Genomic DNA, 186,054 nt, shown 5'->3' with positions numbered 1-186,054 from the left:
CCCCGCTCACGCGGGGAGCACTGGGACGAGGTGCTGTCTCGCGCCGAAAAGGACGGATCATCCCCGCTCACGCGGGGAGCACCGGATTGCGTCATTGAACAGTTCGGTGAGGTGGGGATCATCCCCGCTCACGCGGGGAGCACGTTCGCCAACGCGGTCCAGGCTGCCGGGGACGGGGATCATCCCCGCTCACGCGGGGAGCACGACGGGCCGCCTGGAGCGGTGGTCTGGTAGCACGGATCATCCCCGCTCACGCGGGGAGCACAGCACGCCCACGAAAGCCGGTGTTCGCGGTGCCGGATCATCCCCGCTCACGCGGGGAGCACTGGCACCGGGCGCGCACGAGCAAGCGGCTGAGGGGATCATCCCCGCTCACGCGGGGAGCACGCTCCAGCGAACATGAACGAACCGCCGACGTCGGGATCATCCCCGCTCACGCGGGGAGCACGACGCGGAGAACCTTTACCCGACCGTCAAGGCAGGATCATCCCCGCTCACGCGGGGAGCACGCCAGCACCGAGAAGCGCCCGGTGTAGACCGGGGGATCATCCCCGCTCACGCGGGGAGCACCGACTTGCGCTGCACCTGGCCGGTGACGATCGGGGATCATCCCCGCTCACGCGGGGAGCACCACGAGGCGCTCTCGAAGCCGAGGCCCCCCACCGGATCATCCCCGCTCACGCGGGGAGCACGCGAGCCAACCGCGGATCGCCGCCAGGTTGTTGGGATCATCCCCGCTCACGCGGGGAGCACCTCGCCTCGATGCACTGGAGGCGGCATGACCGAGGGATCATCCCCGCTCACGCGGGGAGCACATCCGGTGTCGTGGCATGGTCCGGCGCGGGTCAGGATCATCCCCGCTCACGCGGGGAGCACGCCTTGAAGCGGATCGTCGCGCCGTTCTTGAACGGATCATCCCCGCTCACGCGGGGAGCACAGCTTACGTCGCATCGCACACCTCCACGCCTCTGGATCATCCCCGCTCACGCGGGGAGCACTCGCCTCGACGCACTGGAGGCGGCATGACCGAGGGATCATCCCCGCTCACGCGGGGAGCACCAGTCCGGACCCTTCTTGGCCTTCGTTGGGTACGGATCATCCCCGCTCACGCGGGGAGCACGGTTCATCACTTCTCCTTCGGTGCGACGACGACGGATCATCCCCGCTCACGCGGGGAGCACGTCCTCACCGACCCTGACGAGCCCGCCTCGCGCGGATCATCCCCGCTCACGCGGGGAGCACATGCTCAGCACCGACGACGACGGCGAGGTCGTGGGATCATCCCCGCTCACGCGGGGAGCACCAGCACCCGATCGTCTGCGCGATCGACTACGCCGGATCATCCCCGCTCACGCGGGGAGCACTTGACGAGTGCCTTGGTCACGGCCGCGAGGGTCGGATCATCCCCGCTCACGCGGGGAGCACGATCGATGAAACGGTCCGGGAGGTGTCGGCCCGGGATCATCCCCGCTCACGCGGGGAGCACAAGACGACCGCGAAGGGTGCCAACCCGAGAGCGGGATCATCCCCGCTCACGCGGGGAGCACTTCCACTCCGCGACCCCACTGCAGCCCTTGGGGGGATCATCCCCGCTCACGCGGGGAGCACGGGATGTCGAGGCCGGTGACGCGGCTGATCTCGGGATCATCCCCGCTCACGCGGGGAGCACCCGCGCCGCCGCCTCGATCTCCTCGCGGGTGGGGGATCATCCCCGCTCACGCGGGGAGCACACGTGCACCTCGTCAGCGTCATCGAGCCACACCGGATCATCCCCGCTCACGCGGGGAGCACTTCCCGCCGCTGACGATCAACTGGGACCAGAAGGGATCATCCCCGCTCACGCGGGGAGCACACGAGCGTGTCGAGGTCCACCAGCGGCGCAGCAGGATCATCCCCGCTCACGCGGGGAGCACCGCCACGAGCAACAGATGGTGCGAGCGGCGATGGGATCATCCCCGCTCACGCGGGGAGCACGGTTCGCAAGAACTGCGCCGAACAGCGCGAGCCAGGATCATCCCCGCTCACGCGGGGAGCACACCGCCGCCCGTGAGTGGCGTGTGCCCTGGACGGGATCATCCCCGCTCACGCGGGGAGCACCGACTCGATGCGCCGGCCGATCTCGCCCGACACGGATCATCCCCGCTCACGCGGGGAGCACTTGATCTGGTCCGACCGTGGCTCGGCGGTGATCGGATCATCCCCGCTCACGCGGGGAGCACAGACGGACGTCCTGGGAGCTGAGGTCATCGGTGGGATCATCCCCGCTCACGCGGGGAGCACTTGATGGATCGGCGGCCACCTGAGCGCACCACCGGGATCATCCCCGCTCACGCGGGGAGCACCTGAACATTTGCGCTCCGCACACGGGGCAGAACGGATCATCCCCGCTCACGCGGGGAGCACCCACGACCTGAGCTGCCCGAACGCTTCCGAGCCGGGATCATCCCCGCTCACGCGGGGAGCACAGCGTGACCTCGCGGGCCTGCCCGCCCTCGTACGGATCATCCCCGCTCACGCGGGGAGCACGAACTCGAACGGCACCGAACCGACCAGGCGAACGGATCATCCCCGCTCACGCGGGGAGCACCTACTCGTGCAGCTCGCTGATGTCGGCCAGGTCGGATCATCCCCGCTCACGCGGGGAGCACTCTTGACCTGCACAAACAGCAACGTACAAGTCATAACGGCATCAGTTTCACATAGCCAGCTGACCAATCACGTGGGGGGGGGACATGAAGGCAAGGCATCCGGCGATGATCGCAGCGTCACCACCAACAGGTAGTGTCGAGGGGTGCTCCCCGCGTGAGCGGGGATGATCCGGTGTTGGTTGGTTGTGTGCCATGGGTAAGTGGCTGTTCCCTGCGCGAGCGGGGATCTCTGGGGACGACTCCCCGACCAGCTAACGTGTTGGCTAGTAAGACGAAGGTGTTTGTTGGTAGACCCAAGGCCAACTCACCCGTAGCCTTCTCGCATGCTCGGCCGGAGAGGAGGGAGGGCGTTGGTGAGTGCGCGTAAGTCAGCTTGGCAGAGAGCTTCAGAAACCGGGGCGGAACCGGTGAAGTTCGGTGGCCGGGTTGGATGAACATCCAACCCGGCCACGACCCCAGTTTTCTCGCGCGGACCTTCTGGGCCAAGACCGGAGACGGTGGTTCGTGGTTGTCACTTCCGCAGCACCTCGCCGACAGCGCTGACGTCTGCGCCCTGCTGTGGGATCACTGGTTACCTCCAGCCGTCAAGAGCTATCTGGCACGCACCTGCGGAGGAGACCCGGCAGCGCGTGCCCTCGCGGTGTTCCTTGCTGGAGTGCACGATGTCGGGAAAGCGAGCCCCGCGTTTCAGGTGAAAGGCACCCCCGAACTGCGTGAACAGTGCTGGAATGCGGGCTACCCGTTCGAGCTGATCGTCCAGCGGTTATCCCCCTTGCTCCCCCATGGCGCAGCCGGTCAGATCGCCCTCAGACGCTGGCTGGAGGATGACCACGGATGGGAGCGCGCGGAAGCCAACCGACTTGCGATCGTCGTCGGCGGACACCACGGCATATTCCCGACGAGCTCAGACATTCGCCGCGGCAACTCGGAAGAGTTGCTCGGAGACGAGTCATGGCAGCGTGCCCGCGTCACTTTGTTGGAGGAGTCGCTGCGGCGCGCCGGCGGCGCTGCTCATCTGCCGACGTGGCGCTGCGCTCCGATCCCGCCGAGCGCCCAGGCGCTGCTGACCGCGATCGTGATCCTGGCGGACTGGATCGCGAGCAACGCCGAACTCTTCCCCTACAACGACTTCAGCGACGCCCGAACGGCGAAAGCGTGGGAACTGCTTCATCTACCCGAGCCGTGGCGTCCCGAGGCCGCCACCGACGACGCCGATACCCTGCTCGCTGACCGCTTCGCCTTGCCTCCCGGATCTCATGCGCGACCGTTACAGCGTGACCTCCTGGATCTGCCCGAGCAAGTCGACGAGCCCGGTCTCACGATCATCGAAGCTCCCATGGGGACCGGCAAGACCGAGGCCGCCCTGCTCCTGGCCGAGCGCCTCGCCGCCCGCCAGGGCCTCGGAGGCGTGTTTTTCGCCCTCCCGTCCATGGCGACGAGCAACGCCATCTTCAGCCGGATCAAGGCGTGGGTGGAGCGTCTCCCGCACCCGTCAGGAGCATCGGCGCCGCTTCACCTCGCCCACAGCAAGGCCGGCCTCAACGACGAGTTCAACAGCATCGTCCACGACGGGACGGTACGCGATATCGATCATGCCGAGGACGCGGCCAGTCGCGCCCGTCTGGTCGCCGTCGTTCACGAATGGCTGTCCGGCCGCAAGAAGGGCCTGCTCGCCAATTTCACGGTCGGCACGATCGATCAGATTCTGCTCATGGCCCTGAGGAGCCGCCACCTCGTCCTCCGGCATCTCGCGCTGGCCAACAAGGTCGTCGTGATCGACGAAGTTCACGCCGCCGACGAGTACATGGCGGTGTTCATGGACCGGGCCCTCGAATGGTTGGGCGCCTACGAGGTGCCCGTCATTCTGCTCTCCGCGACGCTGCCAAGCGATCGAAGAATCGCCATGCTCCAGGCATACCGGCGGGGTCGGTACGGCACCACCGCCGACCTCATCGAGATCGCCCAGTCGCGCGCGTACCCGCTGGTCAGCGCCACCACCAGCGAGGGTGCCGTGGCCGTCGCACCGGCCGATGACGAACGGTCGACGGTGATCCGGATGACACCGCTTGACGACGACCTGGAGGCGCTCGACACCGCGCTCGACGAACGTCTTCACGACGGAGGATGTGCCGTGGTGATCCGCAACTCGGTCAAGCGAGCACAGATGACCTACCTGCACCTTCGCGAACGGTACGGTGATGAGGTCTCGCTCATCCACGCACGGTTCATCGCGACCGACCGACTGCGAAAAGAACAGGACCTACTCGACGCGTTCGGTTCCCCAGCTCGCGCGAAGGCCCGTCCGTTCCGGCACGTCGTCGTCGCGACCCAGGTGGTCGAGCAGTCGCTCGACGTCGACTTCGACCTGATGGTCACCGACCTGGCTCCGGTGGACCTGGTTCTCCAGCGGGCGGGGCGACTCCACCGCCATCATCGTTCGGGACGCCCCACGGCCCTCAGCGAAGCCGAGTTGCTGGTCACCGGAGTGGGATGGGAGCACGACGTTCCCCGTTTCGAGCCGGCGTCCACAGCAATCTACGGCACCGACTCGCTCCTTCGCTCCCTTGTGACCTTGGGGGTACCCCAACCCCGCCTCCTCACACTCCCTGCTGATATCCCCGAACTCGTTCAAGACGCCTACAGCGACACCTACGAGGTGCCCACGGCACTGGCCGCCATGGCTCGCGAGGCCGGCGAAGAGGCCGCGATGTTGCGCGACCGGCGCCAGTCGAAAGCCGAATCCTTCCTCCTCTCCGAGCCGAGCGACCCCCTGTCGCGCTGGGCTGGGCAGGAGAACGACGCCAGCGAGGCCAAGGGCCGTGCCACGGTGCGGGATGGCCGCGAATCACTCGAGGCCATCGTCGTGCGTCGATTCGCTGGCGAGATCTACGAATGGGGCACCGATCCGCTGTCGGCCGATCCATTGCCCCAAGAGTTCCCACCCGAGCCGGCGACAGCGCGTAGGGTGAGCACCCACACGGTAGGCCTTCCGCCGGCCCTGACCCATCCGGGCGCGATCGACGCGACCATCGCGGCACTCGAGGGGAACTTCTTCGCCGGATGGCAGGCGTCGTCGTGGCTGCGCGAGCAGTTGGTGCTGGTGCTCGACGAGAACTGTCAGACCCGTGTACGAGACTTCCTCATCAGCTACGACGACGAACTCGGCATCGTTGCCGTCCATGACGAGACAGGACTTTCATGACGCCCACCTTCAACCTCATTGACGAACCGTGGATCCGCGTTCAGAGCCTCGACGGCGCCGTGACGGAGCGCTCCATCATGCACGTCTTCGAGGAGGCGGCGGCACTTCGGCAGATTCTAGGCGACCTACCGACTCAGTCGTTCGCGCTGTACCGCCTGCTGTTGGCCATCATGTACCGAGCGACGGCAGAGCAGCCGGATCGGTGGGCGCAGTGGTGGAGCACGCGAGAGTTGCCGGTGGCACAGATCGGGGCCTACCTGACTCGCTTCCACGGCCGCTTCGACCTGCTGGATCCGAAGGCGCCGTTCTACCAGGTCGCCGATCTGCGAACGCAGAAGAACGAATTCACCGAATTGACCCGCTTGATCGCCGACGCCGGCTCGGACTACCTCAGCACCAAGAGCGGCGAAGCGGTCACGTCGTTGAGCTTCGCCGAGGCAGCCAGATGGCTGGTGCACTGCCACGCCTTCGACGTGTCAGGGATCAAGAGCGGCGCCGTCGGCGACCCTCGGGTCAAGAACTCGAAAGGCTATCCCATCGGGATGGGGTCAGCCGGTCACATCGGCGGGGTGCTGTTGGAGGGTGAAAACCTGCTGGAGACTCTGCTGTTGAACTTCGTTCCGCAGAAGCCTGGCACGCCAGATTTCGCGGCCTGGGAGATCGCCGACGAATTCACTGCCGCACCCCGCCATCGCGAGGACCTCGACATCGCCTACCGTCCTCGCGGCCGAGCCGAGGTGCTGACCTGGCAGACGCGTCGCGTGCGGTTACGGCACGATGGGTCACGCGTCGATGCCGTGCTCATCACCAACGGAGACCGCTTCAGCGCCGTCAACCTCCGCCAGGTGGAGATGATGACCGCCTGGCGCGAGAGCGCCGCACAGGCCCGCAAACACGGTGGCCAGGCGTTCATGCCGGTCACCCATCAACCCGACCGAGCCGTGTGGCGAGGACTCACCGCACTGCTCAGCAGCGACACCGGCCCTGGAACACTCGATCATCTCAGCGAGATGATCGAACGAGGCGTACTCGACGACTCCTACGTGCCGCGCCTTCGTGCCGTCGGCGCCCACTACGTCAGTAACGCCTCCGTTCTCGGCGACGTGATCGACGACGAGATCGCGTTTCCCGTGCGGATCTTGACCGCCGACCGCGGCGAGCTTCGCCAGGTGGTGATCAGAGCGGTCCAGAAGGTGGACAAGGTGGCTGTCGCCTACGCGAATCTCGTCGCCGATCTCGACCGCGCCGCCGGAGGCGAAGCCGCCGGACGTTCCCTCGCTCGCGAACGGTTCTACGCGCTCCTCGATGAACCGTTCCGCCGGTGGGTCGATGGACTCCGCGATAGCCAGAAATCCGCGGCCCGTGCCGACCTGGACTGGTCGGAGACGCTCTGGCGTGCCGCGATCGCCGCGGGCAGCGAAGCCTGTGAAGTCGCCGGCCCAGCGGCATGGGTGGGTCGCGTAGCCGGCGGACGCCACGTCGACACCGGTTCCGCGGAGCTGTGGTTTCGACGTGAACTGCACAAGATCCTGCAACTCGACTACCAGGAGAGCGCATGACCGCATCATCGACACCACCGGCCGGCCCACGGGCCAGAAGCCGGCTCGGAAGGGCCGTTGAGCAATCCGTCACCCGATTGCAGGACGCGTACCTGAACAACCGTTCCGCCGCCGTAGCCGATCTGGCTCGGCTGCGCCGCGGTGTCGGCGCTGCGCCCGGCGACGACTTCGAGGCGACCGGCATCGTCCTGCGGGCGGTGGGAGACGTCATCGACGAACGGCGGTTCGAAGGGCCCAGCGCGAAGGAATGGGCGGCGTATCTGGCGTTTACCCTGTTCGCCGTGCACCAGCAGTCCAAACGGACCACTCGAATGCACGTGCAGGGTCACTCACTCGGCCGCGCCACCCGACGGCTTATCGACCGACAGGGCGGCCTGAGCACGGATCGGGTTCACCCCGTGCGTCGGCGCTTCGATGCGCTGGGGACGTCGACCTCGATGGCCGAGACGGCCCACCATGCGCGCGGGCTCATCAGTCAGTTGCGCGGCGAGGACATCCCGCTCGACTACGGACTGCTCGCCGAGCAACTGGTGCGGTTGCAGTTCCCCGACACGGCTGGGCGGGTCCGCCTGGCCTGGGGTCGGGACTTCTACCGCGTCGCGGCCGACGACCTGTCCCCCTCACCTCCCCCCACCGCAGAAGGAGAGACCGCATGAACGTCTACCTCGATCTTCACGTCCTGCAATCCGTGCCTCCTAGCAATGTCAATCGCGACGACACGGGAAGCCCCAAGACCGCCCTGTTCGGCGGAACGCGCAGGGCTCGCGTCTCCAGTCAGGCCTGGAAGCGCGCGATGCGTCTTGATTTCCAGCGCCGACTCGATTCCAGCGATCTCGGTGTGCGCACGAAACGCCTACCGAGGCTTCTCACGGACGCGATCACCGGTCAGGACCCGTCCATCGGCGAGGAGACGGCTATAGCTCTGGCCACCGAACTGCTGACCAGGCTCGGGTTCTCCTTGAACGTCCCCCGGGGCAGGGAGAAGGAGCCGGACGCGGACAAGGAGTCGGAGTACCTGGTGTTCCTCAGCAGGCGACAGATCGACAACCTGGCCGACTACGCCATTCGAACCCATCACAGCGGCGAGAAGATCTCCAAGAAGGACGCCGCCGCGATCGCGATGCTGGACCACTCGATCGATATCGCGCTCTTCGGCCGGATGGTGGCCAACCTCACCGACATCAATGTCGACGCCGCCGCGCAGGTCGCTCACGCACTCAGCGTGCACAGCGTCGAGACCGAGTTCGACTACTTCACCGCTGTCGACGACGTCGACAACGACGACCATGCTGGTGCCGGGATGATCGGCACCGTGGAGTTCAACTCCTCCACCCTGTACCGGTACGGCACCGTGAACGTCCCCGCGCTTGAGGAGACACTCGGCGACGCAGAGGCGGCGGTCCGTGCTGTCGAGACCTTCATTGAGTCCTTCGTGCGCAGCATGCCGACCGGTAAACAAAACACGTTCGCGAACCGGACGCTCCCCCACGCCGTGATGGCGACGGTGCGCTACGACCAGCCGATCAATCTTGCGGGGGCCTTCGAGGACGCCGTCACCGCAGGAGGCGGACAGTCGCGGCTGGCTCGGGCGGCCGGGACGCTGGTCGAGCATGCGAACAAGCTCGACGAGGCATTCCCGCCGGCCAAGGCACCGAAGAGCTGGGTCGTGTGTGCTCATCCGGACACGGAGGCTCTCGCCGAGAGAGGCGCCGCCGTATCGCTTGAACAGCTCGTAGCCGAGGTTGCCGATGAGCTGCGTTCCTCGGTGACCTCACGATGAGCACGCTCCTGCTGCTGCTGACGGGCCCGATGCAGTCCTGGGGGGCCTCGAGCCGGTTCGCGCAACGCGCCACCGAGAACGTCCCGACTAAGAGCGGTGTGCTCGGGCTCCTGGCAGCGGCTCAGGGACGACGACGAACGGACTCGATCGAGGACTTGGTCAAGTTGCGGTTCGGCGTGCGTGTCGAGGCTTCCGGTTCTCTCCTGCGCGACTTCCAGACGGCACAAAGCGAGCAGAAGTCGCTGCCACTGACGTACCGCTACTACCTCTCAGACGCCACATTCCTCGCCGGTGTCGAAGGTGACGACGCGATGATCGAGGGTCTGCATCAGGCGCTGCGCCACCCGGCCTTTCCCCTGTACCTCGGCCGGCGCTCCTGCCCTCCCTCGCGACCAGTTGCGAAAGGGATCCGCCGGACAGATCTCGAGACTGCTCTTCGGGACGAACCCTGGCTCGCATCCGAGAGGCAGATGCGCACGCACAGGGCCTCGACCGTCCGCCTTCGCCTCCTCCTTGACGCCGAGCCGGGTGAGGACGGGATCACGATGCGCGACGTCCCCCTGAGTTATGACCCGCGAGATCGTCAATATGGCTGGCGCACGGTAACGGAGGCCGAACCGGTAGCGGTAGACAATCCCGTCGGCCACGACCATGCTCACGATCCCATAGCCGAATGCGGGGGATGACGTGTTTCTCAGTCAGCTTCAGTTGAACGCATCGCGGCCGGCCACGCAGCGCCTCCTGGCCTCACCGCAACGGATCCATGCAGCCGTCCTGGCTGCAGTCCCCGATCACCAGCCGGACGACCGGGTGCTGTGGCGGCTCGAATCCACCGCTCGCCACGATGTCCGCCTGCTCGTCGCCAGTCCCCGCGAGCCCGATTTCACCTCGTGCATCGAGAGTTACGGCTGGCCGATGCGACCTGACGCAACGTGGAGAACGCGTCCGTACACGCCGTTCCTCTCACGACTCGCACCCCAACAGGTGTGGGCCTTCCGGCTTCGCGGCAACCCGGTGGTCCGTAAGCGCGACGAGTCCGGGCGGATTCACACCATCCCCCACCTGACCGCGACACAACAACGCGACTGGCTGGTCTCGCGGGCCGAGCATCTCGGCGTGTCCTTTCCCCTTGACGAAGACGGCGCCCCGCAGGTGACCGTCAGCCGCCGCGACTCTCGGACGTTCACTCGCAATCAAGCCAAACGGGGTCGACGGGTCACGATCGCAAGCGCACAATTCGATGGGTTGCTGGAGGTCGTCGACGCCGAACGGTTACGAACGGCGCTGGTGCGCGGGGTCGGCCGGGCGAAGGCCTACGGCTGCGGGCTCCTCACCCTGGTCACCCCGCCGTCGAACCATGCGTGACATCCCGGGAGCCCCGCCACCCTCGCTGGGTGATCTGACCCGGGCTCAAGATCGTTTGAGCTTCGTCTACCTGGAACGTTGTGTCGTCCATCGCGACAGCAATGCCATCACCGCCAAAGACGAACGCGGGGTCATCCACATCCCCGCGGCGTCACTTGGCGCGCTGTTACTCGGCCCCGGCACGAACGTGAGTCATCAGGCGATGGTGCTGCTGGCCGAGTCAGGTGCGACCGCGGTGTGGGTTGGAGAACAAGGCGTGCGTTACTACGCGCATGGCCGGACGCTGACCCAGTCCTCACGGCTGCTGGAGGCCCAAGCCCGACTCGTGACGAATCAACGCTCACGCCTGGCGGTGGCTCGGACGATGTACTCCATGCGATTCCGCGAAGAGGAGGACACCGCCGGTCTTTCGATGCAGCAGCTTCGGGGACGGGAGGGGGCCCGGGTCAAACGTGTCTACCGCGCCCATGCTGCCCGCACGGGAGTGGAGTGGAGCAGACGCGACTACGACGTGCACGATTTCGCCTCAGCGAGCATCGTCAACCAAGCGCTGTCTGCCGCCAACACCTCGCTGTACGGGGTCGTGCATGCCGTGATCGTGGCGCTCGGCTGCTCTCCGGGACTTGGCTTCGTTCACACCGGACATGAACGTTCTTTCGTCTACGACATCGCCGACCTCTACAAGGCTGAGGTGTCGATCCCCGCCGCTTTCGACGTGGCGGCCGATCCCACCAAGCACGATGACGTTCCAGCTGCGGCGCGGCACGCGGTCCGGGACCGTCTGCGCGATGGACAGGTTCTTCTTCGCTGCGTGCGCGATGTCCGTGCTCTTCTGCTACCGCAGGAAGACCCCTACGACGATGCGCTCTGGTCTAGCAACGTGGTGAGCATCTGGGATGGTGCTGATCGCGCTGTCAGCGGTGGAATGAACCACGAGGTCGACTGGTGATCGTTGTCGTCCTCACGGTGGTACCGGAGCGGCTTCGCGGCGACTTGACGCGCTGGCTGCTGGAGATCAGTCCAGGCGTTTACGTCGGTGTCGCCTCCACGCGAGTTCGCGAACGACTCTGGGCCCGCATCGTGGAACTCAGCGCGACCGGCAGGGCAATCATGGTTTACAGCGCCAGGAACGAACAACGGCTCCAGTTCAAGGTCGCCCGGCATCACTGGGAACCGGTGGACCTTGATGGTGTCACGTTGATGCGTCGACCTTCTGACGACGGCGGCACCGCAGGGCGAACGGTGCCCTCCGGGTGGAGCGCCGCCGCCAAGCGGCGGCGCTTCGCGCGCTGAACGGCGACCCGTTAGCGCCAGCGCAACCACCTAGCGGAGCGATCGAGGCCAACACCAGGAACTACACCACCAGCCGGGACGTCACCCGGGGAGCACATCGCTGCCCCCAAGGCCGAGGCCTACGACGCGGGATCATCCCCGCTCACGCGGGGAGCAGAGGTTGGCCCCGCGCAGGTTGGCCCCGCTCAGGGGATCATCCCCGCTCACGCGGGGAGCAGGAGCTATTGCACGGCCAGCAAAGCCACTGCACGGGATCATCCCCGCTCACGCGGGGAGCAGCCATCCCTGGCCCATGTCCTGCACCTTTCGTTGGGATCATCCCCGCTCACGCGGGGAGCAGGCCGCCGGCCTGTACGACGGCACCGCGGACCAGGGATCATCCCCGCTCACGTGGGGAGCAGCTCGGAGGTCCGCTGTGAACCGGCCCCTCGTTGGGATCATCCCCGCTCACGCGGGGAGCAGTTGGCATCTACTGGATAGCACCTGTCTATGGGTGGATCATCCCCGCTCACGCGGGGAGCAGGTTCCGCCGCCGGGCCAGTGCAACGAGATGCCGGGATCATCCCCGCTCACGCGGGGAGCAGGCCACGTGCCAGAACGTCACCAGGCTTGACACCGGATCATCCCCGCTCACGCGGGGAGCAGTTTGCGAACATGAGTGAGTATCGCAACGAGTGGGGATCATCCCCGCTCACGCGGGGAGCAGGAGTTCGGCAACCGCGGTATCAATGCGGCCGAGGGATCATCCCCGCTCACGCGGGGAGCAGCCCTGCTCGTAGCCCTTGGGCTCTCTGCGCGCCGGATCATCCCCGCTCACGCGGGGAGCAGGCGAACGCTTGCAAGTGACGGGCCATGTGAAAGGGATCATCCCCGCTCACGCGGGGAGCAGGCCGCCTACAGGCGCGACATGATCAGCGACCAGGGATCATCCCCGCTCACGCGGGGAGCAGCTCGACCTTCCTCCCGGCGATCACGAGTTCGCGGGATCATCCCCGCTCACGCGGGGAGCAGTACTCGGCAGATCGCGCTCGTTCCCGCGCGCGCGGATCATCCCCGCTCACGCGGGGAGCAGTAGGCTTTCGTGGGCGTGCACGGCCTCCTCGCCGGATCATCCCCGCTCACGCGGGGAGCAGAGCACCTGACCTGTTGACCCGCGTCCATGCGGTCGGATCATCCCCGCTCACGCGGGGAGCAGGCTCGGAGTACCTCCCCCGCCTGGCGAAGTCGGGGATCATCCCCGCTCACGCGGGGAGCAGGTCGTGTCGTCCTGGGCTCGGGTGTCTGTCCAGGGATCATCCCCGCTCACGCGGGGAGCAGGTGACGGGCACCCTCTGGCCGGCGCTCCAGAACGGATCATCCCCGCTCACGCGGGGAGCAGTCCGAAGTAGATGAGGGGCTTGGGGGCTTTGGGGGATCATCCCCGCTCACGCGGGGAGCAGAACCACGACGCTCGGGCACCGCAGGACGAGAAGGGATCATCCCCGCTCACGCGGGGAGCAGGACTCTTCGCTAGGCCGCCCGTGATCTTGGGACGGATCATCCCCGCTCACGCGGGGAGCAGGGTTCGTCGGCTCCGTGGTCGGTTCGGTGGTGGGGATCATCCCCGCTCACGCGGGGAGCAGCAGGCCTCGCATTGGCATCGCGAGCCTGGTGGGGGATCATCCCCGCTCACGCGGGGAGCAGTCAACGGGCAACTCGACCGGTCCCCATCTGCACGGATCATCCCCGCTCACGCGGGGAGCAGCGGCGCGCGAGGTCACGGATCTCCTTGAGCAACGGATCATCCCCGCTCACGCGGGGAGCAGCACCGCCCCTCGAACGACCGAGGGGCAGCTTTCGGATCATCCCCGCTCACGCGGGGAGCAGTCATCAGGACCGCCATTGAGCACGATCCCCGAGGGATCATCCCCGCTCACGCGGGGAGCAGGCGCCGTTCTGGCCCTCAGCGGCCTTGTCGGCCGGATCATCCCCGCTCACGCGGGGAGCAGGGCAACGGCTCCATCCACACCCGCCCGAGCGGGGGATCATCCCCGCTCACGCGGGGAGCAGTTCTGCATCCGCGCCGACCCGTTGGTCGTCGTGGGATCATCCCCGCTCACGCGGGGAGCAGTTCGAGGTTTCGCAGGGCGTCGCTCATGCCCTGGGATCATCCCCGCTCACGCGGGGAGCAGCGTCGCCCCAGAGGGTTACGCCGATCCAGGTGGGGATCATCCCCGCTCACGCGGGGAGCAGAGAACTCGAGCTAACGCCTGGGAGGACGTCGCCGGATCATCCCCGCTCACGCGGGGAGCAGGCGATCGCAGAGGCCTGTCGGCGCGGGAAGCCGGGATCATCCCCGCTCACGCGGGGAGCAGACGATTCCGTTGGTCACCGCCGCGACCGCGAGGGGATCATCCCCGCTCACGCGGGGAGCAGGTGAGCTCGCGGACTTCGATTCGTACCCCACCGGGATCATCCCCGCTCACGCGGGGAGCAGCTGCGCGGCCTTCTCGTACTCGCGGACCTTCGCGGATCATCCCCGCTCACGCGGGGAGCAGCACTCGCGTCCCCGACGCCGAGTTCAAGGCGCGGGATCATCCCCGCTCACGCGGGGAGCAGAGCAGGGCTTCGAATCACACGAAGCCTTCGAACGGATCATCCCCGCTCACGCGGGGAGCAGTGCGGGTCGGCGATGACCTGCCCGTCCCGGGGGGGATCATCCCCGCTCACGCGGGGAGCAGACTGACGAGGCCGGCGACCTGCTTGCTCACCTGGGATCATCCCCGCTCACGCGGGGAGCAGGGCAGCGCCTGGACCGTGCAGGGTCCGTGGACGGGATCATCCCCGCTCACGCGGGGAGCAGACCGGATGTACCTGCGCATGGGGAATCTGACGGGGATCATCCCCGCTCACGCGGGGAGCAGCGGCACCCGTACTTCGGCGTGGATCTGTACGAGGGATCATCCCCGCTCACGCGGGGAGCAGTATCTGTCGCGTGAGGTGTCGCGACTGGTCCGGGGATCATCCCCGCTCACGCGGGGAGCAGAAGTGATCGTCGAAGTCGGCGGGCTCGGTGATGGGATCATCCCCGCTCACGCGGGGAGCAGAGCTCGGGCGACCAGTCCGACGTCGCGTCCGCAGGATCATCCCCGCTCACGCGGGGAGCAGTTCTCGAACGGGCTGCGCTGGCCAGGCGACCACGGATCATCCCCGCTCACGCGGGGAGCAGGCCCCTTGTCTCTTCATCGCTCGCCAGGAGTAGGGATCATCCCCGCTCACGCGGGGAGCAGGTCACGTCGCCCTCGACGTCGACCTCGGCGTAGGGATCATCCCCGCTCACGCGGGGAGCAGAAGTTCACACCAAGCGGCAAGCAAGCGCTCAACGGATCATCCCCGCTCACGCGGGGAGCAGCTCGCCTCGTGTCGACCCTGTTTGCCGTAGACCGGATCATCCCCGCTCACGCGGGGAGCAGCTTGGGGCCGCGTCGCTCCGAGGTGCCGTCCGGGGATCATCCCCGCTCACGCGGGGAGCAGCGGGCCAAGGAGCTCCACCTCGCCCTCACTGAGGGATCATCCCCGCTCACGCGGGGAGCAGGACCCCTTCGAGCTGCAAGGAGCGGTGGGAGCGGGATCATCCCCGCTCACGCGGGGAGCAGGATCACTGGCATCATCACAGGTCTCATCTCCGGGGATCATCCCCGCTCACGCGGGGAGCAGAGGAGCTCGACCTTCCGCTGGTTGCCCAGCTTGGGATCATCCCCGCTCACGCGGGGAGCAGCTCCGCGATGCGCGGATCGCCGGCAACCGACGGGGATCATCCCCGCTCACGCGGGGAGCAGTGATCGTTGATCGCCGTCTCGCTCACCGCACGGGGATCATCCCCGCTCACGCGGGGAGCAGGCGATCGCTGAGGCGTGCCGGAGGGGGAAACCGGGATCATCCCCGCTCACGCGGGGAGCAGGCCCGTCGGATGCGCGCGGCGTCGGCAGAAGCGGGATCATCCCCGCTCACGCGGGGAGCAGCCACCAGCCGAGACGGGCTTGCCGGCGACGATGGGATCATCCCCGCTCACGCGGGGAGCAGTCCGGACCAACACAGTCCCAGCCGCCCTCGCCGGGATCATCCCCGCTCACGCGGGGAGCAGACGACAACCGCTCGTGGCACGGTCCCGCGCGCGGGATCATCCCCGCTCACGCGGGGAGCAGGCGAAGAACACCCCTAGCTAGCGCCCAATCGCCGGATCATCCCCGCTCACGCGGGGAGCAGATGTCGTGGGTGGCGCCGGAGACGATCCTGGGGGGATCATCCCCGCTCACGCGGGGAGCAGGCACCACCGGGGATGTCGGGGTCGCCAGCCCGGGGATCATCCCCGCTCACGCGGGGAGCAGACCAACGCCCCGCATCGTCGGGGCGTTTCGCATGGATCATCCCCGCTCACGCGGGGAGCAGCCCCAACCACCAACGCCCCGCATCGTCGGGGCGGGATCATCCCCGCTCACGCGGGGAGCAGACCTTCCCGGCGACCAGAAGCCGGTAGACGGCGGGATCATCCCCGCTCACGCGGGGAGCAGTCGGCGCACGGGTTCGACTCGACCATGCCCCGCGGATCATCCCCGCTCACGCGGGGAGCAGCGCGAAAGGCCCGGAACCATCAGTTCGGTGAAGGGATCATCCCCGCTCACGCGGGGAGCAGATCACCTCCCTCGTCAAGCACGTCGGCTCGAAGGGATCATCCCCGCTCACGCGGGGAGCAGTACGTGCGGGGCAAGGGGCAGAAGGAGCGCGTGGGATCATCCCCGCTCACGCGGGGAGCAGGCCGTGGGACTTGACGAATTCGATGGCGTCGCCGGATCATCCCCGCTCACGCGGGGAGCAGCCTCCTTCCGGTGCTGGTCGGCTGGCCTGCTGCGGATCATCCCCGCTCACGCGGGGAGCAGTACCGACCGAAAGGAATGCAGCATGACCGCCGACGGATCATCCCCGCTCACGCGGGGAGCAGCCGTCCGAGAGGGATGCCGAGAGCGTGACCGACGGATCATCCCCGCTCACGCGGGGAGCAGCCTGGCACTTTCACCCCATGTACCTCTAACACGGGATCATCCCCGCTCACGCGGGGAGCAGCGCACCGACGAACGTCGTTTTGGCGAGGACGACGGATCATCCCCGCTCACGCGGGGAGCAGTTCCGCAGCCGGTACTTCCGGGCGGGGCGGCAGGGATCATCCCCGCTCACGCGGGGAGCAGTCTTCGTGACCTGCGGAGACTCTAGCGCTATCCATGTTAGCGGATGAACTGTAAGTACGTTCTCGGTAAGTCCTCAGTCGCTCGTCGTCCGCTGTTCATGTCACGTCGGCTCACCCTTCACGCGTGCCGTCCAGCCTGGATCGCGACAGGGATTTCGCCCACGAGGGGGACCACATGTCCGAGCCCATCGTCACGCCGTCGCAGCTGACCAGGACACCACTGCGCACGACCCGGGTCAACGGCCACCGGGGGCAGAGCTCGACAGCTCCGGAGAACACCCTTCCTGCCTTCCTCGACGCCGCTGCGCTGGGCGCCGACGGCATCGAGTTCGACGTCCACCTCACCGCGGACGGTCACGTCGTCGCCCACCACGACCAGACGCTGCGCCGCACCACCGACGTCGCCCGCGTGTTCCCCAGCCGAGCAGGCGACCCGATCTCCTCGTTCACCGCGGCCGAGATCGCTCGTCTCGACGCCGGTGCGTGGAAGGGCGACCTGTGGGCGGGCACTCCCCTGCCGTTCGTGGCCGACGTCGTCAAGGCGTTCCGTGACCGACCGCACCGCATGTCGATCGAGCTCAAGGCGACATCCGCCAACCCGCTGGTGTTCGCGATGGCGCTCCGCGCCGCCGTCGGCGCGCGCGAGAACGTGACGTTCATGAGCTTCCGCCGCCCGCTTATCGACGCGGTCCGCCAGGCCATCCCCGGCGCGCGGATCGGACTGGTGAGCGTGCGGCGTCCGAGAACCGTCGACCTGGAGAGCTACGACGAGTTCCACCTCGACGCCACGTTCCTCACGCAGCGAGTCGTCGACCAGATCCACGACCGCGGCAAGACGGTGACCGCCTGGACCGTCGACTCTCCGGCGCAGGCCGCGCGCCTCGCCGCGATGGGTGTCGACGCCATCACCACCAACCGCGTCGAGACCATCCGCCGCGCCCTGGCCTGACACCGGCCCCCTGGCGCTGAGGCCGGAGGGGCCGGTCAGAGGACAGTCGAGTGACGGCGCGAACGGGCGCGCAGCGTCATCACGAGGGTATGGGCGCCGATGGCCGCCCAGATGGTGTTGGACGCGACCACGGGCCACGCCCCGTACAGGGCGCCGGCCGTACCGGCCAGGACGCCGCCCACCGTGTTCATCGCCGCGTAGGTGATCGATGTCGACGCCACGCGTCCGCGCCACAGCAAGAGGTACGCCGCGAAGGTGCCAGCCGTACCCAACCAACCCAGGATTCCAGCGACAAGGCCGTCCATCGTTCCTCCTCCCACACATGGCGAAGCGCGATCCCGAATGAATCGCGCAGAGCCATTCTGGGGAGAGATCCAGGTTCAACTCAAGTGCACTTTTGGCAAGCCTAGGTTTAGGATTGGTGAATGTGCGCATCCAACCTTCCCGACTCCCGTTTTTCCTTGCGATTGCACGCAATGGTGGCGTCCTCGCAGCGGCCGATGCGTTGCACGTCACACCCTCGGCGGTGTCACAGCAACTGACGCGCCTGGAGTCCGAAGTCGGCCAGCCGCTCGTCGAACGGACACCGCGCGGCGTCACCCTCACCGCGGCGGGCCGCGAGCTCGCCGAACTCGCCGAGAACATCGAGCGTGAGATCAATGAGACCGAGCTGCGATTGGCGTCCGCGGGCGACGATCCGACCGGCGTCGTGCGCCTCGGCGGCTTCCAGACGTTCTTCTCCTCAGTGCTCGCACCTGCCCTTCCTCGCTGGCGTGAGGAGCTCTACGGCGTCGAGCTGCAGATCCACGAGGGGCCGCGCGCGGAACTGCTGCGCGCGCTGAGGGCCGCCGACCTGGAGATCGTCATCGTCGAGTACGACACCGCCGAGACCGCACCTCCGCTCGGCCCCGCGATCCGCGAGATCCCGCTGCTCGATGACCCGTGGAAGCTCGTCGCGCCCGCCGGCACCCTCGCCGCGACCGAACTCGTCGAGCTCGAGCGCCTACGCACCCCGTGGCTGGGCGTCGAGGCGTCCGCAGCCACGGCGCAGGCGGTGCGTCGCGTGCGGACTCCGCTGGGGCAGTCCACCTCCGCCCACACGTACGCCGAGTACCCGACTGCGCTCGCCCTGGTCGCCGCCGGCGAGGGCATGACGCTCCTGCCGACGCTGGCCCTCCAGGGGACTCTCCCCGAGGGTGTCGAGGTGGCGGACGTCCCCGGTCTCGGGGCCCGCCGTCTCGCACTGCGACACCGGACAGGGCGCCGCGGACCCTCTCAAGCGGTGACCGCCGCCATCGACTTCCTCCGCGATATCTCCGCGTCGTTCCAGGCCGATCCCACCACGGACGTCACCGCGTGACGCCACCGTCGCTGCGTTAAATCTACGTGACGCAGCTTTCACTGAGCGCCGTCCTGCGCTTATCGTGCAGATGAACGATAAGCACAGGAGGCTTCCGTGACCCCCTCGATCGACCGGCGCACGCTGCTGGGCGGCGCGCTCGGCGGCATCGCCGCATTCGGCCTCGCCGCCTGCGGTGCCCCCGCGCTGAGTGTGCCCGAACGGGCCGCCACCGGGACGGCCCGGCGCGGCGCCACCCTGCGCATCGCGCGTCCCGCCGCGAGCGCAGCCGAGACCCTCGACCCCGCCAGTTCGCTGTCCGCCTACGAGTACCTCGGCGCGCTGTACAACCGCCTCGTCCGGCTGGACCGCGAAGGCGAGACCGTGCCCGACCTCGCCACCGATTGGTCCTCGAACGCCGATGCGACCGTCTGGGACTTCCGGTTGCGCTCCGGCGTGCGGTTCCACGACGGCCAGCGCCTCACGGCGCGCGACGTGCGGTACACCTTCGAGCACATCCTCGACCCGGACACGGCGTCACCGCAGGCCGGTGCGCTCTCGATCGTCGCCGGCATCGACGCGGTCGACGAGACGTCCGTGCGCTTCCGCCTCACGACGCCGAACGCCGAGTTCCCCTCGCTGCTCACGGCCTACCAGTGCTACGTGATCCCCGAGGACACCGCGGACACGATCGGCCGCACGGGCATCGGCACCGGCCCCTTCATCCTCGAGAGCTACACCCCTGCGGGCGCCGGCGCCGTCCGGGCCAACGAGGACTACTTCGACGGCCGTGCGACCCTCGACCGCATCGAGTTCTACTCCATCCAGGACACCTCGGCCCGAGTGAACGCGCTGCTGTCACGGCAGGTGGATCTGCTCTCGCAGACCAACCTCGACAACCCGACGGCGCGCGTCGTCGCCAACTCCCCCGGCACCACGGTCGCGCGCGTCGCGAACGCCCAGTGGTACACGATCCCGATGCTGGCCACCAGCGAGGAGTTCGCCGATCCGCGCATGCGCCAGGCGATGAAGCTCGCGTACGACCCGCAGGCGATCTTGTCCACGGCCCTGCAAGGCACCGGGACCGCCGGATGGGACAACCCGGTGCCGCCCGAGCTGGCCGCGCACCTGGACGTGCAGCGCGAATACGACCCCGAGAAGGCGCGGTCGATCCTCAAGCAGATCGGTCGCGAGGGCTTTTCGACGCGGATCTACACCTCGGCGTACGAGCCCAACTTCACCGCGATCGCGGTCGCCTTCGCCGACCAGGTCAAGCAGGCGGGCATCGATCTGCGGATCACCAACGTCGCTGCCGACTCGTACTACACGCAGGTCTGGATGAGCGAGCCGCTCATGGTCAGCTACTGGTTCACCGGCCGCCCGGTCGACCAGCTGCTCAACCAGATCTTCCGCACCGGCTCGAGTTACAACGAGTCCGCGTGGTCGAACCCGCAGTTCGACCAGCTCCTCGACGCTGCCCGTGCCGACACGAACGACGCCACCCGCCGCCAGAAGTACCAGGACGCTCAGCAGTTGGTGATCGACGACGGCGCCGACCTCACCCCGGTGTTCGGCGACCGGCTCGTCGGGCTGTCCGAGGACGTCGTCAACTACGACGAGTACGGCTTCGAGTTCGACTACCTGGCCCTCGGCCTGAAGGAGGACTGAGCCATGCTGCGGATGATCTCCACCCGCGTCGCGACCTCCGTCGTGACCCTGTTCCTCGCGGCGTTCTTCGTCTTCTTCGCGGTCCAGGCCCTGCCCGGCGACGTCGCAGAGCAGCTGCTCGGCCAGAACGCCACCGACGAGGCCGTCGCCACGCTGCGCGAGCAACTCGGCCTCGACACCAACGTCTGGGTCCGCTTCGTCGAATGGCTGGGCAACGCGGTGACCGGCGACTTCGGCACCTCACTCGTGTCCGGCGCCTCGGTCTCCTCGACGCTCTGGACCGCGTTCTCGCACTCGCTGCTCATCGCCGTCCCAGCGATCGTCGTGGGCATCACGGTCTCGCTCCTGCTGGGCATCCTCGCCGGAGCTCGGCGCGGCACCACCACCGACTCGAGCGTCTCGGTGCTGTCGCTCATCGCCATGAGCATCCCCGAGTTCGTCGTGGCGACGCTGCTGGTGCTGGTGCTCGCGATCGCGATCCCGGTCTTCCCGTCGGTCGTGCTGGAGGGGCCGGACGCGACGTTCGGTGACCTTCTTCCGGCGATCGTCCTGCCCTGCATCACCCTCGTCGTCGCGATGGGCGCGTACATCATCCGCGCGATGCGCTCGTCGACGATCGACGGACTGGCCACCGAGTACGCGACGACGGCGACGCTCAAGGGGGTCCCCCGCCGCCGAGTGCTCTGGCGCCACGTGGCGCCGACTGCCGTCCTGCCCGTGCTCCCGGTGGTGTCGATCAACGTCGCCTGGCTGCTCGGCGGTGTCGTGGTCGTGGAGTCGGTGTTCAACTACCCCGGGCTCGGCAAGCTGATGATCGACTCCGTCTCGACGCGCGACCTCCCGGTGCTCCAGGCGATCGCCGTCCTCAGCGCCGTCGTCTACGTGACGGTGAACCTGCTCGCCGACCTGCTCGCACTCGCCGCCGACCCGCGCCAGCGGACCCTGCACCAGCCGCGGCGCCGGCGCAGCAGCGCGACGCCCGTCCCCCAGGAGGACATCCGATGATCACCCGTCTCCGCGGCCTCGGGCAGCTCACGCCCGGCACGAGGATCGGTCTGGCCTTCGTCGGGTTCACGGTGCTCGTCGCGCTCCTGGCCCCGTGGCTCGCGCCCTACGACCCCGTCGCGACCGACGCTGAGAACGCGCTCGCCGGTGCCAGCTGGAGCCACTGGCTCGGCACCGACCAGTACGGGCGCGACATCCTCTCCCGCACGATCGAGGGCGGACGCTTCGCGCTCCTCGTCTCCCTGCTCGCCACCACCACCGCGGTCGTCGTCGGGACGCTCATCGGCAGCGTCGCCGCGTACTACGGCCGCTGGGTCGATGGGGCGATCACCCGCGTGCTCGACGCGGTGCTCGCCGTGCCCTCCGTTCTCGCGCTGCTGCTCATCGTGTCGGTGTTCGGCAACAGCGTCCCGGTGCTGGTGATCGCGATCGCCGTGGTCTACGTGCCGGCCGTCGCGCGCGTGGTGCGCGGCGCGGCCCGGCCCGTGCTCGCGTCCGGCTACGTCACCGCGGCGAAGGCCCGTGGCGAGCGCTCGCTGCCGATCATCGGACGGGAGGTGCTGCCGAACATCCTCGACACCGTGCTCGTGGAGTTCGCGATGCGCGCCTCCTGGGTGGTCCTGCTGGTCTCCACCCTGTCGTTCCTCGGCTTCGGCGTGAACCCGCCGACGCCCGACTGGGGTCTCATGATCCAGGAGAACCGCACCGCCTTGACGGTCGCGCCTGCGGGCACGATCGCGCCGATCGTGGCCCTGTCCCTGCTGGTCGTCGGCCTCAACCTCGCCGCTGACGGCCTCGGCAAGCACTTCGGCGTGGACCGCGCCCGACGAGGAGTCCTGTGATGAGCGAAACGACCACCGCCCGCGTCGAGGGCCTCACCGTCTCCTACCGGGCCGGCGACCAGCGCGTCGTCGTGACCGAGGACGTCTGTTTCGAGCTGCAACGGGGCCGGACGCTCGGGCTCGTCGGGGAGTCGGGCAGCGGCAAGTCCACGGTCGCCCGCACGCTGCTGGGGCACCTGCGTGAGGGCTCGAGCGTGGACCGCGGCAGCGTGACGGTCTTCGGTGAGGACGTCTTCTCGCTTCCGGCCGAACGGCTGCGGAAGCTGCGCGGCGGGACGGTCGCGCTGGTCTCGCAGAACGCCGGGCACGCGCTGACCCCCTCGATGCGGGTCGGGGCGCAGATCCGCGAGGCTCTCGCCGTCCACGGGCTGCCCGGCGGCGACGACCGGATCGTCGATCTGCTCCGGCTCGTGCGCCTGCCCTCCCCCGAGACGCTCGGCCGCCGCTATCCGCACGAGCTGTCCGGCGGCCAGCAGCAGCGCGTCGCCATCGCGATGGCGGTGGCGACGGACCCGAAGATCCTCGTCCTCGACGAGCCGACGACGGCGCTCGACGTGGTCACCCAGGCCGCCGTCCTCGCGCTCGTCAACGACCTGCGCGAGCAGTTGGGTATGGCCGTGCTCATCGTCAGCCACGACCTCGGCGTGGTCTCGGCGGTCGCCGACGAGGTACTCGTCCTGCGCGACGGCCGCGAGGTCGAGCACGGTGCGACGCAGCAGGTCCTGTCGGCACCGCGCGAGGAGTACACGCGCGAACTCATCGCCGCCGCACCTCGCATCCACGGAGTACCCGTGCCGGACGGGCGCGACCTCGAGACCGATCTCATCCTTCGCTGTGCTGACGTGGACATCCGCTACGCCCGGGCACCGCAGCTCGCCGTGAGCGGCTTCGATCTGGAGGTGCGCCGCAGCGAGACCGTGGCCATCGTCGGCGAGTCCGGAAGCGGCAAGTCCACGGTCGCCTCCGCGCTCGCCGGCCTCGCCGACGTCGAGCGCGGTGAGGCCTCGCTCTGGTCCGGGGACGGCACGCGGCACGACCTCCTCGGCCCGGCCGGGCGGCGTCCCCTGGACGTTCGCCGCTCGGTGCAACTGGTGTTCCAGAACGCCGACCTCGCCCTCAACCCCCGCCGCACCGTGGGCGACGCGATCGCGCGGCCGCTCAAGGTCTTCGGACGCGCCAAGGGCCGGCAGGAGACGCGCACGAGCGTCGAGCGCCTGCTGACGGAGGTCGGGCTCGGGCCGGAGTTCGCCGACCGCCTCCCCGCCCAGTTGTCGGGCGGCCAACGCCAGCGCGTGGGGATCGCTCGGGCCCTCGCAGCCGAACCGACGCTGCTCATCGCCGACGAGATCACGACGGCCCTCGACGTCTCGGTGCAGGCCGACGTGCTCGCGTTGCTGGACGACCTGCGCACGAGGCGCGCGCTGTCCTGCCTGTTCATCAGCCATGACCTCGCGGTCGTGCGCAGTGTCGCCGACCGCATCGTCGTGATGAAGGACGGGCGGATCGTCGAGTCCGCTCCGACCGCTTCACTGTTCGAGAACCCGCGCCACCCCTACACCCGGACCTTGCTGGACGCCGTCGTCGAGCCGGGGCACACCGAGCTGCCCAGCAGCGACGTGGACGCCCGGGTGATCACCCTCGACCCGGCGGCCGCCCTGCTCGACATGGGCGGCGGGCACCGGGTCCGCGCCGACGAAGGAGTCCTCACGTCCTCATGAAGATCGTCGACATCTCCCCCGACGCCGTCGACGTGCGCGATCTGTGGATCCCCATGCCCGACGGGGTCCGGCTCCACGCCCGCGTCTGGCTGCCGCGCGACGCCGAGCAGCAGCCGGTGCCCGCGCTGCTGGAGTACCTGCCGTACCGCCTGGACGACTGGACCTCCGTGCGCGACAGCGAACGCCATCCCTACTACGCGGCGCACGGCTACGCCTCCGTCCGGGTCGACATCCGCGGCAGCGGCAGCTCCGACGGGCTGTTCGAGGACGAGTACTCGCCTGCCGAGCTCGACGACGGCGTGGCCGTCGTCGAGTGGCTGGCCGCCCAGCCCTGGTGCTCGGGCCAGGTCGGGATGTTCGGCATCTCCTGGGGCGGGTTCAACGCGCTCCAGATCGCCGAGCGGGCGCCCGAGCCGCTCAAGGCGATCGTCACCGTCTGCTCGACGGACGACCGGTACGACAATGACGTCCACTACATCGGCGGTGCCGTGCTCGGCGTCGACATGGCAGCGTGGGCCGGCACCATGCTCGCGTTCGCCTCACGGCCGCCTCGGCCGGAGGTCGTGGGTGACCGGTGGGTGGACCAGTGGCGCGACCGACTCGAGCAGCAGCGGCCGCTCGCGCCGGTCTGGCTCGGCCACCAGGAGCGCGACGACTACTGGCGCCACGGCAGCGTGTGCGAGAACTACGACGGCATCCGGGCCGCGGTCCTCGCCGTCGGCGGCTGGTCCGATCCGTACCGGGACACGGTGCTGCGCCTGCTCCGCAACCTGGACGCACCCGCCAAGGGCATCATCGGCCCGTGGTCGCACCAGTACCCCGACCGGGGACTGGCCCCTGGCCCGAGCATCGGGTTCCTCCAGGAGACGCTGCGCTGGTGGGACCGGTGGCTCAAGGGCATCGACACCGGCGTCGAGAACGAGCCCGCGTTGCGCGCCTGGGTGAACGATCCCGAACCGCCCGCGCCGTACGTCGAGAGGCGCAGCGGCACCTGGGTGGGTGTGCCGTGGCACGACGACCCGGAGCACCGCGCCTGGTCGCTCGGCGACGGACGCGTCCTGGTCCGCTCACCCTGGGCCACGGGACAGGACGCCGGCAGGTTCTTCCCCTTCGGCAACCGCGGCGACCTGCCACCGGACCAGCGCGCCGAGGACGGCCGCTCGGTCTGCCTCGACCTCGAGATCGGTGACACGCCGGTCGACCTGCTCGGGAACGGGACGGTGCGGCTGCGGTTGCGCTCGACCCACGATCGCGGGCACGTCATCGTCCGGCTCTGCGACGTCGCTCCCGACGGTTCCTCCACGCTCGTCACCCGCGGCGTGCTCAACCTGCTGAAGCGCGACGGGATGGACCGCGTCAGCCCCCTCACGCCGGGTGAGGACGTGGACGTGGACGTCCCGTTGATCTCGGCCGGCTACCGGTTCGCCCCCGGGCACCGGTTGCGCGTCGCGCTGAGCAATCACTACTGGCCCTGGGTCTGGCCGCACGCGGTGGACGACACCCTCGACGTCGACCTCTCGGCGAGTTCGCTGCGGCTGCCGCTCGTCGACGCCGCCGCCGTCCCGGTCGGATTCGAACCGCCTGAGCACGCGCGGCCCCTGGCCATCACCGTGCCGCCGGGAGCCGAGGAGCCACGACCCGAACGACTCGTCCGCTACGACGTGGCTCGCGGCGAGACGGTGCTGGAGGTCGACCCGGGGTACGGCGGAACCCGCCAGTACCTCGACGGACTGAGCTTCTTGGAGTCCGCCGAGGAGGTGTATACCGTGCGCGAGGGCGACCCCTCGTCGCCGCGTGCGGAGTCGCACTGGCGGCTGCGGCTGACCAACGAGGGGTGGGCGGCGGACGTCGAGACGTGGTCGACGATCACATGCGATGCCGAGAGCTTCATCGTCGAGAACCGCGTACTCGCTCACGCCGAGCGTGACGGCGCGCGCGAACTCGTCGCCGATCGCGTGTTCCGGGACGTCGTGCCGAGGACGTCGGCGTGACGCGACAGCGCCTCTCCCCCGCCGAGCGCCGCGAACAGGTGGTGCAGGCGGCCCGATCGGTCATCGTGCAGCGCGGGCTGGCGGGCACGTCGCTGCGCGACATCGCGGCGGCGGCGCAGGTGTCGATGGGCACGGTGACCTATCACTTCTCCGGCGTGGACGAGATCCTCAGCGCGGTCGTGATCGCCGAATCCGAGCGCTTCTACGGCGCGGTGGTGGCAGCCGCGGACGCGGAGCCGGACGCCCGGCGAGCCCTGCAGATCCTGGTGGACCCGTTGTTCGAGGACGCGCCCGATGTGGAGGCGCACTGGCGGATCTGGTCGGACTTCTGGGCCGCGGTGGCGCGGCGTCCCGACATGGCCGATGCCTACGCGCAGCGCATCCGGCACTGGGAGGCGTGCTGCGCGCGCACGATCGAACGTGGCGTCGCGGCCGGTACCTTCCGAACCGTCGACGCCGAGGACGCGGCACTCAAGCTCGCCGCGTACGCCGACGGGCTCGGCACTCAGCGCGCCCAGGGAGTGGCGGGCCTGACCGCCGAACGGGCGCGCGCGTGGATGTCGGAGTTCGTCGAACTGCTGCTCAGCCCCGCGGACCGCTAGTTCGAGTCGCCGTCCGCTGATTCTCCCGCCAGGCGCGGCACCGACGTGTGCGCGGGACGCACCCCGACCTTTCCGGCGTAGAACGCCCGGATGCGGTCCATGTCGGCGGACATGTCGCCGCTGAGATGGAACGTCGGGCCGAGGCCGGTGGTCATCGTGGACCGGTCGACGTACCCGAGGGTGACCGGAAGATCGGTCGCCCGCGCCAGCCGGTAGAAGCCCGACTTCCACGTGTCGGCCTTGCCGCGGGTGCCCTCCGGCGTGACGACGAGGTGGAAACGCTCTCCCGACGCGAGCCGTGCGGTGAGGTCGTCGATGAGCCCCGCCGGGTTGGCCCGGTCCACCTCGATGCCGCCGAGCGCGCGCATGAACGGTCCCATGGGGCCGCGGAAGAGCTCCTTCTTGCCGAGGAACTTCAGCTGGAGCCCCTCGCGCCACGCGATCGCGAGCATGAGGACGAAGTCCCAGTTCGACGTGTGGGGCACGCCGAGGAGGATCCCCGCGCCTTCGGTGGGCACGGACTCGGACCGGTAGCGCCAGCGGCTGACGGCCCAGTAGGCGCGGGCCAGCATGCGGCGGATCATCGCTTCACCATGAACGCAGAGCCTAGCGACTCCTCGTCACCGCGACGAGCCGCCGAGGAGCCCTCGGTCGTAGGCGGCTGCGACTGCCGCAGCGCGGTCGGCGACGCCGAGCTTCTCGTAGATGTGCGCCAGGTGCGTCTTGACCGTCGCCTCGCTCACGAACAGCTCGCGGGCCACCGCCCCGTTCGAGCCGCCGGCCGCCACCGCCCGCAGCACGTCGAGCTCCCGGGCGGTGAGCAGCGGCGTGTCCCGCACGCCCCCGAGCCGCCGCATGATCGGCGGCGACATCACCGGTCGTCCCGCGGCCGCCGCCCGGATCGCCGCGAAAAGCTCGTGCCGCGGGACGTCCTTGAGCAGGTAACCGGTCGCGCCGGCGGCGAGTGCGGCACTGATGTCGTGGTCGGTGTCGTACGTCGTCAGCACGACGACGCGGGCGGCCGAACCCCGGCGCCGCAGTTCGGCGATCGCTTCGACACCGGAACCATCAGGCATCCGCAGATCCATCAGCACGACGTCGGGTGCCGACGCGAGGACGATTTCGACAGCAGCGCGGCCGCCGTCGGCCTCTCCGACCACGTCGAAATCGCCCTCGCGCTCGCACATGCCGCGCAGCCCGTCGCGGACGACGGGGTGGTCGTCGACGATGACGATGCGCGTCGTCACGATCGGCGTCCTCGGATGCGGAATGACAACGCCGTGCCCTCTCCTGGTGCGGACTCGATGGCGAGCGTGCCGCCCACGCCCTCAGCTCGTCGGAGCATGCCGGCGAGCCCGTAGCCCCGGCCAGGGCGCTCCGGTTCCTCTCCCACGAGGAAACCGACGCCATCGTCGCGTACGTCGATCACCACGTCCTCCCCCACAGCCGCGACGGTGACGCGCACCCGCTCGGCGTCAGCATGCTGCGCGACGTTCGCGAGGCCCTCCTGCACGATCCGCAATGCGGCGCTCTGGGCCGCGGCGCTGAGTTGCGGGATCTCGTCGGTCGCGACGAAGTCGACCTTGACGATCGTGTGCTCGCTCCACCGCGTCACGATGCTCTCGAGCGCGGGGACGAGTGAGGAGTCCGCCAGCGGAGCCGGAGTGAGCGCACGGACCGACCGCCGCGCTTCGTCGAGCGCCTCGCGAGCAAGGACGAGAGCGCGGTCGTGACGGGTTTCATCGCCGTCGCGGGCCGCCTGGAGTTGCGTGATGATGCCGGTCAAACTCTGCGCGAGCGTGTCGTGGATCTCGGCCGCCAGGCGCTCGCGCTCGGCGTGCACACCGGCCTCCCGCGCCTGGTCGACGAGTTGCGCCTGGAGCGCGGCGTTCTCGGCCAGGGCCTCCTCCAGCCGAGCGTTGGTCTGTTCCAGCTCGACGATCGTGCGCTCGCGCTCGGCGGCCCGCCGATCTTCCACGTGCGTCATGCGCATGACCATCGCGAGGATCGCCACGTGCAGCATGATCAGTCCGGCGAACATGCCCCACCCCAGCGGTCCCTGCGGGGGGAAGCCTCCGGACTGTGAACCAGCCATGGCGACGACGGTGGCGCCGTAGACGGTCCACAGCAGTGGGCCGCGAGCGTAGCGTTCACTGTCGAAGTACCCGGCAAGAGCGAACACTGCCGCGAACGGGTTCGCCCAGGTCATCGTGAAGGCGATCGCGGTACGCACCGCCAGGTAGAGCGCTGCCGTCCGCGAGGGGGCGTGAACGGCGAGCAGCACGACACACCCCACATGCAGCGCTGCTGCAGCGACCGCGCCACCGATGACCGTCGCGATCCGCGCCGGCGTGCCGAGCATGGGTGCACTCACCAGGCTCAAGCCCACCGCCGCGAGCAACAGCAACAAGGGCCCCCACCGGACAAGGAACGGGTCGCGATCCGTCCGCGCGGTGGCCGGCGGCCGGGTCACGAGTCCCAGCGGAAGAACCGCACGGCGACGGCACCGAGTCCGCCGGTCCACAGCACGACGACGACGAGATCGCGCCACGCCGGCCAGTCGCCGAGTTGCGCCGCTTCCAGTCCGAGCGCGGCCGCGCCGAGCGGAGTCAACCGGACGATGTCCGCCATGACGTCGGGCATCGCCGGCACGGGCAGCCACACGCCGGAGGTGAACATCAGGACGAAGAACGCCGCGGTACCGATCGCGGCCGCCACCTTGGCGGTGGAGGCGAGGCTGGCGATCGCGCCACCCGTCGCGAGCGAGGCCGCGACCACGAGGCCGAGAACCAGCAAGTACGGCAGCGGCGCTTCGGGAAGAGGCACGTCGTAGACGACCCGGCCCACCGCGGTCACGATCACTCCGGCCACGACCACAGCTGCCGCGTGGATCGCGTACTGGGCGGAGAGGAGCTGACCGGGCCGGGCGGGAGTGGTCGCGATCCGGCGGAGCACACCGCGCTCGCGATAGGTGCTGACCACCGCGGGGACCGACTGCACCCCGGCCGTGATCGCCGCCAGCATGATCGTGATCGGGACGTAGAAGTCGATGACCCGCGTGCCGTCCGGCCCCGTCTCCCGGAACGACGGGATCGCACCGAGCACGACGAGCAGCAAGGTCGGGAATCCGAGAATCCAGAACAGCGTCGCGGGTTCGCGGAGGAACAGCCGCGCCTCCGCGGCGAGGACGGCGCGCGCCGGGCCGGCCGATGACGTGGTCGTGCTCATGCCGAGACCTCCTCGGACTCCTCGCGGGTGGCTCCCACAAGACGGACGTACGCGTCGTCGAGGCTGGACTCCACGACGCGAAGCTGGGTGAAGCGGACACCGTCGGCGCGGAGCCGATCCAGCACCTCGATGACAGCGCCGTCGGTGGCGCGCAGCTCGATGCCCGCGCCCTGCTCCCGCGCATCCGCGACGCCGTCGATGGCCGTCAACCGGGCGAGGTCGACGGGACCGTCGGGCCGGAAGGACATGACGGTCGGCGCCTCGGTCGAGGAGATGAGCCCGGCCGGGGTGTCGATGGCGACGACGCGGCCGCCGGCGATGAGCGCGAGCCGGTCGCAGAGCCGCTCGGCCTCCTCCATGAAGTGGGTGACGAGCACGATCGTCGTGCCGTCCGCGCGGACCCGCTCGACGAGCTCCCACACGTTGCGCCGCGACTGCGGGTCGAGCCCGGTCGTGAGTTCGTCGAGCAGCGCGACCCTCGGGCGGCCGATGAGGGCGAGCGCGATGGAGAGGCGCTGCTTCTGCCCGCCGGAGAGTTTGGCGAAGCGAGTGTCGAGCTTGGAGCCGAGTCCGAGTCCTTCGGCGAGCTCGCGTCCGTCGGCCGGCCGCTCGTAGAAGGCGGCGTAGAGGTCCAGCGCTTCGGCCACCGTGATCTTGTCCTGCAGCGCGGCCTCCTGCAGCTGGACGCCGAGGACCCGGGTGAGCTCGCGTCGTCGGGTGAGCGGGTCGAGGCCCGCCACGCGCACCGTGCCGGTGTCGGGGCGGACGAGGCCGGCGATGCTCTCGACGGTCGTGGTCTTGCCCGCCCCGTTGGGGCCGAGGACGCCGAGGATCTCCCCCTCCTCGACGCTCAGCGAGATGTCGTCGACCGCGACAACGTCACCGAAGGTCTTGCGCAGTCCGCGCACCTCGATCATCGTCATGACCGTCATTCTCAACCAGGCCGAGGGCGGTGCCCATCCTCCGATCGGCTGATCTCGGCGCGTTCAGTCCCGGTTCTTCTCGTGCACGAGGCGAAGTCCGATGAGCGTGAGGTCGTCCTCGCGGACCGTGACGGTCTGACAGTGCTCGATGACGGAGTCGGCGTACGTGCCGGTGGCGACGACGGTGATGTCGTCAGGATCGGCGTCGACGGCGTCGATCATCTGGTCGACCAGGCCGTCGACGAGGCCCGCGAACCCGTAGACGGCGCCGGACTGGATCGCCTCGACCGTGTTCTTGCCGATGACGCTGCGCGGTTCGGCCACTTCGACCGAGCGCAGTTGCGCGCCGCGCTGGGCGAGCGCCTCGAGGGAGACCTCAACGCCAGGCGCGATGGCGCCACCGAGGTACCGGCCGCGCTCGTCCACGACGTCGACGATCGTCGCCGTGCCGTTGAGGTCGACGATGATCGCCGGACCGCCGTACAGGTGGTGAGCGGCGAGCGCGTTGACGATGCGGTCGGTGCCGACCTCCCGCGGGTTGTCGGTGTGGATCGCGATACCCGTGCGCACGCCGGGGCCCACGACCCAGACGGGGACGTGGTCGAAGTAGCGCTCGAGCATCGCGCGCATCTCGACGCCGATCGAGGGCACGGTGCAGCACATGCTGACCGCGCTCACCTCGTCGTCGGCCAGTCCGGCGGCGCGGACGAAGCCGTGAGCCAGCAGGTACCACTCATCGGCCGTGCGGGTGGCGTCGGAGGACACGGTCCAGCGCCCGGTGAGCACGGGCTCGTCGCCGCGGACGTCCCAGACCCCGATGACCGACAGTCGGTTGCCGACGTCGAGGCAGAGCAGGCTCATGTCAGTGGGCGACGAGAGGGTTGTCGATGACGTCGCCGCGGGTCAGCCCGCTGCCGGGGAGCGCCTCGGCCGGGTCCGAACCCGTGCCGATGATGCGGTTCTCGGCGTCGACGAACACGACGCTCGGCTCGAACTCGCGCGCCTCGGCGTCCTCCATCTGCCCGTAGGCGATGAGGATCACGAGGTCACCGGGGTGCACGAGACGCGCCGCGGCGCCGTTGATGCCGATGACGCCCGAGCCGCGCTCGCCGGCGATCGTGTAGGTCTCCAACCGCGCGCCGTTGTCGATGTCGACGATGTGCACGAGCTCGCCCGGCAGCAGGTTGGCCGCGTCGAGGAGGTCGGCGTCGACCGTCACCGAGCCGACGTAGTGCAGGTCGGCCTGCGTCACCGTGGCGCGGTGGATCTTGGACTTCATCATGGTGCGGAGCATGGTCAGAGACCTCCCAGGGTCACGGGGATGTTGTCGAGGAGCCGCGGGGTACCGACGCGGGCGGCCACCAGCAGGCGGGCCTCCTGGCCGGGCGCCGGCTCCCCGAGGTCGGGATCGGTGAGGACGAGGTAGTCGGGGACGATGCCGTGCTCGTCGAGCACGGTCTGGGCGGCGGTGAGCACCGCGTCGGCTCCCTCACGGCCGGCGGCGGCACCGGCTCGCAGGGCCGCGGAGAGGGCGCCGGCGAGCTGGCGCTCGTCGGCGTCGAGGTACCGGTTGCGCGAACTCATCGCGAGTCCGTCGGCCTCGCGGACGGTGGGACAGCCGACGATGTCGACGTCGAGGCACAGTTCGCGCACCATCAGCCGGATGAGGGTCAGCTGCTGGTAGTCCTTCTCGCCGAAGACCGCGACGTCGGGACGCACGAGGCCGAAGAGCTTGGCCACGACGGTCAGCACGCCGCGAAAGTGCGTCGGCCGGGCGGCCCCCTCGAGAATCTGGCCGAGCGGGCCGGGGTCGACGCTGACGCCGGCGTCCAATCCGTCGGGGTACATGACGTCGACCGTCGGCGCGAAGACCACGTCGACGCCCGCCTCGGCGCACCGCTCGACGTCCTCGTCGAAGGTGCGGGGGTAGGAGTCGAGGTCCTCGCCGGGAGCGAACTGCGTGGGGTTGACGAAGATCGAGGCGACGAGCGTGTCGGCGAGCGGCCGGGCGTGCTTCATGAGTTGCAGGTGACCGTCGTGCAGCGCCCCCATGGTCGGGACGAGCGCGATGGTGCCGTCGCCGACGGCCGCACGCAGGTCGGCGCGCGTCCGAACGATCCGGGGGCCGGTCATGAGGCGGTCACCTCGTCGAGGACCTCCTGGGCGCCGACGCGCGTGGCCGTGGCCGCGGCGAGCGCCCGGTAGGCGAGGGCGGTGTCGGCGTCGATGGCGTCGAGGTGCGCGCGCACCGTGCTGACGTCGCCGCGGGCGACCGGGCCGGTCAGCGCGGCGTCGCCGTACGCGAGCGTGTTGTCCAGTGCCGCATGCAGCAGCGGCCGCAGCACGGCGGCGGGATCCTCGGCGCCGATGCCGCGCAGCAGGTCCATCGCCTGCGCGACGATCGTCGTCAGATGGTTGGCGCCGTGAGCGAGCGCCGCGTGGTACGTCGTGCGATCCACCTCGGCGATCCACACGGGAGTGCCGTCGATGTCCGCGGCGAGCGCCTCGGCCAGCTCCCTCTCGCCGTCGCCGGCAGTCAGACCCACGACGCAAGAGCGGTCGAGGTCGACCTCGGTGCCGGTGAAGGTCATGGCCGGGTGGAAGGCGATGGTCCGCGCACCCGCGGCGGCGAACGGTGCGAGAACGGCGAGGCCGTGACGTCCGCTGGTGTGCAGCACCACGACTCCGGCCCGAACGTGGGGAGCGAGGTCCTCGGCGACGTCGCCGAGGACGTCATCGGGGACCGCGAGGAGGAGCACGTCGGCGCGAGCGGCCACCGCCTGGGGCTCGAGCACGGGGACGTCACCGAGCAGCGTGGCGACACGGAGCCGGGAGGCGTCGGAGCGAGCGCTCACCCCGGCGATCTCATGGCCGGCGGCACGCAGGCGGGAAGCGAGGACGGCGCCGACGCGGCCAGCACCGACGACGCCCACACGGGAGCGTTGCATAACGTTTGACCTTCCGTTCCAGTCCCCGTTCGGGGTACCAGACAAAGTGACGCCGTCAGTGTACTCCCGGAACCATGTCAGCCGGCGTGCCGCTGCAAGATCGCGAGGAACTCGTCGGCCCCTCACCGCCGACTCGCAGGTTCCCTCGGCTGACCTCACCTCGTCGACCTGGCAGACTAGACCGAGCGTCACGGCCGTTTCGGGCCTGGTCGCGGGCCTCTAGCTCAATTGGCAGAGCAGCGGACTTTTAATCCGCGGGTTGTGGGTTCGAGTCCCACGGGGCCTACGCGCGTCACGGTGACTCGCCTCCACCAGGCGCTTCCCCGTTGAGACGTTCGCAGAGGAACCGCGCTTGGGCCGGCGTCATCTGCAGTTTCAGCTCGTCTTCCTCGACGTCCTCGCGCCCCAGCGTAAGCGTGACGACCGGCGACCCGAACTCGGAGTCGACGACGCGGACGTCCATCACCTCGACCGGCAAGCCCACGCCCACGACCAGTGCATCACGGCCCGTGGAGATGAGTGCACGACCACCCTCGCTGAGGGTCTGCAGATGGAACGCGCAGACCTGCCACTCCACCAGCGGGGATCCCGCTTCGCTGCTGGTGAACAGGTCATCGGCACGTTGGTCGCATCCACGAACCTCACACAACCGGCTCATGGATTCATGCTGACAGCCTGGAGATCTTTCGCAGGCCGGTCGCACTTCCGCACGTTCGGGGGAGACCTCGATCCCGTCGATGAGGCATCGGCGGCCGATTGCGTCGGTGAGGGGCGGCGCCCCTACGAGGTCCCTATGGAAAAGATCAGAGGGCGGGGCGCCGCCTGCAGCATCGTGGCACGACACGCCGCGGCTGTCAGCGAAATCGGAAAGACCATCTCCCCCGCCAGCTCCGCGTCGGCGACCAGCGAAGAGAGCCGACCGTGCCTAGCGTGGAGCCATGATCACCCGCGATGTCGCCGATGGCGTGCACCTCGTCTCGTACGCCCACGTCAATTGCTACGTGATCGAGGACGCCTCCGGCCTCGCTCTCGTCGATGCCGGGCTGCCACGCATGTGGCCCATGGTGCTCGAACTCATCAAGCGACTAGGGCGCAAACCCGACGAGATCCGGGCACTCCTGCTCACCCACGGTCACTTCGACCACGTGGGTTTCGCGGCCAGACTCCACGGCGAGCTGGGGGGGCCGGTCTGGGTGCACGGCGACGACGCTCGCCTCGCGGCTCACCCCTACCGCTACCGGCCGCAGAGCAACCGGTTCCTCTACCCGCTACGCCATCCGCGATCGCTGCCGGTGCTCGGCCAGATGGTGGCTGCCGGCGCGCTCATGGTGAAGGGCATCCCGGTCACCCGAGCGATCACCACGGGTTCCCCGCTGGATGTTCCCGGCCGGCCGATCGCTGCGCACACGCCGGGTCACACCGACGGCCACTGCATCCTCCACCTGCCCGAGCGGGACACCGTCATCAGCGGTGATGCGCTCGTGACGCTCGACCCGTACACCGGCGCGACCGGCCCGCAGATCGTCGCTTCGGCCGCGACGAAGGACACCCATCAGGCGATCATCTCCCTCGACGCATTAGCCGCCACCGACGCGAGCACCGTGCTGACCGGTCACGGCCCGCCCTGGACGCAGGGCGCAGCAGCGGCCGTCGAGCGGGCCCGCCTCGTCGGCGAGCATTGACAGCCTGGCTAGAAGTAGCGATTTCCGTTGAGCCAGCCGACCAGGACGACCACGACGAGCGCGATTGCGAGGTACGACCAGGCGTAGATCCGGGGACGGTCCCGACGCGTCAGCAGCCCCACCACGGCGACCGCAGCGAAGGTGCAGAGCAGCACCGCAAGACTGGGGTAAGCGGCGACGCGCAGGACGTCCGCAACACCGAGCGGCAGCTCCTCCAGACGCCGGGACAGCTGCGGGCGCGTGGTTCCGGCGAGCGTGGCCCACTGCACGGCCACCGAGTAGGCGGCCACGACACCGAGGACGACGCCGGACCACCGAGCCGCCGCGCCGGGCTCCCTCGTGTGCGCGAGGAAGCGGGTCAGGAGGGCGACAACCACCCCCGCGATCAACGGCACGGCGAAGACCAGCACCGCCACCCAGTACCCCGCGTGCAGCGGCCACTGCTCGATGACGGCGTCGCCGTCGAGCTCGAATCCCCGAGCGAGCCCGTGCAGGAGCAGCGGGACGAGTTCCACGGCGGCGAGAACGAGGAACAGCAGGATCCCCACCGCGGCACCCAGGGCGAACCGGTTGCCGCCACGCCGCTGTCTGCGTCGGGCGCGTGCCTCGCGCTTCTCGTTCACATGCGGGAGCCTACTGGAGCGCCGCTGCGCGCCAGGGTTCGCGGCACACCCCGCCGAGGTGACCGACGGGATGCGCCACTCGATGACGCGAACATCACCGAAGCGGCGCGGGTTGGGAGGGACAGGGTTCGCGCCGCCGAGCCGAACGTACGTGACCGGAAGCCGTGTCCCCTCGCGCTAGCGGACGATTCACCCCGAATCTCACCCCACGAGTCGCAGGAACTCCAGAACCCTGGCCTGGAGCGACTCCGCGGCGGCCTCGTCGTAGCTCGGAAGTGTGGGGTCGGCGAACAAGTGCTCACGCCCCGGATACAGGAAGAGCTCGCCTTCGCCGGCCTGGGCGAGAAGGTCGCGGGCGGCCTCCAGATCGCCCTCCTCGACGAAGGACCGGTCGGCGTTCATGGCGTGGATCTGTACCGGAACGTCCGGCGGCCAGCGGTCGCCGAACTCCTGCACCGGCGCGCAGCCGTGCATGAGGATCGCTCCCCTCGCGCCCTGGCGGGTCTGCACCAGGTACTGAGCCGGCAACACCCCGAGGGAGAATCCCGCGTAGACCGCTCCTACCGGGACGCCCTCGGCGGCCGCCACGCCGCGCGCGATGATCTCAGCGAATCCGACGGACTGGACGTAGTCGAGCCCCTCGTCGAGCGTGGGAAAGACGCGACCCTCGAACAGGTCGGGCGCGCGAACGTCGTGCCCGGCGTCGCGCAGCGTCTGAGCGAACGCCGCCACTCCCGGCGTGAGTCCATGGACGTGGTGGAAGACGACGACCTCGGCCATGGAGGCACGATACGGCCGATGTCAGGCATCCGCTCCCGGAGTACGGCGCGTGTGCACCAGTTCCTCGGCCACCTCGGCGAGCCGAGTATTGGTGTGCTGCGAGACGCGTCGCAGCATCGCGAAGGCGCGGACGGCATCGAGCTGGTAGCGCTCCATGAGGATGCCCTCGGCCTGACCGATGACGGTGCGAGTCGACAACGCGGTCGACAGATTCTGCACGAGATCGGTCAGGGCCAGATGCGCCGAGGCGTGAGCCGCGAGCAACTCGGTCTGCTCCAGCGCTTGCTCGCTGAAGGCGTCGGCGCCCTTGCCGTAGAGCTCGAGCACGCCGAGGGTCCGCTCCTGCACGTACAACCGGGTGCTCACCACGCTGTGATAGCCGGTGCCGAGCACGGTGCGCGGAGCCCACGCCGGCCACCGCGGTTCGTGGTCGAGATCGTTCGCATACACCGGACCAGCAGCTTCGAGCGCGTCGTTGCCCGGCCCCTCGCCCAGCCGGCGCTGGAGTTCTCCGGCCCGGCGGGCGCCGTCCTCGGTGTACGCGGCGCTCGGAGCTTGACCGTCTTTGCGCACGAAGCTGATTCGTCCGGCGGCACATCCATCGATGGAGACGGTGGCGAAATCGGCCACCTCACTCGCCACATCGGCGACCGAGTCGATACCCGCCCATCGCCGTCCGACGTCCGCCAGCCTTCGTGCGAAGCTGTCGCTCACAGGTCGTCCTACCCCATGACGCCCGGATGGCCACTCTCTGACCGCGACGTCGCGGAACAACTGTACGAGATGGCGGAGACGATCGGCATAGCGGTCACGCACTTTCGCGGCTTGGTCATCTGTCATGATGGTGAGACAGTCCATCGTGGGAGGCGATCGCCGTGGTGCTGAGCCTCAGTGACCTGACGCGGATCGTGACGGAGCTCAGTGAGCTCGCCGATCTCGACAAATCCATCGACCACGTCACGTCCTCAGCGCGTTGGCTGTTCGGCGCGGACGAGGCCGGCGTCACCTTGATCAAGCCCGGCGCCAAGCTCGAGACCGTCGCTCCCACGGCGGACCTCGCCGCGCGCGCCGACAGCATGCAGCACGAACTCGGCGAGGGACCGTGCATCGACGCCGCCACCGAGGCACAGATCGTCCGGACCGACGACCCGGCCAACGACGAACGGTGGCCCCGTTGGGGCCCGGCCATCGCGGAGCTCGGGGTGCGGAGCAGCATTTCCGTCGACCTGGTGAATCAGCAGCTCCGGCTCGGTGCGCTCAACCTGTACGGCAAGCGGCACGAGCAGTTCGCCCATCTCGATCCCGATGAACTGCGTACCTATGCCACGCATGTCATGGCCGTGCTCGGAGCGACCCATCGCATCGAGTCACTGGAAACGGCCCTGGAGACACGGACCGTGATCGGCCAGGCCGAGGGCATGTTGATGGAGCGGTTCTCGATCGACGCGGTGACGGCGTTCGCGGTCCTGCGTCGCGCATCCCAGCAGTCGAACGTGAAGCTGCGCGACCTCGCCGAGCAACTCGTGCAGAAGGGCGACATCTCGGGCATCCTGGGCGACCGTGACCACTAAACGCGGCCTGCTCCTCATCGACCTGCAGGAACAGTACTTCGACCCGCCCGGCCTGCAGAAGGTCCGCAGCGAACTCGCCGCGAACGTCCAACTGCTCATCGCTGCCGCCCGCGCCGCGGACGCGCCGATCATCAACGTGCGCACGGTCCACCTGCCGGACAAGTCGACGTGGGCACTCAACATGCTCGAGGACGACCAGCCGATGGTCCTCGAGGGTTCTTCCGGAGCCGCGCCGCTCGTCGAGCTGGACCTGGCCGGTGTCCACGACGTGACGAAGACGCGCGACGACGCCTTCTTCGAGACCGACCTCGCCGGCCTGGTGCAGCAACTCGACGTGCACGAACTCGTGATCGCCGGAGTCTCGACCGAGGCGTGCATCGCGCTGACGGCATCGAGTGCTTACGCCCGGGATCTACGCGTGCAACTGGTCACCGACGCGATCGCCTCGGCCGACGTGGAACAGCATCGGCACACCCTCGCGCTCCTGCACGACCAGTACCGTCAGCCGCTCATCACGGCCCGCGAGGCGCGCTTCGACTGAGCCTCGTTGCGCGGGGCACCGTCCCGTGAAACAGTGGAGCGTCGGTTCGACACCAGCCGGTCCATCGCGTCGCCCCGAGGGGGCACCCATGATCGGCTACTACGCGGACCACGAGGGCCGCGAACACCTCGGCCGGATCCTTGCCGTGAGCACCGCACTCGACGAACCGCTGACCGTACTGTCATCGCATAGCCGGCCCCCGGAAGCCCCGTCTGGGTGGGTCACGCTTCCGTTCCAGCAGGAGAACCGGCACACAGACGGGTCACCCCGTCGGCGCGGCGACTACCACGACCACCTCGACGTCGTCGCCCGCTGGCTCCATCAGCAACGACCCCGGCTCCTCGTCATCGACGCCTCGGTAGCGCGCGATGTCGACGTGACGGTGGAGGTGGCGACGCTGGCTGACCAGCTCTCCGTCCCCGTGGTGACGGTGCTGGCGCCGGGACGGCGCGACGAACTCGGCCGGCGCCGCGGATTCGAACTCTCGCAGGCACTCGTCGCGCCGTGGCCTCGCTGCGCTGAACCGCTCGTTCACGGCCTCGACGACCAGACCGCGAGAATCCGTCATATCGGTGCGATCTCCCGGTTCTCCGTGGGCGCCGCCCGGCCACCCGCTGCCCGGGGTCGGAGGGTCCTCGTGCTCGATCCCGACCCCTGCGTGACGCGCGATGACGGAATCGCGCTGGCCCGGGCCGCGACGTTCGGGTGGTCGTGGACCATCGCGCGCCATGGCGTCTGGCATCGCGACGCGCAGCGCCTCATCGACGATGCCGATGTCGTGGTCTGCCACGCCGCCCAGGACGTGATCGCGGAGATCGCCGCGCGTCGCCGCCCCGCGATCGCGGTCCCGCGGCACCACCCCCAGGACGAGCAGGTCTGCCTGGCCGAGTCGCTCGAGCGCGGCCCGTGGCCCGTGCTCGTTCGCTCGTCGTTTCCGACCCACGGATGGTCGGAACTCCTCGAGGAGGCGCGCGGCCTCGACGGTGGGGACTGGCAGTCCTGGTGCGACGGGCAGGGTGCTCGACGTTTCGCCGAGACGCTCCAGGCCGTCCGCGTGGCGTGAACCGGACGCCTCCGGTTGCCGGGCCCTTCGATTCCGCTTTGGATGGATGGCATGCGCGACCAATCGCTCTCCCTCATCCGCCGCGGATACGACTTCACGCGCTGGCTCCGCGACGACGATCCGGGACCGGTCACGACGCGGCTCATGGGCCGACCGGCGACGGTGATCGAGGGGGTCGAGGCCGCGCGCTTCTTCTACAGCGAGCCGACGCTGTCGCGCAAAGGCGCCGCGCCGCCCATCCCGGCCATGACGCTCTTCGGAGCGGGGGCGATCCACAGCACCGACGACGACGAGCACCGCCACCGCAAGGGGCAGTTCGTCGATCTCCTGGACGATACGGCCGCCTTCGAGATCGCACGGCGCGCAGGAGCCGAGTGGGACCGGCGGGTCGTCGAGCTCGGGTACGTCCCCGACGTGTTCAGCATGTCCTGCGAGGTGCTGTTCACCGCGGTGCGGGACTGGGCCGGGGTATCCGACGAGGCCATCGGCGTCCGACGCGGCACGACGCAGATGGTGTCGATGATCGACGGCTTCGGCTCCGCCGGGCGGCGACAGCTGCGCGCGGTGAAGGGGCGCCTCGGCGCCCAGCGCTGGGCGCGCGCCGAGATCAAGAGGGCCCGCAAGAGCGGGGAGACCGAGACGCCGCTCGGGCAGGTGGCGGCGTGGACGGGCCCGGACGGCCGTCCCCTGCCGTTGAGCGTGGCAGCGGTCGAGTTGCTCAACGTGCTGCGACCGACGGTCGCGGTCGCGTGGTTCGTCGCCGCAACGGCCGAGAGCTTCGTCGAATGGCCCGAGTACCGCTTCGCGGTGAAAGTCCGTTCGGTCGATCCGAAGGCGTACGCGCACGAACTGCGCCGCTACTACCCGTTCGTGCCGGTCCTCGCCGCCAAACCTCGTACCGCCACCTCGTTCGAGGGGCACGAGGTGCCGGCGGGCGGCCGATTCGTCATCGACATCTGGCAGCACCTCAACGATCCGAAGATCTGGATCGACCCGGAGAACTTCCGTCCCGAGCGCTTCAACGACCGCCTCGTCGGCCAGTACGACCTGATCCCGCAAGGCGGTGGCGACAAGAACACCGGTCACCGCTGCCCGGGCGAGGACGTCGCGATCGAGCTCATCGAGGTGTTCGCGATCCGGCTCGCCGAGTTCGACGCGATCGAAGGACAGGGGCCGTCGATGCGCGGGAACCACAGCCGGATGCCCCCGCGCCCCTACCGGGCCAGCCTTCGCCTCGCCCCCACGGCCGCCGAGTAGCGGCTCTGGCTCAGATGTCGAGGTCGGTCGTGTCGGTGTCGTCGAACTCGTGACCCGACATCACCGCAGCACGACCGATCGCGATACCGCCGATGACCGAGGTGGCCAACTGCAGCGCGATGGCGATGATCACCTTGAGTAGATCGTCCAGGCGCGGGTCGACGAGTGCCGTCCCTCCGACCACGAACGCCACCCCGAGACCCGATGCGGTCGCTACCGCCGAGATGCGCATGTAGGGATCGCGCAGCCGCAGCAGGCCGACTCCGGCGAGCACGAAGATGACCGCGCCCACGACCGTGAACGTATGCCCGAGGATCTCGTACCAGCTCATCGGCGCCCCCGTCCCATGACGCGGGCGATGGACACGGCCGACAGGAACGCCACGAGCGTCGCCACCAGGACGAGGTCGTAGGTGCCGGTGCTTCCCAGGCGCGTGCCGATGAGCGCGATCTCGGCGATGATGCTGAAGCTCAGCAGATCGGCTGCCACCGCCCGGTCAGCCGAGGTGGGGCCGATGACGATCCGCACGACGGCGAGCAGGATGGTCGCCCCGATGGCGATCATGGCGATCTCGATGCCGGTCATGGGCGGAACCCTCCCTTGACGGTGACGGCGTTGAGCATCCGGGCCTCCATGTCGCGCAGCGCCGCCACCGCCGACGGGTTGTCGGTGTCGTACATCGAGTGCACGAGCAGGTCGCGGCCCCCGTCGCGCTCGACCACGCCGAGGGTGAGCGTCCCGGGCGTCAGGGTGATGAGCGCGCCGATCCCGACGACCTGCGCGTCGGTCCACGATTGCAGCGGCATGCGCACCACCCGCGGAGTCGCCTGCCGGCCCGGCGTCGCGACGTCCCGCAGGACCATGCCGGCGCTACGGAAGACCTGGCCGACGTACCAGAAGACGAAGCCGACGAAGCGCAGCGGAAGAGTGGCCGGGCCGGTCATCGGAGCACCTCCTCGACGTACGTCGTCGTGTCGAGGAGACCCTCGGCCGCCACCTCGGTGAGCGGGATCAGCAGTTGCGCGCCGAGTCCGAGGACGATCGTGACCACGGCCAGGATCGCGCCCGGCGCAGCCAGCGACCACGGGATGCGACGCGTGCTCGATTCCCCCTCGGGCACGGGTGACATGAACACCGCGTTCCACACCCGCAGCATCGCCAGCAGGGTGATCAGGCTGGCCGCGATCAAGACGACCGCGAGCAGCACCTGACCGGCGTCGATCGAGGCGATGACGAGGACGAGCTTGGCGACGAAACCGGAGAACGGCGGAAGCCCGGCGAGCGAGAGGGCGGCGATCGCGAACGTTGCCGCGACGAGCGGCTCGCGCCGTCCGATCCCCCGCAACCGGTCGATCCGGTCGGTGCCGTAGGTGTCTTCGATCGCGCCGGCGGACAGGAACTGCGCGGCCTTCACGACCATGTGGTGCAGCAGGTAGAAGATGCCGGCGGCGAGTCCTGCCGGCGTGAAGAGTGCGACGCCGACGAGGATGTAGCCGAGGTGGCTCACCATGCTGAACGACAGCATCGAGCGCATCGACTGCTCACCGACGGAGGCGATCGCCCCGACCGCGACCGTGACGCCGCAGACCACGAGACCGATCAGCAGCCACCGCTCGTCGCCGTCGAAGATCACCGCGTACAACCGGTAGATCGCGTACACCGCGACCTTGGTGTGCAGCCCGGAGAACAGTGCCGTGATCGCCGGTGACGTCGAGGGGTAGGCGCGGGTGAGCCAGCCGTAGGTGGGGACGAGCGCGGCCTTCATCGCGAGCGCGGCGAGCGCGACGGCCGCGGCGGCGGCCACCCGTCCGTCCTCCTTCGCCGCTCCGGCGAGCAGGCCCAGATTGACGGTGCCGGCAGTCGCGTACACGAGACCGACGCCGACCAGGAACAACGTCGACACGAAGAGGTTGAACGTGACGTAGAGGCGCGAACCGCGTACGGAACGCTCGGTTCCCTGGCCGCGTCGCGCGAGGATCAGCAGGCCGTAGGACGGCATCAGCATGACCTCGATGAACACGAACAGGTTGAACGCGTCGGCGGTCAGCAGCGCTCCGTTGACGCCGGCGATCATGGCGAGCACCAGCGGGCTGAACAGCCGGACCCGGCCGACGCCCGAGGCGATCGCATACCAGCAGCACACCAGGGAGAGCGCCCCGGTGAAGGTCAGCATGAGCGCCGACAGCGCGTCGGCAGCGAATGGGATCGCGATACCCGGGACCCATCCGCCGACGCCGTCGGCGTAGACCTCGCCGTCGCGAGTCGCCCCGAGCAGCAGGGCCGAGGCCGCAACGTGCACGGCGAGCACGGCGAGGAGCACCGTGAGGGGCCAGCGGCGTCCCGGGCGGGCGAAGGCCGTGATGCCCGCGGCGGTGAGCGGGATCGCCACGAACAGCGGCAGGAGCGCGCCGGTCATGCGTCATCACCGTCCTCGTCGTCCTCGTCACGGCCACCGGTGATGGCGAGCGAGAGCAGGTAGATCGTGATGGCGAACGAGATGACGATCGCGGTCAACACGAAGGCTTGGGGCAGCGGGTCGGCGGTCAGCACCGGATCGAGGCTCTTCCCCAGCGGCTCGGCGCGGCGGGAGGTGCCGCCGGTGCTGAACAGCAGCAGGTTCGCGGCGTGGCTGAGCAGCACGAAGCCGAGAACGACGCGGATGAAGGATCGCGACATCATGAGGAAGACGGCACCGGCGACCAGGACGCCGATCGAGAGCGCGAGGATCATCGTCGATCACCCGCCTTCGCCGCCGGTTCCTCGGGACTGCCCAGCGAGTCCAGCGCTCCGAGGATCACCCCGAACACCGCAAGGTAGACGCCGAGATCGAAGATGAGCGACGTGGTGAAGTGATAGCCGAGGATGTCGGCGTGCAGCGGCGTGAGGAAGGACCGTTCGGCGTAGCCGATGAAGCCGCTGACGGCCGCCACGACGACCCCGCTTCCGGCGATCGCGAGGTACGGCAGACCCGAGTGGGCCTCTCGGTCGTCGGGAGCGCCCAGGTAGCGGGTGGCGAGCGCGCCCGCACCGATCAGCGCGGCGATGAAGCCGCCTCCGGGGGCGTTGTGCCCGCGCAGAAGCGCGTACAGCGAGCCGAGCAGCATCAAGGGGACGAGCACGCGCGCCAGGACGTTGATGAACACTGCGTTGGGCGCCGCCGGTGCCAGCAGGCTCGACACGGACGGCAGGACCGGGCGCGTGACGCGCGGCCTCGCTTCGACGAGGGCGGTGATCGCGAGCGCCGCGATCGCCAGCACCACGAGCTCGCCGAAGGTGTCGAGGGCGCGGAACTCCACGAGGATCGTGTTGACGACATTGGCGCCGCCGGTCTCCACCGGCCCCTCCTCGACGAACCAGCGGCCCACGGCCGAGAGCTCCGCTCGTCCGGTGAACACCAGGGGGCCGAGCGTCGCCACCACACCGGCGGCGATCGCCAGAATCGCTGCGGGGACGGCTCGTCGCACCGAGCGGCGACCGAACTGCTGCGGGAGGTGCCGCAGCACCAGCACCATGATGACGACGGTGAGGATCTCGACCAGCAGCTGCGTCAGGGCGACGTCGGAGGCGCCGAGCGTGAAGAACCACACGGCGACCGAGAACCCCGCGACGCCGACTGCGATGACCGCGCCCAACCGCGATCGCGCGACCACCGTGGCGATGACGCCGCCGGTCAGGACGATCAGGAGTGCGACGTCCACGGCGGTGGAGTCCGCGGCTTCCCAGGAGGGCGTCAGCGCGACCAGCCCCGCGACACCGAGCACGGCGATGAGCAGGAGCGGCACGGCGAGATGAGCGGCCGGCGCATCGGTACGGGTGAGGTCGCCCAGACGTCGGCCGGTGACCTGCACGGCCCGCTGGACGGCTTCGACGGCACCGACGCCGGTCACCGGGAAGAGGCGACGGTCGAGTACGCGGTCGACGCCGCGACGGGCGACGATCAGCAGCGCGCCGGCGGCGATGGCAGCGAGCGAGAGTCCGAGAGCGGGGGTCACACCGTGCCACAGCGCGAGGTGCACGTCACCGGACCCGCCGGTCGCGGCGACGGCTCGTCCGACGAGCGGGTCGAGCGCGGGTGCGACCAGACCGAAGGTCCCGGCCGCGACCGCGCCGATCGCGATCGCCACCACCATCGGCCACGTGCCGGAGGCGGGGGCGAGCCGCGTCGGAGCGCCCGGGAGGGTCGAGACCACCATGCGGCCGCTGTAGGCGACGGTGATCGCCGCCGACAGCGCGACGAGCGCGGCCAGCCACAGTCCGGGGCCGTGGAGCACGCCGTCGAGGACGAGTTCCTTGCTGACGAAGCCCAACGTCGGCGGGATGCCGCCCATCGCGACGGCGGCGACGAGGATCAGTACCGAAGCGAGCGGCATGCTGCGCCACAGGCCGCCGACCTCACGGATGTCGCGCGTCCCGGCGCGCTTCTCGAGGAGGCCGACGTAGAGGAAGCCTGCGGACTTGAAGGCCGCGTGGGCGACGACGTGGACCACGGCCGCGGTGAGCGCCGCGGTCGTCCCGACGCCGATGACCAGGGTGAGCAGGCCGAGGTGGCTCACGGTCGAGTAGGCGAGGAGGGCCTTGAGGTCGGTGCGCTGCAGCGCGAACACCGCTCCGATGAACGACGACACCAGGCCCACGGTGATCAGCAGGGCCGACCAGGCTGGTGCGTGAGCCGCGGGCTCAGCGAACCGCAGCAGCAGGTAGATGCCGGCCTTCACCATCGCCGCCGCGTGGAGGTAGGCGCTCACGGGTGCGGGCGCGACCATGGCGTCGGGCAACCAGGCGTGGAAGGGGAACTGCGCCGACTTGGTCATCGCCGCCACCGCGACGAGGATCGCGACGGTCGTCGCGAACGTGCCGTCCTCGCTCCACGCGGGGTCCGCGAGGGCCGTGCTCAGGTGTGTCGTCCCGGTCCGGACCACGATCGTCGCGACGGCCGCCAACAGGCACAGGCCGCCGGCGACGGTCACCAGGAGGGTCCGGGCGGCAGGTGGGCCGGCGTCCGGTCCGGAACGGAGGATCAGCAGGTAGGAGCACAGCGTCGTGAACTCCCAGCTCACGAACAGCAGCACCAGGTCGTCGGCGAGGACGAGCATCGTCATCGACGCGGCGAAAGCCGTCATCAGCGTGTAGTAGCTGACGGTGGGTTTCCCGCGGAAGTAGGCGGTGGAGTAGATCATCACCAGCGCACCGACGATGAGCACGAGGGCGACGAACAGCATCGCGAGGCCGTCGAGGCGCAGGCGTAGCGCGATGTCGAGCGAGGGAATCCACGGGACCGACTGCTCGACAGTGGTGTCGTAGCCGAGCATCAGCGCCATCGCGGCAAGCCCCAGCAGGCCGGCGGCCAGGGGCCACCCGGCGCGGTGCCCGAGCCAGCGGGCGAGCAGCGGCGCGAGCGCCGTCAGCAGCCAGCCGCCGAGGAGCAGGCCGAGCAAGGTCATGAGCACGCTTTCGGGGTCGACGACAGGACGCCGACCAGACTTCCCGGCACACCACGAACGGCGACGAGTCTACTCATGACCGCGACCGCTTCTTCTCCCCCGGGGTCACCCCGCCCCGCCCCGCGGGCCTCCGCGAGTGGCGCAAAGTGGGGCGTTTCGAGGCGACAACGGCCCCATTCTGCGCCGCTCGATCACCAGATTGCGCCACTCGGCGAGCCCTTGTCGCGTCACCCGCCTCGTCGCGCCCACCGTCACTCGACCCGCAGAGCGACGAGCGTCATGTCGTCGTCGAGGCTGCCCGGCACCGCGTTCACGAGCGCGTCCACCCACGAGCGCAACGACGCGCCGGCCGGCCGTGCCGCACTCGCCTTACGCAGCACCGCGAGCGACTCGTCGAGCGGGACGTTGCGGCGCTCCACCAGACCGTCCGTGAACACGAGCAGAATGTCGCCCTCGTGCAACTGCTCCACGACCGACACCGCCTCGCCCATGCCGACCCCCAGCAGGGGTCGCGGCGTGGCGCCGATCGGGTTGACCGAACGGTCGCGCACGAGCAGCGGCGGCAGATGTCCGGCGCTCGCCACCTCGACGACGCGCGCCACCGGATCGAAGACCACGACGACCGCCGTGGCGGTCTGGCCCGGCATCAGCGAGCCCATGAGGTGATCGAGGCGATCCAGGCACGAGGCTGGCGAGTGGCCGTCGGCCAGATAGGCCCGCAAGGCCGTGCGGACCTGCGCCATCGCGGTCGCGGCTCCGACACCGTGTCCGGCCACGTCGCCGACGACGAAGGCGGCCCGGCCGTCGGGTAACGAGAACTCGTCCCACCAGTCGCCGCCGAGTTGGCTGCCCTGCGCGGGGCGGTACCGAGCCAGCACGCTGAGCCCTTCCACGTCCGGCGCCTCGTCGAGCACCAGGGTGCGTTGCAGGGACTCGGCGATGGCGATCTGCTCACGGGAGCGACGCAGCAGCTTGGCCTCGAGGTACTGGCGCAGCCGGTCGGCGGTCTCCAACTGCCACGGCCGCCACGGCTCGCTGCGGCCACGGACCACGCCGCGCCACTTCTCGAACGACTTGCGCGGGCTCAGCCGGACGTCGGGTCCCTCGGACTCGGCGATCTGCTTGTTACGGGGGTCTCCGCCCCACTCGACGATCCGCACCAGCTCCGGCCGCACGAACATCAACGTGGCGGTGCCGATCTGAGCGACGAGCGCACCGGCCGGAACGTCATCACGCTCCGCGAGGTCGGGTTGGAGAACGCCGAGCTGGTGACTGGAGTCGACCGGGCTGTCGTCGGTGCGGACAGCCGCCGCGATCCGCTTGAGCAGATCAAGGTCGTCAGGCACGTTGCCGATGGTGAGCAGCTCGCCGTCGTGCCAGAGCGCGGCCCCGTCGGCGTCGACGAGTTCGAGGAGGCGCTCGTCGTTCATGAGGGCCTTGAGTGGATACCCCGCGTCACCGGCGAGCCGGGCGGTGATGCCCGACAGCACCGACTGCGCGATGAGCTCTTCGATGCGGGCATCGGAGCGTTCGCGTTCGTCGATGAGCTGGGAGGCGGTCTGTCCGAGGAACTCAGCCATCGAGCGGACGTCGTACGGGACGTAGTGCGGCCCCGAGTAGTGGTGGCACGCCACCAGGCCCCACAGCTGGCCGTCGCGCACCATCGAGACCGACATGGAGGCCGTGACGCCCATGTTCCCGAGGTACTCCAGGTGGATCGGCGAGACGCTACGCAGCACCGAGTGCGACAGGTCCAACGGCGACCCCGTCTGCGGGTCCAGCACAGGCTCGAGTGGCACCGGGGTGTAGCCGACGTCGGCGATCAGCCGCGTCCAGTTGGTCGTATAGAGGCGGCGCGCCTGGGCCGGGATGTCGCTGGCCGGATAGTGCAACCCGCGGAAGGAGTTGAGGTCGTCGCGCTTCTCCTCGGCGACGACTTCGCCGTTCCAGTCCTCGTCGAAGCGGTAGACCATGACGCGGTCGAAGCCGGTGAGGTCGCGGATCTCGAGCGCGAGCCGGTCGCACAGCTCACCGATGGTCTGCGTCTCGTTCAGCCGGCCCATCGCGGCGCGCGCCGATCGGTAGGTCACACGGTGCGGGCTGAGGACGCGTTCGCGCTCGACCTCGACGACCACGCGGGGGCCGGAGCGGTGCACGACGAGGTCGACCGGGACCCCGAGCAGGTCGCCGTGAGCGGGTTCGCCGGGAAGGACGACGTGGAGCGGCTCGCTCAGATCGTCGGCGAGCAGAGCGTCGCGGATGGCACCTGCGGCGGCGTGTCCGAGAGCGCGTTCGAGCGGTTGACCGATGAGCTCCTCGTGGTCGGCTCCGATCGCGCCGGCGCAGTTGCTCGACGCGACCACGATCGTGGCGTCGTCATCGACGGCGAGCAGCACTCCGTGGGGCTGGATGGCGCCGGGGATGTGGATCGGTTCGCGTTCGCACGTCGAGAGGTCGACGGGGGCGTAGGCCGGAGTGTGTGCGGCCGGGGGGACGCGGGAGTCCACGAGAACCTCAATCCTTCGGTCGCCGATGCCGCCTGCGTTTTCAACCGGTCCCCTTCACCCTAGCGGTCGGGCTCTCCCCTGACGAGAGGCGTCGCCCGCGGTGCGATGTCCGAGGGGCAGGACAGGGGCATCGACGGTCTTGAGACGTAGTGCGAGAATCTTCAGACATGAGCCCCGACCAGCCCGCGACCCTCGCTGCCGACGACGGCAGCAGCGTCGCCGCGCTGCTCCGGCGGGCGCAAGCCGTGGCCGATCAACTGCAGGCCGATGCCGAGGCCGAAGCGCGTCGCGCGACGGAGAATGCGCACCGGCTCGAAGAGGAGGCCGAGCGCCTGCACGCCGAGGCGCGCGAGGCCCATCAGAAGGCCACGAGCGACCTCAACCGCGCCGAGGCTCAGCTCGACGAGGCGTCGAAGGACGCCCACCAGCTCATCATCGATGCCAGCGACCAGGCCAGCGTGCTGATCCAGACGGCCGAGCAGCAGCGCGACGAGATGCTGGCCGATGCTCAGGCGACCGCCAGCAGGCAGCGCGCGGAAGCGCAGCAGATCCTCGATCGCGCCACGAACGAGGCCGAGAAGTCGCTGCGCACGGCACGCGAGGAGGCCGAACGCCTCGTCGCGGAGGCCACCGAACGCGCGCAGGAGCGCGACGACGCCACCGCAGCGCTCGTCGAGGAACGCACCGCCGCGGCCGAAGCCGAAGCCACCGCGATCCTCGAGCGTGCCCGCACACGCGCCGAGGAACAGCTCGCCGCCGCCACGCAGGAGGCCGACCGGCTGCGCACCGAGGCCGCCGACGCAGCGCGCGAACACCGCCAGCTGGCGCAGGACGAGCTCAACGCCGCCCGTGAGCGCGCGGCCACCCTCGTCGACGACGCGCAGCAGGAGGCCGACCGCCTGCTCGACGAGGCGCGCGAGCAGATGCGCTGGACGCAGGAGACCGTCGCGTCGCTCCTGCAGACCGCCGAACTCGAAGGCCGGCTCGTGCGGCTCAACGGCCACCGTGACGCCGCCGCCACCGTCCGCCGGACCCGCGCCCGCACCTCGGAGGTCGTGCAGCGTCTCCGCGCCCGACTCGAGGCGCAGATCGCCCAGGCCGAGCAGGAGGCGCAGGAGCTGGCCGACGCCGCGCTCGCCGTCCAGCGTCAGGCCGAGGAACGCGCTCAGGCTGTGCGTACCGAAGCCGACGAGCACGCGACCGCGGTGCGGCGGCGTGCCGACGATTACGCGGCCGCCACCGAGGAACGCGCCTCCCGGCGGCTCGCCGAGGCCGAGTCCGGCGCCAAGACGCTGCGCACGCGCGTGGCCGAAGAGGTCGTCCGCACGCAGCGGCAGGCACACGACGAGGTTCAGGCTCGACGCGAGGAAGCCCACCGGCTGCTCAGCGAGGCCCGCATCGAGGCCGACGAGCTGCGCCGCGAGGCGCGCACGATGCTCGACGAAGCACGCGACGAAGTCACCCGGCTTCGTGAGCGTCGCGACCAGATCACCGCCGAGCTCGGCCAGCTCTCGGGGGTCATCTCCGCGCTGGCCGTGCCCGAACGATCCGACCCGACCGATGAGGACGCAACGTCATGACTCCCGACTCCCCCTTCGACTTCCGTATGGTCCTGCGTGGTTACGAGCCCGCTCAGGTCGACGCGAAGCTGCAGGCACTCGCCGACGAGGCTGCGGTCTCGCGCCGGCGCATCAACGAGCTGACTGCCTACATCGAGAAGCTCGAGACTGAACGCGACCTGGCTCGCCAGGAGAGCGAGGGGCCGCTCGAGCCGCCGTCGTTCGAGCACCTCGGCGCACGGGTGGGTCAGATCCTCGCGCTCGCCGAGGAGGAGGCGCGCGAGATGCGTGAGCGCGTCGGCGCCGAGCTGGACGCCCGCCGCGCCGAGATCGAGGGATCCGCGCAGCAGATCCGCGACGAGGCCGACCTCTACGCCGAGAAGCGCCGTGCCGACGTCGACGCCGAGGTCGCCCGACTGCTCGAGGACGCCCGCCGCACCGCCGACGACCGCATCGACTCGGCCGACCGCGAGGCCGCGGGCCGCCTGCAGGAAGCCGAGGCGGTGTACGAGGAGCAGCGCGCCAAGGCCGCCAAGGCATCCGCGGACTTCGAGAAGACGCTCGCCGAGCGCCGTGCGGCCGTCGAGAAGCAGTTCCAGGAGCAGCTCGCCGACGCCGAGCGTCGCAGCGCCGAGCTGGAGGCTCAGCTCGAGAAGCGTCAGGCCGAGGCCGACGCCGAGTACCAGGACAAGCTTCGCGAGGCGAACCGCCTCCTGGGCGATGCGCAGGAGCGGGCCGAGCAGATCGTCAGCGAGGCCAAGGCGACGGCCGCGAAAGTCCGTGCCGACTCCGAGCGCGAGCTCGCCGCCGCGATGCAGCGTCGCGACAGCATCAACGCTCAGCTCGCCAACGTGCGGCAGATGCTCGCCACGCTCACGGGCGGCAACGTCCCGATCGCCGATCCGTTCGATCCGGAGAACGCCCCCGAGCTTGAGGCGTCCGACCTCCCGGCCGACGAGGACGAGGGCGACGAGGAGCCGGTGAGCGACGAGACCCAGGAGATCCAGGCCGTCGACGACGTCGAGCACACCCAGGTCCTCGACCTCGACGCGCCCGCCGACGACCCCAAGGGCAAGTAACCCGCGCCCCCTGGCGGTCAGGGCGTAGCCGCCACGGAGCGAGGCCTCCCACGCAACTTCCGGCCTACTCGACCACCTACAACACGAGCTCTAGGTAGTCGAGGGCGTCGGCGGGGGTGGACAGGACGATCACCGCGTCGTCCTCGGTCCAGGGCGGCGGTGTGCGGCGCACGACGATGACGGGGATGCCGCGTTCGGCGGCCACCTCCAGCTTCGGCCGGGTGTAGGTGCCGCCTGAGTCCTTCGTGACGACGACGTCGGCGCCATGCTCGGCCATGATCGCCCGTTCTCCGTCGAGCGTGTACGGGCCCCGACTCGTGAGGATGCGCCAGGCCTCCGGCACCGGCTCGTCCGGTCGGTCCACGACGCGAGCGAGGACGGCGTGCTCGCGCAGTGGATCGACGAAGTGGCCGAGGTGACGGCGTCCGATGGTCAGCATGGGGCGTGCGCCGAGGTCGGCGGCGAGGCGGGCGGCGGCGTCGTGGTCGTCGACCCAGTGCCAGTCCTCGGCTCCGGATGACTCGCTCCACCCCGGCCGCTCCACCCTGACGTACCGCACACCCTCCGCACGGGACGCGAGGTACCCATGCCGGGTCATCTGCGCGGCGAAGGGGTGCGTCGCGTCGACGACCACGCTGATGCGCTCCGAGCGCAGGAAGGCGCGCAGCCCGTCGACGCCGCCGAAGCCGCCGATGCGGACCGGTCCGACAGGAAGCCGGGGCTCCGCGACCCGGCCGGCGAGCGACGAGAGGAACGGCACCCCTCGCTCCTGCAGCAGCTTCGCCACCGCGCGCGCCTCGCTCGTCCCGCCGAGCACAAGAACCGTCATCGCTCCCCGCCTTGTCCCCAGATATGCGCGCTATTCGTCGACCGAAGGCGGTCCCGGTTGACGGTTGGGGCGCAAATCTGGGGAAGTGCGCCGGGGCCGTCGTGGGCGAGCGCGAGGAGGGCATCCAGGTCGAGGTGCTGCTCGGCGAGATCGGCCAGCAGCTCGAGCCGCGTCTCGCGCGCAGCGCCGAAGCTGACCGACGACGCCGGGAGCGTCCGCCCGGCACGCTCTGCGATCTCGCGCAGCAACGCACGACGGAAGCCGTCGGACTCGAGGCTGCCGTGCCACATGGTTCCCCACACGCTCCCCTGGTGGGCGCCACCGAGAAAGGGCTCGCCGGCATGCACGGCGATGCGTCCGTGGTGGATCTCGTATCCCTCGACCGGCTCGTCGAGCGCGGTGCCCGACGGCAGCCGAAGCACCTTGTCCGCGCCGAAGTCCGTGCTGACGTCCAGCAGCCCGAGCCCGTGCCCGATAGCGCCGGCGTCACCTTCGACACCGTCAGGGTCGCGGATCTCGCCGCCGAGCATCTGGAAACCGCCGCAGATCCCGAGTACCGCTCCCCCACGTTGGACGTGTTCGAGGATGGCGGTGTCGAGACCCCGGGCGCGCAACCAGGCGAGGTCGGCCAGCGTCGTCCGCGTCCCCGGAAGCACGACGAGGTCGGCATCGTCGAGAGCTCTCGGGTCGCTCGCGAACCGCACATCCACGCCCGGCTCGAGGGCCAGAGCGTCCACGTCCGTGAAGTTGCTGATCCGCGGGAGCCGCACGACGGCGACCCGCAGCGGGTGCTCGGCGCCGCGGTCGCGCCGCCCTTCGAGGTCGAGGGCGTCCTCCGAGTCCAGCCACAGGCGCGGGTCCCACGGCAGTGTTCCGTAGACGCGTCGACCGGTCAGGGACTCGAGCTGGTCGAGGCCGGGACGCAGCAGTCGCTCATCACCGCGGAACTTGTTGACGACGAACCCGGCGACGAGCGCCTGGTCCGCCGCGTCGAGTAGCGCCACCGTGCCGTAGAACGCGGCGAACACCCCACCGCGGTCGATGTCGCCGACCACCACGACCGGCATGTCGGCGTGCCGGGCGAGCCCCATGTTGACGTAGTCACTCGCGCGCAAGTTGATCTCGGCCGGGCTTCCGGCTCCTTCGGCGATGACCAGGTCGAAGCGCGAGGCGAGGTCGTCGAAGGCCCCGTGCGCCAGCGCCGCGAGGTGGCGCCGGCCCTCGACGAAGTCCATCGACGAGATGGTCCCGGCCGGACGCCCCATCGCCACGACGTGGCTGCGGCGGTCGGTTCCGGGCTTGAGCAGGACGGGGTTCATCGCCGGTTCGGGGCGCGCGGCTGCCGCGACCGCCTGGATCCACTGGGCGCGGCCGATCTCCGCCGTGGTCCCGTCGGCGGCCTCGCACACCATCGAGTTGTTGGACATGTTCTGCGCCTTGTAGGGCGCGACCCGGATGCCCCGGCGGGCGAACGCGCGGCACAGCGCGGTCGTGACGATCGACTTACCTGCGTCCGACGTGGTGCCCGCCACCATGAGCGCAGCGCTCACGCCGGGCTCCGCAGGAGGGCGAGATCCATGATCCAGCCGGCGGCGGCCTTCACGTGCTCGCGGGCGGCCCGGATCTCGGGCAGCACCTCCGCGACGGTGCCGTGGGCCAGTGCCTCGTCGGCGGTGCCGAGATTGGCGCCCCACCAGATCGTCCAGTCCCCGAGCGCGGCGAACGGCTCGATCGACGACAGCAGCATCGCCGCGACGTTCCGCTCCCCCGCCGCGACGGCGTCCGGCAGGTTGCGTCCGGTGGTGAGGTGCAGCGGCTGACCCACCTCGTGCAGGACGATCGCGTGCCGCGCGGCGAGCAGCTGCAGGCTCGAGACGCCGGGGATGACGTCGACCTCCAGCGGTCTGGACGCGGCGACGGTGTCGAGGATGCGCAGCGTGGAGTCGTAGAACGCCGGGTCGCCCCACACGAGGATGCCGACGTCACCGGGCGCCTCGTCGAGCGCCGCGGCGTACCGCTCGGCGCGGGCGCTGTGCCAGTCCGCGACGGCTTTGCGGTAGGCCTCGGCGTCACCGGCGACGCGCGCGCTACGGTCGCGTTCGGGGTCGCGCACGACGATGGTCGGCGGCGGCTCAGGCACGTGCCGGGCGACGATCGCCTCCCGGGCCGCCACGAGCGGGTCGTCCTCGCGCTTCTCGATGACGAGATACGCGTCGACGGAACGCAACGCCTGGACCGCCTCGACGGTCAGCTGATCGAGCCCACCCGGACCGATGCCGATGACACGAACCCGCATCACTGCCGGTCTTCCAGCTCGCCCTCGACCTCGAGGTACACCGACTGCAGCGCGGCCAGCGTCTCGGGGTCGGGTTCGGCCCACAGCCCGCGGTCGGCGGCCTCGTGCAGCCGCTCGACGATCCCGCGCAGCGCCCAGGGGTTCGACTGCCGCATGAACTGCTGGGTCTGCTCGTCGAGAACGTAGGACCGCGCGAGCTGCTCGTACATCCAGTCGTGCACGACCCCGGTGGTGGCGTCGAAGCCGAACAGGTAGTCCACGGTCGCGGCCAGTTCGAAGGCGCCCTTGTACCCGTGGCGCTGCATGGCACCGATCCAGCGCGGGTTGACCACACGGGAGCGGAACACGCGGCTCGTCTCCTCGGCGAGGGTGCGGGTCTTGACCGCGTCGGGCGTCGTCGAGTCGCCGACGTACGCCTTCGGGTCCTTTCCGGTCAGCGCTCGCACCGTGGCGACCATGCCGCCGTGGTACTGGAAGTAGTCGTCGGAGTCGGCGATGTCGTGCTCGCGGGTGTCGATGTTCTTCGCCGCGACCTGGATGCGGCGGTAGTTGGCGCGCATATCGTCCGCGGCGGGCGCTCCGTCGAGGTCGCGGCCGTAGGCGAAACCGCCCCATGCCGTGTACACCTCGGCGAGGTCGGCGTCGTCGCGCCAGTTGCCCGACTCGACGACCTGGAGGATGCCGGCGCCGTAGGAGCCGGGCTTCGACCCGAAGATGCGCGTGCGGGCGCGCCGCTCGTCGCCGTGTTCGGCGAGGTCGGCTTTCGCGTGCGCGCGCACGAAGTTCTGGTCGTCGGGCTCGTCGAGCTCGGCGACCAGCGCGACCGCGTCGTCGAGCATCGCGATGACGTGCGGGAAGGCATCGCGGAAGAAGCCCGAGATGCGCACCGTGACGTCGATACGCGGGCGACCGAGTTCCTCGAGACCGATGACCTGCAGGCCGTTGACCCGGCGCGACGCCTCGTCCCACTCCGGCCGCACGCCGAGCAGCGCGAGGACCTCGGCGATGTCGTCGCCACTGGTGCGCATGGCCGAGGTGCCCCAGACCGAGAGGCCGACCGAGGTCGGGTACTCGCCGGTCTCGTCGAGGTGCCGCTGCAGCAGCGAGTCGGCCATCGCCACGCCCGTCTCGTACGCGAGGCGCGACGGCACCGCCCGCGGGTCGACCGTGTAGAAGTTGCGTCCGGTCGGCAGCACGTTGACCAGGCCGCGCAACGGTGAGCCGGAGGGCCCGGCGGGGATGAAGCCGCCGTCGAGCGCGTGGAGGACGGCGTCGAGTTCGTCGGTGGTCTTGGCCAGGCGCGGGACGACCTGAGTCGCCGCGAACTCCAGGACGCGGACGACCTCGGGATCGTCGTGCAGACCGGCTGCCGCCGCCGGGTCCCAGGCGGCGTCTTCCATGGCCTGGACGAGCTCGCGGGCGCGCTGTTCGATCTCGTCGACCGAGCCGAGCTGCGCGTCCTGCTCTTCGAGCCCGAGCGCTGCGCGCAGGCCGGGTACCGCGCCGGTCTCGCCGCCCCACACCTGCTGGGCACGCAGGATCGCGAGGACGAGGTTGACCCGGGCCTCCCCCGCGGGCGCCTGCCCGAGCACGTGGAGGCCGTCGCGGATCTGCGCGTCCTTGACCTCGCAGAGCCAGCCGTCGACGTGGAGGAGGAAGTCGTCGAACTCCTCGTCGTCGGGACGCTCCTCCAAGCCGAGGTCGCGGTGCATCTCGGCGGCGTGCATGAGGGTCCAGATCTCGGCGCGGATCGCCGGGAGCTTGGCCGGGTCCATCGCCTGGATGTTGGCGTACTCGTCGAGCAGCTGCTCGAGACGCGCGATGTCGCCGTACGACTCGGCGCGCGCCATCGGCGGGATCAGGTGATCGACGATCGTCGCGTGCGCGCGGCGCTTGGCCTGCGCACCCTCGCCCGGGTCGTTGACGAGGAAGGGGTAGATCAGCGGCATGCTGCCGATCGCCGCGTCGGTGGCACACGAGGCGGACAGCGCGGCGTTCTTCCCCGGCAGCCACTCCATCGAGCCGTGCTTGCCGAGGTGGACGACCGCGTGGGCGCCGAAGCCGCGCTCCAGCCAGCGGTACGCGGCGAGGTAGTGGTGGCTCGGGACGAGATCGGGATCGTGGTAGATCGCGACGGGGTTCTCGCCGAAGCCGCGGGGCGGCTGGATGAGGATGACGACGTTGCCGGCCTGCAGCGTGGCGAGCACGATCTCCTGCTGCTCGTTGACGAACAGCGAGCCCGGCGCCGGACCCCACGCCTCGGCGACCTCCTCGACGAGATCGTCGGGCAGCTCGGACAGCCAGCGGCGGTAGTCGTCGGCGCTGATGCGCACGTGGCTCTCGGTCAGCTGACCGGCCGTGAGCCATTCCTCGTCTTGACCGCCCGCGTCGATGAGCGCATGGATGAGCGCGTCGCCGGCGGCGGTGTCGTCGTCGAGGTCGAGACCGGGGATGTCGCCCGGGGCGCCCAGGTCGTACCCGGCGTCGCGCAGGCGGCGCAGCAGCCGGATGGCGGACACCGGCGTGTCGAGGCCGACGGCGTTGCCGACACGGCTGTGCTTGGTCGGGTACGCCGACAGCATGATGGCGAGCTTGCGTTCGGCGGGCGGCGTGTGGCGCAGCCGGGCGTGCGCGACTGCGATGCCGGCGACGCGGCGGCACCGCTCCTCGTCCGCGACGTACCGCGGCAGGCCGTCGGCGTCGATCTCCTTGAAGGAGAACGGCGCGGTGATGATGCGGCCGTCGAACTCGGGGATCGCGACCTGGTTGGCCGAGTCGAGCGGGGTGACGCCGTCGTCGTTGGCCTCCCACTCGGCGCGGCTCGACGTCAGGCACAGCCCCTGCAGCACCGGGATGTCGAGGGCGGCGATGCGCTCGACATCCCAGGCCTCGTCGTCGCCGCCCGCGCTCACCGCGCCGGGCACCTGACCGCCGGCCGCGAGCACCGTGACGACGAGCGCGTCGAGCGTGCCGAGCGCCTCGTAGAGGTCGTCGGGTGCCGACCGCAGCGAGGACGAGAAGATCGGCAGGCCGACGGCCTCGCCGGTCGCGTCGATCGCGTCGGCGAGGGCGTGGGCGAAGCCGGTGTTGCCGCTGGCCTCGTGCGCCCGGTAGTACAAGACACCGATGCGGGGCAGGTCGGCGGCCGGTGCCGGTCGATCGGCCCAGCCCCAGACCGGAAGCACGGCGGGCGGCTCGAAGCCCTCGCCGGTCAGCAGGATCGTGTCCGACAAGAACGCGTGCAACTGGGCGAGGTTGGCCGGACCACCCTCCGCGAGGTACCGATGCGCCTCGGCCGCGACACCCATCGTGACCGTCGAGAACTCCATGAGCTGCGCGTTCGGCTGCTGCTCGCCGCCGAGGACGACCCGGGGGACGTCGGACTCCAGCAGACCGGCGGGAAGGTCGTCGGGCGATCCGAGGATCCTGGCGACGACGAGGTCGGCCTCGGCCAGCAGTCCGGCCACGGCGTCCTCGGTCAGCCGGGCGGGGTTGCCGTAGCGGTAGTCCGCCCCGCTCGCGCGAGCGGACAGCAGATCGGTGTCGGATGTGGACAGCAACGCGATGCGCGTCATGTTCCTCCTCGGGGTTCTCGCCCCTATCGGCCGGAATCGTCGCGGTCAGTGTCTGGCTTCGGCCGGGCTGAGCCGGCCTCACAGTGGCGGAACCGCCCCGGATTCGCACCGGGTTCCTGAGATCACGACGACGTGAGTCGCCTCAGCCTAGCCCGTCGAGTCGGTTCGACGTACCCCGATCCCGGTCAGCGTCGCCATGTCGAACTTCCCCGGCGACCCTTTTGCCGGTTCAGCAATTTCCCTTGCGTGTGTGGACCGACGCCTTCACGCTCGTCGCATGGAACAGCACTACGACGTCCTGATCGTGGGCGGGAGCGCGGCAGGACTCAGCGCCGCCCTCACCCTCGGCCGCGCGATGCGACGCGTCGCGGTGATCGACGCGGGCGAACCGCGCAACAGGTTCGCCCCCCATATGCACGCCGTTCTCGGCAACGAGGGAGCAGAACCCGGAGCACTTTTGCGCAAGGGACGGGAGGAGGCGGCCGCGTACGGCGTGACGTTCGTCGCGGGCACCGCGCTTGCCGTCGACGCCGATGACCGGACGGTCACCGTGGCGACGGACCAGGGCGACGTCACCGCTCGAGCCCTCATCGTCGCGACAGGCCTGACCGACGAGCTGCCGTCAGTGCCCGGCCTCGTCGAGCACTGGGGAACCGCCGTACTGCACTGCCCCTACTGCCACGGCTGGGAGGTCCGCGGCCGACGGATCGGCGTGCTGGGAGGCTCGCCGATGTCGACCCATCAGGCCCAACTCGTACGGCAGTGGACCGACCAGCTCACCTTCTTCACCGCCGGCGACGACCTCGATCCCGAGATGCGGCAACGACTTCGCGCTCGCGGTGTCGAGGTGATCGACACGCCGGTGAGCGCCGTGCTCAGCGATGACGGTCGGTTCGCCGGGGTGCGGCTCGACGACGGGCAGGAGATCGCCCTCGACGCGCTCTTCGCCGCGCCGACGCCCCGGCCCCACGACGAGTTCCTCGCCGGTCTCGACCTCGAGCGCGCCGATTCCCCCGTCGGGAGCTTCATCAGCGTCGACCCGACCGGGCAGACCAGCCATCGCCGGATCTGGGCGGCCGGGAACGTCGTGAACCCCGGCGCCAACGTGCCGATCTCGATCGCCGCGGGCGTCACGGCCGGGGCCGTCGCCAACATGGCGCTGGTGACCGAGGATTTCGACGACGCCGTGGCCGGTCGCACGGACCGAGCCGAGGACACGACTCCTGAGAAGTACTGGGAGGGCCGGTACGCCAACAACCACCGGGTCTGGTCCGGCCGGGTCAATCCGACGACGGCCGACGTCGTCGCCGCGCTCGGCCCGGGCGAGGCGCTCGACCTCGGCTGCGGGGAGGGCGGCGACGCCGTCTGGCTGGCCGAGCACGGCTGGCAGGTGACCGCTGTCGACATCTCGTCCACGGCGGTCACGCGAGGTGCCGACGGTGCCCGGCAGCGAGGCGTAGGCGACCGGATCACCTGGATCGCCCATGATCTCGCCAGCTGGCAGCCAGAGGGGTCGTTCGATCTGGTGACCGCGTCGTTCTTCCACTCCACGGTCGAGCTCCCCCGTACACAGATCCTCCAGCGCGCGGCGGCGCACATCCGGCCGGGAGGTCACCTCCTGTTGGTCTCTCACGTGTTCGAGAACGAGGACGACATCCCGCCGTGGGCGTGGCGGCGTGATCCCGACGCGGACGTTCCGCAGCAGGAGCCGGCTCTGCTGACACCCGCGGAGGAGGTCGCCGAACTGGCCCTCGACCCCTCCCATTGGGAGGTCGTCATCGAGGAGATCCGTCGGCGCGAGGCCGTGGGGCCGGACGGACAGACGGCGAAGGTCAAGGACGGCGTCGTGCTGCTGCGACGGATGACGTGAGACGGCGCCCGGTCAGGAAGTTCCGCCAAAGGCACGGGCGGACCTCGGCCGGGCGAGATCCTCGAGCCGTCCTCCGGCGATGAGATGGTCCTCGACGAGCCGGTCGACGTCAGCAGGATGGACGGGCCCGTACCACGCATCATCCGGATGCACTGCGACCACGGGCGCGTGATTGCACGGGAACAGGCATCCCGTCTGCGTGACGAGCACGTCGTCGTCGCCGAGGCCGCGGCTGTCGAGGGCCGCCGACAGGGCTTGCGCCGTCTCGACGGAGCCCTTGGCCGAGCAGCGGGGCCCGCGGCACACGAGGACGTGGTGGCGGAAGCCGGGCAGGTCCTCCCAGGCCGGGGACTCCAGCGGCGCTTCCCGGCCGGTGACGGCCGAGGCGACCACCTCCACTTCCACCCCCGGGTGCTCGCGCACCCAATGGGCCGCCACGCGCCGCAGCCAGGAGCGCGCGGGGGCCGGGCCGTGAGCGGGTAATCGCACCAGCCGCACCGTCGTCGCGCCCTCGGCTGCCAGCGCATCGAGCGCCTTGGTGAGCGACGGGTCCCCGACCTGCAGATAGGCCACGGAGGCACCGACGACCTCGGCCAGCTCCGCGAGCGCCGCGTGGTCGGTCACGGCGTCCACGCTCATCGCGACGATCAGGACACGCGCCGGCACGTGTGCTCACCGCCCTGGACCCACACCACGGTGCGCCGTCCCGCGACCGGATGCGTCTCCACGACCGCGTCGACCCCGTACACCTCGCTCACCAACGCCGCGTCGAGCACGTCGTCGACGGGACCGTGCGCCACCACACAGCCGCGGTGCACCACGATGACGTCGTCGCAGAAGGCCGCCGCGAGATCGAGATCGTGCAATGCGGCCACCGTCGTCGGGGCCACCTCGCGCACGGTGCGCAGGAACGCGATCTGATGACCGAGATCGAGGTGGTTGGTCGGCTCGTCGAGCAGCAGCACCTCAGGCTCCTGCGCCAAGGCTCGCGCCAACTGCACCCGCTGCCGCTCGCCGCCCGACAGCGTGGCCCAGCGCCGGTCGGCCAGCTCGGTCACCCGGCTGCGGTGCATGGCGCGCTCGATGCAGGCCGCGTCGGCGTGGACGGCCCCGGGCCAGCGGCTGCGGTGCGGGATGCGGCCCAGCTCCACCACGTCGCGCACCGTCAGGTCCAAGCCCGTGGTCGCGTGCTGCTCGAGCAAGGCGATCCGCCGAGCCCGCTCCCGGCTGCGCAGCGAGGCCAGCGACATGTCCCCCAGCCGCAGCTCGCCGCTCGTCGGCCGGTGCACACCGGCGAGCAGATGCAACAAGGACGTCTTGCCCGACCCGTTCGGCCCGAGCACTCCGGTGAACACCCCGGGCTGGATCTTGAGGTCGACATCGTGCAGGATCGTCCGCCCGCCGGCCTCCCACGAGACGTTCGTCAGCGTGAAACTCATGTGCGCGCCCCTCTCCAGAGCAGATACGCGAACAACGGCGCTCCGACCGCCGCCGTGACCACCCCGACCGGGAGCTCCTGGCCGGGAACGAGCGATCGGGCGACGGTGTCGGCCCAGACCAGCAAAATGGCGCCACCGAGGGCGCTCGCCGGAAGCAGGATCGTGTGCCGGGGGCCGAGCAGGATCCGCGCGACGTGCGGCACCACGAGCCCCACGAAGCCGATCGCTCCGCTGAAGGACACCAGCGCGGCCACGACGAGCGCGGTCCCAGTCAGCACGATCCAACGGAAGGCCGCCACGCCGACCCCCAAGGAGGAGGCGGCGACCTCGCCGAAGGCGAAGGCGTCGAGTGTCGAGGACACGCACCACAGCGCGATCACGGCGACGATCGCGACCACCACGAGGAAGACCGCCGAACCCCAGCGCACTCCCGCGACCGAACCCAGCGTCCAGCTCAGCACGCGGCGGGCGGCATCGTGCTCGCCGCTGAAGATCACGACGAACGACGTGTACGCCGCACACACCTGGCCCACGGCGACACCGGCCAGGACCGTGCGTGAGGGCGTCAGCGCGCCGGTGCGTCCGGCGGCCACGACCAGGACCACGGCAAGCGAGGCGAGCGCTCCCGCGAACGCCCCGCCGGTGAGCGCGGTGGTGGCCGCGAGACCGCCGCCGAACCCGAGCACCAGCACCGAGACCGCACCGACGGTCGCGCCGCCGGAGATTCCCAGCAGGTACGGGTCGGCAAGGTCGTTCCGGGTGATCGACTGCAACACCACGCCGACGATCGCCAGACCGGCGCCGACGGCAGCGGCGCCGAGCACACGCGGCATGCGCAACTGCCACACGATCCGGTCATCGACCGGTTCCACCGGGAGGTCGGCGAGACCGAGTCGGCGCACCACGACATCGAGCACCGTCGACAGCGGAAGGTGGACCGACCCGATCGCGAGCGCGACGACCATCGTGGCCACCAGCACGAGAGCCAAGACGGCGACGGGCACAGACCGACTCCCCACGCGAGCGCTGCGGGCGACGGTCGTGCCGGTCATCGCGCCAGACCGGTCAGCTGATCGGCGACCGTGGTGGCGCCCTCGATGAGCCGCACCCCGGGAGTGGTGGCGGTGAACGGCACGGTCACGAAGCGCTCCTCGCGCACGGCCGTCAGTTGACTCAGCGCGGGATCGTCGCGCAGGAGCGCCTTCTTCTCGTCGGCGCTGGAGAAACCGGCGTCGGCGAACACGATGACGTCCGGATCGGCCTCGATGACCTGCTCCCAGCTGACGTCCGCCCACGCCTTGTCGATGTCGGCGAAGACGTTCTCGGCACCGACGGCGTCGAGGATGAGCTGCGGTCCCCCGGCTCCGGCGCCGGCGAACGCCGTCTTGTCGCCAGAGTCGAACCAGAAGACCCGCAGACCGTCGCCCGGCGCATCGGCGGCGAGTTCGTCGAGGGTGGCCTGCTGCTCGTCACGGATCTGCGCGGCCCGGTCAGGCACACCGAAAGCCTCGGCGACGTCGGCGATCTCCTGCCACACCGTCTCCCAGGCGACCTCCGGCTTCTCGTCGGACTGGCAGCCGAGGGGCGAGACGTAGCTGGCGATGCCGGACTTCTCGAGTTCGGCGCGGTCCCCCGCCGCCTCGGCGTCGAAGGCCGAGGCGTAGGAGGCGTAGACGAAGTCGGGCCGGGCGCTGAGCACGGTCTCACCGTCGGGGTAGGCGTCGGCGAGCACCGGGACCGACTCGTAGGCGGCTTGCCACTGCTCGGGGATGGCGTCGTCGAGGTAGGCGGTGCCGGCGAGCTGATCCTCGACGCCCAGCGCCAACGCGACCTCCGTGGCGCCCTGGTTCATCGTGATGGCTCGGGCGGGGCGGTCGGTGACCGTGGAGGTCATGCCGCAGCTCGAAAGCTCGACGGGATAGCCCTCCGCGGTCGCGGTCTTGTCGTCGGCGGCCGGCGCGCCGGCACACCCGGCGAGCAGGACGGCCGAGGCCACGAGGGAGGGCAGGATGCGGGAACGGACGACCATGACAGGTCCCTTTCGTCCGAGGCTCGTACGCGGAGCCGTGAGGGGCGGATGACGCACGCGAACGTGCGGCCAGCAGGTCTTCGGACTCGGGTTCCGCCGAACGGAGCGCCTTCCCAGAACAAGTCCAGTGGCGTGTTGCTCCGCCCGTCACCCTCACCGCTGCGCGTCAGTCCCGGACTCTCACCGGGTTCCCTGGCTCATGCGAGCACGACTGGCGCGAGCAATGTAGCACCCGCGCTCAGGGCTGCGCGAGCACGCAGTCACCGCAGTACCCGCCACCGGGGACCCGGTAGTACAAGCAGCAGGACGTGCGAACGAAGTGCCGGTCGACGATCTCGCCGTGGCCGAGCAGTGGTTCGCGGCGCAGCGCGTCGAGCGCCAGGACCGCGGCCTGCGACGTCCGCTCCGCGCCGGCGCGATGCAACGCCGCGACGGAGCCGAAGACGGCCGAGGCCGCGTTGCCCCACAGCACGGTCCGCGACAGCGAGAACCCCTCGGCGAAGCGCTCGACGAGCGGCGCGACCGCCCCGGTCAGCGCCGTCCCGAGCGTGTCGGACCCACCGAGTCGGTCGACCGCCAGCGCCCAGGGCCCGGAGGCGGCGGCTCGCCACCACATGCTGTCCAGGGTGATCGCAGGTGGCGTGGTCGCCGTGGCAGTCGCTCCGAGGACGGGCGACACGAGCTGGGAGAAGAGTCCGAGGGCGACCGTCGACGCGGCGACCCGCACGTCGTCGGCGGAGCCTTCGAGCCCCAGGGCACGGGAGGTGTGTTCGACGCGGGACTCGAGCGGACCCGGCGCCAGCAGGGCGGAGAGCGGACGCCAGTCCTTGTCCGGCTCGTACCGGTCGACCGCGAAGTACGGACCGAGGGCCGACAGCGCCGCCAGCGTCCCGTCCATCCCCACGCCCGCACGCTAACACCGCACGCCCTCGCAGATGGTCGAGTAGGAGGTCGCTCAGCGACAACGCGGCCATAGGTGGTCGAGTAGGGCGGAGCTCTGCGGAGCCCGTATCGAGACCACGTCACCTCGCGGCTCGTTCCTCGCCGCTACTGGATCGCTGCCGACGTGGTCGGCTCGGCCTTGGTGATGGTGCCGTGGGTGAGGTGGAGGACGATGTCGCTGGCGGCGAGAGCGTCGTCGTCGTGGGTGGCGTGGAGAACGATCCGACCCTCGGCGGCCAGCTCGGCGAGGAGATCAGCAACCACGCGGCGGACCTCGCGGTCGAGGCCGGTCGTGGGTTCGTCGAGGACGATGACCGGCGCCCCGGTCGTGAGCGCCCGCGCCATGAGCGTGCGCTGCACCTGACCGCCGGAGAGTTCGTCGAGTCGCCTCGAGGCGAGGTGGTCGATCCCCACGCGCTCCATCGCCGCCTGCACGGCGAACCGGTCGCTACGCCGCAGCGGCCGCCACCATCCGCGGTCACTCCAGGTTCCCATCGTCACGACATCGCGGACTGTCACCGGCAACCGCGAGTCGAGATCCGTGCGTTGCGGGACGTACGCGATACGACCGGGCAACTCGACGGTTCCGCGGTGAGGGCGGCGCACTCCGCACACGATGTCGAGCAAGGTCGACTTGCCGGCCCCGTTGTCGCCGCGCAGCGCAGTGACCTCCCCGGCCCTCACCGACAGCTCGACGCCCTGCAGCACCGGCCGGTTCGGATAGGCGAACCAGACGTCCCGCGCACGAAGCTCGGCTGTCGTGGCGGCGGATGAGACCAGCATGCAGACCCCTAACGAAAACGATTCTCATCTGCATTGTACGGTCGTGCCGTGGACGTTCTCACCGAGCCCTTCGCCGTCTCCTTCGTGAGCCGGGCTGCCCTCGCCGGCATCCTGGTCGCGATCGGGTGCGCCTGCGCGGGCACCTGGGTCGTCCTTCGCGGCATGGCCTTCCTCGGCGACGCGATGTCGCACGGGATGCTCTCCGGAGTCGCCACCGCCTCGCTCCTCGGCGCGAGCCTGCACTTCGGAGCGGCGGTCGCCGCAGGCGCCATGGCGGCAGGCGTCAGCGCCCTGCAGCGCAGTCGGCGACTCGGCAACGACACGACCATCGGCCTGCTGTTCGTCGGGATGCTGGCGCTCGGCGTCATCATCGTCTCGGCCTCGTCGTCGTTCGCGGTCGATCTGACCGCGTTCCTCTTCGGCGACGTGCTCGGCGTCCGCTCCAGCGAAGTTCTGGTGCTGGCGGCGACCACGACGGTGATCGTCGTCGTCACCATCGTGGGACGACGGGCCTTCCTGCTCGCCGCACTCGACCACCGCATCGCGCAGACGACAGGTCTTCGACCGCGCCTGACCGAAGGCGTGCTGCTCGCGCTCCTGACGCTCGCGATCGTGTCGTCGTTCAGCGTCGTCGGCACCTTGCTCGTCTTCGGCATGCTCATCGCCCCGCCGGCCGCGGCGCTGCTGTGGACCTCACGCGTGTCCTCCGCGATGGTGCTGGCCGCGGCGTTCGGCTGTATCGCCGTGCTCGGCGGTCTCGTCATCTCCTGGCACGCCGCGACAGCCGCCGGAGCGACCATCGCCCTCACCGCGGTCGGCATCTTCGCGCTCTCGCTCGGACTCTCGTCCCTGAAACGCCGGCCGACCTCCCCCCTCCCCACCGAAAGGACGCTCGTCTCGTGAAGTTCAGGACTGCCTGTGCAGCCGTCACCACCACCCTTCTGCTGGCCGCGTGCTCGTCACCGGGTTCACCGGATGCGGACTCGCCGGCCGGACACGGTCATGGTGCGGTCAGCGGGGCGAGCGAGGAAGCCGAAGCGCAGTACCACCTCGTGGCTGCTGACGCGGAGACCGGAGCGGTGGCGATCATCGATCTGCTCGACGAATCGGTCGACACGGTGGAGGTCGCTGCTCCCGTGACGTCGCTGGCGTCCGACGGCCGCTTCGCCTACGTCGGTGCGGACGAGTGGACGCACGTCCTCGACACCGGTGTCTGGACCTGGCCGCACGGCGACCACAACCACTACTACCGCGGGGAACTGGCGGACCTCGACGCTCACGGCTGGGGCGACGGCCACGCCATCGGCGGCTTCGGTACCGCCACGGCCGCTTTCGACGACGCCAGCGGCGAGGTGACGGTGGTGGACCGTGACGCGCTGGAGGACGGGGAGGTCACGACGGCGACGTTCGACGCGGGGGAACCGCACCACGGCTTCGCACTCGGCGTCGGTGACCGCCTCCTCACGTCGACCTCGTCGGGCCCGGAGCTTCCGGACGGCCTGCAGTGGCGCGATCACGAGGGCGAGGTCGTCGAGGAGCTCGACGTGCCCTGCGCCGACCTGCACGGAGCCGCCCGGGTGCGCGACACGGTCGTGGTGGCCTGCGACGGTGGCGCGCTGGTGGTGGACGCCGACGGCGCCGAGCTGGTGCCGTACCCGGACGGAACCCCGCCCGACGACCGGGCGTGGTCGTTCGCGCAGCGTCCGCACAGCACGGAGCTCGCCGCCCTCCGCGGCGATGCCGGCGCGTGGCTCTTCGACGTCAACGCCCGCAGCTGGACCGCCATGGACGCGCCGAACGCCGTCGCCACCGTCGCCCTCGGAACCGGCCTCGGCGTGCTCACGCTGGATGCGTCGGGAACGCTGCGGCACCTCGACGCCGCGGGCGCAGTCGTGGCCGAGGCGCCCCTCGTCGAGAAGCTCGACGCCGACAACCCCCCGACGATCGTCGCCGACGCCGCCCGCGCCTACGTCAACGACGCGGACGCCGGCGTCGTGCACGAGATCGACTACGCCGACGCGCTCCGCGTCTCCCGCACGATCGACACCGACGGCGTGGCCCCGACCTTCCTCGCGGAGACGGGATGGTGAGGCGCGCCGTCGCGCTCGCGCTCACGGCCGCACTGAGCACCGTCGGGCTCGCGGCCTGCGTCGGCGACGGGCCCGGTGAGGGCAGCATCGTGGTGACCACCAACATCCTCGGCGACGTGGCGCAGCAGATCGTCGGCGAGGAGGCCGAGATCGTCGTCCTGATGCCCGACGGCGCGGACCCGCACTCGTTCGAGATCTCCGCACGCGACGCCGCCACTGTGGAGAGCGCCGCGCTCGTGGTGAGCAACGGACTCGGCCTCGAGGAGGGCGTGCAGAACACCGTCGACGCGGCAGCGGACGCGGGCGTTCCCGTGCTCGCCGTCGGCGAGGAGGTCGACCCCCTGGAGTACCAGGAGGGCAGCTCCGTCGGGCAGGCCGACCCGCACTTCTGGACCGATCCTGAGCGGATGCGCGAGGCCGCGCGACTCATCGCCGACCAGGTCATCGAGCACGTTCCGGACATCGACGCGGCAGCGGTGGAAGCACGTGCCGCCGACTACGACGCCGAACTGGCTGCGCTGGACGGCGAGATGCGCGAGGCGTTCGACCGCATCCCGGCGGACCGACGCACCCTGGTGACGAACCATCACGTCCTCGGCTACCTCGCCGATCGGTACGACTTCGAGGTGCTCGGCGCCGTGATCCCGAGCGGGACGACGCTCGCGTCCCCCAGCGCCGCCGATCTCGACTCACTCGCCACCGCCATCCGCGAGGCGGGCGTGCCGGCGATCTTCGCCGACTCCTCCCACCCCGACCGGCTGGCTCAGGTGCTGGCGGAAACGGCGGGAGTCGACGTCGACGTGCGCTCGCTGTACTCCGAATCGCTCACCGCCGACGGCGAAGCCGCCACCTACCTCGGGATGATGCGCGCCAACACCGCCACCATCGCGACCGCCCTCACCCCCTGAATCCCGGCCACCTCGGCCACACCCCATCGAAGGAGAAATCATGCGAAGGACCCGTTCCACCCTCGTGCCGCTCGCGGCCGCGAGCATGCTCGCGCTCGCCGCGTGCGGCAGCACGAACGACGACGCGGCAGGCGACGGAGGTTCGAGCGACCAGTCGATCGATCACCCGATCGTGACGACCTACGACGGCGGTCTGCTCGTGCTCGACGGCGAGACCCTCGAGGTCGCCGAGGACATCGAGCTCGACGGCTTCAACCGCATCAACCCGGCAGGCACCAACGACCACGTCATGGTGTCGACGTCCGAGGGCTTCCAGGTGCTCGACGCGACCGCCGGTGAACTCACGGACATCGTGTTCGAGGCCGACACCCCCGGTCACGTCGTCCGTCACGCCGATCTCGCGGTGCTGTTCGCCGACGGTACGGGCGAGATCACCACGTTCGACCCGCACGACCTCGACAGCGGCGAGAAGCCCGAGACGGAGACCCATCAGACGCCCGAGGCCCACCACGGTGTCGCCATCCAGCTCGAGAACGGCGACATGCTGAGCACCCTCGGCGACTCCGAGACCCGCGTGGGCGCCCGCGTCGTCGACGCCGACGGCAACGAGATCGCCCGCGCCGAGAACTGCCCCGGCGTCCACGGCGAGGCGACCGCCCGCGGTGAGGTCGTCGTGATCGGCTGCGAGGACGGTGTCCTCACCTACGCCGACGGCGAGTTCACGAAGATCGACAGCCCCACGGAGTACGGCCGTATCGGCAACCAGGCCGGCTCGGAGGAGTCGTCGGTCGTGCTGGGCGACTACAAGCAGGACCCGGACGCGGAGCTGGAGCGCCCCACGCAGGTCTCGCTCATCGACACTGAGACGAACGAGCTGCGGCTCGTGGACCTGCCGGCGAGCTACACGTTCCGCTCGCTGGCTCGCGGTCCGGAGGGCGAGGCCCTCGTGCTCGGCACCGACGGCAAGATCCACGTCATCGACCCCGAGTCCGGCGAGATCGTCCGCGCGATCGACGTGATCGACGAGGAGTGGACCGAGCCGCTGGACTGGCAGCAGCCGCGCCCGGCGATCTTCGTGCGCGAGGGCACCGCCTACGTGAGCGACCCGGCCGCGCAGCAGATTCACGCCGTGGATCTGGAGTCCGGTGAGATCACCGCGACGGCCGACCTCGAGGTCGCGCCGAACGAGCTCAGCGGCGTGCTCCACGCCCACTGAGCACCGGCGGGTGCTCACCGCGTGGCACGATGACGCGGTGAGCACCCGCACCCGCACCGACCGCTGCCCGGGCGTCCTGCGCCCGTGGATCGCGGACGACGGCGCGCTGGTCCGGCTGCGCCTCGCCGGCGGACCGTTGCGACACCTGCACGACCTGCTCGACCTCGCCGAACGCTGGGGCGACGGCGCCCTCCACCTCACCTCGCGCGCCAACGTCCAGCTGCGGGGCATCGGCCACACCGACGGTTGTGTGCCGTCGGACTTCGTCGACGCCGTGCAGGAGCTCGGTCTGCTTCCCGCGCCTTCGCACGAGCTGGTTCGCAACATCGAGATCTCCCCGCTGACCGGCCGCGCAGGCGGGCGGGCCGACGTGCGCCCGGTCGCCGCCGAGCTCGACCGGCTGCTGTGCGCCGAGCCGGCGTTCGCCGCTCTGCCGGGACGCTTCCTCTTCGTCCTCGACGACGGCCGCGGCGACATCGCCTGGCGCCCGCTCGACCTCGGGCTCCTCGCCCTCGACGCCGCGACCGTCCAACTGCGGCTCGGCGCGGCCCACTGGGGCGCGACCGTGCCGCTGCACGCCGCCGCCGAGAGCCTCGCGGAGCTGGCGCGGCGTTTCCTCGAGGCGCGCGGCGGTGGACCGGAGGCCGTCTGGCACGTCGATGAACTGGACCACCCCCTCGCACCCGAGGCGCCTCGTGACCCACGGACCCGCGTGCAGGCCGAACCGTGGCCGTTCGGCATCATCGAGCAGCGTGACGGCCGGGTCGCCCGGCACGTCGCCGTCCCCGACGGCCGGCTCACCCGCGAGCTGGCCGCGGACCTGCCCGACGAGGTCCTCGTGACCCCCTGGCGCAGCATCGTCGTCCCCGACCTGGAGCCCGCATGACCCTCGACCGCCCGCGCCGCCACTACCACTACGTCGACGACGGCCCGGCCATCTACGTCGACTCGTTCGCCACGATCCGCGCCGAGTCCGACCTCGCCGCGGTCCCGGCCGACGCGGAGAAGGTCGCGGTGCGGATGATCCACGGCACCGGTCAGACCGATCTCACCCGCGACCTGCAGATCCACCCGCGTCTCGTCGAGGCGGCCCGCGGGGCGCTGGAGGCGGGCGCACCGATCCTCGCCGACGCCCACATGGTCGCCTCCGGCGTGACCCGCGCGCGGTTGCCGCGCGAGAACGACGTCCTCTGCACGCTGCGCGACCCGCAGGTCCCCGAGCTGGCCCGGGCGTGGGGCACGACGCGGTCGGCAGCCGCGGTGTCACTGTGGGAGCCCCGGCTCGAGGGCGCTGTCGTCGCGATCGGCAACGCGCCGACCGCCCTGTTCCACCTGCTGGAGATGCTCATCGACGGTGCGCCGCGCCCCGCCGCGATCGTCGGGGTGCCCGTCGGCTTCATCGGGGCCGCCGAGTCCAAACGGGCCCTTGCCGACCTCGCCGGCGACCACGGCATCGACATCCCGTTCGTCACTGTGCACGGCCGCCGCGGCGGTTCAGCGATGGCCGCCTCTGCGCTCAACGCCCTCGCCCAGGAGCGCGAGTGAGCGCCGGGCGGCTCTGGGGCGTCGGCCTCGGTCCCGGCGACCCCGAGCTCATCACGCGCAAGGCCGCGCGGCTCATCGCCGCCGCGGACGTCATCGCCTACCACCAGGGCACCGGCAAGCGGTCCAACGCGCGGCGGATCGCGGCCGAGCTGATCCCCGACGGCGTGATCGAGGAGGTGCTCGAGTACCCGGTGACGACGGGGACCACCGAGCATCCGGGCGGCTACGCCGGCGCCATGGCGGACTTCTACGAGGAGTGCGCGCAGCGGCTGGCGACGCACCTCGAGGCAGGACGCGACGTCGTGGTCCTCGCGGAGGGCGACCCGCTGTTCTACGGCTCCTACATGTACGTGCACGACCGGCTGTCCGACCGTTTCGAGACCGAGGTCGTTCCCGGGGTGCCTGCTTTCGCGGCGGCGACGGCCGCGGCCGCGACCCCGCTCGTGCGGCAGACCGACGTGCTGACGGTGCTGCCGGGCACCTTGCCGACGCCCGAGCTCGCCCGCCGGCTCGCCGACACGGACGGCGCGATCATCATGAAGCTCGGTCGGACGTTCGGGGCCGTGGTCGAGGCGCTGCGGCAGGCCGGGCGGCTGGACGACGCGCTGTATGTGGAGCGCGCGTCGATGCCCGAGCAGCGCTGGTTGCCGGTCCGCGACGTCGATCCCACCTCGGTCCCCTACTTCTCGCTCATCGTCGTGCCCGGTGACAGCGTCGGCGCCCGGTACTCCGACGCGACAGTGCGCGCTGTCCAGGAGGAGCGGACGGACGCGGGGGCGGCCGAACTGCTGGTCGTCGGGCTCGGGCCGGGACCAGATCGGTGGCTGACCGAGGAGGTGCGCGACGCCCTCGCGTCGGTCGACCATGTGGTCGGGTACGGGCCGTACGTCGACCGGGTGCCGCAGCGCGAGGGCCTGCAACGGCACGCCTCGGGCAACACCGTCGAGGTCGACCGGGCCCGGTTCGCGCTCGATCTCGCGGCGCGCGGCGAGCGGGTGGCCGTGGTGTCGGGTGGCGACGCCGGTGTGTTCGGGATGGCGTCGGCAGTGTTCGAGGCCGCCGAGTCGCCGGAGTACGCGCAGGTGCCGATCCGGGTCCTGCCCGGGGTGTCCGCGGTGCAGGCGGTGGCGGCGAAGGCAGGCGCTCCGGTGGGTGCCGACTTCGCGGTGGTGAGCCTCTCGGACCGGCTCAAGCCCTGGGACGTCGTGGTGAGCCGGCTCGAACACATCGCCCAGGCCGACCTCGTCCTCGCGATCTACAATCCCGCCTCGCGATCACGCACGACGCAGGTGGCGGAGCTGCGCCGGGTGATGCTCGCGCACCGCTCTCCCGAGACGGTGGTGATCGTCGGCCGCGACATCGGTCGCGCCGAGGAGTCCCTCACCGTCACGACCCTCCACGAACTGGACCCCGCGACGATCGACATGAAGTGCCTGCTGATCGTCGGCGCGTCCTCCACCCGCGTGACCTCCCGCGGCCAGGCCTGGACCCCGCGCTTCGTCCACCGCTGAGCTGCCCGCGGATTACCAGGTTACGTAGATTTCTTGTCACTTCACCGGGCGAATTCGCCCAGAGGAGTGACAGAAAACCTACGTAACCTGGTAATCGGTCAGCGGCGCTTGGAGCTGCGGTCGCGGGAGGCGGCGTAGAGGTAGGACTCGCCGGAGCCGTGGCGGGCGAGAGCGGGGCCGACGAGGATGACCGCCGCCTGACGAAGACCCGCCTGCGCGACCTGCGCCCCGATGTCGGCCAGCGTGCCGCGCAGGATCTGCTGCTCCGGCTGGCTCGCGCGGTAGACGACGACCACCGGGCACTCCGCGCCGTAGAACGGAGTCAATCGCTCGGCCAGTTCCGCTGTCCGCGTGATGGCCAGGTGCAGCACGAGCGTGGCTCCGGTGGCGGCGAAGCGTTCCAGCTCCTCGCCCTCCGGCATCGCGGTCGAACGCGCCTGCGCGCGGGTCAGGACGACCGACTGCACGAGTTCGGGGACGGTGAGCTCCGCCCCCACGAGTGCGGCGGCGGCCGCGTACGCCGGCACCCCGGGCGTGACGTCCCAGGGCACGCCGGCCGCATCGAGACGTCGCGTCTGCTCGGCGATGGCGGAGTACACCGACGGATCGCCCGAGCACAAGCGCACCACGTCGAGGCCCTGATGATGAGCCCCGACCAGCTCGGCGGTGATCTCGTCGAGGTCGAGGTCCTGGGTGTCGACGAACCGAACGCCCTCGCGGCAGTGCCCGAGCACCTCGGCGTCGAGATAGGTGCCGGCGTAGACGCACACGTCGGCCGACTCGAGCAGCCGGACGGCGCGCAACGTGAGGAGGTCCGCGGCACCCGGACCGGCGCCCACGAAGTGCACGGTCACTTGGTCACCGCCCACTGCGTCACCGCACGCGACGGGGTCCAGCCGCGGAACGAGCCGATCGGCTCGACGTGCTCGACGTGAAGGCGCGTGAGTTCGCCACCCTCATGCCGGTCGTGCCAGCGCATCAGCAGCGTCTCGGTCTCGATCGTGACGCCGTGGACGACGAGCCGTCCGGCCGGCACCAGCGCATCCCAGCAGGCGTCGAGAACACCTTCACGCGACGCGCCGCCGCCGACGAAGATCGCCTCGGGTCGCTCCAGGCCGCCGAGCACGTCGGGAGCCGCGCCCTCGACGACCTCGAGCTCGGGCACCCCGAGCCGGGCGGCGTTCCGGCGGAGCCGGCTGACGCGGACAGGGTCACGCTCGACCGCGATGGCGCGGTTGCGCGGATGAGCACGCATCCACTCGATGGCGACCGATCCGGCGCCCGCGCCCACGTCCCACAGCAGTTCGCCGGGACGCGGCGCGAGCCGGGACAGCGTACTCGCGCGGATGTCGCGTTTGGTGATCTGGCCGTCATGCTCGAAGGCGTCGTCGGGCAGCCCGGGGATGCGGCTCCACCAGTGGCCGGCGCCGCGGCACTCGACCGCGAGGACGGTGAGGGGAGGCGTCTTGCCGTGCCACGTCCGCGCGCTGGAGGACCGGCGCGACTCCGTCGGACCACCGAGGTCCGACAGCGCGGTGATCTCGCTCTCGCCGAAGCCTTCCTCAGTGAGGATCGCGGCCACGTGCGTGGCGGTCGTGCCATCGGCCACGAGGATCAGGAGGCGCGCGCCCGGTTCGAGGTGCCGCAGGAGCCGGTGCGCGTGACGGCCGACGAGGCTGACCCACGTGGTGTGCTCGGCCGACCATCGCATCGCGGCCCGCGCCAGCGCGATCGACGACACCGCCGGGATGACGTCGTGCACGCCCTCGGGCCCGAGCAGGTCGACGAGGGTGGAACCGATTCCCGAGACGAACGGGTCGCCCGACGCGAGCGCGACGACCTCACGATCACCGAGTTCCGACAGCAGGGCGGGAAGCCCCTCACGCAACGGCGACGGCCACTCCCGCCGCTCCGCCGCGACGTCCTCGGGCAGCAGTTCGAGGTGCCGCGCCCCGCCGAGCACCACATCGGCGGCGAGCACGGCGTCACGGCCACGGGCGGTGAGCCCCTCCCAGCCGTCGGCTCCGATTCCGACCACGGTCAGCGTCATGCCCGCCACTGTAACGAGCACCCGCCGCACCGCAGCCCGCGCTCAGGGAGCCGGGCGGAAGGCGCCGCGCCGTGCCCAGAACGCGGGCAGGGTCGGGGAACGGGGCCGTCGTGGGCTACGCTGACCGCACACCTGCGCGAGGTGCCCCCTTGTGGGGAGAATCTGGGAATCCGGTGCAAGTCCGGAACAGGGCCCGCTGCGGTAACTCGTCTCTGACGGGAAGTCCGAAGACCGGCCTCGCGCCTGTGGGGCGGCGCGACCGCGTCGTCCGAACCATTGGCAGAACGAGCGGGAGCCCCACATGCCAGTACGTTTTCCTTTCTGTGCCGTGGCCGGTGCCGACGACATGGCGCTCGCCCTCACCCTCACCGCGATCTCGCCCGACGTGGGCGGCGTCCTCGTGCGCGGCGAGAAGGGCACCGCCAAGTCGACGATGGTGCGAGCGCTCGCGGCAGTCCTGCCGCCGATCGAGGTCGTCGCGGGTGACCGGTTCAGTTCCGATCCGCGCGATCCGCACGCGCTGAGCCCCGACGGCCCCTTCGGTCCCGCCGCCGAGACCGAGCAGCGGCCGGTGCGGCTCGTCGAGCTGCCGGTCGGAGCAACGGACGATCGCGTCCTCGGCTCGCTGCACCTGCAGACCGCGCTCGCGGAAGGACGGGCCGAGTTCGAACCGGGACTCCTCGCCCGCGCCCACCGCGGCATCCTCTACGTCGACGAGGTCAACCTGCTGCACGACCACCTCGTCGACCTGCTCCTCGACGCCGCCGCGATGGGCCGCGTCACGGTCGAACGTGACGGGGTCTCGGTCGAGTACGCGGCACGCTTCGTGCTCGTCGGCACCATGAACCCCGAGGAGGGCGAGCTGCGACCCCAGCTCCTCGACCGCTTCGGCCTCACCGTCGACGTCGCTGCCCCACGGGATCCGGAGTTGCGCGCGGAGATCGTCCGGCGCCGCCTCGCGTTCGACGCCGATCCCGAGGGCTTCGCCGCCCGTTATGCCGACGACGAGCGCGAGCTGACCGAACGCATCGCCGCGGCCCAGAAGCTGCTGCCCGAGGTCGCGCTGACCGACGCCGCGCTCACCCGCATCGCCGAGATCTGCGCCGCGTTCGACGTCGACGGCATGCGTGCCGACATCGTCACGGCGAAGACCGCTGCCGCCCACGCGGCGTGGCAGGGGCGCACCACGATCGAACGCGAGGACATCGCCGTGGCCGCGCGCCTCGCGCTGCCGCATCGGCGTCGCCGCAACCCCTTCGACGCTCCCGGCATCGATCAGGACCAGCTCGACGACCTGCTCGGCGACGACGACCCGGACACCCCGGACGACCCCGCTCCCGACGATGACGGCCCGGGTGGCGGTGGCACCCCGGACGCCGGAGGCGACGGACAGCCCGACGACGGCGGCGAGGCTCCGGCTCCGCCTCCCACCCCCAGCGGCAACGACGGCGAGCCGAACGCGCCCGCGCCGACGTCGCAGGTGCAGGCGGGTGACGCCCAGCGCGCCCGCACGTTCCGCGTCGCCGGTGTCGGCCGCGGCCAGGCGGGACGCCGTTCCCGGGCGATCACCGACACCGGCCGTCGCATCGGCGCGACGGCGGCGACCGACGGCGGCGTCATCGACCTCGCCGCTACCGTGCGGGCCGCGATCCCTCACCAGTCGTCCCGCGGCCGCACCGACGGTCGTCTCCACCTCTCCCCCGACGACCTCCGGGTCGCCGTGAAGGAAGGGCGCGAGAGCAACCTCGTGCTGCTGTGCGTGGACGCCTCCGGGTCGATGGCCGCACGCAAGCGGATGACGCAGGTCAAGACGGCCGTCGTCTCGCTCCTGCTCGACGCCTACCAGCGCCGCGACAAGGTCGCCCTCGTGACGTTCCGGGGTGACTGCGGCGAGCTCGTCCTCCCGCCGACCGGCTCGGTGGACGTGGCGAAGGCGCGACTGGACGACGTCCCCGCCGGCGGCCGTACCCCGCTCGCCGAAGGACTGCTGCAGGCCGCCGACGTCATCCGTCGCGAGAAGCTGCGCGACCCGCGCCGCCGTCCGCTGCTCGTCGTCGTCACCGACGGGCGCGCGACCCATGGGACCGACGCCGTCGCGCGGTCCCGCCAGGTCGCCGCTCACCTCGCGGACGCGGGCGTGCACGCGCTGGTGGTCGACTGCGAGACCGGACGCTTCAGCCTGGGGCTGGCGCGAGACTTGGCCGCGTCGCTGCAGGCCGACTACGTGCCGCTGGGCGAGGTGACGGCCGACGGCCTCACCGCCGCGATCAGCGCGCACCTGCCGGAACGGGCGGCCTGACATGCCGAAGGGACAGCCGCTCGTCGTTCCGGACGACGGGCTCACGACGCGACAGCGTCGCAACAGGCCGCTGCTGATGGTGCACACGGGCCCCGGCAAGGGCAAGTCGACCGCCGCCTTCGGACTGGGCATGCGTGCCTGGAACCAGGGCTGGCGCATCGGCGTCTTCCAGTTCGTCAAGTCGGCCAAGTGGCGTGTGGGCGAGCAGTCCGTACTCGAGACGCTTGACGAGGTGCACCGCACGACCGGCCAGGGCGGCCCGGTCGAGTGGCACAAGATGGGCTCGGGTTGGTCCTGGTCGCGCAAGCAGGGCAGCGAGGACGACCACGCCGCCGCGGCCGCCGAGGGCTGGGCCGAGATCAGCCGCCGGCTGGCGCGCGAGGAGCACGACCTCTACATCCTCGACGAGTTCACCTACCCGATGAAGTGGGGCTGGGTGGACGTCGACGAGGTCGTCGCCACGCTGCGCGACCGGCCCGGCCGGCAGCACGTGGTCATCACCGGCCGCGACGCCGATCCCCGTCTCATCGAGGCGGCCGATCTCGTCACCGAGATGACCAAGATCAAGCACCCGATGGACGTCGGGCAGAAGGGCCAGCGGGGGATCGAGTGGTGACCTCGCTGCCGCGGGTCGTCATCGCCGCCCCGGCCTCGGGGCACGGCAAGACCACGGTCGCGACCGGGCTGATGGCCGCGCTGCGCCGCTCCGGGCACGAGGTCAGCGGCCACAAGGTCGGTCCGGACTACATCGACCCGGGCTACCACGCGCTCGCGACCGGACGGCCGGGCCGCAACCTGGACGCGCACCTCGTCGGCGAGGACCTGCTGGTGCCGTTGCTGCTGCACGGTGCTCGTGATGCGGACGTCGCGGTCGTCGAAGGCGTCATGGGCCTGTTCGACGGGCAGATCGGCGGTCGCGGTTTCGCCTCCACCGCCCACGTCGCCGCGCTCACCCGCACCCCTGTCGTGCTGGTCGTCGACGCCTCCCACGCCTCGCGCTCGATCGGCGCGCTCGTGGCCGGCATGCACGCCTTCGACCCCGAGGTTCCCGTCGCCGGCGTCATCGTCAACAAGGTCGGCTCGGACCGGCATGCGCGCGAGGTCGTCGACGCCATCGATCTTCCGGTGTTGGGCGTGATCTCGCGCGATGACGGCATCGTCGCGCCCTCGCGCCACCTGGGCCTGGTGCCGATGGACGAGCGCGACGACGCCGCCGCGGCGCTGGACCGGCTCAGCGAGCGCATCGCCGCGACCGTCGACCTCGACCACCTCCTCGCCATCGCGCGCACCGCTCCGGACCTCGACGCCGAGCCCTGGACCCCGGACGTCACTCCCGTGGCGGGGCGTCCGAGGATCGCCGTCGCCGGCGGTCGCGCCTTCACCTTCCGCTACGCCGAGACCGAGGAACTGTTGTGCGCCGCCGGGGCCGAGGTCGTCACCTTCGATCCGCTCGAGGACCGGGACCTCCCGCACGGCATCGACGGGCTGTACCTCGGCGGCGGCTTCCCAGAGGTCCACGCCGCCGCGATCGCGGCCAACACGCCGATGCGGTCGGCCGTCCGCGAGGCCGTCCTCGACGGCATCCCCACGGTCGCCGAGTGCGCCGGACTCCTCTACCTGTGCCGGTCGCTCGACGGCGCACCGATGGCCGGGGTCCTCGAGGCGGACGCCCGGATGACGGGCCGGCTCACCCTCGCGTACCGGCACGCCACCGCGCCCGCCGACTCGGTGCTCGGCTCCGCGGGAACGGCGGCGACCGGGCACGAGTTCCACCGCACGCACGTCACGCCCGAGCACGGCCCGATCGCGGCGTGGACGTCCGACGACCGCAGCCTCGGATTCGCCTCGTCCTCGTTGCACGCGTCCTACCTGCACCTGCACTGGGCCGGGACGCCCCACGTCGCCCAAGCCTTCGTGCAGGCCGCGGCACACGCCACGGCTCGACCGGCGGGACATCACGCCACGCGTCCGGAACGCCGCGAGCTCGACCCCGCGGCCGCCCCGGCCGATCCGCTCCGGCACCACGGCGACGTCGAGGCGGCCGATGGGCGGCTCGACTTCGCCGTCAACGTCTCGACCGAGCCCCGCCCCGAGTGGTTGAGCGAGGCGCTGGCCCGAGGGGTGACCGGATCGGACCGCTACCCCGACGCCCGACCCGCCGCCAGGGCGATCGCCCACCACTTCGCGCGCCCGCTCGAGGAGGTGCTGCCGTCCGCCGGGGCCGCCGAGGTGTTCGGCCTGGTGGCACGTCTGCGCGCGTGGCAGCGGCCCACGATCGTGCACCCCCAGTTCACGGAGCCCGACGTGGCTCTGCGCCTCGCGGGCCACGAGCCCACCCACGTCGTCCTCGCCGCCGAAGAGTTCGCGCTCGCCCCAGATGCCGTGCCCGAGGACGCCGATCTCCTCGTCATCGGCAACCCCACGAACCCCACCGGCCGTCTCCATCGCGTGCGCGAGCTGGAGGCGCTGCGAAGGCCGGGGCGACTGCTCGTGGTCGACGAAGCCTTCATGGACGCCGTACCCGGCGAACCCGAATCGCTCGCCGCCCGATCCCTTCCCGACGTCCTGGTCGTCCGCAGCCTGACCAAGCTGTGGGCGATGCCCGGCATCCGGGCCGGGTTCGCGCTCGGACCGGCCGAGGTGATCGCGGATCTGCGCGCGCTGCAGACACCGTGGTCGGTGTCGGCGCCGGCGATCGAAGCGATGGTCGCGTGTCATCGTCCCGAAGCGACCGCGGAGGCCACGGCCCGCGCGTCACGCCTGGCTCGATGGCGCGCCGTCCTCGTCGACGGCCTCGCCGAGCTCGGCGTGCCGACCGTGCCCTCGCAAGCCCCCTTCGTCCTCGCCCAGGTCGGGTACGGGATCCACGCGAAACTGGCCTCGGCGGGCTACGCCGTGCGTCGAGCCGACACCTTCCCCGGTCTCGACGATCGCTGGGTCCGCATCGCGGTCCGTCCCCCCGAGCTGACCCGCAAGCTCCTGACCGCCCTGAGAATCGAGCTGTCATGACCTACTCCCTGTCCGTCGCCCAGCGCCACGTCGTCCTCGTGGGCGCCGGGCCCCGCACCGCGGCCACGATCGCCGAACTGCGCACCGAGGGCGCCACGGTAACGGTAGTCGCCGAGGCGCTTGACGCGACCTTGGAGGACCTTGCCGACCGCGGCCACGTGCGGTGGGCGCGGTCCCTCGGCCCCGATCTGATCGCCAGTGCCGACGTGCTGATCCGCGAGACGGTGGCCGGTCCTACCGACCAGCACAGCTCGACGGCGCTCGGCTCGGTCACCCTCGTCGGCGGAGGACCGGGCGATCCGGGCCTGATGTCGCTCGCGGGACGAGAAGCGATCGAGAAGGCGGACGTGATCGTCACCGACCGGCTGGTTCCGCACGCCGTGCTCGCCTGGGCCGGACCGGATACCGAGATCATCGATGTCGCTAAGGTGCCGCACGGCCGCTTCACCCCACAGCAAGAGATCAATCGGATCCTCGTGGAGGCGGCCAGGTCAGGTCGACATGCGGTGCGGCTCAAAGGTGGCGACAACTTCGTCTTCGGACGAGGCGGCGAGGAACTGCTCGCCTGCGCCGAGGCGGGTGTCCCCGCACGGGTCATCCCCGGCTTGAGTTCCGCACTCGCCGTCCCCGCGGCGGCGGGGATCCCCCTCACCCATCGCGGCCTCACCCAAGGTTTCACGGTGGTCTCGGGACACGTTGCGCCCGACGATCCCACGAGCAGCGTGGACTGGGACGGGCTGGCCACGGGCGGACTGACCATCGTCGTGCTCATGGGCGTGCGGCAACTGGGCGCCATCACCCGGCGACTTGTGGCGGCCGGCATGGCGTCCTCGACGCCGGCCGCGATCATCGCCGACGGCACCCTGCCCTCCCAGCGGGTGGTCCGCTCCACCGTCGCGACACTGGCCGACGCGGCCGCGGCCGAGGGGATCGGCGCCCCCGCCATCACGGTCATCGGCGCGGTCGCCGCCCTGGAGCTCGCGCCGTGATCATCTGGCTGCGGCACGGCCAGTCCTCCTGGAACGCGGCCGGCCGGATGCAGTACGACGCCTTGCATCCGGAGTTGACCGACCAGGGCCGCACGCAAGCTACCGCCGCCGCATCCCAGCTGTGCGGACGGGGGATCACGGCACTCTGGTCCTCCCCCGCCGTGCGCGCTCAGCAGACCGCGGCCATCATCGCGCCGGAACTGGGACTGGACGTGATGACGAGCGACCTGCTGCTGGAGCAGTCGGCGCGCGAGACCACGGCCGACGTCGCGGATCGGATCGCGGACTTCACCGCGCAGCTCTCCGCCGCCGACGTCACGCTGGTGGTGAGTCACGGCGACGTCATCGCCATCGCCGCCGAACTGCTCGCCGGCCAACGGCCCGGCATCCTGCCGAACGCCCACTGGATCGAGACCCCGGGAGGTCCCGCATGACCCGCACCGCACGTTCCCTGTCCGCCCTCGTCCTGATGCTGTCGCTGTCCGCTTGCTCCATTTCCGTCAACGCCGGCTCCACGACCGAGCCGGCGGACAAGGTGGCCGGCGTCGCGATGGACGCCCTCGAGAGCGAGGTCGGTCAGCGCCCCGATGAGCTCGACTGCGGCGACGACGACATCACCATCGAGGACGGCACCGAAGTGGACTGCGTCCTGACGCACCAAGGTGTCTCGTTCGACGCCACCGTCACGATCGACGACGTCGAAGGGTCGGACTACACCGTCAACGTCCAGGTCGCCGACACTCCCCGCTCGTCGTCTGAGGAGGACCCGTCGTGAATCAGCCCGATCCCATCACCCCACCGTCCGCGGCAGCGCGCGCCGCTGCCCAGGAGCATCTCGACGCTCTCGCCGTCCCGCGAGGAGCGCTGGGCCGGCTCGGTGAGCTGGGCGTCTGGCTCAGCGCGGTGCAGGACCAGGTCCCGCCCGCCGTTCCCGAGAACGTCCGCGCGGTCGTCTTCGCCGGCGATCACGGGGTCGCCGAGCACGCGGTGTCGGCCTACCCGCGGGAGATCACGCCGATGATGGTCCGGGCCTTCGTCGCCGGTACCGCGGGGGTCGCGGTGCTGGCACGGCAGCACGGTGTGGCACTGCGCGTGCTCGATCTCGCCGTCGACGACGACCTCGACGACCTCGAGGTCAGCGCGTACAAGGTGCGGCGCGGCAGCGGGGCGATCCACCTGGAGGACGCGTTGACCGCCGAGGAACTCGACCGCAGCCTCGAGGTCGGAGCGACGGTCGCGGCCGAGGAGATCGCCGCCGGCGCGCAGCTGCTGATCAGCGGGGACATGGGGATCGGCAACACGACGCCCGCCGCGGCGCTCATCGCCGCGAGCTTCGGCCTGCCTGCTGAACTCGTCGTGGGACGCGGGACCGGCGTCGACGACGCCGGACTCGCCCACAAGACCGCGGTCATCGCACAGGCACTCGCCCGGCATGGCGAGAACGACGACCCGAGGCGGACGCTTGCCGCGCTGGGATCCGCCGACATCGCGGCGTCGGCGGGCTTCATGGCAGCGGCGGCGGAAGCCGGCGTGCCGGTCGTGCTCGATGGTCTCATCGCGGTCGCGGCAGGCGTCATGGCCGAGCGGCTCACGCCGGGGGCCGCGGCCTGGTTCGTCGCCGGGCACCGCTCCACCGAGCCCGCGCAGTCGCTCGCGCTGGAGAAGCTCGGACTCGCGCCCGTACTCGATCTCGATCTTCGTCTCGGTGAGGGCAGCGGAGCGGTCGCGGCCGTGCCGCTGCTGCGCTCGGCCGCGCGGCTCATGAACGAGGTCGCGCGGCTTGACGCGCTGTGAGCTCAGAGCGTCAGCACGCGCCCGGCGATGACCAGCGCGACGGTGTCGCAGTCGGCCGCGAAGCGCTGGTTCACCCACCCGAGCGCGTCACGGAAGACGCGGCCGGAGCGGTGCGCCGGGACCACGCCGAGCCCGACCTCGTTGGTGACCAGCACGACATCGCCGTCGTAAGCGGCGACCGCCTCGAGGGCGGCATCGAGTCGCGGGGCCAACGCGTCCTGCCAGGTCCGAGACTCCCACGCAGCGAGTTCGTCGAGTTGAGCGGTCGCCCAGGTGCCGAGGCAGTCGACGAGCAGCGCACCCCGCGCGGCGGCGACGGCGCGTGGCAGGTCGGTCTCCTCGATCGTCACCCAGGAAGCGGGACGGCGTGCCCGGTGGGCCGCGATGCGCAGCTCCCAGTCAGCGTCGTCGTAGCGCGGGCCGGGGGCCACGTACGTCACGGCCGGAGCGTCCGCGAGCAACGACTCGGCGTGAGCCGACTTGCCCGACCGCACGCCGCCGGTGACCAGGGTCCTCATGGATCGTCAGCGTACTGCGGGAGGGCCGGATGAAGGACCGCGCCGCCGGGCTCCTCGCCGGGTATGCACTCGACCGGTGGCTCGGTGACCCGCGGCGCTTCCACCCCGTCGCCGGTTTCGGCCGGATCGCCGCGAGCCTCGAGCGACGGACCTACGCCGACTCGGTCGGGCGCGGTTCCCTTCACGCCGCCCTCCTCGTCGCCGCCGCCGGCGCCGTCGGCGTGGTCGCCGAGCGCCGGCACCGTTTTCTCGCGACGGTTCTCACGACCTGGGCGGTTCTCGGCGGACGGTCACTCGAACGCGAGGCGACGACGATCGGCGCGTTCCTCGAAGCCGGCGATCTCCCCGCCGCGCGTCGCCGCCTCACCCACCTCGTCGGGCGCGACCCGAGCGGCCTGCCCGAGGACGAGGTGGCCCGCGCGGTAGTGGAGTCGGTGGCCGAGAACACCTCCGACGCCGTCGCCGCTCCCCTGGTGTGGGGCGGGATCGCGGGCGCGCCGGGGCTGCTGGCGTATCGGGCCGTCAACACGCTCGACGCCATGATCGGGCACCGGAACCCCCGCTATGAGCGCTTCGGCAAGGCGGCGGCGCGCGCCGACGATGTCGCCAATCTGCTGCCCGCCCGGCTCGCCGCCGTCCTCACCGCGCTCTGCGGACCCGATCGTCGGGGGGCGCTACGTGCCTGGCGACGCGATGCCGCCGGCCACCCGAGCCCGAACGCGGGACCCGTGGAAGCGGCCTTCGCCGGCGCGCTCGGCATCCGCCTCGGTGGCACCAACGTCTACGGCGAACGGATCGAGCACCGACCGACCCTCGGCGACGGCCGCGCCGTCACCGCCGGGGACATCGCCCCCGCAACGCGCCTCGCCCGTCGGGTCGGCCTCGGCGCGGCGCTCGCAGCAGCGGGAATCGCCCTCAGCCGCCGGCGTGCGTAGCCGTCGTGCTCGCCGCTGCAGTCGCGGCGTCAGCCTTGGTCGAAGGCGGAGTCGAAGGAGGCGGCGGGCGGCTCGAAGTCGAAACGGCGCAGGTACTGCAGCGCTTCGGGGGCACCTTGGAGACGGTCCATGCCGGCGTCCTCCCACTCGATGGAGATCGGGCCGGTGTAGCCGATCCGACCCAGCGCGCGGAAGGCGTCCTCCCACGGCACGTCGCCACGTCCCGCGGACACGAAGTCCCAGCCACGATGCTGATCGCCCCACGGCAGATGTGACGAGAGGATCCCGTTGCGGCCGCCGCCCATCCGCATGCGGGTGTCCTTGCAGTCGACGTGGTAGATCCGGTCGGCGAAGTCGGTGATGAACGCGACCGTGTCGATCCCCTGCCAGACCATGTGGCTCGGGTCCCAGTTCAGGCCGAAGGCCTCGCGGTGGCCGATCGCCTCCAGCGTGCGCACCGTCGACCAGTAGTCGTACGCGATCTCCGACGGGTGCACCTCGTGCGCGAACCGCACACCGCACTCGTCGAACACGTCGAGGATCGGGTTCCACCGGTCGGCGAAGTCCTGGTAGCCCGCGTCGATGCGGCTCGCGGGGACCGGCGGGAACATCGCGACGTACTGCCAGATCGACGACCCGGTGAAGCCGACCACGACGTCGACACCCATCGCGCGGGCCAGCCGCGCGGTGTCCTTCAACTCCTCGGCCGCACGCTGGCGCACGCCCTCCGGGTCGCCGTCGCCCCACACGCGCGGGCCCACGATCGAGCGATGACGCTCATCGATCGGGTCGTCGCACACCGCCTGGCCCTTGAGATGGTTGGAGATCGCCCAGCAGCCGAGACCGTGGCGGTCGAGGATCTCCTTGCGGCCGGCGATGTACTCCTCGTCGTTCCAGCGCGAGGCGTCGAGGTGCTCGCCGGACACGGCGATCTCGAGGCCGTCGTAGCCCCAGCCCGCCGCCAGTTCGGCGACCTCCTCCAGGGTGAGGTCGGCCCACTGGCCGGTGAAGAGCGTGAAGGGTCGGGTCATCGTGGTCTCCTTCGCGGTGGTCAAGAAGCCGAAATGGTCTCGTGGCGGTCGGCGGCGGTGCGCTCGACGGCGTCGAGCACCTGCTGCACCGCCAGGCCGTCCTCGAACGACGGGGTCGGCGCGGTGCCCGTACCGATGGCATGGAGGAACTCCGCGGCCTGGGTGGTGAACGTGTGGTCCCACCCCAGCACGTGGCCCGGCGGCCACCACGCGTCGAGGTAGGGGTGGTGCGGCTCGGTGACGAGCACCCGGGTCCCGCCGTCGCCGGTGTCGACCCACAACTCGTTCAGGCGCTCCAGGTCGAACGTGAGGGAACCGCGCGATCCATAGAGTTCGAGCCGCAGCCCGTTCTTGCGTCCGAAGGCCATGCGGCTGACCTCCACACTCGCCACCGCTCCCCCGGTCAGGCCGAGCAGCGCCCAGGCGGCGTCGTCGACGGTGACCTGCTCCGGGCCGTCGGCCCCGGGACGCGTCGGGACGAAGGTCGCCAGGTGCCCCTCGACCCAGGAGATGTCGTCCGCGGTGAGGAACCGCAGCAGGTCGACGACGTGCGATCCGAGGTCGCCGAGCACACCGGAGCCGGCCTGCTCACGGCGCAGGCGCCAGGTCATCGGCGCCTGATCGTCGGCGAGCCAGTCCTGCAGGTACGCGGCGCGGATCTCGCGGACCGCGCCGATGCGCCCCTCGGCGACGAACGAACGCGCGAGCTCCAGCGCAGGCACCCGCCGGTAGTTGAAGCCGACCATCGACTGCACGCCGCGCGCGCGTGCCGAGGCTGCGGCCTCGACGAGTCGCTCGGCCTCACTCGTGCTGTTGCTCAACGGCTTCTCGACGAGCACGTGCTTGCCGGCCTCGAGCGCGGCCAGCGCGATCTCGTAATGCAGGTGACCGGGCGTGCACACGTCGACGACCTGGATGTCGTCACGCTCCAGCACGCGCCGCCAGTCGGTCTCCGTCTCCTCCCAACCGAACTGGTGCGCCGCCTCGCCGACGCGAGCTGCGTCCCGGCCGACCAGCACCCGACGAGCGACCGGCGGGACGTCGGGGTAGAACGCGCTGACGTTGCGCCAGGCGTTGGAGTGGGCCTTGCCCATGAAGGAGTGACCGACGACGGCGACTCCCAGGGGCGTTGGGGCAGGACTCATGAGATTCCCCCGTTGCGGTGTGCGGTGAGCTCGCGCAGGAACGCGAGGCCGTCGCGGGCCAGGTCGTCCTGCGTGGGTGCCAGCGGCCGCCAGATGGAGGCGGCGGTGGCGATGGTCGTGTTCTCGGAGGTGAAGCTCTCGATGACGAGTGGGCCGTCGTAGCCGGCGTCGTCGAGGGCGTCGAGGATGGCCGGCCAGTCGGTCTGATCGTGGCCCGGCGCTCCTCGGTCGTTGCCGCAGACCTGCACATGGACCAGATGCTCGGCTGCGGCGGTGATCGCGGCGGCGGAGGAGCGTTCCTCGATGTTGAGGTGGTAGGTGTCGAGCGCGAGCCCGAGCGAGGGACCGAGGAGCCCGTCGAGCCCGGTGAGCGCCTGTTCGACCGTGTTGACGAGGGACGTCTCGTACCGGTTGAGCGGCTCGATGCCGAGACGGACGCCTCGGCGTTCGGCGTGCTCGACGACGGGAGCCAGATGGGTGCGCCAGGTGGCGTAGGTCTGATCGCGTTCATCAGGCGTCATGGACCAGACCCGCCCGGTGGCCGCGTAGAAGGGGCCGCAGACGCTGCGCGCCCCGATGTCGGCCGCCAGGTCGACGCACGCGCGCAGGTACTCCTGCGTGCCCTCGACGGCGCCGGGTTCGATGAGGTCGCGGCCGGGTGCCATCGCGCCCACGACACACGGCATCAGGCCGGTCCGTTCCAGTGCGGCGACGACCCGCTCGGCCGACAGGTCGCCGGCCTGCTCGAGCGGCAGCTCGACCGCGTCGAAGCCGAATGCGGCGACGGCGTCGAGGGTCGCGTCGAGGACGTCGTCGGTCAGCGGCGACCGCCAGACCCAGGTGTTGATGCCGATGGGGCGCACGGCGCCTCCCTTCGTGTCCGTGGTGAGCAGGGGGCGGCTGCGGCGGGGATCGCCCGCCGCAGCCGCTCGTGAATCAGCGGTCCTGCCAGGCCTGCGGGAAGCCCGGAAGGTCCTCGCCGCCGAACTTGGCGTAGTGACCGTCGGGCATGCCCTCGTTGGCCGCGAGGTACTCGCCGCGATCGTCCTCGGTGATCGGCGACTGCGGGAGCACCCACTCGGTCGGGATCTCCTCACCGGCGAAGATCTTCTGCACCGCGAGCAGCGGCGTACGCCACTGGAAGTTCGAGTAGACCGGCGCGAGACCCGTCAGACCCGTCTCCTCCCACTTGCGCAGGAAGCTCATCTCGTCCTCACCGGTCATGACCGGGTAGTCGACACCGGCGTCCTCGAACGCCTCGATGGCCGCGACGGCACCGTCACCGGCGTCCATCCAGATGCCGTCGACCTGGCCCTGATTGATGGCGTCGGTGACGATCTGCTTGATCTTGGTGGGATCGGCGTCGGTGAAATGGTCTTCGGCCTCGATGCCGTTCTCCTCGAAGATCTTCTCGGCGGCGGCCCAGCGGGTCTCCAGCACGTCGACGCCCGGCAGGATGCGCAGCGCGATGACGCGGTCGCCCTCCTCCAGGTTGTCGACGAGGAAGTTGGCCGTGTCGATGCCCCACGCGTAGCCACCGATCGGGTGGATGAACGTCGTCGGGCAGTCGGTCTCGACGCCACGGTCGAAGATGACGACGGGCTTGCCGGTCTCACAGGCGCGCTCGACGGCCGGCGTCATCGCGGCCGTGGAGTTCGGCGAGATGACGAAGGCGTCGCAGTTGCCCTCGTTGATGAAGTAGTCGATGTCGGCGATCTGCGTGTCGTCGGAGTCCTGGGCGTCGCGCGTCTCCATCTCGGAGATGACGCCCTGCTCCTGCAGGACCTGCAGCTGCTGCTGCATCGTGATCCAGCCGGTCTGCCGCCACGGGTTGCTGATCGAGGCGTTGGCGAAGCACACCTTCTTGGGGCCCTCGGACGCGAACTCGGAGGTGTCCGTCATGTCGCCTTCGAGGTACTGCAGCCACGGCTCGCTCTCGTCACCCTGGAAGGTCGCGTCGCGCTGCTCGTTCTGACGGTCGAAGTCGGCCTGGACGAACCACTCGGTGTCCTGGTTTCCGCCGTCGTCGCCGGAGTCGGAAATCTCGTCGGTGCTGCAGCCGGCCAGCACGACGAGCGCGGCGGCGGAGGCGAGGGCCCCCGCTCTCATGGTCCTACGCATCGGATGTCTCCTGTCGTTGCGCCCGAGGTGGGCTGGGTGGGGGTGGAGGGGTCGAGGGGGCGACTCCGCCGCGACGCCGAGGCCGGCGGGTAGCCCGCCAGCTACGGCCTGCCAGCGCGACGGCGACGATGATGATGACGCCCTGCACGGTGCTGCGCCACGTGGACGGGACACCGAGCGACGTCAAGAGCAGGAACAGCAGCTCCAGCGCGAACGCGCCCGCTGCGGCCGACAGCACCCACCCGCGGCCGCCGCCGAGCACCACGCCGCCGATGACGACGGCGGTGATCGCGGCGAACTCGTAACCGGACCCGACGGACGGGTGGACGCCGGCGTAGCCGACGAGCAGGATGCCCGCGACGGTGGCCGACAGCGAGGAGATGATGAACGCCCGGGTCTTGAGCCACCACACGGCGGTTCCGGCGTAACGGGCGGCTTCCGCGTTGTCACCGACGGCCACGATCGAGCGGCCGAAGGGGCGGCGCATGAGCCAGACCGCGAGCGCCGCGAGCACGAGCAGGATGAGCAGCGAGAACGGAAGGATTCCCACGACCGGGACACCTTCGATGCCGCCGCGACCGATGTCGCGGAACGCGTCCGACGGGTTGCCCGTCGCCGCACCGCCGGTCACGTAGCGCACCAGACCGGTCAGCGCGAGCATCATGCCGAGCGTGACGATGAAACTCGGGACCTTGAGGATCGTCGTGGCCAGCCCGTTGATGAGACCGATGAGCGCGCCGACCGCGAACATCACCACCAGCCCCGGCAGGATGCGCGCCTCGTCCTGACCGATGAAGTTGCCCGCCAGCACCACCTGGGCCGCAATGACCGCCGCCATCGACAGGTCGAACTCGCCGCTGACGATGACGTAGTACTGACCCATCGCCGCGATCGCGATCGGCGCGGTACGGCCGGCGAAGCGGATGAGCGACCCGGGATCGGCGAAGTTCGGGTTGGAGACCACGATGGCGACGAGCAACACGGCCGCCAGCACGAACACGGCTCCGCCGGGAGTGCGCAGCGCCAGCGCGAGACGTCGGCCGAGGCTTCCCTCGTACCGCGGGAGGGTGACCTGGGTGCTCATCGCACCTCCTGGGGAGTCGGTGAGGCTGAACCGAAGCGGGCGGGACGCCGGTCGATCTCGCGGCGGGCGTAGACCGCGACGGCGACGACGATGACCGTGCCGCGGACGACGTCCTTGAGGAACGGGTTGAGCTGCATGACGCCCATGACGTTGTCGAGCACCGCGAAGATCGCGACGCCGGCGAGCGTCCCGACGATGTTGCCCTTGCCGCCGCTCAGCAGCGTCCCGCCGAGCACGACCGCCGCGATCGACATGAGGTCGTAGCTGCCCTGCGAGCCGACGGTCGGTTGTCCGACTCCGAGACGGGCGAGGAGCAGAAGGCCGGCGACCGCGGAGAGCACCGTGCAGATGACGTGCGCGGCGATGATCGGCGTGGCGGTGCGGACACCGGACATGCGCGCTACCTCGGCGTGGCCGCCGACGGCGTAGAGGTGATGGCCGAGCCGCGTCCGCCGCAGCATCACGATGGCCAGCACCGCGCAGCCGAGCATGATCAGTGTCGCGATCGGCACCGGGCCGATGCGGGTGGCGTCCAGCAGCCGGAAGGCGCGGGGCGCCTCGCCGTGGCTGCCCTGGAAGTTCGAGGCCAGGTAGCCCGAGAGGATGAGCCCGGTCCCCAGCGTCGCGATGAAGCCGTGCACCTGCAGCTGGCTGACGATCAGGCCGTTGACCAGACCGATGACCACCGCGACGAGCAGCGTGAGGAGCACCGCGGGCACGATGCGCCCGGTCTGACCGGCCATGATGCCCCCGGCGGTCACGCTCGCGAGGCTCACGACGAACGGCACGGAGAGGTCGAGCGAGCCGACGAGGATGACCAGCGTCTGGCCGACGGCGATGAGCCCGAGGATCGTCATCGTCGTCAGGACGTTGTCGATGTTGCCGATGCTGAAGAAGTTGCGGCCGTTGACCGCGGTGATGATCGCGCCCGCGACGATCGCGAGGACCAGCACCGCGAAGACGATCGTGGTCGAGCTCAGGGTGCGGCCCTGGCGCACGGTGATGCTCATGACGCCACCTGCCAGAAGAACTCACGATAGGCAGGCGCCGTCATGAGGTGCCTGATGTTCACTCGCTGGCGCTCGCTCATGACGCCACCTCACCGACGCCGGTCGCGAGCGACAGCACGGACTCCTCCGTGGCACCGGCCGGGAGTTCACCGGCCAGCCTTCCGTCGCGCATGACGAGGATCCGGTCGGACATGCCGATCACCTCCGGGAGCTCACTGGAGACCATGAGCACAGCGACGCCTTCGGCGGCGAGCTCGCGCATGACCTCGTAGATGGCGTGCTTGGCGCCCACGTCGATGCCGCGCGTGGGTTCGTCGAGCAGCACGATGTGGGGATGGGTCGTGAGCCAGCGGGCGAGCACGACCTTCTGCTGGTTGCCGCCGGACAGGAACTGCGCCTCCTGGCCGAGCGACCGGGCGGAGACGGCGAGGGAGCCGAGCAGTCCGGGCACGTCGCGTCGCGCGGCGGGAGTGCGGCCGGGGAACACGCTGCGCACGACGCCGAGGGCGTTGTCGAGGATCGACTGCTGCAGGGCCAGCCCCGTCGCCTTGCGGTCCTCGGTGACCAGGGCCATCCCGTGGCGGATCGCCTGACGCGGGGAGCCGACAGTGACCGAGACGCCGTCGATCAGCAACTCGCCGCGGGTGAGAGGCGCGATGCCGAACACAGCCTCGAGCAGTTCGGTGCGACCGGAGCCCTGGAGTCCGGCGATGCCGACGATCTCACCGGCGCGCAGCGTCAGGTCGACGCCGTCGACGTGATCGTTGCCTGCACCGCGCAGTTCGAGCCGGACCTTTCCCGTCTCGGTGCCCGGACGCACGGGCGGGAAGAACGACGACATGGGGCGGCCGACCATGCGTCGGACCAGTGTCGACTCGTTCAGCTCGGACGCCGGGCGGGTGTCCACTTGCTCGCCGTCCTTGAGCACCGTCACGGTGCGGCACAGGTGGAGGACCTCACGCAGGCGGTGGGAGACGTAGATGATCGCCACGCCGCGTGCGGTCAGGTTGCCGATGATGTCGTACAGCAGCGCGACCTCGTGGTCGGCGAGCGCGGCGGTGGGCTCATCCATCTGGATGACCCGCGCGTCGAGGCTCACGGCCTTGGCGATCTCGACGATCTGCTGCTCGGCGACCGAGAGGGTACGCACCCGCCGGGCGGGGTCGAGACCGGTGATCCCGAGGCCTTCGAGGAGCGAGCGCGCCTCGCGCTCCATCCCGGTGACGTCCACCAGCCGGCCCTTGCGCGGCTCGCGGCCGAGGTAGATGTTCTCGGCGATGGTCCGCTCGGGGAGCAGGTTGAACTCCTGGAAGACGGTGGCGATGCCGGCCTGCTGCGCCTGGATCGGGTGCCCGAACGTCACCGGCGCGCCGTCGATCTCGATCGTCCCGGAGTCCGGCTCGTGCACGCCCGCGAGGATCTTCATGAGCGTCGACTTGCCGGCACCGTTCTCGCCCACCAGCCCCAGCACCTCGCCGGGATGGACGTCGAGACTCGCGCCGCGCAGGACGACGTTGCCGACGAAGCTCTTCGTCACGTCGCGAACCCGCAAAACGGGCAGATCACCTTCCACGGCAGCACTGTGACACAGTTCACCGACTTTTGTCGAGTACCCGTCAAAAGATGATTGCTGGACCTACAGAAGCGGCGATGGTTCAATCATTCCCGTGAAGACCAGTGACGTGTTCGCGCTCCTGCAGCGCGAGAACAAGCCCATGACCCGCGCTCAACTCGCGGCGTCCACGGGTCTGGCACGCTCCACGGTCGCCGCCCGTGTCGACGTCCTGATGCGGCTCGGCCTGGTCACGCCGTACGGCGACGCCCGCTCCACCGGGGGCCGGCCGCCCTCCTTGCTCGCGGTGAATCCGGCCGCTCGGGTCGTGCTCGGCGTCGACCTCGGCGCCACCCACGCACGGGCGGCGATCGCCGATCTCTCGGGCGAACTGCTCGCCGAGGAACGTGCCGATCTCGAGATCGCCGAGGGCCCGGACGTGGTCCTCGCGTGGGTCGAGACGGTCGCTCACCGGCTGCTGGAACAGGCGCAGCGCCCGATCACGGATCTGGCCGCGATCGGCGTGGGCCTCCCGGGGCCCGTCGAGCACTCGACCGGTCGAGCGATCAACCCGCCGATCATGCCCGGCTGGGATCGCTACGACGTACCCGCGCACGTGCAGCAGGCGTTCCCGGTGCCCGTGCTGATCGACAACGACGTCAACATCATGGCGCTGGGCGAGCAGCACGCCCAGTTTCCGACCGCGCGGGATCTGGTGTTCATCAAGGCGTCCACCGGCATCGGTGCCGGCATCATCGCCGGAGGCGAACTGCAGCGCGGGGCGCAGGGCACGGCCGGCGACGTCGGGCACATCCGCGTCGGCCGACCGTCCGACGCGCTGTGTCGATGCGGGAACATCGGCTGCCTCGAAGCGGTCGCCGCCGGTCCTGCGATCGCGCGCGCCCTGCAGGCTGCGGGCAAGCCCGTGCGCGACACCGCCGACCTGGTCCGGCAGGTGCGCGCCGGGGACGTCGACGCGATCCAGGCCGTGCGACAGGCGGGTCGCGACCTCGGCGACGTGCTCGCGATGGTCGTCAACTTCATCAATCCGTCGGTCGTGGTGGTCGGTGGCGCCCTGGCCTCCACGGGCGAACACTTCGTGGCGGGCATCCGCGAGGTCGTCTACCAGCGCTCGCTTCCGCTGGCCACCGAGCATCTGCGGATCGTCACCTCCGTGACGGGCGAACGGTCCGGTGTACTGGGTGCGGCGGCCATGGCGATCGGACACGTCCTGTCGCCCGAGGCGATCGAGCAGGCGAGCCTCGAGCTCACCTCGTAAGGGGTCCGTTTCGCCGCTAGCGTGGGGCCATGACGTCCCCCGAAGCGCTCCGTCGCGCGCTCGACGGCAAGTGGCGCCATGTGCGCGAGCAGAGCCGAGTCGAACTCGCCGGCATGGATCTCGCCTACGACCACTCGCTCTCCCTGGACGAGGCGCGAGCCCGGGTGCTCGAGCAGCTCAAGCAGCTCGTGTCGACCGGGATCCCCGCCGCCGGATTCCGCACCGAGAACGGCGGAACCGGCGATCCCGGGATGGCGGTGACCGGCATCGAGATGCTCGCCCAGTTCGACCTGTCGCTGATGGTCAAGGCGGGCGTCCAGTGGGGCCTCTTCGGCGGCGCGATCGAGAACCTCGGCACGGAGCGCCACCACGCGATGATCCCGGACATCATCGATCTCAGCCTGCTCGGGTGCTTCGCGATGACCGAGACCGGGCACGGCAGCGACGTCCAGAGCCTGGAGACGACGGCGACATACGACCCCGCCACGCAGGAGTTCGTCATCCACTCCCCCACCCCCAGCTCGCGCAAGGACTACATCGGGGGCGCCGCGAGCCATGCCCGGGTGGCGGCGGTCTTCGCCCGGCTCATCACCCTGGGCGAGGACCACGGCGTCCACTGCTTCGTCGTGCCGATCCGCGACGAGGACGGCGATGACCTGCCCGGCGTGACGACCTCCGACTGCGGTTACAAGGGCGGCCTCGGCGGTGTCGACAACGGACGCATCATGTTCGACCAGGTACGGGTTCCGCGGGAGAACCTGCTCAACCGCTACGCGAACGTCGACGAGCGCGGCACCTACTCCTCGCCGATCGAGAGCCCCGGCGCGCGGTTCTTCACGATGATCGGCACGCTCATCCGCGGCCGAGTGAGCGTCGGCGGATCGGCGAGCGCGGCCACCGAGGTCGCCCTCAGCATCGCCGGCCGGTACGCGCTGCAGCGCCGGCAGTTCGAGGGCCGCGAGGGCGAGGAGACCGTCCTCATGGACTACCGCGTGCACCAGCGCCGCCTGCTGCCACTCGTCGCCACCTCCTATGCCTTCCGGTTCGCTCAGAACCAACTCGTTGCGCGCATGCATCGTCTGCAGACCGAACCCGATCCCGATCCGCAGCAGCAGCGCGAGCTGGAGAGTCGTGCCGCGGGCCTCAAGGCCATCCAGACCGAGCACGCGACCCGGGCGATCCAGGAAGCGCGCGAGGCGTGCGGCGGCGCGGGCTACATGGCCGAGAACCGCCTCACGACGCTCAAGGCCGACACGGACGTCTTCACGACCTTCGAGGGCGACAACCACGTGCTGATGCAGCTCGTCGCGAAGGAGATGCTCACCGCCTACGCCAAGGAGGTCACCGGTCTCGACCCGCTCGGCATGGTGCGGTTCGCCGCCGAGTCGGTGGCCGACATCGTCAAGGAGCGCACCGCCGCCGGTGGCCTGATCCAGCGGCTCATCGACGCGCGGCCCGGTGGCGGCGACGAGCACGACCTGCTCGACCGCGGTACCCAGCTGAGCTTGTTCGAGGACCGCGAACAGCACGTCATCGAGACCGCCGCCCGTCGTCTGCAGCGCGCCCGGCAGGAGCCCGAGCGGTCGTTCGAGATCTTCAACGAGGCGCAGGACCACGTGCTCAAAGTCGGTCAGGTGCACATCGAACGTGTCGTGCTCGAGGCGTTCACCGCCGGCATCGCGCGCTGCGACGACCCCGAGGCGCAGGAACTCCTGCGCGACGTGTGCTCGCTGTACGCCCTCAGCGCGATCGAGCGGGACAAGGCATGGTTCATGGAGCACCACCGGCTGACCACCGACCGCGCCAAGCAGGTGACCGCCGAGGTCAACGCCCTCCTGGAGAAGCTGCGGCCGCACACGCTGACGCTCATCGAGGGCTTCGGTGTCCCGCCCAGCACGCTCAACGCCGCGATGCTGACCACCTGAGCCGGTGGGCGGGCGTGTGATCATGGCGCATGCCGTTCACGTTCGAAAAGCTCCCGCCGGCTCCGGACCGGGCTCCTGACGTCGATGAGAGTTTCACGGGAGAACTGAGTTCGAAGCTGTGGGTTCCGAGCTATCTTCCGCACTGGACGACGCCGGAGCGGGCACGCGCTCGTTATGCGTTGCTGCGGCCGGGAATAGAGCTGCGAATCGACGCAGACCAGCGTGACTGGCGCCCTGAGGACGCCCCGTTACGCGTCTCGAATCTGCAGACGGGGGTCTATTCGGGGCCGGTCGGCTCCGCCATCGGGACGCACCGTCATCGGGCAGACCTCGAGGTTCGTACCGAGACCCGCCAGCAGCTTCTGTTCGCCCCGTCCCGCGGGCGAGTCGACATCACGCTCGCGGCAAGCCGTGGATCGAACTGCATGGTCGCTGCCTGGTTGATCGGGACAGAGCACCTGTCGGCACGTGACTCTGGTGAGATCTGCATCCTCGAAATCGATGCCGACGCCATCGGGCCGGCGACACGTGTCCGCAGTGGCATCAAGGCACATCATGACCCGCGCATGACCACCGATATGGCCGAGGTCATCGTCCCCGTCGACGCCTCGCAGCCGCACACGTGGACCGCAATCTGGGGCCATGGCGAGACCGTCATCGGGTGCGACGGGCGACTACTGCGACGCATCGCCCAGGCGCCCGACTACCCGCTCTTCCTCATGATCGACCTCTTCGAGATCGGGCCACGTGGCGGCACGTACCCCAAGACCGCCACCGTTCACCAGGTTCGCGGGTGGCAGCACTGACCCGCGCAGGTCTCCAGCGCCCCGGCGGCAGTGGGAGGTCGCGAGCAGTCCCAACGGGGGGTGTGGCGACCCGTCCGAAGGGGTGAAATCCGGAGAAAACGCCCCACGCGCGCCGCCGTACGTGCGACCGTCAGGCCCACGCCCTTCCCCTGACGTCGTCCCCCCGAAGGAACGCCCGTGCGACGACTCGCGCTCATGTGCGCCGCTCTGCTCGCCACCACGCTCGTGGTGACTCCGCCCGTCGCCGCTGACCCTGCTGCCGACGATCCCGTCGGCCCGCTGCAGGCCTACGAGGCCACGGGACCGCATGCCGCCGCACTCGGCTCGTCGTACGGGCCCCGCCGTCAGGTGAGTGACACCGGGTACGTCCAGGACTTCGTCAACGGGCGGCTGTACGCGACCGAACGCGGGGTCTTCGCTGTCCATGGCGCCGCGTGGGCCGCCTATTCGAGGAACGGTGCCCACGGAGCGCTCGGCTTCCCCACCTCGGAACTTCAGCCCGACGGCGCAGGACGCGGTACGGGCATCCAGGAGTTCGAGGGCGGACTCGTCGTGGTGTCCGGCGACGCTGCGTGGGCCATCGCCGAACCCGTGTTGAGTGAATTCCGCCGACTCGGCGGGTTCGAGGAACTCGGACTGCCGCGCGAAGACGAGGTGCGATCGGGCCGATTCTGGACTCAGCGATTCGAGCGAGGCCGAGTCAGCGCCTCGGTCCGCGCGGGCCAGGACTCGCTCCTGCTGCGGCGCGACCGCCGCAACTTCGTGAAGTCGCGTATCGCCCCCGGCGAATCCGACTACTTCTTCGACTACGGACGCCCGGGCGACGCGATGCTCGTCGGCGACTGGAACGGCGACGGCACCGACACCCTCGCCGTTCGGCGCGGGAACGAGTTCCACCTCCGGAACAGCCTGACGAGTGGACCGGCCGATGTCGTCATCCGGTACGGGCGTCCGAACGACGTGATCCTCGTCGGCGACTGGAACGGCGACGGCACCGACACCCTCGCCGTCCGCCGCGGGCGGACGTACCACATCCGCAACAGCCTCACGAGCGGTCCGGCCGACGCGGTCGTGCATTACGGACGCCCGAACGACGTGATCCTCGTCGGCGACTGGAACGGCGACGGCACCGACACTCTCACGGTCCGCCGCGGGCGGACGTACCACGTCAAGAACAACCTCGCGAACGGCGCTGCCGACAACGTCGTCCCCTACGGCCAGGCCACCGACGTGGTGCTCGTCGGAGACTGGGACGGCGATGGTGTCGACACGCTGACGGTTCGTCGAGGGAATCAGTACCACGTCAAGAACAGCATGAAGGCGGGTGCCGCCGACCGCGTCGCGGTGTTCGGCCGGCCCGGCGACCGTGCTCTGGTCGGGAATTGGGACGGGAAGAACCACGCCTATCGCGAGAAGGCGAATCTCGAGCCTCCCGCGGAGATCAAGCCGGCGAACGGCGCTTCCATGAGCCCGCTTTCCCCCGCCTGGGCGAACAACTCCGTCAATGCGACGGTCTTTCGCCGCAACTCCGTCGTGAGCCACGAAGCCGATGGGGTGGTCCACCAGTTCACTGCCTACTACGACGAGAACGGGGCACTCGTGCTCGCCCGCCGGTCCGGAGGAGGACGCTGGGAGTACGAGCGTTCGATGCACACCGGCAATCCGACCGACGCACACAACTCGATCAGCATCGCCGTGGACGGCAGCGGGTATCTCCACGTCTCGTGGGGTCATCACAATTCGCCGTTGTCCTACGCGCGCTCCGTCGCTCCCCTGTCTCTCGAACTGGGCCCCAAGGAGTCGATGGTGGGCCGCGGTGAGACGCTCGTGACCTATCCGGAGTTCTATCGGCTCCCGGACGGCGGCCTGTTCTTCCTCTACCGCTTCGGCCGCTCAGGCGCCGGCGACCTCGTGCTCAACCGGTACGACCCCCCGCACCGGACGCTGGACGCGGGTCCATGATCGCCTCCTCGACGGTGAGGGCCAGCGCAACCCGTACTGGCAGGCGACCGTGGACTCGAAGGGGCGCCTGCACCTGGCCTGGACCTGGCGCCGGACCGGCGACGTCCGCACCAATCACGACGTGTCCTACGCGCGGTCGATCGACGGCAGCGGCGTGGAGTGGGAACGCTCCGACGGACGACGCTATGCGATGCCGGTCACGCGCGCCGACGCCGAACTGCTGGCCGCGGTGCCGGAGAACAGCAATCTCATCAACCAGACCTCGATCGCGGTCGACGAGGAGGATCAACCCGTCATCGCGACGTACTGGAGCGATGGACAGGCACGGTCCGGCGTGAAGCGACCCGTGCAGTACCGCATCATCGAGCAGGCCCCCGAGGGCCACTGCAACGACGGACGCACTCCGGCGGGATGGTGTATCGACGACACCGGGTTCCTCAGCCGCACCTCCTTCGAGCTCGGCGGCTTCGGCACACTCGCGATCCCGATCTCACGACCCCAGGTACTCGCACAAGGCAGCGGCGCGAACCGCGTCGTGCACCTCGTCTTCCGCGCGCAGGAACGCGGCCAGAAAGTCAGCATCGCCACGCGCCGCGGACTCGGCGCCGCCTGGGATCCCCCGATCGACCTGACCCACGACTCGGTGGAGGACTGGGAACCGTCGTATGACACGGAGCAGTGGCGTCGGACTCGGGTCCTTGATCTCTACGTGCAGCGCGTCAACCAGGTCAACAACGAGGGGATCGCCAGCACGGCGCCCCAGCGCGTGTACGTGCTCTCCTACCCGCTCGCCTCGGCGCGTCCGACGACGATCGAAGAGCCTCAGCTCGACGGGACCGAGTGACCGCTTCGGCCGACGTCACGTGGTCTCGATACGGTCGGTCGCTGAGCGACCTCCCTACTCGACCACCTACGCGCGCTGTACGTGGTCGAGTAGCCCCGAGGAACGAGCGGCGTATCGAGACCACACCTCCCTCACGGGGCCTCGACATGGCCCGTCGCAGAACTCCGCGCCACTCGGCCATCTAGTCCATGACGGCGGTGAGGGCGTGGGCGTCGCAGCCGGGATCGGCGCTCATGCACGCGTCGCAGCGGGCGAACTGCCGTACGCACGCGACGTCGACGCAGTCGCGCACGCTCTTGGTCGGTCCGGCGCAGCGGTCGCACGTTCCGACGACCTTCGCGTGATCGGAGAAGTCGGTCGCGACGCGGCCGTCGAACACGTACAGCGAGCCCTCCCACAACCCGTCGTCGCCGAACGTCTCGCCGTACCGCACGATGCCGCCGTCGAGCTGGTACACCTCACGGAAGCCGCGCTGCTTCATCAGCGGGGTGAGCACCTCGCAGCGGATGCCGCCCGTGCAGTAGGTGACGACCGGACGATCCTTGAGGTGGTCGTAGGCGCCCGAGTCCAGCAGGTCCAGGAACTCGCGCGTCGTCTCCACCGGCGGCCGGACGGCCCCGCGGAACCGGCCGATCTCGGACTCGATGTGGTTGCGGCCGTCGAAGAACACGACGTCCTCGCTGGCCACCAGCTCGTGCAGTTCCTCCGGGGTCAGCTTCGTGCCACCGTCGACGACACCGTCCTCGTCGACCTTCAGGGCGTCGGGCGCACCGAACGCGACCAGCTCGTCGCGCACCTTGACGCTCAACCGCGGGAACAGGGCGGTGGTGCCGTCGGGCAGCGCCGCACCCTGGCTCCACTTGATGTCGGCGTCCTTGAACGGCGCGTACGACCGCAAGCCGCGGACGTACTTCTTCAGCTCCACGACGTCGCCGCCGAGGGTGCCGTTGATGCCGTGCGGGGAGACGATCACGCGCCCGCGCAGCCCGAGCGAATCGGCGAGGGTGTGCTGCCACAGCCGGATCGCCTCGGGATCCGGCAACGGCGCGAAGGCGTAGTACAAGATCACTTTCGGCGTGGCCACCGCTCGAGTCTAGGACCCTAGGCTGGGGCCATGAGCCGCGAGTTGCACGACCTCGACGCCCACGACCAGGCCGCGTTGTTGCGCCGCCGCGAGATCACGAGCAGCGAACTCGTCCGGCACCACCTCGACCGGATCGCCGGTGAGGAGTACGGCGCCTTCGTGACCGTCACGCCTGACGCGGCGATCGAGCAGGCGGCTCGAGCCGACCGGATGCTCGAGCAGGGCGACGCGCCGCCGTTCTGCGGGGTGCCGACGGCGATCAAGGACCTCACCTCCACCGCCGGACTGCGCACGACGCTCGGCTCCCGGCTGCTCGCCGAGCAGGTGCCCGACGTCGACGCGCACGTCGTGCGCCGGGTGCGTGACGCCGGATTCGTGAGCCTGGGCAAGACCAACACCCCTGAGTTCGGGCTGTCCTCGTTCACCGACAACGACCTCGTCGGACCGAGCGTGACGCCGTGGGACACCACGCGCAACGCCGGCGGCTCCAGTGGCGGTGCCGCGGCAGCCGTCAGCGCGCGGCTGGTGCCCGTCGCCCTCGGCAGCGACGGCGGCGGATCGATCCGCATCCCGGCGAGCAACTGCGGCATCTTCGGTCTCAAACCGAGCCGCGGGCTCGTCAGCGCCGGCCCCGAAGGGGTGCAGTGGAACGGCCTCGCGACTGATGGCGCGCTCACCCGCACGGTGCGCGACGCTGCCGCCATCCTGGACGTCCTGGCCGGGCCGATGCCCGGAGATTCACGGATCAGCCCGGTCCCCGAAACCCCCTTCCGCGAGCAGGCCCGCCGCGATCCCGGCCGACTGCGTATCGCGCGATGGAGCCGCCCCTACCTCGACTTCGTGGAGACGTCGCCCGCATCGATCGCAGCGTGGGAGCACGCCAGCGCACTCCTCGCGGCGGCCGGTCACGAGATCGTCGACATCGACAATCCATGGACGCCCGAGTTGGAAGCGCAGTTCAACGTCGTGTGGTCCGCGGGGATGGCGGCGGCGCCGATCCCACCGGAAGCCGAAGGTCTGCTGCGGCCGACGACGCGGTACTGGCGCGAGCGCGGCGGACGGGCGAGCGCCCCGGACCTGGCTGCCGCGATGGGCTTCCTCGAACTCACCACACGCGCGACCCTGGCGGGGCTCGCCGAATTCGACCTCTTCCTCACGCCCACCCTCGCACTACCGCCGCAACCCACCGAATGGTTCACGAGCCCTGAGGATCCCCTGGAGATTCACCGGCGCGAGCTGCTCTTCACGCCGTTCACGGCGCTCATGAACATGAGCGGCCAGCCGGCGGCGAGCCTGCCGGTGTACGCGACCGAGGAGTCCAGCGACACTCCGGCGCTACCGATCGGCGTCATGCTCGCGGCTCATCACAGGCAGGACGGGCTGCTCCTCGCCGTCTGCGCCCAGCTCGAGGACGCCTTCCTCACCACGCCGGGCGGCGGCAGGTAAGGAACCGTCCTGCGGGGGGTCAGGACCGCTGGGTCATGACGATCGGGTCGCCCTCGGTGATCGCGATGGTGTGCTCGCTGTGCGCGCCGCGGGAGCCGTCGGCGCTGCGGATCGTCCATCCGTCGGGGTCCATGACGATCTCATCCGTGGTGGCGAGCAGCCACGGCTCGATCGCGATCACGAGCCCGGGCTTGAGGGGGAAGCCGCGGCCCGGCCGGCCGTCGTTGGGCACGTGCGGATCGCCGTGCATCGTGCGACCGACGCCATGACCGCCGAACTGCGTGTTGACCGAATACCCGGCCTCGCGGGCGATCTCACCGATGGCGTGGCCGATGTCGCCGAGCTTCGTGCCGGGCCGGGCGATGTCGATCGCGGCGGCGAGCGCGCGTTCGGTGGTCTCGATCAGCCGGACGTCCTCGTCCCGCGGAGTGCCGACGATCGTGCTGACCGCGGAGTCGCAGACCCAGCCGTCAACGCTCACGGCGAAGTCGAAGCTGACGAGGTCGCCGTCCTTGAGCTTGTACGGGTGCGGGAGGCCATGCAGGACGGCGTCGTTGACCGAGGTGCAGAGCACTTTGCCGAAGGGGCCGCGACCGAACGACGGCGCGTAGTCGATGTAGCAGGACTCGGCGCCGCGGTCCTTGATCATCTGGTGCGCGAGGTCGTTGAGATCCAGCAGATCGACCCCCACGTCGGCCGCCTCCACGAGGGCCGACAGCACCTCGCCGACGAAGCGCCCGGCCGGACGCATCTCCTCCAATTGCGCAGGGGACAGCAACTCGATCGCCATGCCGTCAGCCTACGCCGCGCCCGGAACGTCCTTCGTGCTGCGGGTCGTGGCCCGCAGCACGAAGGACGCGAGGCAGATCAGACCTCCAGAGATGCGCGGTACCGCTGCATGCCGGCGAGCCACCGGTCGGGGTCGGCGGCCTTCTGGGCGTACATCCGCCCCACCTCGACGTGCGGCAGCGCGTGGAAGCGCTTGGCGTCGATCGCCTCGAGGAGGGTCTGCGCGACCGTGTCGGCGTCGAGCACCGCGCCGGCCGTCGACACGGCCTTGTGGCCGAGCCGCGCTTCGCTCTCCTCGCGGCTCTCGCCGCCCTCGATCATGGGAGTCGCGACGCCCATGGGGCACAGGCAGCACACCTGGACTCCGCGGTCGCCGTACGTGGCGGCGAGCCACTCGGCGAATCCGACGGCAGCGTGCTTGCTGACCGAGTACGTCGGCGACCCCAACTGCGTGAGCAACCCGGCGGCCGACGCGGTGACCGCGAAGATGCCGCCGTCGCCGTCCACCCAGCGAGGGACGAGCGCCCGCGCGGCCCGCACGTGCGCCATGACGTTGACGTCCCACGACAGCGCCCAGTCCGACTCGGGAGCGTCGAGGCCGAACCCGCGGAACACTCCGGCGTTCGCGACGTACAGGTCGACGCCGCCGAACTCCTGATCAGCACGCGTCAGCAGCGCGGAGATGCCGTCGTCGGACGCGACGTCGGCGACGACGTACGGCTGCGCCAGGTCGCCCGCCGCCTCGGCGAGGCGCGCCTCGTCGAGGTCGGTGAGGACGACCTGGTCACCGCGCGCGACGAGCGCCCGGGCGACCGCGAGCCCGATGCCGCCCGCCGCGCCCGTGACGATCGCGCGCCTGCTCATCGCGCGAGCTGCTTTCGGATCTCGGCGCGGGCGAGCGAGTTCTTGTGGACCTCGTCGGGGCCGTCGGCGAAGCGGAGCGTGCGGATGCCGGCGAACATCTCGGCCAGCGGGAAGTCCTGGCTGAGACCACCGGCGCCGTGCACCTGGATGGCCTTGTCGAGGATCCACTCGACCGTCTGCGGCGTCGCGATCTTGATGGCCTGGATCTCCGTGTGCGCCCCCTTGTTGCCGACCGTGTCCATCAGCCAGGCGGTCTTGAGGGTGAGCAGACGCAGCTGCTCGATCTTGACCCGCGACTCGGCGATCCAGTCGCGCACGACGCCCTGATCGGAGATCGGCTTGCCGAAGGCGACCCGCTCGCTGGCGCGCTTGACCATCATCTCGACGGCGCGCTCAGCCAGGCCGATCGAGCGCATGCAGTGGTGGATGCGGCCCGGCCCGAGGCGGGCCTGAGCGATCGCGAAGCCCTCGCCCTCACCGCCGATGAGGTTGCTGGCGGGGACGCGCACGTCGGTGAAGCGCAGTTCGGCGTGACCGCCGTGATCGCGGTCGTGGAAGCCGAGCACGTGCATGCCCCGCACGACCTCGAGCCCCGGGGTGTCGCGCGGAACGAGGATCATCGACTGCTGGCGGTGACGCTCGGCCGTCGGGTCGGTCTTGCCCATGACGATGAAGACCTTGCAGTTGGGGTTCATCGCGCCGGTGATCCACCACTTGCGGCCGTTGATGACGTACTCGTCACCGTCACGGACGATCGAGGTCTCGATGTTCGTGGCGTCCGACGAGGCGACGTCCGGCTCGGTCATCGCGAACGCCGACCGGATCTCACCGGCCAGCAGCGGCTCGAGCCACTGCTGCTTCTGCTCGTCGGTGCCGAACATGTGCAGCACTTCCATGTTCCCGGTGTCCGGCGCGGCGCAGTTGACGGCCGGCGGCGCCAACTGGATGCTGCGACCGGTGATCTCCGCGAGCGGAGCGTACTGGAGGTTGGTCAGGCCCGCGCCCTTCTCGCCGGGGAGGAAGAAGTTCCACAGTCCCCGGCGCTTGGCCTCGGCCTTGAGGTCCTCGATGATCGCCGGCGGCTCCCATCGGTCCTCGCGGTAGTTGCGCTCGATCTGCTCGTGCGCGGTGGGCTCGGCCGGGTAGACGACCTCGTCCATGAACGCGTTCATGCGCTCGATGAGGTCCTGGGTGGTGCTGTCGAAGGCGAACTCCATGAATCAGGCTCCGTTTCCGGCCGACATGACGTAGACGACCTCGGCGATGCAGGCGGGCTTGTCGACGCCCTCGATCTCGATGACGAAGGAGATGACGGCCTGGGTGCCGATCGCGATGTCGCTCGTCTCCTTGAGCGTCCCGGTCGCGCGAACACGCGAGTCGACGGGGACAGGGTGCGGGAAGCGGACCTTGTTGGCGCCGTAGTTCACACCGAACGCGAGCCCGTTGACAGCGTAGATCTGCTCGGCCAGCGTCGGCAGCAGGGAGAGGGTCAGGTAGCCGTGGGCGATGGTCTTGCCGAACGGCCCGGAGGCGGCGCGCTCGGGGTCGACGTGGATCCACTGGTGGTCGCCCGTGGCGTCGGCGAACGTGTCGATCCGCTCCTGGGTGATCGTCAGCCAGTCACTGGTGCCGAGCTCTTCCCCGGCTGCGGCCTTGAACTCGTCGAGGCTCTCGAACACGCGAGGCATGGGCGACTCCTTCGTCAGATTGACTAAGCGCTTGCTTAGGTCGAACGCTAGCCGACCGCGTGTGGTCCGCGCTACCCCGTATCCACCGAAGCGGCGCGCTTCGGCATCGGCCCGCCTCTCCCCCGGAGCGGTGACTTAGCGTCCATTCGACGCCCTCAGACGGACGCTGAGCCACCGCCCGACGCGGAAATCGGACGCTCAGTCACCGCCCAGAGAGTCAGGTGCCGTAGGGGCCGACGCTGGCGACGCGGAGGACGGCCTCGCCGGCCTCGTCGCTCGCGGCGAGGTCGACCTCGGCGGAGAAGCCCCAGTCGTGGTCACCCTCCGGGTCGTCGAAGGTCTGCCGCACCCGCCACGACCCCGGTCCGACCTCGACGGTGAAGAACGCCGGGCCGCGGGCCTCCGGACCTGTGCCGAGGTCGGCGTACTCCTCGAAGTACTCCCCCATCGCCGCGGCCCAGTCGATGTCCGGGTCGAGGTCCGCGAGGTCGTCCCAGCGCTTCAACGCCGCGAGCTCGACCCGGCGGAATGCCGCATTGCGCACCAGCACCCGGAAGGCCCGCTCGTTGCGCGTGACGGGGCGCGGAGTGTCGGCACCGTCGGCGAGCGGTCGCACCGCTTCAGGCTCGTCGCCGCCGGCGATCAGCTGCTCCCACTCGTCGAGCAGGCTCGAGTCGGTCTGCCGGACCAGCTCACCGAGCCAGGCCACGAGGTCGGCGAGTTCCTCGTCCACGTACGACGGCGGAACCGTCCGCACCAGCGCGCGGTAGGCGTCGGACAGGTAGCGGAGCACGACTCCCTCGGACCGGGCGAGACCGTAGTCGGCGATCAGCTCGGCGAAGGTCAGCGCCCGCTCGGCCATCTCCCGCACGACGGACTTGGGCCGCAGTTCGTGCTCGCCCACCCACGGGTGCCCGGCGCGATAGGTCTCGTAGGCGGACTCCAGCAGGTCGCGCAGCGGTTGCGGGTGCTCCACGTCCTCGAGCAGCTCCATCCGCTCCTCGTACTCGATCCCGTCGGCCTTGAGCTCGGCCACCGCCTCGCCGCGGGCGCGGAACCGTTGCGCCGAGATCACCGGGCGCGGGTCCTCCAGGGTCGCCTCGATGACCGAGACCACGTCCAGCGCGTAGGTGGGGCTTTCGCGGTCGAGCAGTTCGAGACACGCCACCGCGAACGGTGAGAGCGGCTGGTTGAGGGCGAAGTTCTCCGGCAACTCGACGGTCAGCGCGAGTCCCGCGTCGGTGCGCTCGACGACGCCGCCGGCGAGCAGCGCCTCGATGATCGCCGTCGCCTCCCGGCGCAGCCGCTCCTTGCCGTCCTCGGACTCGTCGCACTCGGCGATCAGGTGCTCGATCGCGGCCTCGGTGTCGCCGGGCCGGGCGAGCAGGTCGAGAACCATCGAGTGGCTCATCCGCATGCGCGACACGAGCGGTTCCGGTGTGCCGTCGACGAGCCGCTCGAAGGTCTGCTCGTTCCACGAGACGAAGCCCTCGGGCGGCTTCTTGCGCACGACCTTGCGGCGCTTCTTCGGGTCGTCGCCCGCCTTGGCGAGCGCCTTGAGGTTCTCGATCTCGTGCTCGGGTGCCTGGACCGCGACGTGACCGACGGTGTCGAACCCGGCCCGGCCGGCGCGTCCGGCGATCTGCTGGAACTCGCGCACCTGCAGCGTGCGCTGCCGCGTTCCGTCGAATTTGCCGAGCCCGCTGAACAACACCGTGCGGATCGGCACGTTGATGCCCACGCCGAGGGTGTCGGTGCCGCAGACGACCTTGAGGAGCCCTTGCTGCGCCAGCCGCTCGACGAGCCGCCGGTATCGCGGCAACATGCCTGCGTGGTGCACGCCGATGCCCATCCGGACGAGGCGCGAGAGCGTCTTGCCGAATCCCGAGCGGAAGCGGAAGGCGCCCAGCGCCTCGACGATGGCGTCCCGCTCCTCGCGCGAGGCCACCTTGACGCTCGTCAGTGCTTGCGCACGCTCCAGCGCCGACGCCTGCGTGAAATGCACGACGTACACAGGCGCCTGACCCGTGGTCACGAGCTGTTCGATCGTCTCCTGAATCGGCGTCGTGACGTACTCGCTCACCAGCGGGACGGGACGTTCGGCCGAGGAGACGACCTGCGTGGCGCGTCCGGTTCGTCGCGTGAGGTCGGCCTGCAGCCGCGTCGTATCGCCCAGCGTGGCGGACATCAGCAGGAACTGCGCCCGCGGCAGCTCGATCAGCGGCACCTGCCACGCCCACCCGCGGTCGGGGTCGGCGTAGTAGTGAAACTCGTCCATCACGACGAGACCGATGTCGGCCTCCGCGCCCTCGCGCAGTGCCATGTTGGCGAGCACTTCAGCCGTGGCGCAGATGATGGGAGCGTCGGCGTTGACGGCCGCGTCGCCGGTCACCATGCCGACGTCGTCGGCTCCGAAGATCTCGCACAGGTCGAAGAACTTCTCGCTCACGAGGGCCTTGATCGGCGCGGTGTAGACCGCACACTCGCCCCGCGCCAGCGCAGCCGCCATGGCGGCCGTGGCGACGAGACTCTTGCCCGACCCCGTCGGCGTCGCCAGCACCACGTTGGAGCCGGAGACCAGCTCGAGAATGGCCTCGTCCTGTGCGGGGTAGAGCGTGAGTCCTCGGCTCTCGACCCACGTCCCGATCGCCTCGTAGACGGCGTCTTCGTCGCCTCGCTCGGGCAGGACGTCGGAGAGGCGCATAGTCACCATTGTCCCCGAGGCGGCGAGCTCACCGCCCCTCGCGTCGGTCACCCTCCGGCGGTGCGGTGTCTTCGTCGACGGTGGGGTCGCTCTCGACCGGTTCCACCACCAGGGCGAAGTCGCCGTCGTGCTCGTCCATGCCGGCGATCACCGCGGTCTCGACGACCTCCTGGGCGAGCACACCACGTTGGATGAGCGGATCGGTGCGCAGGTCCTTCACGAGCGAGAAGCACAGCACCACCATGACGATGACGAACGGGACCGACGCGACGATGGTGATGTTCTGTAGTCCGGTGAGGGCGTCATCACCGCCCACGATGAGCATGATCGCAGCGACCGCACCGGTCAGCGATCCCCAGAACACGACGGTCGGTCGGCTCGGCTCGATCGCGCCGTGCTCGCTGAGGGTTCCCATGACGAGTGACGCCGCGTCGGCTCCGGAGACGAAGAAGATGCCGACGAGCACCATCACGAGCACGGCCATGACGGCCGCCCACGGATAGTGGTTCAGCAGGTCGAACAGCGCGCGGTCGGAGTCGACTCCCGCCGAGGGGACCATGTCGCCGTCCACGCGCTGCCGGTCGATCGCGGCACCGCCGAAGACGGCGAACCACACCAGGCTCACGAGCGAGGGGACGACGAGCACGCCGGTGACGAACTGGCGGATCGTCCGCCCACGGCTGATCCGTGCGATGAACATGCCGACGAACGGGGTCCACGAGACCCACCAGGCCCAGTAGAAGATCGTCCATCCGGACAGCCACGTGTTGAGCGCGTCGTCGCCGCTGGCCGCCGTGCGCGACGCCATCTCGGTGAACTGCGAGACGTAGTCGCCGAGCGTCGTGGGCAACAGATTGAGGATGAACAGGGTCGGCCCGACGACGAAGATGAACACCGCGAGGATGACGGCGAGCACCATGTTGATGTTCGCGAGCCACTGGATGCCGCGCGCCAGGCCGGAGACGGCCGAGGCGATGAAGCCGATCGTCAGGACCACGATGATGAGCACCAGGACGATCTCGCTGACCGAGTCGACCCAGCCGTTGAATTCGAGTCCGGCGCCGATCTGCAGCGCGCCGAGACCGAGTGAGGCGGCCGACCCGAAGAGGGTCGCGAAGATGGCCAGCATGTCGATGATGCGGCCCGCGGGACCTTCCGCCGCCCGGCGGCCGAACAGCGGAATGAACGCCGAGCTCACGAGTTGGCGGCGCTTGCGGCGGAAGGTGCCGTAGGCGATCGCGACGCCGACGACAGCGTAGATCGCCCATGGGTGCAGGGCCCAGTGGAACATCGTGGTGGCCATCGCGACTTGAAGGGCCTCGTCGGTCTCGGCCGGAACAGTGCCTGGCGGAGGCGCGGCGAAGTGCGAGAGCGGTTCGGCGACGCCGAAGAACATGAGCCCGATGCCCATGCCAGCGCTGAACATCATCGCGATCCACGAGATGGTGCGGAACTCGGGCTTCTCGTCATCGTCGCCGAGCGGCACCTTGCCGTACTTGCTGGCGGCGAGCCAGATGACGAACACCACGAAGAAGCTGGCCGCCAGTACGAAGAACCAGCCGGTGTTCGTGATGACCCAGGCCTGCGCGTCGCCGGACGCCGAGGCGAGGCCGGGCGTACTCACCAGGCCCCAGGCGACGAAGCCGAGGGCGATGGCACCGGTGACGAAGAAGACGACGGGATCGATGCGCTGGCGCCAGGAGTGGCGCGGCGTCGTAGTGCTTCGTGTACTGCTCACTTCGCACACGGTAAACCCGTCGCATGATTCCTGCGCGCCGGACGGTCTTTCCTACACTCGTGGGGTGAGCGCGTGGGACGAGCTGGTGCGACTGGTGGAGACCGGCGCGCCCGATGGCGCGTTGGCGATCGCCGACGCGGACCTCGTCCACCTCGTGCAACGTGCCATCGACGAGCGCTCGGTCGATCCCGAGCTGAACGCGGACTCCGTGGCGCGCTGGCTTCCCGCTCTCGTCGCCGGTTACCGCGCTGCCGGCGCCTCCGGCGACCGCGGCGACGAGACCGAGATCCCCGAACTGCTCCGGATACTCACGCGTTGGTTGCACCCGGCTCGTCCGCGCGGCATCGCCACGCCCTGACCGCCCTCTCGCTGAGCGACATCCCCCCCAAAACGCGAGGGCGATACGCGATCCGCAGAGCTCCGATCTACTGGACCGTTCCCCGTGAGCCGACGCAATGCTGTCTCGCTTGTCATTAGTGTGCGACACACAGTACGGTGTGAGACATGAACCCCGACCCCGCTGCCGACCCGGTCGTCGCCGGCCACCTGCAGGAGCTGCGCCGAGGCACCGTGGTGCTCGCCGCGTTGGTCGCCTTACGCACCCCGGGCTACGGCTACGCACTGCTGGAAAGCCTCAATCAGCACGGGATCGTGGTCGATGCCAACACGCTGTATCCGCTGCTGCGCCGCCTGGAGAAGCAAGGCCTGCTGACCAGCGAGTGGAACACGGAGGAGTCACGGCCGCGCAAGTTCTACCGGACCAGCGATGAGGGTGACGCCCTCGCCTCCACCCTCATCGCCGACTGGCAGCGCCTCGACGCAAGCCTGCGCCACCTCACCGAGGAGACCTCATGAGCCAGCTGAACGACCGCTACGTGCACGCAGCCACCCGCTTCGTGACCGACGACGACGAGCGCACCGAACTCGACCTCGAACTGCGTGAACGGATCGCCGACACGATCGACGATCTTCGCGCCCGCGGACTGGAGGAGAGCGCGGCCGAACGCCAGGCCCTTACCGAGCTCGGCGATCCGCTGCGTCTGGCGGCGGAGTACCGCAGCCGGCCCATGCACCTCATCGGCCCGCGGTACTACTTCATCTGGCTGCGCCTGCTGGTCACGCTTCTGGCGATCGTGCCCGCGATCATCGCGGTGATCGACGCACTCGCGGGGGCGGGAGCCGGTGAATCGGCCGCGAACGTCCTCGCGTCGGCCGTCGCCACGGCACTTTCGGTCGCGGTGCACATCGCCTTCTGGACCACGCTCGTATTCGCGCTCATCGAGCGCGCGGCACCCGACGGCACCAAGGAGACGGAGTGGACGCCTGATCGTCTGCCCGAACTGCCGACGTCTGGCGCGGCTCGCGAACGCACCGACCTCATCGCCAGCCTCGTGTTCCTCGTGACGATGGCGGTTCTGCTGGTGTGGCAGCCGTTCTTCGTCGGCGGGGAACGGCTTGCCGTCCTCGACCCCGACCTCTGGCCGTGGTGGGGCGGCGCACTGCTCGCACTCATCGCGCTCGAGGCGGTGCAGGCGGTGTGGGTCTACCTGCGGGGATGGACGTGGCCGGCGGCCGGTGCCACCGTCGCGCTGTCGGTCGCATTCGGCGCGATCCTGATCTGGTTGCTGACGACCGACCGGCTCTTCAACCCGGCCTTCATCGACCACGTCGGCTGGAACCCCGGTTGGATCGAGTCGGCCACTCCGTTCTTCGTGACCGTCGCGGTGGTGATCGTCGCGTGGGAGAGCATCGACGCGCTGGTCAAGGCAGGCCGCCGAGGCAGGACCGTCAGCTCGTGACCGAGCGCAGTTGCGCGAGGTAGACGAGCGCCGCGACCGTCCCGGCGAGGTTGAGCAGGCCGAGCGGGCCGCTGCTGACGAAGATGAGGTGAACGGCGACCGAGAGCGCCAGGATCACCAGCCACGCCTTCTTCTGCAGCGTGCCCGCCAGCTCGAAGTCGTACGGGCGGCGACGGATGCAGTCGATCAGCGCGAACGCTTTGACGCACAGCAAGATGACCGACAACGCCAGTGCCAGATAGCTGTACGCGGTGAACATGGCAACACCCTAACGACCCGCCGAAGACGGCCGTCAGGTGTCGGTCTCGGAGCGTTCCTGGCGCAGCGTCGCGATCTCGTCCTCCAGCTCACCGACCTGCTGGCGCAACTCCAGGACCTTGCGGACTCCCGGCAGGGTGATCCCTTCGTCCGCGAGCTCCTTGACCTGCCGCAGCAGCTCGACTTCGTCGCGCGAGTACCGGCGCTGCCCACCACCGGAGCGCTCCGGCGTCACGACGTCCTCGGCCTCCAGACGGCGCAACGCTGCCGGTGTGAGTCCGAGCAGTTCGGACACCTGTCCGATGGTGTAGAAGGGGGCGGACCGGTCCTCCCACGGGGAGCGGTCGCCGGGCGCCGGCGTGTTGTCCTGCGTCATCCTGAGCCTCGTCTCGACGGCCCCCCATCATACTGTCCCCGCAGCGGAGTCGAGATCCCCCGCGTGGCGCAGCTCGGCCGGGAGCCCCTCGACCTCGACGCCCTGCGGGCTCGCCTCGATGTCGACCCTGGCCGAACCCAAGGGCAGCCGAGCAATGCTCACCGCGCCGATGGTGGACGGGGCTGGGCGGAGTCGGATCTCGCCACGGGGCACGTCGGCCTCGAGCCCCAGGGCGAGCCGGAGGATCTCGAAGGGGGCCGCCGCCGCCCACGCCTGCGGCGAGCACGAGGTCGGATATGGCACCGGCACCGGCTTCTCCGCCCGGTCGAATCCGCAGAACAGTTCCGGCAGTTGCCCGCCGAACGCCTCCAACGCGTCGAGGAGTGCCTCGGCCACTCGGAGCGCCTCATCGCGGAAGCCGTACCGTGCCATGCCTGCGGCGGTCAGCACCGTGTCGTGCGGCCACACGGACCCGTTGTGGTAGCTGGCCGGGTTGAAGGCCGGTGAGGCGGCCGAGCGTGTCCGGACGCCGAAGCCGGTGAACATCTCGGCGCTCATCAGCCGCGCCACGACGCGGTCGGCGAACGCGTCGTCGACGATGCCGCTCCACAAGCAGTGGCCGATGTTCGAGGACACGACGCGCACCGGTCGCTTGTGGCGATCCAGGGCCATCGCGTAGAAATCGAGGTCCTCGATCCAGAACGCCTCATGGAACCGCCGCTTGAGCTCCTCGGCCCGGGTGCGCCACTCCTCGGCTCCCCCGTCGCCCCAGGCCTCGGCGAGCTCGGCGCGAGCGAGGAACGCGGCGTAGCAGTAGCCCTGCACCTCGGCGAGCGCGATCGGCGCTACCGCGGGCCGCCCTTCGTCGTCGACGAGCGCGTCGAAGCTGTCCTTCCACCCCTGGTTCTCCAGGCCGCGGTCGGAACCGCGCTGGTACTCCACGAACCCGTCGCCGTCCCGGTCGCCGTACTCCACGATCCACCGGCACGCTCGCTCGACCGCGTCACGCAGCGGTCGCAGGTCCTCGGCGGGCACGCCCCACCGCAGCGCCTGACCCACCAGCATCACGAACAGTGGCGTCGAGTCGATCGAGCCGTAGTAGACGCTGTCGCCACCGAGCGCGAGGGACAGATCCGCCCCGAGCCGCACCTCGTGCAGGATCTTGCCCGGCTCCTCGTCGGTGAGTCGATCGACCGAGCGTCCTTGCAACCGCGCCAAGGTGCGCAGCGTGCCGACCGCCAACCACGGCGCGAAGGGCAGCATCATGTGGCCGGCGAGCAGCGAGTCCCGGCCGAACAACGCCATGAACCACGGGGCTCCGGCGGCCACGACGTCGTCATCAGGGTGGTCGGGGTCGGTGATGCGCAGCGCCCCGAGGTCACGCTCGCTCGTGGACAGCGCCTGGGACAGCACGGTGTTCTGCGCGACGATCCGCGGAGTGGCGTCGTGCCACCCTCGCATGCGGTGGGCCGGTTGAGCGGACTCGACCGGACGATCGGAGGGAAAGACAGGCGCGATCTCGTGCTGGTCCAGGCTGGGCAGCACCTCGATGGTCGTGGTCCACGAGTCCTGCGGATCGACGACGATCCGGAAGGTGAGGTGGTGAGGCGTGCCGTGGGCGCCGGGCGCGGTCACCCGCACACCGCGCTGCGATGCGCCGCGGTCGACCCAGAACAGCAGGTCAGACCCGACGTGCCGGTGCCCCACGTCGCCCGTCCCGACGGCGCGGTGCTCCTTCACCTGGAACAGATCGGCGAAGTCCACGTCCACCGCCAGCGTGAGGTCGAGACCGACGGCCTCGGGGCCGAAGTTGCGCACCGTGACGTCCTCGCGCATCCCCTGGCCCACGAACCGCCGCCGCTCGACGATGACGGTGGGCTCCGGGTGGCCGGCACGAGCGGCAGCGCGCCCCACGAAGAGGCACTCGTACGGCTCGGCCGGGATGACGGCGAGCGGCTCGACGGCGGCGCCGTCGACGGTGAGCCGCCATGATGAGATCACGCGGGTATCACGGACGAAGAGGCCGTCGGCCCGATGCGGCTGCATGCTGCCGTCGAAATCGCTCACGCAGAACGAGGAGCCCTCCACCAGGGTCACCGTCGAGGTGGGCGCGTCGGCAGACGGCAGGCCGCGCGGTCGCGTGCGATCGGTGTGGACGTCGTGCTGAAGCTGGGAACGCGGTTCCATCGGCGGATGAACTCTCCTTGAATGAGATCGGCGTTACTGACACTCGTCAAGGACGTTTGCTACAACTCTACCTGCAAGTTTGCTCCGACCTAGTCAGCAGGAACTTTGAGCGTCCCGGTTGAGTGAAAGGAGTGCTTGATGTCGCTCGCTCTTCGTTCGTCCGACCTTTCGGCCGCGCCGGCCGCTGACGCGCCGCTGAGGATCGGCATGGTCACCCCTCCCTGGTACGCCCTTCCGCCGCAGGGCTACGGCGGAACCGAGGCAGTCGTCGCGGCACTCGTCGATCAACTGGTGGCGCGAGGTCATGAGGTCACCCTGGTCGCAGCGGGCGAGAACGGCACCGCCGCCCAGGACTTCGTGCCGATCTACCCCGCCCCGCCCTCCGAACTCCTCGGCTCCTCCGCCATTCCGGAGGTCATCACCGCCGCGACGGCGGCGCGCGCCTTCGCCGAACGCGACCTCGACCTCATCCATGACCACTCCCTCGCCGGCCCGCTGCTGGCCTTCGGCCGCGACGTGCCGACCGTCGTCACGATGCACGGACCCGTCGACGGCGAGCACGGCGAGTTCCTGGCCCGCCTCGGCGACGCGGTGGGCGTCGTCTCGATCTCCGCGGCGCAACGGCGACTCGACCCGCGACTGCACTGGGTCGGCACGGTACACAACGCCATCGACGTGAGCTCGTTCCCGCTCGCGGTGGAGAAGGACAGCTACGTGTTGTGGATCGGGCGCTTCAGCCCCGACAAGGGCGCACACCTGGCGATCGACGCGGCCCGCCGCGCCGGCCGCCGCATCCTGCTGGCCGGAAAGCTCAACGAGCCGAGCGAGCACACGTACTTCGAGCAGGAGGTCGCTCCGCGCCTGGGGCAGCAGGCCGAGTACGTCGGGGAGGCCGACGCGGCGCTCAAGCGCGAGCTCTTCGCCGGTGCGCGATGCCTCGTGTTCCCGATTCAGTGGGAGGAGCCGTTCGGCATGGTGATGATCGAGGCTCTGGCGTGCGGTACCCCGGTGGTCGCGACGCGCCGGGGCAGCGTTCCCGAGGTGGTGCAGAACGGTACGACGGGCCTCATCGTCGACGCGGTCGATGACCTCGCGGCGGCGATCATCGCCGCAGAGGACCTCGATCCGCAGGCGTGCCGACGCCAGGCCGAGGAACGATTCGACCTCCCGGTCATGGCGACCGGATACGAGCGCGTGTATCGCGGCGTCCTAGAACGCAGCACGCCCTCCCCCGCAGCACGGGAGAGGGCGGCGTGACGAAGGTTCCTGCGGCGTTTTCCCGACGCCGGAGCCGGCTCTGACGCTGCGCGTCAGTCGTCGGACGTGGTGCCGGCGGAGGCGTCGGTTCCGGTGCCGGGCGACTTCTTCGGCGTCGACTTCTTGGCGGGCGTCGAGGACTTGGTCGGCTTCGGCGTCTGCGTGGACGTGCTGCCGGTGCCGGCCTTCTTCGCCGGCGTCTTCTTGGCCGTCGAGGACGCCTTCTTCGCAGTGGTGCTCGACTTCTTCGCGGGAGCCTTCTTCGCCGTCGAGGCCGACTTCTTGGCCGGTGCCTTCCTGGCCGTCGACGTCGTCTTCGTGGCAGCCGTCTTCTTCGCCGGCGAGTTCTGTGCGGGCGCGTTGGTCACGGCCGACTGCGCCGCCGAGGCGGTCGCCTGCTGGGCGGCGGCTGCAGCGGTGGCGGCGGCGTTCGGCGGCGTCGTTCCCGGCTCGGTCCCTCGCGCCGGGTCGTCGGTGGCGGGCGCCCGCGCGGCAGCGTCGTCGACGACCTCCGCCGCCTTTCCCGTGAGGAACGCAGCGCGCTCCTGAAGCTCCTCGACGAGATCCTCGACCCGGTCCTTGAGCTCGTCGACGAGACCGTCGGCGCGCTCGGCGAACTCCTCGACCGCCTTCTTCAGATCGTCGACCTTGGCGTCGTCGACGCGGCCACGCACCCCGGCGACGAGGTCGTCAGCGCGCTCGGAGAGGTCGTCGACCGCCGTGCGCAGGTCGGTGAGAGTGAGGTTCCTGGCTTTGGCGACGAGGTCGTCGCTCTTGGTCACGAGATCGGTGTACGCGGTGGTGGCCGATTCCAGCGCCACCTGTGCGAGGCCTTCGGCCTTCTTCTGCAGGTCGGCCACGTCGATGCCCTTGACGGTGGCGGGCAGTGCCTTGATGTCGGCGATCAGCGACATGAGTTGGGCGTTCACGGTGTCGGCAAAGCTCATGAGTCCTCCTTGGCGTGGGCGAGCTTCTCGGTCAGTTCGTCGCTCGAGGCGTCGTTCATGCCGACGAACGATCGGTAGATGTCCACGAGCGCGGACTTCTGCCGCGCGGTGAGACGGGGATCGAGGGCGATGGCGTCCTCGACCATGCGGGGTCCGAGGTCCTCGCTGTCGAGGATCCCGGCCCGGACGTAGAGCGACTCCGCCGAGATCCGCAGCGCCTTGGCGATCTGCTGCAGCACCTCCGCGGAGGGCCGGCGCAGACCACGCTCGATCTGGCTGAGATAGGGGTTGGAGACGTCAGCGAGCTCGGCGAGCTGACGCAAGGAGAGCTGCGCCTGCTGGCGCTGCGTGCGCACGTACTCGCCGAGGTTGCCCACGGCGCCGTGCATGCTCAACTTGGCCATGCCTCCATGGTGCTAACAAAAGTTAGCGTTTGCAAGCTGCCAGCAAAGTGCGCTGCCTCACATCAGAAGGCGACGCGGATCTCCCCGACCGGCTGGCCGCCGCCCAGGATCTGCGGGCGCTCGGTGAGGATGGGCGCGGACCAGCCCGCCAGTTCCACCGCGCGGCCGGCCACCGCGAGCAGCGCCCGCTCGCCGCCGTCCTCCACCTTCACGACGATCGCCGTGCCGTCGGGCAGGCCCACGACGAAGACGGCCTCGGCCCCGGACTTGGCCAACACGCCGGGCATCTCGGTCATGAAGCGGGCCTCTCCGCGCCGCGTGCCGCTGACATACGTGGGGTGCGCCATCATCGCGTCCCGCAACCGCGCTTCGAGAGTGCCGTCGGCGGCGGTCGCAATGCGCGCGATCCCGGTCGCCAGGTGGCGGACGCTCGTCGCATGCTGCGGAGCTCCGCAGCCGTCGATCCCGATGGCCGCCGGTCGGCCGTCCGTCAACTCCGAGAACACCTCGGTGATGGTCTGCTGCAGGGGATGTTCGAGGTCGAGGTAATTCTCGGTCGACCAGCCGTTCTCGACGCAGGTGAGCAGCATCGCGGCGTGCTTGCCCGAGCAGTCGTGGCGGATACGCAGGCGCCCGCCACCGGCGCGCAGGACATTGGCGTGCTCGTGCAGGTCGACCGGATACGACGGCGGAGTCTGCAGCGCGCCCTCACTGAGGCCCGCCCTGCTCAGGACCTCGCGCACGGCCTCCAGATGGAAAGGCTCCGCGGAGTGGCTCGCCGCGGCGAGCGCGAGGTACTCCCCCGTCAACGGCAACCCGGCGCGCAGCATCGCGAGCGCCTGGAAGGGCTTGTTGGTGGACCGCGGATAGATCACGGTGTCGGGCTCACCGATCGCCCACACCACCGCGCCATCGGCGTCCACGCGCACCGCGACGCCGCGGTGGCGACTCTCGACGAGACCGGAACGTTCGACTTCGGCGATGACATCCACGCCGACAGCCTACGAGCGATCCGCCCCCACGCAGCCCAGCGCCGCGCGCCCCGTGCCAGCCCAACGCCTCGATCCCCCGGGTGATCAATCCCCCAGGTGGTCTCGATACGCTCCCTCGTTCCTCGGTCGCTACTCGACCACCTACAGCCTGCGCTGGTGGTCGAGTAGGGCGGAGCTCTGCGGAGCCCGTATCGAGACCACGTCCCGACAGCCTGCGTAGGCGGTCGCGTGCAGGTGGGGGTTGGGTAGTGTCCGGACGGAACGTCGTCCGAAGGAGATCCTCGTGAGCCCGTTGCATGCGATCGTGCCCGCCGGGGGCGCCGGAACGCGCCTGTGGCCGTTGTCGCGGGCGAGTCACCCCAAGTTCCTCCTCGACCTGACCGGGACGGGCCGCAGTCTCCTGCAGCAGACATGGGACCGCCTGCTGCCCCTCACCGGCCCGGAACGCATCCACGTGGTCACCGGGCAGCGGCACGCCGCGGCCGTCGCCGCCCAACTCCGCGACGCCGACGTGCTCGCCGAGCCGTCGCCGCGCGACTCGATGCCCGCGATCGGCCTCGCGGCAGCCGTCATCGCCGCACGGGAGCCCGACGCCGTGATCGGCTCGTTCGCCGCGGACCACGTGATCGGCGACGACGAACTCTTCCACGCGGCAGTGCGCGAGGCCGTCGACGTCGCCGCGACCGGCAAGGTCGTGACCATCGGCCTCGAACCGACCTTCGCCTCCGCCGCCTTCGGCTACATCGAGGCCGCAGAGCGCCTTCCGGGGATGCCCACCGCGCGCGCGGTGGCGCGGTTCGTGGAGAAGCCGGACGCCGAGACAGCGGCCGCGTACCTGGCCACCGGAGCCTTCTCCTGGAACGCGGGGATGTTCGTCACGCGGGCCGACGTCCTGCTCGGGCACCTCGAGCGTCTCCACCCACCGCTGCACGAGGGACTGCGGACGATCGCCGCGGCCTGGGACACCCCCCGTCGAGACGAGGTCCTCGACGAGCACTGGCCGCGCCTCACCAGGATCTCGATCGACCACGCGGTCGCCGAACCGGTGTCGCTCGACGGCGGCGTCGCGGTGGTGCCTGGACGCTTCGCCTGGACCGATCTCGGCGACTTCGCGTCCCTCGCCGACACCGCCGACAGCGACGATGCGGTCTGGGTCGACGCCGACGGGTTCGTCGCGACGCGCACGGCCCAGACGGTGAGCGTCGTGGGCATCGCAGACGCGGTCGTCGCCGTCACCGATGACGCCGTGCTGGTGACCACGCGCGCGCACGCACAACAGGTCAAAGCGGTGCCCGCCGCGTGGCAGGAGCGCGGGCGCGACGACCTGCTCTGACCCAGCGCGGCAATACCCTGAGGGGTATCAGGGCATCCAAGAGAAGTGTTGGACGAGAATGACTCGCCGTTCCTACGATCGCAGCACACCCACGATCGGAGGAACCATGACCGCGCTGAGCCCCACCGACCTCGCCCGTGCCCTCGGTACCGGGCTGCTCTCGTTCCCGATCACGCACCTCACGGACGATCTGGAGTTCGACGAGGCGGCGTACCGGGAGAACATCGGGTGGCTCTCGCAGTTCTCGGCCGCGGGACTGTTCGCCGCGGGCGGCACCGGGGAGTTCTTCTCCCTCGCACCGGCCGAGGTCGAGCAGATCGTCCGCGCCGCGGTCGAGGAGGCGCCTGACGACACCCCGATCGTCGCGCCCGCCGGCTACGGCACGTCGACCGCCGCCGAGCTCGCCCGTTCCGCGCAGCGCGCCGGAGCCGACGGCATCCTGCTCTTCCCGCCGTACCTGACCGAAGCCGGCCAGGAGGGCCTCGCGCACCACGTGCGCGCCGTCTGCGAGGCCACGGACCTCGGCGTCATCTTGTACAACCGCGCGAACGCCGTCTACTCCGAGCAGCTCGTCGAGCAGCTCGCCGAGGAGTGCCCGAACTTCGTCGGGTTCAAGGACGGCGTCGGCAACATCGAGCAGATGTCGCGCATCTACGCCCGCCTGGGCGACCGGCTGCTGTACATCGGCGGCCTCCCGACCGCCGAGATGTTCGCCCTCCCCTACCTGAGCCTCGGCCTGACGACGTACTCCTCGGCGATCTTCAACTTCCTGCCAGAGTTCGCTGCGTCCTTCTACACCGCCGTTCGCACCGGCGACCGCGACACGGTGTTCCGGGCGCTCAACGACTTCGTCATCCCGTACTGCGATCTGCGCAACCAGGAGCCCGGCTACGCGGTGAGCATCGTCAAGGCGGGCATGAAGGTCATCGGCCGGCCCGCCGGTCCGGTGCGACCGCCGCTGACCGATCTCGACGAGAACGAGCTCGCGACGCTCGCAGACCTGGTGAAGAAGGTGTCCTGACGTGACGGACCTCGGACACCACCTCATCGGCGGTGAACTCGTCGGTCCCGGTGACGGGCCCACCTTCCAGGCCGTCGACCCGGCGACGGGCGGTGCGCTCGAGCCGGCCTTCGGCGAGGGCGACGCAGCCCTCATCGACCGCGCGGCGCGCCTGGCCTGGGAGGCTTTCGCGAGCTACCGCACCACGTCCCCCGAGGACCGCGCGCGGTTCCTCGAGAGCATCGCCACGGGCATCGAGGACGCCGCACAGGACATCGCCGACCAGGTGACGCGCGAGACCGGGCTGCCGGCCGCGCGGGTCGCCGGAGAGACCGCGCGCACCGCGGGACAACTTCGCCTCTTCGCGGCCGTGTTGCGCGACGGCACTTGGCAGCACCTGGTCATGGAGCCCGCCCTGCCCGATCGCGCCCCGCTCCCCCGCCCCGACCTGCGCCAGCGGCCCGTGCCCCTCGGCCCCGTCGCGGTGTTCGGCGCAAGCAACTTCCCGCTCGCCTTCTCGGTCGCGGGCGGCGACACCGCGTCCGCCCTCGCCGCCGGAGCGCCGGTCGTCGTGAAGGCGCACCCGGCGCACCCGGGCACGAGCGAGCTGGTGGGCCGGGTCGTCGCGCGCGCCGTCCACGACCACGGCCTTCACCCGGGCACGTTCTCGCTGATCCACGGCACCACGCACGAGGTCGGGACCGCCCTCGTGCAGCATCCGGCGATCCGGGCGGTCGGGTTCACCGGCTCCCGCACGGGCGGCCTCGCCCTCGCCGATGCTGCCGCGGACCGACCGGTGCCCATCCCCGTGTTCGCCGAGATGTCGTCGATCAACCCGGTCTTCGTCCTGCCCGGCGCCCTCGCCGCCGACCCCGAGGGACTCGCCGCCGGCCTCGTCACCTCGGTCACCGGCAGCGGGGGCCAGCTCTGCACCAAGCCGGGTCTCGTCTTCGTGCCGCGGAGCGCAGCCACCGACGCGTTCCTGACGGCGGCCGCCGAGCAGATCCGCGCCGTGGCGCCGTCGATCATGCTCACCCGCGGCATCCGCGACGCGTTCGAGGGCATCAGCGACAGCATCGCAGGCATCGACGGCGTCGACGAGCTCGACCGCGGTACGGCTGACGACGGTCCGACGACGAGCACCGCCCGCGTGTTCGTGACGGACCTGGCCACGTTCGACGCCGATCCGCAGCTTCAGCAGGAGATGTTCGGGCCTGCGACGCTGCTCGTGCTCGTCGACGACCCTGCGCAGCTGCGAGTCGTGCCCGAGCGCCTCGAGGGCCAGCTCACGGCGACTCTCCATCTCACCGCCGAGGATCACGAGCTGGCGCGCCCCCTGCTGTCGGAGCTGGAGCTGCTGGTCGGCCGGGTCATCGTCAACGGCTGGCCCACGGGCGTCGACGTCGGCCACGCCATGGTGCACGGCGGACCGTACCCGGCCACGTCGGCGCCCGCGACGACGTCCGTCGGCGCCCGCGCGATCGAGCGCTTCGTGCGTCCGGTCGTCTATCAGAACGTGCCCACGGAACTGCTCGCCCCCGAACTTCAGGACACCACCAGCAAGGAGACCGCCTCATGACGCTGTCGACCGATCGCCCCACCAGCGCCCTGGCGTCGCCGGACGCCGCTCTCACGGCCGCGGCAGCCGGTCCCGCCTCGATCGACCGGATCGAGGAGGTCACGCTCTCCTCGGTGGTGCTGCCTCTCGCGACGCCGATCAGCGACGCCAAGGTGCTCACCGGGCGGCAGAAGCCCATGACCGAAGTGGTCTTCCTCGTCACTGAGATCCGCACGCGCGACGGACACCAGGGAGTCGGGTTCTCCTACTCCAAGCGCGCCGGCGGCCCGGGGCAGTACGCCCACGCCCGGGAGATCGCGCCGGTGCTCATCGGCGAGGACCCCAACGACATCGCCAAGATCTGGACCAAGTTGACCTGGGCCGGCGCCTCGGTCGGCCGCAGCGGCCTGGCGACTCAGGCGATCGCGTCCATCGACGTGGCCCTGTGGGACCTCAAGGCCAAGCGTGCGGGCCTGCCGCTGGCGAAGCTCATCGGCGCTCAGCGCGACTCCGTCCGCACGTACAACACGTCGGGCGGGTTCCTCCACACGCCGATCGAGCAGGTCAAGGAGAATGCCGCACGCTCGCTCGAGGCGGGCATCGGCGCGATCAAGCTCAAGGTCGGCCAGCCCAACTGGCGTGAGGACCTGCGACGCGTCGAGGCCGTGCGCGAGTTCCTGGACCCCGACGTCCCGCTCATGGTGGACGCGAATCAGCAGTGGGACCGGCCGACCGCGCAGCGCATGGGCCGGATCTTCGAGGAGTTCGGCCTCGTCTGGATCGAGGAACCGCTCGACGCCTACGACGTCGAAGGCCACGCCCAGCTCGCCCGCTCGCTCGACACTCCCATCGCGACCGGCGAGATGCTCAGCAGCGTCGCCGAGCACCTTCGCCTCATCGAGGCCGGCGGTGCCGACATCATCCAGCCCGACGCGCCCCGCATCGGCGGTATCACCCAGTTCCTCAAGCTCACGACGATCGCCGAGAGCCGCCAACTCTCCCTGGCTCCGCACTTCGCCATGGAGATCCATCTGCACCTGGCCGCGACGTACGGTCTGGAGCCGTGGGTCGAGCACTTCGACTGGCTCGACCCGCTGTTCGAGGAGCGCCTCGAGACGCGTGACGGTCGCATGTGGCTGTCCGATCGCCCCGGCCTCGGGTTCACTCTCAGCGAGCAGGCACGGGCGTGGACCGTCGCGAGCGAGACCTTCCGCTGACGGCAGCACCCACGCACGACGAAGGGCCCCGGCGAGTGCGCCGGGGCCCTTCGTCGTGCTCAGGACGCGATGTCGATACCGACCTTGGTGGCGCCGCCACCGGCTCGCCGGGCCAGGTCCAGTGCGTCCGCGGCCTGCTCCAGCGGCAGCATGCGTTCGAGGCAGTGGTCGACCTCGATCGTCCGGTCGTCGATCAGCTGCACCGCCTCCCGGAAGGAGAGGAGCTCGGGCTCGGCCTGGGCGCCGTTGATCCACGCGATCGTGACGCAGCGCCGGAAGGCCAGGAACGACGGGTACGGCGCCAGTCCCGCGCGTTCGGGGTAGCCGAAGAAGCACACGGTGCCCTGCCACCGCACGAGCTCGATCGCGGCGTTGCGGCAGTCGTCGTACCCGGCGGCCTCGATGACGAGGTCAGCGCCCTGCCCGCCGGTCACCTCGTGCACCGTCTGCTCGAGGGATTCCTGGGGCACGAGCACCGGGTGCGTCGCACCGAGCGCGGCGGCCGTGGCGAGACGCTGCGCGTTCGGGTCGGAGACGATCACCGACGCGTAGCCGGCGCGTCGCAGGTGCTGCACGAAGTACGTGCCGGCGGAACCGGCACCGATCACGACGGCCACGTCGCCGGGCGGGCGGCCGATCCGCCGCATCGCGAAGAGGGTCGTGCCCACCTGCTGGGCCATCAGCATCCGCCGCAGGTCGGCACCGTCGGGCAACGGCACGAGGTACGTGCCCGGCACCACCTGGAACTCGGCGAAGCACTGGCCCTGGGCGCCGGGCGGGACGGTGAGGACGGGAGTGCCGGGCGCGAATGCGGGGTCGAGCGACTCGACGACGACCCCGACCCCCTCATGACCGGGATAGCCGGGTCGGCCCACCATCTCGGGACGCTGGAACCCGTCGAAGACCACGTGGACGTCCGAGCCGCAGATCGAGGCGTGCTCCATCCGCACGAGCACGTCCCCCGCCTGCGGAGCAGGACGGGGGAAGTGGCCGACGACGATCTCACCCGGCGCGGCCAACGTGGCCGCGCGCATCGTGAGCGTCACGCGGGGGCTTTGACCGCGAGAACCGGGCGGTCCACGTGCAGCAGGATGCGCTGGGCGACGCTGCCCAGCAGCAGCTTGCCGACCGGGCTGCGGCGACGCAGCCCGATGACCACCAGGCTCGCGTCGACGTCGTCCGCGACGCGCTGGACGACGTCGACGACATCGTCGCCGTGCGCGTCGCGGCGCCACTCCACCGTCACGCCGCGTTGTTCGGCGCGCTCGCTGAGCCGCTGCGCGTGAGCCTCGTCGACGAGGTCGGCGTCGACGGTCGCTCCACCATGCGGGGAATTCACGACGACGACGTTCTCGCCGCGGCGAGCCGCCTCATCGAGGCCGGCGTCGAAGGCGGCGTCGCCGACCGGGGTGGGGACGTAAGAGACGAGAACGGTCATACGAGCTCCTCATTCTTGGCGCGGTTCTGGCGGCGGGTCATCAGCGCCCGCAGCGCCGGGGCCGCCACGACGATGACGAGTGCCAGCACGAGCACCCCCGAGATCGGGCGGGTCACGAAGCCGCTCGGGTCACCGTCGAACAGGATGAGCGACCGCCGCAGCGCGCTCTCGAGCAACGATCCGAGTACGAACGCGAGCACGAGGGGTCCGGGCTCGAACCCGAACTTCTTCATCAGGTAGCCGAGCGCGCCGAAGACGCACACGAGCATGATGTCGAAGACGCTGTTGGCGACCGTGTAGGCACCGATCAGCGTGATGAGCACCGTGATCGGCGCCAGGATCGTGCCCCGGACCCGCAGGATCCGCACGAAGATCCCGATCAGCGGGATGCTCATGATCAGCAGCAGGATGTTGCCGACATACATCGAGTTGACGACGCCCCAGAACAGGTCGGGGTGCTCGGTGATGAGCTGCGGCCCGGGCGTCACGCCCTGGATCAGCAGGGCACCGAAGATGACCGCGATCGTCGCGTTGGCCGGGATGCCGAGGGTCAGCAGCGGGATGAAGGAGGAGGTCGCGGCGGCGTTGTTGGCCGTCTCCGGGGCGGCGACGCCCTCGATCGCGCCCTGACCGAAGCGCTCGGGGTGCTTCGAGCGCTTCTTCTCGTAGGCGTAGGCGGCCATCGAGGACAGCACCGCACCGCCGCCGGGCAGGATGCCGAGCAGGAAGCCGATGACCGAACCGCGGCCGATGGCGCCGGAGGACTGCTTGACCTCGTCCTTGCTGGGCAGCGCCCGGACCATCTTCGGCGGTGCCGTCGCCCGGCCCGAACGGTCCTCGAGGTTGTAGAGGATCTCGCCGAGGCCGAACAGCCCCATCGCGATCGGCACGAAGTCGATGCCGTCGGTCAACGCGAGCGAATCGAAGGTGAACCGCTCCGCCCCGGTGAACCCGTCCCGGCCGACGGTCGCGAGCAGCAGGCCGAGGCCCGCGGCCACCAGCGCCTTGAGCCGCGACCCGCTGCCGACGCTCGCCACGAGCAGGATGCCCAGGAGCGCAAGGACCGCGTACTCCGGCGGCCCGAAGTCGAGTGCGAAGCGGGCGACGAACGGCGCGAAGAATGTCAGGGCGACGATCGAGACGGTACCGCCGACGAACGACCCGATGGCCGCGATGCCGAGGGCCGACCCGGCCCGGCCGTCGCGCGCCATGGCGTAGCCGTCGAAGACGGTGACGACCGACGACGCTTCACCCGGGAGCCGCAACAGCACCGAGGTGATGGTGCCGCCGTACTGCGCCCCGTAGAAGATGCCGGCGAGCATGATGATCGCGGTGACCGGCTCGACGTTGAGGGTGATCGGGAGCAGGATCGCGACCGTCGCCGCGGGCCCGAGGCCCGGCAGCACGCCGACGAGCATGCCGACCAGCACGCCGATGAAGCAGTAGAGGAGATTCTCGGGCTGCAGCACGACGCTGAAGCCCTGGATCACCGAGGAGTAGTCCATGACGGAGTCCTAGAACAGGTGGGGGATCGGAGTCTGGAGCGCGAGCACGAAGATGAGGTAGAACGCCACGACCATCGCGACCGCGCCGATCGTCGACAGCCGCCAGGACTCCTTGCCCAGGAAGCGCAGCCACACGAAGGCCAGCACCGCGCCGGGGATCTCGAAGCCGATGGTGCCGACGACCAGCGCGAAGAGGACCATCGTGCCGAGCCCGACGAGCACGAGCCAGCTCGAGGAGACGAACCGCTCGGCGTCGTCGAAGCGCCGCGCAGTCAGCACGAGCACGGTGGAGCTGACGACGAGGAACGCGCCGATCATCAGCGGCCACAGGCCGGCGCCCGGCTGCTGGACCGATCCGACGCCCAGTCGGAACGACGCGACCATCACCGCGGCCCCCAGCAGCACCACGACGGCCGCAGCCGCCGCGGTGCTGAGGGGGCCGGCAGCGGGAGGCTTCTCGGCCTCCCACTGCTCGGCGAGTTCCTCAGGCGTCCTCGCCTCGTGCGACGCGGACATCGTCACTGACCGCCGCCGAGGTCGATGTCGTACTCCTCGGTCAGCTCGCGATACCGGTCGAGCGCCGTCGTCCACTGCTCGACGACCTCATCGCCGCTGACCTCGTTGGGCGTCAGCAGGTTGTCGGTGTTGAAGTCCTGGTACGCCTGGGTCTCGAAGGCGGCGTCGAAGGCGGCCTTGAGCTCGTCGAGGATCTCCTGCGGCGTGCCCTTGGGAGCCGCGATCGCTCGCGCCTGCTGCACCTCGACCTCGTAGCCGCTCTCGACCGCGGTCGGCACGTCGTCGAGGTACTGGTTGCGCTCCTTGGCGAACGTCACGATCGGCGTGACCTTACCCGCCTCGATCTGCGGCATGGCCTCACCCAGCTGCACCGACGCGACGTCGGCCTGGTTGCCCAGCACCGCGGTGAGCGCCGGCGCGCCGCCGTCGAAGGGCACGGCCTTGCCCGGGATCTCGGCGAGCTTGAACAGCAGCTCCGAACTGAGCTGGCTGCCGGTGCCGACGCCGGTCGTGGCGTAGCTCAGGGTCTTGCCGGCGTTCTTGAGGTCGTCGATCGTCGACCAGCCGTTGTCGGCGTTCGTCACGAGGACGTAGTCGTCGGTGGAGATGCCGGTGACGATCTCGAAGTCGTTGACGTCGACCGCCTGGTCCTCCGAGACCGCGAGCGGAGTGATGGCGGCGAGCGACATGTTGATGACCATGAGGCTCTGGCCGTCGGCCTCGGCGCTCTCGAGCTCCTTCGCGGCGAGTGCCCCGTTGGCGCCGGGCCGGTTCACGACCGGCATCGACACGCCGAGGTCGTCCGACACCGGACCGGCCAGCGCGCGGCCGATGAGGTCCGTGCTGCCGCCGGGGTCCTGTCCGATGGTCAGCGTGACCGGGCCGTCGGGGAAGTTCTCGGCCGCCTCCTCGGCGCTCTTGCTGCCGAGATTGCCGCCGCAGGCAGCCGTCAGGAGGACGAGTCCGGCGGTCGCGGACACGGCGCCGAGTCGTCTGAACGTCGTGGTCATGGTTACTCCTTGTCCGGCGAGGGGGCCTCGCCCACCTCGCATGTGCGCTGTGACTCGCATCACCTGGCCTGACGAGACTTTAGAAACCCGTGGTGATGCATGTCCAACGCCACTTGGATATCGAGTGATACCGTCGCGGCATCATGTTTACCTTCGAACAGCTCCGCGGCTTCGTCGCGGTCTCCGAGGAGTTGCACTTCGGTCGGGCTGCGGCTCGGCTCAACATGACGCAGCCCCCCTTGAGCCGTCAGATTCAGAAGCTGGAGCGGTCGGTCGGCGTGCGCCTGCTCGAGCGCGACAAGCGCCGGGTCGCGCTCACCGCCGCCGGTGAGGCCTTCCTCGATGAAGCCCGGCGACTACTCGCTCTCGCCGACACCGCCCCCGCCCTGGCTCAACGGATCAGCCAGGGCTCCGTAGGCACGATCCGGATCGGCTTCACCGCAGCGTCCACCTACGGCACGTTGACGCAGATCCTCGACACGATCAGCGCGAGACTACCCGAGGTCTCGATCGACCTGTACGAGATGGTGACGCGCGAACAGGTGGACGCTCTCGACCACGGCGAGCTCGATCTGGGCCTCGCGCGGCCCCCGTTCGACGCCGAGGCGTACGCCTCGCACCTCATCGCCCGCGAGAACCTCGTCCTCGCCGTCCCGGAGGGTCATCGACTCGCCCAGGCCACCGCTCCGGTGTCCGCCGACGAACTCGGTCGCGAGCCGATCATCATGCACTCGCCGACCAAGGCCCGGTACTTCTACGACCTCGTCGTCAAGCACATCCCGGTCCCGCACCAGAACGTGAAGCACACGGTGAGTCAGATCCTCACGATGCTCTGGCTCGTGGCCGGTCGCCGCGGCCTGGCGTTCGTGCCCGAGTCGGCACAGCACCTGCACATCGAGGGGGTCCGGTTCGTCCCGCTGGCCGGCCTGCCGCCCGAGCCGGTCGAGCTGCACCTGCTGTGGCGTCACGACGCCCGCAATCCGGTCCTCGCTCACGTCGTCGAGAGCCTGCGGGCCGCCGGCAGCTGATACCGTCGGCGCATCGGTCGATCCATCACCGGTGTTGGACGCGCATGACCTCGCGACTTAGCGTGGCGTCACCCAGTGTCGAAAGGACTCCGATGACCAGCGCCACCATCGCCTCCGTGCGCGCCGTGCCCGTGGCCGGCCGGGACAGCATGCTGCTGAACCTCAGCGGCGCACACGCCCCCTTCTTCACGCGCAACATCGCGGTCGTCACGGACTCCGATGGCCGCACGGGCGTCGGCGAGGTGCCGGGCGGGGAGCAGATCCGCGCGACCATCGAGGCTGCCGGCGAACTGCTCGTCGGGCAGCCCGTGGCACGGTTCGGCTCGCTCCTGCGGGAGGCCGCCGCGCGGTTCGCCGATCTGGACGCGGGCGGCCGCGGCCTGCAGACCTTCGACCAGCGCGTCGCGATCCACGCCGTCACCGCTCTGGAGTCGGCACTGCTCGACCTGCATGGACAGCAGCTGGGCGTTCCGGTCGCCGAACTGCTCGGCGAGGGACAGCAGCGCGAGTCCGTGCCGGTCCTCGGATACCTCTTCTTCGTGGGCGACCGCACCCGCACCCCGCTCGCCTACGAGCCCACCCCGGCCCGGCCGGCGGATCGGTGGGAGGCGTTGCGCCGCGAGGAGGCACTGACCCCCGAGGCCGTCGTCGCCCTCGCCGAGGCCGCGCACGAGCGGTACGGCTTCCGCGACTTCAAGCTCAAGGGCGGCGTGCTGGACGGCTACGACGAGGTCGCCGCGATCCGCGCGCTCGCCGCCCGGTTCCCCGATGCCCGCATCACGCTGGACCCCAACGGGGGTTGGCTGCTCGAGGACGCGGTGCGGTGGCTCTCCGACGCCGCGGACGTCCTCGCGTACGCCGAGGACCCGTGCGGCGCTGAGGGCCGGTTCTCCGGTCGCGAGGTCATGGCGGAGTTCCGCCGCCGCACCGGCCTGCGGACCGCGACCAACATGATCGCGACGGACTGGCGCGAGATGGCGCATGCCGTCCGCACGCACGCAGTCGACATCCCGCTCGCCGATCCGCACTTCTGGACGATGCGCGGCTCGGTTCGCGTCGCCCAGCTCTGCCACGACTTCGGGCTGACGTGGGGATCGCACTCGAACAACCACTTCGACATCTCCCTGGCGATGTTCACCCACGTCGGCGCCGCCGCACCGGGCGACATCACCGCGCTCGACACGCACTGGATCTGGCAGGACGGACAGGCGCTCACCACAGCGCCGCTGCAGATCAAGGAGGGCGAGATCGCCGTTCCTCAGACCCCCGGGCTCGGCGTGCAACTCGACGAGGACGCGCTCGCGGCGGCCCACGAGCTGTACCTCGAGCACGGCCTCGGCGCGCGCGACGACGCGGCGGCGATGCAGCACCTGGTGCCGGGGTGGGAGTTCGACGCCAAGCGTCCCTGCCTCGCCCGGAACCGTTGAGTCACCACAGCAGCGAGGCGGCGCGCGCGTAGCCCGCCAGCGCGATCGCCCAGCGCACGGGCCGCTCCGGCAGCACGCGCACGACGTAGGGACCGCACCACGCCCCCACCAGTGCGCCGAGCCCCATCCACAGGACCGCCCACCAGTGCACCGGAGCGGCGAACACGTAGGCGACGACGGCGACCGCATTGGCCGTTCCCGTGCCCACGTTCTTGATCGCGTTGGTCACCGCGAGCGGCTCGCGGTCGCGCAGGCCGAGCACCGACAGCAGGATGATGCCCACCCCGGCGCCGAAGTAGCCGCCGTACGCGCCGGCCGCGACCGTGAGTCCGGTCCACGGCGCGCTGCGAGGGCGGCCACGCGTCTGTGCGGCCGCGTCGATCCGGCGGCGGATGACGTCGCGCGCCAGCAGCAGGGCCGCGCCCAGCGCTCCGCCGATTGCGCACTGGAGCATGACGGCGGCCGCCCGCCGTCCCCGGCCTCGCAGTTCGGGCCGTGACCCGGCCGCTGCGCCGATCGCCGTGCCGATCATCGCCGTCGTGTTCGTGACGTTGGCGGCGAAGGGCGGCAGCCCGTACGCGAGCAACGCGGGGTAGCTCACCAACGAGGCCAGCCCCGCGATCGATCCGCACAATCCGGCTCCCACCCCGGCGAGCAGGAGAAGCGCTTCGCTCATGCCATGGCGGCGTTCAGATCCAGCGGGGTGGCCAGGTCCCCGCGGTCGGCCCAGGCGTCCAGGTTCGCGAGCACTCCGGCAGCCATGGCCGCACGGGTCTCCACGGTGGCGGAGCCGAGATGCGGCGTCAGCACGACCTGCGGCAGGTCCAGCAGCCCGGCCGGGACGCGGGGCTCGTCCGTGAACACATCGAGCCCGGCACCCGCGATCGTCCCGTCGCGTAGGGCCGCGATGAGGGCATTCTCGTCCACGACACTCCCCCGCGCGATGTTGACCAGCACGCCGTCCGGCCCGAGTGCCCGCAGCACGTCGGCATCGACGAGATGGCGGGTGTGCGCCCCGCCGGGCGCCGCGATCACGAGCGCGTCGGCATCCCGGGCGAGCGCGTGGACGTCCTCCGCGTAGCGGTACGGAACGTCCGTGCGCGGGCGCCGGCTGTGGTAGCTGATCTCGCAGTCGAAGCCCTCCAACCGCCGGGCGATGGCGCGGCCGATCCGACCGAGACCGAGGATGCCGACGCGACGACCCGTGACGTCACGACGGAACGGGAAGGGCGCATCGTGCCAGCGGCCCTCGCGCACGAAGCGATCCGCCTCGGTCAGGCCCCGCAGCACGTCGATGAGGAGTCCGACCGCGGTGTCCGCCACTGCCGCCGAGAGGACGTCCGGCGTCGTGCTGACGCGGATGCCGCGCTCGACGAGGCGGGGAAGGTCGAGGTTGTCGTACCCGGCGCCATAGCTCACGATCGCCTCCAGCCCCGGCGCCGCGTCGAGCAGTTCGGACGTCACCCCGAATCGCGCCGTGGTCACCGCCACACGAGCGCCGGCCAGCTCGCCGGCGGCCCGCGCCTCCTCCCAGCCGACCGCCCCGTACCGCTCCCGCACGGTCGCATCGAGGGAGCCGGGAAGGGGCGCGGTGAGGACGACAGCGTGGGCAGGCATGGTGGTCACGGGCGCGACGCTAACAACGCCGCTCGCCGCGACGGCCGTCATTCTCGGCATCCGGCACGGCCATGCCGCATCGGTCTCACCTCATGCCGGACGCAGCCGATTTCACATCCCGGACGACTAGGGGTCGCTTCGCTTCCCCCGTTAGGCTGGCCTAAGGCCAGTTGGCCGATCTCGTCGTGATTGCAGGAGTGACATGAGCAGGAAGCTGCGGGTGGCCGTCGTGGGCGCCGGGCCGGCCGGCGTGTACGCCGCCGACATCCTCACGAAGACCGAGGGGCTCGACGTGACCGTCGACCTCATCGACCGCGACCCCACGCCGTTCGGGCTCATCCGGTACGGCGTCGCGCCCGATCACCCGCGCATCAAGGAGATCATCAAGGCGCTCAAGCGGGTCATGAGCAACCCCGACATCCGCTTCTTCGGCAACGTCGCGTTCGGCGACGACGTCAAGCTCGAGGACCTGCGCCAGTTCTACGACGCGATCGTCTTCGCGACCGGCGCCCGCCGTGACCGCGACCTCGACATCCCCGGCATCGACCTCGACGGCTCGTACGGTGCCGCCGACTTCGTCTACTGGTACGACGGCCATCCCGACGTGCCCCGCGAGTGGCCGTTCCAGCCGCACGCCAAGGAGGTCGCCGTGCTCGGCGTCGGCAACGTCGGCCTCGACGTGTCGCGCATCCTCGCCAAGACCGCCGACGAACTCCTCGTCACCGAGATCCCCGAGAACGTCTACGAGGGCCTCAAGAAGAACGCCACCACCGACGTCCACGTCTTCGCGCGGCGTGGTCCGGCGCAGGTGAAGTTCACGCCGATGGAGCTGCGCGAGCTGAACCACAGCCCCAACATCGACGTCATCGTGCACCCCGAGGGCTTCGAGTTCGACGAGGGTTCGATGGAGGCACTCAAGGCCGCCAAGAGCCAGAAACTCGTCGTCGACGTGCTCACCAAGTACCTCGCCGCGGAGCCGAGCGGCGCCCCGCACCGGATCCACATCCACTTCTGCCAGAACCCCGTCGAGATCCTCGGCGAGGACGGCAGGGTCGTGGGCCTGCGCACCGAGATCACCGAGCTCGACGGCACCGGCAACGTGCGCGGCACGGGCGAGTTCAAGGACTGGCCGGTCCAGGCCGTCTACCGCGCCATCGGCTACTACTCCGACGTGCTTCCGGGCCTGCCGTTCGACGCGGCCGCCGGAGTCGTCCCGAACGACGGCGGCCACGTCATCGACCTCGACGGCTCGCCGCTGCCGGGCGTCTATGTGACGGGCTGGATCAAGCGCGGCCCGGTGGGCCTCATCGGTCACACCAAGTCCGACGCTGCCCAGACGATCGGCATGCTGGTCGAGGACATCGACCAGCTCCCCGCGCCCGAGCACGCGGAGCCGGAGGCGTTCGACCGCTACCTCGACTCGCGCGGCCTCGAGTACACGACGTGGGAGGGCTGGGAGAAGCTCGACGCCCACGAGCAGGCCCTCGGCGAGGCGCACGAGGTCGAGCGCGAGCGCGTCAAGGTCGTCCCCCGCGACGAGATGGTGCGCATCGCGCGTTCCTGACCCCCACGACAGCGACGCAGACGTCCTGAGGGCTCCAGCCCTCAGGACGTCTGACATTGACGGGGCCTAGCGGGCGAGACGCACCACGGTGACGCGGCACGTCGGTTTCTCGCCGGCCACCGGGAGTTCGGCGATCTCGAAGGTCGTGGACTCGTCCGGCTGGATCGACTCGACCGTGGTGGTCTTGGCGTTACCCGCCTCTGTGTCGGACACGAGCACCGCGACCTGGTAGCTCTCCGACGCGGGCGCCGTGTTCGTGACGACGCCGGTCGCCGACCAGACGCCCTCCTCGTTCGCCCGGCAGGTGAAGCTCTCCAGGGCGTCCGCCGCGGGCTCGCCCTTGCCGAGCGCCGCTTCGGTGGGCTCGGGCTCGGTGGTCGGCGCCGGATCCTCGCTGGTTCCGCCGCTCCCGCAGGCGGCGAGGACAGCGACCATCACGACGGTGACCCAAGCACGGCGGAGCATGGTCCTATCCCACCACCTCCCACCGGCCGGTCGGCGGCGGCGCTCCGAGGACTAGGATCGAAGCGCGAACATGAGAAGAACCTCACGTTGGGAGCGGAGAGCATGACGATCGAACGCATGGGAGTCATCGGCGGCGGCCTGATGGGATCGGGCATCGCCGAGGTCAACGCCCGCGCGGGCCTGGACGTCGTGCTCGTCGAGGTCTCCGAGGAGGCCGCGCTCGCCGCACGCGGACGCATCCAGGCGTCGCTGGACAAGGCCGAGAAGCGCGGCAAGATCAGCGCCGAGGACGTCGCCGCCACGATGGAGCGCATCCGCGCCGTGAGCGACCTCGGCCAGCTGGCCGATCGCCAGCTCGTGGTCGAGGCGGCCAGCGAGAACGAGCAGATCAAGCTCGACCTCTTCACCAAGGTGGGCGCGATCCTCACCGACGACGACGCGATCCTCGCCTCGAACACCTCGTCCATCCCGATCGTCAAGCTCGGCGCCGTCTCCGGACGCGCCGGTCGCGTGATGGGCGTGCACTTCTTCAACCCCGCTCCGGTGATGAAGCTCGTCGAGCTCATCCCCTCCCTCACCACGTCGCCCGAGACGCTCGAGACGATGCGGGGCTACGTGTCCGAGCAGTTGGGCAAGCAACCCATCGACGCGACCGACCGCGCGGGCTTCATCGTCAACTCACTGCTCGTGCCGTACCTGCTGTCGGCCATCCGCATGTACGAGGCCGGCTACGCGTCGGCGGAGGACATCGACCGCGGCATGGTGCTGGGCTGCGGGCATCCCATGGGACCGCTCGCGCTGAGCGACCTCATCGGCCTCGACACCATCAAGGCGATCGGCGAATCGATGTACGAGGAGTTCAAGGAGCCCCTCTACTCCCCGCCGCCGCTGCTCGACCGCATGGTCGACGCCGGACTCCTCGGCAAGAAGTCCGGACACGGGTTCTACCCCTACAGCTGACGCTCACCGCAGAACCACCACCGCTCGCCGCACGCGGGTGGCTGCTCCAGGCGTGGTGCGGCACGATGATCGTGAGCCACACCACACCGTGAGGAGCGATCCATGAAGGTCCCGTTCAGCGTCCGCGACTTCCTCGACCGCGCCCATGCCGTGTATCCGGACCGCATCGCCGTGGTCGACGAGCCCCGGCAGCCCGCCCCGTCATGGGGCGAACTGACCTATCGCGACGTCATGCGCCTGGCCCGCTCCCAGGCGGCGACGCTCGACGACCTCGGGGTCGAGCGCGGCGCGAGGGTCGCGATGGTCTCGCACAACGCCGCCCGCACGCTGGTGTCGTTCTTCGGTGTGTCGGGGTGGGGCCGCGTGTTCGTCCCGATCAACTTCCGCCTTGCTGCGGCCGAGGTCGAGTACATCGTGGGGCACTGCGGTGCCGAAGTCGTGCTGCTGGACCCCGACCTCGCGCATCTGGCCGACGTCGTCAAAGCGCAGCACGTGTTCATCCTGGGTGAGGACGACGAGCGGATCTGGGCCAGCACCGCCGACCCGGAGCCCTGGGAGCCGGACGAGGACGCGACGGCCACCATCAACTACACGTCCGGGACGACGGCGCGCCCCAAGGGCGTGCAGCAGACACATCGGGCCCTGTGGGTCAACGCCACCGTGTTCGGCTGGCAGGCCTCCGTGAGCGACCGGGACGTCTACCTGCACACCCTCCCGATGTTCCACTGCAACGGCTGGGGCCAGGTGTACGGCGTGACGGGCATGGGCGCCCAGCACATCGTTTTGCGGCAGATCGACGGCGCAGAGATCCTCCGCCGCATCGAGGAGCACCAGGTGACGTACCTGTGCTGCGCCCCGGCGGTGCTGTCGATCGTGCTCGACGCGCTCAAGGAGTGGGACGGCCCGACGGGTCGCGACCGCGTCCGCTGCGTCGTGGCCGGCGCGCCGCCACCGACCCGCACGATCGAGCGAGTCCGCGAGGAGCTCGGCTGGGAGTTCATCCAGATCTACGGGCTCACCGAGACCGCGCCACTCCTGACGATGAGCCGGATGCGGGCCGAATGGGACGACCTCGATCCGGCCGAGCAGGCGCGCAACCTCGGCCGCGCCGGGGCGCCCGCGCTGTCGACCTCGGTCATGGTGGACGACTCGGGTGAGATCCTCGTGCGCAGCAACACCGTGTTCGAGGGCTACTGGGAGAACCCGGACGCCACGGACGAGGCGCTCGCCGGCGACTGGTTCCACACCGGTGACGGCGGCACCTACGAAGAGGGGTACGTGTCGATCTCGGACCGGAAGAAGGACGTCATCGTCTCCGGCGGCGAGAACGTGTCGTCCATCGAGGTCGAGGACGCCCTCGCCTCGCACGACGCGGTGCGCGAGGTCGCCGTGATCGGTATCCCCGACGACCGCTGGGGTGAACTCGTCACGGCGCTCGTCGTCACCGACGGCGAGGTCACCGAGGACGAACTCAAGGCGCACGCGCGCGAACGGCTGGCCGGCTACAAGGTGCCCAAGCGGGTGCTCTTCCGCGAGGAACTCGCCCGCACGGCAACCGGCAAGCTCCAGAAGTTCAAACTCCGCCAGGAGTTCTGGGAGGGCCGCGACCGAACGGTCAACTAGGGGCCGGCAACCCCGCGGCCTGCGCCAGGACGTCGAGTTGGGCGTCGAAGAGCGCGTCGGCCGCGCGGATCGTGCCGTCGCCGTACTGCCCGAACACCTCGAAACTCACCGCACCGAACAGCCCGGTCCACACGACGGTGGCGGCCACCAGCGCGCCGTCGGAAAGGTCGAGCCGGTACTCCTCGCGGATCGCAGCCAGGTCCTGAGCGAGGCCGCCGCCCATTTCGGCGGCCGCGCTCGGGCGGAGCGCCCCTGCGCGCCACGCTCGCTCGAGGATCGCGAGTAGTGCAACGATCACCCGCGTGCCGGGCTCGGTCGTGCGCTCCCCCGGCGCCTCATAGCCCGGCACCGGCGTACCGAAGACGAGGGCGTATCGCGCCGGCTCGGCCAGCGCCCAACGGCGCACCGCTCTCCCCGCCGCGACGAACTGCTCACGCGGCTCCGTCCCGGCCTGAGCGATCGCTTCGTCGACGGCGTCGCCCAGCTCGTCGTACGCGTCGACGATGAGCAGCGTCAGCAACTCGTCGCGGCTGGCCACGTACCGGTAGATGGCTGACGACACGATGCCCAGGTCGCGGGCGATGGCGCGCAATGACAGCTGGGCGGGACCGACAGCCGCGAGGTGCTCACGGCCGAGGCGGAGAATGTCGCGCATCGTCTGCTCGCGTGCACGTTCGCGCGGGGTGGACATGGCAGCAGCATATCGGAGCACGAGGAACAAAAGAGAGCACTGCTCTTGCTTTTCGTGTCAGCATCGCTCATCCTGAAAACAGAGAGCACTGCTCACACAAGGAGAACGCGATGACCCACCTCGTCCTCGGCGCCGGACCGATCGGCACCACCCTCGCGCTGCGCCTCGCCGAGCGCGGCGACCACGTACGCCTCATGACCCGCAGCGGCAGTGGCCCGGACCATCCCGCGATCGAACGCGTCGTCGGCGACGCGACCGACAGCGAGGCGGTCGAACGCGCCGCTCGTGGCACCGAGGCGATCCACCACTGCATCCATGCCACCGCGTACCGGGCGGAGGTGTGGCGGCGCGAGTTGCCTGCGGCCGAACGCGTCGTGCTCCGCGCTGCCGAACGAGAAGGGGCCGTCGTAACGTTCCCCGAAAGCCTGTACGGGTTGGACGCGGCACCGCAGCCGTTCACCGAAACATCAGCGCGGACGCCGGGTTCGGCCAAAGGCGCCGTGCGGGTGGATCTGCTCGCGGCACGAGAGGCCGCACCCGTCCGCACGGTCAGCGTCGCAGCCTCGGACTACTTCGGCCCGTTGGCACGGGCCAATGCTCACGCCGGCGAGCGGATGATCGTCCCGCTCCTGCGCGGACGGACGGTCCGGCCGCTGGGATCGGCGGACCACCCGCACTCCTTCACCTATCTGCCCGACCTCGCCGAGGCGATGATCCGTGCCGCCGACGACCCGCGCTGCAACGACCTGATGTTCGCGCCCACCGGTCCTGCGATCACGCAGCGCGAACTCGTCGCTCGTTACGCCGCGGCCGCCGGCGTGCCGGTTCCGCGCATTCGTCCGATCCCCGGCGCGGCGGTACGTGCGCTCGGGCGAGTTCAGCGGGACATGCGTGAGCTGGCCGAGATGCTGCACCAGTGGGACCGCCCGTTCGTCATGGACTCCTCGGCCACCGAGGCGCTGCTGGGTCTCACCCCCACCGATCTCGACACCGCCGTCGAGACCACGATCGCCTGGTGGCTCGACCAGCAGCGGTGAGGCCGTTACCCTCCCTGCCATGAGCGACCTCACTCTCGACCGGCTCCTCGAGCTCGAACACCGCGGATGGGAGGCGCTCAGTTCGTCACGAGGAGGAAGCTTCTACGGCGAGCTGATGACGCCGGACGCGGTCATGATCCTGGTCAACGGCATGGTCATGGACCGGCCGACCATCGCGCACGCCCTGAACGATTCGCCGCCGTGGTCGTCGTACCGCCTGGACGATGCACGCCTCGTGCCGACGAGCGAGACCTCCGCGGCGCTCGTCTACACGGCGACGGCTCACCGCGACGGACAGGACGAGCCGTTCGTCGCCCTGATGTCCAGCCACTACCGCGTGCTCGACGGCTCGCCGCGGCTGACGCTGTACCAGCAGACCACGATCACCCACGGCGGCTCCTGAGTCTCAGCCCGTGTTGCGCAGACCGTTGGCGATGCCGTTGATGGTCTGCAGCAGCGCGAGACGCATCGCGTCGTCAACCGAGTCCGGCTCCTGACGGACCCGGGCCAGCAGATCGACCTGCGCGAAGGAGATCGGCTGCAGGTAGGCGTCCCGGACGTCCAGGGTTCGCTTGAGCCCGGGCTGGTGGTCCAGCAGTTCGGCTTCACCGGTCAGGCGCAGCACCTCCTGCACCGTCACGTCGAACTCGGCGCGGACGAGGTCGAACACGTGCCGCAGCTGTGTGGGGACGAGCGCCTGCACGTAGCGTTCGGCGACGCGCAGGTCGGTCTTGGCCAGGGTCATCTCGACGTTGGACACGAACGTGCGGAAGAACTGCCACTGGGCGAGCATCTCGCGCAGTACCTCCTCGTGGCCCGCCTCGCGCGCGGCACGCAGTCCGCTGCCGACGCCGTACCACCCGGGCACGATCTGTCGGGTCTGCGTCCAACCGAACACCCACGGGATGGCCCGCAGGCCGGAGATGTCGCCACCGGAGTCGGGACGCCGCGAGGGGCGCGAGCCGATGTTGAGTTCGCCGAGCTGGTCGACGGGCGTGGCGGCGAGGAAGTAGTCGAACAGGCCCGGGTCTTCGACGAGTCCGCGGTACGCCGTGTAGGCGGCGTCGCTCACCAGCGTCATCGTCGCGTCCCAGGCCTCGGTCTGCCCCTCGCGATGACGGGTCTGCAGGTGGAGCGTGGAGGCCTCGAGCACCGCGGCGAGCGACAGCTCCAGGTTCTCGTGCCCGAGCTGCGGGAGCGCGTACTTGTCGCTGATGACCTCGCCTTGCTCCGTGAACTTGATGTCGCCCGTGAGCACCCCGTACGGCTGGGCGAGGATCGCGTCGTACGTCGGGCCACCGCCGCGGCCGACCGTGCCGCCCCGCCCATGGAAGAGCCGCAACCGCACGCCGTGCTTGAGGGCGACATCGCGCAGGCTGCGCTGCGCCCGGTGCAGCTCCCACTGCGACGTGGTGATGCCGCCTTCCTTATTGGAGTCGGAGTACCCGAGCATGACCTCCTGCACGTCGCCGCGCAGACGCACGACCTCGCGGTACGACTCGTCCGAGAGGAGGTCGTCGAGCACCTCACCGGCTCGGCGGATCTCCTCGATCGTCTCCAGCAGCGGCACGAAGTCCAATCGTGCGAACGGCTCGGCGCCCGGCCCGCCCACGAGGTCGACGAGCCCGGCCTCGCGGGCGAGCACCACGGGGGCCAGCAGATCGTCGGCGCCGCGAGCCATCGAGACGATGTAGCTCTCGACGACGTCCTCGCCGTACGTCTGCTTCAACTCGCGCACGGCATCGAACACGCCGTACGTGCGCGCTCCCCACTCGTCGAGCGCCGGCGGGACGGGGCTGAGCGGGCGGCGCGATCGCAGCTCCCGCGACAGCACGCCGGTGCGCTCGGCTCGCTCGAGTACCTCGTACGCGCTGTCCAGCTCGCCGAGACGGTCGACCATGAGTCCGATGGCGTGGTGGTGCGCGTCGGCATGCTCCCGGATGTCGAGGGTGGCGAGGTGGAGACCGACGAGCGCGATGGAGCGGACAGCGTCCGCGAGCAGCCGGTCGGCGATGAGAGTTCCGCCGTTCTCGCGCAGCGAACGATCGACGATGGCGAGGTCGGCCAGCAGTTCGTCGCGATCGGCGTAGTCCACTCCGGGACGATGCGGCTGGCGGTCGGCGATGCGAGCCGCGGTGTTCTGCACCTTGAGGCGCATGCAGGCGAGCTTCAGCCGGTACGGCTCGGCGGCGTTGACGGTCAGCAGCCGCGGGTCGAGGTCGGGGAGGTTCTCGAGGTCGGCGTGCAGCGACTCCGTCAACTCCCCACTTACTCCGACGAGTTCGGACGACGGCGACAGCTCGCGGATCAGCACGTCCAGCCGGTCGGTCACGATGCGCGTCGCGATGCGGTTGTGCAGCGCCAGCACCTCGCGAGTGACCTCCGGCGTGACGTTGGGATTGCCGTCGCGATCGCCGCCGATCCAGGAACCGAAACTGAACGGCCGGCTCGTGGGCGGCAGGTCGACACCGTGCTCGGCGAGCATGTCGGTGAGCTCGCGCCCTAGCGCGGGCATGGCCTCGTCGAGGATCTGCTGGAGGTAGAAGACCATGTGCCGCGCCTCGTCGAGCGGCGTCGGGCGCGTCCGGCGGACAGCGTCGGTCTGCCAGATGAGGTCGACGAGTTGGGCGAGGTCCGCGTCCTGGCGGCGGCGCTTGCGGCTCCCGGGCTCGGACGGATCGGCGAGGATGTCCGCGATGCGGCGCAGTTTGGTGAGGACCGTGCGACGGCTGACCTCGGTCGGGTGGGCGGTGAAGACCGTCCGGGCGTGGAGCCGTTTGACGCCGTCGGCGAGGCCCTCGGGGCCCTGTTCAGCGACGACCTCGGCGATGGTGCGCGCCAGCCAGCCCTCGTCCTCCGGACGGTGTTCCAGCCCGCGCACCCGAGCGACCTGTTCGGCCGCGTTGGCGAGGCTGAAGTAGACGCTGAAGGCACGCACGAGCTTGCCCACGGTCTCCGACGGCACTTCGCGCAACAGCGCGCGGATGGCATCGGACGACGCCTCGCGTTCGGCCGGGTCGTCGCTCTCCTCGATGCGCTTGGCGTGCGCGCGGACCCGCTCGACGCGGTCGAAGAGGTCGTCCCCCTCGAGGCGGCGCAACGTCTCACCGAGGAGGTCGACGACCCGGCGCACGTCATGGCGCATGGTGTCGTCGATGGAACGGGCGATGGCGTCGAACTCGCTGGACGTCATGCCCCGAGCCTAGGGGCGTTCGATGACGGTTGCGTGACGCGGCCGCGTCAGCGCTGGTCGCGCGGGTTGGGGAGGCCGCGGAAACGGCCGAGCTGATCGCGCGCCGCGTGGTCCACCCGCTGCCGGCTCCACACGAATCCGCCCGCGAGCAGCCCCAGCGGAATCAACGCCATGCCGAGGAGCCAGCTCCATTCGGCGAGGTGGTCGCCGGGGGCAGCGACGTAGTAGCCGATGCCGCCGAACAGCTCGCCGATGCCGTCGGCCGAGGCGCTGTTCGCGCCGACGACGATGAGCGTCGGCGACGCGAAGATGATCATGACCATCAGCGCGAAGACCCGCATGACCGCGGTGTTGGCGGCCTCGTGCTCGGGCGCGCCGTTGAGCATGTTGTCGGCGATCGCCTGGCGCGGTCGCACGAACGCGATGGCGGGAAGCACCACGAACACGCTGAGCGCGAGGCCCACGAGCATCGACGCGAACAGCCCGGCGATCAGACCCAGTCCGAGCGTCTGCACCACGGGGTGGCCGGCGTCCGCCGCGAACCAGTAGTGGTGACCGTCGGCCTGCGCTGCCCGGACGCGGTCCATGACCGGCGGAAGCGCCACCACCACGGTGTTCGCGACCGCCCCGACCGGTGCCGCGATGAACGGGATCGCGAGGGTCCGCGCGAGCGCGACCATGATGCCGGACCGATCCGGGTCGCGACTCCAGACCGCCTGGAGCACCGCCCACGCCGTCGGAACGACGCCGGGGAGCATCGCGTACCAGCCGATGGGCTCGACGAGATCGTCCGGATCGGCGGCGATGATCCACACGACCGGGATGCTCACGATCGCGCTGAGGACGGTCACCACGATCGTCGACGGCGAGAGGATGGCGCGCTTCATCTGCGCTCCTTCGGCTAGCTCGGCCCCCCTAGGCTCTCACCGCCCTGCCGTCCCACGTCCCGTGGCCCCGAGGCGAGGAACACGAAGACCCGCTCAGCCGCGCCGCTGCCAGAGCGTGATCTGGTGCCGGGCGACCACCGCGGGGAGATTCTGCGGCTGCTGTGCGGCCGCGAGCTCCGCCTGAAGTTCGGCGACCCGCTCGCGCAGGGCGGCCACCTGATTCTCCAACTCGATGACACGCTTGACGCCCTCGAGGCCGAGGCCCTCCGCGGTCAGCCGGGCGACCTCCCGCAACTGCTCGATGTCGCGCAGCGAGTAGCGCCGGCCGCCGCCGCTGGTCCGCCCCGCCTCGACGATGCCGAGCCGGTCATACGTGCGGAGCGTCTGCGGGTGCAGCCCGGACAGTTCGGCCGCGACGGAGATGACGAACACCTTCGCATCGGGTCCCGGCGGAACGAAGCCGGATGCGCTCATCGTTCACCACCCTCTCAGCCGGCCGCCTGGAACACGGCGGCCCTGGGATCCTCGTTGCCACGCGCCGCGCGGAGCGCCTCGACCGCGGCACGTTGTTCGTCCGTCAGGGTGTCGGGCACCTGCACCTCGATCGTGACGAGGAGGTCGCCCCTCTGGCCATCCTTCTTGGCGCTGCCCTTACCCCGGGCCCGGAACGTGCGCCCGGTGGGCGTGCCGGCCGGGATCTTGAGCTTGACCGGTGGCCCGTCGAGCGTGGGCACGCTGATCTGCGCGCCGAGGGCGGCCTCGTCGAACGCGACCGGCACCGTGATGGTCAGATCGTCGCACTTGCGGCCGAACAGCGGGTGCGACTCGACGTGCACGATGAGGTAGAGGTCGCCGGCGGGGGCACCGGCGTCGCCCTTGCCGCCCTTGCCCTTGATCTTGATGCGCTGGCCATCCTTGACGCCGGCCGGCACCTTGACGTTGATGGTGCGGCTCGACGGCGCGCGACCGCTGCCGTGGCACGTCGCGCACGCATGCTCGACGATGAGGCCTCGTCCCGAGCACTGCGAGCAGGGCTCGGTCATGGCGAACAGGCCGCCGGCGGTGCCGGTCTGCATGCCGCTGCCCTGGCACTTGGGGCAGACCCGCGGGACGGTGCCGGGCTTGGCTCCCGTGCCGTGACACGTCGGGCACGCTTCCTCGCTCGTGAGCCGCAACGGCAGCGTGACGCCGTCGACCGACTGCTGGAACGTGATCGTGGCCTCGGACTCGAGGTCCTCGCCACGGCGGGCCTGGGGCTGGCGGCGGCGACCGCCTCGGCCGCCGCCGCCGAAGATGCCCCCGAGCAGATCGCCGAGATCGAACTCGGTGCCGCCGCTCGTGCCGCCTCCGGGGAACCCGCCGCCGGGCGGGAACCCGTTCTTGAACTGGCCGAACAGCGACCGCTGCTCGTCGTACTGCTTGCGCTTCTCCGGCGAACTCAGCACGCCGTACGCCTCGGAGATCTCCTTGAAGCGCTCTTCGGCGGCCTTGTCACCCGGCTTGGAGTCGGGGTGGTTGTCGCGCGCCAGCTTGCGGTACGCCTTCTTGATGTCGGCGGCCGAGGCGTCCTTGCTCACGCCGAGCGTCTTGTAGTAGTCCTTGGTCGCCCAGTCACTGGGGTTGCTCACGACATTCCCCTCCTCTCTGCCGTCAGTTGGGTGCGTCCTCCGCGGAGTCGGCCGACTCCGTGGTGTCAGCGGATGCGTCCGAAGCGGGGTCGACCACGCCGACCGTCGCCGGGCGCAGGATACGCTCGCCGACCCGGTAACCGATGCGCATGACCTGCGCGATGCTCGTGGTCTCGACGTCGGCGGACTCGCCGGCGTGGAACACGGCCTCGTGCAGCGCCGGATCGAACGGCTCACCTTCGGCGCCGAAGGCCTCCAGGCCGTACTTGGCCGTGCTCGAACGCAATGCGTCGGCCACCGCCTTGAAGCCGCCGGTGAGTTCGCCGTGCTCCTCGGCCCGGCCGATGTCGTCGAGCACCGTGAGCAGGGCGTTCAGGACGTCCTCACGTCCCTGAACCCGCATGAGCTCGCGGTCGCGATCGACCCGGCGCTTGTAGTTGACGTACTCGGCCTGCAGACGCTGGAGATCGGCGGTGCGCTCGGCGAGCTGCTGCTCGAGCGAGGGCCCCTCGTCGGCCGGGGCGGCCGGAGCCTCCCCCTCGGGGGAGGCGTCCGGCGTGGCCTCGGCGTCAGGCTGCTCGACGGGCTCGTCGGTCGTGCCGTGATCGTCGGGCTGCTGCGTCACTTCTTGTCACCCTCGTCCTCGTCGACGATCTCGGCCTCGACGACATCGTCGTCGTTGTCCGCGTCGCTCGTGGGCGCGGAGGCGTCCGCGGCCTGCTGCTCGGCGGCAGCGGCGGCGTACATCGCCTCGCCCATCTTCGAGCTCGACGTGCCGAGCTTGGCCACCGCGGCGTTGATCGCCTCGGTGTCGTCCCCCTTGAGGGCGTCCTTGAGCGCCTCGAGGTCGGTCGTGACCTCGGCCTTGACGTCGTCGCCGACCTTGTCGCCGTTCTCGTCGAGGAACTTCTCGGTCGAGTGGACGAGGGCCTCAGCCTGGTTGCGGGTCTCGACGGCCTCGCGGCGCTTGCGGTCCTCCTCGGCGTACTGCTCGGCGTCCTTGACCATGCGGTCGATGTCCTCCTTGGACAGGGCCGAACCGCCGGTGATGGTCATGGACTGCTCCTTGCCGGTGCCGCGGTCCTTCGCCGACACGTTGACGATGCCGTTGGCGTCGATGTCGAAGGTGACCTCGATCTGCGGCACGCCGCGCGGCGCCGGGGGCAGGCCGGTCAGCTCGAAGGTGGCCAGCAGCTGGTTGCCGGCGGCCATCTCGCGCTCACCCTGGTAGACCTGGATCGCCACGGACGGCTGGTTGTCCTCGGCCGTCGTGAAGACCTCGCTGCGCTTGGTCGGGATCGTGGTGTTGCGCTCGATGAGCTTGGTCATCACGCCGCCCTTGGTCTCGATACCGAGGCTCAGCGGGGTGACGTCGAGGAGCAGCACGTCCTTGACCTCGCCCTTGAGGACGCCGGCCTGCAGGCTCGCGCCGATGGCGACGACCTCATCGGGGTTGACGCCCTTGTTGGGCTCCTTGCCGCCGGTGAGCTTCTTGACCAGCTCGGACACGGCGGGCATACGGGTCGAGCCGCCGACGAGGACGACGTGGTCGATGTCGTTGACCGTGATGCCGGCGTCCTTGATGACGTTGTTGAACGGCGCCTTGGTGCGCTCGAGCAGATCGGCGGTGATCTTCTCGAACTCGGCCCGGGTCAGCGTCTCGTCGAGGAACAGCGGGTTCTTGTCCGCGTCGACCGTGATGTACGGCAGGTTGATCGACGTGCTCGAGGAGCTCGACAGCTCGATCTTGGCGCGCTCGGCCGCCTCGCGGATGCGCGGCATGGCCATCTTGTCCTTGGTGAGGTCGATGCCCGTGCTGTTCTTGAACTTGGTCACGATCCAGTCGACGACGGCGTTGTCCCAGTCGTCGCCACCGAGGTGGTTGTCACCGCTCGTGGCCTTGACCTCGATGACGCCGTCGCCGATCTCCAGCAGCGAGACGTCGAACGTACCGCCGCCGAGGTCGAAGACGAGGATGGTCTGATCGTCGGCCTTGTCGAGGCCGTACGCCAGGGCCGCCGCCGTGGGCTCGTTGATGATGCGGCTGACGTTGAGGCCCGCGATCTCGCCGGCCTCCTTGGTCGCCTGACGCTGGTGGTCGTTGAAGTACGCGGGCACCGTGATGACCGCGTCGGTCACGGGCTCACCGAGGTAGGCCTCGGCGTCGCGCTTGAGCTTCTGCAGCACGAAGGCGCTGATCTGCTGGGGCGTGAACGTCTTGCCGTCGATGTCGATGGTCCAGTCCGTGCCCATGTGGCGCTTGACCGAACGGATCGTGCGATCGACGTTCGTGACGCCCTGACGCTTGGCGACCTCGCCGGCGAGCACCTCGCCGTCCTTGGCGAAGGCGACGACCGACGGAGTGGTGCGGGCGCCCTCGGCGTTGGCGATGACGGTGGGTTCGCCACCTTCGAGTACGGCGACGACGGAGTTGGTCGTGCCGAGATCGATTCCGACCGCGCGGGCCATGGGTTCCTCCTGAATGTCGGGAAAATCTATGAGGTCGACTGACTTGAGTCTAACCGTATCAACTTTCCTCAAGCTCCTCGTATTCCCCCGGCGAGACCCCAGATTTGCGCGCAATCCGCGCACCGAAGGGGCCCGCGGTACGCGGATTGCGCGCACATCTGGGTTCAGGCCCAGTGGAGGGCGGCGGGAGCGTGATCGGGGACGAGCGGAGTGCGCGGAGGGACGGGATCGAGACGCCGGTACGCGGCGCCGAGGGGCGGGCGCGGGTCCGGCTCGCCCTTGACCGGCCAGAAGGACATCGCCCGCTCGGCCTGGGCGGTGATCGTGAGCGAGGGATTGACCCCCAGGTTGGCGCTGATCGCGGAACCGTCGGCGATGTGCAGGCCCTCGTAGCCGAACACGCGCTGGTAGGGATCGATGACCCCGGAGTCCGGGCCGGTGCCGATCGCGCACCCGCCAATGAAATGCGCCGTCATCGGGATGCCGACGAGGTCCGCGATCGAGCCGCCCGCCACGCCGTCGACCTTCTCGGCCAGTCGGCGCGCGACCTGATGGGCCACCGGAATCCACTCCGGGTTCGGCTCCCCCGTGCCCTGGCGGCTGGTGAGCCGCAACCCCCACGGCCGCCGCCGTAGGAACGTCGTGATCGAGTTGTCGAGCGACTGCATCGTCAGCAGCACGATCGACTGCTCCGCCCAACGCCCCGGCCGATGCAGACTCAGCGCCGCTCGGGCGCCCAGCTTGCGGTACTGCCGGATCGCGGCGCGCCACCGCCGTACACCCTCGACCGGATCGACGAGGTGGGCGTTGAGCAGCCCGATGAGGCCCGATCCCGGACCGTACCGGACGGGCTCGACGTGCGTGTGCTCGTCGGGGTGGAACGACGAGGTGATGGCCAGCCCCGCGGTGTGGTCCGCGGCGCGCTCGCCGGCTCGCGCCGTCAGCACCGCCTCGGAGTTCGTCCGGCTCAGCACGCCGATCCGCGATGAGAGCCGCGGCAGCGACCGGCGCCGCAGTCGGTGGAGCAGCGTCTGGGTGTTCAGCGCGTTCCCGGCGAAGACGACCTGCTCGGCCCGCAGCGTGCGTCGCTGCCAGGGTCGTCCGCTGTGCCGGGTCCGCAGTCGGTAGCCGCCGCCCGGCATCGGCCGCACGTCGGTGACCGCGGTCAGTGGATGCACCTCCGCCCCGCCCTGCTCCGCCAGGTGCAGGTAGTTCTTGACCAGCGTGTTCTTGGCCCCCACGCGGCAGCCGGTCATACATGAGCCGCATTCGGTGCAGGTGCGTCGCCGTGGTCCGCTCCCGCCGAAGAACGGGTCCGCGACCTCCTCGCCGGGCCGGTCGCCGAACAGCACGCCGACATCCGCGCGATGCACGGTGTCTCCGGCCCCCATCTCGTCGGCGATCTCGGCGAGCAACCGATCCGGGACTGTCCAGCCCGGGTAGGTGGCGACGCCGAGCATGCGCCGCGCCTGGGCGTAGTGGGGCGCGAGCTCGGCCCGCCAGTCGGTGATGTCGGCCCACTGCGGGTCGCGGAAGAAGGGCTCGCCGGGTTCGTAGAGCGTGTTGGCGTAGACGAGCGAACCGCCCCCGACCCCGGCGCCGCTCGCGATGAGCACGTCCCGCAGCAGGGTGATGCGCATGATGCCGAAGCACCGCGCCCACGGCGCCCAGAGGTAGCGCCGCACGTCCCATGACGTGCGCGGCAGCTCGTCGTCGGCGAAGCGGCGGCCCGCCTCCAGGACGGCCACGCGGTAGCCCTTCTCGGTCAGCCGCATCGCCGTCACGCTCCCGCCGAAACCGGAGCCGATGACCGCGACGTCGTAGTCGAACTGGCTCATGGCGCGAGACACTACGCACTTGTTGACACTTTGCCAATAGTCCACGAGACTGCCCGCATGACCTCGCCGTCCACCTCGGCCCGCACCCGCCTGGCACCGGATTCGCGCCGACAGTCCCTCATCGACGCGGCTCGCGCGCTCTACGCGCAGCGCCCGTACGACGACGTCTCCACCGCCGAGCTGGCGCGCGCCGCAGGGGTCACCCGCGGCCTGATCAACCACTACTTCGGCACGAAGCGTGAGCTGTTCCTCGCGGTGATGCGCGAGTCGGTGATGATGCCGGCCGAAGCGCTGCCGGACCTCTCGGCGCTGCCGATGCCCGAACGGGTTCGGCACACGATCGACTGGATTCTCGACGCCGCGACGACCTACGGCCAGGCGTGGGTGGCCGCCTCGGGTGCCGCCAACCTGCACGGGGACTCCGACGTCCAGGCGATCGTGGACGAGGCCGACGACCGGGCGGCCCGGCTCGTCCTCGACGCACTCTGCCTGCCCGACGACCCGCACCGGCGGGCCCGGCTGCGCCCCGTCGCCGCCTACGTCAAGGCGCTGTGCCGCGAATGGCTCGTGCGTGGAACGCTCACCCGCGACGAGGTCAGCGCCGCGGTCTGCGCGACCGTCCTCGCGGTCGTGACGGAGGAGCCGCGATGACGTCGGTCGGGATCATCGGGACGGGCTTCGGCGGGATCGCCGTCGCGATCGAGTTGATGCGGCACGGCCACGAGGACGTCCGCCTGTGGGAACGCTCCGACGACATCGGCGGCGTCTGGCGCGAGAACACCTACCCCGGGGCCGCCTGCGACGTGCCGGCCGCCCTGTACTCCTACTCCTTCGCGCCCCACGACGGCTGGACGCGCCGCTACCCGAGTCAGGGCGAGATCCACGCGTACCTGCGTGACGTCGCGGAGCGCTTCGGGGTGACCGAGAGGTGCCGTTTCGGCCGTCACGTGACCACGGCCCGCTGGGACGACGGATGGACGGTCGAGTTCGCCGACGGCACCTCGGAGCGGGTCGACGTGCTCGTGAGCGCGGTCGGTCAGCTCTCCGAACCGCAGATACCCGAGCTTCCCGGGCTCGCCGACTTCGACGGACCGGTCTTCCACTCGGCCCGCTGGGCGCACGACGTCGATCTGTCCGGCCGCCGGGTGGCGGTCATCGGCTCCGGCGCGACCGCAGTGCAGGTCGTCCCCCGACTCGCCGGGGTCGCGCGCGACGTCGTCGTCGTGCAGCGCACCCCCAACTACATCCTGCCGAAGCCCGATGGACGCTTCCCGCGCTGGTATCGGCGCCACGCCCCACGCGAGCGCGACCCGATCGACTGGGTCACTCAACAGTTCTCCCGCGGTCTCGACCCGCGGTCGACGATGGCGCGCTTCCTCCACGCGCTCGCGCTCGGCCACCTGCGCGCGAAGGTGCGAGACCCCGAGCTGCGCCGGGCGCTCACCCCGCGCTATCCGATCGGCTGCAAGCGGATCCTCTTCTCCAACGACTACTACCCCGCGTTGACCCGCGACGACGTCCACCTCGTCACGGCGCCGCTCGTGGCCGTCGCCCCGACGGGAATCGAGACCGCCGACGGGGCGACTCGCGAGGTCGACGCGCTGTGCTTCACCACCGGCTTCGCGGCGCAGGACTTCCTCGGCACCCTCGACGTCCATGGGCCCGCTGGGCGTCTCCACGACCTCTGGAAGGACGGCGCCCGCGCTCATCTCGGCGTCCACGTGCCCGGCTTCCCCAACTTCTTCGTGAGCTACGGCCCCAACACCAATCTCGGCGGCGGGTCGATCATCGCGATGCTCGAAGCCCAGGCCCGGCACATCCGCCAGGTGCTCGATCACCTCGCCGCCCGAGGCGCCCGGACCGTCGAAGCGCGCGCCGACGCCGAGGCACGCTGGGACGACGAGGTGCAGGACGCGCTCGAACGCTCGGCATGGGCGTCCTGCTCGAGCTGGTACCGGCACCCGGTGTCTGGCCGGATCACCTCGAACTGGCCCGGCGGCACCCGCGGCTACGAACAGAAGGTCGCGGCCGTCCGCACGGAGGAGTTCCAATGGATGTGAGGACCTTCCCCACCGAACCCTGGGACCTCGCCGGTCATGCCGTGGTCGCGGCGGGACTCACGGATGCGACCGCCGTCCAGGCCCCGCCGGGGACGCGTCCGGTCACGGTCGGCGGCCGCGCGGTGGTCGCCCTCGCCTTCTTCGTCTACGAACCGCCGAGCCCGCTGACATACCGCGAGGTCATGGCCGCCACCCTCGTTCGTCGCGGACTGCGGCCCTTCGTCCACATCACCCACATCTGGGTCGACAGCGCTGCCTCGCGCGACGGCGGCCGCGCGCTCTGGGCGATCCCCAAAGAGCTCGCCGACTTCGAGATCGCCGCACCGCGTTACGCGGCGCGCGGCATCGCGACCACGACCGTGCGGCGCGCCGCTCGCCTCGCCGCCATGCTTCCGACGCGCTTCACCGTGGCGCAACGGCGCGACGCCCGGACGCTGACCACGCCGGTGCGTGGCCGCGTCCGGGCGTCGCCCGTGCGCTCACAGTGGACGATCGCGCCGGACGGTCCGCTCGGCCATCTCGCCGGGTTCCGCCCGCTGGTGTCCGTCGCGATCCGTTCGTTCCGGCTGCGGTTCGGTCCCGCTCACCGGCGCTGAGTCACAGGATCGGGTTGCCACCGGTCACGGCGACGCGCGCGCCCGAGACGTAACTCGCCTCGTCGGACGCGAGCATGACGTACACCGGAGCGAGCTCCGCCGGCTGCGCCGCCCGCTCCATCGGCACCTGCTGGCCGAAGCTCTCGACCTTCTCCTCGGGCATCGTGGCCGGGATGAGCGGGGTCCAGACGGGGCCGGGAGCCACGCTGTTCGCCCGGATGCCGCGCTCGGCGAGCAGCTGCGCGAGCGAGGCGGTCATGTTGGCGATCGCGGCCTTGGTCGCCGCGTACGGCAGCAACGTGGGCGACGGCATGTCGGAGTTGACCGACGACGAGCCGATGATCGACGACCCCTCGGGCATGTGCGGCAGCGCCGCCTTCACCAGGTGGAAGTAGGCGCTCAGGTTGATGGCGAGCGTCGTGTCCCACTCCTCGTCGGGGATCTCCTCGAGCGTCGGGTGGTTCATCTGGAACGCGGCGTTGCTCACGAGCACGTCGACCCGGCCGAACTCGTCGACGGTCTTCTGGATGATCTCGCGGCAGTGCGCCGGGTCGGCGAGGTCGCCGGAGATGACGACCGCTGTGCGGCCGGCGCCTTCGACGAGGCGGCGCGTCTCCTCGGCGTCCTCGTGCTCGTTGAGGTAGCTGATGACGACGTCCGCGCCCTCGCGCGCGTAGGCGATGGCGACGGCCTTGCCGATCCCGCTGTCGGCTCCCGTGATGACCGCGACCTTGCCCTCGAGTCGACCGGACCCCTGGTAGCTGTCCTCCCCGTGATCGGGCTTGGGCGTCATCTCCTGTTCGGTTCCCGGAGGCTGCTGCTGTTGCGGCGGCTGCGTCATGATCGTCCTTCCTCTGCTGGGGCGGATGGCTTCGCGATCGACGCTACGCAGGCGGGCGCCTCCCCGCACGGCGACGGCCTCCGGCCCGAGATGTGGTCACTTCCGGGTCACCGAGTCCGGTCCGGGTGACACAAAACCGACCACATCTCGCGGCGGAGCCGTCCCCGGGTGGGGGGCGTCAGAGAGCGCCATCGGCCACCAGTTGGTCGAGCTTGGCGTATCCCTCGTTGACGCCGACCTCCATGCCGCTGCGCAACCAGGCGTCCCGCCCTTCGATGCTGTCGACGAGGGACTGCGCGTGCAGCCGGGTGCGGCCGTCGCCGAGATCCTCGAAGCGCAGGGTCTCGAGCGACACGTGCTCGGGCATGCCCTCGAACGTGAAGGTCTGCACGATGCGGTCCGCGCCGACGTCGTGGAAGCTCCCGAAGAAGCGGAACTCCTGGCCTTCATGCAGGTTGATGAAGCTCCAGGCACCGCCGCGACGGGCGTCCCACTCGAGGATGCGCGTCTCGATGACGTCAGGCCCGACCCACCGGGCGTACAACTCCGGGTCGGTGTGGGCGCGCATGAGCTGGTCGACGGTGGCATCGAAGTCGCGGGTGATGGTGATGAGGGGAAGAGTCGGGTGGGCCTCGATGGTGGCCTCTCGCTGCTGGGTAGTCATGATGCGTTTCCTTCGTCACGGTGGGGCGTGTCCTCGCTCGCCAGCTCGGCGAGCACTCGGTCGAGGCGGCGGTACCGCTCCTCGGCTTTGCGGCGATAGCGCTCGATCCACTTCTCCATGAGGTCGAACACCTCGGCCTCGAGATGCACCGGTCGCCGCTGGGCTTGGCGCGAGCGCGTCACCAGACCGGCGTCCTCAAGCACTTTGAGGTGCTTCGAGACCGCCTGGACGCTCACGTCGTACGGCTCGGCGAGCTCCCCGACCGTGGCATCGCCGTCGGCGAGACGGGCCACGATGTCACGGCGGGTCGGGTCCGCCAGAGCGGCGAACACCTTCGATAACGAGTCCTCGGGCATCTCTCAGCTTTCTCAACTTCTCGGTTGAGAACTAGTCAACCTTCCGAGCTCGGCCGTTGTCAACCATCTGGTTGAATTCGCGGGTGACCTTTTCCTGGATTGAGCGTTCCAGTAATGTCGGCGCCATGACCTTGACGTGGACGCTGCGCGACCGCCGGCGCGAACTCTCCGTTCACGATGATGGAAACGGCTGCGTGCGCCTCGAGGTCGACGGCGAACTCCTGGAGGAACGGACCGGCGAGCTGCTGGACGACCTCACTCTCGAACTCGGCCCCGTCGATGACGTCGAGCAGACCGTGCGCGTCCATCTCGGCGTGCGCAAGCAGGTGCGCCGTGTCGAGATGCGCGAGAAACCCGCCGACGAGGACGAGGCGCGCCCGCTCGTCGTGCCGTTCGTCCCACCGCCCGGGACCAAGGCCCGGCGCCGCTACGACCTGCAGGAGGCACATCCTCGGCTCTACGCTGCGCGCCATGTCGCCGGCTCGATCGGCGGAATCCTGATCGGCATCCTCGGCGTGGGGGCACTGGTCAGCGCGTTCCTCAGCCAGTTCGTGCCGCGGATCGACTGGTCGTGGCTTCCCGATCTTCCCGACATCTCGCCACCATCATCGTTGCGCTACATCGACCCCCTCTACTGGCTCAGCCGCGTGCTGCCGGACTGGGACTGGTTCGGTTGGTTGCCTGATCTCGACCTGTCGTGGCTGCAGTACGTGGTGCCGGTGCTCGTCGCCATCGCGATCGCCGTCGGTGAGCTCGACCGGCGCAAGAAGCGGCTCGAACGCGAGCAACGCGCCGAGGAGGGCGATGCGGACCGTTGACCCGGCACGCCACGCCGCCCGCCGCGCACAGATCCTCGCCGGCGCGGCCGAGGCCTTCGCGCAGAAGGGCTACGACCGCACCACCGTCAAAGACATCTGCAGGAGCTCGGGCGTCGGTTCGGGAACGCTCTTTCATTACTTCACCGACAAGCGGGCGATCTTTCACGCCGTGCTCGAGGCAGATCGCGACGTCACCCTCGCCGACCTCGCCGACCTCGACATGCGTGATCCGCTGAGCGCGTTCTGGCACGTCGTGGAGCGCATCACCCAGGACCTTCGCGACCCCACCGCGGGTGCGCTGACACTGGCGATCCTCGGACAACTCACGGTGGACCCGGCCATCGGCGAGATCCTCGGCGCCACCGACGCGTACGCGCAAGCGCTCCTGGCGGACCTCATCACGCGCCTGCAAGCCGACGGCCAGGCCGATCCCGACTGGGACGCGGCGCACGCTGCACAGTGGGTGCACAGCGTCATCGACGGGCTTTACCTGCGCTGCATGGACGACGGCTTTGACGCCGACCACGAGCTCGCCCGGCTTCGCCTGGTGATCACCCGCATGCTCGACCTCCGCACGCGCTGAGTGTGGGTGCCGGCGCCCTACTCCGCGGTGAGGGGCTTGGCGATGTTCTCCAGGCTTTGACCCTCGGCCTTGACTCCGAGGAAGATCGCCACGACACCCGCAGCAGTCATCAGCGCGGCGCCGATGAAGTAGCCCGGGGCGATCCCCGTCACGTCGCCCGCCTCGCTGGCCGCCTCGATCAACCGGCCGAACAGCAACGGCCCGGCGATACCGCCGATGGCGGTGCCGACCGAGTAGAAGAAGGCGATGCACAGCGCTCGCGTCTCCAGCGGGAAGACCTCACTCGCCGTGAGATACGCCGAGCTCGCGCCCGCCGAGGCGATGAAGAACGTGGCGACGCCGAAGGCCGTGAGGGTGAAGGCGTTGAGATCGGCCAGCAGCAGCCCCGCCACCGCCAGCAGCACGCCGGAGCCGATGTAGGTGCCGGAGATCATCGGGATGCGGCCGACCTTGTCGAACAGCGGCCCCAGAACGAGTGCTCCGACGAAGTTGCTCAATGCGAACACCGCGATGTACCAGCCGGTCTGCTCGACCCCGAAGAACGTGGTGAGGGTGTCGGCGTAGGTGAAGAAGAACGCGTTGTAGAGGAACGCCTGTCCCGCGAACAGCGACAGGCACAGAATGGTCCGGCGCGGGTACAGCTTGACGACGGTGTGCGCGATGGTCGTGAAGGGGATCGTCCGACGCTGCCGGATGACGATCGCCTCGTCGTCGGAGACCGGCTCGAGCCGGAGCTTGTCCTCGTGCTCGACCGTGTGCTCGATGTCGCCGACGATGCGTTCGGCCTGATCCTCCTTGCCGTGGATGAACAGCCAGCGCGGGCTCTCCGGAACCTTGCGGCGCACCCACAGGACGGCGAAGCCGAGCATCGCGCCGAGCCCGAAGGCCAGCCGCCAGCCGAGGCCCTGATCGATGACGTTCGGGTCGGTCAGCGGGACCGTCAGCAGCGCGCCGCCCGCCGCACCGAGCCAGTACGAGCCGTTGATGGTGATGTCGATGCGGCCCCGGTACTTGGCCGGGATGAGCTCGTCGATGGCCGAGTTGATCGCGGCGTACTCGCCGCCGATGCCGGTACCGGTGAGGAACCGGCACGCGAAGTACCAGGCGGGATTCATCGAGAACGCGGTCAGCACGGTGCCGACGATGTACACGATCAGCGTGATGATGAAGAGCTTCTTACGTCCGAACCGGTCGGTCAGCTGCCCGAAGAACAACGCTCCGAGACAGGACCCGGTGACGTAGATGGCGCCGGCGAGGCCGATGTCGGCGCTGCTGAGGCCGAGACCAGCGTCAGGATCCTTCAAAGCGTTGGTGAGATTACCGACGATGGTCACCTCGAGGCCGTCGAGCACCCAGACGGTGCCGAGGCCGATGACGATCAGCCAGTGCCAGCGTGCCCACGGGAGGCGATCCATGCGAGCGGGGACTTTGGTCTCCACCCGACCGAGTTCGACTTTCGACATGACCCGGTTCTATGCCCGTTCGGCATCTGTCGCACGTCGAACGGCGACCCGAGACTCCTCAGGACCAGTCGGCGGAGCGCAGGACGCGCAGCAGTTCGTACGCCTCGCGCTGCTGGTCGGCAGTGAGCGCGTCGACGCCGAAACCCAGGTCGACCAGCGTATCCGTGGCGACCTCGAGCACCTTCTCGCCCTCGGGGGTGAGCGAGGCCAGGACGCGGCGCCGGTCGGCCTCGTCGACCTCGCGGGAGACGAGGCCTTGCGCGACGAGCCGGTCGATGGCGTTGGTGACCGACGTGGGATGCACCATGAGCCGCTCGCCGATGCGGCTGAGCGGCAGCGATCCGGTCCGGCTGAACGAGAGCAACCGCAGGACCTCGTACCGCGCGAAGGTGATGCCGAGCGGGCGGAGCGCCGCCTCGAGTCGGGTCAGGACGAGCTGTTGCGCCCGCATGAGCGAGGTGACGAGACGCATCGCGGTCGCGTCACCGATGCGCTTCTCCCAGAGCTCACCAGCGCGCTCGATCGGGTCGAACTCCAGCGGTGCCATGGGCGGAAGCCTAGCCGTGCCGACACCTCCACTTCCATTTACTAGGTCATCCGACTATTTTAAGACCTAGCAATCCGGCGAGAGGTATCTGATGCACGTCCCGACCCACCCCGTTCGCTTCGTCACCGCGTCCGCGCTCTTCGACGGCCACGACGCGAGCATCAACATCATGCGGCGCATCCTGCAGAGTCAGGGCGCCGAAGTGATCCACCTCGGCCACAACCGGTCGATCGCCGAGGTCGTGGACGCCGCCGTCGAGGAGGACGTGCAGGGCGTGGCAGTGAGCTCCTACCAGGGCGGGCATGTCGAGTACTTCGAGTACCTCGTGGAGTCGCTCGCGGCGCGCGGCGCGGGTCACGTCAAGGTCTACGGCGGTGGCGGCGGCGTCATCGTCCCCGAGGAGATCCGCCGCCTGCGCGAGGCCGGCGTGCGCATCTTCTCCCCTGAGGACGGCCAGCGCCTCGGCCTCGTCGGCATGATCAACGAGCTCATCGCCGAGACGGACGTCGACCTGTGGGACACCTCCCGGCCGGAACCGGCCGCGGTGCTCTCCGGCGACCGCGCGGCCGTGGCACGTGCGCTCACCGGCGCCGAGCTGGGGCGCCTCGACGGTGTCCTCGCCGAGCGCATCCGGGAGGCGGCCGCTGCCTCGACCGCGCCCGTGCTCGGCATCACCGGTACCGGCGGATCGGGCAAGAGTTCGCTCACCGACGAGCTGGTGCGCCGGTTTCGCGTCGACCAGCAGGACAAGCTTCGGGTGGCGGTGATCGCCGTGGACCCGACCCGACGCAAGGGCGGCGGCGCACTGCTCGGTGACCGCATCCGGATGAACGCGCTCGACGGCGATCGGGTGTTCTTCAGGTCGCTCGCCACCCGCGGGGCGCACGAGGTGCCCGACGGACTGGCCGACGCCATCGCGGTCCTCAAAGCGGCGAACCACGATCTCGTCATCGTGGAGACCCCCGGCATCGGACAGGGCGACGCCGGCATCCTGCCCTTCGTCGACCACTCGCTGTACGTCATGACGCCCGAATTCGGCGCCGCGTCGCAGCTCGAGAAGATCGACATGCTCGACTTCGCCGACGTCGTGGCGATCAACAAGTTCGAGCGCCGCGGTGCGAAGGACGCGCTGCGCGACGTGGGACGCCAGCTGGTGCGCAACCGCGAGGCGTTCGGGGCGAAGCCGGACGACATGCCGGTGTTCGGCACGTCTGCGGCCACGTTCAACGACGACGGCGTCACCGCCCTCTACCAGCACTTGCGTGGACTCCTCGGCATCGAGCCGGGCGTCCTGCCATCGGTCGCTGTGTGCCACTCCACCGACGAGAACCACGTGATGCCGCCCGATCGGGTGCGATACCTGGCCGAGATCGCCGAGACCGTCCGCGCCTACCACGCGGAGACCGAACGACTGGCGCAGCAGGCGAGCCGCGCTCAGCGCTTCGCTCAGGTCGCGCAGGAACTGCCCGAGGACAGCACGGTCGCGGAAGCGGCCGCGCGGGCGGAGTCCGAACTGCCGCCGGCCGTGCGCGACCAGCTGACCGCGTGGCCGCAGATCGTCGAGGACTACTCCGGCGACGAGCAGGTCGTCGTCGTCCGGGACAAGAAGATCCACACCCGGCTGACCCGCGAATCGCTCTCGGGCACCAAGATCCCGCGCGTCGCGCTTCCCCGCTACACCGACCACGGCGAACTCGTGCGGTTCTGGCGGCGCGAGAACCTGCCGGGGTTCTTCCCCTTCACCGCCGGCGTCTTCAAGTTCAAGCGCGACAACGAGGACCCGGCCCGCATGTTCGCCGGCGAGGGCGACCCGTTCCGCACCAACCGCCGCTTCAAGCTGCTCAGCGAGGGTCAGCCGGCGACCCGGCTCTCTACCGCCTTCGACTCCGTAACGCTGTACGGACGCGATCCCGACCTGCGTCCGGACATCTACGGCAAGGTCGGCACCTCGGGGGTCTCCGTCGCGACGCTGGACGACATGTTGGTTCTGTACGACGGCTTCGACCTCGTGGCCCCGACGACGAGCGTGTCGATGACGATCAACGGGCCGGCACCCACCGTGCTGGCGTTCTTCCTCAACACGGCGATCGATCAGCAGATGGAGGCCTTCCGCGAGCGGGAGGGTCGAGAGCCCGACGAGCAGGAGCGCGCCGAGCTGCGAGCGCACGCGCTGCAGACCGTCCGCGGCACGGTGCAGGCCGACATCCTCAAGGAGGACCAGGGCCAGAACACGTGCCTGTTCTCCACGGAGTTCTCGCTCAAGATGATGGGCGACATCCAGGAGTGGTTCATCGAGAACGGCGTCCGCAACTTCTACTCCGTCTCGATCTCCGGCTACCACATCGCGGAGGCCGGCGCCAACCCCATCAGCCAGCTCGCGTTCACGCTCGCGAACGGCTTCACCTACGTCGAGTCCTACCTCGCCCGCGGGATGGACGTCGACGACTTCGCCCCCAACCTGTCCTTCTTCTTCAGCAACGGCATGGATCCGGAGTACTCGGTGCTCGGGCGCGTCGCCCGACGCATCTGGGCCATCACGATGAAGGAGAAGTACGGGGCCAACGAGCGCAGCCAGAAGCTCAAGTACCACGTTCAGACGTCCGGCCGGTCGCTGCACGCGCAGGAGATGCACTTCAACGACATCCGGACGACGCTCCAGGCGCTCATCGCGATCTATGACAACGCCAACAGCCTGCACACGAACGCCTACGACGAGGCGGTCACGACGCCGACGGAGGAGTCGGCGCGGCGAGCGCTCGCGATCCAGCTCATCATCAATCGCGAGTGGGGCCTGGCGATGAACGAGAACCCGCTGCAGGGCTCGTACATCATCGACGAGCTCACCGACCTCGTCGAGGAGGCGGTGCTGCGCGAGTTCGACGCGATCAGCGAACGCGGCGGCGTGCTGGGGGCGATGGAGACGGGCTACCAGCGTGGCCGCATCCAGGACGAGTCGATGCTGTACGAGCATCGCAAGCACGACGGGTCGCTGCCGATCATCGGCGTCAACACCTTCCGCCCGCCGCACGAGGACGTCGAACCGCCCGCGGTGGAACTGGCTCGTGCGACCGAGGAGGAGAAGCGCTCGCAGCTCGAGCGGCTCGCCGCGTTCCAGAGCGCACACCGTACCGAGGCGGAGGCGGCGCTCGCCCGGCTCAAGGAGGCCGCGATGTCCGGCGAGAACGTCTTCGCGGTGCTCATGGACGCCGCCCGCGTCTGCTCGCTCCAGCAGGTCACCGAGGCGTTCTTCGAGGTGGGCGGGCAGTACCGGCGCAACGTCTGATCCACCTCCTCGCGCTGGTCAGCGCACGTCGTCACCCGGCACGGACCGCTCAGGTGCGGTACCAAGGACGTAGGGGTGGACGACGCGTCACCGGGCGCGCTCGACTGGCCGAGAGGAGAACGACATGAACGACGTGCAGTGGTGGGTATGGGTTCTGATCGCCGTGGTGGTGATCCTGCTGCTGATCGGACTCGTGGCGGCAATGCGCGGTTCTCGCCGCGCCAAGGAGCAGCGCAGGCTCGAGGAGGAACGGCGCAAGCGCGAGAAGGCGGCCGAACTCCGGCAGTCCGCCCAGGAGGAACGTATCCACGTGCAGCGCACGGAGGCCGAGGCGACGAGCGCGCGCGCCGACGCCGACCAGGCACGGCTCGAGGCGGAGCGGCTCGAGGCCAAAGCCGAGGGTCTGCGCCACGACGCCGCCGAGCGGCACGAGTCGGCGACCGACAAGCTGCGCAAGGCCGAGCACATCGACCCCGACGCGGGAACTGATCACGCGACGCGACGCGAAGGGCAGCCCGACGCGCACCCGCGTGACGCGGCCGATCAGACCGGCAGCGCGGGTGCCGCAGGCACGGCGGGTACGACCGATACGCCCGGTGCTGGCGACCCGCGCCCGACCGGCGACGCGCGCTATGTGCGCGAAGAGGAGATCGTCGACGACGGCGCCGACCCGCGGCACGCGCGCCGCGATCCCGGCACCGAGCCCCGCTGACGTCTCTCTCACACGACCGCATGAACTGGCCGTGATCACCGGGAAAGCCCGGTGATCACGGCCATTTCTGCGTCGTTCGCCCAGTGGCGGCTCGCGCCGCTAGCACGAAACCGGGCGACTGGGGCCGCCGGGCCACTGGGTGAGCAGCCCGCTGTCAGGGGTGGTCAGTTGCCAACCTGACGCACATGGCAACCACCGCTCCTCTCACCACCTCGCTCCCCCGGAGCGAGCGCCGACAACGCGGCTGGCACCGAGCCATCAGCCCGCTCGTGCTGCTGCTCGCGTGGCAGCTCGCCTCGACGACCGGCCTCCTTCCGGTGGAGACCCTGGCCCCTCCCACGGCCGTGTTCGACGCGCTCTGGACGATGGTCGCGGACGGCCGCCTCGCCGACGCCGTCGGCATCTCCGTTCAGCGCGTCCTCGCGGGCTTCGCGCTCGGTGCTTCCGTCGGCATCCTGCTCGCCGTCCTCGCCGGCCTGTCCCGGGCGGGCGAGAACGCGATCGACCCGCCCATGCAGATGCTGCGGACCCTCCCGCACTTCGGTTTGCTCCCGCTGTTCGTGCTGTGGTTCGGCATCGACGAGACGCCGAAGATCGCACTGATCGCGCTCGGCGTCGCCTTCCCGCTCTACGTGAACACCGTCGGCGGTATCCGCGGCGTCGATCCCAAGTTCCTCGACACCGCCCGCGTGCTCGGACTCTCCGCCGCCGAACGACTGCGCCAGGTGATCCTCCCGTCGGCGCTTCCGTCGATTCTCATCGGGTTGCGCCTCAGCCTCGGCGTCGCCTGGCTCTCGCTCATCGTCGCCGAACAGATCAACACCACCAGCGGCATCGGCTACCTGGTCTCCGACGCCGCCAGCTTCGGCCGCACCGACGAGATGGTCGGCGGGCTGCTCATCTACGGCCTGCTCGGCCTCGCGACCGACGCTCTCGTCCGCTCCATCGAAAGGAAGGCTCTGCAATGGCGACTCGGCTGATCCCGCCACCCACCGCGACGGTCCGCGGCGTGCGCCGCAGCTTCGGCGGCACGCCGGTGCTCGACGACCTCCACCTCGACCTCGTGCCGGGCGAACTCGTCGCCCTGCTCGGCCGCAGCGGCTCGGGAAAATCGACCCTCTTACGTCTCCTCGCCGGTCTCGATCGGCCCGACGCAGGGCAGGTGACCGTGCCCGGTACCGTCTCCGTGGCCTTCCAGGAACCCCGCCTGTTTCCCTGGCGGCGGGTCGGCCGCAACGTCGAACTCGCACTCCGCGAGGGGACGCGCACCGAGCGCCGCGACCGGGCACGCTCAGCTCTCGCGGAGGTCGGCCTGACCGAGAAGGCGTCCGTCTGGCCGGTCACCCTGTCGGGCGGGCAGGCGCAACGAGCGTCCCTGGCCCGCGCCCTCGTCCGCGAACCGGAGCTGCTCCTGCTCGACGAGCCGTTCAGCGCGCTGGACGCCCTCACCCGTATCGAGATGCACGCGCTGGTCCTCGACGTGTGGGCCCGCCACCGTCCGGCGGTCCTCCTCGTCACGCACGACGTCGACGAGGCCCTCACCCTCGCCGACCGGGTCATCGTCCTCGACCAGGGCCGGATCGCCCTCGACATCGCCGTCCGCTCCGCGCGCCCGCGCGATCTCCACTCCCCCGATCTCGTCGAGCATCGCGAGCGCCTGCTCGCCCAGCTCGGCGTCGAACTCCCAGGAAGGGTCACCGCATGAGGCACCGCAACCACCGCACCACCGCCCTGCTGTCCGCCACGGCCGTGCTCGCGCTCCTGACAGGCTGCGGCACCTCCAACGCCGACGCGATCGGCGAGGACGGCAGCATCGACCTCTCCGCCGTCACCCTCGTGGTCGGCGACCAGAAGGGTGGGTCGCAGGCGCTGCTCACCGCTTCGGGTCAACTCGACGAGGTCGAGTACGCGATCGAGTTCAAGCCGTTCACGTCCGGGCCGCCGCTGCTCGATGCCGTGCACACGGCCGCGGTCGATCTCGGTGGCGTCGGGAACACCCCACCGCTGTTCGCGATCGATCAGGACAAGGACCTCAAGGTCGTCCAGGCGTCGCGCCAGGGAGCCCACAGCGACGCCATCGTCGTGAAGGAGGACTCCCCGGTCTCCTCGGTCGCCGACCTCGCGGGCAAGAAGGTCGCCGTCGCCAAGGGCAGTTCGGCGAACTACCACCTGCTCGCACAGCTGGAGAAGGCCGGACTCGGCTGGGACGACATCGAGCCCGTCTTTCTACAGCCCACCGAGGCGCTGGCGGCCTTCACCGGAGGCCACGTCGATGCGTGGGCGATCTGGGACCCGTTCACGGCGCAGGCCGAGTTGACGGCCCAGGCGCGGATTCTGACCAGCGGCGAGGGCGTCGTGAACGGGATCGGCTTCCAGGTGGCCTCCGACGCCGCCCTCGAGGACCCCGCGACGTCCGCGGCCATCGAGGACTACCTCACGCGCATCGCACGGGCGCAACAGTGGGCCAACGACCACCCCGACGAGTGGGCGGACGCCTGGGCGGCCGAGACCGGCCTGCCGTCGGAGGTCACCCGGCGCGCGATCGAACGACGCGATTACCAGCCCATCGCCGTCAGCGACGCCGTCCCGTCCGAGCAGGAGATGTGGGACGCCTTCACCGAGCAGGGCCAACTCACGCGCCAGGACGTCGACCTAGGCAGCTACTTCATCGACCGGTTCGACGACGCCGTCCTCGCCACCACGAAGGAGAACTGACATGAGCATCAGCACCCACTGGTTCCTGCCCACCACAGGCGACGGGCGCACCCTCGTCGGCGGCGGTCACAGCGTGCCTCGCGGGATCGGCGTCCCGACGGCGGACGTCGGGACCGCAGCCGCCTTCCGCGAGCCTGACATCGAGTACCTCGCGCAGGTGGCGCGCACCGCCGAACTCCTGGGTTTCGAGGGCGTTCTGACCCCGACCGGCACGTGGTGCGAGGACGCCTGGCTGACCACGGCCGCGCTGCTGCGCGAGACCGAGCGGCTGAAGTTCCTCGTCGCGTTCCGGCCCGGAGCGATCGCGCCGACGCTCGCGGCGCAGATGGCGGCGACCTTCCAGCGCCACTCGCGCGGTCGGCTGTTGCTCAACGTCGTCACCGGCGGCGAGCCCGACGAACAGGCGCGCTTCGGCGACCGGCTGACCGCTGCGGAACGTTACGCGCGGACCGACGAGTTCCTCTCGGTGCTGCGGGGCGCGTGGCAGGGAGGGTTCGACTTCTCCGGCGACTACTACGACGTCGTGGACGCGCGGACGCGCCAGGCTCCCGATCCGCTTCCGCGGCTCTACTTCGGCGGGTCGTCGGCGCCGGCCGGCCCCGTCGCCGCGCGTCACGCCGACGTGTACCTCACGTGGGGCGAACCGCCGGCTCAGGTCGCGGAGAAGCTCGACTGGGTACGCGGGCTGGCCAAGGAGGAGGGCCGCGAGCTGCGGTTCGGCATCCGGCTTCACGTCCTGACGCGCGACACCAGCGAGCGAGCGTGGGCGGAAGCTCAGACGCTGATCGACGGCCTCGACCCGGCGCACATCGAGCAGGCCCAGGCCGCCCTGGCGAAGTCAGAATCGGTGGGCCAACAGCGCATGCGTGAACTCCACGCCGGAGCGCGCCACGCACGCGACGCACGCGCGCTCGAGATCTCGCCGGGGCTGTGGGCTGGGGTGGGCCTCGTGCGTGGCGGCGCGGGCACGGCCTTGGTCGGTTCGCACGCGGAGGTCGCCTCGCTCATCGAGGAGTATCACGCGCTCGGCATCGACGAGTTCATCCTCTCGGGCTACCCGCATGTGGAGGAGGCGTACTGGTTCGCCGAGGGCGTGCGCCCGATTCTTCAGAAACGCGGGGTGGTGTCGTGACCGTGACGCGTGCCGATCCTGGCGTGCAGGCAGGGCTGCGACAGGCGATGGCCAACCTCACCACCGGGCTGTGCGTCGTGACCACGTCGTCGGGAGGCGGCCGTCCGCACGGGACGACGATGAGCGGCGTCATGTCACTGTCGATGGACCCGCCCATGGTGCTGCTGTCACTGGCTCGCACCTCGAGCCTGTTGGCCCGGCTGAGCCGCGGTGGCACCTTCGGCGTGAACGTGCTGTCAGCGCATCAGGATCAGATCGCGTTGCGGTTCAGTAAGGACGTGCACGATCGCTTCGCCGACATCCCTTGGGACGACGCCGGCGCTCCGCGACTGGCCGACGCGCACGCGTGGGTGCTCGCCGACGTCAGCAGCCTCGTCCCCGCGGGCGACCACATGCTCGTCCTCGGAGACGTGGTCGCGGCGGAGGCCGCGGGAGGGCGCCCGCTGAGCTACTGGCAGCGCACGTTCGGCACGCACCAGGCCTTCTGACCGCGCCGGCCTGGTCGCCGAGTGGCGCGCGCCGGCCGGCACCGCGCTCGCCGCCGGGCCCGCTCGCCGCTGTTCCCACCTCGCCGAGTGGCGCAAAGTGAATACCGAGTGGCGCAGTCTGGGGGTGTTTCGGAGCGGAACGGCCCCAGACTGCGCCACTCGCGGGGAGGGAAGCGGGGTTGGGTGGCGGCTGGGTCGCGGGCTCGACCGCCGATGTCGAGCCCTACGCCAAGATCCTGGCCGCCGAGGGATACACCGTCGTCGCGGTGGACTACGCTCTGGCTCCGGCAGCGCGCTATCCCCTGCCGCTGCGGCAGGTCGGGGCCGCGCTCAGCTGGCTCACCGAACACGCCGACGAGGTCCACGTCGACATCGACCGGCTGGTGCTCGCCGGCGACTCGGCCGGCGCGCAGATCAGCGCCCAGCTCGCGATCGCCATCACCGACCCCTCGTACGCCGCACGCATCGGCGTCGAGCCGACCGTCGCCGCCCACCAGTTGCGCGGCGTCATCTCGCACTGTGGCCCGCAACTGCCCGAACTACTTGAGGATGCCCACGGAGTCGAGGGCTGGTTCATCCGGACGATCGGTCGCGCCTACTTCGCCACCTCGTCGTTCGACGAACCGCACGTGCATGACGCCTCGGTCGCTGCGCAGGTGGGCCCCTCGTACCCACCGACCCTCGTCACCGGCGGCAACGCTGACCCGCTCACTCCCCAAGGCAAGGCGTTCGCCGAACGGCTGACCGCCGCGGGCGTGGACGTGACCACGATGTTCTGGCCCGACGACTACACGCCGGCCCTGCAGCACGAGTTCCAGTTCGACCTCCGGCTCGAGGCCGCCCAGGAGACGCTCGCCGCGACCCGCGCGTTCCTCGCCCGCGTCATGCGGTGAGGGTCAGCTCGGCAGGTACCGGGCCAGGAACTCGCGTGTCCGGGGATCGCGCGGTGCGGTGAAGATCTGCTCGGGGGTCCCCTCCTCGATCAGCACGCCACCGGAGAGGAACACGACGCGATCGGCGCACTCGCGCGCGAACGCCATCTCGTGGGTGGCCATGACGATCGTGTGGCCCTCGTTCTTGAGGTCGCGCACGACGTCGAGCACCTCGCCGACCAGCATCGGGTCGAGGGCGGCGGTCACCTCGTCGAGCAGCAGCAGCTTCGGCTGCATCGCGACGGCGCGGATGAGCGCGACCCGCTGCTGCTGACCACCCGACAAGGCGTCCGGATACGCGTCCGCCTTGCCGTTCAGGCCGATGCGGTCGAGAAGCGCGTGGGCACGACGCTCGGCGTCCGCCTTGGACTGCCTCAGCACGCGCCGGGGGCCGATCGTCACGTTGTCGAGGACGCTCAGATGCGGGAAGAGGTTGTACGCCTGGAAGACCATGCCGATCTCGCGCCGCGCGCGGTCGACGTCGATCGCCGGGTCGGTGAGTTCTTCGCCGTCGAGCCAGATGTCGCCGTCGTCGGTCACCTCGAGCAGATCCAGACAGCGTAGGAGCGTTGACTTGCCCGAGCCGGACGCGCCGATGAGGCACACGACCTCGCCGCGCGCGACCTCGAGGTCGATGCCGTCGAGAACCACGTTCTCCCCGAACGCCTTGGTCAGTCCGTTGATCCGCAGCATGTCAGATCCCGTTCTCGCGCCGCAGGGAGCGGATCGTGAGCCAGTCGGTGAATCGCGCGAGCGGGATGGTCACGACGATGAAGAACAGCGCGGCGATGCACAGCGACGTGAAGTTGAAGGTCTTCGCCGAGTAGACCTGCGCGGCACGCAGCGCCTCGACGAGACCGATGGTGGACAGCAGCGCGGTGTCCTTCTGCAACGAGACGAAGTCGTTGATGAGCGGCGGCGCGACCCGGCGGACCGCTTGCGGCAGGACGATGTGCCGCAAGGTCTGGCCGTAGCTCATGCCCAGGGCCCGTCCGCTGGCCCACTGCGTGGGATGGATCGAGACGAGGCCCGCCCGCAACACCTCGGCGACGTACGCGCCATAGCTCAACGTCAGGGCGATGACGCCGAGCCAGAACAGGCTGGTCGGCAGACCGCTGAGGTTGAGCGCCGGCACGCCGAAACCGACGAGCAGCACGACGAGCAGCGTCGGGATGCCGCGGAACACATCGGTGTAGAGCGCCGCCAGGATCTTCAACGGGGTCAGCGCGGGCGAGGGGATGACCCGCACCACCGCGACCAGCAGCGCGAGCGCGAGCACCAGCAGCTCGATGGTGAGGAACAGCCGGATGTTCAGCAAGAAGGCGTCGACGATCGCAGGGAACGACTCACGCGCGTGGCGCCAGTCGAAGTACGTCGCCTGGACCCGCTCCCAGCCCGGGGCGTTGACCACCACGACGAGCATCAGGCCGAGCACGACCACCGTGGAGACGGCGGCGACCGTGACGCGGCGCCGCGAGCGACGCTGCCGATAGGCGTTGCGCTCGAGCTGGCGGGCGCTGAGCGTGCGGCCCGCCCCGGGTGGGAGCGAGGAGGTCACTGCAGCTCGGGGACGTTCGCCGACTCCGAGAGCCACTGCTGCTCGATGTCGTCGAGCGTGCCGTCCTCACGGAGCGACTCGATCGCCGCGTCCAGGCACGGCGTGAGCTTGCTGCCCTTCTCCAGCAGCAGGCCGAACTCCTCGGACTCGCCGGTCTCGGGCTGGAACTGGCCGGCGATCGTGGAACCGTCGATCTCCGCGGCGGTGAGGTAGAACGCGGTGGGCAGGTCCGCGACGATGCCGTCGACCTGGTCGTTCTGCAGCGCCTGGGCGGCCTTGGTGGTGTCGTCGTACACCAGCGGGTCGGTCGCCGGATCGATCTGCTCGATCGCGGTCAGCGACGTCGTGCCGATCTGGGCACCGAGGCGCGCATCCTTGAAGTCCTCCAGCGAGGTGGCGTCGGCGAACGGCGAGCCCTCGAGCGTGATGATGGCCTGCGCGGCCGAATAGTACGGCTCGGAGAAGTCGACCGCGTTCTTGCGCTCCTCGGTGATCGAGATCTGGTTGATGTCGAAGTCGAAGTCCTTCGCGCCGGGCTGGTACGAGGAGTTGAACGGCACGACGACCCACTCGACCTCATCCTCGCCGAAGCCGAGCTCCTCGGCGACGGCATAGGCGACCGCGCTCTCGAAGCCCTCCCCGTTGCTCGGGTCGTTGTCGACGAACCACGGCTCGAAGGCCGGATCGTCGGTCGCGATGGTGAGCACGCCGTCGTTCTTGAGGGGCAGCGAGTCGGTCGAGCACTGACCGTCTCCGGCGGCGTCGTTGGCGGAATCGGCGTCGTTCTCGTCGGCCGGCGCGCAGGCCGAGGCGAGAACGAGCAGGCTGGCGGCGGCCGAGAGGCCGAGGATACGGGGGGAACGCATGGGGACCATGGTACGAAAGCGGTCTCGCTGACTGATCAGGCGTATCACCCTCCGGTCACCCGCCGTTCACCGCGAGACCGACGAAAACCGGCCGTGCTCACGCGGCGATCTGCGCGGACACGGCCGGTTCCGTACCTTCTCGAGGACCCGACTACGGACGGCGCGGGAAGCGCTCGAACTCCGGGCGGCGCTTCTCCTTGAAGGCCTCGCGCCCCTCCTTGGCCTCCTCGTTGCCGTAGAACAGGAGGTTGGCGTCGTGGGCGAGCTGCTGCAGGCCCGCGTAGCCGTCCTCGGAGGCGTGGAAGCTGGCCTTGAGCAGACGCAGGGCGAACGGCGAGTGCTGCAGCATCTCGCGGCACCACTTCACGGTCTCGGCCTCGAGCTCGGCGAGCGGCACGACCGTGTTGACGAGCCCCATCTCCAACGCCTGGGAGGCGTCGTACTGGCGGCACAGGAACCAGATCTCCTTGGCCTTCTTGGGGCCGACGAGATCGGAGAGGATGCTGGCGCCGAAACCGCCGTCGAACGAGCCGACCTTCGGGCCGACCTGGCCGAAGCGGGCGTTGTCCGCGGCGATCGTCAGATCGCACACCAGGTGCAGCACGTGGCCGCCGCCGATGGCCCACCCGGCGACCATCGCGACGATCGGCTTGGGGGTGCGGCGCATCTGCACGTGCAGGTCGGTGACGTGGAACCGGCCGGTGGCTCCCGCGTCGGTCTTGTAGCCACTGTCTCCGCGCACGCGCTGGTCGCCGCCGGAGCAGAACGCCTTCTCCCCCTCGCCGGTGAGGATGATCGCCCCGACCCGCTCGTCCTCGCGGGCCACGTTGAGCGCCTCGGAGATCTCGATGATCGTCTGCGGCCGGAAGGCGTTGTGCACCTCAGGGCGGCAGATCGTGATCTTGGCGATCCCGTCGCTCGTCGTCTCGTAACGGATGTCGTCGTAGTCACCGGACGCGGTCCAGTCGATCGGGGCGGAGCTCATGGGCCTCAGCCTAAGACGATCGAGGCGACGGTACGCGGTCGGCTTGACCGCAACCCTGGTCCTATGGTACGTTACTCAAGTAACGAACCAGTTAACAATGGCGGGAGGGTGAGCGTGTTCGACGGCCGTGATCCCATCTACGTCCAGATCGCCGACCAGATCCGACACGACGTGCTCGCCGGAGCGCTCGAGGAGGGCCAGCAGGTCATGTCCACGACGCAGTACGCCACGACGTACCGCATCAACCCGGCGACTGCCGCCAAGGCCTTCGGCCAGCTCGTCGACGAGGGCGTGCTCTACAAGCAACGCGGTGTCGGCATGTTCGTCGCCGAGGGCGCGCGCGCCCGTCTGCGCGAGCAGCGACGCCAGGACTTCTTCGCCGAGAAGGTCGACCCGCTCGTCCACGAAGCGGACATCCTCGGCATCGACGCCGCCGAACTCACCGCCTACATCGACCGCCACAGGAAGGACACCCCGTGAACGGCTACTTCGTGCAGACGCGCGATCTCGGCGTTCGCTACGACGACATCGAGGCCCTCCGCGGCGTGACGCTCGACCTCGCCGCCGGCGGCATCTACGGGCTTCTCGGCCGCAACGGCTGGGGCAAATCCACCCTCGTCTCCACCTTCGCCGCGCTGCGCCGACCCACCAGCGGCTCGGTCCTCGTGAACGGCGATCACCCCTCAGACCTCCTGACCGGGGCCGTCGTCGCTCCTCAGCCGCTTCCCAGCTGGCCCGCCTAAGGTGGACGTATGCGCGACGATCTGGGAACCGAGCTCATCACCCGCCATCCCGTACGCCGCGTGGTGAGTCTCGTCCCGTCGCTCACGGAGGCCCTCGCCGCCACCCGGCCGGAGGCGCTGGTCGGAGCCACGGACTGGTGCACTCAGCCACCCGGTCTCGACGTCACCCGTGTCCGCGGCACCAAGAATCCCGACCGTGACCTCATCTCCGAGCTGCGTCCGGACCTCGTCGTGGCGAATCAGGAGGAGAACCGCGAGCTCGACGTCCGGCGACTGCGCGCGGAGGGTATCCCGGTCTGGGTCACCAAGATCGAGACCCTGGACGAGGCGTTCGCCTCCATGCGCCGGCTGTTCGTCACCGCGCTCGGCTGGGGTGTGCCGGACTGGCTGGTCGAGGCCGAGCAGGTGTGGGCGGAGCCGCCGGGCGAGTTCCGCGGTCGTGCCGCGATGGCGATCTGGCGCGATCCGTGGATGGTGGTGGGCTCGTCGACCTTCACCGGTGACGTCATGGCGCGGCTGGGCCTCGAGAACGTCTTCGCGCATCACCCCGAGCGATACCCGCACGTCGAGCTCGACGAACTCGATCGCACGGACATCGATCTCGTCCTGCTCCCGGACGAGCCGTATGTCTTCACCCCCGACGACGGACCCGAGTCGTTCACCCGGACGCGGACCGTGTTGTGCTCGGGGCGCTCCCTGACGTGGTACGGGCCATCGCTGGTGACCGCGCGCGCCGAGCTCGAGGGCCGGCTCACGTCCGCGTGAGACCCGGCCGGCTCATGTAGCGAGGACGAATCCGGCCACGATGACGATGCCGGCCCCGACGACGACGATCACCACGAGAACCGAGAGCAGGATGGCGAACAGCACCGGGTGCGCGCGCCACCACTCGAGGGTGCGGGAATCGAGCGACTGCAGCTGTGCCGGGGTGATGGGCACGCGGATGGCTGTGAGCGGAACGCCGCGGCTGGTGAGGTCGTTGGCCAGCTCGGTCAACTGCTCGACCGTCCACATGTACCCGACGAGCAGGAGGAGGCGCTTCGTCGCCCCCAGGACGATCAGATGGTGCGTCGGTGCCAACGCTCCGAACGGCATGGAGTTGACGGTGATCACGCGTTCCACGGCGTCGACCTCGAAGCGTTGCCGGCGGAACATCCCCGCCGCCTCATAGGAACCGTCGCCGAAGATCACCCTCGATTGGGCCTCCTGGCGCTTCACGAGCACGAGGGTCAGCGCCACCATCAGCGGCGCGGCCGCCAGATAGATCACCCCCGCCGGCGAGCCGATCAGCAGCTGCATCAGACCGAGGACGACGAACAAGCCCGTCAGCGCGAAGCTGATCGAGAAATTCAGTCTCCTCAACGATCGCTGCTTGTCGACCGCCATCGTGAGTTCACGCATCCACCGCTCCTCGTCACCCTCCCGGGCTCGGGGCTATCGGATCGACTCGAGACGACGAACGGCGGACCGCCGAGCATCCACGCTGGGATGCCGACGACCCGCCGTCCGTTGCTGCGGCCGGCTACGGCCGCGGGGGATCAGAAGTTGATCATGTGCCCGACGAGACCGTGGAAGGCCTCCTGGAGCGCCTCGCTGAGGGTCGGGTGCGTGTGCACGTTGCGCGCGAGCTCCAGGGCACCGAGGTCCCACTTCTGCGCGAGCGTCAGCTCAGGCAGAAGCTCGGAGACGTCGGGGCCGATGAGGTGGCCGCCCAGCAGCTCGAAGTGCTCCTTGTCGGCGATCAGCTTGACGAAGCCCGAGGCGTCGCCGAGGCCGTGAGCCTTGCCGTTGGCCGTGAACGGGAACTTCGCGACGACGACGTCGTAGCCCTCCTCCTTCGCCTGCTCCTCGGTGAGACCGAACGAGGCGACCTGCGGCGTGCAGAACGTGGCGCGCGGCATCATCCGGTAGTCGCCGAGCTCCATCGTCTCCGCGTCGGCGATCGTTTCGGCGGCCACGACACCCTGGGCCTCGGCCACGTGGGCGAGCTGGAGCTTCATCGTGACGTCGCCGATGGCATAGATGTGCGGGACGTTGGTGCGCATGCGCTCGTCGATCGCGATGGCGCCGCGGTCGGTGAGCTCGACGCCGGCCTTGTCCAGGCCGAGACCCTCGACGTTGGGCTGGAAGCCGATCGAGACGAGGACGCGGTCGACCTCGATGGTCTCCTCGCCCTTCTTGCCGCTGTAGCGGACGGTCACGGAGCTGCCGTTGTCGGTGACCTCCTCGACCTTCGTGGAGGTGAGGATCGGGATGCCGAGCTTCTTGTAGGCCTTGGTGATCTCCTTGGAGACCTCGGCGTCCTCGTTGGGGAGCGCGCGGTCGAGGAACTCGATGATCGTCACGTCGACGCCGTAGGCGCGGAGCACGTACGCGAACTCCATCCCGATGGCGCCCGCGCCGACGATCGCGATCGAACCGGGCAGATCGTCACGCATGATCTGCTCTTCGTACGTGACGACGTTCTCGGACTTCTCCACGCCGGGGAGCATGCGGACCCGCGAGCCCGTGGCGATGATGACGTTCTCGAACTCGACCGTCTCGGTGCCGCCGCCGTTGAGCGCGACCTCGATCGAGTTGGGGCCGGTGAACGTGCCGCGGCCGTCGAACTCGGTGATGTTGTTCTTCTTCATGAGGAAGTGCACGCCCTTGACGCGCCCCTCGGCCACCTCGCGGCTGCGGCTGAACGCCTTGCCGAAGTCGAAGGAGACGTCGCCGCTGATGCCGAACTTGTCCGCCTCGTGGTTGACGATGTTGGCGAGCTCGGCGTTGCGCAGCAGCGCCTTGGACGGGATGCAGCCGACGTTGAGGCAGACGCCGCCCCAGTACTTGCTCTCGATGATCGCCACGGACTTGCCGAGCTGCGCGGCGCGGATCGCTGCCACGTATCCGCCGGGGCCGGCACCCAGCACCACGACGTCAAAGCGGTTGGACATGGACTCCCCTTCGAAGATTGGTCGCCTTCCAACCTAGCAAGGCAGGAGCATTCGGCTCGCGGCGGCTTCCCTGGGGCGGAGGGCGCGGAATCACTGCGAGCACAGCCGCGGGCGGATGCCCGTCCGACTGTCGATCCGGGGGCGATCGTGACTGTCGGTCGCGACGGCTACTGTGCTCGTGCCGTGCCCTGTCCGGGGCGGCGCCGCAGCGAGTGGAAGGCAGTGATGAAGCGGGTTCTCACAGGGATCGCGAGTGTCGTGGTGCTGCTCGCGGTCGTGCTCGGGTGGACCGGCGACGACATCCTCGCGCGCTCCGAGCCGGCGCCCGCCGCGGACGTTGGTGCCTCCGCCGAGCTCGTCGACAGCCTGCACGTCAGGGGGCGTGCGCCCAAGACGGGTTACGCGCGCGAGCAGTTCGGCGAACCGTGGACCGACGCCGTCGACGTCGAGTACGGGCGCAACGGTTGCGACACCCGCAACGACATCCTGCGGCGCGACCTCACCGAGGTCGTCTTCGGCGACGACCGCGGGTGCCGGGTGATGTCCGGCGTGCTCGACGACCCCTACACCGGCGAACGCATCGACTTCCGGCGCGGCGAACGCACGTCGAGCGAGGTTCAGATCGACCACCTCGTGCCGCTGTCCGACGCCTGGCAGAAGGGCGCGCAGCAATGGAGCCGCGAGAAGCGCATCGCCTTCGCCAACGACCCGATCAACCTGCTGGCCGTCGACGGCGCCGCGAACAGCGCGAAGAGCGATGCCGACGTCGCCACCTGGCTGCCGCCCCACCGCGCCTACCGGTGCACGTACGTGAGCAAGATCGTGAACGTGAAGGCGACTTACGGCGTCTGGGTCACCCAGGCGGAGGCCGACGCGATGCGGCGCGAGTTGCGGCGGTGCTGATGGCGGGCGAGGTGACGCTGCGCCGCTTCTCGGAGGCGGACTGGCCGTGGCTGCGCGACTGGTACGCCGACCCGCAGCTCGACGAGCAGTTGGGACCGATCGACGAGGCATGGCTGCACCACGTCCTCAGCGAAGACGACGGCGTCGAACTGGTGGCGTGTGACGGCGACGTACCCGTGGCGGTCGTCGGGTGCGTCTGGGGCACGAGCGACGACCCCGACCACGTCATCACCGATCTCGCCGTCGACCCCGGACGGCGACGCGAAGGGTGGGCCTCTGCGACGGTCCGGGCGTTCACCGCGTGGCCGGGCCACCCTGTGACGCGCGCATGGCGGGCCTACGTCGACGTGGAGAATCCCGCAGGGTTCGAGTTCTTCGCGAAGCTGGGGTGGTCGCTCGCCGAGACCGCTGAGGCCCGGGGCGACGATCTTCACCTCTTCCGGGCGCCGTTGACCGAGTGAGCCGGTCGTGGAGCCCCCGACAGGATTCGAACCCGCGACATCCTTATTACAAGTAAGGCGCTCTACCAACTGAGCTACAGGGGCATGCGGCCGAGCCGCCCGACCATCGTAGGGCACAGCCCCCGCCACGCACTCACGTAGCGAGGGCGCGGACCCACAGAGGCGTGTCGGAAAGGTGCCACGAGAGGCACGCAGACTGCGCGATACTGGGCGCGTGCCCGACTACGAACGGCTGCTCAGCGCCACCGCCTCGCTCGACCCGCCCTACGCGATCGTCGACGAGGAGGCGCTGTGGGCCAACGCGGCCGACCTGATCGCGCGCGCGGGCGGCAAGCCGATCCGGTTGGCCACGAAGTCGGTGCGGGTCCGCTCGATCATCAAGAACGCCTTGACCCTCGACGGCTTCCGCGGCGTCATGACGTACTCCCTGCCCGAGTCCGTGTGGCTGGCCGACCAAGGCGTCGACGACATCCTCCTCGCCTACCCGACCGTGCACCGTGAGGCGCTGCTCGAGCTCACGGCCAAGGACCACCGGCTCGCCGCCATCACCGTGATGATCGACTCGATCGACGGCATCGACTACATCGATCACGTCCTCGGAGCCGGTCACCCGCCCATCAAGGTCGCCATCGACGTCGACGCGTCCTGGCGCGTGGCCGGAGCGCATCTCGGCGTCCGGCGGTCCCCTGTGCACACGAAACGCGAGGTCAAGAAGCTGGCGCAGGCGATCGTCGAGCGTCCGGGCTTCGACCTGGTGGGCCTCATGTTCTACGACGCCCAGATCGCCGGGCTGCCGGACTCCTCGCTCGCGGTCCGCACCGTCAAGCGCCGCTCGCACGCCGAGCTGCAGCGTCGCCGCAAGCGCATCGTCAAGGCGGTCGGGAACCTCACCGATCTTCGGCTGGTCAACGCCGGCGGCACCGGCAGCTTGCACGTCACCGGCACCGACCCGTCCGTCACCGAGCTCACCGCCGGCTCCGGACTGTTCTCCCCCACCCTCTTCGACGGGTACCGCGCGTTCACCTCCCGACCGGCGGCGTTCTTCGCGCTGTCCGTGGTGCGCAAACCCACTCGCGACATCGCAACCTGTTTCTCCGGCGGCTACATCGCCTCCGGGCAGGCCGGTGAATCGCGCGTGCCGACGCCGGTGTGGCCCGAGGGGCTCTCACTGCTCGGCACCGAGGGAGCGGGCGAGGTGCAGACCCCGGTGCAGGGATCAGCGGCACGCCGGCTCGCGATCGGCGATCGGGTCGTCTTCCGGCACGCCAAAGCAGGCGAGATGTGTGAACGCTTCGACGAGGTCGCCGTCGTCACCTCGGGCGGTCACATCGTGCGCACCCCCACGTATCGGGGCGAGGGAAAGAACTTCGGATGATCACGTGGACCAACTGGGGCGGCAACGTCACCGCCACCCCGGCGCTCGTCGCGCACCCGGCGAGCACAGAGGAGGTCGCCACCCTCGTGCGGTCCCACCCGACGGTGAAGGCCGTCGGCGCGAGCCACTCGTTCACGCCCATCGCCGCGACTGAAGGCGTGCAGCTGCGGCTCGACCGGATGAACCGCGTACTGCACCACGACCCGGCGACCGGGCGCGTGCGGGTGCAGGCGGGGATCTCGCTGCGCGAGCTGAACCCGCACCTGCAGCGGCTCGGGCTCGCCCTGCCCAACCTCGGCGACGTCGACCCGCAGTCGGTCGCCGGCGCGATCTCGACCGGCACCCACGGCACCGGCGGACGCTTGCACGGCATCGCAGCCGCGGTCGTGGGCGTTCAGCTCGTCATCGGCGACGGCTCGGTCGTCGAGATCAACGAGGCGCACCCGTGGTTCGGCGCCGCACGGGTCGGGCTGGGGGCGCTCGGCATCGTCACCGAGGTCACCCTGCAGTGTGTGCCCGCGTTCCTGTTGCGCGCGCGCGAGGCGCCGATGCCGCTGCCGGAGGTGCTCGCCGGTCTCGACGATCTCGTCGACGGCAACGACCACTTCGAGTTCTACTGGTTCCCGCACACCGAGAAAGCGCTCACGAAGCGCAACAACCGGGTGCCGGAGGGGACGGAGCGCGCGCCGCTGCCCCGCTGGCGTTCGTGGCTCGACGATCGGTTTCTCTCCAACACCGTCTACGAGCGGGTCAACCGGTTGTCGGCCGCCCGTCCCGCGCTGATCCCGCGGCTGAACGCGATCTCCGGCTCGACGCTCGGGGCGCGCGAGTACATCGACCATTCGTACGCCGTGTTCGTCTCGCCGCGTGACGTGCGGTTTCGAGAGTCGGAGTTCGCGATGCCGCGGGCGGCCGCCGCGGACGTCATCAGAGAGTTGCAGCGGTGGTTCGGTCGACGAGACGAGTTCGTCGGCTTCCCGATCGAGGTGCGGTTCACGGCGGCGGACGACGTCTGGCTCTCCACGGGGCACGAGCGCGACAACGTCTACGTCGCCGTGCACCAGTACCACCGCGTCGACTTCCAGCGGTACTTCGCCGCGGCGCAGGACATCTTCGTCGCGCATGAGGGTCGGCCGCACTGGGGCAAGCTGCATACGCTCGACGCCGACTACTTCGCGCGCCTGTACCCGCGCTTCGAGGACTTCCGCGCCGTCCGCGACGCCGCCGATCCGGACCGCCGCTTCACCAACCCCTACCTCGCGCGCGTGCTCGGAGCCTGACGGATTACCAGGTTACGTAGGTTTTCCCTCACTCCTCCGGGTGAGTTCTCCCGGTGAAGTGAGGGAAAATCTCGAGACGTCGCGGCCAGCTCACCGCGCGCGAGCCTCGGCCGGCCGGCCCGAACGCCTGACCCGGACGTCCCGGTCTCAGCTCGCACTCTCGTCGACCCCACCAGGTTTCTTGCCACTTCTCGAGCGAAGTTCGCCCGGAGAAGTGACAAGAAACCTACGTAACCTGGTAAACCGCGCCGCGCCTCGCTACGGGAGGAAGAGGCGGGCGATGAAGTAGAAGAGGGCGGCGACGGTGGCGGCGGCGGGGATCGTGATGACCCACGCGACGACGATGCCCTGCGCCACTCCCCAGCGCACGGCACTGAACCGCTTCGTCGCGCCCGAACCCATGATCGCGGACGTGATGGTGTGCGTCGTCGACACCGGCGCGTGCAGGCCGATCGCCATCACGTACAGCACGGACGCCGCGGTCGCCTCCGCCGCGAAGCCCTTGGGCGGGTCGAGCTCGATGATCCGCCGACCGAGGGTGCGCATGATCCGCCACCCGCCCGAGTAGGTGCCGGCCGCGATCGCCGTGGCGGCCGCGACGATGACCCAGAACGGCACGTCGTTGCCGTCGTGCAGGCCGCCGGCGACGAGGGCGAGCACGATGATGCCCATCGTCTTCTGTGCATCCTGCAGGCCGTGCCCGAGCGCCATGCCGGCGGCCGAGACGGTCTGCGCGAGACGGAAGCCGCGGTTCACCCGGACCGGACGCGCTTTGCGGAACGCCCACATGATGGCGACCATCAGCAGATACGCGCCCAGGAAGCCCACCGCAGGCGACACGACCATCGGGATCGCGACCTTGTTGACGAGGATGTCCCAGCTGACCGTCGTGGCCGAGGCGACGCCGGCGCCGACGATGCCGCCGATGAGGGCGTGCGAGGACGAGGACGGGATGCCGAAGTACCAGGTGATGAGGTTCCAGGTGATCGCGCCGACGAGCGCGGCCAGGACGATCGTCAGCGCGTGGGCAGACCCCTCCCCCGGTGCCGCCTCGATCTGGATGATCTCCTGAATCGTCTGCGCGACGCCGACCCCCAGCCAGGCCCCGACGAAGTTGAGGATCGCCGCCATCGCGAGCGCGGCGCGCGGCGTCAGAGCGCGTGTCGACACCGACGTGGCGATGGCGTTCGCGGCGTCATGGAAGCCGTTCGTGTAGTCGAACACGAGCGCGATCACGACGACCGCGATCACCATGGCCAGGGTGAGATCCACCGGTCAGGACTCCTTGACGGCGATCTGCTCGATGGTGTTGGCGACCGACTCGAAAGCGTCGATGGCCGACTCCACCGACTCGACGATGTCTTTGAGCTTGAGGACCGCCATGGCCTTGTAGCTGCCGTCGAACAGATGCGCGAGGATCCGCCGGTGGTTACGGTCCCCCTCGTTCTCGAGGCGGTTGATCTCGATCCAGAACTCCTCGAGATCTTTCATGGTGCGCAGCCGCGGCATGGCCTCGGCAGTCAGCTGCGCGGCGCGCTGGAGCACCGCGACCTGGCCGGCGAACGCCTCGGGGAAGTCCGTCACGCCGTACAAGACGATGCTGTCGACGGCTTCGTCCATGTGGTCCATGACGTCGTCCAGGCCGCTGGCGAGGGCGTAGATGTCCTCGCGGTCGAACGGGGTGATGAACGTGCTGTTGACGCGCTTGATGATGCGGTGCGTCGTCTCGTCGGCCTGGTGCTCGGCCTCACGCATCCGCTCGGCGATGTCACCGTTGGTGACGTCCATGTCGAGCACCTGCGCGAGCAGATCGGCACCTTTCACCAGATGCTGGGCCGACTCGGTGAACAAGTCGTAGAAGGTCGTTTCGACCGGTCGAATGCGAAACCGCACGCAAGGCTCCCTTGAGAGGCGGAACTGGGCCGCCCACCATGCTAAAGGGCGCCTCACCACGCGGACGAATCGCGGTCGCCCCTTGCTCGCCGTCAGTTCACGGAGTCGTCATCGCCGTCCACGCCGAGCAGCTCGTCCACCTCATCCTGGGAGAGCGGAGCATCGGCCCCCGTGGCGGCGATCATGAGCCTGCTGGTCAGCTCGATCTCGTCGAGCGCGGCGTTGTCGCGGAGCCGCTCGTCGAGCGGCTCCGACCGGTGCTCTTCCCGGGGGTGAAGTGGGGACACAGACCGCAGAGTACTCCCGATCACGCGTGGGCGCTGATGCTTCCCAGAACCGCGGGAAGCGTGGAACGCCAGGCCTCGCGAAGCTGTGCGACGTCGATCGCGAACCGTCCGTCGACCACGATCTGCGCGCCACCGGTGCGACCGATCGAGGCGAGCTCGACGCCGTGCTGCTCGGCGAGGGAGACGAACTCCTCGTGGTTGTCCTCGGGCACCGCGACGAGCACGCGGCCCGCGGACTCGCTGAACAGGTCGATGAACGGGTCCTCGAGTTCGAGCGTGGCGCCGACGCCGTTGCGGAATGCCGCCTCGGCGACCGCCATCGCGAGCCCGCCGTCGGACAGGTCGTGGGCGGCCTCCACGATGGCCGACTTGGCGGCGTCGACCATGAGCGCGGCGAGCCGACGCTCGGCGTCCAGATCGACGGCCGGCGGGAGGCCGCCGAGGTGGCCGTGCACGACGTCGGCCCAGGTCGACCCCGACAGCTCGTCGCGTGTCTCGCCGAGGAGCAGCAGGTGCGCGCCCTCGGTGCGGAAGCCCTGGGTGACCCGCTGGCGGACGTCCTGGATGACGCCCAGCACGCCCACGACCGGGGTCGGGAGGATCGGGGTGTCGCCGGTCTGGTTGTAGAACGAGACGTTGCCGCCGGTCACCGGGATGCCGAGCTCGGCGCACGCGTCCTTGAGGCCGTGGGTAGCGCGCTCGAACTGCCACATGACGTCCGGGTCCTCCGGCGACCCGAAGTTGAGGCAGTCGGTCACCGCGAGCGGCTGGGCTCCCGTGACCGCGACGTTGCGGTAGGACTCGACGAGGGCGAGCTGCGCACCCGCATAGGGGTCGAGCTTGGCGAAGCGGCCGTTGCAGTCGGTGGAGACGGCGACGCCGAGGCCGGTCTCCTCGTCCACGCGGACCACGCCGGCATCCTCGGGCTGCGCGAGCACCGTGTTGCCGAGCACGTAACGGTCGTACTGATGCGTGACCCAGCTCTTGTCGGCCATGTTCGGGCTGGTGACGACCTGCTCGAACTGCTCGCGGAGGGCCTCGGGCGAAGTCGGCCGGGGCAGCTTCTCGGCGCCGTCGGCCTGGAGGTCGTCCTGCCACGTGGGGCGCGCGTACGGACGCTCGTAGACGGGTCCGTCGTGAGCGACCGAGCGCGGCGGGACGTCGACGACGGTCTCACCGTGCCAGTCGATGACGAGGCGATCCCCGTCAGTGACCTCACCGACGACGACGGCCTCGACGTCCCACTTGCGGCAGATGTCCATGAACGCGGCCAGGTGCTGCGGCTCGACCACGGCCATCATGCGCTCCTGGCTCTCGCTCATGAGGATCTCCTCGGGCGAGAGGGTGGCGTCGCGCAGCGGCACCTGGTCGAGTTCGACGTGCATGCCGCCGTCACCGGCGCTGGCGAGCTCGCTCGTCGCGCAGGAGAGACCGGCACCGCCGAGGTCCTGGATGCCGGCGACGACGCCGGCCTTGAACAGCTCGAGGGTGCACTCGATGAGGAGCTTCTCCATGAACGGGTCGCCGACCTGCACGCTCGGGCGCTTGGTCGGGCCCTCGTCGGTGAAGGTCTCCGAGGCGAGCACGCTGACGCCGCCGATGCCGTCGCCGCCGGTGCGCGCGCCGTAGAGCACGACCTTGTTACCGGCGCCGCTCGCGTGGGCGAGGTGGAGGTCTTCGTGACGCAGCACGCCGACGCACAGGGCGTTGACGAGCGGGTTGCCGACGTAGGTCTCATCGAACACCACCTCGCCGCCGATGTTGGGCAGACCGAGGCAGTTGCCGTAGCCGCCCACGCCCGCGACGATGCCGGGCAGGACCCGAGCCGTGTCGGGGGCATCGAGCGGTCCGAAGCGCAGGGGATCCATGACAGCGACCGGCCGCGCGCCCATCGCGAGGATGTCGCGGACGATGCCGCCGATACCGGTGGCGGCGCCCTGATAGGGCTCGACGTAGCTGGGGTGGTTGTGCGACTCGACCTTGAACGTCACCGCGTAGCCCTGGCCGATGTCGATGACGCCGGCGTTCTCGCCGATGCCGGCCAGCGTCTTGCCCAGCGGGGTCTCCTGGGGCAGCTCGCCGAACTTGCGCAGGTGCACCTTGCTCGACTTGTACGAGCAGTGCTCGCTCCACATGACCGAGTACATGGCCAGCTCGGCGCCCGTGGGACGACGGCCGAGGATCTCGCGGATCCGCTGGTACTCGTCGGGCTTGAGGCCCAATTCGGCCCAGGGCTGCTGGTGATCGGGGGTCGAGGAGGCGTGTTCGACGGTATCGAGCGTCACGGCACCAGCCTACTTGCTGCACCAGCTCGCCTCCGCGGCCTCCTCGACGGCCCCGAACACGCTGAGACACAACTCACCCTCGCCGGTCCAGATGCCGAAACGCCCCGGTTCTCGTGCCGGAGCGCGCTTAGCGTCGTCGACATGAGCAGCTTGCTGACGCCGGCACGCACGTCGGTCCCGACTCCCCCATCGCCGCCCGCACCGCCCGTCCAGCGCGGGCCGGCGGCGGTCGCCCTCACGATCGCGGCGGCGGCGGTTCTCTTCGTCGGCCTCCGGCACGGAGCACAGCAGGCCGTACTGCTCGCACTCGGTCTCGGCCTGGGGTTCACGCTCTTTCACGCCCGCTTCGGCTTCACGTCCGGCTGGCGGCAGCTCGTCGCCGTCGGCAACGGCTCGGGCGTCCGCGCGCACGCGCTGCTGCTCGGTACGGCCGCCACCCTCGGGCTGATCGTGCTGGCCAGCGGCAACAGCCTCTTCGGCAACGCGCCGGCACCGGCCGGCGCGCCCCTGGGCGTGGGGCTGCTGCTCGGGTCGTTCCTCTTCGGGTCGGGATGCAGCTCGGCGGCGCCTGCGCCTCGGGCACCCTGTTCGCGGTCGGCTCGGGCCAGAGCAGCATCCTCGTGACGCTTGCGGGCTTCATCGTCGGGTCGGTGCTCTACACCTGGCAGTACGACCTCGTGGACGACCTGCCGGCGTGGGAGCCGATCCTGCTGCAGGACCACGTGGGCTACCTCGGCGCCTGGGCGATCACCATCGGCCTGCTCCTGCTCATCGTGGGGGCGTCGCGCGCCTACCAGGCCCGTCGCACCCCACCGCCGACCGGTCGTCCGCCGAGCGCGACGGGATGGGATCGGATCTGGCGCGGCTCGTGGCCGATGCTCGTGGGCGCGGTGGTCCTCGGCGTCCTGGCGGTCGGCGTCCTATGGGTGTCCGGCGGCATCTGGGGCATCACGAGCGCCTTCGCGCTGTGGGGCGCCAAGCTGTTGCAGTTGCTCGGCATGCACCCGGAGACCTGGGCGTACTGGCAGCAGCCCGGGCCGTCGGCGCAGTTGGCCGGACCCGTGCTCGCCGACAAGAACTCGCTCACCAACATCGGCATCATCGTCGGCGCGGCCGTGGGCGCCACGTTGGCGGGCGTCTACACGCTCCGGCATCGGTTCAGCGGACGCGAGGCGCTCGCCGCGTTCCTCGGCGGCATCCTGCTGGGTATCGGCGCCCGCCTCGCGAACGGCTGCAACATCGGCGCCTACCTGGGCGGTATCACCACGGGCAGCGTCTCCGGCTGGGCCTGGGGCCTGGTCGCGCTGGGCGGGACCTGGGTGGGCCTGAAGCTGAGGCCGCTGTTCGGGCTCGCCGTGCCCACTTCTCGCGACACCGTCTGCTGAGCGGCCACCCGCCACGAAAGAGCCCGCCGCGATGACGCGTCCTGTCGTCACGGCGGGCTTTCGACGTGTCAGGCGGCGGGAAGCAGTTCGCAGACGAGGTCACGCAGGATCGCGAAGCCGTTCTGCGTGAGGATCGACTCGGCGTGGAACTGGATGCCCCGGTAGTGCGGACCCGCGATGAGGTGCACGTCGCCGCGCTCGTCGGTCTGCACGCTCACCCCGTCGGGGAGGCCGGACTCCGGCACCCGCGCGACGAACGTGTTGTAGAACCCGACGGTCTCCTCACGGTCCAGCACCTGCAGCCGGCTCTGCGTGCCCTGGAAGACGATGTCCTTGAACACGAGGTCCAGGCCCAGCTGGTGGCTCAGCGCCTGGTGCCCGAGGCACACGCCGAGGAACGGCTGGCGGCGCTCCAGCAGCCGGTCGACCGCGCCCCGCAGCACGTGCATCTTCGGCTCGTCGGCCCGAGGGTCGCCCGGCCCGGGACCCACCACGACGAGGTCGTAGTCGTCCAACGCACCGTCGACGTACGCGTCGTGGCGGACGATGTCGGTCGTCATGCCGAGCACGCTGAAGACGTGCGACAGCATGTTGACGAAGTCGTCCTCGCCGTCGAGGATCACGACCCGCTTGCCGGCCAACTGCGGCATCGGCGGGGTGCCCGACTGGTCGCTGAGCCAGAACTGGCTGAGCCGCTGGTTGCGTGACCCGAGCGCGATGAGCACGTCGTCCTCGCGGGTGAACGCGTCGAACCCGTCGGCCGCCGGCGGCGCCGCCTCGACGAGACCGAACGCGCTGAGGATGCCCGCGGCCTTCGCCCACGTCTCGGCGGTCTCGTACTCGGCGTCGGAGTCGCGCACGAGGGTGGCCCCGGCGCTGACCTTCAGCCGGCCCTCGAGGTCGACGTCCGCGGTGCGGATGAGGATCGGGGCGTCGGCCTTCTGTCGTCCGTCGGCGTCGCGGCCGATGAGCGCGGCGATCGAGGCGTAGTAGCCGCGGCCCTCCGGCTCGTACTGCGCGATGAGCCGGCACGCGTTCTCCACAGGGCTTCCGGTGACGGTGGCAGCGAACATCGAGTCGCGCAGCACCTCGCGGACGTCGCGATCGGTCCGCCCGGCGAGCAGGTACTCCGTGTGCACGAGGTGGCTCATCGGCTTGAGATACGGCCCGAGCACGAGTCCGCCCTCATGGCAGATGTCGCACATCATCTTGAGCTCTTCGTCGACGACCATGAAGAGCTCGTAGATCTCCTTCTCGTCGGACAGGAAGCTCAGCAGCTCACGCTTGCGATCGGCGTGCGTCTCCAGACCGCGCATCCGGAACGTGCCCGAGATCGGGTTCATCCGCACCTGGCCCGCATCGAGGCTGACGTGCCGCTCGGGACTCGCGCCGATGAGGTAGCGGTCGCCGGTGAAGATGCAGAACGTCCAGAAGGCGCCACGCTCGCGCTCGAGGAGTCGGCGCAGCACCGTCAAAGCGCGTTCGTGCCCCCAGTCGGCCACGTGCGCGCGATAATGCCGGCCGATCACGAGGTTGGCGCCTTCGCCGTGGCCGATCTCCTCGTCGATGATGCGGCGGACGATCCCCGCATACTCGTCGTCGCTCGTCTCGAACCCGCCGCGGTCGACGAACTCGACCGGCACGTCGGGAAGGAGCGTGAGCAGATCGCTCAGCGCGATCTCCTCGAGGACGTCGGCGCGGATCACCGACAGCGGCGTGCCGTCCTCGCGCGCGTCGAAGCCGCGCTCACGCACCTGCGCGTACGGCACGAGGACGAGGTGATCCCACCGCTCCTCGGCGCCCTCGGCGAGGGGGATGTCGGCGAGGCTCTCGAGGTCGGTCCGGGGACCGCCGAGCAGCGTGACCGTGTCAGCCTCGCGCCCGCGGATGAGCGCGAACGCCGGCTGGGCGAGGAGGTCGTCGAGCAGGGTCATGGAGGGACTTTCTAGGTCGGTCGCGGCCGAGGACGACGAACGCCCAGTACCGGCCGAGACGGCGGACTGGGCGTTGAATGCAGACGACAGGCCACCTATCGGCGGCGCCACCAGGTGCGAGTCGTCATGGCGGCAGCGTAGCGCATACGTCCCCCGCCCCGGGAGCGACGCCGACGACGGGACGTCGGCGTGCCGAGCCAGCGTGATCCGGCCGGGCGGACGCTGCGACACTGAGGCCGTGGACATCGATGAGGACGCTCTGCGCGACGATCTCGCCGCCCTCGTGGGCTTCGGCGCGGTCGGTGGCAGCGAGGCCGAGGTGGCGATCCAGCACTGGTGCGCCGAGCGGCTCACCTCGCTCGGGCTGGAGGTCGACCACTGGCGGGTGGACCTCGACGAGGCGCGTTCGCAGCCTGACTACCCCGGCGAGGAAGTCGCGCGCGAGGAGATGTGGGGCTGTGTCGCGGCCACGAACAGCGACCGGCCGGCGCTCATCCTGGCCGGGCACGTGGACGTCGTCCCGACCGGGGATCTCGCGCTCTGGGACTCCGATCCCTTCACGCTCACCTCACGCGACGGCCAGTGGCGCGGGCGCGGCACGTGCGACATGCTCGGCGGCGTCGCCGCGATCTTCGCCGCGGCGCGAGCGGTCGATCACGCCTCCCTGCGCCGCCCCTTCGCGATCCACACCGTCGTCGCCGAGGAGGACGGCGGTCTCGGCACCTTCGAGACGCTCCGCCGCGGGCACGACGGCGACGCGTGCCTCATCGCCGAACCCACGGCCGGCCGGCTCGTCACCGCCAACGCGGGGTCGCTGACCTTCCGTCTCGAGCTCCGCGGGGCCGCCACCCACGGTTCGATGCGCCGGTCGGGCGTCTCCACCATCGAGCTGCTGCCGCGGGTGCTCACCGCACTCGAGTCGCTCGAGGAGAAGCGGAACGCCGATGTGGCGACGCTCTTCGGGCCGCTGCCGTTCCCCATCTCGATCGGCATCGTGAACGCGGGTGACTGGGCGAGCACCGTGCCGGACCGGCTGGTGGCCGAGGGCCGCTACGGGGTCCGGCCGGACGAGGACTTCGCCGCGGCCGAGGCGTTGTTCGAGGCGCACCTCGCCGAGCTGTGCGAAGCCGATCCGTGGCTGCGCGAGCACCCGATCGAGGTGACGTGGTCGGGCGGACGGTTCGCGGCCGGCGTGACGGAGCCGGATCATCCGTTCGTGCAGCAGGTGCAGAGCCTCACCGGCGCTCCGGTGTCGGGAGCGCCCTACGGCTCGGACCTTCGCCTGTACGCCAGCGCCGGTATCCCCACCGTGCAGTACGGCCCGGGCGACATCACCGGCGCCCACGCCGTCGACGAATCCGTTCCGATCGACGAGGTGCTCCGCTGCGCCGCCACCTACCGCGACCTCATCCTCGCCCACTGCACCTGACCCCCGTCAGCCCCGATCGTCGAGTGACGACCGAGGAACGAGGGAGCAAGACCACACCGCCCGCACGGGTCTCGCTCCATCGGCGTTGAGCCACCTCCTACGGCCGCAATAGGTGGTCGAGTAGCCCGCGAGGAACGAGCGGGCGTATCGAGACCACGTATCGAGACGGTGAAGATGGGTGTGGGCTGTTGCTGGCGTTCTGACTTGTATCGAGACTGACGCCCTGCGGGTTGTCTT

Annotated in this window: 167 protein-coding genes, 2 tRNA genes, 2 pseudogenes, 2 CRISPR repeat arrays and 3 riboswitches; of the genes and pseudogenes, 84 read left to right on the top strand and 87 right to left on the bottom strand. The window is 70.0% G+C overall.

From position 1 onward, the window contains the following. Positions 1-54: 54 nt before the first annotated feature. Positions 55-2,648: direct repeats of the CRISPR family, unit length 28 nt; unit sequence GGATCATCCCCGCTCACGCGGGGAGCAC. 430 nt (positions 2,649-3,078) lie between these two features. The 9 genes from cas3 to EHW97_RS05975 all read left to right on the top strand — a co-directional run bounded on the left by cas3 (position 3,079) and on the right by EHW97_RS05975 (position 18,017). Continuing rightward, entirely contained in the window at positions 3,079-5,850 is a 2,772-nt protein-coding gene (gene cas3, locus EHW97_RS06015; protein ID WP_124236256.1) for a CRISPR-associated helicase Cas3', read from the top strand. Then, positions 5,847-7,409: a type I-E CRISPR-associated protein Cse1/CasA gene (gene casA / locus EHW97_RS06010; RefSeq protein ID WP_124236255.1), complete on the top strand. Its 1,563-nt coding sequence runs from the start codon at positions 5,847-5,849 to the stop codon at positions 7,407-7,409. The genes cas3 and casA overlap by 4 nt, the downstream gene beginning before the upstream one ends. After that, positions 7,406-8,065 carry a type I-E CRISPR-associated protein Cse2/CasB gene (gene casB / locus EHW97_RS06005; protein ID WP_124236254.1) on the top strand — a complete coding sequence of 220 codons (660 nt, stop codon included), beginning with the start codon at positions 7,406-7,408 and terminating at the stop codon, positions 8,063-8,065. The genes casA and casB overlap by 4 nt, the downstream gene beginning before the upstream one ends. Continuing rightward, on the top strand, positions 8,062-9,189 hold the full coding sequence (gene cas7e / locus EHW97_RS06000; protein WP_124236253.1) for a type I-E CRISPR-associated protein Cas7/Cse4/CasC: 1,128 nt from the start codon (positions 8,062-8,064) through the stop codon (positions 9,187-9,189). Before casB ends, cas7e begins: the two co-directional genes overlap by 4 nt. Then, positions 9,186-9,875, top strand: a complete 690-nt coding sequence (cas5e, locus tag EHW97_RS05995; protein WP_124236252.1) for a type I-E CRISPR-associated protein Cas5/CasD — start codon at positions 9,186-9,188, stop codon at positions 9,873-9,875. The genes cas7e and cas5e overlap by 4 nt, the downstream gene beginning before the upstream one ends. A 1-nt stretch (position 9,876) precedes the next feature. Then, positions 9,877-10,554, top strand: a complete 678-nt coding sequence (gene cas6e / locus EHW97_RS05990) for a type I-E CRISPR-associated protein Cas6/Cse3/CasE (protein ID WP_124236251.1) — start codon at positions 9,877-9,879, stop codon at positions 10,552-10,554. Further along, a complete protein-coding gene (gene cas1e / locus EHW97_RS05985; RefSeq protein ID WP_124236250.1) occupies positions 10,547-11,503 on the top strand; it encodes a type I-E CRISPR-associated endonuclease Cas1e in 957 nt (318 codons plus the stop codon). The genes cas6e and cas1e overlap by 8 nt, the downstream gene beginning before the upstream one ends. Further along, positions 11,500-11,847 carry a type I-E CRISPR-associated endoribonuclease Cas2e gene (gene cas2e, locus EHW97_RS05980; RefSeq protein WP_124236249.1) on the top strand — a complete coding sequence of 116 codons (348 nt, stop codon included), beginning with the start codon at positions 11,500-11,502 and terminating at the stop codon, positions 11,845-11,847. Before cas1e ends, cas2e begins: the two co-directional genes overlap by 4 nt. Positions 11,848-11,976: 129 nt before the next feature. Then, positions 11,977-17,069: a CRISPR direct-repeat array (repeat unit 28 nt; unit sequence GGATCATCCCCGCTCACGCGGGGAGCAG). 174 nt (positions 17,070-17,243) lie between these two features. Then, the gene (locus EHW97_RS05975; protein ID WP_124236248.1) at positions 17,244-18,017 is read left to right on the top strand and encodes a glycerophosphodiester phosphodiesterase; all 774 of its coding nucleotides are present in this window, start codon (positions 17,244-17,246) and stop codon (positions 18,015-18,017) included. A gap of 35 nt (positions 18,018-18,052) precedes the next feature. Here the strand turns inward: EHW97_RS05975 and EHW97_RS05970 are convergent, their stop codons facing one another. Then, positions 18,053-18,322, bottom strand: a complete 270-nt coding sequence (locus EHW97_RS05970) for a CBU_0592 family membrane protein (protein ID WP_124236247.1) — start codon at positions 18,320-18,322, stop codon at positions 18,053-18,055. Positions 18,323-18,438: 116 nt separating this feature from the next. On the opposite strand from EHW97_RS05970, the gene EHW97_RS05965 reads away from it, so the two are divergent. The 7 genes from EHW97_RS05965 (at position 18,439) to EHW97_RS05935 (ending at position 27,182) form a co-directional block, all read left to right on the top strand. Further along, positions 18,439-19,377 (top strand): LysR family transcriptional regulator, encoded by a 939-nt coding sequence (locus EHW97_RS05965; protein ID WP_341770278.1) that lies wholly within the window; start codon positions 18,439-18,441, stop codon positions 19,375-19,377. 96 nt (positions 19,378-19,473) lie between these two features. Further along, the gene (locus tag EHW97_RS05960) at positions 19,474-21,024 is read left to right on the top strand and encodes an ABC transporter substrate-binding protein (protein WP_124236245.1); all 1,551 of its coding nucleotides are present in this window, start codon (positions 19,474-19,476) and stop codon (positions 21,022-21,024) included. A gap of 3 nt (positions 21,025-21,027) precedes the next feature. Further along, the gene (locus EHW97_RS05955; RefSeq protein ID WP_124236244.1) at positions 21,028-22,029 is read left to right on the top strand and encodes an ABC transporter permease; all 1,002 of its coding nucleotides are present in this window, start codon (positions 21,028-21,030) and stop codon (positions 22,027-22,029) included. Beyond that, positions 22,026-22,871 carry an ABC transporter permease gene (locus EHW97_RS05950; RefSeq protein WP_124236243.1) on the top strand — a complete coding sequence of 282 codons (846 nt, stop codon included), beginning with the start codon at positions 22,026-22,028 and terminating at the stop codon, positions 22,869-22,871. Before EHW97_RS05955 ends, EHW97_RS05950 begins: the two co-directional genes overlap by 4 nt. Next, on the top strand, positions 22,871-24,589 hold the full coding sequence (locus EHW97_RS05945) for a dipeptide ABC transporter ATP-binding protein (protein ID WP_124236242.1): 1,719 nt from the start codon (positions 22,871-22,873) through the stop codon (positions 24,587-24,589). Before EHW97_RS05950 ends, EHW97_RS05945 begins: the two co-directional genes overlap by 1 nt. Continuing rightward, positions 24,586-26,580 carry a CocE/NonD family hydrolase gene (locus EHW97_RS05940; protein ID WP_124236241.1) on the top strand — a complete coding sequence of 665 codons (1,995 nt, stop codon included), beginning with the start codon at positions 24,586-24,588 and terminating at the stop codon, positions 26,578-26,580. Before EHW97_RS05945 ends, EHW97_RS05940 begins: the two co-directional genes overlap by 4 nt. After that, positions 26,577-27,182: a TetR/AcrR family transcriptional regulator gene (locus tag EHW97_RS05935; RefSeq protein ID WP_124236240.1), complete on the top strand. Its 606-nt coding sequence runs from the start codon at positions 26,577-26,579 to the stop codon at positions 27,180-27,182. Before EHW97_RS05940 ends, EHW97_RS05935 begins: the two co-directional genes overlap by 4 nt. Here EHW97_RS05935 and EHW97_RS05930 read toward each other — a convergent pair. The 9 genes from EHW97_RS05930 to EHW97_RS05890 form a co-directional block, all read right to left on the bottom strand. Then, positions 27,179-27,766, bottom strand: a complete 588-nt coding sequence (locus EHW97_RS05930) for a 1-acyl-sn-glycerol-3-phosphate acyltransferase (protein ID WP_124236239.1) — start codon at positions 27,764-27,766, stop codon at positions 27,179-27,181. The two genes, EHW97_RS05935 and EHW97_RS05930, sit on opposite strands and share 4 nt — an antisense overlap. A gap of 36 nt (positions 27,767-27,802) precedes the next feature. Further along, positions 27,803-28,429 carry a response regulator gene (locus EHW97_RS05925; protein ID WP_208001912.1) on the bottom strand — a complete coding sequence of 209 codons (627 nt, stop codon included), beginning with the start codon at positions 28,427-28,429 and terminating at the stop codon, positions 27,803-27,805. Then, a complete protein-coding gene (locus EHW97_RS05920) occupies positions 28,426-29,655 on the bottom strand; it encodes a sensor histidine kinase (protein ID WP_208001911.1) in 1,230 nt (409 codons plus the stop codon). The genes EHW97_RS05925 and EHW97_RS05920 overlap by 4 nt, the downstream gene beginning before the upstream one ends. Further along, a complete protein-coding gene (locus EHW97_RS05915) occupies positions 29,652-30,410 on the bottom strand; it encodes an ABC transporter permease (RefSeq protein WP_124236238.1) in 759 nt (252 codons plus the stop codon). Before EHW97_RS05915 ends, EHW97_RS05920 begins: the two co-directional genes overlap by 4 nt. Then, on the bottom strand, positions 30,407-31,333 hold the full coding sequence (locus EHW97_RS05910; protein WP_124236237.1) for an ABC transporter ATP-binding protein: 927 nt from the start codon (positions 31,331-31,333) through the stop codon (positions 30,407-30,409). The genes EHW97_RS05915 and EHW97_RS05910 overlap by 4 nt, the downstream gene beginning before the upstream one ends. A 63-nt stretch (positions 31,334-31,396) precedes the next feature. After that, a complete protein-coding gene (locus EHW97_RS05905) occupies positions 31,397-32,194 on the bottom strand; it encodes a type III pantothenate kinase (protein ID WP_124236236.1) in 798 nt (265 codons plus the stop codon). Position 32,195: 1 nt separating this feature from the next. Continuing rightward, the gene (panD, locus tag EHW97_RS05900) at positions 32,196-32,627 is read right to left on the bottom strand and encodes an aspartate 1-decarboxylase (RefSeq protein ID WP_121793946.1); all 432 of its coding nucleotides are present in this window, start codon (positions 32,625-32,627) and stop codon (positions 32,196-32,198) included. A gap of 2 nt (positions 32,628-32,629) precedes the next feature. Next, positions 32,630-33,466, bottom strand: a complete 837-nt coding sequence (gene panC, locus EHW97_RS05895; protein WP_124236235.1) for a pantoate--beta-alanine ligase — start codon at positions 33,464-33,466, stop codon at positions 32,630-32,632. After that, positions 33,463-34,407, bottom strand: coding sequence for a Rossmann-like and DUF2520 domain-containing protein (locus EHW97_RS05890; RefSeq protein ID WP_279432302.1), 945 nt, complete (start codon positions 34,405-34,407; stop codon positions 33,463-33,465). The genes panC and EHW97_RS05890 overlap by 4 nt, the downstream gene beginning before the upstream one ends. Before the next feature lie 87 nt (positions 34,408-34,494). Between EHW97_RS05890 and EHW97_RS05885 the strand changes: the two genes are divergently transcribed. Then, a tRNA-Lys gene (locus tag EHW97_RS05885) sits at positions 34,495-34,567 on the top strand. Between the two features lie 6 nt (positions 34,568-34,573). Here the strand turns inward: EHW97_RS05885 and EHW97_RS05880 are convergent. Then, positions 34,574-34,939, bottom strand: a complete 366-nt coding sequence (locus EHW97_RS05880; RefSeq protein WP_124236233.1) for a hypothetical protein — start codon at positions 34,937-34,939, stop codon at positions 34,574-34,576. 280 nt (positions 34,940-35,219) lie between these two features. Between EHW97_RS05880 and EHW97_RS05875 the strand changes: the two genes are divergently transcribed. Further along, entirely contained in the window at positions 35,220-35,963 is a 744-nt protein-coding gene (locus EHW97_RS05875; RefSeq protein WP_124236232.1) for an MBL fold metallo-hydrolase, read from the top strand. Positions 35,964-35,971: 8 nt separating this feature from the next. Here EHW97_RS05875 and EHW97_RS05870 read toward each other — a convergent pair whose 3' ends face one another. The 3 genes from EHW97_RS05870 to EHW97_RS15700 form a co-directional block, all read right to left on the bottom strand. Next, positions 35,972-36,586 carry a hypothetical protein gene (locus EHW97_RS05870; RefSeq protein WP_124236231.1) on the bottom strand — a complete coding sequence of 205 codons (615 nt, stop codon included), beginning with the start codon at positions 36,584-36,586 and terminating at the stop codon, positions 35,972-35,974. 201 nt (positions 36,587-36,787) lie between these two features. Continuing rightward, on the bottom strand, positions 36,788-37,366 hold the full coding sequence (locus EHW97_RS05865; RefSeq protein WP_124236230.1) for a dienelactone hydrolase family protein: 579 nt from the start codon (positions 37,364-37,366) through the stop codon (positions 36,788-36,790). Between the two features lie 21 nt (positions 37,367-37,387). After that, complete coding sequence (locus EHW97_RS15700) at positions 37,388-38,080, bottom strand: GAF and ANTAR domain-containing protein (protein WP_166367403.1); 693 nt, start codon at positions 38,078-38,080, stop codon at positions 37,388-37,390. A gap of 164 nt (positions 38,081-38,244) precedes the next feature. Between EHW97_RS15700 and EHW97_RS05855 the strand changes: the two genes are divergently transcribed. The 4 genes from EHW97_RS05855 (at position 38,245) to EHW97_RS05840 (ending at position 41,798) form a co-directional block, all read left to right on the top strand. Then, complete coding sequence (locus tag EHW97_RS05855; RefSeq protein ID WP_166367402.1) at positions 38,245-38,937, top strand: GAF and ANTAR domain-containing protein; 693 nt, start codon at positions 38,245-38,247, stop codon at positions 38,935-38,937. Next, positions 38,927-39,478, top strand: a complete 552-nt coding sequence (locus EHW97_RS05850) for a cysteine hydrolase family protein (RefSeq protein WP_124236227.1) — start codon at positions 38,927-38,929, stop codon at positions 39,476-39,478. Before EHW97_RS05855 ends, EHW97_RS05850 begins: the two co-directional genes overlap by 11 nt. Positions 39,479-39,566: 88 nt before the next feature. Then, a complete protein-coding gene (locus tag EHW97_RS05845; protein WP_124236226.1) occupies positions 39,567-40,541 on the top strand; it encodes a hypothetical protein in 975 nt (324 codons plus the stop codon). Between the two features lie 51 nt (positions 40,542-40,592). Continuing rightward, on the top strand, positions 40,593-41,798 hold the full coding sequence (locus EHW97_RS05840) for a cytochrome P450 (RefSeq protein ID WP_166367401.1): 1,206 nt from the start codon (positions 40,593-40,595) through the stop codon (positions 41,796-41,798). A gap of 10 nt (positions 41,799-41,808) precedes the next feature. Here the strand turns inward: EHW97_RS05840 and EHW97_RS05835 are convergent, their stop codons facing one another. The 7 genes from EHW97_RS05835 to EHW97_RS05805 form a co-directional block, all read right to left on the bottom strand. Further along, positions 41,809-42,129, bottom strand: a complete 321-nt coding sequence (locus EHW97_RS05835; RefSeq protein WP_124236224.1) for a cation:proton antiporter — start codon at positions 42,127-42,129, stop codon at positions 41,809-41,811. Then, the gene (locus EHW97_RS05830) at positions 42,126-42,383 is read right to left on the bottom strand and encodes an MrpF/PhaF family protein (RefSeq protein WP_124236223.1); all 258 of its coding nucleotides are present in this window, start codon (positions 42,381-42,383) and stop codon (positions 42,126-42,128) included. The genes EHW97_RS05835 and EHW97_RS05830 overlap by 4 nt, the downstream gene beginning before the upstream one ends. Then, positions 42,380-42,742, bottom strand: coding sequence for a Na+/H+ antiporter subunit E (locus EHW97_RS05825; RefSeq protein ID WP_124236222.1), 363 nt, complete (start codon positions 42,740-42,742; stop codon positions 42,380-42,382). Before EHW97_RS05825 ends, EHW97_RS05830 begins: the two co-directional genes overlap by 4 nt. Further along, positions 42,739-44,214 carry a monovalent cation/H+ antiporter subunit D family protein gene (locus EHW97_RS05820; RefSeq protein WP_124236221.1) on the bottom strand — a complete coding sequence of 492 codons (1,476 nt, stop codon included), beginning with the start codon at positions 44,212-44,214 and terminating at the stop codon, positions 42,739-42,741. Before EHW97_RS05820 ends, EHW97_RS05825 begins: the two co-directional genes overlap by 4 nt. Further along, entirely contained in the window at positions 44,211-44,528 is a 318-nt protein-coding gene (locus EHW97_RS05815; protein ID WP_124236220.1) for a sodium:proton antiporter, read from the bottom strand. Before EHW97_RS05815 ends, EHW97_RS05820 begins: the two co-directional genes overlap by 4 nt. Next, positions 44,525-47,239, bottom strand: a complete 2,715-nt coding sequence (locus tag EHW97_RS05810) for a DUF4040 family protein (protein WP_124236219.1) — start codon at positions 47,237-47,239, stop codon at positions 44,525-44,527. The genes EHW97_RS05815 and EHW97_RS05810 overlap by 4 nt, the downstream gene beginning before the upstream one ends. 251 nt (positions 47,240-47,490) lie before the next feature. After that, positions 47,491-49,746, bottom strand: a complete 2,256-nt coding sequence (locus EHW97_RS05805) for a SpoIIE family protein phosphatase (RefSeq protein WP_124236218.1) — start codon at positions 49,744-49,746, stop codon at positions 47,491-47,493. A 167-nt stretch (positions 49,747-49,913) separates the two neighbouring features. Here EHW97_RS05805 and EHW97_RS05800 point away from each other — a divergent pair, with 167 nt between their 5' ends. Together EHW97_RS05800 and EHW97_RS05795 are read left to right on the top strand one after the other, a co-directional pair. After that, positions 49,914-51,326 (top strand): coiled-coil domain-containing protein, encoded by a 1,413-nt coding sequence (locus EHW97_RS05800; RefSeq protein ID WP_124236217.1) that lies wholly within the window; start codon positions 49,914-49,916, stop codon positions 51,324-51,326. After that, complete coding sequence (locus EHW97_RS05795) at positions 51,323-52,384, top strand: coiled-coil domain-containing protein (protein ID WP_124236216.1); 1,062 nt, start codon at positions 51,323-51,325, stop codon at positions 52,382-52,384. Before EHW97_RS05800 ends, EHW97_RS05795 begins: the two co-directional genes overlap by 4 nt. Positions 52,385-52,460: 76 nt before the next feature. On the opposite strand, the gene EHW97_RS05790 is transcribed toward EHW97_RS05795, so the two are convergent. Genes EHW97_RS05790 through cobN form a run of 4 tightly spaced genes read right to left on the bottom strand, consistent with a single transcriptional unit; the run spans position 52,461 to position 59,084 of the window. Then, positions 52,461-53,213, bottom strand: a complete 753-nt coding sequence (locus EHW97_RS05790; RefSeq protein WP_124236215.1) for a cobalt-precorrin-6A reductase — start codon at positions 53,211-53,213, stop codon at positions 52,461-52,463. Continuing rightward, positions 53,210-54,748, bottom strand: coding sequence for a cobyric acid synthase (locus EHW97_RS05785; protein WP_124236267.1), 1,539 nt, complete (start codon positions 54,746-54,748; stop codon positions 53,210-53,212). The genes EHW97_RS05790 and EHW97_RS05785 overlap by 4 nt, the downstream gene beginning before the upstream one ends. Positions 54,749-54,759: 11 nt before the next feature. Beyond that, complete coding sequence (gene cobF / locus EHW97_RS05780; protein WP_124236214.1) at positions 54,760-55,509, bottom strand: precorrin-6A synthase (deacetylating); 750 nt, start codon at positions 55,507-55,509, stop codon at positions 54,760-54,762. Next, complete coding sequence (gene cobN / locus EHW97_RS05775) at positions 55,509-59,084, bottom strand: cobaltochelatase subunit CobN (protein WP_124236213.1); 3,576 nt, start codon at positions 59,082-59,084, stop codon at positions 55,509-55,511. The genes cobF and cobN overlap by 1 nt, the downstream gene beginning before the upstream one ends. A 26-nt stretch (positions 59,085-59,110) precedes the next feature. Further along, positions 59,111-59,244: riboswitch (cobalamin riboswitch) on the bottom strand. Positions 59,245-59,361: 117 nt separating this feature from the next. Between cobN and EHW97_RS05770 the strand changes: the two genes are divergently transcribed. Next, a complete protein-coding gene (locus tag EHW97_RS05770; protein ID WP_124236212.1) occupies positions 59,362-60,954 on the top strand; it encodes a bifunctional NAD(P)/FAD-dependent oxidoreductase/class I SAM-dependent methyltransferase in 1,593 nt (530 codons plus the stop codon). Between the two features lie 12 nt (positions 60,955-60,966). On the opposite strand, the gene EHW97_RS05765 is transcribed toward EHW97_RS05770, so the two are convergent. From EHW97_RS05765 to aztA, 6 genes are all read right to left on the bottom strand, one after another. After that, a complete protein-coding gene (locus EHW97_RS05765; protein ID WP_208001910.1) occupies positions 60,967-61,620 on the bottom strand; it encodes a (2Fe-2S) ferredoxin domain-containing protein in 654 nt (217 codons plus the stop codon). Further along, positions 61,602-62,393: an ABC transporter ATP-binding protein gene (locus tag EHW97_RS15945; protein WP_124236211.1), complete on the bottom strand. Its 792-nt coding sequence runs from the start codon at positions 62,391-62,393 to the stop codon at positions 61,602-61,604. The genes EHW97_RS05765 and EHW97_RS15945 overlap by 19 nt, the downstream gene beginning before the upstream one ends. Then, positions 62,390-63,445: a FecCD family ABC transporter permease gene (locus tag EHW97_RS05755; protein ID WP_124236210.1), complete on the bottom strand. Its 1,056-nt coding sequence runs from the start codon at positions 63,443-63,445 to the stop codon at positions 62,390-62,392. Before EHW97_RS05755 ends, EHW97_RS15945 begins: the two co-directional genes overlap by 4 nt. Beyond that, positions 63,442-64,422, bottom strand: coding sequence for an ABC transporter substrate-binding protein (locus EHW97_RS05750; protein ID WP_124236209.1), 981 nt, complete (start codon positions 64,420-64,422; stop codon positions 63,442-63,444). Before EHW97_RS05750 ends, EHW97_RS05755 begins: the two co-directional genes overlap by 4 nt. 54 nt (positions 64,423-64,476) lie before the next feature. Beyond that, positions 64,477-64,653: riboswitch (cobalamin riboswitch) on the bottom strand. 7 nt (positions 64,654-64,660) lie between these two features. Beyond that, positions 64,661-65,320: a (2Fe-2S)-binding protein gene (locus EHW97_RS05745; protein WP_243696320.1), complete on the bottom strand. Its 660-nt coding sequence runs from the start codon at positions 65,318-65,320 to the stop codon at positions 64,661-64,663. Between the two features lie 149 nt (positions 65,321-65,469). Then, positions 65,470-66,147: a zinc ABC transporter ATP-binding protein AztA gene (aztA, locus tag EHW97_RS05740; protein WP_124236207.1), complete on the bottom strand. Its 678-nt coding sequence runs from the start codon at positions 66,145-66,147 to the stop codon at positions 65,470-65,472. 48 nt (positions 66,148-66,195) lie between these two features. On the opposite strand from aztA, the gene aztB reads away from it, so the two are divergent. The 7 genes from aztB to EHW97_RS05705 are packed head-to-tail and all read left to right on the top strand — an operon-like array spanning position 66,196 to position 73,417. Next, positions 66,196-67,050: a zinc ABC transporter permease AztB gene (gene aztB / locus EHW97_RS05735; RefSeq protein ID WP_124236206.1), complete on the top strand. Its 855-nt coding sequence runs from the start codon at positions 66,196-66,198 to the stop codon at positions 67,048-67,050. Beyond that, entirely contained in the window at positions 67,047-68,237 is a 1,191-nt protein-coding gene (locus EHW97_RS05730) for a hypothetical protein (RefSeq protein ID WP_124236205.1), read from the top strand. Before aztB ends, EHW97_RS05730 begins: the two co-directional genes overlap by 4 nt. After that, positions 68,231-69,145, top strand: a complete 915-nt coding sequence (gene aztC / locus EHW97_RS05725; protein WP_124236204.1) for a zinc ABC transporter substrate-binding protein AztC — start codon at positions 68,231-68,233, stop codon at positions 69,143-69,145. The genes EHW97_RS05730 and aztC overlap by 7 nt, the downstream gene beginning before the upstream one ends. A 40-nt stretch (positions 69,146-69,185) precedes the next feature. Further along, complete coding sequence (gene aztD / locus EHW97_RS05720) at positions 69,186-70,361, top strand: zinc metallochaperone AztD (RefSeq protein WP_124236203.1); 1,176 nt, start codon at positions 69,186-69,188, stop codon at positions 70,359-70,361. A gap of 37 nt (positions 70,362-70,398) precedes the next feature. Continuing rightward, on the top strand, positions 70,399-71,247 hold the full coding sequence (locus EHW97_RS05715; RefSeq protein ID WP_124236202.1) for a sulfite reductase subunit beta: 849 nt from the start codon (positions 70,399-70,401) through the stop codon (positions 71,245-71,247). Beyond that, positions 71,244-71,906: a precorrin-8X methylmutase gene (locus tag EHW97_RS05710; protein ID WP_124236201.1), complete on the top strand. Its 663-nt coding sequence runs from the start codon at positions 71,244-71,246 to the stop codon at positions 71,904-71,906. The genes EHW97_RS05715 and EHW97_RS05710 overlap by 4 nt, the downstream gene beginning before the upstream one ends. Then, positions 71,903-73,417 (top strand): precorrin-2 C(20)-methyltransferase, encoded by a 1,515-nt coding sequence (locus tag EHW97_RS05705; protein ID WP_124236200.1) that lies wholly within the window; start codon positions 71,903-71,905, stop codon positions 73,415-73,417. Before EHW97_RS05710 ends, EHW97_RS05705 begins: the two co-directional genes overlap by 4 nt. 98 nt (positions 73,418-73,515) lie before the next feature. On the opposite strand, the gene cobM is transcribed toward EHW97_RS05705, so the two are convergent. Then, positions 73,516-74,271, bottom strand: coding sequence for a precorrin-4 C(11)-methyltransferase (gene cobM, locus EHW97_RS05700; RefSeq protein ID WP_124236199.1), 756 nt, complete (start codon positions 74,269-74,271; stop codon positions 73,516-73,518). Next, a complete protein-coding gene (gene cbiE / locus EHW97_RS05695) occupies positions 74,268-75,467 on the bottom strand; it encodes a precorrin-6y C5,15-methyltransferase (decarboxylating) subunit CbiE (RefSeq protein ID WP_124236198.1) in 1,200 nt (399 codons plus the stop codon). Before cbiE ends, cobM begins: the two co-directional genes overlap by 4 nt. Positions 75,468-75,589: 122 nt before the next feature. Further along, positions 75,590-75,721, top strand: a riboswitch (cobalamin riboswitch). A gap of 47 nt (positions 75,722-75,768) precedes the next feature. On the opposite strand from cbiE, the gene EHW97_RS05690 reads away from it, so the two are divergent. The 8 genes and pseudogenes from EHW97_RS05690 (at position 75,769) to cobT (ending at position 83,558) form a co-directional block, all read left to right on the top strand. Next, positions 75,769-77,766: a putative cobaltochelatase gene (locus EHW97_RS05690; RefSeq protein ID WP_124236197.1), complete on the top strand. Its 1,998-nt coding sequence runs from the start codon at positions 75,769-75,771 to the stop codon at positions 77,764-77,766. Position 77,767: 1 nt separating this feature from the next. Further along, entirely contained in the window at positions 77,768-78,382 is a 615-nt protein-coding gene (cobO, locus tag EHW97_RS05685) for a cob(I)yrinic acid a,c-diamide adenosyltransferase (protein WP_124236196.1), read from the top strand. Further along, the gene (gene cobBC / locus EHW97_RS05680; RefSeq protein WP_208001909.1) at positions 78,376-80,775 is read left to right on the top strand and encodes a bifunctional hydrogenobyrinic acid a,c-diamide synthase/histidinol phosphate aminotransferase CobBC; all 2,400 of its coding nucleotides are present in this window, start codon (positions 78,376-78,378) and stop codon (positions 80,773-80,775) included. The genes cobO and cobBC overlap by 7 nt, the downstream gene beginning before the upstream one ends. After that, a pseudogene (locus EHW97_RS15890) lies at positions 80,772-80,978 on the top strand (NAD(P)-dependent oxidoreductase); the annotation flags it as partial. The gene cobBC and the pseudogene EHW97_RS15890, both read left to right, overlap by 4 nt. Before the next feature lie 21 nt (positions 80,979-80,999). Beyond that, positions 81,000-81,764 (top strand): uroporphyrinogen-III C-methyltransferase, encoded by a 765-nt coding sequence (cobA, locus tag EHW97_RS05675; RefSeq protein ID WP_341770279.1) that lies wholly within the window; start codon positions 81,000-81,002, stop codon positions 81,762-81,764. Continuing rightward, the gene (locus EHW97_RS05670; RefSeq protein ID WP_124236193.1) at positions 81,761-82,198 is read left to right on the top strand and encodes a histidine phosphatase family protein; all 438 of its coding nucleotides are present in this window, start codon (positions 81,761-81,763) and stop codon (positions 82,196-82,198) included. The genes cobA and EHW97_RS05670 overlap by 4 nt, the downstream gene beginning before the upstream one ends. After that, the gene (locus EHW97_RS05665) at positions 82,195-82,539 is read left to right on the top strand and encodes a DUF4333 domain-containing protein (protein ID WP_124236192.1); all 345 of its coding nucleotides are present in this window, start codon (positions 82,195-82,197) and stop codon (positions 82,537-82,539) included. The genes EHW97_RS05670 and EHW97_RS05665 overlap by 4 nt, the downstream gene beginning before the upstream one ends. Beyond that, entirely contained in the window at positions 82,536-83,558 is a 1,023-nt protein-coding gene (gene cobT, locus EHW97_RS05660; protein WP_124236191.1) for a nicotinate-nucleotide--dimethylbenzimidazole phosphoribosyltransferase, read from the top strand. Before EHW97_RS05665 ends, cobT begins: the two co-directional genes overlap by 4 nt. A gap of 2 nt (positions 83,559-83,560) precedes the next feature. On the opposite strand, the gene EHW97_RS05655 is transcribed toward cobT, so the two are convergent. Then, positions 83,561-84,076 carry a bifunctional adenosylcobinamide kinase/adenosylcobinamide-phosphate guanylyltransferase gene (locus tag EHW97_RS05655; protein ID WP_124236190.1) on the bottom strand — a complete coding sequence of 172 codons (516 nt, stop codon included), beginning with the start codon at positions 84,074-84,076 and terminating at the stop codon, positions 83,561-83,563. Positions 84,077-84,105: 29 nt separating this feature from the next. On the opposite strand from EHW97_RS05655, the gene EHW97_RS05650 reads away from it, so the two are divergent. Then, positions 84,106-85,011: a cobalamin biosynthesis protein gene (locus EHW97_RS05650; protein WP_124236189.1), complete on the top strand. Its 906-nt coding sequence runs from the start codon at positions 84,106-84,108 to the stop codon at positions 85,009-85,011. A gap of 29 nt (positions 85,012-85,040) precedes the next feature. Here the strand turns inward: EHW97_RS05650 and EHW97_RS05645 are convergent, their stop codons facing one another. From EHW97_RS05645 to EHW97_RS05615, 7 genes are all read right to left on the bottom strand, one after another. After that, positions 85,041-86,042, bottom strand: a complete 1,002-nt coding sequence (locus tag EHW97_RS05645; RefSeq protein WP_124236188.1) for a sugar phosphate isomerase/epimerase family protein — start codon at positions 86,040-86,042, stop codon at positions 85,041-85,043. Between the two features lie 20 nt (positions 86,043-86,062). Beyond that, the gene (locus tag EHW97_RS05640; protein ID WP_124236187.1) at positions 86,063-87,187 is read right to left on the bottom strand and encodes a Gfo/Idh/MocA family protein; all 1,125 of its coding nucleotides are present in this window, start codon (positions 87,185-87,187) and stop codon (positions 86,063-86,065) included. Beyond that, positions 87,184-88,050 carry a sugar phosphate isomerase/epimerase family protein gene (locus tag EHW97_RS05635; RefSeq protein ID WP_124236186.1) on the bottom strand — a complete coding sequence of 289 codons (867 nt, stop codon included), beginning with the start codon at positions 88,048-88,050 and terminating at the stop codon, positions 87,184-87,186. The genes EHW97_RS05640 and EHW97_RS05635 overlap by 4 nt, the downstream gene beginning before the upstream one ends. A 73-nt stretch (positions 88,051-88,123) precedes the next feature. Then, complete coding sequence (locus EHW97_RS05630) at positions 88,124-89,296, bottom strand: substrate-binding domain-containing protein (protein ID WP_208001908.1); 1,173 nt, start codon at positions 89,294-89,296, stop codon at positions 88,124-88,126. Between the two features lie 4 nt (positions 89,297-89,300). Then, complete coding sequence (locus EHW97_RS05625) at positions 89,301-90,392, bottom strand: ABC transporter permease (protein ID WP_124236184.1); 1,092 nt, start codon at positions 90,390-90,392, stop codon at positions 89,301-89,303. Beyond that, positions 90,389-91,402: an ABC transporter permease gene (locus tag EHW97_RS05620; protein ID WP_124236183.1), complete on the bottom strand. Its 1,014-nt coding sequence runs from the start codon at positions 91,400-91,402 to the stop codon at positions 90,389-90,391. The genes EHW97_RS05625 and EHW97_RS05620 overlap by 4 nt, the downstream gene beginning before the upstream one ends. A 76-nt stretch (positions 91,403-91,478) precedes the next feature. Then, positions 91,479-92,975 carry a sugar ABC transporter ATP-binding protein gene (locus EHW97_RS05615; protein WP_124236182.1) on the bottom strand — a complete coding sequence of 499 codons (1,497 nt, stop codon included), beginning with the start codon at positions 92,973-92,975 and terminating at the stop codon, positions 91,479-91,481. A 94-nt stretch (positions 92,976-93,069) separates the two neighbouring features. Here EHW97_RS05615 and EHW97_RS05610 point away from each other — a divergent pair, with 94 nt between their 5' ends. The 5 genes from EHW97_RS05610 (at position 93,070) to EHW97_RS05590 (ending at position 99,770) form a co-directional block, all read left to right on the top strand. Beyond that, positions 93,070-94,233 carry an ROK family transcriptional regulator gene (locus EHW97_RS05610; RefSeq protein WP_243696316.1) on the top strand — a complete coding sequence of 388 codons (1,164 nt, stop codon included), beginning with the start codon at positions 93,070-93,072 and terminating at the stop codon, positions 94,231-94,233. A gap of 29 nt (positions 94,234-94,262) precedes the next feature. Next, a complete protein-coding gene (locus tag EHW97_RS05605; protein WP_124236181.1) occupies positions 94,263-96,158 on the top strand; it encodes an acyl-CoA dehydrogenase family protein in 1,896 nt (631 codons plus the stop codon). A 29-nt stretch (positions 96,159-96,187) separates the two neighbouring features. After that, complete coding sequence (locus tag EHW97_RS05600; RefSeq protein WP_208001907.1) at positions 96,188-96,964, top strand: hypothetical protein; 777 nt, start codon at positions 96,188-96,190, stop codon at positions 96,962-96,964. Positions 96,965-97,141: 177 nt separating this feature from the next. After that, positions 97,142-98,926, top strand: coding sequence for a BNR-4 repeat-containing protein (locus tag EHW97_RS05595; RefSeq protein ID WP_124236180.1), 1,785 nt, complete (start codon positions 97,142-97,144; stop codon positions 98,924-98,926). Next, positions 98,811-99,770, top strand: coding sequence for a BNR-4 repeat-containing protein (locus EHW97_RS05590; RefSeq protein ID WP_243696319.1), 960 nt, complete (start codon positions 98,811-98,813; stop codon positions 99,768-99,770). The genes EHW97_RS05595 and EHW97_RS05590 overlap by 116 nt, the downstream gene beginning before the upstream one ends. Before the next feature lie 181 nt (positions 99,771-99,951). Here the strand turns inward: EHW97_RS05590 and trhO are convergent, their stop codons facing one another. Then, a complete protein-coding gene (trhO, locus tag EHW97_RS05585) occupies positions 99,952-100,854 on the bottom strand; it encodes an oxygen-dependent tRNA uridine(34) hydroxylase TrhO (protein WP_124236178.1) in 903 nt (300 codons plus the stop codon). Between the two features lie 30 nt (positions 100,855-100,884). Here trhO and EHW97_RS05580 point away from each other — a divergent pair, with 30 nt between their 5' ends. Beyond that, positions 100,885-102,300 (top strand): amidase, encoded by a 1,416-nt coding sequence (locus EHW97_RS05580; RefSeq protein ID WP_124236177.1) that lies wholly within the window; start codon positions 100,885-100,887, stop codon positions 102,298-102,300. 19 nt (positions 102,301-102,319) lie between these two features. Here the strand turns inward: EHW97_RS05580 and map are convergent, their stop codons facing one another. The 6 genes from map to EHW97_RS05550 all read right to left on the bottom strand — a co-directional run bounded on the left by map (position 102,320) and on the right by EHW97_RS05550 (position 110,083). Beyond that, positions 102,320-103,090 carry a type I methionyl aminopeptidase gene (gene map, locus EHW97_RS05575; RefSeq protein ID WP_124236176.1) on the bottom strand — a complete coding sequence of 257 codons (771 nt, stop codon included), beginning with the start codon at positions 103,088-103,090 and terminating at the stop codon, positions 102,320-102,322. A gap of 77 nt (positions 103,091-103,167) precedes the next feature. Further along, positions 103,168-103,953: an SDR family oxidoreductase gene (locus EHW97_RS05570; RefSeq protein WP_124236175.1), complete on the bottom strand. Its 786-nt coding sequence runs from the start codon at positions 103,951-103,953 to the stop codon at positions 103,168-103,170. Continuing rightward, positions 103,950-105,170: an acyl-CoA dehydrogenase family protein gene (locus tag EHW97_RS05565; RefSeq protein WP_124236174.1), complete on the bottom strand. Its 1,221-nt coding sequence runs from the start codon at positions 105,168-105,170 to the stop codon at positions 103,950-103,952. Before EHW97_RS05565 ends, EHW97_RS05570 begins: the two co-directional genes overlap by 4 nt. 3 nt (positions 105,171-105,173) lie before the next feature. Continuing rightward, positions 105,174-105,641: a MaoC family dehydratase gene (locus EHW97_RS05560; RefSeq protein WP_124236173.1), complete on the bottom strand. Its 468-nt coding sequence runs from the start codon at positions 105,639-105,641 to the stop codon at positions 105,174-105,176. Positions 105,642-105,858: 217 nt separating this feature from the next. Further along, a complete protein-coding gene (locus tag EHW97_RS05555) occupies positions 105,859-108,345 on the bottom strand; it encodes a DEAD/DEAH box helicase (protein WP_124236172.1) in 2,487 nt (828 codons plus the stop codon). A gap of 28 nt (positions 108,346-108,373) precedes the next feature. Next, positions 108,374-110,083 (bottom strand): BCCT family transporter, encoded by a 1,710-nt coding sequence (locus EHW97_RS05550; RefSeq protein ID WP_243696315.1) that lies wholly within the window; start codon positions 110,081-110,083, stop codon positions 108,374-108,376. A gap of 64 nt (positions 110,084-110,147) precedes the next feature. Here EHW97_RS05550 and EHW97_RS05545 point away from each other — a divergent pair, with 64 nt between their 5' ends. From EHW97_RS05545 to EHW97_RS05535, 3 genes are all read left to right on the top strand, one after another. After that, complete coding sequence (locus tag EHW97_RS05545; RefSeq protein WP_124236170.1) at positions 110,148-110,441, top strand: hypothetical protein; 294 nt, start codon at positions 110,148-110,150, stop codon at positions 110,439-110,441. Between the two features lie 146 nt (positions 110,442-110,587). Further along, complete coding sequence (locus tag EHW97_RS05540) at positions 110,588-110,938, top strand: PadR family transcriptional regulator (RefSeq protein WP_124236169.1); 351 nt, start codon at positions 110,588-110,590, stop codon at positions 110,936-110,938. Beyond that, positions 110,935-111,882 (top strand): permease prefix domain 1-containing protein, encoded by a 948-nt coding sequence (locus tag EHW97_RS05535; RefSeq protein WP_124236168.1) that lies wholly within the window; start codon positions 110,935-110,937, stop codon positions 111,880-111,882. Before EHW97_RS05540 ends, EHW97_RS05535 begins: the two co-directional genes overlap by 4 nt. Here the strand turns inward: EHW97_RS05535 and EHW97_RS05530 are convergent. From EHW97_RS05530 to EHW97_RS05520, 3 genes are read right to left on the bottom strand one after another with little or no spacing between them, the layout of a single operon-like run. Next, entirely contained in the window at positions 111,872-112,141 is a 270-nt protein-coding gene (locus tag EHW97_RS05530) for a DUF2516 family protein (RefSeq protein WP_124236167.1), read from the bottom strand. The genes EHW97_RS05535 and EHW97_RS05530 overlap by 11 nt on opposite strands. Before the next feature lie 33 nt (positions 112,142-112,174). Next, the gene (locus tag EHW97_RS05525; RefSeq protein ID WP_124236166.1) at positions 112,175-112,516 is read right to left on the bottom strand and encodes a MerR family transcriptional regulator; all 342 of its coding nucleotides are present in this window, start codon (positions 112,514-112,516) and stop codon (positions 112,175-112,177) included. A gap of 27 nt (positions 112,517-112,543) precedes the next feature. After that, positions 112,544-114,703 carry an amylo-alpha-1,6-glucosidase gene (locus EHW97_RS05520; RefSeq protein WP_124236165.1) on the bottom strand — a complete coding sequence of 720 codons (2,160 nt, stop codon included), beginning with the start codon at positions 114,701-114,703 and terminating at the stop codon, positions 112,544-112,546. Between the two features lie 138 nt (positions 114,704-114,841). Here EHW97_RS05520 and EHW97_RS05515 point away from each other — a divergent pair, with 138 nt between their 5' ends. Further along, positions 114,842-115,960, top strand: a complete 1,119-nt coding sequence (locus EHW97_RS05515; protein WP_124236164.1) for a glycosyltransferase family 4 protein — start codon at positions 114,842-114,844, stop codon at positions 115,958-115,960. Positions 115,961-116,013: 53 nt separating this feature from the next. Here EHW97_RS05515 and EHW97_RS05510 read toward each other — a convergent pair whose 3' ends face one another. From EHW97_RS05510 to EHW97_RS05500, 3 genes are all read right to left on the bottom strand, one after another. Next, a complete protein-coding gene (locus EHW97_RS05510) occupies positions 116,014-116,907 on the bottom strand; it encodes a hypothetical protein (protein ID WP_124236163.1) in 894 nt (297 codons plus the stop codon). Beyond that, a complete protein-coding gene (locus EHW97_RS05505) occupies positions 116,904-117,311 on the bottom strand; it encodes a helix-turn-helix domain-containing protein (RefSeq protein WP_124236162.1) in 408 nt (135 codons plus the stop codon). The genes EHW97_RS05510 and EHW97_RS05505 overlap by 4 nt, the downstream gene beginning before the upstream one ends. Positions 117,312-117,373: 62 nt before the next feature. Further along, positions 117,374-118,303, bottom strand: coding sequence for an asparaginase (locus tag EHW97_RS05500; protein ID WP_124236161.1), 930 nt, complete (start codon positions 118,301-118,303; stop codon positions 117,374-117,376). Positions 118,304-118,586: 283 nt separating this feature from the next. Here EHW97_RS05500 and EHW97_RS05495 point away from each other — a divergent pair, with 283 nt between their 5' ends. The 4 genes from EHW97_RS05495 to EHW97_RS05480 all read left to right on the top strand — a co-directional run bounded on the left by EHW97_RS05495 (position 118,587) and on the right by EHW97_RS05480 (position 123,411). After that, a complete protein-coding gene (locus tag EHW97_RS05495; protein WP_243696314.1) occupies positions 118,587-119,636 on the top strand; it encodes a mannose-1-phosphate guanylyltransferase in 1,050 nt (349 codons plus the stop codon). Positions 119,637-119,742: 106 nt separating this feature from the next. Continuing rightward, positions 119,743-120,657, top strand: coding sequence for a 5-dehydro-4-deoxyglucarate dehydratase (gene kdgD, locus EHW97_RS05490; RefSeq protein WP_124236160.1), 915 nt, complete (start codon positions 119,743-119,745; stop codon positions 120,655-120,657). A gap of 1 nt (position 120,658) precedes the next feature. After that, entirely contained in the window at positions 120,659-122,215 is a 1,557-nt protein-coding gene (locus EHW97_RS05485) for an aldehyde dehydrogenase (NADP(+)) (RefSeq protein ID WP_124236159.1), read from the top strand. Beyond that, positions 122,212-123,411, top strand: coding sequence for an L-talarate/galactarate dehydratase (locus EHW97_RS05480; protein ID WP_124236158.1), 1,200 nt, complete (start codon positions 122,212-122,214; stop codon positions 123,409-123,411). Before EHW97_RS05485 ends, EHW97_RS05480 begins: the two co-directional genes overlap by 4 nt. Positions 123,412-123,470: 59 nt before the next feature. Here the strand turns inward: EHW97_RS05480 and EHW97_RS05475 are convergent, their stop codons facing one another. From EHW97_RS05475 to EHW97_RS05455, 5 genes are read right to left on the bottom strand one after another with little or no spacing between them, the layout of a single operon-like run. After that, positions 123,471-124,457, bottom strand: a complete 987-nt coding sequence (locus EHW97_RS05475) for a zinc-binding dehydrogenase (protein ID WP_208001906.1) — start codon at positions 124,455-124,457, stop codon at positions 123,471-123,473. Beyond that, positions 124,454-124,849 carry a universal stress protein gene (locus EHW97_RS05470; protein WP_124236157.1) on the bottom strand — a complete coding sequence of 132 codons (396 nt, stop codon included), beginning with the start codon at positions 124,847-124,849 and terminating at the stop codon, positions 124,454-124,456. Before EHW97_RS05470 ends, EHW97_RS05475 begins: the two co-directional genes overlap by 4 nt. Next, positions 124,846-126,354 (bottom strand): tripartite tricarboxylate transporter permease, encoded by a 1,509-nt coding sequence (locus tag EHW97_RS05465; protein WP_124236156.1) that lies wholly within the window; start codon positions 126,352-126,354, stop codon positions 124,846-124,848. Before EHW97_RS05465 ends, EHW97_RS05470 begins: the two co-directional genes overlap by 4 nt. Before the next feature lie 9 nt (positions 126,355-126,363). Further along, positions 126,364-126,870 carry a tripartite tricarboxylate transporter TctB family protein gene (locus tag EHW97_RS05460; RefSeq protein WP_124236155.1) on the bottom strand — a complete coding sequence of 169 codons (507 nt, stop codon included), beginning with the start codon at positions 126,868-126,870 and terminating at the stop codon, positions 126,364-126,366. Between the two features lie 2 nt (positions 126,871-126,872). Further along, the gene (locus tag EHW97_RS05455) at positions 126,873-127,880 is read right to left on the bottom strand and encodes a Bug family tripartite tricarboxylate transporter substrate binding protein (protein WP_124236154.1); all 1,008 of its coding nucleotides are present in this window, start codon (positions 127,878-127,880) and stop codon (positions 126,873-126,875) included. 143 nt (positions 127,881-128,023) lie between these two features. Here EHW97_RS05455 and EHW97_RS05450 point away from each other — a divergent pair, with 143 nt between their 5' ends. Both EHW97_RS05450 and EHW97_RS05445 read left to right on the top strand, forming a co-directional pair. Next, positions 128,024-128,908, top strand: coding sequence for a LysR substrate-binding domain-containing protein (locus EHW97_RS05450; RefSeq protein ID WP_124236153.1), 885 nt, complete (start codon positions 128,024-128,026; stop codon positions 128,906-128,908). Between the two features lie 92 nt (positions 128,909-129,000). Then, on the top strand, positions 129,001-130,335 hold the full coding sequence (locus EHW97_RS05445; RefSeq protein ID WP_124236152.1) for an enolase C-terminal domain-like protein: 1,335 nt from the start codon (positions 129,001-129,003) through the stop codon (positions 130,333-130,335). A gap of 1 nt (position 130,336) precedes the next feature. Here EHW97_RS05445 and EHW97_RS05440 read toward each other — a convergent pair whose 3' ends face one another. Together EHW97_RS05440 and EHW97_RS05435 are read right to left on the bottom strand one after the other, a co-directional pair. Continuing rightward, positions 130,337-131,011 carry a sulfite exporter TauE/SafE family protein gene (locus tag EHW97_RS05440; RefSeq protein WP_124236151.1) on the bottom strand — a complete coding sequence of 225 codons (675 nt, stop codon included), beginning with the start codon at positions 131,009-131,011 and terminating at the stop codon, positions 130,337-130,339. Beyond that, the gene (locus EHW97_RS05435) at positions 131,008-131,952 is read right to left on the bottom strand and encodes a 2-hydroxyacid dehydrogenase (protein WP_124236261.1); all 945 of its coding nucleotides are present in this window, start codon (positions 131,950-131,952) and stop codon (positions 131,008-131,010) included. Before EHW97_RS05435 ends, EHW97_RS05440 begins: the two co-directional genes overlap by 4 nt. 202 nt (positions 131,953-132,154) lie before the next feature. On the opposite strand from EHW97_RS05435, the gene EHW97_RS05430 reads away from it, so the two are divergent. Beyond that, a complete protein-coding gene (locus tag EHW97_RS05430) occupies positions 132,155-133,516 on the top strand; it encodes an FAD-dependent oxidoreductase (RefSeq protein WP_124236150.1) in 1,362 nt (453 codons plus the stop codon). A 66-nt stretch (positions 133,517-133,582) separates the two neighbouring features. On the opposite strand, the gene EHW97_RS05425 is transcribed toward EHW97_RS05430, so the two are convergent. After that, on the bottom strand, positions 133,583-133,981 hold the full coding sequence (locus EHW97_RS05425) for a flagellar basal body-associated FliL family protein (RefSeq protein WP_124236149.1): 399 nt from the start codon (positions 133,979-133,981) through the stop codon (positions 133,583-133,585). 102 nt (positions 133,982-134,083) lie between these two features. On the opposite strand from EHW97_RS05425, the gene EHW97_RS05420 reads away from it, so the two are divergent. Both EHW97_RS05420 and EHW97_RS05415 read left to right on the top strand, forming a co-directional pair. Next, on the top strand, positions 134,084-134,941 hold the full coding sequence (locus EHW97_RS05420) for a 3-hydroxybutyryl-CoA dehydrogenase (RefSeq protein WP_124236148.1): 858 nt from the start codon (positions 134,084-134,086) through the stop codon (positions 134,939-134,941). Between the two features lie 102 nt (positions 134,942-135,043). Next, positions 135,044-136,564 (top strand): AMP-binding protein, encoded by a 1,521-nt coding sequence (locus EHW97_RS05415; RefSeq protein ID WP_124236147.1) that lies wholly within the window; start codon positions 135,044-135,046, stop codon positions 136,562-136,564. Here EHW97_RS05415 and EHW97_RS05410 read toward each other — a convergent pair. After that, positions 136,557-137,255, bottom strand: a complete 699-nt coding sequence (locus tag EHW97_RS05410; protein WP_124236146.1) for a TetR/AcrR family transcriptional regulator — start codon at positions 137,253-137,255, stop codon at positions 136,557-136,559. The two genes, EHW97_RS05415 and EHW97_RS05410, sit on opposite strands and share 8 nt — an antisense overlap. Before the next feature lie 110 nt (positions 137,256-137,365). On the opposite strand from EHW97_RS05410, the gene EHW97_RS05405 reads away from it, so the two are divergent. Beyond that, positions 137,366-138,292: an NAD-dependent epimerase/dehydratase family protein gene (locus EHW97_RS05405; protein ID WP_124236145.1), complete on the top strand. Its 927-nt coding sequence runs from the start codon at positions 137,366-137,368 to the stop codon at positions 138,290-138,292. Positions 138,293-138,311: 19 nt separating this feature from the next. Continuing rightward, positions 138,312-138,695, top strand: a complete 384-nt coding sequence (locus EHW97_RS05400) for a nuclear transport factor 2 family protein (protein ID WP_124236144.1) — start codon at positions 138,312-138,314, stop codon at positions 138,693-138,695. A 3-nt stretch (positions 138,696-138,698) separates the two neighbouring features. Here EHW97_RS05400 and ppc read toward each other — a convergent pair whose 3' ends face one another. From ppc to EHW97_RS05365, 7 genes are all read right to left on the bottom strand, one after another. Beyond that, positions 138,699-141,485 carry a phosphoenolpyruvate carboxylase gene (gene ppc / locus EHW97_RS05395; RefSeq protein WP_208001905.1) on the bottom strand — a complete coding sequence of 929 codons (2,787 nt, stop codon included), beginning with the start codon at positions 141,483-141,485 and terminating at the stop codon, positions 138,699-138,701. Between the two features lie 47 nt (positions 141,486-141,532). After that, the gene (locus EHW97_RS05390) at positions 141,533-142,372 is read right to left on the bottom strand and encodes a hypothetical protein (protein ID WP_124236143.1); all 840 of its coding nucleotides are present in this window, start codon (positions 142,370-142,372) and stop codon (positions 141,533-141,535) included. A 93-nt stretch (positions 142,373-142,465) separates the two neighbouring features. Further along, on the bottom strand, positions 142,466-142,846 hold the full coding sequence (locus EHW97_RS05385) for a heat shock protein transcriptional repressor HspR (RefSeq protein WP_124236142.1): 381 nt from the start codon (positions 142,844-142,846) through the stop codon (positions 142,466-142,468). A 14-nt stretch (positions 142,847-142,860) separates the two neighbouring features. Further along, positions 142,861-144,000 carry a molecular chaperone DnaJ gene (gene dnaJ, locus EHW97_RS05380; protein ID WP_124236141.1) on the bottom strand — a complete coding sequence of 380 codons (1,140 nt, stop codon included), beginning with the start codon at positions 143,998-144,000 and terminating at the stop codon, positions 142,861-142,863. Between the two features lie 22 nt (positions 144,001-144,022). Continuing rightward, the gene (gene grpE / locus EHW97_RS05375; RefSeq protein WP_124236140.1) at positions 144,023-144,625 is read right to left on the bottom strand and encodes a nucleotide exchange factor GrpE; all 603 of its coding nucleotides are present in this window, start codon (positions 144,623-144,625) and stop codon (positions 144,023-144,025) included. Next, complete coding sequence (gene dnaK / locus EHW97_RS05370; RefSeq protein WP_124236139.1) at positions 144,622-146,469, bottom strand: molecular chaperone DnaK; 1,848 nt, start codon at positions 146,467-146,469, stop codon at positions 144,622-144,624. The genes grpE and dnaK overlap by 4 nt, the downstream gene beginning before the upstream one ends. A gap of 164 nt (positions 146,470-146,633) precedes the next feature. Then, on the bottom strand, positions 146,634-148,307 hold the full coding sequence (locus tag EHW97_RS05365) for a GMC family oxidoreductase (RefSeq protein WP_124236138.1): 1,674 nt from the start codon (positions 148,305-148,307) through the stop codon (positions 146,634-146,636). 57 nt (positions 148,308-148,364) lie between these two features. Here EHW97_RS05365 and EHW97_RS05360 point away from each other — a divergent pair, with 57 nt between their 5' ends. The 3 genes from EHW97_RS05360 to EHW97_RS05350 are packed head-to-tail and all read left to right on the top strand — an operon-like array spanning position 148,365 to position 150,963. Further along, entirely contained in the window at positions 148,365-148,958 is a 594-nt protein-coding gene (locus EHW97_RS05360) for a TetR/AcrR family transcriptional regulator (protein WP_124236137.1), read from the top strand. After that, positions 148,955-150,367, top strand: a complete 1,413-nt coding sequence (locus tag EHW97_RS05355; protein ID WP_124236136.1) for a flavin-containing monooxygenase — start codon at positions 148,955-148,957, stop codon at positions 150,365-150,367. Before EHW97_RS05360 ends, EHW97_RS05355 begins: the two co-directional genes overlap by 4 nt. Continuing rightward, on the top strand, positions 150,358-150,963 hold the full coding sequence (locus EHW97_RS05350) for an acetoacetate decarboxylase family protein (protein WP_166367399.1): 606 nt from the start codon (positions 150,358-150,360) through the stop codon (positions 150,961-150,963). Before EHW97_RS05355 ends, EHW97_RS05350 begins: the two co-directional genes overlap by 10 nt. 1 nt (position 150,964) lies before the next feature. On the opposite strand, the gene EHW97_RS05345 is transcribed toward EHW97_RS05350, so the two are convergent. The 3 genes from EHW97_RS05345 to EHW97_RS05335 all read right to left on the bottom strand — a co-directional run bounded on the left by EHW97_RS05345 (position 150,965) and on the right by EHW97_RS05335 (position 152,824). After that, positions 150,965-151,804 carry an SDR family oxidoreductase gene (locus EHW97_RS05345; RefSeq protein ID WP_166367398.1) on the bottom strand — a complete coding sequence of 280 codons (840 nt, stop codon included), beginning with the start codon at positions 151,802-151,804 and terminating at the stop codon, positions 150,965-150,967. 178 nt (positions 151,805-151,982) lie between these two features. Then, the gene (locus tag EHW97_RS05340; RefSeq protein WP_208001904.1) at positions 151,983-152,468 is read right to left on the bottom strand and encodes an SRPBCC domain-containing protein; all 486 of its coding nucleotides are present in this window, start codon (positions 152,466-152,468) and stop codon (positions 151,983-151,985) included. Continuing rightward, a complete protein-coding gene (locus EHW97_RS05335; RefSeq protein ID WP_124236133.1) occupies positions 152,465-152,824 on the bottom strand; it encodes an ArsR/SmtB family transcription factor in 360 nt (119 codons plus the stop codon). Before EHW97_RS05335 ends, EHW97_RS05340 begins: the two co-directional genes overlap by 4 nt. A 125-nt stretch (positions 152,825-152,949) precedes the next feature. Between EHW97_RS05335 and EHW97_RS05330 the strand changes: the two genes are divergently transcribed. Next, complete coding sequence (locus tag EHW97_RS05330) at positions 152,950-153,642, top strand: hypothetical protein (protein ID WP_124236132.1); 693 nt, start codon at positions 152,950-152,952, stop codon at positions 153,640-153,642. After that, positions 153,629-154,225: a TetR/AcrR family transcriptional regulator gene (locus tag EHW97_RS05325; RefSeq protein ID WP_124236131.1), complete on the top strand. Its 597-nt coding sequence runs from the start codon at positions 153,629-153,631 to the stop codon at positions 154,223-154,225. Before EHW97_RS05330 ends, EHW97_RS05325 begins: the two co-directional genes overlap by 14 nt. A 17-nt stretch (positions 154,226-154,242) precedes the next feature. Here the strand turns inward: EHW97_RS05325 and EHW97_RS05320 are convergent, their stop codons facing one another. Together EHW97_RS05320 and EHW97_RS05315 are read right to left on the bottom strand one after the other, a co-directional pair. Next, a complete protein-coding gene (locus tag EHW97_RS05320) occupies positions 154,243-155,688 on the bottom strand; it encodes an MFS transporter (RefSeq protein WP_124236130.1) in 1,446 nt (481 codons plus the stop codon). Between the two features lie 58 nt (positions 155,689-155,746). Further along, positions 155,747-156,235 carry a MarR family winged helix-turn-helix transcriptional regulator gene (locus tag EHW97_RS05315; RefSeq protein ID WP_124236129.1) on the bottom strand — a complete coding sequence of 163 codons (489 nt, stop codon included), beginning with the start codon at positions 156,233-156,235 and terminating at the stop codon, positions 155,747-155,749. A 91-nt stretch (positions 156,236-156,326) separates the two neighbouring features. Here EHW97_RS05315 and icmF point away from each other — a divergent pair, with 91 nt between their 5' ends. From icmF to EHW97_RS05275, 8 genes are all read left to right on the top strand, one after another. Further along, positions 156,327-159,518 (top strand): fused isobutyryl-CoA mutase/GTPase IcmF, encoded by a 3,192-nt coding sequence (gene icmF, locus EHW97_RS05310; RefSeq protein WP_124236128.1) that lies wholly within the window; start codon positions 156,327-156,329, stop codon positions 159,516-159,518. A 124-nt stretch (positions 159,519-159,642) separates the two neighbouring features. Then, on the top strand, positions 159,643-160,230 hold the full coding sequence (locus EHW97_RS05305) for a hypothetical protein (RefSeq protein WP_124236127.1): 588 nt from the start codon (positions 159,643-159,645) through the stop codon (positions 160,228-160,230). 185 nt (positions 160,231-160,415) lie between these two features. After that, complete coding sequence (locus EHW97_RS05300) at positions 160,416-161,210, top strand: ABC transporter permease (protein ID WP_124236126.1); 795 nt, start codon at positions 160,416-160,418, stop codon at positions 161,208-161,210. Further along, the gene (locus EHW97_RS05295) at positions 161,195-161,935 is read left to right on the top strand and encodes an ABC transporter ATP-binding protein (RefSeq protein WP_124236125.1); all 741 of its coding nucleotides are present in this window, start codon (positions 161,195-161,197) and stop codon (positions 161,933-161,935) included. Before EHW97_RS05300 ends, EHW97_RS05295 begins: the two co-directional genes overlap by 16 nt. After that, entirely contained in the window at positions 161,932-162,945 is a 1,014-nt protein-coding gene (locus EHW97_RS05290; RefSeq protein ID WP_124236124.1) for an ABC transporter substrate-binding protein, read from the top strand. Before EHW97_RS05295 ends, EHW97_RS05290 begins: the two co-directional genes overlap by 4 nt. A 1-nt stretch (position 162,946) precedes the next feature. After that, positions 162,947-164,077 (top strand): LLM class flavin-dependent oxidoreductase, encoded by a 1,131-nt coding sequence (locus tag EHW97_RS05285; RefSeq protein WP_124236123.1) that lies wholly within the window; start codon positions 162,947-162,949, stop codon positions 164,075-164,077. Continuing rightward, positions 164,074-164,565: a flavin reductase family protein gene (locus tag EHW97_RS05280; RefSeq protein ID WP_208001903.1), complete on the top strand. Its 492-nt coding sequence runs from the start codon at positions 164,074-164,076 to the stop codon at positions 164,563-164,565. The genes EHW97_RS05285 and EHW97_RS05280 overlap by 4 nt, the downstream gene beginning before the upstream one ends. A gap of 179 nt (positions 164,566-164,744) precedes the next feature. Continuing rightward, positions 164,745-165,458: an alpha/beta hydrolase gene (locus EHW97_RS05275; RefSeq protein ID WP_166367397.1), complete on the top strand. Its 714-nt coding sequence runs from the start codon at positions 164,745-164,747 to the stop codon at positions 165,456-165,458. 3 nt (positions 165,459-165,461) lie between these two features. Here the strand turns inward: EHW97_RS05275 and EHW97_RS05270 are convergent, their stop codons facing one another. From EHW97_RS05270 to menB, 4 genes are all read right to left on the bottom strand, one after another. Further along, entirely contained in the window at positions 165,462-166,190 is a 729-nt protein-coding gene (locus EHW97_RS05270; protein ID WP_124236121.1) for an amino acid ABC transporter ATP-binding protein, read from the bottom strand. Position 166,191: 1 nt separating this feature from the next. Continuing rightward, complete coding sequence (locus tag EHW97_RS05265) at positions 166,192-167,055, bottom strand: amino acid ABC transporter permease (RefSeq protein WP_124236120.1); 864 nt, start codon at positions 167,053-167,055, stop codon at positions 166,192-166,194. After that, a complete protein-coding gene (locus EHW97_RS05260; RefSeq protein ID WP_124236119.1) occupies positions 167,052-167,921 on the bottom strand; it encodes an ABC transporter substrate-binding protein in 870 nt (289 codons plus the stop codon). Before EHW97_RS05260 ends, EHW97_RS05265 begins: the two co-directional genes overlap by 4 nt. Before the next feature lie 151 nt (positions 167,922-168,072). Next, positions 168,073-168,906: a 1,4-dihydroxy-2-naphthoyl-CoA synthase gene (menB, locus tag EHW97_RS05255; RefSeq protein WP_124236118.1), complete on the bottom strand. Its 834-nt coding sequence runs from the start codon at positions 168,904-168,906 to the stop codon at positions 168,073-168,075. A gap of 114 nt (positions 168,907-169,020) precedes the next feature. Between menB and EHW97_RS05250 the strand changes: the two genes are divergently transcribed. Genes EHW97_RS05250 through EHW97_RS05240 form a run of 3 tightly spaced genes read left to right on the top strand, consistent with a single transcriptional unit; the run spans position 169,021 to position 170,414 of the window. After that, complete coding sequence (locus EHW97_RS05250; RefSeq protein WP_124236117.1) at positions 169,021-169,386, top strand: GntR family transcriptional regulator; 366 nt, start codon at positions 169,021-169,023, stop codon at positions 169,384-169,386. Continuing rightward, positions 169,383-169,649 (top strand): ATP-binding cassette domain-containing protein, encoded by a 267-nt coding sequence (locus tag EHW97_RS05245; RefSeq protein ID WP_124236116.1) that lies wholly within the window; start codon positions 169,383-169,385, stop codon positions 169,647-169,649. Before EHW97_RS05250 ends, EHW97_RS05245 begins: the two co-directional genes overlap by 4 nt. Positions 169,650-169,658: 9 nt before the next feature. Further along, on the top strand, positions 169,659-170,414 hold the full coding sequence (locus EHW97_RS05240; RefSeq protein WP_124236115.1) for a helical backbone metal receptor: 756 nt from the start codon (positions 169,659-169,661) through the stop codon (positions 170,412-170,414). A gap of 12 nt (positions 170,415-170,426) precedes the next feature. Here the strand turns inward: EHW97_RS05240 and EHW97_RS05235 are convergent, their stop codons facing one another. Both EHW97_RS05235 and lpdA read right to left on the bottom strand, forming a co-directional pair. Beyond that, positions 170,427-171,050 (bottom strand): hypothetical protein, encoded by a 624-nt coding sequence (locus tag EHW97_RS05235; RefSeq protein ID WP_124236114.1) that lies wholly within the window; start codon positions 171,048-171,050, stop codon positions 170,427-170,429. Positions 171,051-171,187: 137 nt separating this feature from the next. Then, on the bottom strand, positions 171,188-172,585 hold the full coding sequence (lpdA, locus tag EHW97_RS05230) for a dihydrolipoyl dehydrogenase (RefSeq protein WP_124236113.1): 1,398 nt from the start codon (positions 172,583-172,585) through the stop codon (positions 171,188-171,190). A gap of 225 nt (positions 172,586-172,810) precedes the next feature. On the opposite strand from lpdA, the gene EHW97_RS05225 reads away from it, so the two are divergent. Both EHW97_RS05225 and EHW97_RS05220 read left to right on the top strand, forming a co-directional pair. After that, positions 172,811-173,488, top strand: coding sequence for an HNH endonuclease family protein (locus tag EHW97_RS05225; RefSeq protein ID WP_124236112.1), 678 nt, complete (start codon positions 172,811-172,813; stop codon positions 173,486-173,488). Next, entirely contained in the window at positions 173,488-173,949 is a 462-nt protein-coding gene (locus EHW97_RS05220) for a GNAT family N-acetyltransferase (protein WP_124236111.1), read from the top strand. Before EHW97_RS05225 ends, EHW97_RS05220 begins: the two co-directional genes overlap by 1 nt. Before the next feature lie 8 nt (positions 173,950-173,957). On the opposite strand, the gene EHW97_RS05215 is transcribed toward EHW97_RS05220, so the two are convergent. Further along, a tRNA-Thr gene (locus EHW97_RS05215) sits at positions 173,958-174,033 on the bottom strand. Between the two features lie 130 nt (positions 174,034-174,163). Here EHW97_RS05215 and EHW97_RS05210 point away from each other — a divergent pair. Continuing rightward, on the top strand, positions 174,164-175,324 hold the full coding sequence (locus EHW97_RS05210; RefSeq protein ID WP_124236110.1) for an amino acid deaminase/aldolase: 1,161 nt from the start codon (positions 174,164-174,166) through the stop codon (positions 175,322-175,324). Beyond that, on the top strand, positions 175,321-176,604 hold the full coding sequence (locus EHW97_RS05205) for a D-arabinono-1,4-lactone oxidase (protein WP_124236109.1): 1,284 nt from the start codon (positions 175,321-175,323) through the stop codon (positions 176,602-176,604). Before EHW97_RS05210 ends, EHW97_RS05205 begins: the two co-directional genes overlap by 4 nt. A 258-nt stretch (positions 176,605-176,862) precedes the next feature. Here EHW97_RS05205 and EHW97_RS05200 read toward each other — a convergent pair whose 3' ends face one another. The 4 genes from EHW97_RS05200 to purL all read right to left on the bottom strand — a co-directional run bounded on the left by EHW97_RS05200 (position 176,863) and on the right by purL (position 181,069). Further along, positions 176,863-177,858 carry an inorganic phosphate transporter gene (locus EHW97_RS05200; RefSeq protein WP_124236257.1) on the bottom strand — a complete coding sequence of 332 codons (996 nt, stop codon included), beginning with the start codon at positions 177,856-177,858 and terminating at the stop codon, positions 176,863-176,865. 21 nt (positions 177,859-177,879) lie between these two features. Beyond that, the gene (locus EHW97_RS05195; RefSeq protein WP_124236108.1) at positions 177,880-178,497 is read right to left on the bottom strand and encodes a DUF47 domain-containing protein; all 618 of its coding nucleotides are present in this window, start codon (positions 178,495-178,497) and stop codon (positions 177,880-177,882) included. A gap of 92 nt (positions 178,498-178,589) precedes the next feature. Beyond that, on the bottom strand, positions 178,590-178,784 hold the full coding sequence (locus EHW97_RS05190) for a hypothetical protein (RefSeq protein ID WP_124236107.1): 195 nt from the start codon (positions 178,782-178,784) through the stop codon (positions 178,590-178,592). Between the two features lie 20 nt (positions 178,785-178,804). Beyond that, a complete protein-coding gene (purL, locus tag EHW97_RS05185) occupies positions 178,805-181,069 on the bottom strand; it encodes a phosphoribosylformylglycinamidine synthase subunit PurL (RefSeq protein WP_124236106.1) in 2,265 nt (754 codons plus the stop codon). 141 nt (positions 181,070-181,210) lie between these two features. Here purL and EHW97_RS05180 point away from each other — a divergent pair. Then, positions 181,211-182,454, top strand: a pseudogene (locus tag EHW97_RS05180) (YeeE/YedE family protein). A gap of 68 nt (positions 182,455-182,522) precedes the next feature. Here the strand turns inward: EHW97_RS05180 and EHW97_RS05175 are convergent. Further along, positions 182,523-184,388, bottom strand: coding sequence for an anthranilate synthase family protein (locus tag EHW97_RS05175; protein ID WP_124236105.1), 1,866 nt, complete (start codon positions 184,386-184,388; stop codon positions 182,523-182,525). 238 nt (positions 184,389-184,626) lie between these two features. Between EHW97_RS05175 and EHW97_RS05170 the strand changes: the two genes are divergently transcribed. After that, complete coding sequence (locus tag EHW97_RS05170) at positions 184,627-185,817, top strand: ArgE/DapE family deacylase (RefSeq protein ID WP_243696313.1); 1,191 nt, start codon at positions 184,627-184,629, stop codon at positions 185,815-185,817. Positions 185,818-186,054: the final 237 nt, after the last annotated feature.

Source organism: Aeromicrobium camelliae (assembly GCF_003850045.1).
GTDB classification, from domain to species: domain Bacteria; phylum Actinomycetota; class Actinomycetes; order Propionibacteriales; family Nocardioidaceae; genus Aeromicrobium; species Aeromicrobium camelliae.
Note: the sequence above shows the minus strand (reverse complement) of the source record. Positions and strands in the feature narration are given on the sequence as shown.

Coding starts and splice junctions, on each gene's coding strand:
- aztD (WP_124236203.1), top strand. CDS start 69,186: ATGCGAAGGACCCGTTCCACCCTCGTGCCGCTCGCGGCCGCGAGCATG.
- EHW97_RS05430 (WP_124236150.1), top strand. CDS start 132,155: ATGAGCAGGAAGCTGCGGGTGGCCGTCGTGGGCGCCGGGCCGGCCGGC.
- EHW97_RS05260 (WP_124236119.1), bottom strand. CDS start 167,921: ATGCGTTCCCCCCGTATCCTCGGCCTCTCGGCCGCCGCCAGCCTGCTC.
- EHW97_RS05665 (WP_124236192.1), top strand. CDS start 82,195: ATGACCCGCACCGCACGTTCCCTGTCCGCCCTCGTCCTGATGCTGTCG.
- EHW97_RS05710 (WP_124236201.1), top strand. CDS start 71,244: ATGACCCTCGACCGCCCGCGCCGCCACTACCACTACGTCGACGACGGC.
- EHW97_RS05750 (WP_124236209.1), bottom strand. CDS start 64,422: ATGGTCGTCCGTTCCCGCATCCTGCCCTCCCTCGTGGCCTCGGCCGTC.
- EHW97_RS05350 (WP_166367399.1), top strand. CDS start 150,358: ATGGATGTGAGGACCTTCCCCACCGAACCCTGGGACCTCGCCGGTCAT.
- EHW97_RS05445 (WP_124236152.1), top strand. CDS start 129,001: ATGACCAGCGCCACCATCGCCTCCGTGCGCGCCGTGCCCGTGGCCGGC.
- EHW97_RS05570 (WP_124236175.1), bottom strand. CDS start 103,953: ATGAGCAGGCGCGCGATCGTCACGGGCGCGGCGGGCGGCATCGGGCTC.
- EHW97_RS05480 (WP_124236158.1), top strand. CDS start 122,212: ATGACGCTGTCGACCGATCGCCCCACCAGCGCCCTGGCGTCGCCGGAC.
- EHW97_RS05455 (WP_124236154.1), bottom strand. CDS start 127,880: ATGACCACGACGTTCAGACGACTCGGCGCCGTGTCCGCGACCGCCGGA.
- dnaK (WP_124236139.1), bottom strand. CDS start 146,469: ATGGCCCGCGCGGTCGGAATCGATCTCGGCACGACCAACTCCGTCGTC.
- EHW97_RS05945 (WP_124236242.1), top strand. CDS start 22,871: ATGAGCGAAACGACCACCGCCCGCGTCGAGGGCCTCACCGTCTCCTAC.
- EHW97_RS05840 (WP_166367401.1), top strand. CDS start 40,593: ATGCGCGACCAATCGCTCTCCCTCATCCGCCGCGGATACGACTTCACG.
- EHW97_RS05410 (WP_124236146.1), bottom strand. CDS start 137,255: ATGTCCACCCCGCGCGAACGTGCACGCGAGCAGACGATGCGCGACATT.
- EHW97_RS05830 (WP_124236223.1), bottom strand. CDS start 42,383: ATGACCGGCATCGAGATCGCCATGATCGCCATCGGGGCGACCATCCTG.
- EHW97_RS05345 (WP_166367398.1), bottom strand. CDS start 151,804: ATGACGCAGCCGCCGCAACAGCAGCAGCCTCCGGGAACCGAACAGGAG.
- EHW97_RS05315 (WP_124236129.1), bottom strand. CDS start 156,235: ATGGCACCGCTGGAGTTCGACCCGATCGAGCGCGCTGGTGAGCTCTGG.
- EHW97_RS05835 (WP_124236224.1), bottom strand. CDS start 42,129: ATGAGCTGGTACGAGATCCTCGGGCATACGTTCACGGTCGTGGGCGCG.
- EHW97_RS05810 (WP_124236219.1), bottom strand. CDS start 47,239: ATGACCTTGCTCGGCCTGCTCCTCGGCGGCTGGCTGCTGACGGCGCTC.
- EHW97_RS05755 (WP_124236210.1), bottom strand. CDS start 63,445: ATGACCGGCACGACCGTCGCCCGCAGCGCTCGCGTGGGGAGTCGGTCT.
- EHW97_RS05955 (WP_124236244.1), top strand. CDS start 21,028: ATGCTGCGGATGATCTCCACCCGCGTCGCGACCTCCGTCGTGACCCTG.
- EHW97_RS05320 (WP_124236130.1), bottom strand. CDS start 155,688: ATGTCGAAAGTCGAACTCGGTCGGGTGGAGACCAAAGTCCCCGCTCGC.
- EHW97_RS05220 (WP_124236111.1), top strand. CDS start 173,488: ATGGCGGGCGAGGTGACGCTGCGCCGCTTCTCGGAGGCGGACTGGCCG.
- EHW97_RS05435 (WP_124236261.1), bottom strand. CDS start 131,952: ATGCCTGCCCACGCTGTCGTCCTCACCGCGCCCCTTCCCGGCTCCCTC.
- EHW97_RS05515 (WP_124236164.1), top strand. CDS start 114,842: ATGTCGCTCGCTCTTCGTTCGTCCGACCTTTCGGCCGCGCCGGCCGCT.
- EHW97_RS05225 (WP_124236112.1), top strand. CDS start 172,811: ATGAAGCGGGTTCTCACAGGGATCGCGAGTGTCGTGGTGCTGCTCGCG.
- EHW97_RS05175 (WP_124236105.1), bottom strand. CDS start 184,388: ATGACCCTGCTCGACGACCTCCTCGCCCAGCCGGCGTTCGCGCTCATC.
- casB (WP_124236254.1), top strand. CDS start 7,406: ATGACCGCATCATCGACACCACCGGCCGGCCCACGGGCCAGAAGCCGG.
- EHW97_RS05270 (WP_124236121.1), bottom strand. CDS start 166,190: ATGCTGCGGATCAACGGACTGACCAAGGCGTTCGGGGAGAACGTGGTT.
- cbiE (WP_124236198.1), bottom strand. CDS start 75,467: ATGACGCTGACCGTGGTCGGAATCGGAGCCGACGGCTGGGAGGGGCTC.
- EHW97_RS05465 (WP_124236156.1), bottom strand. CDS start 126,354: ATGGACTACTCCTCGGTGATCCAGGGCTTCAGCGTCGTGCTGCAGCCC.
- kdgD (WP_124236160.1), top strand. CDS start 119,743: ATGACCGCGCTGAGCCCCACCGACCTCGCCCGTGCCCTCGGTACCGGG.
- EHW97_RS05540 (WP_124236169.1), top strand. CDS start 110,588: ATGAACCCCGACCCCGCTGCCGACCCGGTCGTCGCCGGCCACCTGCAG.
- EHW97_RS05930 (WP_124236239.1), bottom strand. CDS start 27,766: ATGATCCGCCGCATGCTGGCCCGCGCCTACTGGGCCGTCAGCCGCTGG.
- EHW97_RS05815 (WP_124236220.1), bottom strand. CDS start 44,528: ATGATCCTCGCGCTCTCGATCGGCGTCCTGGTCGCCGGTGCCGTCTTC.
- EHW97_RS05785 (WP_124236267.1), bottom strand. CDS start 54,748: ATGGTGGCGGGCACCACGTCGGACGCAGGTAAGTCGATCGTCACGACC.
- EHW97_RS05415 (WP_124236147.1), top strand. CDS start 135,044: ATGAAGGTCCCGTTCAGCGTCCGCGACTTCCTCGACCGCGCCCATGCC.
- EHW97_RS05915 (WP_124236238.1), bottom strand. CDS start 30,410: ATGAGCACGACCACGTCATCGGCCGGCCCGGCGCGCGCCGTCCTCGCC.
- EHW97_RS05325 (WP_124236131.1), top strand. CDS start 153,629: ATGCGGACCGTTGACCCGGCACGCCACGCCGCCCGCCGCGCACAGATC.
- EHW97_RS05505 (WP_124236162.1), bottom strand. CDS start 117,311: ATGGCCAAGTTGAGCATGCACGGCGCCGTGGGCAACCTCGGCGAGTAC.
- EHW97_RS05285 (WP_124236123.1), top strand. CDS start 162,947: ATGAGCATCAGCACCCACTGGTTCCTGCCCACCACAGGCGACGGGCGC.
- EHW97_RS05825 (WP_124236222.1), bottom strand. CDS start 42,742: ATGACCGGCCCGGCCACTCTTCCGCTGCGCTTCGTCGGCTTCGTCTTC.
- EHW97_RS05940 (WP_124236241.1), top strand. CDS start 24,586: ATGAAGATCGTCGACATCTCCCCCGACGCCGTCGACGTGCGCGATCTG.
- cobF (WP_124236214.1), bottom strand. CDS start 55,509: ATGCGGGTTCGTGTCATCGGCATCGGTCCGGGTGGGCTCGATCAGCTG.
- EHW97_RS15945 (WP_124236211.1), bottom strand. CDS start 62,393: ATGAGTTTCACGCTGACGAACGTCTCGTGGGAGGCCGGCGGGCGGACG.
- map (WP_124236176.1), bottom strand. CDS start 103,090: ATGGCGATCGAGTTGCTGTCCCCTGCGCAATTGGAGGAGATGCGTCCG.
- EHW97_RS05745 (WP_243696320.1), bottom strand. CDS start 65,320: ATGGACGGGACGCTGGCGGCGCTGTCGGCCCTCGGTCCGTACTTCGCG.
- icmF (WP_124236128.1), top strand. CDS start 156,327: ATGCACGTCCCGACCCACCCCGTTCGCTTCGTCACCGCGTCCGCGCTC.
- cobN (WP_124236213.1), bottom strand. CDS start 59,084: ATGACGCGCATCGCGTTGCTGTCCACATCCGACACCGATCTGCTGTCC.
- EHW97_RS05600 (WP_208001907.1), top strand. CDS start 96,188: ATGCCGTTCACGTTCGAAAAGCTCCCGCCGGCTCCGGACCGGGCTCCT.
- EHW97_RS05655 (WP_124236190.1), bottom strand. CDS start 84,076: ATGAGGACCCTGGTCACCGGCGGCGTGCGGTCGGGCAAGTCGGCTCAC.
- EHW97_RS05630 (WP_208001908.1), bottom strand. CDS start 89,296: ATGAGAGCGGGGGCCCTCGCCTCCGCCGCCGCGCTCGTCGTGCTGGCC.
- EHW97_RS05440 (WP_124236151.1), bottom strand. CDS start 131,011: ATGAGCGAAGCGCTTCTCCTGCTCGCCGGGGTGGGAGCCGGATTGTGC.
- aztA (WP_124236207.1), bottom strand. CDS start 66,147: ATGCTGGTCTCATCCGCCGCCACGACAGCCGAGCTTCGTGCGCGGGAC.
- EHW97_RS05425 (WP_124236149.1), bottom strand. CDS start 133,981: ATGCTCCGCCGTGCTTGGGTCACCGTCGTGATGGTCGCTGTCCTCGCC.
- cas3 (WP_124236256.1), top strand. CDS start 3,079: ATGAACATCCAACCCGGCCACGACCCCAGTTTTCTCGCGCGGACCTTC.
- EHW97_RS05330 (WP_124236132.1), top strand. CDS start 152,950: ATGACCTTGACGTGGACGCTGCGCGACCGCCGGCGCGAACTCTCCGTT.
- EHW97_RS05520 (WP_124236165.1), bottom strand. CDS start 114,703: ATGGAACCGCGTTCCCAGCTTCAGCACGACGTCCACACCGATCGCACG.
- EHW97_RS05795 (WP_124236216.1), top strand. CDS start 51,323: ATGACTCCCGACTCCCCCTTCGACTTCCGTATGGTCCTGCGTGGTTAC.
- EHW97_RS05770 (WP_124236212.1), top strand. CDS start 59,362: ATGGAACAGCACTACGACGTCCTGATCGTGGGCGGGAGCGCGGCAGGA.
- EHW97_RS05790 (WP_124236215.1), bottom strand. CDS start 53,213: ATGACGGTTCTTGTGCTCGGCGGGACGAGCGAGGCGCGCGCGGTGGCG.
- EHW97_RS05400 (WP_124236144.1), top strand. CDS start 138,312: ATGAGCGACCTCACTCTCGACCGGCTCCTCGAGCTCGAACACCGCGGA.
- casA (WP_124236255.1), top strand. CDS start 5,847: ATGACGCCCACCTTCAACCTCATTGACGAACCGTGGATCCGCGTTCAG.
- EHW97_RS05200 (WP_124236257.1), bottom strand. CDS start 177,858: ATGGTGATCGCGGTCGTCGTGATCGCGCTCGTGTTCGACTACACGAAC.
- EHW97_RS05800 (WP_124236217.1), top strand. CDS start 49,914: ATGAGCCCCGACCAGCCCGCGACCCTCGCTGCCGACGACGGCAGCAGC.
- panD (WP_121793946.1), bottom strand. CDS start 32,627: ATGCTCCGCACCATGATGAAGTCCAAGATCCACCGCGCCACGGTGACG.
- EHW97_RS05565 (WP_124236174.1), bottom strand. CDS start 105,170: ATGGAGTTCGCCTTCGACAGCACCACCCAGGACCTCATCGAGCGCATG.
- EHW97_RS05650 (WP_124236189.1), top strand. CDS start 84,106: ATGAAGGACCGCGCCGCCGGGCTCCTCGCCGGGTATGCACTCGACCGG.
- EHW97_RS05335 (WP_124236133.1), bottom strand. CDS start 152,824: ATGCCCGAGGACTCGTTATCGAAGGTGTTCGCCGCTCTGGCGGACCCG.
- EHW97_RS05640 (WP_124236187.1), bottom strand. CDS start 87,187: ATGAGTCCTGCCCCAACGCCCCTGGGAGTCGCCGTCGTCGGTCACTCC.
- ppc (WP_208001905.1), bottom strand. CDS start 141,485: ATGACGTCCAGCGAGTTCGACGCCATCGCCCGTTCCATCGACGACACC.
- EHW97_RS05295 (WP_124236125.1), top strand. CDS start 161,195: ATGGCGACTCGGCTGATCCCGCCACCCACCGCGACGGTCCGCGGCGTG.
- EHW97_RS05525 (WP_124236166.1), bottom strand. CDS start 112,516: ATGACGCAGGACAACACGCCGGCGCCCGGCGACCGCTCCCCGTGGGAG.
- EHW97_RS05205 (WP_124236109.1), top strand. CDS start 175,321: ATGATCACGTGGACCAACTGGGGCGGCAACGTCACCGCCACCCCGGCG.
- EHW97_RS05535 (WP_124236168.1), top strand. CDS start 110,935: ATGAGCCAGCTGAACGACCGCTACGTGCACGCAGCCACCCGCTTCGTG.
- EHW97_RS05950 (WP_124236243.1), top strand. CDS start 22,026: ATGATCACCCGTCTCCGCGGCCTCGGGCAGCTCACGCCCGGCACGAGG.
- EHW97_RS05300 (WP_124236126.1), top strand. CDS start 160,416: ATGGCAACCACCGCTCCTCTCACCACCTCGCTCCCCCGGAGCGAGCGC.
- EHW97_RS05235 (WP_124236114.1), bottom strand. CDS start 171,050: ATGCGTGAACTCACGATGGCGGTCGACAAGCAGCGATCGTTGAGGAGA.
- aztC (WP_124236204.1), top strand. CDS start 68,231: ATGGTGAGGCGCGCCGTCGCGCTCGCGCTCACGGCCGCACTGAGCACC.
- cas1e (WP_124236250.1), top strand. CDS start 10,547: ATGCGTGACATCCCGGGAGCCCCGCCACCCTCGCTGGGTGATCTGACC.
- EHW97_RS05450 (WP_124236153.1), top strand. CDS start 128,024: ATGTTTACCTTCGAACAGCTCCGCGGCTTCGTCGCGGTCTCCGAGGAG.
- EHW97_RS05845 (WP_124236226.1), top strand. CDS start 39,567: ATGATCGGCTACTACGCGGACCACGAGGGCCGCGAACACCTCGGCCGG.
- EHW97_RS05865 (WP_124236230.1), bottom strand. CDS start 37,366: ATGGCCGAGGTCGTCGTCTTCCACCACGTCCATGGACTCACGCCGGGA.
- EHW97_RS05510 (WP_124236163.1), bottom strand. CDS start 116,907: ATGAGCTTTGCCGACACCGTGAACGCCCAACTCATGTCGCTGATCGCC.
- EHW97_RS05645 (WP_124236188.1), bottom strand. CDS start 86,042: ATGACCCGACCCTTCACGCTCTTCACCGGCCAGTGGGCCGACCTCACC.
- EHW97_RS05385 (WP_124236142.1), bottom strand. CDS start 142,846: ATGAGCGCATCCGGCTTCGTTCCGCCGGGACCCGATGCGAAGGTGTTC.
- EHW97_RS05560 (WP_124236173.1), bottom strand. CDS start 105,641: ATGCCTCGCGTGTTCGAGAGCCTCGACGAGTTCAAGGCCGCAGCCGGG.
- menB (WP_124236118.1), bottom strand. CDS start 168,906: ATGAGCTCCGCCCCGATCGACTGGACCGCGTCCGGTGACTACGACGAC.
- EHW97_RS05360 (WP_124236137.1), top strand. CDS start 148,365: ATGACCTCGCCGTCCACCTCGGCCCGCACCCGCCTGGCACCGGATTCG.
- cas5e (WP_124236252.1), top strand. CDS start 9,186: ATGAGCACGCTCCTGCTGCTGCTGACGGGCCCGATGCAGTCCTGGGGG.
- EHW97_RS05620 (WP_124236183.1), bottom strand. CDS start 91,402: ATGAGCATCACCGTGCGCCAGGGCCGCACCCTGAGCTCGACCACGATC.
- lpdA (WP_124236113.1), bottom strand. CDS start 172,585: ATGTCCAACCGCTTTGACGTCGTGGTGCTGGGTGCCGGCCCCGGCGGA.
- EHW97_RS05555 (WP_124236172.1), bottom strand. CDS start 108,345: ATGCGCCTCTCCGACGTCCTGCCCGAGCGAGGCGACGAAGACGCCGTC.
- EHW97_RS05355 (WP_124236136.1), top strand. CDS start 148,955: ATGACGTCGGTCGGGATCATCGGGACGGGCTTCGGCGGGATCGCCGTC.
- EHW97_RS05975 (WP_124236248.1), top strand. CDS start 17,244: ATGTCCGAGCCCATCGTCACGCCGTCGCAGCTGACCAGGACACCACTG.
- EHW97_RS05305 (WP_124236127.1), top strand. CDS start 159,643: ATGAACGACGTGCAGTGGTGGGTATGGGTTCTGATCGCCGTGGTGGTG.
- EHW97_RS05880 (WP_124236233.1), bottom strand. CDS start 34,939: ATGAGCCGGTTGTGTGAGGTTCGTGGATGCGACCAACGTGCCGATGAC.
- EHW97_RS05910 (WP_124236237.1), bottom strand. CDS start 31,333: ATGACGATGATCGAGGTGCGCGGACTGCGCAAGACCTTCGGTGACGTT.
- EHW97_RS05905 (WP_124236236.1), bottom strand. CDS start 32,194: ATGAGCCTGCTCTGCCTCGACGTCGGCAACCGACTGTCGGTCATCGGG.
- EHW97_RS05470 (WP_124236157.1), bottom strand. CDS start 124,849: ATGACCGTTCTCGTCTCTTACGTCCCCACCCCGGTCGGCGACGCCGCC.
- cas7e (WP_124236253.1), top strand. CDS start 8,062: ATGAACGTCTACCTCGATCTTCACGTCCTGCAATCCGTGCCTCCTAGC.
- EHW97_RS05690 (WP_124236197.1), top strand. CDS start 75,769: ATGCCAGTACGTTTTCCTTTCTGTGCCGTGGCCGGTGCCGACGACATG.
- EHW97_RS05460 (WP_124236155.1), bottom strand. CDS start 126,870: ATGTCCGCGTCGCACGAGGCGAGGACGCCTGAGGAACTCGCCGAGCAG.
- EHW97_RS05340 (WP_208001904.1), bottom strand. CDS start 152,468: ATGACTACCCAGCAGCGAGAGGCCACCATCGAGGCCCACCCGACTCTT.
- EHW97_RS05290 (WP_124236124.1), top strand. CDS start 161,932: ATGAGGCACCGCAACCACCGCACCACCGCCCTGCTGTCCGCCACGGCC.
- EHW97_RS05820 (WP_124236221.1), bottom strand. CDS start 44,214: ATGACCGGCGCGCTCCTGCCGCTGTTCGTGGCGATCCCGCTCACCGCC.
- EHW97_RS05970 (WP_124236247.1), bottom strand. CDS start 18,322: ATGGACGGCCTTGTCGCTGGAATCCTGGGTTGGTTGGGTACGGCTGGC.
- EHW97_RS05530 (WP_124236167.1), bottom strand. CDS start 112,141: ATGTTCACCGCGTACAGCTATCTGGCACTGGCGTTGTCGGTCATCTTG.
- EHW97_RS05605 (WP_124236181.1), top strand. CDS start 94,263: ATGACGTCCCCCGAAGCGCTCCGTCGCGCGCTCGACGGCAAGTGGCGC.
- EHW97_RS05420 (WP_124236148.1), top strand. CDS start 134,084: ATGACGATCGAACGCATGGGAGTCATCGGCGGCGGCCTGATGGGATCG.
- EHW97_RS05405 (WP_124236145.1), top strand. CDS start 137,366: ATGACCCACCTCGTCCTCGGCGCCGGACCGATCGGCACCACCCTCGCG.
- EHW97_RS05240 (WP_124236115.1), top strand. CDS start 169,659: ATGCGCGACGATCTGGGAACCGAGCTCATCACCCGCCATCCCGTACGC.
- EHW97_RS05625 (WP_124236184.1), bottom strand. CDS start 90,392: ATGAGCACCCAGGTCACCCTCCCGCGGTACGAGGGAAGCCTCGGCCGA.
- panC (WP_124236235.1), bottom strand. CDS start 33,466: ATGACCGGCCCCCGGATCGTTCGGACGCGCGCCGACCTGCGTGCGGCC.
- EHW97_RS05390 (WP_124236143.1), bottom strand. CDS start 142,372: ATGAAGCGCGCCATCCTCTCGCCGTCGACGATCGTGGTGACCGTCCTC.
- EHW97_RS05875 (WP_124236232.1), top strand. CDS start 35,220: ATGATCACCCGCGATGTCGCCGATGGCGTGCACCTCGTCTCGTACGCC.
- EHW97_RS05365 (WP_124236138.1), bottom strand. CDS start 148,307: ATGAGCCAGTTCGACTACGACGTCGCGGTCATCGGCTCCGGTTTCGGC.
- cobO (WP_124236196.1), top strand. CDS start 77,768: ATGCCGAAGGGACAGCCGCTCGTCGTTCCGGACGACGGGCTCACGACG.
- EHW97_RS05580 (WP_124236177.1), top strand. CDS start 100,885: ATGAGCCGCGAGTTGCACGACCTCGACGCCCACGACCAGGCCGCGTTG.